240 protein-coding genes, 3 tRNA genes, 1 other RNA gene and 1 riboswitch (2 of these 245 cut by a window edge) are annotated in these 220,325 nt (G+C 61.4%); of the genes, 125 read left to right on the plus strand and 119 right to left on the minus strand.

What is annotated here, in order from left to right:
* The 3 genes in view from KUV51_RS16130 to KUV51_RS16140 are tightly spaced (each overlapping or abutting the next) and all read left to right on the plus strand, a layout consistent with a single transcriptional unit that may run on beyond the window.
* Positions 1–808: the 3' portion of a threonine-phosphate decarboxylase gene (locus tag KUV51_RS16130; protein ID WP_222522488.1), read on the plus strand. Its footprint begins 131 nt before the window's first position; 808 of the gene's 939 nt are visible here — the last part of the coding sequence; its start codon lies off the left edge, out of view; the stop codon is at positions 806–808.
* Positions 805–1,725, plus strand: a complete 921-nt coding sequence (gene cbiB, locus KUV51_RS16135; protein ID WP_222522489.1) for an adenosylcobinamide-phosphate synthase CbiB — start codon at positions 805–807, stop codon at positions 1,723–1,725. The genes KUV51_RS16130 and cbiB overlap by 4 nt, the downstream gene beginning before the upstream one ends.
* Positions 1,713–2,885 (plus strand): lytic murein transglycosylase, encoded by a 1,173-nt coding sequence (locus tag KUV51_RS16140; RefSeq protein ID WP_222522490.1) that lies wholly within the window; start codon positions 1,713–1,715, stop codon positions 2,883–2,885. Before cbiB ends, KUV51_RS16140 begins: the two co-directional genes overlap by 13 nt.
* A 297-nt stretch (positions 2,886–3,182) precedes the next feature.
* Here KUV51_RS16140 and KUV51_RS16145 read toward each other — a convergent pair whose 3' ends face one another.
* From KUV51_RS16145 to KUV51_RS16155, 3 genes are all read right to left on the minus strand, one after another.
* On the minus strand, positions 3,183–3,533 hold the full coding sequence (locus KUV51_RS16145; RefSeq protein ID WP_222522491.1) for a hypothetical protein: 351 nt from the start codon (positions 3,531–3,533) through the stop codon (positions 3,183–3,185).
* Between the two features lie 56 nt (positions 3,534–3,589).
* The gene (gene smc / locus KUV51_RS16150; RefSeq protein WP_222522492.1) at positions 3,590–7,045 is read right to left on the minus strand and encodes a chromosome segregation protein SMC; all 3,456 of its coding nucleotides are present in this window, start codon (positions 7,043–7,045) and stop codon (positions 3,590–3,592) included.
* Between the two features lie 125 nt (positions 7,046–7,170).
* Positions 7,171–7,575, minus strand: coding sequence for a hypothetical protein (locus KUV51_RS16155; RefSeq protein ID WP_261385879.1), 405 nt, complete (start codon positions 7,573–7,575; stop codon positions 7,171–7,173).
* Between the two features lie 252 nt (positions 7,576–7,827).
* Between KUV51_RS16155 and KUV51_RS16160 the strand changes: the two genes are divergently transcribed.
* Positions 7,828–8,595, plus strand: coding sequence for a FadR/GntR family transcriptional regulator (locus KUV51_RS16160; RefSeq protein ID WP_222522493.1), 768 nt, complete (start codon positions 7,828–7,830; stop codon positions 8,593–8,595).
* Here the strand turns inward: KUV51_RS16160 and KUV51_RS16165 are convergent, their stop codons facing one another.
* From KUV51_RS16165 to KUV51_RS16195, 7 genes are all read right to left on the minus strand, one after another.
* Positions 8,596–9,411 carry a phosphate ABC transporter ATP-binding protein gene (locus KUV51_RS16165; protein ID WP_222522494.1) on the minus strand — a complete coding sequence of 272 codons (816 nt, stop codon included), beginning with the start codon at positions 9,409–9,411 and terminating at the stop codon, positions 8,596–8,598.
* 167 nt (positions 9,412–9,578) lie between these two features.
* On the minus strand, positions 9,579–10,154 hold the full coding sequence (locus KUV51_RS16170; RefSeq protein ID WP_222522495.1) for a F0F1 ATP synthase subunit B: 576 nt from the start codon (positions 10,152–10,154) through the stop codon (positions 9,579–9,581).
* 3 nt (positions 10,155–10,157) lie between these two features.
* Entirely contained in the window at positions 10,158–10,685 is a 528-nt protein-coding gene (locus tag KUV51_RS16175) for a F0F1 ATP synthase subunit B' (RefSeq protein WP_222522496.1), read from the minus strand.
* Between the two features lie 113 nt (positions 10,686–10,798).
* Positions 10,799–11,023: a F0F1 ATP synthase subunit C gene (locus tag KUV51_RS16180; protein ID WP_015496525.1), complete on the minus strand. Its 225-nt coding sequence runs from the start codon at positions 11,021–11,023 to the stop codon at positions 10,799–10,801.
* A 57-nt stretch (positions 11,024–11,080) separates the two neighbouring features.
* The gene (locus KUV51_RS16185; RefSeq protein ID WP_222522497.1) at positions 11,081–11,830 is read right to left on the minus strand and encodes a F0F1 ATP synthase subunit A; all 750 of its coding nucleotides are present in this window, start codon (positions 11,828–11,830) and stop codon (positions 11,081–11,083) included.
* A 15-nt stretch (positions 11,831–11,845) separates the two neighbouring features.
* Complete coding sequence (locus KUV51_RS16190) at positions 11,846–12,181, minus strand: AtpZ/AtpI family protein (RefSeq protein WP_222522498.1); 336 nt, start codon at positions 12,179–12,181, stop codon at positions 11,846–11,848.
* 206 nt (positions 12,182–12,387) lie between these two features.
* Positions 12,388–13,269 carry a LysR family transcriptional regulator gene (locus KUV51_RS16195; protein ID WP_222522499.1) on the minus strand — a complete coding sequence of 294 codons (882 nt, stop codon included), beginning with the start codon at positions 13,267–13,269 and terminating at the stop codon, positions 12,388–12,390.
* Between the two features lie 356 nt (positions 13,270–13,625).
* Between KUV51_RS16195 and KUV51_RS16200 the strand changes: the two genes are divergently transcribed.
* Positions 13,626–13,952 carry an ArsR/SmtB family transcription factor gene (locus KUV51_RS16200; RefSeq protein WP_222522500.1) on the plus strand — a complete coding sequence of 109 codons (327 nt, stop codon included), beginning with the start codon at positions 13,626–13,628 and terminating at the stop codon, positions 13,950–13,952.
* Here the strand turns inward: KUV51_RS16200 and KUV51_RS16205 are convergent.
* Together KUV51_RS16205 and KUV51_RS16210 are read right to left on the minus strand one after the other, a co-directional pair.
* Positions 13,949–14,839: a DMT family transporter gene (locus KUV51_RS16205; RefSeq protein ID WP_222522809.1), complete on the minus strand. Its 891-nt coding sequence runs from the start codon at positions 14,837–14,839 to the stop codon at positions 13,949–13,951. The two genes, KUV51_RS16200 and KUV51_RS16205, sit on opposite strands and share 4 nt — an antisense overlap.
* Positions 14,836–15,717: a LysR family transcriptional regulator gene (locus KUV51_RS16210; RefSeq protein ID WP_222522501.1), complete on the minus strand. Its 882-nt coding sequence runs from the start codon at positions 15,715–15,717 to the stop codon at positions 14,836–14,838. The genes KUV51_RS16205 and KUV51_RS16210 overlap by 4 nt, the downstream gene beginning before the upstream one ends.
* Before the next feature lie 120 nt (positions 15,718–15,837).
* Here KUV51_RS16210 and KUV51_RS16215 point away from each other — a divergent pair, with 120 nt between their 5' ends.
* Entirely contained in the window at positions 15,838–16,410 is a 573-nt protein-coding gene (locus KUV51_RS16215; protein ID WP_222522502.1) for an FMN-dependent NADH-azoreductase, read from the plus strand.
* Positions 16,411–16,503: 93 nt separating this feature from the next.
* Positions 16,504–16,965: a hypothetical protein gene (locus KUV51_RS16220; RefSeq protein ID WP_222522503.1), complete on the plus strand. Its 462-nt coding sequence runs from the start codon at positions 16,504–16,506 to the stop codon at positions 16,963–16,965.
* Here the strand turns inward: KUV51_RS16220 and KUV51_RS16225 are convergent.
* Positions 16,962–17,516, minus strand: a complete 555-nt coding sequence (locus KUV51_RS16225; RefSeq protein WP_222522504.1) for a DinB family protein — start codon at positions 17,514–17,516, stop codon at positions 16,962–16,964. The genes KUV51_RS16220 and KUV51_RS16225 overlap by 4 nt on opposite strands.
* Positions 17,517–17,632: 116 nt before the next feature.
* Between KUV51_RS16225 and KUV51_RS16230 the strand changes: the two genes are divergently transcribed.
* Positions 17,633–18,031 carry a c-type cytochrome gene (locus KUV51_RS16230; protein ID WP_410001082.1) on the plus strand — a complete coding sequence of 133 codons (399 nt, stop codon included), beginning with the start codon at positions 17,633–17,635 and terminating at the stop codon, positions 18,029–18,031.
* A 152-nt stretch (positions 18,032–18,183) separates the two neighbouring features.
* Here KUV51_RS16230 and KUV51_RS16235 read toward each other — a convergent pair whose 3' ends face one another.
* A complete protein-coding gene (locus KUV51_RS16235; protein ID WP_222522505.1) occupies positions 18,184–18,795 on the minus strand; it encodes a TetR-like C-terminal domain-containing protein in 612 nt (203 codons plus the stop codon).
* A gap of 216 nt (positions 18,796–19,011) precedes the next feature.
* Here KUV51_RS16235 and KUV51_RS16240 point away from each other — a divergent pair, with 216 nt between their 5' ends.
* The 17 genes from KUV51_RS16240 to rpmE all read left to right on the plus strand — a co-directional run bounded on the left by KUV51_RS16240 (position 19,012) and on the right by rpmE (position 30,393).
* Positions 19,012–19,464 (plus strand): nuclear transport factor 2 family protein, encoded by a 453-nt coding sequence (locus tag KUV51_RS16240; protein WP_222522506.1) that lies wholly within the window; start codon positions 19,012–19,014, stop codon positions 19,462–19,464.
* Positions 19,465–19,725: 261 nt separating this feature from the next.
* The gene (gene ffh, locus KUV51_RS16245; RefSeq protein WP_222522507.1) at positions 19,726–21,237 is read left to right on the plus strand and encodes a signal recognition particle protein; all 1,512 of its coding nucleotides are present in this window, start codon (positions 19,726–19,728) and stop codon (positions 21,235–21,237) included.
* On the plus strand, positions 21,234–21,764 hold the full coding sequence (locus tag KUV51_RS16250; RefSeq protein WP_315898837.1) for a GNAT family N-acetyltransferase: 531 nt from the start codon (positions 21,234–21,236) through the stop codon (positions 21,762–21,764). Before ffh ends, KUV51_RS16250 begins: the two co-directional genes overlap by 4 nt.
* The gene (locus tag KUV51_RS16255; protein ID WP_222522508.1) at positions 21,761–22,279 is read left to right on the plus strand and encodes a GNAT family N-acetyltransferase; all 519 of its coding nucleotides are present in this window, start codon (positions 21,761–21,763) and stop codon (positions 22,277–22,279) included. The genes KUV51_RS16250 and KUV51_RS16255 overlap by 4 nt, the downstream gene beginning before the upstream one ends.
* Positions 22,276–22,803 carry a GNAT family N-acetyltransferase gene (locus tag KUV51_RS16260; RefSeq protein WP_222522509.1) on the plus strand — a complete coding sequence of 176 codons (528 nt, stop codon included), beginning with the start codon at positions 22,276–22,278 and terminating at the stop codon, positions 22,801–22,803. Before KUV51_RS16255 ends, KUV51_RS16260 begins: the two co-directional genes overlap by 4 nt.
* 139 nt (positions 22,804–22,942) lie before the next feature.
* Entirely contained in the window at positions 22,943–23,506 is a 564-nt protein-coding gene (locus KUV51_RS16265; protein ID WP_222522510.1) for a GNAT family N-acetyltransferase, read from the plus strand.
* The gene (locus KUV51_RS16270) at positions 23,506–24,108 is read left to right on the plus strand and encodes a GNAT family N-acetyltransferase (RefSeq protein WP_222522511.1); all 603 of its coding nucleotides are present in this window, start codon (positions 23,506–23,508) and stop codon (positions 24,106–24,108) included. The genes KUV51_RS16265 and KUV51_RS16270 overlap by 1 nt, the downstream gene beginning before the upstream one ends.
* A gap of 108 nt (positions 24,109–24,216) precedes the next feature.
* The gene (locus KUV51_RS16275; protein WP_222522512.1) at positions 24,217–24,513 is read left to right on the plus strand and encodes a chorismate mutase; all 297 of its coding nucleotides are present in this window, start codon (positions 24,217–24,219) and stop codon (positions 24,511–24,513) included.
* A gap of 48 nt (positions 24,514–24,561) precedes the next feature.
* Positions 24,562–24,951: a 30S ribosomal protein S16 gene (gene rpsP, locus KUV51_RS16280; protein WP_222522513.1), complete on the plus strand. Its 390-nt coding sequence runs from the start codon at positions 24,562–24,564 to the stop codon at positions 24,949–24,951.
* 15 nt (positions 24,952–24,966) lie between these two features.
* The gene (gene bluB / locus KUV51_RS16285; RefSeq protein ID WP_222522514.1) at positions 24,967–25,593 is read left to right on the plus strand and encodes a 5,6-dimethylbenzimidazole synthase; all 627 of its coding nucleotides are present in this window, start codon (positions 24,967–24,969) and stop codon (positions 25,591–25,593) included.
* A gap of 311 nt (positions 25,594–25,904) precedes the next feature.
* Positions 25,905–26,240 (plus strand): hypothetical protein, encoded by a 336-nt coding sequence (locus KUV51_RS16290; protein WP_222522515.1) that lies wholly within the window; start codon positions 25,905–25,907, stop codon positions 26,238–26,240.
* 291 nt (positions 26,241–26,531) lie between these two features.
* Positions 26,532–26,669 carry a hypothetical protein gene (locus KUV51_RS16295; protein WP_222522516.1) on the plus strand — a complete coding sequence of 46 codons (138 nt, stop codon included), beginning with the start codon at positions 26,532–26,534 and terminating at the stop codon, positions 26,667–26,669.
* The gene (gene rimM / locus KUV51_RS16300; RefSeq protein WP_222522517.1) at positions 26,662–27,168 is read left to right on the plus strand and encodes a ribosome maturation factor RimM; all 507 of its coding nucleotides are present in this window, start codon (positions 26,662–26,664) and stop codon (positions 27,166–27,168) included. Before KUV51_RS16295 ends, rimM begins: the two co-directional genes overlap by 8 nt.
* A gap of 4 nt (positions 27,169–27,172) precedes the next feature.
* Positions 27,173–27,979 carry a tRNA (guanosine(37)-N1)-methyltransferase TrmD gene (gene trmD, locus KUV51_RS16305; RefSeq protein WP_222522518.1) on the plus strand — a complete coding sequence of 269 codons (807 nt, stop codon included), beginning with the start codon at positions 27,173–27,175 and terminating at the stop codon, positions 27,977–27,979.
* Between the two features lie 164 nt (positions 27,980–28,143).
* The gene (locus KUV51_RS16310) at positions 28,144–29,541 is read left to right on the plus strand and encodes a calcium-binding protein (protein WP_222522519.1); all 1,398 of its coding nucleotides are present in this window, start codon (positions 28,144–28,146) and stop codon (positions 29,539–29,541) included.
* A 244-nt stretch (positions 29,542–29,785) separates the two neighbouring features.
* Positions 29,786–30,175 carry a 50S ribosomal protein L19 gene (rplS, locus tag KUV51_RS16315; protein WP_222522520.1) on the plus strand — a complete coding sequence of 130 codons (390 nt, stop codon included), beginning with the start codon at positions 29,786–29,788 and terminating at the stop codon, positions 30,173–30,175.
* On the plus strand, positions 30,172–30,393 hold the full coding sequence (gene rpmE, locus KUV51_RS16320; RefSeq protein ID WP_076629100.1) for a 50S ribosomal protein L31: 222 nt from the start codon (positions 30,172–30,174) through the stop codon (positions 30,391–30,393). Before rplS ends, rpmE begins: the two co-directional genes overlap by 4 nt.
* Positions 30,394–30,639: 246 nt before the next feature.
* On the opposite strand, the gene KUV51_RS16325 is transcribed toward rpmE, so the two are convergent.
* The 5 genes from KUV51_RS16325 to edd all read right to left on the minus strand — a co-directional run bounded on the left by KUV51_RS16325 (position 30,640) and on the right by edd (position 36,024).
* A complete protein-coding gene (locus tag KUV51_RS16325; protein ID WP_222522521.1) occupies positions 30,640–31,092 on the minus strand; it encodes an NUDIX hydrolase in 453 nt (150 codons plus the stop codon).
* A gap of 136 nt (positions 31,093–31,228) precedes the next feature.
* Positions 31,229–31,837, minus strand: coding sequence for a bacteriochlorophyll 4-vinyl reductase (bchJ, locus tag KUV51_RS16330; protein WP_222522522.1), 609 nt, complete (start codon positions 31,835–31,837; stop codon positions 31,229–31,231).
* Entirely contained in the window at positions 31,830–33,467 is a 1,638-nt protein-coding gene (gene bchE, locus KUV51_RS16335) for a magnesium-protoporphyrin IX monomethyl ester anaerobic oxidative cyclase (RefSeq protein WP_222522523.1), read from the minus strand. The genes bchJ and bchE overlap by 8 nt, the downstream gene beginning before the upstream one ends.
* Before the next feature lie 97 nt (positions 33,468–33,564).
* Positions 33,565–34,209, minus strand: a complete 645-nt coding sequence (gene eda / locus KUV51_RS16340) for a bifunctional 4-hydroxy-2-oxoglutarate aldolase/2-dehydro-3-deoxy-phosphogluconate aldolase (protein ID WP_039682107.1) — start codon at positions 34,207–34,209, stop codon at positions 33,565–33,567.
* A complete protein-coding gene (gene edd / locus KUV51_RS16345) occupies positions 34,210–36,024 on the minus strand; it encodes a phosphogluconate dehydratase (protein ID WP_222522524.1) in 1,815 nt (604 codons plus the stop codon). It lies immediately after the preceding gene.
* Positions 36,025–36,237: 213 nt separating this feature from the next.
* On the opposite strand from edd, the gene KUV51_RS16350 reads away from it, so the two are divergent.
* Entirely contained in the window at positions 36,238–37,047 is an 810-nt protein-coding gene (locus KUV51_RS16350) for a division plane positioning ATPase MipZ (RefSeq protein WP_222522525.1), read from the plus strand.
* A 53-nt stretch (positions 37,048–37,100) separates the two neighbouring features.
* A complete protein-coding gene (locus tag KUV51_RS16355) occupies positions 37,101–37,421 on the plus strand; it encodes an antibiotic biosynthesis monooxygenase (protein ID WP_147110549.1) in 321 nt (106 codons plus the stop codon).
* Here KUV51_RS16355 and KUV51_RS16360 read toward each other — a convergent pair.
* Positions 37,411–37,848, minus strand: a complete 438-nt coding sequence (locus KUV51_RS16360; RefSeq protein WP_222522812.1) for a MarR family winged helix-turn-helix transcriptional regulator — start codon at positions 37,846–37,848, stop codon at positions 37,411–37,413. The genes KUV51_RS16355 and KUV51_RS16360 overlap by 11 nt on opposite strands.
* A 67-nt stretch (positions 37,849–37,915) precedes the next feature.
* Here KUV51_RS16360 and hmgA point away from each other — a divergent pair, with 67 nt between their 5' ends.
* The 5 genes from hmgA (at position 37,916) to KUV51_RS16385 (ending at position 41,189) form a co-directional block, all read left to right on the plus strand.
* Complete coding sequence (hmgA, locus tag KUV51_RS16365; RefSeq protein WP_222522526.1) at positions 37,916–39,271, plus strand: homogentisate 1,2-dioxygenase; 1,356 nt, start codon at positions 37,916–37,918, stop codon at positions 39,269–39,271.
* The gene (locus KUV51_RS16370; RefSeq protein ID WP_222522527.1) at positions 39,268–39,444 is read left to right on the plus strand and encodes a hypothetical protein; all 177 of its coding nucleotides are present in this window, start codon (positions 39,268–39,270) and stop codon (positions 39,442–39,444) included. Before hmgA ends, KUV51_RS16370 begins: the two co-directional genes overlap by 4 nt.
* The gene (locus tag KUV51_RS16375) at positions 39,441–39,614 is read left to right on the plus strand and encodes a hypothetical protein (RefSeq protein WP_222522528.1); all 174 of its coding nucleotides are present in this window, start codon (positions 39,441–39,443) and stop codon (positions 39,612–39,614) included. Before KUV51_RS16370 ends, KUV51_RS16375 begins: the two co-directional genes overlap by 4 nt.
* 18 nt (positions 39,615–39,632) lie before the next feature.
* Positions 39,633–40,889, plus strand: a complete 1,257-nt coding sequence (gene fahA, locus KUV51_RS16380) for a fumarylacetoacetase (protein WP_222522529.1) — start codon at positions 39,633–39,635, stop codon at positions 40,887–40,889.
* A 75-nt stretch (positions 40,890–40,964) separates the two neighbouring features.
* Complete coding sequence (locus KUV51_RS16385; protein WP_222522530.1) at positions 40,965–41,189, plus strand: hypothetical protein; 225 nt, start codon at positions 40,965–40,967, stop codon at positions 41,187–41,189.
* On the opposite strand, the gene KUV51_RS16390 is transcribed toward KUV51_RS16385, so the two are convergent.
* On the minus strand, positions 41,186–41,575 hold the full coding sequence (locus KUV51_RS16390; RefSeq protein WP_222522531.1) for a RidA family protein: 390 nt from the start codon (positions 41,573–41,575) through the stop codon (positions 41,186–41,188). The genes KUV51_RS16385 and KUV51_RS16390 overlap by 4 nt on opposite strands.
* A gap of 199 nt (positions 41,576–41,774) precedes the next feature.
* Between KUV51_RS16390 and KUV51_RS16395 the strand changes: the two genes are divergently transcribed.
* Positions 41,775–43,007 (plus strand): amidohydrolase family protein, encoded by a 1,233-nt coding sequence (locus KUV51_RS16395; RefSeq protein WP_315898838.1) that lies wholly within the window; start codon positions 41,775–41,777, stop codon positions 43,005–43,007.
* Between the two features lie 197 nt (positions 43,008–43,204).
* Positions 43,205–44,872, plus strand: coding sequence for an ABC transporter substrate-binding protein (locus KUV51_RS16400; protein ID WP_222522532.1), 1,668 nt, complete (start codon positions 43,205–43,207; stop codon positions 44,870–44,872).
* Positions 44,873–45,028: 156 nt separating this feature from the next.
* Here KUV51_RS16400 and KUV51_RS16405 read toward each other — a convergent pair whose 3' ends face one another.
* The 13 genes from KUV51_RS16405 to KUV51_RS16465 all read right to left on the minus strand — a co-directional run bounded on the left by KUV51_RS16405 (position 45,029) and on the right by KUV51_RS16465 (position 58,829).
* Positions 45,029–45,496: a 3-hydroxyacyl-CoA dehydrogenase family protein gene (locus KUV51_RS16405; protein ID WP_222522533.1), complete on the minus strand. Its 468-nt coding sequence runs from the start codon at positions 45,494–45,496 to the stop codon at positions 45,029–45,031.
* Positions 45,493–46,383, minus strand: coding sequence for a helix-turn-helix transcriptional regulator (locus KUV51_RS16410; protein ID WP_222522534.1), 891 nt, complete (start codon positions 46,381–46,383; stop codon positions 45,493–45,495). The genes KUV51_RS16405 and KUV51_RS16410 overlap by 4 nt, the downstream gene beginning before the upstream one ends.
* Positions 46,384–46,442: 59 nt before the next feature.
* Complete coding sequence (locus KUV51_RS16415; RefSeq protein WP_222522535.1) at positions 46,443–46,865, minus strand: acyl-CoA thioesterase; 423 nt, start codon at positions 46,863–46,865, stop codon at positions 46,443–46,445.
* Positions 46,862–47,323, minus strand: a complete 462-nt coding sequence (locus tag KUV51_RS16420; RefSeq protein ID WP_222522536.1) for a flavodoxin domain-containing protein — start codon at positions 47,321–47,323, stop codon at positions 46,862–46,864. The genes KUV51_RS16415 and KUV51_RS16420 overlap by 4 nt, the downstream gene beginning before the upstream one ends.
* A 27-nt stretch (positions 47,324–47,350) precedes the next feature.
* Positions 47,351–47,527: a hypothetical protein gene (locus tag KUV51_RS16425; protein ID WP_189799491.1), complete on the minus strand. Its 177-nt coding sequence runs from the start codon at positions 47,525–47,527 to the stop codon at positions 47,351–47,353.
* A gap of 11 nt (positions 47,528–47,538) precedes the next feature.
* A complete protein-coding gene (gene boxB, locus KUV51_RS16430; RefSeq protein ID WP_222522537.1) occupies positions 47,539–48,987 on the minus strand; it encodes a benzoyl-CoA 2,3-epoxidase subunit BoxB in 1,449 nt (482 codons plus the stop codon).
* 49 nt (positions 48,988–49,036) lie between these two features.
* Positions 49,037–50,695 (minus strand): 2,3-epoxybenzoyl-CoA dihydrolase, encoded by a 1,659-nt coding sequence (gene boxC, locus KUV51_RS16435; RefSeq protein WP_222522538.1) that lies wholly within the window; start codon positions 50,693–50,695, stop codon positions 49,037–49,039.
* 99 nt (positions 50,696–50,794) lie between these two features.
* Complete coding sequence (locus tag KUV51_RS16440; RefSeq protein ID WP_222522539.1) at positions 50,795–51,604, minus strand: alpha/beta fold hydrolase; 810 nt, start codon at positions 51,602–51,604, stop codon at positions 50,795–50,797.
* Complete coding sequence (locus KUV51_RS16445) at positions 51,604–53,130, minus strand: benzoate-CoA ligase family protein (RefSeq protein WP_222522540.1); 1,527 nt, start codon at positions 53,128–53,130, stop codon at positions 51,604–51,606. The genes KUV51_RS16440 and KUV51_RS16445 overlap by 1 nt, the downstream gene beginning before the upstream one ends.
* Before the next feature lie 129 nt (positions 53,131–53,259).
* Positions 53,260–54,576 (minus strand): TRAP transporter large permease, encoded by a 1,317-nt coding sequence (locus KUV51_RS16450; protein ID WP_222522814.1) that lies wholly within the window; start codon positions 54,574–54,576, stop codon positions 53,260–53,262.
* A gap of 42 nt (positions 54,577–54,618) precedes the next feature.
* Entirely contained in the window at positions 54,619–55,176 is a 558-nt protein-coding gene (locus tag KUV51_RS16455; RefSeq protein ID WP_222522541.1) for a TRAP transporter small permease, read from the minus strand.
* 74 nt (positions 55,177–55,250) lie between these two features.
* A complete protein-coding gene (locus tag KUV51_RS16460) occupies positions 55,251–56,288 on the minus strand; it encodes a TRAP transporter substrate-binding protein (protein ID WP_222522542.1) in 1,038 nt (345 codons plus the stop codon).
* Positions 56,289–56,414: 126 nt separating this feature from the next.
* Positions 56,415–58,829 carry an FAD-dependent oxidoreductase gene (locus KUV51_RS16465; protein WP_222522543.1) on the minus strand — a complete coding sequence of 805 codons (2,415 nt, stop codon included), beginning with the start codon at positions 58,827–58,829 and terminating at the stop codon, positions 56,415–56,417.
* 160 nt (positions 58,830–58,989) lie between these two features.
* On the opposite strand from KUV51_RS16465, the gene KUV51_RS16470 reads away from it, so the two are divergent.
* Together KUV51_RS16470 and KUV51_RS16475 are read left to right on the plus strand one after the other, a co-directional pair.
* Positions 58,990–60,513, plus strand: coding sequence for a trimethylamine methyltransferase family protein (locus KUV51_RS16470; protein ID WP_222522544.1), 1,524 nt, complete (start codon positions 58,990–58,992; stop codon positions 60,511–60,513).
* A gap of 6 nt (positions 60,514–60,519) precedes the next feature.
* Positions 60,520–60,918 carry an ACT domain-containing protein gene (locus KUV51_RS16475; protein ID WP_222522545.1) on the plus strand — a complete coding sequence of 133 codons (399 nt, stop codon included), beginning with the start codon at positions 60,520–60,522 and terminating at the stop codon, positions 60,916–60,918.
* Between the two features lie 172 nt (positions 60,919–61,090).
* Here KUV51_RS16475 and KUV51_RS16480 read toward each other — a convergent pair.
* Both KUV51_RS16480 and hemE read right to left on the minus strand, forming a co-directional pair.
* A tRNA-Met gene (locus KUV51_RS16480) sits at positions 61,091–61,167 on the minus strand.
* Positions 61,168–61,214: 47 nt separating this feature from the next.
* Positions 61,215–62,264: a uroporphyrinogen decarboxylase gene (gene hemE / locus KUV51_RS16485; protein WP_222522546.1), complete on the minus strand. Its 1,050-nt coding sequence runs from the start codon at positions 62,262–62,264 to the stop codon at positions 61,215–61,217.
* 66 nt (positions 62,265–62,330) lie between these two features.
* Here hemE and hemC point away from each other — a divergent pair, with 66 nt between their 5' ends.
* On the plus strand, positions 62,331–63,287 hold the full coding sequence (gene hemC / locus KUV51_RS16490) for a hydroxymethylbilane synthase (RefSeq protein ID WP_222522547.1): 957 nt from the start codon (positions 62,331–62,333) through the stop codon (positions 63,285–63,287).
* Between the two features lie 192 nt (positions 63,288–63,479).
* Complete coding sequence (locus KUV51_RS16495; protein ID WP_222522548.1) at positions 63,480–65,066, plus strand: acyl-CoA dehydrogenase family protein; 1,587 nt, start codon at positions 63,480–63,482, stop codon at positions 65,064–65,066.
* A gap of 108 nt (positions 65,067–65,174) precedes the next feature.
* Here KUV51_RS16495 and hemF read toward each other — a convergent pair whose 3' ends face one another.
* The 4 genes from hemF to clpS all read right to left on the minus strand — a co-directional run bounded on the left by hemF (position 65,175) and on the right by clpS (position 68,277).
* On the minus strand, positions 65,175–66,068 hold the full coding sequence (gene hemF / locus KUV51_RS16500; RefSeq protein WP_222522549.1) for an oxygen-dependent coproporphyrinogen oxidase: 894 nt from the start codon (positions 66,066–66,068) through the stop codon (positions 65,175–65,177).
* A gap of 67 nt (positions 66,069–66,135) precedes the next feature.
* Complete coding sequence (locus KUV51_RS16505; RefSeq protein ID WP_222522550.1) at positions 66,136–66,939, minus strand: SDR family NAD(P)-dependent oxidoreductase; 804 nt, start codon at positions 66,937–66,939, stop codon at positions 66,136–66,138.
* Between the two features lie 3 nt (positions 66,940–66,942).
* Complete coding sequence (locus KUV51_RS16510; protein WP_315898839.1) at positions 66,943–67,926, minus strand: class I SAM-dependent methyltransferase; 984 nt, start codon at positions 67,924–67,926, stop codon at positions 66,943–66,945.
* Between the two features lie 9 nt (positions 67,927–67,935).
* Positions 67,936–68,277 carry an ATP-dependent Clp protease adapter ClpS gene (gene clpS / locus KUV51_RS16515; RefSeq protein ID WP_410001084.1) on the minus strand — a complete coding sequence of 114 codons (342 nt, stop codon included), beginning with the start codon at positions 68,275–68,277 and terminating at the stop codon, positions 67,936–67,938.
* 125 nt (positions 68,278–68,402) lie between these two features.
* Here clpS and KUV51_RS16520 point away from each other — a divergent pair, with 125 nt between their 5' ends.
* On the plus strand, positions 68,403–69,101 hold the full coding sequence (locus tag KUV51_RS16520) for an HAD family hydrolase (protein ID WP_222522552.1): 699 nt from the start codon (positions 68,403–68,405) through the stop codon (positions 69,099–69,101).
* Between the two features lie 265 nt (positions 69,102–69,366).
* Positions 69,367–70,752, plus strand: a complete 1,386-nt coding sequence (locus KUV51_RS16525) for a D-alanyl-D-alanine carboxypeptidase family protein (protein ID WP_222522553.1) — start codon at positions 69,367–69,369, stop codon at positions 70,750–70,752.
* On the opposite strand, the gene KUV51_RS16530 is transcribed toward KUV51_RS16525, so the two are convergent.
* Positions 70,749–71,558, minus strand: a complete 810-nt coding sequence (locus tag KUV51_RS16530; RefSeq protein ID WP_222522554.1) for a zinc-dependent peptidase — start codon at positions 71,556–71,558, stop codon at positions 70,749–70,751. The genes KUV51_RS16525 and KUV51_RS16530 overlap by 4 nt on opposite strands.
* On the minus strand, positions 71,555–72,430 hold the full coding sequence (locus KUV51_RS16535; RefSeq protein WP_222522555.1) for a LysR family transcriptional regulator: 876 nt from the start codon (positions 72,428–72,430) through the stop codon (positions 71,555–71,557). Before KUV51_RS16535 ends, KUV51_RS16530 begins: the two co-directional genes overlap by 4 nt.
* A gap of 225 nt (positions 72,431–72,655) precedes the next feature.
* Here KUV51_RS16535 and KUV51_RS16540 point away from each other — a divergent pair, with 225 nt between their 5' ends.
* Entirely contained in the window at positions 72,656–72,892 is a 237-nt protein-coding gene (locus KUV51_RS16540) for a DUF6552 family protein (protein ID WP_222522556.1), read from the plus strand.
* Between the two features lie 55 nt (positions 72,893–72,947).
* Here KUV51_RS16540 and KUV51_RS16545 read toward each other — a convergent pair whose 3' ends face one another.
* The 5 genes from KUV51_RS16545 to KUV51_RS16565 all read right to left on the minus strand — a co-directional run bounded on the left by KUV51_RS16545 (position 72,948) and on the right by KUV51_RS16565 (position 79,457).
* Complete coding sequence (locus tag KUV51_RS16545; protein WP_222522557.1) at positions 72,948–74,525, minus strand: ABC transporter ATP-binding protein; 1,578 nt, start codon at positions 74,523–74,525, stop codon at positions 72,948–72,950.
* Positions 74,525–75,715 (minus strand): ABC transporter permease, encoded by a 1,191-nt coding sequence (locus KUV51_RS16550; RefSeq protein WP_222522558.1) that lies wholly within the window; start codon positions 75,713–75,715, stop codon positions 74,525–74,527. The genes KUV51_RS16545 and KUV51_RS16550 overlap by 1 nt, the downstream gene beginning before the upstream one ends.
* On the minus strand, positions 75,715–76,806 hold the full coding sequence (locus KUV51_RS16555; RefSeq protein ID WP_222522559.1) for a microcin C ABC transporter permease YejB: 1,092 nt from the start codon (positions 76,804–76,806) through the stop codon (positions 75,715–75,717). Before KUV51_RS16555 ends, KUV51_RS16550 begins: the two co-directional genes overlap by 1 nt.
* 4 nt (positions 76,807–76,810) lie before the next feature.
* Positions 76,811–78,643 carry an extracellular solute-binding protein gene (locus tag KUV51_RS16560; protein ID WP_261385901.1) on the minus strand — a complete coding sequence of 611 codons (1,833 nt, stop codon included), beginning with the start codon at positions 78,641–78,643 and terminating at the stop codon, positions 76,811–76,813.
* 310 nt (positions 78,644–78,953) lie between these two features.
* A complete protein-coding gene (locus KUV51_RS16565) occupies positions 78,954–79,457 on the minus strand; it encodes a c-type cytochrome (RefSeq protein WP_222522561.1) in 504 nt (167 codons plus the stop codon).
* Between the two features lie 137 nt (positions 79,458–79,594).
* Between KUV51_RS16565 and KUV51_RS16570 the strand changes: the two genes are divergently transcribed.
* Complete coding sequence (locus KUV51_RS16570) at positions 79,595–80,425, plus strand: prephenate dehydratase (protein WP_222522562.1); 831 nt, start codon at positions 79,595–79,597, stop codon at positions 80,423–80,425.
* 5 nt (positions 80,426–80,430) lie between these two features.
* On the opposite strand, the gene KUV51_RS16575 is transcribed toward KUV51_RS16570, so the two are convergent.
* Together KUV51_RS16575 and nudC are read right to left on the minus strand one after the other, a co-directional pair.
* Positions 80,431–80,898: an SRPBCC family protein gene (locus KUV51_RS16575; RefSeq protein ID WP_222522563.1), complete on the minus strand. Its 468-nt coding sequence runs from the start codon at positions 80,896–80,898 to the stop codon at positions 80,431–80,433.
* A 41-nt stretch (positions 80,899–80,939) separates the two neighbouring features.
* Positions 80,940–81,911: an NAD(+) diphosphatase gene (gene nudC / locus KUV51_RS16580; RefSeq protein ID WP_222522564.1), complete on the minus strand. Its 972-nt coding sequence runs from the start codon at positions 81,909–81,911 to the stop codon at positions 80,940–80,942.
* Positions 81,912–82,045: 134 nt separating this feature from the next.
* On the opposite strand from nudC, the gene KUV51_RS16585 reads away from it, so the two are divergent.
* Together KUV51_RS16585 and ffs are read left to right on the plus strand one after the other, a co-directional pair.
* The gene (locus KUV51_RS16585; protein ID WP_222522565.1) at positions 82,046–83,860 is read left to right on the plus strand and encodes a 5'-nucleotidase C-terminal domain-containing protein; all 1,815 of its coding nucleotides are present in this window, start codon (positions 82,046–82,048) and stop codon (positions 83,858–83,860) included.
* A 50-nt stretch (positions 83,861–83,910) separates the two neighbouring features.
* Positions 83,911–84,008: signal recognition particle sRNA small type (gene ffs / locus KUV51_RS16590), an RNA gene on the plus strand.
* A gap of 64 nt (positions 84,009–84,072) precedes the next feature.
* On the opposite strand, the gene KUV51_RS16595 is transcribed toward ffs, so the two are convergent.
* A complete protein-coding gene (locus KUV51_RS16595) occupies positions 84,073–84,936 on the minus strand; it encodes an alpha/beta fold hydrolase (protein ID WP_222522566.1) in 864 nt (287 codons plus the stop codon).
* An 82-nt stretch (positions 84,937–85,018) separates the two neighbouring features.
* On the opposite strand from KUV51_RS16595, the gene KUV51_RS16600 reads away from it, so the two are divergent.
* The 6 genes from KUV51_RS16600 (at position 85,019) to KUV51_RS16625 (ending at position 88,957) form a co-directional block, all read left to right on the plus strand.
* Complete coding sequence (locus tag KUV51_RS16600; protein WP_222522567.1) at positions 85,019–85,567, plus strand: TetR/AcrR family transcriptional regulator; 549 nt, start codon at positions 85,019–85,021, stop codon at positions 85,565–85,567.
* Positions 85,568–85,611: 44 nt separating this feature from the next.
* A complete protein-coding gene (locus tag KUV51_RS16605) occupies positions 85,612–85,974 on the plus strand; it encodes a YidH family protein (RefSeq protein ID WP_222522568.1) in 363 nt (120 codons plus the stop codon).
* A 70-nt stretch (positions 85,975–86,044) separates the two neighbouring features.
* Positions 86,045–87,796: a DNA polymerase III subunit gamma/tau gene (locus KUV51_RS16610; RefSeq protein WP_222522569.1), complete on the plus strand. Its 1,752-nt coding sequence runs from the start codon at positions 86,045–86,047 to the stop codon at positions 87,794–87,796.
* 25 nt (positions 87,797–87,821) lie between these two features.
* Positions 87,822–88,193 (plus strand): Rid family hydrolase, encoded by a 372-nt coding sequence (locus KUV51_RS16615; RefSeq protein ID WP_261385881.1) that lies wholly within the window; start codon positions 87,822–87,824, stop codon positions 88,191–88,193.
* A 50-nt stretch (positions 88,194–88,243) separates the two neighbouring features.
* Complete coding sequence (locus KUV51_RS16620; RefSeq protein ID WP_222522571.1) at positions 88,244–88,612, plus strand: hypothetical protein; 369 nt, start codon at positions 88,244–88,246, stop codon at positions 88,610–88,612.
* Positions 88,613–88,957, plus strand: a complete 345-nt coding sequence (locus tag KUV51_RS16625; protein ID WP_039682021.1) for a YbaB/EbfC family nucleoid-associated protein — start codon at positions 88,613–88,615, stop codon at positions 88,955–88,957.
* 6 nt (positions 88,958–88,963) lie between these two features.
* Here the strand turns inward: KUV51_RS16625 and KUV51_RS16630 are convergent, their stop codons facing one another.
* Entirely contained in the window at positions 88,964–89,509 is a 546-nt protein-coding gene (locus KUV51_RS16630; RefSeq protein WP_222522572.1) for a hypothetical protein, read from the minus strand.
* Between the two features lie 185 nt (positions 89,510–89,694).
* Between KUV51_RS16630 and recR the strand changes: the two genes are divergently transcribed.
* Positions 89,695–90,288 (plus strand): recombination mediator RecR, encoded by a 594-nt coding sequence (gene recR / locus KUV51_RS16635; RefSeq protein ID WP_147110422.1) that lies wholly within the window; start codon positions 89,695–89,697, stop codon positions 90,286–90,288.
* Between the two features lie 234 nt (positions 90,289–90,522).
* On the opposite strand, the gene ltaE is transcribed toward recR, so the two are convergent.
* The 4 genes from ltaE to KUV51_RS16655 all read right to left on the minus strand — a co-directional run bounded on the left by ltaE (position 90,523) and on the right by KUV51_RS16655 (position 94,543).
* Complete coding sequence (gene ltaE, locus KUV51_RS16640; RefSeq protein WP_222522573.1) at positions 90,523–91,566, minus strand: low-specificity L-threonine aldolase; 1,044 nt, start codon at positions 91,564–91,566, stop codon at positions 90,523–90,525.
* Between the two features lie 66 nt (positions 91,567–91,632).
* A complete protein-coding gene (locus KUV51_RS16645; protein ID WP_222522574.1) occupies positions 91,633–92,988 on the minus strand; it encodes a trehalose-6-phosphate synthase in 1,356 nt (451 codons plus the stop codon).
* 19 nt (positions 92,989–93,007) lie between these two features.
* Positions 93,008–93,748, minus strand: a complete 741-nt coding sequence (gene otsB, locus KUV51_RS16650) for a trehalose-phosphatase (protein ID WP_261385882.1) — start codon at positions 93,746–93,748, stop codon at positions 93,008–93,010.
* A gap of 39 nt (positions 93,749–93,787) precedes the next feature.
* A complete protein-coding gene (locus KUV51_RS16655; RefSeq protein WP_222522576.1) occupies positions 93,788–94,543 on the minus strand; it encodes a DUF1013 domain-containing protein in 756 nt (251 codons plus the stop codon).
* Positions 94,544–94,669: 126 nt separating this feature from the next.
* Here KUV51_RS16655 and KUV51_RS16660 point away from each other — a divergent pair, with 126 nt between their 5' ends.
* Positions 94,670–95,296: a ribonuclease T2 family protein gene (locus KUV51_RS16660; protein ID WP_222522577.1), complete on the plus strand. Its 627-nt coding sequence runs from the start codon at positions 94,670–94,672 to the stop codon at positions 95,294–95,296.
* Here KUV51_RS16660 and KUV51_RS16665 read toward each other — a convergent pair.
* From KUV51_RS16665 to KUV51_RS16675, 3 genes are all read right to left on the minus strand, one after another.
* Positions 95,276–96,136 carry a sterol desaturase family protein gene (locus KUV51_RS16665; RefSeq protein WP_222522578.1) on the minus strand — a complete coding sequence of 287 codons (861 nt, stop codon included), beginning with the start codon at positions 96,134–96,136 and terminating at the stop codon, positions 95,276–95,278. The genes KUV51_RS16660 and KUV51_RS16665 overlap by 21 nt on opposite strands.
* Positions 96,133–96,681: a TetR/AcrR family transcriptional regulator gene (locus tag KUV51_RS16670; protein WP_222522579.1), complete on the minus strand. Its 549-nt coding sequence runs from the start codon at positions 96,679–96,681 to the stop codon at positions 96,133–96,135. Before KUV51_RS16670 ends, KUV51_RS16665 begins: the two co-directional genes overlap by 4 nt.
* 360 nt (positions 96,682–97,041) lie before the next feature.
* The gene (locus KUV51_RS16675; RefSeq protein ID WP_222522580.1) at positions 97,042–98,031 is read right to left on the minus strand and encodes an NAD(P)H-quinone oxidoreductase; all 990 of its coding nucleotides are present in this window, start codon (positions 98,029–98,031) and stop codon (positions 97,042–97,044) included.
* A gap of 57 nt (positions 98,032–98,088) precedes the next feature.
* Here KUV51_RS16675 and KUV51_RS16680 point away from each other — a divergent pair, with 57 nt between their 5' ends.
* Complete coding sequence (locus KUV51_RS16680; protein ID WP_222522581.1) at positions 98,089–98,436, plus strand: hypothetical protein; 348 nt, start codon at positions 98,089–98,091, stop codon at positions 98,434–98,436.
* On the opposite strand, the gene KUV51_RS16685 is transcribed toward KUV51_RS16680, so the two are convergent.
* Positions 98,419–99,114, minus strand: coding sequence for a COQ9 family protein (locus KUV51_RS16685; protein WP_222522582.1), 696 nt, complete (start codon positions 99,112–99,114; stop codon positions 98,419–98,421). The genes KUV51_RS16680 and KUV51_RS16685 overlap by 18 nt on opposite strands.
* Positions 99,115–99,397: 283 nt before the next feature.
* Between KUV51_RS16685 and KUV51_RS16690 the strand changes: the two genes are divergently transcribed.
* Both KUV51_RS16690 and rpsU read left to right on the plus strand, forming a co-directional pair.
* A complete protein-coding gene (locus KUV51_RS16690) occupies positions 99,398–100,576 on the plus strand; it encodes a CAP domain-containing protein (protein WP_222522583.1) in 1,179 nt (392 codons plus the stop codon).
* Between the two features lie 109 nt (positions 100,577–100,685).
* The gene (rpsU, locus tag KUV51_RS16695; RefSeq protein ID WP_005614280.1) at positions 100,686–100,892 is read left to right on the plus strand and encodes a 30S ribosomal protein S21; all 207 of its coding nucleotides are present in this window, start codon (positions 100,686–100,688) and stop codon (positions 100,890–100,892) included.
* A 92-nt stretch (positions 100,893–100,984) separates the two neighbouring features.
* Here the strand turns inward: rpsU and KUV51_RS16700 are convergent, their stop codons facing one another.
* The 4 genes from KUV51_RS16700 to KUV51_RS16715 all read right to left on the minus strand — a co-directional run bounded on the left by KUV51_RS16700 (position 100,985) and on the right by KUV51_RS16715 (position 105,642).
* Positions 100,985–102,718, minus strand: coding sequence for a methyl-accepting chemotaxis protein (locus KUV51_RS16700; RefSeq protein ID WP_222522584.1), 1,734 nt, complete (start codon positions 102,716–102,718; stop codon positions 100,985–100,987).
* The gene (locus KUV51_RS16705; protein ID WP_222522585.1) at positions 102,715–103,008 is read right to left on the minus strand and encodes a hypothetical protein; all 294 of its coding nucleotides are present in this window, start codon (positions 103,006–103,008) and stop codon (positions 102,715–102,717) included. The genes KUV51_RS16700 and KUV51_RS16705 overlap by 4 nt, the downstream gene beginning before the upstream one ends.
* 137 nt (positions 103,009–103,145) lie before the next feature.
* On the minus strand, positions 103,146–105,071 hold the full coding sequence (locus KUV51_RS16710) for a PhoX family protein (RefSeq protein WP_222522586.1): 1,926 nt from the start codon (positions 105,069–105,071) through the stop codon (positions 103,146–103,148).
* Between the two features lie 112 nt (positions 105,072–105,183).
* Positions 105,184–105,642 carry an Lrp/AsnC family transcriptional regulator gene (locus tag KUV51_RS16715; protein ID WP_222522587.1) on the minus strand — a complete coding sequence of 153 codons (459 nt, stop codon included), beginning with the start codon at positions 105,640–105,642 and terminating at the stop codon, positions 105,184–105,186.
* Between the two features lie 134 nt (positions 105,643–105,776).
* On the opposite strand from KUV51_RS16715, the gene ald reads away from it, so the two are divergent.
* Positions 105,777–106,895: an alanine dehydrogenase gene (gene ald, locus KUV51_RS16720; protein WP_222522588.1), complete on the plus strand. Its 1,119-nt coding sequence runs from the start codon at positions 105,777–105,779 to the stop codon at positions 106,893–106,895.
* Between the two features lie 53 nt (positions 106,896–106,948).
* On the opposite strand, the gene mscL is transcribed toward ald, so the two are convergent.
* Positions 106,949–107,383, minus strand: a complete 435-nt coding sequence (mscL, locus tag KUV51_RS16725) for a large conductance mechanosensitive channel protein MscL (RefSeq protein WP_222522589.1) — start codon at positions 107,381–107,383, stop codon at positions 106,949–106,951.
* A 145-nt stretch (positions 107,384–107,528) separates the two neighbouring features.
* Between mscL and KUV51_RS16730 the strand changes: the two genes are divergently transcribed.
* Complete coding sequence (locus KUV51_RS16730) at positions 107,529–108,227, plus strand: glutathione S-transferase family protein (RefSeq protein WP_222522590.1); 699 nt, start codon at positions 107,529–107,531, stop codon at positions 108,225–108,227.
* Positions 108,228–108,309: 82 nt separating this feature from the next.
* Here KUV51_RS16730 and KUV51_RS16735 read toward each other — a convergent pair whose 3' ends face one another.
* From KUV51_RS16735 to KUV51_RS16745, 3 genes are all read right to left on the minus strand, one after another.
* Entirely contained in the window at positions 108,310–109,914 is a 1,605-nt protein-coding gene (locus KUV51_RS16735; protein WP_222522591.1) for a GMC family oxidoreductase, read from the minus strand.
* A gap of 117 nt (positions 109,915–110,031) precedes the next feature.
* Entirely contained in the window at positions 110,032–110,478 is a 447-nt protein-coding gene (locus tag KUV51_RS16740) for a YtoQ family protein (RefSeq protein ID WP_222522592.1), read from the minus strand.
* A gap of 60 nt (positions 110,479–110,538) precedes the next feature.
* Positions 110,539–111,168 (minus strand): class I SAM-dependent methyltransferase, encoded by a 630-nt coding sequence (locus KUV51_RS16745; RefSeq protein ID WP_222522593.1) that lies wholly within the window; start codon positions 111,166–111,168, stop codon positions 110,539–110,541.
* Between the two features lie 85 nt (positions 111,169–111,253).
* Here KUV51_RS16745 and KUV51_RS16750 point away from each other — a divergent pair, with 85 nt between their 5' ends.
* Positions 111,254–112,135, plus strand: a complete 882-nt coding sequence (locus KUV51_RS16750; protein ID WP_222522594.1) for a LysR family transcriptional regulator — start codon at positions 111,254–111,256, stop codon at positions 112,133–112,135.
* 38 nt (positions 112,136–112,173) lie between these two features.
* Here the strand turns inward: KUV51_RS16750 and pheT are convergent, their stop codons facing one another.
* The 5 genes from pheT to KUV51_RS16775 all read right to left on the minus strand — a co-directional run bounded on the left by pheT (position 112,174) and on the right by KUV51_RS16775 (position 117,969).
* A complete protein-coding gene (gene pheT / locus KUV51_RS16755) occupies positions 112,174–114,570 on the minus strand; it encodes a phenylalanine--tRNA ligase subunit beta (RefSeq protein WP_222522595.1) in 2,397 nt (798 codons plus the stop codon).
* A 90-nt stretch (positions 114,571–114,660) separates the two neighbouring features.
* A complete protein-coding gene (locus tag KUV51_RS16760) occupies positions 114,661–115,482 on the minus strand; it encodes an alpha/beta hydrolase family esterase (RefSeq protein WP_222522596.1) in 822 nt (273 codons plus the stop codon).
* Positions 115,483–115,513: 31 nt separating this feature from the next.
* Positions 115,514–115,726 (minus strand): phenylalanyl-tRNA synthetase subunit beta, encoded by a 213-nt coding sequence (locus KUV51_RS16765; RefSeq protein WP_222522597.1) that lies wholly within the window; start codon positions 115,724–115,726, stop codon positions 115,514–115,516.
* 54 nt (positions 115,727–115,780) lie between these two features.
* Complete coding sequence (gene pheS, locus KUV51_RS16770) at positions 115,781–116,854, minus strand: phenylalanine--tRNA ligase subunit alpha (RefSeq protein WP_222522598.1); 1,074 nt, start codon at positions 116,852–116,854, stop codon at positions 115,781–115,783.
* 53 nt (positions 116,855–116,907) lie between these two features.
* Entirely contained in the window at positions 116,908–117,969 is a 1,062-nt protein-coding gene (locus KUV51_RS16775; protein ID WP_222522599.1) for a Hint domain-containing protein, read from the minus strand.
* Positions 117,970–118,219: 250 nt separating this feature from the next.
* Here KUV51_RS16775 and KUV51_RS16780 point away from each other — a divergent pair, with 250 nt between their 5' ends.
* From KUV51_RS16780 to KUV51_RS16790, 3 genes are read left to right on the plus strand one after another with little or no spacing between them, the layout of a single operon-like run.
* A complete protein-coding gene (locus KUV51_RS16780; RefSeq protein WP_152612881.1) occupies positions 118,220–118,429 on the plus strand; it encodes a hypothetical protein in 210 nt (69 codons plus the stop codon).
* Between the two features lie 21 nt (positions 118,430–118,450).
* Entirely contained in the window at positions 118,451–119,248 is a 798-nt protein-coding gene (locus tag KUV51_RS16785) for an OmpA family protein (protein ID WP_222522600.1), read from the plus strand.
* Positions 119,248–119,475 carry a hypothetical protein gene (locus KUV51_RS16790; RefSeq protein ID WP_222522601.1) on the plus strand — a complete coding sequence of 76 codons (228 nt, stop codon included), beginning with the start codon at positions 119,248–119,250 and terminating at the stop codon, positions 119,473–119,475. The genes KUV51_RS16785 and KUV51_RS16790 overlap by 1 nt, the downstream gene beginning before the upstream one ends.
* Positions 119,476–119,479: 4 nt before the next feature.
* Here the strand turns inward: KUV51_RS16790 and KUV51_RS16795 are convergent, their stop codons facing one another.
* The 5 genes from KUV51_RS16795 to pyk all read right to left on the minus strand — a co-directional run bounded on the left by KUV51_RS16795 (position 119,480) and on the right by pyk (position 122,484).
* Entirely contained in the window at positions 119,480–119,917 is a 438-nt protein-coding gene (locus KUV51_RS16795) for a BLUF domain-containing protein (protein WP_222522602.1), read from the minus strand.
* A 145-nt stretch (positions 119,918–120,062) separates the two neighbouring features.
* On the minus strand, positions 120,063–120,428 hold the full coding sequence (rplT, locus tag KUV51_RS16800; RefSeq protein WP_039681970.1) for a 50S ribosomal protein L20: 366 nt from the start codon (positions 120,426–120,428) through the stop codon (positions 120,063–120,065).
* A 17-nt stretch (positions 120,429–120,445) separates the two neighbouring features.
* Entirely contained in the window at positions 120,446–120,646 is a 201-nt protein-coding gene (gene rpmI, locus KUV51_RS16805; RefSeq protein WP_039682336.1) for a 50S ribosomal protein L35, read from the minus strand.
* Between the two features lie 141 nt (positions 120,647–120,787).
* Positions 120,788–121,009 carry a hypothetical protein gene (locus KUV51_RS16810; RefSeq protein ID WP_222522603.1) on the minus strand — a complete coding sequence of 74 codons (222 nt, stop codon included), beginning with the start codon at positions 121,007–121,009 and terminating at the stop codon, positions 120,788–120,790.
* 29 nt (positions 121,010–121,038) lie between these two features.
* Positions 121,039–122,484 (minus strand): pyruvate kinase, encoded by a 1,446-nt coding sequence (gene pyk, locus KUV51_RS16815; protein ID WP_222522604.1) that lies wholly within the window; start codon positions 122,482–122,484, stop codon positions 121,039–121,041.
* An 84-nt stretch (positions 122,485–122,568) separates the two neighbouring features.
* Here pyk and KUV51_RS16820 point away from each other — a divergent pair, with 84 nt between their 5' ends.
* From KUV51_RS16820 to KUV51_RS16830, 3 genes are all read left to right on the plus strand, one after another.
* Positions 122,569–123,321 carry an N-formylglutamate amidohydrolase gene (locus KUV51_RS16820; RefSeq protein WP_315898842.1) on the plus strand — a complete coding sequence of 251 codons (753 nt, stop codon included), beginning with the start codon at positions 122,569–122,571 and terminating at the stop codon, positions 123,319–123,321.
* A 79-nt stretch (positions 123,322–123,400) separates the two neighbouring features.
* Positions 123,401–123,715 carry a DUF1244 domain-containing protein gene (locus KUV51_RS16825; RefSeq protein ID WP_222522605.1) on the plus strand — a complete coding sequence of 105 codons (315 nt, stop codon included), beginning with the start codon at positions 123,401–123,403 and terminating at the stop codon, positions 123,713–123,715.
* Positions 123,712–124,302 (plus strand): OsmC family protein, encoded by a 591-nt coding sequence (locus KUV51_RS16830; protein WP_222522606.1) that lies wholly within the window; start codon positions 123,712–123,714, stop codon positions 124,300–124,302. Before KUV51_RS16825 ends, KUV51_RS16830 begins: the two co-directional genes overlap by 4 nt.
* A 33-nt stretch (positions 124,303–124,335) precedes the next feature.
* Here KUV51_RS16830 and KUV51_RS16835 read toward each other — a convergent pair whose 3' ends face one another.
* The 5 genes from KUV51_RS16835 to dgcN all read right to left on the minus strand — a co-directional run bounded on the left by KUV51_RS16835 (position 124,336) and on the right by dgcN (position 128,603).
* Positions 124,336–124,620, minus strand: coding sequence for a hypothetical protein (locus KUV51_RS16835; RefSeq protein ID WP_222522607.1), 285 nt, complete (start codon positions 124,618–124,620; stop codon positions 124,336–124,338).
* A complete protein-coding gene (locus KUV51_RS16840) occupies positions 124,620–125,513 on the minus strand; it encodes an SPFH domain-containing protein (RefSeq protein ID WP_222522608.1) in 894 nt (297 codons plus the stop codon). Before KUV51_RS16840 ends, KUV51_RS16835 begins: the two co-directional genes overlap by 1 nt.
* 100 nt (positions 125,514–125,613) lie before the next feature.
* The gene (locus KUV51_RS16845) at positions 125,614–126,477 is read right to left on the minus strand and encodes a D-amino-acid transaminase (RefSeq protein ID WP_222522609.1); all 864 of its coding nucleotides are present in this window, start codon (positions 126,475–126,477) and stop codon (positions 125,614–125,616) included.
* A 96-nt stretch (positions 126,478–126,573) separates the two neighbouring features.
* Positions 126,574–127,539, minus strand: a complete 966-nt coding sequence (dgcA, locus tag KUV51_RS16850; RefSeq protein WP_222522610.1) for an N-acetyl-D-Glu racemase DgcA — start codon at positions 127,537–127,539, stop codon at positions 126,574–126,576.
* Positions 127,540–127,604: 65 nt separating this feature from the next.
* Positions 127,605–128,603 carry an N-acetyltransferase DgcN gene (gene dgcN, locus KUV51_RS16855; RefSeq protein ID WP_222522611.1) on the minus strand — a complete coding sequence of 333 codons (999 nt, stop codon included), beginning with the start codon at positions 128,601–128,603 and terminating at the stop codon, positions 127,605–127,607.
* A gap of 257 nt (positions 128,604–128,860) precedes the next feature.
* Here dgcN and KUV51_RS16860 point away from each other — a divergent pair, with 257 nt between their 5' ends.
* Together KUV51_RS16860 and KUV51_RS16865 are read left to right on the plus strand one after the other, a co-directional pair.
* The gene (locus tag KUV51_RS16860; RefSeq protein WP_039681950.1) at positions 128,861–129,820 is read left to right on the plus strand and encodes an L-malyl-CoA/beta-methylmalyl-CoA lyase; all 960 of its coding nucleotides are present in this window, start codon (positions 128,861–128,863) and stop codon (positions 129,818–129,820) included.
* Positions 129,821–129,938: 118 nt separating this feature from the next.
* Complete coding sequence (locus KUV51_RS16865) at positions 129,939–130,340, plus strand: VOC family protein (protein WP_222522612.1); 402 nt, start codon at positions 129,939–129,941, stop codon at positions 130,338–130,340.
* 70 nt (positions 130,341–130,410) lie between these two features.
* Here the strand turns inward: KUV51_RS16865 and KUV51_RS16870 are convergent, their stop codons facing one another.
* Positions 130,411–130,887: a lytic transglycosylase domain-containing protein gene (locus KUV51_RS16870; protein ID WP_261385883.1), complete on the minus strand. Its 477-nt coding sequence runs from the start codon at positions 130,885–130,887 to the stop codon at positions 130,411–130,413.
* A 109-nt stretch (positions 130,888–130,996) separates the two neighbouring features.
* Here KUV51_RS16870 and KUV51_RS16875 point away from each other — a divergent pair, with 109 nt between their 5' ends.
* Positions 130,997–131,464: a DUF302 domain-containing protein gene (locus KUV51_RS16875; RefSeq protein WP_222522613.1), complete on the plus strand. Its 468-nt coding sequence runs from the start codon at positions 130,997–130,999 to the stop codon at positions 131,462–131,464.
* A gap of 99 nt (positions 131,465–131,563) precedes the next feature.
* Entirely contained in the window at positions 131,564–132,766 is a 1,203-nt protein-coding gene (locus KUV51_RS16880) for a LytS/YhcK type 5TM receptor domain-containing protein (RefSeq protein ID WP_222522614.1), read from the plus strand.
* Here the strand turns inward: KUV51_RS16880 and KUV51_RS16885 are convergent.
* Positions 132,763–133,215, minus strand: coding sequence for an Lrp/AsnC family transcriptional regulator (locus tag KUV51_RS16885; RefSeq protein WP_222522615.1), 453 nt, complete (start codon positions 133,213–133,215; stop codon positions 132,763–132,765). The two genes, KUV51_RS16880 and KUV51_RS16885, sit on opposite strands and share 4 nt — an antisense overlap.
* A 72-nt stretch (positions 133,216–133,287) precedes the next feature.
* On the opposite strand from KUV51_RS16885, the gene KUV51_RS16890 reads away from it, so the two are divergent.
* Both KUV51_RS16890 and KUV51_RS16895 read left to right on the plus strand, forming a co-directional pair.
* Complete coding sequence (locus KUV51_RS16890; RefSeq protein ID WP_222522616.1) at positions 133,288–133,881, plus strand: LysE family translocator; 594 nt, start codon at positions 133,288–133,290, stop codon at positions 133,879–133,881.
* A 59-nt stretch (positions 133,882–133,940) separates the two neighbouring features.
* Positions 133,941–134,903, plus strand: coding sequence for an acetyl-CoA carboxylase carboxyltransferase subunit alpha (locus KUV51_RS16895; RefSeq protein WP_222522617.1), 963 nt, complete (start codon positions 133,941–133,943; stop codon positions 134,901–134,903).
* On the opposite strand, the gene KUV51_RS16900 is transcribed toward KUV51_RS16895, so the two are convergent.
* The 3 genes from KUV51_RS16900 to KUV51_RS16910 are packed head-to-tail and all read right to left on the minus strand — an operon-like array spanning position 134,904 to position 137,406.
* A complete protein-coding gene (locus KUV51_RS16900; protein WP_222522618.1) occupies positions 134,904–135,980 on the minus strand; it encodes a PAS domain-containing sensor histidine kinase in 1,077 nt (358 codons plus the stop codon).
* A gap of 51 nt (positions 135,981–136,031) precedes the next feature.
* A complete protein-coding gene (locus tag KUV51_RS16905; protein ID WP_039681932.1) occupies positions 136,032–136,682 on the minus strand; it encodes a GntR family transcriptional regulator in 651 nt (216 codons plus the stop codon).
* Between the two features lie 31 nt (positions 136,683–136,713).
* On the minus strand, positions 136,714–137,406 hold the full coding sequence (locus KUV51_RS16910; RefSeq protein ID WP_222522619.1) for a M48 family metallopeptidase: 693 nt from the start codon (positions 137,404–137,406) through the stop codon (positions 136,714–136,716).
* A gap of 153 nt (positions 137,407–137,559) precedes the next feature.
* Between KUV51_RS16910 and KUV51_RS16915 the strand changes: the two genes are divergently transcribed.
* Positions 137,560–137,889, plus strand: coding sequence for a TIGR02300 family protein (locus tag KUV51_RS16915; RefSeq protein WP_222522620.1), 330 nt, complete (start codon positions 137,560–137,562; stop codon positions 137,887–137,889).
* 90 nt (positions 137,890–137,979) lie between these two features.
* Positions 137,980–138,055: transfer RNA gene (locus tag KUV51_RS16920), tRNA-Ala, on the plus strand.
* A 478-nt stretch (positions 138,056–138,533) separates the two neighbouring features.
* Here KUV51_RS16920 and KUV51_RS22310 read toward each other — a convergent pair.
* Positions 138,534–140,987 (minus strand): calcium-binding protein, encoded by a 2,454-nt coding sequence (locus KUV51_RS22310; RefSeq protein WP_222522621.1) that lies wholly within the window; start codon positions 140,985–140,987, stop codon positions 138,534–138,536.
* A gap of 626 nt (positions 140,988–141,613) precedes the next feature.
* On the opposite strand from KUV51_RS22310, the gene phnC reads away from it, so the two are divergent.
* The 5 genes from phnC (at position 141,614) to KUV51_RS16950 (ending at position 146,332) form a co-directional block, all read left to right on the plus strand.
* Positions 141,614–142,435 (plus strand): phosphonate ABC transporter ATP-binding protein, encoded by an 822-nt coding sequence (gene phnC / locus KUV51_RS16930; protein ID WP_222522622.1) that lies wholly within the window; start codon positions 141,614–141,616, stop codon positions 142,433–142,435.
* A 55-nt stretch (positions 142,436–142,490) separates the two neighbouring features.
* Positions 142,491–143,396 carry a phosphonate ABC transporter substrate-binding protein gene (gene phnD / locus KUV51_RS16935; protein ID WP_222522623.1) on the plus strand — a complete coding sequence of 302 codons (906 nt, stop codon included), beginning with the start codon at positions 142,491–142,493 and terminating at the stop codon, positions 143,394–143,396.
* A gap of 127 nt (positions 143,397–143,523) precedes the next feature.
* The gene (gene phnE / locus KUV51_RS16940) at positions 143,524–144,402 is read left to right on the plus strand and encodes a phosphonate ABC transporter, permease protein PhnE (protein WP_222522624.1); all 879 of its coding nucleotides are present in this window, start codon (positions 143,524–143,526) and stop codon (positions 144,400–144,402) included.
* Positions 144,402–145,721, plus strand: a complete 1,320-nt coding sequence (phnE, locus tag KUV51_RS16945; protein ID WP_222522625.1) for a phosphonate ABC transporter, permease protein PhnE — start codon at positions 144,402–144,404, stop codon at positions 145,719–145,721. The genes phnE (KUV51_RS16940) and phnE (KUV51_RS16945) overlap by 1 nt, the downstream gene beginning before the upstream one ends.
* On the plus strand, positions 145,721–146,332 hold the full coding sequence (locus tag KUV51_RS16950) for a chloramphenicol acetyltransferase (protein WP_222522626.1): 612 nt from the start codon (positions 145,721–145,723) through the stop codon (positions 146,330–146,332). Before phnE (KUV51_RS16945) ends, KUV51_RS16950 begins: the two co-directional genes overlap by 1 nt.
* A 61-nt stretch (positions 146,333–146,393) precedes the next feature.
* Here KUV51_RS16950 and KUV51_RS16955 read toward each other — a convergent pair whose 3' ends face one another.
* The gene (locus tag KUV51_RS16955) at positions 146,394–147,575 is read right to left on the minus strand and encodes an alpha-D-ribose 1-methylphosphonate 5-triphosphate diphosphatase (RefSeq protein WP_222522627.1); all 1,182 of its coding nucleotides are present in this window, start codon (positions 147,573–147,575) and stop codon (positions 146,394–146,396) included.
* 88 nt (positions 147,576–147,663) lie between these two features.
* Complete coding sequence (gene phnF / locus KUV51_RS16960) at positions 147,664–148,377, minus strand: phosphonate metabolism transcriptional regulator PhnF (RefSeq protein ID WP_222522628.1); 714 nt, start codon at positions 148,375–148,377, stop codon at positions 147,664–147,666.
* Between the two features lie 118 nt (positions 148,378–148,495).
* Between phnF and phnG the strand changes: the two genes are divergently transcribed.
* From phnG to KUV51_RS16975, 3 genes are read left to right on the plus strand one after another with little or no spacing between them, the layout of a single operon-like run.
* The gene (gene phnG / locus KUV51_RS16965; protein ID WP_222522629.1) at positions 148,496–148,951 is read left to right on the plus strand and encodes a phosphonate C-P lyase system protein PhnG; all 456 of its coding nucleotides are present in this window, start codon (positions 148,496–148,498) and stop codon (positions 148,949–148,951) included.
* On the plus strand, positions 148,951–149,511 hold the full coding sequence (gene phnH, locus KUV51_RS16970; protein WP_222522630.1) for a phosphonate C-P lyase system protein PhnH: 561 nt from the start codon (positions 148,951–148,953) through the stop codon (positions 149,509–149,511). Before phnG ends, phnH begins: the two co-directional genes overlap by 1 nt.
* Positions 149,511–150,599, plus strand: a complete 1,089-nt coding sequence (locus KUV51_RS16975) for a carbon-phosphorus lyase complex subunit PhnI (protein WP_222522631.1) — start codon at positions 149,511–149,513, stop codon at positions 150,597–150,599. The genes phnH and KUV51_RS16975 overlap by 1 nt, the downstream gene beginning before the upstream one ends.
* Positions 150,600–150,601: 2 nt before the next feature.
* On the opposite strand, the gene KUV51_RS16980 is transcribed toward KUV51_RS16975, so the two are convergent.
* Positions 150,602–150,784 carry a hypothetical protein gene (locus KUV51_RS16980; protein ID WP_222522632.1) on the minus strand — a complete coding sequence of 61 codons (183 nt, stop codon included), beginning with the start codon at positions 150,782–150,784 and terminating at the stop codon, positions 150,602–150,604.
* Between the two features lie 35 nt (positions 150,785–150,819).
* Here KUV51_RS16980 and KUV51_RS16985 point away from each other — a divergent pair, with 35 nt between their 5' ends.
* From KUV51_RS16985 to phnN, 5 genes are read left to right on the plus strand one after another with little or no spacing between them, the layout of a single operon-like run.
* Positions 150,820–151,689 carry an alpha-D-ribose 1-methylphosphonate 5-phosphate C-P-lyase PhnJ gene (locus tag KUV51_RS16985; RefSeq protein ID WP_222522633.1) on the plus strand — a complete coding sequence of 290 codons (870 nt, stop codon included), beginning with the start codon at positions 150,820–150,822 and terminating at the stop codon, positions 151,687–151,689.
* Positions 151,686–152,024 (plus strand): NIPSNAP family protein, encoded by a 339-nt coding sequence (locus tag KUV51_RS16990; RefSeq protein WP_222522634.1) that lies wholly within the window; start codon positions 151,686–151,688, stop codon positions 152,022–152,024. The genes KUV51_RS16985 and KUV51_RS16990 overlap by 4 nt, the downstream gene beginning before the upstream one ends.
* Entirely contained in the window at positions 152,021–152,791 is a 771-nt protein-coding gene (phnK, locus tag KUV51_RS16995) for a phosphonate C-P lyase system protein PhnK (RefSeq protein WP_222522635.1), read from the plus strand. The genes KUV51_RS16990 and phnK overlap by 4 nt, the downstream gene beginning before the upstream one ends.
* Before the next feature lie 56 nt (positions 152,792–152,847).
* A complete protein-coding gene (phnL, locus tag KUV51_RS17000) occupies positions 152,848–153,531 on the plus strand; it encodes a phosphonate C-P lyase system protein PhnL (protein ID WP_222522636.1) in 684 nt (227 codons plus the stop codon).
* Positions 153,528–154,070, plus strand: a complete 543-nt coding sequence (gene phnN / locus KUV51_RS17005; protein ID WP_222522637.1) for a phosphonate metabolism protein/1,5-bisphosphokinase (PRPP-forming) PhnN — start codon at positions 153,528–153,530, stop codon at positions 154,068–154,070. Before phnL ends, phnN begins: the two co-directional genes overlap by 4 nt.
* Here phnN and KUV51_RS17010 read toward each other — a convergent pair.
* Complete coding sequence (locus tag KUV51_RS17010; RefSeq protein WP_261385884.1) at positions 154,052–154,732, minus strand: DUF1045 domain-containing protein; 681 nt, start codon at positions 154,730–154,732, stop codon at positions 154,052–154,054. The two genes, phnN and KUV51_RS17010, sit on opposite strands and share 19 nt — an antisense overlap.
* Before the next feature lie 34 nt (positions 154,733–154,766).
* Here KUV51_RS17010 and KUV51_RS17015 point away from each other — a divergent pair, with 34 nt between their 5' ends.
* Positions 154,767–155,909: an alpha-D-ribose 1-methylphosphonate 5-triphosphate diphosphatase gene (locus KUV51_RS17015; RefSeq protein ID WP_222522639.1), complete on the plus strand. Its 1,143-nt coding sequence runs from the start codon at positions 154,767–154,769 to the stop codon at positions 155,907–155,909.
* Positions 155,910–156,049: 140 nt separating this feature from the next.
* Here the strand turns inward: KUV51_RS17015 and KUV51_RS17020 are convergent, their stop codons facing one another.
* The gene (locus tag KUV51_RS17020; protein ID WP_222522640.1) at positions 156,050–156,538 is read right to left on the minus strand and encodes a fasciclin domain-containing protein; all 489 of its coding nucleotides are present in this window, start codon (positions 156,536–156,538) and stop codon (positions 156,050–156,052) included.
* 136 nt (positions 156,539–156,674) lie between these two features.
* Here KUV51_RS17020 and KUV51_RS17025 point away from each other — a divergent pair, with 136 nt between their 5' ends.
* The 4 genes from KUV51_RS17025 to egtD all read left to right on the plus strand — a co-directional run bounded on the left by KUV51_RS17025 (position 156,675) and on the right by egtD (position 160,936).
* Entirely contained in the window at positions 156,675–157,526 is an 852-nt protein-coding gene (locus KUV51_RS17025) for a DUF6502 family protein (protein ID WP_222522641.1), read from the plus strand.
* Entirely contained in the window at positions 157,523–158,491 is a 969-nt protein-coding gene (locus KUV51_RS17030; protein ID WP_222522642.1) for a DUF5666 domain-containing protein, read from the plus strand. The genes KUV51_RS17025 and KUV51_RS17030 overlap by 4 nt, the downstream gene beginning before the upstream one ends.
* 232 nt (positions 158,492–158,723) lie before the next feature.
* Entirely contained in the window at positions 158,724–159,986 is a 1,263-nt protein-coding gene (gene egtB, locus KUV51_RS17035) for an ergothioneine biosynthesis protein EgtB (RefSeq protein WP_222522643.1), read from the plus strand.
* A complete protein-coding gene (gene egtD, locus KUV51_RS17040; RefSeq protein ID WP_222522644.1) occupies positions 159,986–160,936 on the plus strand; it encodes an L-histidine N(alpha)-methyltransferase in 951 nt (316 codons plus the stop codon). The genes egtB and egtD overlap by 1 nt, the downstream gene beginning before the upstream one ends.
* On the opposite strand, the gene KUV51_RS17045 is transcribed toward egtD, so the two are convergent.
* The gene (locus KUV51_RS17045) at positions 160,933–161,826 is read right to left on the minus strand and encodes a LysR family transcriptional regulator (protein ID WP_222522645.1); all 894 of its coding nucleotides are present in this window, start codon (positions 161,824–161,826) and stop codon (positions 160,933–160,935) included. The genes egtD and KUV51_RS17045 overlap by 4 nt on opposite strands.
* A 161-nt stretch (positions 161,827–161,987) precedes the next feature.
* Between KUV51_RS17045 and KUV51_RS17050 the strand changes: the two genes are divergently transcribed.
* Both KUV51_RS17050 and KUV51_RS17055 read left to right on the plus strand, forming a co-directional pair.
* Positions 161,988–162,614: a glutathione S-transferase family protein gene (locus tag KUV51_RS17050; protein WP_222522646.1), complete on the plus strand. Its 627-nt coding sequence runs from the start codon at positions 161,988–161,990 to the stop codon at positions 162,612–162,614.
* Positions 162,615–162,680: 66 nt separating this feature from the next.
* Entirely contained in the window at positions 162,681–164,312 is a 1,632-nt protein-coding gene (locus KUV51_RS17055; RefSeq protein WP_222522647.1) for a pyridoxamine 5'-phosphate oxidase family protein, read from the plus strand.
* Here KUV51_RS17055 and KUV51_RS17060 read toward each other — a convergent pair.
* Both KUV51_RS17060 and KUV51_RS17065 read right to left on the minus strand, forming a co-directional pair.
* Positions 164,309–166,186 carry a hypothetical protein gene (locus tag KUV51_RS17060; protein ID WP_222522648.1) on the minus strand — a complete coding sequence of 626 codons (1,878 nt, stop codon included), beginning with the start codon at positions 166,184–166,186 and terminating at the stop codon, positions 164,309–164,311. The genes KUV51_RS17055 and KUV51_RS17060 overlap by 4 nt on opposite strands.
* Positions 166,187–166,287: 101 nt before the next feature.
* Complete coding sequence (locus KUV51_RS17065) at positions 166,288–167,727, minus strand: hypothetical protein (protein ID WP_222522649.1); 1,440 nt, start codon at positions 167,725–167,727, stop codon at positions 166,288–166,290.
* A gap of 285 nt (positions 167,728–168,012) precedes the next feature.
* Between KUV51_RS17065 and KUV51_RS17070 the strand changes: the two genes are divergently transcribed.
* From KUV51_RS17070 to thiD, 9 genes are all read left to right on the plus strand, one after another.
* The gene (locus KUV51_RS17070) at positions 168,013–168,660 is read left to right on the plus strand and encodes a hypothetical protein (RefSeq protein ID WP_222522650.1); all 648 of its coding nucleotides are present in this window, start codon (positions 168,013–168,015) and stop codon (positions 168,658–168,660) included.
* A 206-nt stretch (positions 168,661–168,866) separates the two neighbouring features.
* Positions 168,867–170,486 carry a winged helix-turn-helix domain-containing tetratricopeptide repeat protein gene (locus KUV51_RS17075; RefSeq protein ID WP_261385885.1) on the plus strand — a complete coding sequence of 540 codons (1,620 nt, stop codon included), beginning with the start codon at positions 168,867–168,869 and terminating at the stop codon, positions 170,484–170,486.
* Positions 170,487–170,645: 159 nt separating this feature from the next.
* Positions 170,646–171,701 (plus strand): phosphatase PAP2 family protein, encoded by a 1,056-nt coding sequence (locus KUV51_RS17080; protein WP_222522652.1) that lies wholly within the window; start codon positions 170,646–170,648, stop codon positions 171,699–171,701.
* A gap of 12 nt (positions 171,702–171,713) precedes the next feature.
* Entirely contained in the window at positions 171,714–173,738 is a 2,025-nt protein-coding gene (locus KUV51_RS17085; RefSeq protein WP_222522653.1) for a S8 family serine peptidase, read from the plus strand.
* Positions 173,739–173,801: 63 nt separating this feature from the next.
* A complete protein-coding gene (locus tag KUV51_RS17090) occupies positions 173,802–174,425 on the plus strand; it encodes a paraquat-inducible protein A (RefSeq protein WP_222522654.1) in 624 nt (207 codons plus the stop codon).
* A complete protein-coding gene (locus tag KUV51_RS17095) occupies positions 174,422–175,045 on the plus strand; it encodes a paraquat-inducible protein A (RefSeq protein ID WP_315898843.1) in 624 nt (207 codons plus the stop codon). The genes KUV51_RS17090 and KUV51_RS17095 overlap by 4 nt, the downstream gene beginning before the upstream one ends.
* Entirely contained in the window at positions 175,042–177,429 is a 2,388-nt protein-coding gene (locus KUV51_RS17100) for an intermembrane transport protein PqiB (protein ID WP_222522655.1), read from the plus strand. Before KUV51_RS17095 ends, KUV51_RS17100 begins: the two co-directional genes overlap by 4 nt.
* 3 nt (positions 177,430–177,432) lie before the next feature.
* The gene (locus tag KUV51_RS17105; RefSeq protein WP_222522656.1) at positions 177,433–177,978 is read left to right on the plus strand and encodes a membrane integrity-associated transporter subunit PqiC; all 546 of its coding nucleotides are present in this window, start codon (positions 177,433–177,435) and stop codon (positions 177,976–177,978) included.
* A 49-nt stretch (positions 177,979–178,027) separates the two neighbouring features.
* Positions 178,028–178,116, plus strand: a riboswitch (TPP riboswitch).
* 174 nt (positions 178,117–178,290) lie between these two features.
* Positions 178,291–179,100 carry a bifunctional hydroxymethylpyrimidine kinase/phosphomethylpyrimidine kinase gene (thiD, locus tag KUV51_RS17110; protein ID WP_222522657.1) on the plus strand — a complete coding sequence of 270 codons (810 nt, stop codon included), beginning with the start codon at positions 178,291–178,293 and terminating at the stop codon, positions 179,098–179,100.
* Between the two features lie 91 nt (positions 179,101–179,191).
* Here the strand turns inward: thiD and KUV51_RS17115 are convergent, their stop codons facing one another.
* From KUV51_RS17115 to KUV51_RS17145, 7 genes are all read right to left on the minus strand, one after another.
* Positions 179,192–180,448 carry an MSMEG_0569 family flavin-dependent oxidoreductase gene (locus tag KUV51_RS17115; protein WP_222522658.1) on the minus strand — a complete coding sequence of 419 codons (1,257 nt, stop codon included), beginning with the start codon at positions 180,446–180,448 and terminating at the stop codon, positions 179,192–179,194.
* A 10-nt stretch (positions 180,449–180,458) separates the two neighbouring features.
* Positions 180,459–180,737 carry an MSMEG_0570 family nitrogen starvation response protein gene (locus KUV51_RS17120; RefSeq protein WP_222522659.1) on the minus strand — a complete coding sequence of 93 codons (279 nt, stop codon included), beginning with the start codon at positions 180,735–180,737 and terminating at the stop codon, positions 180,459–180,461.
* Positions 180,730–181,713 carry a sll0787 family AIR synthase-like protein gene (locus KUV51_RS17125; protein ID WP_261385887.1) on the minus strand — a complete coding sequence of 328 codons (984 nt, stop codon included), beginning with the start codon at positions 181,711–181,713 and terminating at the stop codon, positions 180,730–180,732. The genes KUV51_RS17120 and KUV51_RS17125 overlap by 8 nt, the downstream gene beginning before the upstream one ends.
* On the minus strand, positions 181,713–182,261 hold the full coding sequence (locus KUV51_RS17130; RefSeq protein ID WP_222522661.1) for an MSMEG_0567/Sll0786 family nitrogen starvation N-acetyltransferase: 549 nt from the start codon (positions 182,259–182,261) through the stop codon (positions 181,713–181,715). The genes KUV51_RS17125 and KUV51_RS17130 overlap by 1 nt, the downstream gene beginning before the upstream one ends.
* Entirely contained in the window at positions 182,258–183,358 is a 1,101-nt protein-coding gene (locus KUV51_RS17135) for an MSMEG_0568 family radical SAM protein (protein ID WP_222522662.1), read from the minus strand. The genes KUV51_RS17130 and KUV51_RS17135 overlap by 4 nt, the downstream gene beginning before the upstream one ends.
* Complete coding sequence (locus KUV51_RS17140; protein ID WP_222522663.1) at positions 183,351–184,331, minus strand: Nit6803 family nitrilase; 981 nt, start codon at positions 184,329–184,331, stop codon at positions 183,351–183,353. Before KUV51_RS17140 ends, KUV51_RS17135 begins: the two co-directional genes overlap by 8 nt.
* Positions 184,332–184,408: 77 nt before the next feature.
* Complete coding sequence (locus tag KUV51_RS17145; protein WP_222522664.1) at positions 184,409–184,891, minus strand: MSMEG_0572/Sll0783 family nitrogen starvation response protein; 483 nt, start codon at positions 184,889–184,891, stop codon at positions 184,409–184,411.
* Positions 184,892–185,157: 266 nt separating this feature from the next.
* Here KUV51_RS17145 and KUV51_RS17150 point away from each other — a divergent pair, with 266 nt between their 5' ends.
* Positions 185,158–186,525, plus strand: coding sequence for a PLP-dependent aminotransferase family protein (locus KUV51_RS17150; RefSeq protein ID WP_222522665.1), 1,368 nt, complete (start codon positions 185,158–185,160; stop codon positions 186,523–186,525).
* 81 nt (positions 186,526–186,606) lie between these two features.
* Here KUV51_RS17150 and KUV51_RS17155 read toward each other — a convergent pair whose 3' ends face one another.
* The 4 genes from KUV51_RS17155 to KUV51_RS17170 form a co-directional block, all read right to left on the minus strand.
* Complete coding sequence (locus tag KUV51_RS17155; protein ID WP_222522666.1) at positions 186,607–187,812, minus strand: acyl-CoA dehydrogenase family protein; 1,206 nt, start codon at positions 187,810–187,812, stop codon at positions 186,607–186,609.
* Positions 187,813–187,992: 180 nt separating this feature from the next.
* Complete coding sequence (locus tag KUV51_RS17160) at positions 187,993–189,018, minus strand: AraC family transcriptional regulator (protein WP_222522667.1); 1,026 nt, start codon at positions 189,016–189,018, stop codon at positions 187,993–187,995.
* 149 nt (positions 189,019–189,167) lie between these two features.
* Complete coding sequence (gene uvrB, locus KUV51_RS17165) at positions 189,168–191,372, minus strand: excinuclease ABC subunit UvrB (protein ID WP_222522668.1); 2,205 nt, start codon at positions 191,370–191,372, stop codon at positions 189,168–189,170.
* 54 nt (positions 191,373–191,426) lie between these two features.
* Positions 191,427–192,581, minus strand: coding sequence for an adenylate/guanylate cyclase domain-containing protein (locus KUV51_RS17170; protein WP_222522669.1), 1,155 nt, complete (start codon positions 192,579–192,581; stop codon positions 191,427–191,429).
* A 98-nt stretch (positions 192,582–192,679) separates the two neighbouring features.
* Here KUV51_RS17170 and KUV51_RS17175 point away from each other — a divergent pair, with 98 nt between their 5' ends.
* From KUV51_RS17175 to KUV51_RS17185, 3 genes are all read left to right on the plus strand, one after another.
* Positions 192,680–192,991 carry an ETC complex I subunit gene (locus tag KUV51_RS17175; protein WP_222522670.1) on the plus strand — a complete coding sequence of 104 codons (312 nt, stop codon included), beginning with the start codon at positions 192,680–192,682 and terminating at the stop codon, positions 192,989–192,991.
* Positions 192,979–193,443, plus strand: a complete 465-nt coding sequence (locus KUV51_RS17180; protein ID WP_222522671.1) for a GNAT family N-acetyltransferase — start codon at positions 192,979–192,981, stop codon at positions 193,441–193,443. Before KUV51_RS17175 ends, KUV51_RS17180 begins: the two co-directional genes overlap by 13 nt.
* 42 nt (positions 193,444–193,485) lie before the next feature.
* Positions 193,486–193,562: transfer RNA gene (locus tag KUV51_RS17185), tRNA-Arg, on the plus strand.
* Between the two features lie 185 nt (positions 193,563–193,747).
* Here the strand turns inward: KUV51_RS17185 and KUV51_RS17190 are convergent.
* The 3 genes from KUV51_RS17190 to dctP form a co-directional block, all read right to left on the minus strand.
* Positions 193,748–195,019, minus strand: coding sequence for a TRAP transporter large permease (locus KUV51_RS17190; protein ID WP_222522672.1), 1,272 nt, complete (start codon positions 195,017–195,019; stop codon positions 193,748–193,750).
* Positions 195,020–195,022: 3 nt separating this feature from the next.
* On the minus strand, positions 195,023–195,538 hold the full coding sequence (locus KUV51_RS17195; RefSeq protein WP_222522673.1) for a TRAP transporter small permease: 516 nt from the start codon (positions 195,536–195,538) through the stop codon (positions 195,023–195,025).
* 74 nt (positions 195,539–195,612) lie between these two features.
* Entirely contained in the window at positions 195,613–196,650 is a 1,038-nt protein-coding gene (dctP, locus tag KUV51_RS17200) for a TRAP transporter substrate-binding protein DctP (RefSeq protein WP_261385888.1), read from the minus strand.
* A 64-nt stretch (positions 196,651–196,714) separates the two neighbouring features.
* On the opposite strand from dctP, the gene KUV51_RS17205 reads away from it, so the two are divergent.
* Both KUV51_RS17205 and KUV51_RS17210 read left to right on the plus strand, forming a co-directional pair.
* A complete protein-coding gene (locus KUV51_RS17205) occupies positions 196,715–197,185 on the plus strand; it encodes a MarR family winged helix-turn-helix transcriptional regulator (RefSeq protein WP_222522674.1) in 471 nt (156 codons plus the stop codon).
* A gap of 359 nt (positions 197,186–197,544) precedes the next feature.
* Positions 197,545–199,344, plus strand: coding sequence for an NAD(P)/FAD-dependent oxidoreductase (locus KUV51_RS17210; protein WP_222522675.1), 1,800 nt, complete (start codon positions 197,545–197,547; stop codon positions 199,342–199,344).
* A gap of 148 nt (positions 199,345–199,492) precedes the next feature.
* Here the strand turns inward: KUV51_RS17210 and KUV51_RS17215 are convergent, their stop codons facing one another.
* On the minus strand, positions 199,493–199,936 hold the full coding sequence (locus KUV51_RS17215; RefSeq protein WP_222522676.1) for a DUF1330 domain-containing protein: 444 nt from the start codon (positions 199,934–199,936) through the stop codon (positions 199,493–199,495).
* Between the two features lie 49 nt (positions 199,937–199,985).
* Between KUV51_RS17215 and KUV51_RS17220 the strand changes: the two genes are divergently transcribed.
* A complete protein-coding gene (locus KUV51_RS17220) occupies positions 199,986–200,588 on the plus strand; it encodes a TetR/AcrR family transcriptional regulator (protein ID WP_222522677.1) in 603 nt (200 codons plus the stop codon).
* A gap of 7 nt (positions 200,589–200,595) precedes the next feature.
* Here the strand turns inward: KUV51_RS17220 and KUV51_RS17225 are convergent, their stop codons facing one another.
* Positions 200,596–201,048 (minus strand): SRPBCC family protein, encoded by a 453-nt coding sequence (locus tag KUV51_RS17225; protein WP_222522678.1) that lies wholly within the window; start codon positions 201,046–201,048, stop codon positions 200,596–200,598.
* Positions 201,049–201,067: 19 nt separating this feature from the next.
* On the minus strand, positions 201,068–201,736 hold the full coding sequence (locus KUV51_RS17230; protein WP_222522679.1) for a glutathione S-transferase family protein: 669 nt from the start codon (positions 201,734–201,736) through the stop codon (positions 201,068–201,070).
* 116 nt (positions 201,737–201,852) lie between these two features.
* Between KUV51_RS17230 and KUV51_RS17235 the strand changes: the two genes are divergently transcribed.
* Entirely contained in the window at positions 201,853–202,206 is a 354-nt protein-coding gene (locus tag KUV51_RS17235) for a winged helix-turn-helix transcriptional regulator (protein ID WP_222522680.1), read from the plus strand.
* On the opposite strand, the gene KUV51_RS17240 is transcribed toward KUV51_RS17235, so the two are convergent.
* The gene (locus KUV51_RS17240) at positions 202,192–202,629 is read right to left on the minus strand and encodes a winged helix-turn-helix transcriptional regulator (protein ID WP_222522681.1); all 438 of its coding nucleotides are present in this window, start codon (positions 202,627–202,629) and stop codon (positions 202,192–202,194) included. The two genes, KUV51_RS17235 and KUV51_RS17240, sit on opposite strands and share 15 nt — an antisense overlap.
* Positions 202,630–202,717: 88 nt before the next feature.
* Between KUV51_RS17240 and KUV51_RS17245 the strand changes: the two genes are divergently transcribed.
* A complete protein-coding gene (locus tag KUV51_RS17245) occupies positions 202,718–203,068 on the plus strand; it encodes a VOC family protein (protein WP_222522682.1) in 351 nt (116 codons plus the stop codon).
* An 8-nt stretch (positions 203,069–203,076) separates the two neighbouring features.
* Entirely contained in the window at positions 203,077–203,499 is a 423-nt protein-coding gene (locus KUV51_RS17250) for a hypothetical protein (protein ID WP_222522683.1), read from the plus strand.
* Between the two features lie 115 nt (positions 203,500–203,614).
* Here KUV51_RS17250 and KUV51_RS17255 read toward each other — a convergent pair whose 3' ends face one another.
* The gene (locus KUV51_RS17255; protein WP_222522684.1) at positions 203,615–203,836 is read right to left on the minus strand and encodes a hypothetical protein; all 222 of its coding nucleotides are present in this window, start codon (positions 203,834–203,836) and stop codon (positions 203,615–203,617) included.
* A 225-nt stretch (positions 203,837–204,061) separates the two neighbouring features.
* On the opposite strand from KUV51_RS17255, the gene KUV51_RS17260 reads away from it, so the two are divergent.
* The 12 genes from KUV51_RS17260 (at position 204,062) to KUV51_RS17315 (ending at position 214,882) form a co-directional block, all read left to right on the plus strand.
* Entirely contained in the window at positions 204,062–204,643 is a 582-nt protein-coding gene (locus tag KUV51_RS17260) for a LysE family translocator (RefSeq protein WP_261385908.1), read from the plus strand.
* Positions 204,644–205,571: 928 nt separating this feature from the next.
* A complete protein-coding gene (locus KUV51_RS17265) occupies positions 205,572–206,054 on the plus strand; it encodes a SecDF P1 head subdomain-containing protein (protein WP_222522686.1) in 483 nt (160 codons plus the stop codon).
* 191 nt (positions 206,055–206,245) lie between these two features.
* Complete coding sequence (locus KUV51_RS17270; protein ID WP_222522687.1) at positions 206,246–206,764, plus strand: GNAT family N-acetyltransferase; 519 nt, start codon at positions 206,246–206,248, stop codon at positions 206,762–206,764.
* Positions 206,765–206,848: 84 nt separating this feature from the next.
* Complete coding sequence (locus KUV51_RS17275; protein WP_222522688.1) at positions 206,849–207,088, plus strand: hypothetical protein; 240 nt, start codon at positions 206,849–206,851, stop codon at positions 207,086–207,088.
* Between the two features lie 404 nt (positions 207,089–207,492).
* Positions 207,493–208,368 (plus strand): MurR/RpiR family transcriptional regulator, encoded by an 876-nt coding sequence (locus KUV51_RS17280; protein WP_222522689.1) that lies wholly within the window; start codon positions 207,493–207,495, stop codon positions 208,366–208,368.
* A 23-nt stretch (positions 208,369–208,391) separates the two neighbouring features.
* Positions 208,392–209,513 carry an ABC transporter substrate-binding protein gene (locus KUV51_RS17285; protein ID WP_222522690.1) on the plus strand — a complete coding sequence of 374 codons (1,122 nt, stop codon included), beginning with the start codon at positions 208,392–208,394 and terminating at the stop codon, positions 209,511–209,513.
* Between the two features lie 82 nt (positions 209,514–209,595).
* On the plus strand, positions 209,596–211,341 hold the full coding sequence (locus KUV51_RS17290; protein WP_222522691.1) for an ABC transporter permease: 1,746 nt from the start codon (positions 209,596–209,598) through the stop codon (positions 211,339–211,341).
* 9 nt (positions 211,342–211,350) lie between these two features.
* On the plus strand, positions 211,351–212,409 hold the full coding sequence (locus KUV51_RS17295; protein ID WP_222522692.1) for an ABC transporter ATP-binding protein: 1,059 nt from the start codon (positions 211,351–211,353) through the stop codon (positions 212,407–212,409).
* A complete protein-coding gene (locus KUV51_RS17300; protein WP_222522693.1) occupies positions 212,409–213,008 on the plus strand; it encodes a histidine phosphatase family protein in 600 nt (199 codons plus the stop codon). The genes KUV51_RS17295 and KUV51_RS17300 overlap by 1 nt, the downstream gene beginning before the upstream one ends.
* Before the next feature lie 5 nt (positions 213,009–213,013).
* Positions 213,014–213,919 carry a calcium/sodium antiporter gene (locus tag KUV51_RS17305; RefSeq protein ID WP_222522694.1) on the plus strand — a complete coding sequence of 302 codons (906 nt, stop codon included), beginning with the start codon at positions 213,014–213,016 and terminating at the stop codon, positions 213,917–213,919.
* 66 nt (positions 213,920–213,985) lie between these two features.
* Positions 213,986–214,291, plus strand: coding sequence for an ArsR/SmtB family transcription factor (locus KUV51_RS17310; protein ID WP_261385891.1), 306 nt, complete (start codon positions 213,986–213,988; stop codon positions 214,289–214,291).
* A gap of 171 nt (positions 214,292–214,462) precedes the next feature.
* On the plus strand, positions 214,463–214,882 hold the full coding sequence (locus KUV51_RS17315; RefSeq protein WP_222522695.1) for a hypothetical protein: 420 nt from the start codon (positions 214,463–214,465) through the stop codon (positions 214,880–214,882).
* Positions 214,883–214,888: 6 nt separating this feature from the next.
* Here KUV51_RS17315 and KUV51_RS17320 read toward each other — a convergent pair whose 3' ends face one another.
* The gene (locus KUV51_RS17320) at positions 214,889–215,170 is read right to left on the minus strand and encodes a zf-TFIIB domain-containing protein (RefSeq protein WP_222522696.1); all 282 of its coding nucleotides are present in this window, start codon (positions 215,168–215,170) and stop codon (positions 214,889–214,891) included.
* A gap of 119 nt (positions 215,171–215,289) precedes the next feature.
* On the minus strand, positions 215,290–215,565 hold the full coding sequence (locus KUV51_RS17325) for a hypothetical protein (protein ID WP_222522697.1): 276 nt from the start codon (positions 215,563–215,565) through the stop codon (positions 215,290–215,292).
* Between the two features lie 237 nt (positions 215,566–215,802).
* Between KUV51_RS17325 and KUV51_RS17330 the strand changes: the two genes are divergently transcribed.
* The gene (locus tag KUV51_RS17330; protein WP_222522698.1) at positions 215,803–216,390 is read left to right on the plus strand and encodes a hypothetical protein; all 588 of its coding nucleotides are present in this window, start codon (positions 215,803–215,805) and stop codon (positions 216,388–216,390) included.
* A 10-nt stretch (positions 216,391–216,400) separates the two neighbouring features.
* Here the strand turns inward: KUV51_RS17330 and KUV51_RS17335 are convergent, their stop codons facing one another.
* Positions 216,401–218,686 carry a glycosyl hydrolase family 28-related protein gene (locus KUV51_RS17335; RefSeq protein ID WP_222522699.1) on the minus strand — a complete coding sequence of 762 codons (2,286 nt, stop codon included), beginning with the start codon at positions 218,684–218,686 and terminating at the stop codon, positions 216,401–216,403.
* A gap of 256 nt (positions 218,687–218,942) precedes the next feature.
* On the opposite strand from KUV51_RS17335, the gene KUV51_RS17340 reads away from it, so the two are divergent.
* Positions 218,943–220,256, plus strand: coding sequence for an NAD(P)/FAD-dependent oxidoreductase (locus KUV51_RS17340; RefSeq protein ID WP_222522700.1), 1,314 nt, complete (start codon positions 218,943–218,945; stop codon positions 220,254–220,256).
* 11 nt (positions 220,257–220,267) lie between these two features.
* Here the strand turns inward: KUV51_RS17340 and KUV51_RS17345 are convergent, their stop codons facing one another.
* A protein-coding gene (locus tag KUV51_RS17345) for a DUF4864 domain-containing protein (RefSeq protein WP_222522701.1) crosses the window boundary here: on the minus strand, positions 220,268–220,325 show its end. 344 nt of this gene lie beyond the right edge of the window; only the last 58 of its 402 coding nucleotides appear in the window; its start codon lies off the right edge, out of view; it ends in the stop codon at positions 220,268–220,270.

A 220,325-nucleotide genomic window follows, 5' to 3' on the forward strand; every position in this document is an offset into this window, starting at 1 on the left:
GATGGATTGGACAGCGCTGCCCGACAGGGCGGCAGCCGACCGGCTGATTGCTGCGGCACGCATGGCCTGGAACGTGCCGGACGATGCCGCGATCCTCGCCACACCCGGCGCCTCGGCGGCAATCGCGCAGATCCCGCGGCTTGCGCCGCAGGGCACCGTGCATATCCCCGCGCCCACCTACAACGAACATGCAGCCAGCTTCGCAAATGCAGGCTGGACCGTGAATGGTGACAACGCGGCAGACGCCCGGGTCCTCGTGCATCCAAACAATCCCGATGGACGGCATTGGAACGCGCAGGACATGACCCCACCCCTGATGGTCATCGACGAAAGCTTTTGCGATGTCACGCCGGAGGCGAGCCTGATCGCACAAGCAAACCGGCCCGGCGCACTGATCCTCAAGAGCTTTGGAAAGTTCTGGGGGCTCGCAGGCGTGCGCCTCGGGTTCGTGATCGGCGATCCGGTCCTGATTGCACGGCTTACCGACATGTTGGGGCCCTGGCCGGTTTCCGGTATCGCACTCAATGTCGGGGCAACGGCACTGGAGGACCGCGCTTGGGCGGATGCCACACGGACCACGCTTGCACAGGATGCAAACAGGCTCGATACGCTGATGCAGAGCCGCGGGGCAGAACTCGTCGGCGGCACAACGCTGTTTCGGCTCTATGACGTGGGCGATGCCGCAGCGTGGCAAGCCCGGCTCGCGCAGTCCCATGTCTGGAGCCGCATCTTCCCCTACAGCAACCGCTGGCTGCGCCTTGGCCTGCCTCCGGCTCATGGCTGGTCGCAGCTTGAGAGCGCCCTGTGACAACCGCGCTGACCCTTGCACTTGCCATGGTGCTGGATGCATTGGCCGGAGAGCCAAAGTGGCTCTGGTCGCGCCTGCCCCATCCTGCCGTGATGATGGGGCGCGCCGTGGGTGCGCTCGACACGCGGCTGAACACCGAACCGGGAGCACGCGCCAAGGGCGTCGCAGCAATCGCGATCCTTGTGCTCGGGGCAGGCATCATCGGTCTTGCCCTAGCCCAGCTTGGTTGGGTGGTTGAGGTGGCGGTCGCGGCAATCCTGCTGGCGCACCGTTCTCTCATCAACCATGTCGCAGCGGTCGCGCATGGCTTGCGCCAATCCACTGGCGAAGGGCGGCGCGCGGTCGCAATGATCGTGGGGCGGGATGTCAGCGCTGCCACCCCCGACCAGATCACCCGCGCCGGGATCGAAAGCTTGTCGGAAAACTTCAGCGACGGGGTCATCGCACCCGCCTTCTGGTTCCTGATCGGCGGCCTGCCGGGCATTTTGATCTACAAGGTGGTCAACACGGCTGACAGCATGATTGGCTATTTGACCCCCCGCCACGCTGAATTCGGATGGGCCGCGGCGCGGCTTGACGACCTTTTGAACTGGCTGCCGGCGCGGCTCACCGGCGCACTGATCGCTTGGGCCGGCAAGGCAACGGGCTCATGGCCCGCCATCCGCACCGACGCCGCCCTCCACCGCTCCCCCAACGCAGGCTGGCCCGAAGCAGGGATGGCCCGCGCCATGGACATCGCGCTGGCCGGACCACGCAGCTATCAAGGCAAGATAGAGGACCTCGCCTGGGTCAATCCAGACGGTCGGCGTTCCATAGGCCCGGCTGACATTGACGACGCGGTCGTGATCGTGTGGAAAAGCTGGGGCTTGGCCTTGGCAAGCCTTATTTTGATTGGAGTATTGATTTGGATTTTCTAAAGAATTTCGCGTGCGCTCTCGCCGTCACCTGTGTACCAGCCCTAGCGCTCGCGCAATGCGGCGGCAGTTTTTCTGCGTTCAAGAACGGCCTGAAATCCGAAGCGGTGTCGCGCGGCATCGCACCCGCGACTGCCGACCGCTTCCTCGCCTCGGTTCGGCAAGATCCCAAAGTGTTGCGCGCCGACCGAGCCCAAGGCGTGTTCCAGCGCCCCTTCATCGACTTTTCCCGCCGCCTGATCTCGCAAAACCGCATCGACACCGGCCGGTCCAAAGCCCGGCAATGGGACAGCGTGTTTGACCGGGTCGAACGCGACTACGGCGTTGATCGCAACGTGCTTCTCGCCTTCTGGGCATTCGAGACGGATTACGGATCATTTCAGGGCGACTTCAATACGGCCAACGCACTCGTAACGCTCGCCCATGATTGCCGCCGCCCCAACCTCTTCCGCCCACAGGTATTCGCCGCGATGGAACTCTTTGCAGCCGGTGACTTCGACCCCGCCCGCACCACAGGTGCATGGGCCGGGGAAATCGGCATGGTGCAGATGCTGCCCGGTGACATCATCGAAAACGGCGTGGACGGCGACGGCGACGGGGCGGTCCGGCTCAAGACCTCCGCTCCCGATGCGCTTTTGTCGGGCGGCAAGATGCTCCAGCATTTCGGCTGGCGCGCGGGCGAGCCGTGGCTGCAAGAAGTCACCGTGCCCGCCCAGATGGACTGGAGCCTCAGCGGCGTGGGCAAACCGCGCAATGCGGCCGATTGGCAAGCCATGGGCGTCCGGGCACGCAACGGCCAGCTCGCCAACCTGCCCGCGTCTCTGATCCTGCCGCAGGGCCATAAGGGGCCAGCTTTCCTAGCCTATCCGAATTTCGACGTCTATTTCGAGTGGAACCAGTCATTCACCTATGTGCTCACGGCTGCCTACTTCGCGACCCGTCTGGGTGGCGCGCAGGTCTATGCCGCGGGCAACCCATACGCAGGGCTTGGCCCAGATCAGATGAAGCGCTTGCAGACCAAACTGCAGGCGCGCGGTTACAATGTCGGCGAAATTGACGGGATTCTGGGGGCCGGGACACGCGCTGCTGTTCAGGCCGAACAAAAGCGGCTGGGCCTGCCCGCCGATGCCTGGCCCACGCCCGCGTTGCTTAACCAACTTTGACAGCGCACGTTTGAACTTTGGTAAGGATTGGGCTATATTTTTCCATACGGAAGTTTTGTTCAGTTCAATCACCGAACAAAAGACCCGGCAGAGGTGCTACTCTGCCGGGTCACTCTTTTTCAGGTCAGAGCCCGATCAAGAGGCGGATAACCCCGATCACAAGTGTCGCCACCGCGACCGCGACCATCCATCTTCGGAAGTTTCTCTCCGTCAGTTCAATCACCCCCTTTCGCGACCCAGGATGGGTCGCTCAGGCAAGATGCTGAGAAAGTGTAGAAGATTTGGTTAAAATCGGCCTCAAGGCCGGATCGGAAAGCGCTCGCCCTTTTCCGTCAGCATGACCACACGGCCAGCACTCTCCACATACTTGTCACAGCGCCCGAATCCGTTGCGAAAGGCGATGCAAACCGTGCCATCCACGCCAACTTCGTACCGGCCAAAGGCCGTCCCGCCTCCGTTGGCATAGGTGTAGGAATACGCCCCACCCGCCGAAAACTTGGACTGCCCGTCATCGAAGAAGGTCAGAGTATTCCCTTCGACCAGCGCCATAACGGCTTGACGATCAAGAGGTGTGTCCGCGCTGCGCACCGCCCAATCTTGGGACAGGGCGGGACCGGCAAGCAGGAACAAGATCAAAAACAGTCGCATGTTCCGACCATAGCACCCTTCGCACATACGGTCCCGTCACGTCGTGGTGACCAGCGTCACGCCACCATCGTTTCGGCCTTCTTCAGGTCAACTGACACCAACTGGCTCACACCCTGCTCGGCCATGGTCACCCCGAACAGCCGGTCCATCCGCGCCATCGTCACCGCATGGTGGGTGATGATTAGGAAACGGGTATCGGTCCGGCGGCACATCTCATCCAACAGATCGCAGAAGCGGGTGACGTTCGCGTCATCGAGCGGTGCGTCCACCTCGTCCAGCACACAGATCGGCGCCGGATTGGCAAGGAATACCGCAAAGATCAACGCCATCGCGGTCAGCGTCTGCTCCCCGCCGGAGAGCAGACTCAAGGTCGACAGCTTCTTGCCGGGCGGCTGACACATGATCTCCAGCCCCGCCTCCAGCGGGTCCTCGCTTTCCACCATCACCAGGTTTGCCTCACCCCCACCAAAGAGATGGGTAAAGAGCAGCGAGAAGTTCGAATTCACCTGTTCAAAAGCGGTCAACAGCCGCTCACGCCCCTCGCGGTTCAGGCTGGCAATGCCGCTGCGCAGGGTCTTGATGGCCTCTTCAAGATCGGCCTTCTCGCCCACGAGGGTGTCATGCTCCTCCTGCACCTCCTTGGCGTCTTCCTCGGCGCGCAGGTTCACGGCACCCAAAGCGTCCCGCTGCCGCTTCAACCGACCCACCTCGGTCTCCAGCGCCTCCGCCCCCGGCATCTGATCCGGCACCACGTCCAAAGCCGTCAGCAACTGGTTCGGCGTCATCTGCTGCTCTTCCGCAATGCGCTCGGCGGCATAGGTCACAGTCTCGCGCGCCGCCTCCGCCCGCGCCTCGGACCGGGCGCGCGCCTCTCGGGCCTCGGAGGCCAATCGCTCCGCTTCCCGCTCGGCCAGCGTCGCGTCGCGCAACTTGCCCTCGCCTTCGGACAATGCATTGGCCGCCTCCGCCTTGCGGCTCTCGGCCCGCGCAATCTCGTCACTCAACGCCTCGCGCTTGGCCGCCAACTCACCCGGCGCTGCCTGCGCCTCCTTCAACTCGGCCTCTGACGTCACCTTGCGGTCCACCAGCTCCGCCGTCCGCCGCTCGGCGGTCTCAAGCCGGTGCTTCCAGCCGCTCACCTCCTTGGTGATCTCCTGCGCCCGCTTCACCCGCGCCTCACCCGTGCGACGCAGATCATCATGGGCCGACCGGCGCGACATCATAGTGATGCGCGCCGCCTCAACGGTCATGCGCAGGTCTTCCACCTCCGCCCGCGCGGCCTCCAGATCGGGCAAATCGGCCAGGGCCGTCTCAGCTTCCGACACCCGAGCACGGGCCGCCATCGCATCCTCTTCGTGCCGGGTCACGGCGAGGCCCAGAGACTCCAACCGCCCCTCGGCGAGATTGCGATCCGCCTCCGCCCGGCTCAACGCCCGTGCAGCATCAGCCACCATCCGGTCTGCCTCACGACGGGCATGGCGGGCCATCTTGTCGGCTTCGGTCAACTCGGCCATCCGCGCCGTCAAAGCCTCATGCGCCTGCCGCGCCCCATCGGCGCGAGAGGTCGCCCGCTCCAACGACTGCTTCAACTCTTCCAAACGGTTCAACTGCTGCAAGCGCAAGGCCGCAGCACTCGGCGCGTCCTCGGCCCAGGCCCGGAACCCGTCCCAGCGCCACACATCACCTTCCTGTGACACCAACCGCTGACCGGGTTTCAACAACGGCTGCAACCGAGCCGCATCATCCGCGTCAACGAGCCCAATCTGCGACATCCGGCGCTGCAACACCTCCGGCACCGACACGTGCTGGGTCAGCGCCGTCACACCCTCGGGTAAAGGCTGATCCACGTCATAAGCAGGCAACACCGCCCAGCCAGACGGCCCATCCGCATCGACCTGCGGCGCGCGCAAATCATCGGCCAAAGCCGCGCCAAGCGCCTTCTCAAACCCCTGCTGCACCTGCAGCCGGTCGAGGATCTGACCACCCTCAGCCGTATCCCGCTCCACCAGCTTGGCGAGCGCACCGGCTTCGGCCCGCAGGGCATTCATCTCACCCTCGGCCTCCGAACGTTCCGCACGGGCATCCGCCTCACGCGACTGTGTCTCGGCCCGCGCTTCCTCGGCAGCGATCAGCGCCGCATCGGCCCGCTTCGCCGTCGCCTCGGCCTCCGCCACCGCCGCCTCTGCGGCTTCAAAATCCACACCCGCCTTGTCCAAAGCCGCACGGCTGGTCGCCACAGCCCCGCGCGCCTTCTCGGCCTCAGCCTCCGACTTCGCCTCAACCTTCCGGCTGTCCTCCAGCAAACGCTGCGCCGACCCATGCCGCGCTGCCAACCGCGCCACATCCTCGGTCTTGTCCGACTGGTCGCCCTCGCGCGCCTGCAGGACCTGACCCGCCTCGCGCGCCGCCTCCGCGGCCTCCGCCAGCAGCGCCTCATGCCCCTCGCTCGCCTTGGCAATCTCGGCCGCTTCCCATTCCAGACGCTCGATGGTCTCGCCCGCGTCTTTGTTCAGCCCGCCCTCGCGCTCGATGTCACGCGCCAACTGCGCAATCCGCCCAGTCAACCGCTCAATGGCCTGCTCCGCCTGCGCCTCCTGATCGGCCAACGTATCCCGCTGCACGGCCAGACGCTGCAACACGGCAGCCGCAATCGCATCCTCTTCCCGCAACGGCGGCAAGGCATCCTCGGCCTCAACCCGCGCCTTCGCCGACACCTGCACAGCACCCTCAGCCTGCGCCGCCGCCGTGGTCCGGGCGCGCAACTCTTCATCCGCCGCCGCCCGCGCATCATCCGCCTCGCGCCAACGCCGATACAGCAACTGCCCCTCGGCCTTGCGCAGACTGTCGCCAATCTCGCGATACCGCGCCGCCTGCCGCGCCTGCCGCGCCAACTGGTTCAACTGCGCCGCCAATTGCTCGATCACATCATCCACACGCGCCAGGTTCTGCTCGGCCCCTTTCAGCTTCAACTCGGCCTCATGCCGCCGCTGATAGAGACCAGAAATCCCCGCCGCTTCCTCAAGAATGCGACGCCGGTTCTTCGGCTTGGCATTGATCAGTTCCGCAATCTGCCCCTGCCGCACCAGCGCGGGCGAATGCGCGCCCGTGGACGCATCGGCAAACAGCATCTGTACATCGCGCGCTCGCACATCCTTGCCATTGGTCTTGTAGGCACTGCCGACATCCCGCGTGATCCGGCGCACGATCTCCAGCGCGTCCTGATCGTTGAACCCCGCAGGGGCCAGCCGCTCCGAGTTGTCGATATGCAGGCTGACCTCGGCAAAGTTGCGCGCCGGCCGGGTCGACGCGCCAGCAAAGATCACATCCTCCATGCCCCCGCCGCGCATCGCCGTAGGGCGGTTTTCCCCCATCACCCAGCGCAGCGCTTCCAGCAGGTTCGACTTGCCGCAGCCATTGGGGCCAACCACGCCGGTCAGCCCGTCCGCGATGATCAGGTCGGTCGGATCGACAAAGGATTTGAAGCCGGTCAGTCGGAGTTTGGAAAAGCGCACGCGGCCCCCAAAGTGAGTCTGGTTGGGCTGGCATGGTGGACGGCCATGGGCAAAGCTGTCAACGCCGGACCCCCACAAACTGCGATTTGGGCGGGTTTATCCACAAGATATTGCGGGCAGGCCGCTCAGATCACGTCACAATCCACCGCCAGCACCAGCTCATCCGTGGCCGCGCTGACATAGCTGTCGAGCGTGTAGCAACTGTATTCCCCCTGCGGCACCTGCCGGTCGATGGGCGGACCACCCTTGCCACAATCCAGAATGCCGGTGGCCAAGGCCTGATCCCCGCGCACCTCCTTCACCTTGCATCCACTGACGATCTCCATAGCTTTGGCCGCACGCGCCTTGATCGGGCCGAAACGCGGCGCGTACTGCATGTTCGTCCGCAACGCCTCCGCCAGCCGCCCGTTGACGCGCACGTCGAAGGTAGAGCCGTCAACCGTGACCGTCGTGGCAGGCAGGCCGCGAAAATGCGGACCTGCGGTGTTGCAGGCGGCAAGAGCAAGGCAGGCAAAGAGAACAAAGCGCATGTCAGCAGCAAAGCCCACGCTTGGTTAACAACCAATGAACAGACCCCACCGCGCGTTGCGTTAACCTCCGCCTCGGCGTCCGTTGGGGGTGTACAGGGGGTGCACGCAGGGTGCACAGGGGGTGACACCCTGTTTTCAGCGTCAATCTCCGTAAAAACAAGGTAAACGCGCGCGCCGACTCACCCCACCCGCTCTCCGATTGCACCACCGCCCAACTGGTCATATGATTTTACCAATTCGACCGGAGTACCCATGCCCTTTCGCCTCGTCCAGCCCGACAAACTTTCCGCAGCCGTGATCCGCCAGATCGAGCAACTCATCCTGCGCGGCATCCTGCGCCCCGGCGAACGGCTGCCCCCCGAACGCGACCTCGCCGAACGCATGGGCGTCTCCCGCCCCTCCCTCCGCGACGCCATCGGCACCCTGCAAGAGACCGGCCTGCTGGTCGCCAAACCGGGCGCCGGGGTCTACGTGGCCGATGTCCTCGGTTCCGCCTTTGCCCCTGCTTTGACTGAACTTTTCGCCCGCCATGACGAGGCTGTGTTCGACTATCTCAGCTTCCGCCGCGACATGGAGGGGCTCGCCGCCGAACGCGCCGCGCGCCTCGCCTCAGACACCGATCTGGCCGTCGTGCAAAAGGTCTTCGAAAAGATGGAAGCCGCCCACCCCAAGCGCAATGGCGAGGAAGAAGCCCAGCTCGACGCGCAATTCCACATGGCGATCATCGAGGCGAGCCACAACGTCATCATGCTCCACATGATGCGGTCGATGTACCAGCTTCTACGAGATGGTGTGTTCTATAACCGCCAAGTCATGTTCAAGCAGCGCACCACACGGCAGGCGCTTCTGGACCAGCACCGCCAGATCAACACTGCCTTGCAAGCCCGCGACCCGGGCGCCGCCCGCACCGCCGTGCACGCCCATCTCGACTATGTTGAACGGGCCCTGCGCGACCAGCAAAAGGCCGAGCATAACGAAGAGATCGCGCGCCAGCGGCTCGACCACGAAACGAGCGGCTGATCACCCCATCTTGCCCGCGATAAACGCCCGCGCCTCCGTCGTGCGGGGCGCCGTGAACATGGCTTCCGTCGGCTGTAGCTCCAGCAACTTGCCAAGGTGGAAGTAGGCAACCCGATCCGCGATCCGCCGGGCCTGCGCCATCGAATGGGTGATAATGACGATGGCCTGATCCCGCTTCAGTTCAAGCAGCAAATCCTCGATCCGTTGTGTCGCAATCGGGTCAATGGACCCGGTTGGCTCGTCCATCAACAGCACCTCGGGACTGGTCGACAGGGCACGCGCGACGCACAACCGCTGCTGTTGACCGCCGGAGAGTTCAGTACCGGACTTGACGGTCAGGTGTTCCACTACCTCATCCCACAGCCCTGCGCGCCTAAGGCACTGTTCTACATGAATTTTCAACGCCTTCCGATTCCTTGTCAAACCATGCAGCCGCGCGGGGTAAGCCACGTTTTCAAAGATACTCGTCGGAAACGGGTTCGGCTTTTGAGCGACCCAGCCGAACCGTCGGCGGTGCAGCGGTGGGTCGATATCCGGCCCATGTATGTTGTCACCATTCATCAGGATCGTGCCCTCGATCAGCACGTCCTGGGCATCATCATGCATGCGGTTCAGACACTTCAGCGCCGTGGATTTCCCGCAGCCGGACGGACCTATAAAGGCCAGGATCTCGCCTGGGTACAGGTCAAAACTGACATCATCCAGCGCCTGCTTTTCGCCATAGTGCAGCGACAGGTTGCGGACTGTCACAATGGGCGGGCTGTTGCGGCGCAGGGCGTGTATGGAGGGAAGGCCGGTCGTCTGTGTGTCAAACATGAGAACCTCGCGGGTGCTGGAAACAGGGCCGTACCCAACGGGTAGTCCGCGCAACAGCACCCCGGCTTGATCCATGCCAAACCCGCGCAAAACTTCACAAAACCTTCAAAAAGAAAAACCCCGGCGCGGTGGCCGGGGTTCAATAGTTTCGGTGTGGTCGCAAGGGCTTAGTGCAGCCGCGCGTCCACTTCCGCAATGGCGTCGTCGATCAGCTTGTTGCTGTCGGTGGCCGTCATCTGCTTGGCGATCACGTCGCGCGCGGCCTGTACTGCAACCACGGCAGCAGTGTCGCGCACCTCTTTGACGGCGCTTGCTTCGGCCGAAGCAATCTGGTCCGTCGCAGCGGCGAGGCGGCGTTCGATGGACGTCTTGAGGTCAGCGCGCGCCTGATCGGCAGCCGCTTCCGCGTCCTTTTTCGCCTGTTCGACGATCTTGTCGGCCTGCTCCTGCACCTCTTTCTGCTTGCGCTCATACGACGCCAACAGAGTTTGCGCTTCTTCACGCAGCGCGCGGGCCTCGCTGATCTCGGACTGGATGCCGCTTGCGCGATCGTCCAGCATTTTCGAGATCATGCCGGGCACCTTGAAGTACACCAGCACGCCGATGAACAGGATGAACGCGATCAGAACGATCAGGTCCGTGTTGCTCAGCTTCCAGAACTCCGCCGAAAACGGATTCTTGGATGCGGCCAGTGCCGGACCAGCAGCCAGAACGGCGAGGGATGTAAGGGTCAGAAAACGCATGACTTATCCTTTCATCCGGGCGTTGACGGCAGCGGTGATCGCCTTGGCGTCGGCCTTGCCACCCATCAGGGCAACGATGTCCTGCGCCGCGTCCTTGGCCACTTCTTTGACGGCCTCTTGAGCACCAGCGCGAATTTCGGCAATCGCCTTTTCGCTCTCGGCAGCCTTCGCGGCAATCTCGGCATCCGCCTTTTCGATGGCGACGTCGAGGTCGGCCTGGATGGCCGCCTTGGTCTCGCCCGCGATGCGTTGCGCTTCGGCGCGGGCATCGGCCAGCGCTTTTTCATAGGCAGCTTCCGCCGCCTCCGCCTTGGCCTTGAGGTCCTCGGCCGCGGCGATGTCATTCGTGATGGTCCCCTGCCGTTCGGCAAGGATGGCTGCGATCCGCGGCAGGGCCACGCGCGACAGCACGAAGTAGATCGCCAGAAGGGCGATCACGAGCCAGAAAATCTGGTTGCCGAACGTGTCGATGTTCAGCTGCGGCATACCGGGCCCGGCGGCGTCGGCAGCACTTGATGTTTCGGTTGCCATGTCGGTCGTTCCCCTGAGTGGACCCTGCATGCAGGGCCGAATTGCGAGCCGTTACATCGGGCAGCGTGATCTATACCACGCCGCCCGACCGTAAGGAATATCGCCAGAGAAGCTTAGACGGCGAACATCAGCAGCAGAGCGACGAGGAACGAGAAGATCCCCAGGGCTTCTGCAAAGGCGATGCCGATGAACAGTGTAGCAGTTTGGCCAGCAGCGGCCGAAGGGTTGCGCAGAGCGCCGGCGAGGAAGTTGCCAGCGACGTGGCCCACACCGATTGCGGCTGCGCCGGAACCGATTGCTGCCAGGCCTGCGCCGATGTGTGCGAGTTCACCTTCCATGTCTAATCTCCTTACGATTGGAAGTTGGTATGCAGCAGGGCTGTGCCCCACCGAGCATTAGTGATGCGGGTGCAGCGCGTCCTTGAGGTACACGCATGTGAGGATCGTGAAGACGTAGGCCTGGATGGCCGACACCAGCACTTCGAGCCCGTAGATCGCCATGACGCCGATGATGGCCACGGGGGCGATGGCTGCGACTTGCGCAAAGCCAGCGAACACTTTCAGAACCGCGTGGCCGGCCATCATGTTGCCTGCCAGACGAATGGAGTGGCTGACGGGGCGCACGAAATATGAAATGATCTCGATAACTGCGAGGATCGGGCGGAGCGGCAATGGCGCGCTCGACACCCAGAAGAGGCTCAGGAACGATGCACCGTTCTTTACGAAGCCCAAGATCGTAACTGCAAAGAACACGCCGAAGCCGAGGACAGCGGTGACCGCGATGTGCGACGTAGTGGTGAATGACATCGGGATCAGGCCAAGGAAGTTGGCGCAGAGGATGAACATGAACAGCGTCATGATGTAGGGGAAATACTTGATCCCATCCTTGCCGGTCACATCCTCGACCATCTTGTAGACAAAGCCGTACATCAGTTCTGCAATCGACTGGCCGCGGCCCGGAACGGTTTCACGCTTGGAGGTGGTCAGGACCATCAGGCCAATCACCGCCAGCACGGCCAGGGCAAGCCAGAGCGTCACGTTGGTGATCGTGAACATGCCAATCTCGCCACCAAACAGCGATTTGACTTCGAACTGATCCATGGGCTTGAAGGACAGCCCACCACCGTTTGTTGCTTCATCTGCCATTCGGCTCTCTCCGTCCTAGCCCTGCGGGGCGTCGTCATCTGCGGCATCGGCCGCTTCTCGCTGGCTCTGAACCTCTTTCGCGCTGCGCATCATCGTCTGGATGCCGGCCGCGAGGCCCAGAAAAATAAATATGATCATGAGAAACGGTGAAGTGCCGAACAGCGCGTCCAGCCCGTATCCCATGCCAAAGCCGATCCCGATACCGGCCACCAGTTCGATCACCATGCGCCAGGCCAGTTGTGCCTGAGAGTGAGGGTCCGGTGTGCGGGGTTTGGGCACATGCTCTTCCTTGACCGCGTCGATCTTGGCGCTCAGGGCCTTCAGTCGATCTGCGTCTTCGGGGTCGGTCACGCGCCTTTCATCCCGTCATTTGGTTTCATGGGTGGATATGTCGGGGTGCGGTGTGAGTCAACGCGCACTGACACTTTTGAAATCAGCGCCTAACCAACTGTTTTATTGCATATTTTCCGGCACAATGAAGACAGGCGCCAATGCGCCGCACCTACCCTTCCGAGCGTTTTCAGGCGGATATGTATGTTCAACCATTTGGTTGATTTTTATCTTCTACGCAGCGCGGTGGTTTGGTCCAGCAGCCAAGAGCGTACCGTCCGCACGGCTTTGCGCCGCCCCGACTGACCACTGGTGAGCAAGTGAAAGGATCCCTGTCGAAACCCCACGTCAGACACACGCACAAGACGGCCCGCGGCTTCATCCAGATGCGTGCCATCCGAGGCACCGAGGTAGATACCCGCACCATGCACCGCCGCTTCCAGCGCGAGGTTTGCGCGCATCCGCCAGGGTGGGTCCGGCACCACGACGTCGAACCCGGCCCGCTTAACCCAGTCTATCCAGATGTTGGGACCCCGATCACGCAGCAGGGGCCGCTCCGTCACATGTTCCGGCAGTAGCTTGTCATCCGGCAAGTACCCCGGTGCTGCGAATGGATAAATCGGCGCGTTGCTCAACAGATCCGATGGCTCGTCAAGATGGCCTGTCTTGGCGTAGCGAATTGCAAGGTCTGCCTCGTAGCGATCAAGATCGGCCAGGTCATTTGAACCCACCACGCGCAGTTCGACGTCCGGAAAGGAGCGCTGGAACCCAGCCAACAAGGGCATGACGATCTTGATGGCAAAAACGGGTTCGCTGTTGACCACCACGCGCCCTGCGGGCGTATCTGACAGCCCCTCGGTCGCATCGCTGATCACGTCAAAGGCGGGGGCAATCCGTTGCAGATAGTGGCTGCCCTCTGCTGTCAGAGCCACGCCGCGCGACGCATCGCGAAAGAGCTGCACGCCCAATCGCGCCTCCAACCCGCGCACATGACGGCTGATCGCGGAGTGACTTACAGCCAGCTCTTCGGCGGCTCGGGTAAAGCTTTCATGCCGGGCTGCGGCTTCGAAAGCACGCAAGGCATTGAGTGGTGGCAGGATGCGGGACATGAGCCAAAGCGTGCAGAAAAGGCACAAGTCATGTCAAGGAACTCTGTTTGTCCCAACAGGAAGGCTAGCCCATATTGGCTGCACACCTCCTGAGAATAGAGGCTGTCCATGCAACTCACCCGCTCCAACGCGCTTCTGCGCGCACTCAACACTTGTGCAAAATTTCTGCGTAAACGCAAAATACCGAAGCAAGCCGAGGGCACCGCCCTGCCCCCGATGACGGACCATATTGCGCAAGACATCGGCCTCACCCCGTCGCAACGCGCACAGATGTCCCACCGCTGGCCGTCAGAAGAGAACAGGCACCCGTACCTCTGATCGCTTCCCCTTGGACCGCCCGCCCGGTATGACAGGCCATGGCCGATCCGCTCGACACCGTCTTCTCAGCCCTCGCCGACCCGACCCGGCGGGCGATCCTGACGATGCTGCTTGAGGACGACATGGCCGTCACGGACGTGGCCGAACCGTTCGAGATGTCGCTGGCCGCAATCTCCAAGCACCTGACGATCCTGACCCGCGCCGGGCTGATCCAGCAGGAAAAGCGCGGCCGCGTGAAATGGTGCAAGCTGGATCCGGATGCGATGCGCGCGGCGTCCGTCTGGATGCAGGGGTTTGGCCAGTTCGAGCCCGTGAACCTCGATGCGTTCGAACGGTTCCTCGCCACCGAGCTGCCGGGCAGCTAGGCCACCCGCTCTTCGTCCCGCAAGAGCAGTGACAAGGCGACCACCGTCAACCCTACACCGACCCAGACAATGCCGGAGGGCACACCGTTGCCCAAGGCCACTTCCCACAGGATCACCCAGCTTGGTGTCAGATAAGTATACGCCATGACCTTGGCAGACGGCAGGCGCAGGGTGGCGAATTGCAACAGCACAAACGTCGCCGCCGACGCAAAGATCGCCACGTAGATCAGCGTTACCCAGACAATACCCGGCAGATCGGCCCATTGGGTCGCCATCAGGTCCCGCCAGCCCCACAGCGTCAACAGCACTGCACCGGCGACCAGCATACCGAATGTGAACACGACCGCGGGCTCACCCCGGTTCAGCTTTCGCACCATTGGGGTATAGATCGCGTGGCTCACGCAACCGAAGAAATAGATGACCTCGCCGCGCCCAACCTCGAATGCCAGAAAGGCGGACAGGTCCGCGCGAAAGATCACCCAAAGGGCTCCTGTGGCCCCCACAGCCAAAGCCAGTGCCATGCGCGGGGTCGTGATCTGGCGCAAAAGGATGTAGCCGAAAATGCCGGACATGACGGGCGTCAGGGTAAAGACAGCCGCCGCACTGACCGGGGGCGCCGTCTTCAACCCCTCGAACATCAGAACGAAGTAGATCGCAAACAGACCGCCTAAAACCGCATAACGCCACGGCGCGTTTAGCGCCTGCCGCGGCACGCCGCCCCTCGCCGCAACGGCCACGCCAATCACAAGCGCCGCGATCCAGAAGCGGGCGGCATTCAGCGCAGCGGGCGCGATCTCGTTCGCCGCCATGGACCCAAGCGAAAACGACCCAGCCACCAGAGCCGAAAAGGCCAGCATGGCCGCATGACCGCGCAGAGCCGGCGTCACAGAACGTGCCACCCCTTGGACTTCTCTTTCAGAAACGTCAGGAACGCCTGCACCTTGTTGGTGCGGTGCAGATCCACATGGGTCACCAGCCACAGGGGCGAGGACCAATCCTCGCGCGGGCACATGATCTCCACCAGGTTCGGGTTGGCCCGCGCCTCGAGCACGGACAGAAAGCCGATGCCCGCCCCTGCCAGCACGGCTTGTTCCAGAGCGCGCACATCCGTCGAGCGGAAGGTGATGTCATCTTCGGCCACCTGGCTACGAAGCCACTTGTGAAACGGCGCACGGTTGTCGGCGGAATCGTGACTGACAAAGCGGTGGCCCGTGGCTGTTTTCAGATCATCGGGATGGCCATGCGCCTCGACATATTGCTTGGTCGCATAAAGCCCCATGGATTGGCGGACAAAAGGCTGCACCACGTTGTCCGGCTGGTCGGGCGCATTGCCTGCACGGATCGCCACATGCGCCTCGCCATATTCCAGGCGAAACAGGCGCTCACCGGTCAGATAGCGGACCACCACATCCGGGTGCTGCTGCTGAAACTCCGTCAGGACCGGGGCCATGCGGGGTGCCATGTTCACCAGCGAGGTGACGACCAATTCACCCGACACCTCGGTCCCGCGCCCCTTGATGCGGCCCACAAGCTGGCTGAACTGGTCATCGGTGGCTTGCGCGACGCGAAACAGATCATCCCCCGCCTCGGTCGGGGTGTATCCACGGGCATGGCGCTGAAACAGCTTCACACCCAGCCGCCCCTCAAGCGCGTCGATGTGGCGGATGACCGTCGCGTGGTGCACGCCCAGCACGTCAGCGGCACCGCTGACCGTCCCCATACGCGCCACCTGATAGGCGGTCTTGATCTCGTCCCAATTGTCCATCGGTCAAAAGCTCTTTGTGCAAATCCTAACAGATGCTGTTGAGTTTCAGAAATTGCGTTCAAATTTGCAAGGTCCAATTCTGGGGGCAGACGACACATCCATCCCAGAGAGGACCCGACCATGACCATCCTGCACATCGACAGCTCCGCCCGCACCGAAGGGTCCGTCACCCGTGACCTGAGCGCCCGGATCGTCGCCAAGCTCGGCGGCGACGTGATCCGCCGCGATCTGAGCGAAGCGTTGCCCCAGATCACCGAAACCTGGGTCAACGCCAACTTCACACCCGCCGACGACCGCGACCCGGCCCAGCGCGACACGCTCGCCCTGTCCGACACGCTGGTCGAGGAATTGAAGGCCGCGGACACAATCGTCATCGGCGCACCTGTCTACAATTTCGGCATCCCCGCCGCGCTGAAAGCGTGGATTGATCTGGTGGCGCGCGCCGGGCTGACCTTCAAGTACAGCGAAACGGGTCCGGTCGGCCTGCTCGACGGCAAGCGCGCGATCATCGCGGTTGCAACCGGCGGCACCCCGGTAGGCAGCGACATCGACTTTGCCACCGACTACCTGAAGCACGTGCTCGGGTTCATCGGCATTCACAACGTCGAGGTCATCGCCGCTGACCGCGTCATGGCGCAGGGCGAAGAGGCCATCGCAGACGCCAAGGCAGAGATTGAGAAACTGGCGGCCTGACGGCCAGAAACGCCCACATATTGCCCCCAGCCGACCCGCCCGGCGGTGGCTATTCTGTTGCGCGATGTCGATGGCCGCGCGTAGCGTCGCGACATGACCGTTGTCCGCAACCTGCCGACCCAACTGATCCTGGCCCACGCCCCCTGGCTCCTGGGTGGGGGGCTGATTGTGTGCATCGTGGCCTGCGCGGCAGCGGGGCTGGCCCTGCTGGCAGCCGGGGAAACCGCCGGACTGCCCACCGTGCTGCTGGGCGCAGGTGTACCGCTGGGCATCTTTGCCTTGGCGATCAAACGCGATCAGGTCATTTTCGACGCCAGCACAGGCACGGTCACCGTCCAACGCCGCACACTCTTACGCTACAGCAACGCCGTGCATCCACTCACCCACGTCCGCGGCGCGGACGTAGAGGTGTTTTCCGACACGGCACGGCCAACACTGACCTTTCACGCCGAACCGCCCTACCCGCTGGTCGAGGCATATACATCCGGCCACGGTCCGAAAAAGACGAGGGACGCGATCAACGACTGGCTCAGAGCCTACCGCCGCTCTGCCTAGCGCCAGATGTCATCCTCGGTCACGCCCATTTCGCTCAAATCCGGGGCACGCAAGGCCGCGTCATTGTCCCACGCCATATAGAACTCATCCAACTGCGGCGGTGCCACCTTGGTCATGCTCAGCAGCGCATGAACCTGGCCGCGATGGTGAATCTGGTGCTGGATCAGGTGCAGAAAGGTGCGGTCGAACCGCTCCTCCTGCATGCCACTGCTGCGCGGCATGTGCACGATGCGTGCAGGATCAGACAGCGTTGCGTCTTCTGTTACGGCGATCAAACGGCGATCGACATCGCGCTGCGCGGCGCGAAGGGCAGGCAAATCCGGATGGGGCACTTCCGGCTCAAATGCCGCAGGACCCATGCACGCACCTTCCAAGGCAGATACGTAATACCAGTCCACAATCAGGATGTGATTGAGCGTGGCGATGATCGACCCGAAAAAGGACGGGCGCGGCCGCGCCAGTTCGGCATCAGTCAGCCCTGCGCAGGCCCGATGCAGGCGATGATTTGACCAGGCATTGTTGTACGCCTGCGGGGCAAAAAGCTGAGACATACCGAACTCCTCTTTCCTGCGGCGACACGAGAAACCCGCGCGACAGTTGATCAAGATCAGGGCGATCCCACGCCGCTCTCCTTACGCTGGCCTGCGTATCAGACAGGAGACGGACCGTGAAACACCTCATCGCTACCTTTGCTTTGCTCGGCAGCATGCCTCTGACCGCCATGGCCCAAGACACGTCTGTGGGCGCCACGCTCTACCAACGGCACTGCGCCACCTGTCACGGTGTCAACGCGGACGGCAACGGCCCCATGCGTCCGGCCCTGCTGCTGCAACCGCCCAGCCTGAACGACCTCGCCGCGCGCAATGACGGCACCTTTCCCATCGCGCGCGTGGTGTCCCGCATCGACGGGCGCGACCCGCTGGTCAGCCATGGCTCACCCATGCCGGTCTATGGCTGGTACTTCGAAGGCGACGATACCGCGCTCAAGGCCGAGACCGGCCAGCCGATCCTGACCAGCAAACCCATCGTGGATCTGATGGCGTATCTGCAGAGCATTCAGGAGTAGGTCGGACAGCTCGGGCCGGTATCTGTCAGAAAGCACCTTGATAGACACTTCACGGTCCAGATGGCACCAGCGACCTGACACCCGATCCTTTCACGGTTGGGGGTGACATCTCACGGCTTCCAACCAGCCACCCGCATCGGCTGCTCTTTGCGCTACCCTGCAGCTTTCAACGCCATGGCGAGGACATGCGCCTGTCGGCGCAGGTCGCTGCGAGACGCGCGCTTGCGGTTCACGATCAGACGCCAATACAGCGGCGACGGAAGCAAATCCAACGCCAGCGCCCGGTCCAGGCTGACAGGAAGCTCATCCCGGGAAATCGCCCGATCCAGCAAGTCTTCGGCCCTGTTGCGGCGCGCCGTTGCAACCGTGTCGAGCAACGGGACCAATTCGTCCGACCGGGCCCGCTCGGCCAAAAGGTCCGGCAAGATGCGTCGCACCTTGGAATGGCGAAAGAAAACCGCAAGCGAGTGCAGGAAGGCATATATATCCGCCTCCAGACTGCCCTCATCTGAAATGGGCGTCACGGCGAAAGCGACACTCTGTATGGCGTCACTGGCAAAGTCACGCTTGGACGACCAGCGCCGATAGATCGCAGCTTTACCGGCGCCGGCCTTCTTGGCGACCCGTTCGAGGCTGAGGGCGGCATATCCCCGCTCCGCCCACTCATCAAAGAATGCACGGTACAATGACTGCGTCAGCTCAGGTCTTTGCAAAGCGGCGCCAGACAGTCGTCGCGGCTTTTGTTGAGCGCTTTCAGGTTCCATTCACATCCCATCACCATTCGTCGATACGTTAGCGTTCCACTGGAAGAACCGGAACTGGAAACGACGGGCGGTGTCGATCAGCTCATCGGCTCATACAAAACCCCACAGAAGTGTTCGAGAACGTAGGCCGCCGAATTTTTACGTCGAGACGGTTGCGTTCCAACGACAAGCCCCCATCTTCCGCATCAGAACCGCATGACAAAAAGGAGCGTTCCGATGTCCAACACCGATCCTCTGCCCGCGCTTACGACTTTGCTGCGAAACAGCCTTGGTGATCTTCTCGATCCGGCGGACAGCTTCCCCGAGATGTGCGCCGAGGATGTCGTGTTTGAAGCGCCATATGCCCCCGCAGGCTCCAATTTCCTGAAGGGTCGGACCGCCGTCGCCGATTACCTGCCGGTGGTTCGCGAACACTATGACATCCAGGAACTGGTCGAGACCGCTCTCTACCGGACCACGGATCCGGAGGTCGTGATCCTCGAATTCGAGACGCGAAACAGCACCGGGCGCAAAACCGGCCTGCCTTATGACCAAAGATACATCAACGTGATCCGCGTCCGAAACGGCAAGATCGTGGACTACCGGGACTACTGGAACCCTGTTGTCGCGCTGTCAGCTGTTGGTGGCACCGACGGTATGCCCGACGCAGTAAAGGGCAGGACAGCCTGAGCGGCCGTTGCGAGACACCACGGCTGCTGCCAACCAAGCCGACAACTAATTGCAGCGCTTGACTCGCGGCCAACGCTGGCATACGCCGCGCGCAACACCCGGAAGCCCGATAGCTTCCGGTCCCTTGGGATATGCCCGGGATCGCCCTCCGTCAGCGCGTTGCGCCCACGGGGGCGCTCGTCGTTTGGTCCATCCCTTGGGGTCCCCACCGCCCACGCTTATGTCGTGGGCAAACGTCAACGGTCGAAAGGATGCAGGCCCATGTTTGAAAATCTCTCCGAACGCCTCTCCGGTGTCTTCGACCGGCTGACGAAACAAGGCGCTCTGTCCGAGGATGACGTAAAAACCGCCCTGCGTGAGGTCCGCGTGGCCCTGCTTGAGGCCGACGTGTCCCTTCCCGTCGCCCGCGACTTCATCAAACGCGTGCAGGACGAGGCCACCGGACAGGCCGTCACCAAATCGGTCACCCCCGGCCAGCAAGTCGTCAAGATCGTACACGACGCCCTCGTCGCGACCCTCACGGGCGAAGGCGAACCCGGCGCGCTCAAGATCGACAGCCCCCCCGCCCCGATCCTGATGGTCGGCCTGCAAGGCGGTGGTAAGACCACTATGTCCGCCAAACTCGGCAAACGCCTGACCGAGCGTGACGGCAAGCGCGTACTGATGGCCTCGCTCGACGTCACACGCCCCGCCGCCATGGAACAGCTCGCCATCCTGGGCGCGCAGGTCGGTGTCGATACCCTGCCCATCGTCAAGGGCGAGAACCCGGTTCAGATCGCCAAGCGGGCCAAGACCCAGGCCAGCATGGGCGGCTACGACGTCTACATCCTGGACACTGCAGGTCGCCTCTCCATCGACGAAGAGTTGATGACCCAGGTCGAACAGGTCCGCGACATCGCCAACCCGCGCGAAACCATCCTCGTCGTCGACGGCCTGACCGGTCAGGACGCCGTAAACACGGCACAAAACTTCGACGACCGCATCGGCATCACGGGCGTGGCCCTCACCCGGATGGATGGCGACGGCCGTGGTGGTGCTGCGCTCTCCATGCGCGCCGTCACCGGCAAGCCCATCAAGTTCGTTGGTCTGGGCGAAAAGATGGACGCGCTCGAAACCTTCGAGCCAGAACGCATCGCGGGCCGCATCCTCGGCATGGGCGACATCGTCTCCCTCGTCGAAAAGGCACAGGAAACCATCGAGGCCGAACAGGCCGAAAAGATGATGAAGCGCATGGCCAAGGGTCAGTTCAACATGAACGACCTCAAGATGCAGCTTGAACAGATGATCAAGATGGGCGGCATGGAAGGCATGATGGGCATGATGCCCGGCATGGGGAAACTGTCGAAACAGGTGGCGGATGCCGGGTTCGACGACAAGATCCTCAAGCAGCAGATCGCCATGATCCAATCCATGACCAAGAAAGAGCGCGCCGCCCCGCAAATCCTGCAGGCCAGCCGCAAGAAACGCATCGCCGCAGGCTCCGGCATGCAGGTCAGCGACCTCAACAAGCTGCTCAAGATGCACCGCCAGATGTCCGACATGATGAAAAAGCTCGGCAAGGGCAAAGGCGGCATGATGAAACAGGCGATGAAGGCCATGATGGGCAAAGGCGGCGGTATGCCCGACATGGGGAACATGGACCAGGCCCAGCTTGAAGCGGCGGCCAAGCAACTCGGTGGCAAGATGCCAGGCGGTCTGCCCGGCCAAAATCCATTCGGGGGCGGCGGCATGCCCCTACCTCCGGGCCTCAGCGGGTTCGGCAAGAAGAAGTGACCGGGATCACCGATCATATCCCGACGCTCGAAACCGAGCGTCTGGTGCTGCGCGCACCGGTCAAGGCCGACTTCCCGGCCTTTGCGGCCTATTGCGCCTCGCCCCGCGCCACATTCAGCTGGGGCCAGATCGGCGCCGACCGCGCGTGGGCCGAATTTGCAGCCGCCGTCGGAAGCTGGTCGCTCATGGGCTTCGGCGCGTGGTCGATCGAGGACCGGGCCACCGGCACCTATTGCGGCGAGGTCCTGCTGCAACATCCCGCCCACTTCCCCGAACCCGAACTCGGCTGGACTCTTATGGAAGAGGCCGAAGGCAAGGGCATCGCATACGAGGCCGCCGTGGCCGCGCGCAATTGGTTTGCCCAGCACCACGAGGACAAGTCCCTCGTCAGCTACATCACGCCGGGCAACACCCGCTCCGAGGCGCTCGCGACACGACTCGGCGCCACCCACGACCCCGAAGCCCCAAGGCCCGACGGCGAAACGCCCGAAGAGACGACAGTCTACCGACACCGGAGGGCCGCATGATCACCCTCACCGGCACCCCCGTCCTCACAACCGAACGGCTGACCCTGCGCGCACCACAACCCGCAGACGCGCCCACCTTCATCGAATTCTACAAAACCGACCGCGCCCAATATGTCGGCGGCCCCAAAGATGACCGCCGCGGGTGGGAATTCTTCTGTACCGAGATCGGCCACTGGGTCATGCGCGGCTACGGCATGTTCGTCGTGACCTATACAGGCGACGACACACCGCTCGGCATCGTCGGCCACTGGAACCCGAAAACCTGGCCGGAACAGGAAGTCGGCTGGGTCATTTTCGACCCGAAGGTCGAAGGCAAAGGCATCGCTTTTGAGGCGGCCAAAGCCGTGATCGATTACACGTGGACCACGCTGAAATGGGACACCATCGTCAGCTACATCGCCTACCCCAACGAACGCTCCATCACGCTCGCCGAACGCCTCGGCGCAGTCCGCGATGATACGGCAGAAGTCCCCGGCACAGCCTATGTCTACCGCCACCCGAGGCCCACGGCATGAGCGTCACCTTCTCCGCCCCCAAGCTCGAGACCGAGCGTCTGATCCTGCGCGCACCCGACCTGTCGGACTTTGACGCACTGGCTGATTTCTACACCTCCCCGCGCGCTGCATTTGTGGGCGGCCCACAAAGCCGCGAACTCAGCTGGCGCGCGCTCGCTCAGGAAGCAGGCCACTGGGTCCTGCGCGCGTTCGGCCGCTGGACCCTGATCGAAAAAGACACCCAAGCGCCGGTCGGCATCGTCGGCCTCTGGCACCCCGAAGGGTTTCCCGAACGCGAATTGGGCTGGGACCTCTTCAACGGCGCCACGGGCAAAGGCTACGCCACCGAGGCAGCCCGCGCCGCCCGCGACTACGCCTACAACACCCTCGGCTGGACCACCCTCACAAGCCTGATCGCGGTAGAAAATCACAACTCCGCCCGCGTCGCCGAACGCCTCGGCGCCACCTACGACAGCGACTTCACGCACGAGCGTTACGGCCCCATGCAACTCTGGCGACACCTGGGACCGGAGGCACTGACATGACCCCTTCCCTGTTTCAAAAAAATCCCCCCCGGAGGGCCGGTCAGCCACAAGCCTCAAGCCAGATGAAACGGGCTCACGGTCCAAACGCCGCCAATATGTCGTCGCGCGCCAGCGCGTCCTTCTGGAAAGGCGCGCGCCGATGACCTTCCCCTGCGAAACGCCCCGCAGCGGCGCGGCCTCCCTCTTCGCCATCGCCCTGCAAGGCCACTTGCCGACCCTCGCGACCGACCGGCTCATCATGCGCGCCCCGCGCGTGACGGATTTCGACACCTACGCCCAGATCGCCTGCACCGATCGTGGCCAACATCTGGGTGGCCCGATGAGCCGCGAAGATGCCTGGCTCGACTTCAGCCAAATGACATCCACTTGGCTCCTGCACGGCCACGGCCTCTGGACCATCGGCCACGCGGGCGACATCGCGGGCTTTGTCGTGCTGGGCTACGAGCCCGGCGATCAGGAACCCGAGCTCGGCTTCATGCTGACAGAACGGGCCGAAGGGATGGGCATCGCGCAAGAGGCCGCTCAAGCTGCCCTCACCCACGCCTTTGACACGCTCGGCTGGTCCACGCTGGTCTCCTATATCGACCCCGCCAACGCCCGCTCCATCAAACTGGCGCAACGGCTCGGCGGTCTGCCCGATGGCGAGATCGCGCAAGACGGCGAAACGACCCTCATCTACCGCTACGTCCGGGAGGTGATGTGATGTCTCATGCCGCCATCCCCGTCATCGAAACACAGCGCCTCGTCCTGCGCGGCCCCGAGCCCGAGGACTACCCGAACTTCAAGGCCACCTTCGCCTCCTACCGCTCCCGCTTCATGGGCGGCCCGCTGAACCCCTACGAGGCGTGGATGCTCTACGCCGCCGAAATCGGGCACTGGGACATCCGCGGCTTCGGCATGTGGATGATCCACGACAAGGATACGGACGACACCTACGGCATGGCTGGTGGCTGGCAGCCGGCAGGCTGGCCCGAACGCGAGATTGCCTGGATCATCTGGCCGGACAAGGCGGGCAAGGGCTACGCGCTCGAAGCCACCCACGCCGTGCGCGCGCATTACTACGCGAATGGGTGGGACGGCGCTGTCAGCTATCTCGACCCGATGAACCTCGACAGCATCCGGCTGGCCGAGCGGCTCGGTGCGACCAAGGACAAGACTGCGCAAACCATCGACGGCTCCGACGCCGTCTACCGCCACCCCTCTCCCGCGGCACTCGATGGCACGCAATTGGCACACGGGATCGAGATGGAAATCGGCCACTACGCCGACCCGATGTTCAAACCGAAAGGATGGGCACTTGATTAACGAAACCTTACACCACCCTCACGGTGGGGGTGCACAGGGGGTGTACGGATGGTGCACGGGGGGTGACACCCTGTTTTCCAGCCTTTTCGGCCCCGGAAAGGGACGCCCATGACCGACGCCGTCACGCGCGCCGCCGAGGTGCTGGCCGACCACCGCGCCAGCATCGACCGGCTCGATGCCATCCTCGTCTACACCCTGGGCGAGCGGTTCAAACACACACAGGCCGTGGGGAAACTCAAGGCCACACACGACCTTCCGCCCTCCGATCCCACGCGCGAAGCCGCGCAGATCGCTCGGCTCGAAGATTTGGCAAACCGGGCCGATCTGGACCCCGAATTCGCCAAGAAGTTCCTGAACTTCATCATCGCGGAGGTGATCCAACACCACCGCAAACACCAATCGTAGGGTGGGCAATCTGCCCACCACAAAACTAAAAACAAAAGGAAATACACCATGGCTATGAAAATTCGTCTCGCCCGCGGCGGCTCGAAAAAGCGTCCCTTCTACCGCATCGTGGCTGCCGACAGCCGCATGCCGCGCGACGGCCGCTACATCGAAAAGCTGGGCACCTATAACCCGCTTCTGCCCAAGGACAGCGAAGAGCGCGTGAAGATGAACATGGAGCGCGTGCAATACTGGCTGGGTCAGGGCGCACAGCCCACAGACCGCATCAGCCGCATGCTGGAAGCCGCAGGCGTTCTGGAAAAGAAAGAGCGCAACAACCCCAACAAGGGTGAGCCCGGCCAGAAAGCCAAGGACCGCGCGGAAGAGAAAGCGGCCAAGGCTGCCGAAGCCTCCGAAGCCCCGGCCGAAGAAGCTACTGCAGAAGAAACCGCAGAGTAATCAGGGGCTTGGCGCGTGGACACATTTCCGGATGAGTTTCGCCGTCAGCTACTGAACCTCATGGCGTGGCGGCGCGACGTGCGCCACTTTCGCACCGATCCCGTGCCCGAGGCAGTGCTGATGCGCTGCCTCGACACATTTCGGCTGGCCCCTTCCGTGGGCCTGTCCGAACCCTGGCGCATCCTCCGCGTCCAAAGCGATACGGCCCGCACCGCCGCCCTTGAGAACTACAAATCGGCCAACGCCGCAGCACTCGCCGGATATGATGGCGAAGAAGCCGCCAGCTACAGCCAACTCAAGCTGTCGGGCATGGCCGAAGCCCCTGAACACCTTGCGATTTTTTGCGACGATAGCACGACGCAAGGGCGGGGCCTTGGCGCCGCGACCATGCCTGAAATGCGGCGCTACTCGGTGGTCGGCGCCATCACGCTGATGTGGCTCGCCGCCCGGTCCGAAGGGCTGGGCATGGGCTGGGTCTCGATCCTCGACCCCGACCAACTCTGCCGCGATCTCGACGCACCCGAAGGCTGGTCGCTTGTCGCCTATATGTGCGTCGGCTGGCCCGAGGAAACCGCCGACACTCCGGAATTGGAGCGCGCTGGCTGGGAACATCGGCACGACCTCATCATCGAACGGCGTTGACGGGTTCAAGCGCCCTCGCGCCCCACCGTGCCCGGCATCGGTTCCCCGACCCGCAAACCGGCGAAACACGCCGCGCAGGGTCAAACCCGCGGATCGCCGTAGGGCCTTTGACCTCGGAAAAGGCGCACGCATGCCACGCTTGCACCAATCACTATGTTGTTCGGGACCATCTCGTTCGCCTATGTGCTCGACACGGTTCTGCGCATGTACAACCGAAAATGCCCCGCACGACAGCGCGCTGCAGCTCAACACATGCAACGTCAACGCGCCCTGCCCAAGAGTGGTAAACCGACACCAGCGGAGATCAAGACATGACAACACTGCGCCTGTTCCTCATCGCATCGACACTTGGAATTTACGCTTCGACCGTCATCGCAATTGCCGGTCATGGATGGCTTTGGCCCGTCGTGGCGTTCAACGACCTGACTGCGTTGAATTGGCGCTCGCAATTCGACTTTGACTTCATCATCTATCTGCTTCTGTCATCGACATGGATCGTCTGGCGGGAGGGGGCGACGGCCAAAGCGTATGTCTATGGTTTTCTGAACGTCTTCCTTGGAGGCATGTTCGGTTTCCCCTACCTGTTGGTTGAGTCTTACCGCGCAAACGGGGACATCAGGAAAATCCTTCTGGGCACAAACGCCTGAGGTGCTGATGCGCTGCTTCCATTTCGAATGGTCGGGGCGCCTCTAGGCACATGTCGCAAACACGCGTCAGGAAACAGCTTCCTCTCCCCAACCAGCCGCTTGGGTGCGGGGGCATCTGATACCGTCGCCACCATTCAAATGCGTGTGCGCTGTATCGGATCACACAGTAGAACCGGCCAGCCATGCGAAACGATACAAAATCCGCGCGCTCACGCGCCCAGAGGCATCCCGCACTGGACAACGTTCGGTAACGTGTCGCAAATGCACCAACCTTTCCAGCACGTGAGCCTTATGTTCGGACTTGTTCGCACTGCCATCCTGATCCTTGTCGCCTTTGTGGCGGGTCTTCTGTTCGAACGCAGTCAGGCGGCGGAGGCCTGCGCGGGGCAAGGCGGCGAGATGCGCGACGGAGTGTGCTGGCATGAGTGACGATCTGATTTGCGTCGGTGCCATTGGCGGTGCCTATGGCGTTCGGGGCGAGGTGCGCGTGAAATCCTTTTGCGCCGCACCCGAGGACATCGAAACCTACAGCCCTCTCACCTCGGAAGACGGCAAACGCGCCTTTTCGCTCGCTATCATCCGCCCGATGAAAAACGGATTTGTCGTGCGCATCGCGGAAGTGGCGACCAAGGAAGAAGCGGACGCGCTAAAGGGCATCCAGCTTTTCGCCCGCCGCGAGCAGCTCCCACACCTGCCTGATGACGAATTTTATTACACCGACCTCGTCGGGCTGGAAGTGTTCGACACCGGAGGCACGTCCCTTGGCCGCGTCAAGTCGGTCCAGAACCACGGCGCCAGCGATCTCCTCGAAATCCACGCACCCGGCGGTACGGCTACGGTGCTCCTGCCCTTTACTAAGGTCGCGGTGCCCACGGTTGACCTGTCTGCGGGGCGTATCGTCGCCGACCCGCCCGAAGGGCTTTTCTAGGGCCATGACACAGCCCCCCAAGTCCCAAGCCGCAAAATCCCATGGGCGCAAGGCTATACGCCCGACGCTCAAACCATCGTCGCTCATGGACGAGGCGCCCGACCTCGTGGGCGTCTGGCAGGCACGGATCGTGACACTGTTCCCAGAAACCTTCCCAGGCGTGCTGGGCGCTTCGCTCACGGGCAAGGCGCTGCAGGACGGGAAGTGGCAACTCCACACGCACGACCTGCGCGCGCACGGTATTGGCAAGCACCGCAACGTTGACGACACGCCCGCGGGCGGTGGGGCGGGCATGGTGTTGCGCGCGGACGTGGTCAGCAACGCGATTGCCGAGGCGCAGACTCACGCGCGCGGACGCTGGCCCATCCTGTATCTGTCCCCGCGGGGACAACGTTTTGACCAGGCCATGGCGCGCGACCTGGCGCGGTGCGACGGGGTCACCCTGCTGTGCGGCCGGTTCGAAGGTGTGGACGAGCGTGTGCTTGAGCATTGGAACATCACCGAGGTCAGCCTCGGTGATTTCGTGATGACCGGGGGCGAGATTGCCGCCCAAGCCATGCTCGATGCAACCGTGCGCCTCTTGCCCGGCGTGCTTGGCAACGCGGAAAGCGCGGTTGAGGAAAGCCATTCACACGGTCTGCTGGAACACCCGCAATACACCCGACCCGCAACGTGGGAGGGACGCGACATTCCGGCGGTTTTGACCTCGGGCGATCACGGCAAAGTGGCAGAATGGCGCCAAGCCCAATCCGAGAAGCTGACGCAGGAACGGCGCCCTGACCTTTGGGCAAAACGACCAACCAAGCCATAGAACTCGGGCATCTGTTTCGCCGCAGGAAACGGTTGCGGAAATACGGCGCGATTGGCTTCGGACTCAGCACGCTTTGCAAAAAGCTGACACAAATCCGGTCAACGTCTGCTAGTGTTGAAAAAACGAGTCGAAAACGGCCTGTATGAACCTGGGGACAATTTGGAATGCTGTATATTCTGGCGATGCTCGGACTGGCGTCCGGCGCCGTATTTGTGGGCTCTGATCAAGACGATGAGATCAGGGGAACCAACGACAATGATGTAATCGACGGCGGCGATGGCGACGATTTGATCAATGGTCAACGCGGCAACGACGATCTGGATGGGGGGGCGGGCCTCGACACCCTGATCGGCGGGTGGGGCAACGACACGCTGACCGGTGGTGAGGATGACGACCTGCTGCGCGGTGCGCGCAACAACGACGTCATCGACGGCGGCGACGGTGATGACCGCGCATTTGGCGACATGGGCCAGGATGAAATCAGCGGCGGCGCGGGCAATGACTGGCTGGACGGTGGCCAGGGCCGCGATACGGTCGACGGCGGCGCGGGCGACGACACGATCAGCGGCGCATCCGGAAACGATCTGTTGAATGGCGGAGAGGGCGACGACGCACTGAATGGCCGCACCGGGAATGACAGCCTGCGCGGCGGCGATGGCAACGATCTGTTGGTCGGCGAACGCGGCAACGACGACCTCAAGGCAGATAGCGGTGATGACACCATCGACGGCGGTGATGGGCATGACACACTCAAGGGCAATGACGGCAATGACAGTGTCATGGGCGGCGATGGCGACGATCTGGCACGCGGCGGTGCGGGTGATGATCACGTCAGTGGCGACACCGGGAACGACCGCGTGTCTGGCGGCGACGGAAACGATGTTACCGAAGGTGGCGACGGCGATGATACGGTTCTCGGCGGTGAGGGTAAGGACACAATCGATGGTGGGGCGGGCGATGACGTGCTCGTCGCGGCAGAAATTGGCCGCCCCTTGGAAGGCGCAATCGAGGCGACCGCTGACCGCTTGCTCGGCGGTGACGGCAACGACTCGCTGGTGCTGTCAGATTTCGACTGGGGCACGGGCGGCGAAGGAGACGACACATTCATAGTCGCTCACTCCGTCAACAACACTGACACCGTCACCGAAGAGTTCCGCAACGACGGCAATACCAGCACCTGGATCCGTGACTTCAACGTCCAGGAAGACCAACTCGCCATCCTGAATACCGATCCGGGCGACCCCGAGATCGAGTTTCGCGTCGATGGCTCCTTTGCGGGTGGATGGTACAGCGGCAACGTCTTTGAAGTCTTTCTGAACGATGAAAAAGTCGCGACGGTGCGGCTCGATGGCGACTATAGTGCGTTGGGTCCGGGGGGCACGTCCAACTCGGTCGAGTTTTACAACCGGGACCAGTGGAATGAATTGCGCGCGCAGAACGCGGGCAACATCTTTTTCGATGACAATCCGCGCAGCAGCTTCCACCTGATCGACAACTTTACCCTCTTCGCCTCCGATATCATGGTTCTGGATGCGGCCGACTACGCGGGTATGGTGTCCTGAGCCTGAGCGGGCTTGACCGCTATCTGGCCTGGGCATATACGCCACTCGTTCGGTCCCGACACTCGGATTCGGACGGTTTGGCGCGTGGTGCCTTCTTCGGCACGTAGCCATCGCGACAAATCTGCACAGAAATGATGACCTGACCTCTGGCGGGCACTGCGGTGGACCCGGTGAAGACACAGAGCTCTGAGGCGCGACACAACCTTCGTGGGCAAACCACGAGCATCGATAGGAGACCAGGCCCATGGACCTGATCGCACAGCTAGAGGCGGAACAGATCGCCGCCCTGGGGAAAGACATCCCCGACTTCAAAGCCGGTGACAGCATCCGCGTCGGCTACAAGGTGACCGAAGGCACCCGCACCCGTGTGCAGAACTACGAAGGCGTCTGCATCGCCCGCAACAACGGCTCGGGCATCGCTGGTTCGTTCACCGTTCGCAAGATTTCCTTTGGCGAAGGTGTGGAGCGGGTGTTCCCCCTCTACTCGACCAACATCGACAGCATCACTGTGGTCCGCCGCGGTCGCGTGCGTCGCGCCAAACTCTACTACCTCCGCTCGCGCCGCGGCAAATCGGCCCGGATCGCGGAAGTCACCAACTACAAACCCAAGAAGTCCGAAGGAGCGGAAGCATGAAAGCCGACACGCATCCCGACTACCACATCATCGACGTCAAGATGACGGACGGCACGGTGGTTCAAATGAAATCGACATGGGGCAAGGAAGGCGACCAGCTGTCGCTCGACATCGACCCCTCCGTGCACCCCGCATGGACCGGCGGCACCTCGCGCCTGATGGACACCGGTGGCCGCGTGTCGAAGTTCAAGAACAAATACGCTGGCCTGGGCTTCTGAAGCCTGCGCCAGTACCACAATTGCCAAGGGTCGCTCCAACTGGGCGGCCCTTTTTCGTTGGCGGGCGCAGCTGGTTCAAACAGTCTCGGTCCGTTGGACCCATACCCGCAGTGTACCGTCCGGAAGCAGATAGCCGCGCCGTGCGATTTCGACTTTTGGGTCGAACACAACTGACCCAAGTGTCGTCAGTGCGGAACAACGCAGTCCTGGACAATTGTGACGAGCGCTCCTTCGGACCAATAAACATCAAACAGGACCGCGAGTTCTGGAAATGAGGGAAAGGCCGAAGTCGACAACCTCAACCCTGTTCAGGTGTTGAACCTCTCCAACCGTGAACCAAGCCGCACCTACCGTCGTGTCGTCGTCGCTGAAGTCCGTTTTGAGTTCCCCAGAACAATTCTGTGCTTCAAATATCAATCGGATTGCGAGACCGCGCTGTCCTCGTTCGGTTGCACCTTCGTCAAACCACTCTGACTGTGCACCCAACAATGCGCCGATATCTGCGCACAGGCCGGTTTCCTCTTTTAGTTCTCGCAATGCGGTCTCGTGTGCCGCTTCGCCCCATTCCATGCCACCACCGGGCAATGTCCAAGCGCCCGATTTGGGGTGACCCGTCTTCTCAAATTGCGTCAGCAAAACCTGCCGTTGCGCATCAAACGCGACCACATAAGCGGCCGCCCTTTGCCAGTCGACGCTCATTTCAACACCTGTTTCCTTTGGTCACAAACAGAGATTGGCGACAACGCGGTGTCATTGCAAGTTTGAGCTCAAGCCGAACATGTTCCAAGCAAACGAAGACGGTCCCTCGGGTCGGCTCACCAAGTAGAGGTCAAAGTCACAAAGATTTCGACGCCTCGCATCGCACCTCAAACCGGCACGGCCCCCCCCCGCTTTGCGCACCACACCGGCATTCCTCACAGGTACAACTCGGCGACACCAACGCCTGATAAAGCCGGGCAAAAACCGCAGCGTGCCAGTGGCACAAACACCCCGCGCTTCTCTCCCCCCGGATCAGCGGGTTGTCTGAAATCTCGAACGTCCACGCGTCCGGCACATGCAGCCGCCCCGACCCGACAAAGGTCCAGGCGTGTTTTTCAATGGCGCGCGACAACAGCCGCGCCGCTGGTGCAGGGGGCAGCGTGTACAGCACCCATTGCGCGGGTCGCGGGATCCGGTGGGTCAGGATGTAATTGGCGGTCTCGTACCCCGCAACGGATGAAAGGCAGGGGGCCAGATCCGGCTCTTCCTTGCGCAATTGCTGATGCAGCCGCGCGGCATCGCCTTCTGGGATCATGCAACTTCCGTCCGGGACATCGAAAATTCCGGCCGCGGCCAACATCTGCGCGCGCCGCTCAGGCCCGCCGATACGGTCCAGAAGCGGCAGCAATTGCAGGATGGCATTGGGCCCGATCACACCGGGCGGGCGATGGGCGTCCTCAGACATCCTCCATCTGCTGATTGCCCCCACCGCAGGCTTTGACCTGCCCGGCCTCGCGCTTGCGCGCGATGGTCTGCGCCTTCACCGCCTCGCGCCGTTCCTTGGCGCGCGCGGCCCGGTCGGCACTGGCCTCCCAATCCTCCAACTGCGCTTCGGCCAGTTGCCGGGTTTCGTCGAAATGAAAATCCACGGTTTTCTTGGTTTGCGGCCCCCAATACCCCGCCTTGCCCAGATCGTAGAACGTGCGCTGGAACCCGGCCTTGAGGAAGGCATAAAGGCAGCCCAGCAGATACCGCCGCCGGAACCCGGTGCCGCGCCACGGGTAATGAAACAGCGCCTTCTTGCTGTAGAACCGCCGGTAATTGTTCATCACCCCGTCCAGCAACTCGCCCCGTTCCATCGCGGCGGGCTTCATGATGGGCGTCACGAAGTTGTATTTTGAGAAGTCATAGATCTCGACCTGATCCTTCAACTCCTGGAACAGCGGGGTGAAGGGCCAGGGCGTATACATCGACCAGTTCGCCAGATCGGGCTGCCAGTCCCACGCCATCTTGTAGGTTTCTTCCAGCGTCTCCGGCGTCTCGTTATCAAGACCCACGATAAACTGCGCCTCGACCAGAATGTCGGCCTCGCGCAAGAGTTTGATGGCGGTCTTGTTCTCTTCAACCTTGGTTTCCTTGTTGAACACGTCCAGCTTCATCTGCGCGGCCGCCTCGGTGCCAAGCGACACATGCACCAACCCAGCCTTGCGGTAGAATTTCAGCAAATCCTTGTCGCGGTAAATGTCCGTGACGCGGGTGTTGATGCCCCATTTCACGCGGTCCGGCAGGCCCCGGTCGATCAGTTCCTGACAAAAGGCCACGAATTTCTTCTTGTTGATCGTCGGTTCCTCGTCCGCGAGGATGAAGAACCCAACCCCATGATTTTCCACGAGGTCTTCGATCTCATCCACCACGTCCTTGGGATCACGCACGCGGTAGTCGCGCCAGAATTTCCACTGGCTGCAGAAGGAACAGGTGAACGGACAGCCGCGCGCCAGATTGGGAATGGCGACGCGCGTGTTCAGCGGGATGTAGATGTATTTGGCCCAGTCCAGAACGGACCAATCAGGCTTGATCTTGCTCAGATCCTTGACCGTGCTGGCAGCTTGCGTGGCAACGATCTTGTCCCCATCCATGAAGGCAAGGCCGCGTATCTTCTTCCGCTCAGCGGGAAAGCGGCCGTCTTCGATGGCAAGCATCAGTTCGGTGCAGATCTCCTCGCCCTCGCCGCGCACGATCACGTCGATCCACGGCGCTTCGGACAGCACCTGTTTGTACATGAAGGTCGCGTGGACCCCGCCCATGACGCGAACCGCACCCGGCACCACGTCCCGCGCGATCTTCAGCACGTCCTCGGCCCGGTAGATCGACGGCGTGATCGCGGTGACGCCGACCACATCGGGGGCCAAGGCCTCCATCCGCTGCGCCAGATCGGCATCCGTCAACTCGTCCGTCATCGCATCGATGAAATGGATGTCGTCGAACCCGGCTTGCCGCAGATGGCCAGTCAGATAGGCGACCCACGCAGGCGGCCACGTCCCTGCAATCTCGGCCCCGCCGGAACGATAGTTCGGATGTACAAACAGAATGCGCATGTCAGCCCTCCATGTAAACCAAAGTTGACAGTCGGGCCGCCAACTTCATTGACATGGATCAAAGGGGCTGAATGCAGCGCGTTTCCGCTACGCGCTGTTACCGGGGCAGCGCCGCCGCTTCACGCGCCAGGGCCTCAATCCCGGCCCAATCGCCTGCGAGAACCTTGTCCTTCGGGGCCACCCATGACCCTCCGGCACATACGACGTTGGGCAGGCTGAGGTAACTTTCAGCATTGGCCATGCTGACCCCACCGGTTGGACAGAATGAAATCTGGGGCAAAGGTGCGCCGATGGCTTTGAGCGCTGGCGCACCACCTGATGCTTCCGCCGGGAAGAACTTGAGCATGTCGTAACCGCGTTCATAAAGGCTCATCGCCTCGGACGCCGTGGCAGCGCCAGGCAGAAGCGGCAGCTCCTCGGCCTCGCACGCTGCAATCAGCGCCTCGGTCGCGCCGGGAGACACGCCAAACTGCGCCCCCGCCTCTTTCGCGGCCTTCACGTCATCTGGCGTCACCAAAGTGCCCGCACCCACAACGCCGCCTTCAACCTTGGACATCGCCGCGATGACGTCCAGCGCGGCGTCCGTGCGCAAGGTCACTTCCAACGCGGGCAAGCCGCCAGCAACCAAAGCCTCGGCCAAGGGCGCCGCATGGGCCACATCGTCCACCACCAGCACAGGCACGATCGGCGCCAATTCACAGATTTCACGGGCGCGCACGGCAGCGGCTTTGGCGGTCAGCATTCAAAAGTCTCCAAAAACGGTCGCACCTGTGTTGGCGGACCCGACAGTATTGCGGAAGGCGTGGAACATATCGCGCCCGACCCCCCAGTGATTGTTCGAAAGATCGGCTGTGGCGTGGGGACGGTCAAGCACCCCGTCGGTCAGGACCTCAAGCTGGCCCGACACCGCATCGACGCGGATCACATCACCGTCCTGCACCTGCGCGATGACACCGCCATCCAGCGCTTCGGGGCAAACGTGAATGGCCGACGGCACCTTGCCCGACGCACCCGACATGCGCCCATCGGTGACGAGCGCCACCTTCTGCCCACGCCCCTGCATGATGCCGAGGATCGGCGTCAGGCTGTGCAGTTCGGGCATCCCGTTGGCCTTTGGCCCCTGGAAGCGAACGACGATGACAAAATCACCCTCGTTGAACTCACCCGCCTTGAACGCCGCCTTGACCTGATCCTGATCGTGGAACACGCGGGCTGGCGCTTCGACCACGCGATGTTCAGGCGCCACGGCGGACACCTTCATCACACCGGTCCCGAGGTTGCCAACCAGCCGGCTCAGCCCACCCGTCTCCTGGAACGGATCCGTCGCAGGGCGCACGATCTTGTCGTTCAGGCTCTTGCCCGCGCCGGGCTGCCAGGTCAGTTCACCATTGATCAGCTTAGGCTCATGCGTGTAGTTCTCCAGCCCCTCACCAGCGACCGTTTGCGTGTCGTCATGCAGCAGACCCGCCTTGAGCAGCTCGCCAATCATGAACCCAAGTCCGCCCGCCGCATGGAAGTGATTCACGTCGGCCAAGCCGTTCGGATAGACCCGCGCGATCAGCGGGGTCACTTCGGACAGATCGCAGAAATCCTCCCAATCCAGCACGATGCCGCCCGCACGCGCCATGGCGATCAGGTGGATCAGCAGGTTGGTGGACCCGCCCGTCGCGTTCAGACCGACGATCCCGTTCACGAACGCCTTTTCATCCAGGATGTTGCACACAGGCGTGTAGTTGTTGCCCAGCGCCGACAGCGACAGCGCCCGCTTGGCCCCCTCGACCGTCAGCGCGTCGCGCAAGGGCGTATTCGGATTGACGAAGGACGACCCGGGCAGGTGCAGCCCCATGAACTCCATCAGCATCTGGTTGGTGTTGGCCGTGCCGTAGAATGTGCAGGTACCCGGACCGTGATAGGCCGCCATTTCCGAGGCGAGCAGTTCCTCCCGCGTGGCCTCTCCGGCCGCGAACCTCTGGCGCACCTTGGCTTTTTCGTCGTTGGACAAACCGCTGGTCATTGGACCGGCAGGCAGGAAGACCGCGGGCATATGGCCGAAACTCTGCGCGGCGATGATCAAGCCCGGCACGATCTTGTCGCACACACCCAGAAACACAGCGGCGTCAAAGACGTTGTGCGACAGCGCCACGCCCGTCGCCAGCGCGATCACATCGCGGGAAAACAGGCTCAACTCCATGCCCGCCTCGCCCTGCGTCACGCCATCACACATGGCGGGCACGCCACCGGCCACCTGCGCCGTCCCACCCGCTGCGCGGATCGCGTCACGGATCAGGGTCGGATAGGTCTCGAACGGCTGATGCGCCGACAGCATGTCGTTATAGGCCGTCACGATGCCAAGATTGCCGACGCTCGCTTCGGCCAGCCGTGACTGGTCAGGTCCCGCTGCGGCAAATGCGTGTGCCTGGCCGCTACACGACAGGTGCGCACGCGCCGGTCCCTGAGATTTGGCGGCCGCCATGCGGTCCAGATAGCGCCGCCGTGTCGGTGCGCTGCGGTCGATCACGCGCTCGGTCACGCGCTGCAAAGTCGGGTGCAAGGGCATTCAGCTCTCCTCGTTCCTCACTTCGTTCCATAGACATATAGGCGCGGCTCGCGCCCGCGTTCGATCACCGTTTATGATAGCGCTAACAGAAAGGCAACGCGACATCCGCGCCACGTCGCCGCAGGAAAGTTGCGTCGCCCGCTTTCAAAGCCTCTCGCCACTACATATAGTAGCGCAAAATTCGCAAAGCGGATGTGCGGTTAGGGGGCAGTCATGGCGCATATCATCGTGGTCGGCAACGAAAAGGGCGGCGCCGGCAAATCGACCGTCTCGATGCACGTGGCCACGGCCCTTGCGCGGGCCGGAAAAAAGGTCAGCGCGCTGGACCTGGATCTGCGGCAACGCACTTTCGGACGGTATGTCGAGAATCGGGCAAACTTCCTCGCCTCGACAGAGCTTGATCTTCCTTCACCCGATGTGCACGACCTGCCGGAAATTGACGCAGCCGACCTCAAGCCGGGTGAAAACATCTATGACCACCGGCTGTCGGCAGCGGTCGCCACGCTGGAGCCCGACAACGACTTCATCCTGATCGACTGCCCCGGCTCGCACACCCGGCTCAGCCAGGTGGCACACTCGCTGGCCGACACTCTGATCACACCGCTCAATGACAGCTTTGTCGACTTCGACCTGCTGGCACGGATCGACGCCTCGGGCGAAAAGATCCTTGGGCCGTCCGTCTATTCGGAAATGGTCTGGAACGCCCGCCAACTGCGCGCGCAGGCCGGGCTGAAACCCATCGACTGGATCGTGCTGCGCAACCGCATGGGCGCACAACGCATGGTCAACAAGGAAAAGATGGAGCGCGCGATCAAGATGCTCGCCCAACGCATCGGTTTCCGCATCGCACCGGGTTTCTCCGAGCGCGTGATCTTTCGCGAACTGTTCCCGCGTGGCCTGACCCTGCTGGATCTCAAGGATATCGGGGTCAAGCAACTCAACATCTCGAACGTGGCCGCACGGCAGGAACTGCGCGACCTGATCAAGGCGCTCAATCTCCCCGAGGTCGAGGTCGACTTCTAGGATAGGCACGTTAAACTACCGGCATTGCTTAGAATTCATTGCCGGAACTGACTATGCCAGAACTCTCCCCCGATCCGTTCATCCAGATCATACGCTTTCGCGTGACCGAAGGACGGGCTGAACCACTGATGCAAGCCATCTTCGAACATCTCGATGGCTGGATCAGCGGGTGTGATGGCTTCCTGTCGTCGAATTTCCACGTGTCCGGAAGTGGCTTGCACGTCATCAACTACGCGCAATGGCGGGATCAGACGGCCTTTGACAGCTTCCTGCACCATCCCCGCCAGCCCGAACTTGCCGATACAATTGCACAGCAGCGTCCCGAACGGGTCGAAGCCGACAGTTTCGCGCTGGTCCGGTCGGTCACGGCCTAGCGGCCAGCCGCTCCAACATCGTGCGCAGCAACGCAGCTTCTTGCCGTGACATGCCGTCGGTCAGCGCTGCGTCGTATTCGGCCGCTGTCGCCTTGAGATCCTGATACACGCGCTGCCCCGCAGAGGTCAGCGTCAGGTATTCGACACGCCGGTCCGCCTCGGCCCGTGTGCGCGTCAGATAGCGCCGTTCTGCCAACCGCTGCACGGCGCGGCTGATCTTGGTCTTGTGCATCTGCGACCGCGCGCCGATGTCGCTGGCCGTCATCTGCCCGTAAATGCCGAGATGGAACAGAACGCGCCACTCGTTGCGCAGCATCCCGTACTTGTCCTTGTAGACTTTCTGAAACTCCAGGCTTGATGCCTCCGCCGCCTGGTTCAGCAAGTAAGGCAGGAACTGCCGCACATCGAAATCATCGCTCTTGACCATTGGCATCCGCTTGTTAGTTACAATTCCAACTATTACATGTGTGACCAATTCCGCAAGGGAGGTGTCCATGAACCGCCAGTCCGCTCCGCACTCCATGATCCAGGCGCCATCAGGTGCAGGCATCACCGAAGGGTACATGCCCGGCTTCGGCAACGATTTCGAAACCGAGGCGCTGCCCGGCGCGCTGCCCGAGGGCATGAACTCGCCTCAAAAGTGCAACTATGGCCTTTATGGCGAACAACTGAGCGGTACGGCCTTCACCGATGTGCGGCCCGAACGCACATGGTGCTACCGCATCCGCCCCTCGGTGAAGCATTCGGGGCGCTACGCCCGCATCGACCTCCCCTATTGGCACTCCGCGCCGCACACCCCGCAGGATGTCACCAGCCTGGGCCAATACCGCTGGGACCCGGTGCCCCACACCGATCAGGATCTGACATGGCTGACGGGTATGCGCACCATGACCACGGCCGGGGACGTGAACACCCAGGTGGGCATGGCCAGCCATATCTACCTCGTCACCGCGTCGATGCAGGATGCCTATTTCTACTCCGCCGACAGCGAAATGCTCGTCGTCCCGCAAGAGGGACGGCTGCGCTTCTGCACAGAGCTCGGCATCATCGACGTGGAACCGCAAGAGATTGCTATCCTCCCCCGCGGCCTCGTCTACCGCGTCGAAGTACTGGACGGCCCCTGCCGCGGCTTTGTCTGCGAAAACTACGGGGCCAAGTTCGAACTGCCGGGGCGCGGCCCCATCGGCGCCAACTGCATGGCGAATCCGCGCGATTTCAAAGCCCCCGTGGCCGCCTTTGAGGACCGCGAGGTCCCCTCAACCCTCACCATCAAGTGGTGCGGCCAGTTCCACGAGACCGAAATCGGCCATTCCCCGCTGGATGTGGTGGCATGGCACGGCAACTATGCGCCGCTGAAATACGATCTGAAGACCTACTGCCCGGTGGGTGCGATCCTCTTCGATCACCCCGATCCGTCCATATTTACAGTGCTTACAGCGCCATCGGGCCAGCCGGGTGTCGCCAATATCGACTTCGTCCTGTTCCGCGAACGCTGGATGGTGGCCGAAGACACGTTCCGCCCGCCGTGGTATCACAAGAACATCATGTCGGAACTGATGGGCAACATTTACGGCCAATACGACGCGAAGCCGAAAGGGTTCGTGCCGGGGGGCATGAGCCTGCACAACATGATGCTGCCGCACGGGCCGGACAAGACCGCGTTCGAAGGGGCCTCGAACGCCGACCTGCACCCGCAGAAGCTCGACAACACCATGTCGTTCATGTTCGAAACCCGCTTCCCGCAGCACCTGACGCAATTCGCGGCGCAGGAAGCGCCCCTGCAGGACGACTACATCGACTGCTGGACAGACATCGAAAAGAAGTTTGACGGGAGCCCGGGTAAGAAATGATGGAATATCTTGGATATCTCATGGGCGCGTTCATCGTCTTTGTGCTGGGCTTCATCCTCTGGGGCTGGTGGCAGAAATTCGTCAAAAATCGCCCTGACCGCTACGGCAAGGGGCCGGGCCACGACCTGCGCGGGGCCGAGCGCGGCCAGTGGCACCGCACGGACAAGACGTGATCGACTTCATCACCTCCCTGTCCTGGATCGGCTGGGTACTGATCGCCTTGGCAGCATTTACACTCTGGCAACTGCCCACCATCATCCGAAATTGGCGCAATCGCCCCGCCGATGACCGCAAGCTACAGCCCGGAGAAGACCCACCCACCAACGGCACCGGGTGGTATTGAAGACCGAAGAAAGACCAAATGCCCCTCACGCCTTCCTGGCTCGACAGCGCCAACAGTCCCGACACCGACTTCCCCCTGAACAACCTGCCCTATGGCGTGTTCTCCACCGACACGCTCGATCCGCGCTGCGGGGCCGCCATCGGTGACATGATCCTCGACATGGCCCAAGCCGAGGCGCAAGGCATCATCGACCTGACCGACGAACCGCTGTTCGAACTGCCCTTCTGGAACGACCTTATGGAGCAAGGGCCCGCCGTCTGGACCGCCCTGCGCAACCGGCTGACCGCGCTCCTAACCAAAGGCTCCAAGGACCAAGCGCTGATCGAACCGCTCCTCGTCCCCATGGCCGACGCCACCCTGCACATGCCGTTTGTGGTCTCCGAATTCACCGACTTCTACGCGGGCCGCCACCACGCCACCAACGTGGGCACCATGTTCCGCGGCCCCGAAAACGCGCTGCCGCCCAACTGGCTGCACATCCCCATCGGCTACAACGGGCGCGCGTCCTCGGTCGTGGTCTCCGGTACCGACATCCGCCGCCCCTGGGGGCAACTCAAGTCGCCTGACCACGACACACCAGCCTTCCTGCCCTCGCGCCGCTTCGACATGGAGCTTGAGATGGGCGCCATCGTCGGCATGGCCTCGGACGGCCCCCTCACGGTGGACGAAGCAGACACCGCAATCTTCGGCTACGTCCTCCTCAACGACTGGTCCGCGCGCGACATCCAGGCGTGGGAGTACCAACCGCTCGGCCCCTTCCAGGCGAAGGCCACCGCCACCTCGATCAGCCCCTGGATCGTCACCAAAGCCGCGCTTGACCCCTTCCGCGTGCCCACACCCGAGCGAGAGGTCGAACTGCTCGACCACATCAAGGACACAGGCCCGATGCTCTACGACATCGACCTGACAGTCACACTCGGGCCAGAGGGCAAAGAGCCCACAACCATCACCCACACCAACTACCGCGAAATGTACTACTCCGCCGCGCAGCAACTGGCGCACCACAGCACATCCGGTTGCCCGATGAATGTGGGCGATCTCCTCGGCTCCGGCACCATCTCGGGCCCGACAAAACCCGAACGCGGCAGCCTCCTCGAACTCAGCTGGGGCGGCAAGGAACCCATGACCCTCGACACCGGCGAAACGCGCACCTTCCTCGAAGATGGCGACACGGTCACACTCGCAGGCCACGCACAGGGCAATGGCTACCGTATCGGTTTTGGCATCTGCACCGGCAGCCTGCTGCCCGCCTTGGCAAATCCCTACGCGCGCTAGGTCTTCTTCTGACGAAAAATACGACGGGGGTCCGGGGGCTGGCCCCCGGTCCGCCCGGCAGAAAAGAGACCAAACATGTCGAACAAACAGACGTCCAACAAACACGGACCCACCCGCGGCGATCTGATGTTCCGCTTCTGGTTCTCAGCAGCCGGCCTTGCCATGCTGACCGGCGCGCTGATCTTCCGGGGCATGCCGCAGGGACCAGCAGGATGGGAAGCCATCGGCCTCGCCACCATTTTCTTCGGCGGCACCTTTGTCTGGACGCTTTGGAAACTGCTCCGCCGCGATCACGGCTAGGGGGCGGCGGCCCACACCTCGACCTCGACGGTGAAATCAGGACGGGTAAAGCCCGACACGATCATCAGCGTCGAACTGGGCAACACCTCGCGCCCCGCCAGAAACGCATCCCGCGCCGCCATGTAGTCGGCCATATGGCTGCGGTCCGTCACATAGGCACTGACATGGCACACATCCTGCGCGCCCATGCCGGCTTCGGCCAGAATTGCGGCGATATTGGCAAAACAGATGTCGGCCTGCGCCCGTGTCCCCGCGGGGACAGTCCCGTCGCCCGCCAACCCCAACTGCCCGGACGTGCGCACCAAGCGCCACCCGGCGGGCACCTCGACCCCATGGGAATAGCGGGCAAAGGGCGGGGCGATGGTCGGCGGAGCAAGGGCTTTCATGACCACCACTCTTGCGTGCGTCGGTGAAATTTGAAACCCTCCTCTCACAACGCTGGCACGGATTTCTTTTCAAGGGCCGCTGACATCCACTTCCAGAACGGGAGAGACTGACGGACATGCGGCTCATTTGCCTGCGCAGCAAGGTCAATTGCTCCAGAACATCCCCTGACCGCACCGACGCGATGATGGGCCGGCAGACGTGAACATCCTCGTTCCGCACGCGCTGGTGTCAGACCCTACCGGTTTTGGCGGGGTGCCACATGACGACTGCCTCCACGGGACACCGGTGATCACCAATGGCAAACTGTCCGGTCTCGCGCCGCCCACCGGCGCACCCGAATGTATGGTCCTGCCCCGGCTTGTCGAACCTCATTGTCACCTCGACAAGTGCCACACGATCCACCGGCTGGGCCAGGTCGGCGGCGACCTGCATCAGGCCATCGCGCGCCAGCACGACGACAAGTTCCACTGGGATGAAGATGACCTGCGCCACCGCGCGACTAAGGGACTGGCCGAGGCGCAGGACAACGGATGCACGCTGATCCGCAGCCATGTGGATTGGGGCAACGAACCGGCGCCGCCGCTCGCGTGGTCCGTACTGGTCGAGCTGGCCGAGGATCACCCGGGCCTGCAACTTGCGGCCCTGACCGGGATCGAGCTGTGGAGCTACCCCGAGTTTGCCGAGACCGTCGGCAACGTGCTGCGCCTGACCGACGGCATAGCGGGTGCGTTCATCTACGACGACCCGAGGACACGCGCGGGGCTTGAGGCGATCTTTGCCGCCGCGATGGCCCATGACCTGATGCTCGACTTCCACGTGGATGAAGGGCTGGGCGACCTCAACGGGTTGGAAATGATCGCAGATACCGCGCTTGAGACGGGCTTTGACCGTCCGATCCTGTGCGGGCACTGCGTCAGCCTGATGGACCGCAACCCACGTGACGTCGCCCGCATCGCGGACAAGCTTGCGCGGGCCGGGATCACGGTCTGCACGTTGCCGGTCACGAACCTGTATCTGCAAGGGCGCACCGACGGCACGCCGGATCGGCGCGGCATCACCCGGCTGCGCGAGTTGCGGGCGGCAGGCGTGCCGGTCGTGGTCGGGTCCGACAACGTGGCCGATGCGTTCTGCCCTTTGGGCGCCCACGACCCACGCGCGGCCCTTGCGCTCGCCTGTGTGACCGCCCATCTCGACCCGCCCTTGGGCGATTGGCTTTCTAGCATCACCACCGACGCGGCAAAGGCCGTGGGCGCTTCGCCTATCACCGTAGACGGCGCCGACCTGTCCCAGCTTCTGGTCTGTGATGTAACCCACACGGCGGATCTCGTGGCCGGGCGCGCACCCATGCGGTCCACGTCAGAACACCTGGGCGACACGCCAGAGGGCGCATTTAAACCTGCGAACGGCGCAAACTCGCAAAATGTCCGGTGATCGGTCTAGTATTCATATTCCTGCAACTCCGGGTCACGGGGTTGACGCCATGCGCCTGATCGTTTGAACTCCGGGCGTCTCCCGCCACGGGATGGCGACAAAAACGCAGGTCAACTGCAACACCGAACAGGTCGGGCACTCACCCTGGCCGACAAGGGCGCAAACAAATGTTTGCGACGCCAACAGAGAGGAAGAACATGACATTCATAACCCGCACCGGCAAGCCGCTGCCACAGGCCATCGTGGCCTCGGCCGCCAAGGTCGGCGACGATCCCATCAACCGCCGCGAATTTCTGGCGACAGCCAGCAGCTTCGGCGCCACCGCAGCCGTCGCCTACGGTATGCTGGGCCTGTCTGCGCCCGCCGCACGTGCCGCTGCGCATCAGGACGGTGGCACGTTGCGCTACCAGATCGAGGTCCGCGCGCACAAGGATCCACGCACCTATGACTGGTCGCAGATCGCCAACTTCTCACGCGGCTGGCTGGAATACCTGGTGACCTACGAAAACGACGGTACCTTCCAGCCCTCTCTGCTGGAAAGCTGGGAAATCAATGACGACGCCACCGTCTACACCCTCAACGTCCGCAAGGGCGTGAAGTGGAACAACGGTGACGATTTCACCGCCGAAGACGTGGCCCGCAACATCGCCGGCTGGTGTGAAAAGGACCTCGAAGGCAACTCGATGGCCGGTCGCTTCAACACGCTGATCGACGCCGACACGAACAAGGCCATCGAAGGCGCGATCGAAGTGGTCGACACCCACACGGTCAAACTGAACCTGCCCGCCTCCGACATCTCGCTGATCGCAGGCATGGCGGACTACCCGGCGGCCATCGTGCACAGTTCGTATACGCCGGAAACCGGGGTCAGCAACCCGATCGGAACAGGTCCCTACCTGCCCGAGTCGCTCGAAGTGGGTGTCAAAGGTGTCCTGGTCAAGAACACCGATCACACCTGGTGGGGCACCGAGGTCCAGGGCGGACCTTACATGGACCGCATCGAGTTCATCGACTACGGCACGGACCCCGCGGCGTGGATGGCTGCGGCCGAAGCCGAGGAAATCGACATGACCTACTCGGTCGATGGTGATTTCGTCGATCTGATCGCTTCCATCGACGGCATGGTGCAGAACGACATCGTGACGGCCGCGACCATCGTGGTCCGTCCGAACCAGCTGGCTGAAGTCGACGGGAAACGCCCTTACGAAGACGAGCGCGTGCGCCGCGCCATCACCATGGCTGTCGACAACAACATCCTGCTCGAGCTGGGTATCGGCGGCCGCGGCGAAGTGGCCGAAAACCACCACGTTGCCCCGTTCCACCCGGAATATGCCGAAATGCCCCCCATGGAGGTCGACCCCGCAGGCGCCAAGGCCCTGATGGACGAAGCAGGCATGGGTGATTTCGAGCACGAGCTGATCTCGATCGACGATGGCTACCGCAAGGACACCACCGACGCGGTCGCGGCCCAGCTGCGTGACGCAGGCATCAACGTCAAGCGGACGGTTCTGCCCGGCTCGACCTTCTGGAACGACTGGGCCAAGTACCCGTTCAGCTCGACCAACTGGAACCACCGCCCGCTGGGCGTCCAGATCTGGGCCCTGGCCTACCGTTCGGGCGAAGCCTGGAACGAGTTCGGCTGGTCCAGCCCCGAGTTCGACGAGAACCTCGCCAAGGCACTGGCGACAGCGGACGTCGAAGAGCGTCGCAAGCTGATGGCCATCGGCCAGAAGATGATCCAGGACGCAGGCGTTACGATCCAGCCTTACTGGCGGTCGCTGACCAACCACACCAAGGAAGGTCTGGTGGGTGCAGAGCACCATATCACCTACGAATTCCGCCCGGCCCAGGTCGCCTGGACCTGACCTGCGGATCGGAAAACGAACAGGAGGGGCCGCCATCGCGCGGCCCTTTTTCATGGATGTCAGAAGATCGATGGCATGACAGATCAGCATGACGCGACAAAACGGGACGGCGGGCGGGGCGTCTTTGGCGCAGCCAAACAGCGTCCGCCCAACGGCTCAGATCGTCGCCAACCGATCCACAGGGAAATGCAGCTGCGTGACCGCCGCATCCAGATCAGTGCGCAGCAGCGGACCAATATCGGCGTGCAGGCGCGCCACAAGGTCCGCGCCCGTCAGCTCGACACGGTCAACTTTCGCAAACCACGCCTCTTCACAGATCAGGTCTTCGATCAGCGGATCAATGACCGCACCGCCCCCACCGGGATAGCGGTAAAACCCCCAGCCAAAGCGTTTGCCCAACCGGCCCTCTGCCACCATACGCGGCAGAACGGGCGTAACATCGGCGCCCTTGCGCGCCGCCAGGACCTTGTCCAACCCGACAAGGTCCTGCACCTCGCACGGACCCAGCCCATAGCCCCAGTCGACCAGCGCCTCATCCAGATCCCAGGGTGTCGTGTGACGGTAAAGCAGCACCTCGCAAGCCCGCCAAAAGGCGTCCTGCAACGGGGTAACGGTTCCGCTCACGGGCCAAGGCCCTCAAGGAAACGATACTTGGCAATGATGGCCAGCAATTCGTTCAGTGACGTCGATACAGGCTTGGCCGCCGTATCCACCTGCGCCATGGCGCGCTCATAGGCAGGCGTCCGATGGCTCAGCAGCGCCTTGAGCTGCTCCATGGCCACCGGATTGCCCTCCATCGGGCGCAAGTCCCCCTGCGCACGGACACGCGCCATATGTTCACCCGGACTGGTGCGGATCCAGACCGTATGAAACCGCTCAAGCAGCATGTCATACGCCGCCTCATCGCCCACGATCCCGCCTGCAACAGCCAGAATAAGCTTGTCGTGCCGGTCCACCACACGCGCCACGGCCTCAGCCTCAAGCGCGCGATAACCATCCTGGCCATAAAGCGCCATAACCTCGGACAAGGGCATACCCGCCTCGGCTTCGATCTCTTCATTCAACTCGACAAATGGGATCTTCAGCTTTGCCGCTGCCATCCGACCAAGCGTGGACTTGCCCGCGCCGCGCAAACCAACCAGGCAAATGCGCTGCGCCCGTAACGCCAGTGGGTTCTGAGGTGCCAGAAGCGCCCGCACCCGGCCCTGCACCTGCGCAGGGGCGGCCTGATACAAGCGGGCCACGCGGGCCACATCCCCATGCATGGGCGGCGCTTCGGACAACAGGTCCTCAATCCGCAAGTTCAGCGCCGTCGCCACACGCTCCAACAGAATGACCGAGATATTGCCCTCGCCCGCCTCAAGCTGGGCCAGATAGCGGGGCGACACACCCGAGCGTTCGGACAACTCACGCCGGGGCAGGCCCAGCGCGTCACGCGCCGCGCGAACACGGGTGGCGAGGCGTGCAATCATCGGGATTGCGCCATCAGGTATGGGTTTTGGTGATGTCATGCGCACTTAATCTGTTCGTAATGGAAAGTTGTAGGGCGCGATGGCGCCAGATCAACGGATCATGTTGCGCGAAGATGCGGGGTCAGCGCGTCCCGCAGAACAGACGGTGCAGGCTGGCTCTTGAACTGGTCGGCAATGACAAAGACGCAGGTGAATGTTCCCTCGAAGCACAAGGTGCCATCCTGGCGCCCATCCACGCGAAAGGTCACGGACTTCTCCCCTAACCGGCTGGGCCACACCTCACAGATCAATCTGTGACGCGGCGTGACCGGCGCACGGAAGTCCATGCTCATGTGAACAAACGGGGTGCCGATATTGTGGTCAAGCTCAAGCTGATACCACCCATCCCCGCCCAGATGCGCCTCCCACCAGGCATTGATCGCGTCGAGGGCAAACCACGGCAAACGGGCGGTATAGGCGATTTTGGCCGGATCACAGTCGCCCCACGTGACCCGGATGTCGTGCGTGAAGGTTTCGCTCAAGCAGCCTGTTCCGCGTCCATCAATCCCATGATGCCCTTGACCCAAGGCAGCGCGATATCCTCGGGCATTTCAATGCCGGACGCATCGTGGATGCCGCGCTCGCCGACTTGCGTGGCCCCTTGCGCCTTCATCATCTCAGCGAGCTTCATGGAGCCGTGGGCGAACGTCTCGGCAAAGACCATGTCGCCCAGCCCGAAGATGGCAAATCGGATGCCGTTCAGGTCCGGCTTGCCTTCCGTCAACGCCTCTTCGAACGGCAATGCGGTCGACGGCAGATCGCCATTCCCATAGGTCGAGGTGACGATGATGTAGAAAGCGTCCTTTTCCATCGCGGAAGGGTCCACATCGGCCAGGCTCTGGATGTCGCAGTCGAACCCGTCGCCCAGTTCCGCCTCGATGTCTTCGCACAGCATTTCGGAATTGCCCGTCTCCGAGCCGTAATAAATACCCACTTTCATTGATGTACCTTCCGTCAGTGACCCGTTTCAATGACAGGTTTCAGCACTGTTGCCGGACATGTAGCGCTCTGACATGGCATCCTGCTCTTCGCGGGTGAGCATCATGTAAAGCGCAAAGCACATGCCTGTGCAGCCCTTGCACTCCAGCGCGCAAAAGGCACGTTGGGGCGGGGGTGTTTCAACAACAGTCCTTTGAACCTGCATCGCGTTCATCCTCACGCCATGTGAAGTTTTACGTATTCGAAGTCACCTGGCTTGTTGTCGATCCCGACCTTGGGCGGGGCGATCCAACTGGCGTATTTGCCGGGCTCGTAGCACGGCTTCATCAATGACTGAATAAAAGCACCATCTTCCTTGGTGGGCAACCATTCGTGCTGGCGCGCCTCCCAATCGGCGGAATTGATGAACTCACCCTCCGGCGTGATCGGCTGATTGGCAAACACCCCGATCTTCCGGTGGAACCCCTCATGCGGCAGCTTCAGTTCGAATTCGATGCCGGTGCGCGAGATCTGCTTGTTCCACCGGCGCAACCCGCCCGAGGCATCGCGGATGTAATCATCCCGCAGCCGCATGTTGATGGCCGTCAGCGCAGGCACATCCTGCGTCACGATCTTGCCGTCCACGATGCTCGCCACGGCATAGGTATCACCCGTTAGCTTATGATCGTCATCAATCCGCTGCTCCATATACCGCCCCTTGATGCCTGCATTGAACGCATTGGCAGCGTTGGTCGACACCTCCTGCCCAAACAGATCAAGGCTCAGCGTATAATGCAGGTTCAGCTTCTTCTGGATCGTCGGCAGATCAATGACGCCCAAATCGCGGATCTTGTCGATGTCATAGGGATCATCAATCCCATGCGCCTGCATCGCGGCCAAGGTCGCCTGAATGGTCCGCGTCACGCCCGTCTCACCCACAAACATATGATGCGCTTCCTCGGTCAGCATGAAGCGGCAGGTGCGCGACAGCGGGTCAAAACCCGACTGCGCAAGGCTCTCCAACTGCATCTTCCCGTCCCGGTCTGTGAAATAGGTGAACATGAAGAACGACAGCCAATCCGGCGTCTCTTCATTGAAGGCACCCAACATCCGCGGCGCATCCTCGTTGCCCGAGGACCGGACCAGCATATCATCCGCCTCCTCGCGCCCATCCTTGCCGAAGTATTTCTGCAGCAAATACACCATCGCCCACAGGTGCCGCCCTTCCTCGACATTCACCTGAAACAGGTTGCGCATGTCGTAAAGCGACGGTGCCGTCAGGCCCAGGAACCGCTGCTGCTCGACCGACCCCGGCTCGGTATCGCCTTGGATCACAATCAACCGCTTCAGCATGTTGCGATACTCGCCCGGCACCTCCTGCCACGCAGGCTCACCATAGTGCTCACCCATCGGAATGCGCCGATCCTCAACCGCCGGGGCTAACAGAACACCCCAGCGATATTCCGGCATCTTCACATAGTCGAACTTGGCCCAGCCCTTCGGATCCACGCTGACAGCCGTGCGCAGATACACCATCGATTCCTGAAAGTTCTGCGGGATCAGGTCATTCCACCAGTTGATATAGCCGGGGTGCCATTTCTCCAGCGCTTTCAGCACCTTGCGGTCCTGGCTCAGCCCCACATTGTTGGGGATTTGGGTGTCATAGCTGACGTTCATCACAGTCATGTCTTCATCTCCTCCTCATGTCCGTAGGGTGCGCATTCACTGCGCACCGCTACACACGTTCCATGTTGAAATCACCGCGCACACCGGTCCCATACCGCTGCAACGCGCCATCCTCTCCAACCGCATTGGGCCGGTTGAAAATCCAGTTCTGCCAGGCGGTCAGACGGCCAAAGATCCGCGTCTCCATCGTCTCCGGCCCGGCAAAGCGCAGGTTCGCCTCCATCCCGGTCATCGCGTCGGGGGAGAAGCTGGCGCGCTCCTCCAGAAAAATCCGGATCTCATCCTCCCAGTCGATGTCGTCGAGGATCTCGGTCACCAACCCAGCCTCGTCAGCCTCATCAGCCTCCAACGCCGCGCCGATATGCTCCCTAAGGCCCTCAGCCGCGTCCGACCCATAAAACCGCGTCTCCAACCGCGTCAGGTCATTCCCCATCGGATAGGCCCCAAAATTCCCCTTACTCAAGGTGATTGCGGCGAGGGGCCGATTGTCCCCCTCAAACTCGTCCTCCATCATGTAGGACCGGTCCACCGCCCACAGCAGCTCGGCCAAGACCCCGGCAAAGCAACTCCCATGCTCGACCAAGGCCACCAACGAGCGCGAGGTCACATCCACCCGCTTCAACACCCGCTTCCAATAGTGGCGGATCTCATTGCACAACCAATGCTCCGGGTTGTCCAAAACCAGCGCCTCATGGGCCAAGACCGCCTCCGGATCGCCCTGCGACCGGATCACCCACAGCCCCGCCTCCATCTCATTGAGACGCAGATGCAAAACCGCATCTTCCAACTCCCGCGCAAGCCGCAGGATGTAGGATTGATCGCCCTTAGCCACCAACGCCTCCACATCGGCAGGGGCGTCACCCTCGGGCCCCTTGATCAAAATCTCCGCCCGCCGCGCCGCGCGATCCACGGTCACTTCAACGAGGCCATAAGAAACCGACCCATCATCAGACACCGTCCGCTCAATAGGCCCCAGCGTGATCCCCTGCGCCACATCCGCCTTGGCCGAGGCCGCCGCAAACTCCGCCGCACGCTCCGCCACGACGTCATCAAACCGCGCATTGGGCACCGCCTCGTCCACCAGCTTCCACTGCACGGCACGCTTGCCCTTCACCCCTTCCTCGGTCGAACAAAACACATCCGCCCGATCCCGCCGCACCATCCGCTTGTCGGTCACACGGGTCAGGCCCCCCGTCCCCGGCAGCACCGCCAGCAACGGCACCTCGGGCAAAGCGACCGACGACGTTGAATCATCCGTCAGCATGATATGATTGCACGCCAGCGCCAGCTCATACCCACCCCCGGCACAGGCCCCCTGCACGGCAGCTACGTATTTCTGCCCGCTCTCCGCCTCCGCCGCCTCATAGGCATTCCGCGTCTCGTTCGTGAATTTGCAGAAGTTGACCTTGTGCGAATGCGCCGCCCCGCCCAGCATCCGAATATTGGCCCCGGCACAAAACACCCGGTCCTTGGCCGAGCGCATGACAACCACCTTCACCTCCGGATGTTCAAACCGCATCCGCTGGACCACATCGTTCAACTCGATATCGACACCAAGGTCATAGGAATTCAGCTTCAACTGATAGCCGTCAAACAGCCCGCCATCCTCGTCCACATCCATCCAAAGCGTCGCCACCGGACCGTCATAGTCCACACGCCAATGCTTGTAGCGGCTGGGATCGGTCCGGAAATCGATGATCTGGGTCATGAATCACATGTGCCTTGAAGGGTCGAAAGTGGCATTATGCTACACCGCGCAGGCCCTGAAATGCACAATATGCCGCCGCATACCGCGATTTAATGCACTTTACTGCGTCTCCGAGGGCGCATCCTCCAACGCCATCAACGTCGCGCAGAACGCCGCCACAGCGGGCGTCACGATCTCCGGCGCATCTTCATGCGGCGCATGTCCGGCCCCATCGACGATCAACGCCTCGACCGGGGAATAGGCGCGCTCCTGCACCTCCCGAACCTGCGCCAGCGTGCCATAGGCATCCTCGGCCCCCTGGACGACCATCGCCGGGATGCGCCAGTGGTCAATCGCATCCGCCACGTTCCACTCGGCAAAGCGCGGATCGGTCCAGGCATCATGCCAGCCGTAGAACGCCACATCCGGGTGATCGTGATGCCGGGCCAAACGCTCCCGCAAATCACCGTCCTCATAGAGCGTCTTCGCCGCCCGAATGGCCTCCAGCCCCTCAGCCTCGGCAAAGAAATGCGGCGCAATCAGGATCAGGCCCCGCACCCGCATATCCGACACAGACCCCGCATAGATGGCGGCAATCGTCGCTCCATCCGAATGGCCCAGCAACAGGGCCGCCCGTATTCCGGCCGCATCCATGAGCGGGCCAAGCACATCCTCAGCCTCCCACGTCATGTATTCCAGCGGACGGGGCACGGGCACAGATGACGACCGCCCGTACCCAGCCCGAGAATAGGCCAGCACACCCATGCCCGTGGCGTCCGCCAACGCCGCAGGCCAGTCGCGCCACAGCCCGACCGACCCCAACCCTTCATGCAGCATCACCAGCGTGGGTGCGTCCCCCGGCGCAGGTCCCCAACACGCATATTCCAGATCATGCCCGGCAACCGAAACAATGCCTTTGCCCCAGTCCATCACGCGCCCTCCCGCAGCTTGAAACGCTGGATCTTGCCCGTCGCGGTCTTTGGCAGGCTCTCCACACACTCCACCCAGCGCGGATACTTCCATTTACCCACGCGATCCTTCACATGGTCCTTCAGCATCTCTTCGAGGCCCTCGGGCCGCTCCCCATGCGGCACGACAAAGGCCTTGGGCTTCTCGAGCCCATCCTCATCCTTCGCGGCCACCACGGCGCATTCCAGAACCGAGGCATGAGAGGTAATCGCCTGCTCCACCTCAAAAGGGCTCACCCAGATCCCTGACACCTTGAACATGTCATCCGTCCGCCCGCAGTAGACGTAGCGCCCATCTGCCCGCCGCTCATACTTGTCGCCCGTTCGGGTCCATACGCCCTCGAACGTACCCCGCGTCTTGTCCCGCCGGTTCCAATACCCCCCGGCAGCAGACGCCCCATTGACCAGCAGTTCACCGACCTCACCCGTACCAACCTCGGCCCCGGCTTCATCCACAAGCCGCACCTCATACCCCGGCACCGGCACGCCCGACGTGCCGTAAACCACATCCCCCGGCGCATTCGACAAAAAGATATGCAGCATCTCGGTCGACCCCACGCCATCAAGAATGGGCACGCCGGTCAGCTTCTCCCACCGCAGCCCCACATCCTCCGGCAACGCCTCACCCGCCGAAATGCACGTCCGCAAAGGCGCATCCGGCGCCCCGTGGCGCTCCATATGCGCCACCATCGCGGCATAAAGCGTCGGCACCCCGCAAAACACGGTCGGCTGCTCCTCCGCAATCACCTGCACCATCGCATCCGGCGTCGGCCGCCCGCCAAAGATCACGACCGTTGCGCCCACCGACATCGGAAAGGTCATCGCGTTGCCCAGCCCATAGGCAAAGAAAAACTTCGCGGCTGAAAACACCACATCCTCCGCCCGCACCTGCAACACATGCGCGCCATAAGTATCCGCCGTCGCCTTCAACGCCGAATGGATATGATGCACCCCCTTCGGCTGCCCGGTCGAGCCCGAGGAATAGAGCCAGAACGCCGTCTCATCATCCTTGGCCTCAAACGGCTCCAACGGCGCACCCGCATGCGCCATGAAGGCGTCATAGGTCTCCGCCCCCTCCCGCGCGGCACCAACAACCACAACACGCCGCAGATACGGATTGCCCGCCAACACCGGCGCCACCACGTCCCACAACGGCTCCGACACAACCAGCATCGTCGCCCGACTGTCCCGCAAAATCGCATCGTACACGGGCGTCGCCAGCAGCGTGTTCAGCGGCACCGGGATCACCCCCGCCTTCAGCGCGCCCCAGAACAGCACCGGAAACTCGATCTGGTCCAGCACAAGCATCGCCACCCGCTCCTCGGGTCGCACATCCGCCGCCAGAAACGCCGCCGCCGCCCGGCCCGACGCCCCGGCCAGCGCGCCATAGGTCAGGCTGCGCCCGGTCCAAACCTCACGAAAGGCGACAGTGTCGCCACGCCCCTCCGACACATGCCGGTCCACGAAATAGGATGCCGCGTTCGCCATGTGTCCCCTCCCAAAGACTCAAGGTCGCTGCGGTATAGTGCGCGGCACGCCCGCATCTCACAAAGAGTGCGCACTTAAGTTAGCACTTTAATGCAAATCAACACCGCACCCACAAAAGCGCACAGCGCGTCAGGGGATCAAAAACAGCGTGATCGCGGGAAAGGCCACCAGCAGAATCACCCGGAAAATGTCCGACCCGACAAAAAACAGCACCGCCTTGTAGGTTTCGGTGATCGGCGTCTCCCGGTCCATCGCGTTGATGATGAACAGGTTCATCCCCACCGGCGGCGTGATCAGCCCCACCTCCACGACGATCAGCACCAGAATGCCAAACCAGATCGCCACATGCTCCGGGCTCATCCCGAAATCGAGGCCCGAGATCACCGGGAAAAAGATCGGCACCGTCAGCAGGATCATCGACAGGCTGTCCATCACACAGCCGAACACCAGATAGAACAGCAGGATCACGCTCAGCACCAGAATGGGCGTAAACCCCTGGGACAGAACGAAATCCGCCAACCACTGCGGCGCGCCCGACAGGGCCAGAAACCCGTTATACTGCGCCGCCCCAAACACGATGAAAAAGATCATGGCGGTGGTCTTGCCCGTCCCGATCAGCGCCTCGCCCAGCACATGCCAGCTCAGGTTGCCGCCCAGCCAAGCGACCAGCCCGGTGCCCGCCGCACCCACAGCAGCGCCCTCGGTCGGCGTGAACCACCCGGCGTAAATACCGCCCACAACCAGCGCAAAAATTGCCAGCACCGGCCACGTCTCGCCCAGCGCCTTCCAGCGCTCCGGCCACGGCACGGCCTCCCGCGTGCCCGCACTGCCCGGGAACAGGCGCACATAGATGGAAATGGTCAGCACATAGCCGACCGCCGCCAGAATGCCGGGGACAAAGGCCGCCAGAAACAGCTTGGCAATATTCTGCTCCGTGATGATCGCATAGATCACCAGGATCACAGACGGCGGGATCAGAATGCCCAGCGTGCCCCCGGCAGCGAGGGTCGCGGTCGAGAACCCGCCTGAATACCCGTATCGTTTCAGCTCCGGCAGCGCCACGCGGCCCATCGTGGCCGCCGTCGCCAGTGACGATCCGCAGATCGCGCCAAAGCCCGCACAGGCGCCGACCGACGCCATGGCAACGCCGCCCTTCCGGTGGCCCAGAAAGCTCTCCGCCGCCTTGAACAGCGACGTGGACATGCCGGACAGGGTCGCGAACTGCCCCATCAGCAGGAACATCGGAATGATGGTGAGCGAGTAATTCGAAAACGTCGTGTACGTCTCCGATTTCAGCTTGGCGAGGATCGGCGTGGCATTGCCGTTCATCGCAAAAATCCACCCGAGCAACCCCATCAGGAACATCGCAAGCCCGATGGGCGCGCGCAGAAAAATTAGGCCCAACAAAATAGGAAACGACCAGAACCCCAGTTCCAACCGGGTCAGGCCCAGAAACTGGACAATATCGCGAATCCAATCCATCGCCTGTTAACCCTCTGGCAAAATCTGGCGCCCGGTGGCCGCTTCGACCACCCGCACCCAAGCGCAATAGACCGCCGTCAGCCCGGCAATCGCCGCAGCACCCACGCTCGCGGCATAGGCCCACCAGACCGGAAATTGCAGGAACAGCGTCGTCTCGCCATTGCCCAAATAGCGCAACATACCTTCGTACAGACGCAGGCCAATGAACACGATCACGGCGGCCAGCACGACCTCCCAGAACGCGCGCAGCCAACCCAGCCCGCGACGCGGCAGGGCCGAGGTGAACACATCGACCGTCGCGTGCTGACCATAGAACTGGCAGACCGGGAAAAAGGCGAAAATGGCAAATGCAACGCCCGCCTCAGTCAGCTCATAGGTGCCCTTGATCTCGTCCACACCACTCGCAAGCAGCATCTGCCCGAACCAGCCCTCGCCCAGCGCATGGCCCAGCTTTGACAGCTCGCGCCCCACGATCGACAGCGTTGTCAGCAGGACGAGGGCCACCAGAACGATACCCCCAATCACCGCCGAAAACCGCGACAGCCATTTCACGAGCCTAAACATACCTGCCTCTTTTCATTGGAAAAATCGGGCCGCAGCATTCCTGCCGCGGCCCGACTTTCATTCACGTAAACGGTTCAGCCTTCGTAGGCATCCATCAGCGCCCGCGCCTCGTCGATCAGCGCCTGACCGTCGATGCCCTTGCTTTCCATATCGGCCACCCACTCATCATAAATCGGCTGCGCCGCTTCCTGCCAGGCGGCCAGATCATCGCCCGACACGGTCACGATGCTGTTGCCATTGTCGACCGCCGCCGCGCGCGCCGGACCATCGGAATCCGCCTGCGTACCACCGGCAAAGATGCTGAACTCCAGCCCCGAATTGTCGTCGATCACCTTCTGCAGATCGGCAGGCAGCGACTCATACCGATCCTTGTTCATCGCCAGCACGAACGTCAGGGTATAAAGCGCATTACCTTCGAACTCGGTGTGATTGCCCACCAGTTCCGGGATTTTCAGCGCCGCCGTCACTTCCCACGGGATCGTGGTGCCGTCGATCACACCTTTGCTCAAGCCCTCAGGCACCGCAGGCACGGGCATCCCCACAGGGGTCGATCCCATCTTTTCCAGCAGGTTGTTCACGGTGCGCGACCCGCCCCGGATTTTCAGACCCGCCATATCCGCTGGCGTCTTCACTTCCTTGTTCACGTGGATCATGCCCGGCCCGTGGACCCATGTGCCCAGGATGTGCACATCCTTGAACTCGGTGTCTTTCATATGTTTTTCGAACATCTGCCAATAGGCGGACGACATCGCACGCGCGTCCGTCATCATGAACGGCAGCTCGAACACCTCGGTCCGCGGGAACCGACCCGGCGTGTAACCCACGACGGTCCAGACGACATCGGCCACACCGTCAACTGCCTGGTCAATCAGCTCCGGCGGACGGCCACCAAGCTGCATCGACGGAAAGCGGTCCACCTTGATCCGGCCACCGCTGGCTTCCTCGACATTGTCGGCCCAGACATCCAGCACCAGCTTGGGCACATTAGCTTGCGCGGGCAGGAACTGGTGCAGGTTCAGCGTGACCTCTTGCGCGAATGCGGCGGTCCCCGACCCGATGGCCAGCGCTGCCGCGCCCACCATGTTCAGGAACGATTTGCGTGTGAGTGACATGAATTTCCTCCCTTTTCCGGTCAGGCGTCCGTGCCCTGACTCGCTCTTCCGGGGGGATTGTTATGCAACGGGGCGAACGCTGTCACCCGCCTTTGTAACTATATCGCCGCTTTGTCATGCCCTCGCTCAGCCGCGCGGGAGGGTCATGTCCGGATCATAAGGGGACGGCGCGATCACCCGCGCCGGGATCATCTCACCCAGCATATCCACAGCAAATTCAGTGCCTTGCGCAGCAACGGCCGGATCGACAAAGGCATAGGCCAGGTTCATGCCGATCCGGTGCCCCCAATCGCCCGAGGTCACCGTGCCCACAACCACACCATCCCGCATGACCGACGCCCCGGGATGCGCAGGCGATGTGGTGCTGTCCACCCGCATACTCACCAAGCGCCGCGACAGCCCGTTCGCCCGCCGCGCTTCAAGCGCCGCCTTGCCCACGAAATCCTTATCCATCTTCAAAAACCGCCCCAGCCCCGTCTCGAACGGATCGAACTCCGTAATCAGATCGGCTTTCCAATGCAGAAACCCCTTCTCCATCCGCATCGCATCCACCGCCCGCGCCCCAAACAACCGCAACCCATGCGCCTCTCCCGCCGCCCGCAGAGCCAGATAAGCCGCATAAAGCTGCGCATTCGGCACATGGATCTCATAGGCCAACTCCCCCGAAAAACTCACCGACATCACGACAGCAGGGGCCACCCCCACAAACGCCCGACGCACCGACAACCACGGAAACGCCTCTGCCGACCAGTCCCCGCGCGACGCCTCCGACAGCACCGCCCGCGCCTTCGGCCCCGCCAGCACAAGGATGGTCCAGTCATTCGTAAGCGACTGAAACGACACATCAAACCCATCGGCATGAGCGCGCAGCCAATCCATGTCGTGCCACTCGGATGCGGCAGCCGACCCATACCAGACCGGTCCACCGGGCAGGTTGGCAACCGTCGCCTCCGCCTTCACACACCCATGGTGGTTCAAGAGATACCCAAGCCCAACCTTCCCCTCTTTCGTCGGCACCCGACCACAGATCACATGATCCAGAAACCGATGCGCATCCGACCCCGCAATCTCGATCCGGTTGAACCCATTGACCTCGGCCAGACCCACCCCGTTCTGCACGGCCTTCACCTCCTCGGCGACGACGTCAAAGGCCTCGTCAAAGTGAAACCCGTGCGTCACCTCGAACCCCGGCGCGGGCTTGAAATACTCCGCCCGCTCCCACCCGTTCACGACGGTAAACTCTGCCCCTTCCGCGGCCAAAACAGGGGTCAAAGGGGTCGCCTTGATCGGTCGCCCCGCCGGGCGATGCTCATTGGGGAAATGAAACCGAAACTCGTTCTGATAATCCTCGATGGCCTTCAGCGCCGTCAGCTCGACATTGCCATGGCCGGTAAACCGACGCGGGTCCAAAACCCACGTGTCATAACACGCCTCCCCATGCACGATCTGCTGGGCCAGCAGCCACCCATGGCCGCCACCCTCACCCAAACCAGCCCGCAACCCGATGATACAAAACGCATTCCGCTTGCCGGGAATGGGCCCGACCAAGGGCGCGCCGTCGATGGTATAGGTGATCGGCCCATTCACCACCGTATGCACACCCGCCTCCATCAGCGCGGGCATCCGGGCAAAGGCCCCCTCCAACACATCCGTCACCCGATCCAGATCGTCCGGGCACAGGTCGTTGGAGAAATCCGGCGAAATCCCGTCCATGCCCCACGTCTTGCAATCCTGTTCGTAGAACCCCAGCAGCAAGCCATTCTTCTCCTGCCGACAGTAATAATCGCTGATCGGACAGCGCAGCAGCGGCATCCGATGACCCGCATCGCGAATGGCCGGGATCTCTTCAGTCAGGAAATACTGATGCTCCATGGAGGCCACGGGATGATGCACTCCCATCATCGCGCCCACCTCGTTCACCCGGTAGCCGCAGGCGTTCACGACGACCTCGCAGTCAATATCACCCTTGGACGTATGCACAGTCCAGCTATCGTCCCGGTGCTGCGTCAGCCCCGTCACGGGCGTATGGCGATAGACCTCCGCCCCCGCCTTCCGCGCCCGCCGCGCCAGCGCCTGACACAACTGCGCCGGGTCAATGTCACCATCCAGCGGGTCCCAAAGACCGCCCACCAGATTGTCGGTCGAAATCAACGGATGCCGCCGCGCGCATTCGGCGGCATCAATCACCTCGAAATGCACATCCATGCCCCGCGCCATGGACGCAAAGTGGCGATACCCATCCATCTGCGCCTGCGTATTGGCCAGCCGAATGCCCCCATCCGCATGGTGGTAGTTGATGGGATACTCCGGGTCCTCTGCCAACTCCTGATACAGGTTGATCGAATGCGTCTTCAGCCCCACCATCGTCTGGTTCATGCCGAAATTCGTCACCTGCGCCGCCGAATGCCAGGTCGTGCCACTGGTCAACTCGTCCCGCTCGACCAGCACCACGTCGGTCCAGCCCTCCTGGGTCAGATGATACAGGGTCGAACAGCCCGCTATGCCTCCACCGATCACAACACAACGGGTCTGGGTCTTCATGGCGGCACTCCGGATTTGCATATTTGCCGGAACAATGAAGGGCACGGCCTGCCGGTCAATCACACCCGCCTGTCTTCACTGTTCTGAAAACATGTATTTGCTGTCGCTGAACTCGCGAGGCGACGCTTGCGCGAGCGCACAACCTGCCAACTCTGATCCCATGTCCGACCCGAAACCCATGCGCAAAGGGCGCAGCGCCCGCAAGAAAGCCCGTGCCGCAGGCCCACCCCTGAACCCCGCACCGCCGGGTCAGCCGGGCGGTCAATACCGCCCGCTGACAAACACGGACATTCACCACATCTACACCGCCGCCCTGTCCCTTCTGGCCGATCTCGGCATGGGCGAAGTCCCTGACCGTTTGCGCGCAACACTCGAAGCGGCAGGCGCGCAAAGCCTGCCAAACGGTCGCGTCTCGATCCCCGCCGCACTGGTGGAAGAGGCCATAGATCAAGCGCCCAAGACCTTCCCCCTCCACGGTCGCGACCCCACCCGCACGATCGAGGTTGGCGGCAAAGCCGTCCACTTCGGCACCGGCGGCGCGGCAGTCCAGACGCTGGACCGGCAAACCCGGCTCTACCGTCCTTCGACCCTGCAAGACTTGCACGACTTCACCCGGCTTCAGGACACGCTCACCAACGTCAGTTGGTTCACCCGCTGCTGCATCGCGGGTGACATGCCCGACGAATGGCTGCTCGACATCAACACCGCCTACGCGCTCCTGCGCAGCACGACCAAACCGGTCGCCACGGCCTTCACACTGGCTGAGCACGTCGCCCCCATCGTCCACATGTTCGACATGGTGGCCGGGGGCGACGGGGCCTTTGCCAAACGCCCCTTCGTCAAGGCGCATATCAGTCCCGTCATCTCACCCATGCGCTTCGGCGCGGATGCGGTCGACACGGTCTATGCCTGCATCGACCACAACATTCCCCTGTCCTGCATCACCGCCGCCCAGGCCGGGGCCACCGCCCCCGCCACGCTCGCCGGATTCCTCGCCCAATCGCTGGCCGAGACACTGGCCAGCCTCGTGATGGTGCACGCCATCAAGCCCGGCCACCCCATGGTGTTCTCGAACTGGCCACTGGTGATCGACCTGCGCACCGGCGCATTCGCTGGCGGGGGCGGAGAGATCGCCGTGATGAACGCCGCCTCCGCCCAGATCATCAACCATCTGGGCCTTGTCTCGGGCGTCGCCGCGTCCATGACAGACGCCAAGGCACTCGATGCACAATATGGCGTCGAAAAGGGGCTCACATCGCTTGCCGCAGCGCTCGCAGGCGGCAACCTGATCTACGAAAGCTCCGGCATGACGGCTGCCCTTCTCGGCGCAAGTTTCGAGGCCTTCGTGCTGGACGACGAAATGCACGCCGCCACCTACCGCATCCTGCGCGGGGTGGAGGTGTCGGACGACACGCTTGACCTTCCAGGCATCCATGCGGCGGTTCTGGGCGACGGCCACTTTCTCGGCGGTCCCGCCACAATCGCAGCCATGGAACGGGACTACGTCTACCCCACCCTAGCCGACCGAGAGACGCCCAAGACATGGGAAGACGGCGGCGCCCTCACCGCATGGGACCGCGCCGCGCAAAAGGTGGACACCATCCTTGCCACCCATCACCCAACCTATATTGATGCCGCCACAGACACCGCGATCCGCGCAGCCTTCGACATCCGCACCCCCTAAGGTTCCATGCCCGTCACCGACACCCACGCCATGATCTCCGGCATGACCCCGGCCCTGCAACCGGGCGCTTGGGTCTTCTGCACGATGCCGGAACCTGTCGGGCTGGCCGACGCCTTCGCCCTGATCCGCGAGGCCGAAGGCATGACCCTGATCCTACCCTTCGATGTGGCGCAGGCCGCGGGTCAGGACGTCTCAGTCGTCATGTCGCTTATCACGCTCGAGGTTTTCTCAGACCTGGAAGGCATCGGCCTGACCGCAGCCGTCTCCACCGCGCTGGCAGGCGCAGGCATCAGCTGCAACGTCGTCGCCGCCTATCACCACGACCACATCTTTGTCGGCCAAGCAGACGCGGACCGCGCTGTTAAGGTGCTCAAAGCGCTGCAACAAGACGCCTCCAAATCCTAACAATTCCTGAATCCGCCCCTGTAAGGTATTGAATTCAAGTGTTCGGAGTCGCGTCCCACGCTGGGACGGGGAGTACAAACGTCTCGCCAAGCCCCTCGCAGGGGCTCGGGGCATTCGCCTCTTTTGAACCGTCCACTGGACGCTTCAATTTTCTTCGAAAACCAGAGTTGAATGGTGGCGTGGGGGAGACTTGAACTCCCGACCTCTCGATTATGAGTCGAGCGCTCTAACCAGCTGAGCTACCGCGCCATGGAGGCGTGACCTATGCCAGCGCCTCAGAGTCGTCAAGCCAGAAATCAGGTCTTTGTCGCCCGCACCGTCTCGATCATCAGCGCCACATTCTCCGGGTCCGCATCGGGCGTGATCCCGTGGCCCAGGTTGAATATATGCGGCCCCTTCGAAAACGCCCGCACAATCGCCTGCGTCTCCTCCACCAAGGCCTGTCCCCCCGTCACCATGTGGGACGAAGCAAGGTTGCCCTGAACACCGCCACTGGTCTGCACGTTGGCCGCCGCCCAATCCGGCGACACCGAGTTGTCGAGCGCCACACAATCCACACCGGTGGCAGCATGAAACCCGATGTATCCATCGCCAGCCTCACGCGGGAACCCAATGACCGGAATATGCGGATATCGCGCCTTCAAGGCCGCCGTAATCTCCGCACAAGGAGCGACAGCATATTTCTGGAACGCCTCCCCTTTGAGCGAGCCCGCCCAGCTGTCAAAAATCTTCACAACCTCTGCCCCGGCATCGATCTGCGCGGCAAGGTATTCAATGGTGGCCGCGGTGATGCGCGCGATAAGCGCATCAAAGGCCGCAGGATTGCCCTCGCGCATGGCATGTGCAGGCCCCTGATCCGGCGTGCCCCGACCCGCAATCATATAGGTGGCGACAGTCCACGGCGCCCCGGCAAAACCAATCAGCGTGGTTTCATCGGGTAGCTCGCGGCGCAGGATCCGAACCGTTTCGTAGATGGGGTTCAACGTCTCGTGGATGTTATCCACCGGCTTCAATGCATCGACACCAGATTGATCCGTGATGGTCGACAGGCGCGGCCCTTCTCCGGTCACGAACCACAGATCGGCACCCAGCGCCTGCGGCACCAGCAGGATGTCGGCAAACAGGATCGCGGCGTCAAAACCGTAGCGCCGAATGGGTTGCAACGTCACCTCGGCGGCGAGGTCTGGATTGTAGCACAAAGACAAGAAGTCCCCGGCCTGCGCCCGCGTCGCGCGATATTCAGGCAGGTAACGCCCCGCCTGCCGCATCATCCAGATCGGCGGCGTCGGCAGCACTTCACCCGCCAAGGCCCGCAGAATTGTCTTGCCGGTTCCGCCGTCTTTCATCACACACGCCCCTGTCTGATCGTTTCCAGTTGTCAACATAAGTTGACACACCTAAAAGATAAAGCCATGACTGTGCGCCTACCTTCTCCTGCCGCTCCGCTCAAGATCGGAACACGCGGCTCCCCCCTCGCCCTTGCCCAAGCCTACGAGACGCGCCGACGTCTTGGCGCCGCGTTTGACCTGCCCGAAGACGCGTTTGAGATCGTCGTGATCAAAGTGACGGGCGACAACCGGTCCATGATCGACGCGGACCGCCCGTTGAAAGAGATTGGAAACAAGGGCCTCTTTACCCGCGAGATTGAAGAAGACCTGCTGGCCGGTAAGATCGACATCGCCGTGCACTCGACCAAGGATATGCCGACGGTTCAGCCGGATGGCTTGGTCCTAGACACATTCCTTCCGCGCGAAGATGTGCGCGATGCGTTCATCTCACACAGACTGACCAGCATCGCGGATCTGCCCGAGGGCGCGACGGTCGGCACCTCGTCGCTGCGCCGCCGTGCCCAGCTGCTGGTCAAGCGGCCGGATCTGAACGTGGTCGAGTTCCGTGGCAATGTTCAGACCCGCCTGCAAAAGCTGGCAGACGGGGTCGCCGATTGCACGTTCCTTGCCCATGCGGGCCTGAACCGGCTGAACATGTCGGACGTCCCGGCCACCCCGATTGAGCCCACCGACATGCTGCCGGCCATTGCCCAGGGGGCCATCGGCATCGAACGACGCAGCAATGATGCCAATACGGCCGAGCTGTTGGCGGCAATCCACGACGCACCCACCGGGCAACGCGTGGCGACCGAGCGGCAATTCCTGTTCACATTGGACGGCTCCTGCGAGACGCCCATCGCCGGGCTTGCTACCATAGACGGCGACACACTGACGCTGATGGGTGAAGTGCTCCGCCCCGATGGCTCGGAGGCATGCAGCGGCACACGGCAAGGCCCGGTTGCGGACGGCCCGGCCATGGGCACAGATCTGGCACAGGAGCTTTTGAAAACAGCGGGCAAAGGGTTCTTCGACTGGCACTGATCCTCTTTCACTTTGCCAGATAAACTCCGGGGGAGGCGCGCAGCGCCGAGGGCAGAGCCCCCAATGGTCGGCACCGATGGCCGCCCGACCCTTCGGGGAGGATTTTTTTGAAACAGGGAAGGACGGACCCGCGCGCTGCAAAGAGCCGCCGTACCCTTGACGGACGCGGGTGCGGAAGCCCACCTTTCCACTATGCCCGGACCACGCCATCACCTGCCCACGCACGAGGTTGAGAACCAGCCCGAGCCGATTGCTGACGTGAATCTCTTTGCATCCGATCCCATCCTGATGGCGAGCGTACCGGACCGATTGTCCGACTACGGCGCAGCGCTCGGCCTGTCGGAGACACGGGGTATGGGGCGCGCGGCCAATGTGCATGTCCCGGAACTGAACCTGTTCGATACCGGCGGGCGGCGGCTGGACGAGGTCGTCTTTCATCCCGCCTATCACGACATGATGACGCTGAGCCAGGAGGCGGGCTATGCTGCGACCGCATGGGATGGCGGCAGCCATGTGGAGCATGCAGCCATGGTCTACATGGCAAGCCAGATCGAACCGGGGCATTGCTGTCCTCTGACCATGACCTATGCCGCTGTGCCTGCGTTTCAGGTGAGCGCAGACCTTGCGCGGGACTGGGTGCCGAAGCTGACCGCCCGGTCATACGACCCGCGTATCCTGCCGATCCATCAGAAATCCTCTGCCACGCTCGGCATGGCGATGACCGAGAAACAGGGGGGCTCGGACGTACGGGCCAATACCACGTGCGCGGTACGTGACGGTGATCACTGGCGGCTTACCGGTCACAAATGGTTCTGCTCGGCCCCGATGTCCGATGGGTTCCTGACCCTTGCCCAGACCAGAGATGGTTTGACCTGCTTCCTTGTCCCCCGGTGGCTCGATGGGGATCGCAACGCCATCCACCTGATGCGTTTGAAGGACAAGCTGGGCAACAAGGCAAACGCATCGTCCGAGATCGAATATCACGATGCGCTGGCCTATCAGTTGGGCGACGAGGGCCGCGGTGTGCAGACGATCATAGAAATGGTGCATCATACGCGTCTCGATACTGCCATGGCGCCTGCGGGCCTCATGCGCGGGGCGCTGAGCCATGCGATGCACTGGGTGCAGCACCGGCGAGTGTTTCAGAAGACACTGATTGATCAGCCCTTGATGCGCTCGGTGCTCGCCGATCTGATCCTCGACTGGCAGGCGGCGACGCGGCTGGGGCTGCATGTTGCGACCGCCTTTGACGACCCGGATGCCCGCCCCCTTGCCCGCATCAGCGTCGCGCTCGCGAAGTTCCTAAACAACAAGCTCTGCCCGCGCGTCACGCTCGAGGCGATGGAGGCACTGGGCGGGATGGGCTATGTCGAGGATACGCCCATGCCCATGTACTACCGCGAGGCACCGCTCAACTCGATCTGGGAGGGATCGGGCAATGTGATCTGCCTCGACATCCTGCGCACGCTGGCGCGGGAACCCGAGGCTGGGGCAGCGCTAAATGCCGATCTTGACGCCGCGCGGGGGAGCGATCCGCGATACGATCAGGCGCTGGACGCGCATCGCGCGCGGTGGCCGACATTGGCGCCCGAGGCTGAAGCGCGCGCTTTTGCCGAGCGCACGGCGCTGCTGCTGGCGGGATCTGTGTTGATCCGTACCGCACCGGCGGCAGTGGCGGAGGGGTTTGTGGGCACGCGGTTGCACCAGCCAAGCGGTCAGATCGCTGGTAGCGCCTCGGGGCTGGACACGCGCGCGATCCTTGACAGTTTCACGACCTGACGGGTCGGCGGGCGGGCGCCTTTGCGCAGTGCGCAAACAGAGCCGCCCGTCGACGCAAAAAACTTTCCAAAGAAATCAGAGTATTGAGCTTGTCCCCGCGGGGACAGATCACACCCACTTCGCCAGCGGTGGCAAAGACATCAGAACCGCGTTGGCATCATGCCCCGTCTCGAGCCCGAACTTTGTGCCCCGGTCATAGACCAGATTGTACTCGGCATAGAGCCCTCGATGCACCAGTTGCGCGTCCTTGTCCGCATCGGTCCAGTCCTGAACCCGGCGCTTTTCGACAAGGGGGACATATGCAGGCAAAAACGCGCGACCGATGTCCTGCGTCAGAGCAAAATCCGCTTCCCAATCGCCGGTGTTGTGGTCATCCATGAAGATGCCGCCGACGCCCCGCGCGCGGTGGCGGTGGGGGATATAGAAGTATTCGTCCGCCCAGTCCTTGAGCCGTGGATAGTGCGCCTCCCCATGCGGGTCGAGATGCGCCTTTTGCTGAGCGTGAAAATGGGCCGTGTCCTCGTCATACTCGATGCACGGATTAAGGTCAGACCCGCCCCCGAACCACCAAGCGTGAGGCGTCCAGAACATGCGGGTGTTCATGTGTACGGCCGGGCAATGCGGGTTCTGCATATGCGCAACGAGCGAGATACCGGAGGCCCAGAAGCGTGGATCGTCTTTCATGCCGGGAATGCCCTTGCGCGCGGCCATGGCCATCTGCGCGCGCTCGCCCAAAGTGCCGTAGACGGTGGAAACGTTCACGCCGACCTTCTCGAACACGCGGCCACCACGCATGACGCTCATCAAGCCGCCGCCCGCGTCCGAGCCATCGTCAGAGGTGCGCTTGGTTTCTGTCACCTCGAACCGACCGGGTGTACCATCGGACAATGGCCCCTCTGCGTGGCTGTCCTCCAGCCCTTCGAAAGCCGCCACGATGTCATCACGCAACTGGCGGAACCACGCGGCGGCGCGGGTTTTCTGGGTGTCGAACTGTTCGGTCATTGCGCACTGTCCTGTTTGATTGACACTTTTCTAGCCCAGCTATCGCCGCAGGGCAAAGTGCAAAACGTCAGTGCGCAGGGGCCTCGACCGGGTCGAGCAGGCTGCGCCCGCCATCAACCGTCATCACGTCACCGGTGACAAAGCCGGAGCCGTCGGAGGCGAGGAACTGAACGGCGTCCACCATCTCGGTCGGGCTGGCGATACGGTGCAGCGGTGTGCGTGTTTCGATCTCTTCCCGCCACTCGGGGTTCTCGCCAATGGCGGATTTGAGCGATGCCGACATGACCGAGCCAAAGGCCACGGCATTCACGCGGATGCGCTGCGGCGCGAGTGCGAGGGCCATAGAGCGGGTCATCTGCTCCAGCCCTGCGGATGCGATGGAATAGCCCAGAAGTTCGGGCCGTGTCTGGTGCGCGGCAATGGAGCTGAGGTTGATGATGGAACCGACGCAGGCTGATTCCGTGTCATCCTTGGCCTGCTTGATCATGCGCCGCGCGACCTGTTGCGTCAGACGCAGCGCCGTCATCAGGTTTTGTTCGAGCAGGGTTTCGACCGACGTATCCTCAGGATCGAGCGCGTCGGTCGGCATCACCTGCCGAGAGGCATTCACCAGAATATCGACCTGATCGAAGGCGTCGATGGTGGCCGAGACAAGGTTCGCGATGGTCAGGCGCTGGCGCAAGTCACCCGCAAAGTAGCGAATGTTGCCTTCTTCCGCGACATCACCCAGCTCTGCGTGCAGGCGCTTTTCATCCATGTCAGCGCACATCACGTTCGCGCCCCGATCCGCAAAGTGCCGCGCTATCGCCAGACCGATGCCGTTGGCCGCGCCCGTGACAATCGCCGTCTTGCCGTTGATGGAAAAGGACATCTGTTACCTTTTTCTCTGCTTGGGCCGTTCGGCTCGGACCAGTTTGAACCGCGCATCGCCGTCCAGTTCAACCACTTTGGCGAAATTGGACGCGAGGGCATCTTCGTAGGGCAAATGCCGGTTGGCGACCATCCACAGCGCCCCATGGGGACGCAGGATGCGCGCAGCATTGGTGATGAAGGCGCGTCCGATGGAGGGATCGGCGCTGCGGGATTTGTGGAACGGAGGGTTCATAACGACCGCGTCGACTTTTGCCGGCGGGGTCCAGGTTGTGGCGTCGGCCCAATGGAAGTGCGCGCGGTCGTCGGTGACGTTGTGGCGAGCGCACTGCAGGGCCATGTCGTGGGCTTCTACCAGATGCACGGTTTCGATGTCTCGGGTCAGGATATGGGCCGAAAGGTATCCCCAGCCTGCGCCGAGGTCGGCGACGGTTCCGACCATGGTGTCTGGCAATGCCTCCACCAACAGAGCCGAGGCCGGATCAACGCCATCTGCAGAAAATACACCAGGCGCTGTCCAGAAGCCGCCGGGATGCAGTTCGGGCCCGCGTGCCCAGTCGGACAGATCCGTGCCGCCCGAGATCCAGTAGATCTTGCCATGCGCTTTGGAGATGGGGGCGCTGACGTCGGTGCGTTGGCGCAGCGCCTTGAGCATGGAATCCGCGCCATCCGTCTTTTGCCCGTCGATGATCAACGCGCCATCGGTCTGGCCTGCGGCTGCTGCGACAAGCGCCTGAGCTTCGGCCCGTGCGCGGGTCAGGCAGACGATGCTGGCAGCAAAGCGTGTGTCTTTGGGAAGCTCGGGCGACACGGTGTAGCCCATCTGTTCAAAGCGCGCACAAGCGGTGACCAAAGGCGACACGACATGTACGCGATCCTTGGGGAGTGCGGACAAATCCGCGTCCTCTGCCGGATGCAGAACGGCCACGGGGCCATCGCCCAAAGCGTCCATCGCTTCGAGCGCCAGGGGCAGGCGATCACCTAGCACGTAGGCGGCCTATTCCTCTTTTTCCATGGTGCATTGCAGCGGGTGCTGGTGGCGGCGGGCAAAGTCCATGACCTGTGCCACCTTGGTTTCCGCGATCTCGTGGCTGAAGACACCCACGACAGCGAGCCCCTTCTTGTGCACGGTCAGCATGATCTCGAACGCTTGTGCATGGTTCAGGCCAAAGAAGCGCTCGAGCACGTGGACCACGAACTCCATCGGCGTGTAGTCGTCGTTCAGAAGCAGCACCTTGTAGAGCGGCGGGCGCTTGGTCTTGGGTTTGACGTCCGTGACGACGGCCGTATCGCCATCGTCATCTGCGGGTCCTGCGGACTTTTGAGCCAAAATATGCATGTCTTGCAGCATGCGCGTCCTCTTGGAAGCCGGGAATCTTTTGGTGAACTTGGATCACCCTATATAACGCCACCACGCATTTAGGAAAGAGGGCGGTGCGGGATTGTCGCGCCGTGGTGAATGGAATGGGGTTTGAACCGGCCTGCATCGGCTTTGATGCCGACGACACGCTGTGGCACAACGAGCGCGTGTTCAAGCTGACGCAGGAGCGGTTTGCCGAGCTTCTGGCGCCCCATGTGGATGTGCCGGATCTGGATGCCCAATTGCTGGCTGCCGAGCGGCGCAACATTGGTCACTATGGCTTTGGCGTCAAAGGCTTCGTGTTGTCGATGATCGAGACAGCGCTGGAGGTGACCGGGAACGAGGTGCCGGGTGCGGTGATCAGCGACCTCATTGCCGCGGGGCAGGAGATGCTGGCCCACCCCATCGACCTGCTGCCTCATGCCAAGGACGCGGTGGCCGTCGCGAAGGAGCATGGGCCGGTGCTGCTGATCACCAAGGGCGATCTGTTGGATCAGGAGCGGAAGCTGGCACAGTCGGGCCTGGGTGATCTGTTTGACGGGGTCGAGATCGTGTCGGACAAGACACCATCGGTCTATGCCCGGATCTTTGCAGCCCATGGTGGGGCTGACCGCGGCATGATGATTGGCAATTCCATGAAATCCGATGTCCGCCCAATGATCGACGCGGGCGGCTTTGGGGTGTTTGTGCCCCACGACCTGGCCTGGGATCTGGAAGCCGCCGAGGCGCCGGATACCCATCCGCGCTATGCGGCCCTGCCCGACCTCGGCGCCTTGCCCGACTTTCTGCGCACGGCGCGATAGCCGTCGCCACATTCCTGCCACAATCGCCTTATTGGGGCCATGCGCGTCCGCATACCCAACATGTTGAGTTTCCCATCGGCGGAAAAACGGAAACGTGTGGGACATCAACACTTTATCGCAAATACGACCTGTGCTACGTTTCAAACAATTACAAAAAGGTCAGCCAAATAATTGGCGGCCAGAGGCAGACATAGGCAGGTTTACCGTGAAGGTTCGGCGCACACAGCCGGCCCGGCTAGGGCTCATTCTATTTGCATTGTTGTGGATGGTGGTCATCGTGCCCGCCTCTGTGAGGGCGGCACCTTATGCCGCCATGGTGATGGACGCGCGAACGGGTGAGGTTTTGCACTCGCGCAACGCCGATACGCGGCTGCACCCGGCCTCTCTGACCAAGATGATGACCCTCTACGTGGTATTCCAGGCGGTTGAGCAAGGTGAGATCACGATGGACACCAAGATCAAGGTGTCGAAGAAAGCCGCCGCCGAGGTGCCGTCGAAGCTGGGCCTGAAAGCCGGGTCGAGCATCAAGCTGCGCTATCTGGTGCGTGCGTCGGCCGTGAAGTCGGCCAACGATGCCGCCACGGCCATTGCCGAGGGGATTTCAGGGTCCGAGGCGGCCTTTGCCCGCCGGATGAACCGCACGGCCAAGGCGTTGGGCATGACCCGCTCGACCTTCAAGAACGCCCATGGCCTCACCGAGAGCGGGCACCTGTCGACTGCACGTGACATGACCATCCTTGGTCGCCACCTATTTTATGACTTCCCACAGTATTACAACCTTTTCTCCCGCACCTCGACCCACGCGGGCATCGCGGATGTACGCAACACGAACCGACGCCTGCTGGCTGCGTACAAGGGCGCGGATGGGATCAAGACAGGGTACACCCGGGCTGCGGGCTTCAACCTCGTATCCTCCGCCCAGCGTGGAGACGAACGCATCATCGCCACCGTCTTTGGCGGCAAGTCGACAGCCTCGCGCAACGCAAAGGTGGCAGAACTGCTCGACCTCGGTTTCCGCCGTGCCCCGAGCCGCGCGCCCGTGCGGAAACCGACAAAGCCCAGCTATGTGCCGGGTGATGATGCGATCATCGTTGCAGGCAATCAGGACGCGCCGCAGGGCGCGGGCAAGATCATTCGCCTGAGCGGTGCGGTGAAGACCAGCTATCGTCCGAAAATGCGTCCCGGCACGGCAGCACCCGTGCTGGTCGCCCAGGCGCCGGTGGCATCTACCGTGCTGCCCGACGACATTCAGACCGCCCTTGTGGCGGCGCAGACGAACGAGACCGCCACGGCCGTTGCAGCCGCTGTGGCGTCGGCGGCTATCGCGCCCACTGTCCGACCCGAGGCACGCCCGACGCAGGTTGCATTGGTTCAGGAACCGGAGGTGGTCACCCGTGTCTCCACCTCAGGCGGGCGCCATTGGGGTGTGAACATCGGTCGCTATCCAAGCCGCTACAAGGCAGAGAAAGTGTTGCTGCAGACCGCGCTCGCGGAAATGTCGTCGCTGGATGGGTCGCTGCGCAAGGTGGTCCGCCGCCCGACTGGTTTTGACGCCAATTTCATGGGCATGACCCGCGAAAGTGCCGATCTGGCGTGCCGCCGTCTGCAATCGCGCAACGTGACCTGCTTCATGGTTGGACCGCAGTCCTAGGACCAGTTGACCGGATCGACGTTCAGCAACGTCGCAAGCTGGTCATAGACCTCGGGTTCTGCCCCTTTCAGCGCGTCGGGCCGTTCGAAGAACAGCTCGACCACAACGGCAAAGAACTCCTCGTGATTTGTTGCGCCATACGGGTCGATGACGGTGCGCCGACCGGCATCGACATTGGCAACATGACGGTCATAGGCTTCGACGATGACTTGGGCCCAGGCAGCGAAGCTCTGACCCGGTGCCATGGGCGGTGCGCCGTCGGTTTGGCCTGACAGGTCGTCGAGCTGGTGGGCGAACTCATGCAGGACCACATTCAGCCCATCGTCGTCATTCAACCCGCCTTGCCGTACGTCGCGCCAGGACAGGACCACCGGCCCGCGTGACCAGCTTTCGCCAAGGCGTACGATCTCCTCCTCTGTCACGACATAGCCGTCCTGCCGGGTCTGTTTGGATTTGAAGGCCCCGGGGTAGATCAACACCGTGGTCAGGTGCTTGTACCACGCATCGGTGCCCACAACGAGCAAGGCGGCCTGCCCTGCAATGCTCAACGCCATTTCGTCACTGACCTCAAGCCCGTTACAACCGACAAGTTCCACTTGATTGAGGAAAAGCGCCACCTTGCCTTCGAACGGCGCCTTGAGAGCGGCGGGCAGTTTGCGGATCAGCGGCACCTCGCGCAGCATGATCTGCCATTCCTCATCCGTCAGACGCGAGGCCAGCACCTCTTGCTGCCATTGCCGTTTCCGCCACGCGCGCCAGAGAAGCGCCGCGCCGATGACAGCAAGCAGGCCGAAGAACAAGGTCATGCGCGCGCGGCCTTTCTGATCCAACGGATGAAATCACGCAGCGCTGGCCGCTGTACGCCGGGGCGTGTCACAAGGTAATACCCCGCCCCTTCCGTCTTGTCCTCGTGCAGAACCACCAGCCGCCCGGCCGTAATGTCGGCATTGACGAAGTTGCGCACGGTCACCGCGAGCCCCTGCCCATCCCGCGCGCCGTCAAGCATGAGGTTCCCCGGTACCTGCGTCACCGACCCTCTGGGCATGTTTGCCGCGCCCCTTTGCGTCAGCCAGCGCGAGCTTTCGGTCGTCCCGATCTCCTCCAGCCAGGGCAAGGCACCCAGATTGGCCGGATCGGACACATCATGCCCGACCACGAGATGTGGGGCCGCAACGACGACCATGGAGGTCGGAACGAGCAATTCACTGTCGAGCCCGTCCCAGCCACCAACGCCATAGCGGATCGACAGGTCAACGCCGCCGGGTGTCAGGGCCACGATGTCGGATGTCGGGTTCAGCACCAGATTGATCTCGGGGTGTTTTGTCCGAAACTCGGACAGGCGCGGCATGAGCCATGCGGCAGCAAAGCTGGGCGTGGGCGAGATATGCAAGGGGCGTGCGGCCTCTGCGCCCGTGACCAGCGCCACGGCACGGCCAATGCTTGCGAACCCTTCGGCGCACCCCTGTGCGAGGATTTCGCCGTCAGCGGTGAGCGTCATGGCACGGCCCGACCGATCAAAGAGACTGATACCAAGATGCGTTTCAAGCGCGCGCAGCTGTTGGCTAACGGCAGCGTGGCTGACCGAAAGTGCCTGCCCGGCCGCCACGACGCTGCCCGTGTCAACAAATGCGGCAAAGGCGCGGAGGGACGCCAAAGGGGGAAGATCGCGCCAGTCCATATGTCACCTCAGCTTACACATTAGAATTCCAATTGAGTCGCATCCAAAGCGTCTATCCTTAACATATAAGCATATTCCTTTTCTCCCCAAGAGGTGTCACATGCTCGGAATTTACGCTCAAACTTTCATGACGGCAGCCCGCCAGGAGCGCTGTGTCCGCGTCACCCTTCCCCGCCGCCGCTGGTGGCATTCCAAGCGGACCAAATGCATCGATCTGGAGCGGTTATGAACGCGATTGTCCGCCGCTCGACCGAGACAAGCACGATCAAGTGGGGCGCGTCGGTTATCCAGATCTTCGGCTATGGCGCGACCGCTCTCGGGCTGGCGCCGCTGAACATGTATCTGTTTCTGGTGGGTCTGATTGGCTGGCTGATCGTCGGCATACGCTGGAACGACATGGCAATGACCATCATCCATGTCGTCGCCCTGAGCGCTATGGTGATCGGACTGGCGCTGGCCTGAAGGGATGGCGGGCGGGGTGTCGTTGGCCCGTAGGGTCAACGCACGTCGCGCGTCGTCAATGCGCCGCTTGCAGAAGAAGGCGCGTGTAGTCTGTCTGCGGTCGCTCAAAGAGATCGTCCGCATCGCCCTGCTCGACCACGTCGCCCTGTTTCATCACCAGCACCTTGTGGCTCATCGCCCGCACCACCTTGAGGTCATGTGAGATGAACAGGAACGCGAGCCCGTATTTCTGTTGCAGCCCGCGCAGCAGTTCAACGATCTGCACCTGCACCGTCATGTCCAGCGCCGATGTCGGTTCGTCCAGCACCACGAGTTTCGGCCTCAGGACCATGGCCCGCGCAATGGCAATGCGCTGGCGCTGACCGCCGGAGAACTCGTGCGGGTAGCGGTCCATCGTCATCGGATCCAGCCCCACCTCGGCCATGACCTCGGCCACAACCTCGCGCGGGTGACGACCATCGGTGATGCCGTGCACGCCCAGCCCTTCGGCAATGATCTGCATCGCGGTCATGCGTGGGGACAGTGACCCGAACGGATCCTGAAACACGATCTGCATGTCCTTGCGCAGCCGCCGCAATTCGCGCACCGACCAGGCGCGGATGTCCTGACCCATATACACAATCCGCCCCTCGGACGAGATCAGCCGCATGATGGCAAGTGCCAAAGTGGTCTTGCCCGACCCACTTTCGCCAACAATGCCCACGGTCTCGCCTGCGCGCACCTTGATCGTTGCATCGTTCACGGCCTTCACGTGACCCACCGTCTTGCGCAGCAAACCAGCTGTGATCGGGAACCAGACCTTGAGGTGCTCCGTCTCCGCCACCAGCTCGGCATTCTGCGGCACGGGCGCCGGTTGCCCCTTGGGTTCCGCGCTCAGCAGCTTCTGGGTGTAAGGGTGTTGGGGATTGTCGAAAATCTCTTTCGTCGGACCCGTTTCAACGATCTCGCCGTTCTGCATCACGCAGACCCGGTCGGCGATCCGTCGCACGATCCCGAGGTCATGGGTGATGAACAAAAGGCCCATCCGCTCCGACTCTTTCAGCTCGGCCAGCAGTTCCAGGATCTGCGCCTGAATAGTCACGTCCAGCGCCGTGGTCGGTTCGTCGGCAATCAGCACATCAGGCTTGTTGGCAAGCGCCATGGCGATCATGACGCGCTGCCGCTGGCCGCCCGACAACTCGTGCGGATATGCGTTCAGGCGGGTCTCCGCATCGCGAATCCCAACCTTGTCCAGCAGTTCAAGAACACGGCCGCGGGCCGCGTCTCCGGCCAGACCCTGGTGCAGGGCCAGGCTTTCGCCCAATTGCTTGGCGATGGTGTGCAGCGGGTTCAGGGACGTCATGGGTTCCTGAAAGATGAACGATATGTCGTTGCCGCGCACTTGCCGCAGAAGCCGCTCATCGGCATCGATCATCTCTTGCCCGTCATAAGTGACTGATCCCGATACCTCGGCACTGTCGCCCAGCAGGGACACCGTGGACAGGGCCGATACCGACTTTCCAGAGCCGCTTTCGCCCACCAGTGCAACCGTCTCGCCCCGGTCGACATGGAAGGACACACCGTTGACGGCTTGGGTCAATTGCCCGTCCTGCCGGAAACCGACGCGCAGGTCTTTCACTTGCAGAAGTGCCATCAGGTGAAGGTCTTTCGTGGGTCGAACGCGTCGCGGATGCCTTCGAAGATGAAGATCAGCAGGCTGAGCATCACGGCGAACACGGTAAAGGCTGTGAAAGCAAGCCAGGGGGCTTGCAGGTTCTGTTTGGCTTGCAACGTCAACTCACCCAGCGAGGGGGCAGAGGATGGCAGGCCGAAGCCGAGAAAGTCGAGGACCGCGAGGGACGAGATTGTGCCGGTGATGATGAAGGGCAGCATCGTCAGCGTCGCAACCATTGCATTGGGCAGCATATGGCGGAACATGATGGTGAGGTTGCTGACGCCCAGCGCGCGGGCAGCACGCACATATTCGAGGTTCCGGGCCCGCAGGAATTCCGCTCGGACCACTCCGACAAGGCCCGTCCAGCCGAACAGGATCAGCAGGAAGACAAGCAGCCAGAAACTTCGCCCCAGGATCGCGAACATGATGATGATCACGTAAAGGCTCGGCGTGGAGGACCAGATCTCGATGATCCGCTGGAAGATCAGGTCGGTGCGCCCACCGAAATACCCTTGGATGGCACCCGCAAAAATACCGACAATGGCCGACGCGCCGGTCACAACCAGGGTAAAGAGGACAGACAGACGGAAGCCATGAATGACGCGGGCCAGCACATCGCGCTTGGTCCCATCGGTGCCCAGCAGATTCTCTCCGTTGGGTGGCAGGGGGGCAGCGCCCGGACGGTCGACGGCTGTGTCAAAGCTGTAGGGAATGAGGGGCCAAATCGTCCAGCCCTTCGTGATCGCCTCGCCATCGACTTCACCGTCCTGTGCGTCCTCAATGACACCTTCCGGATCATCAAAACAGGCCTCGAGCCCTCCCGATACGATCAGGCATTCAACCTCCGGGTCGCGGTAGCTTGCTTCCGTCCTGAAGTCGCCGCCAAACGCCGTTTCGGGATAGAAATTCCAGATCGGAGTATAAAACTCGTTCTGATAGCGCACGAGGATCGGTTTGTCGTAGGCGATCAGCTCGGCCACCAGCGACAGCCCGAAAAGGATCGAAAAGATCCAAAGCGACCAGTAGGCCCGGCGGTTTTTCTTGAAGTTCCGCCAGCGGCGCTGGTTCAACGGCGACAGCGAAAAGAACGGCCGACGGGGTGCTGGTGCCGCCGCAGGTGTTGGCTCGGGTTGCGCAGGCGGCTCGGTGATGGGGTCACGCATCGCCATCAGCCCTCCCTCCGCTCAAAATCGATGCGCGGGTCGACCAGCACATACATCAGGTCCGACAGGATGCCGACAAGAAGGCCGATCAGACCAAAGATGTAGAGGGTGCCGAAGACGATTGGGTAGTCCCGCGCCACGGCCGCTTCGAACCCGAGGCGCCCGAGACCGTCGAGCGAAAAGATGGTTTCGATGATCAGAGAGCCGCCGAAGAACACCCCGATGAACACGGCCGGGAAGCCAGCGATCACGATCAGCATGGCGTTGCGGAAGACATGACCATAGAGCACACGCCTTTCCGACAAGCCCTTCGCGCGGGCGGTCATCACGTAGAGTTTCTTGATCTCGTCCAGGAAACTGTTCTTGGTCAGCAAGGTCAGAGTGGCAAAGGCTCCGATTGTACCTGCCAGAACGGGCAGCGTGATGTGCCAGAAGTAGTCCAGCACCTTGCCAACGGTGCTCAGGTTGTCCCAGTTGTCGGATGTCAGGCCACGCAGCGGGAAAATCTGAAAATAGCTGCCACCTGCGAACAGAACAAGCAGGAGAATGGCAAACAGGAAGCCCGGAATGGCATAGGCCGCGATGATTGCCCCGGAGGTCCATGTATCAAACGGCGTGCCGTCCTTGACCGCCTTGCGAATGCCGAGGGGGATCGACACGAGATAGGCGATCAGGGTGGACCACAAGCCCAGCGTAATCGACACCGGCAGTTTTTCGATGATCAGGTCCACGACGCTGATAGATCGGAAGTAACTGTCCCCGAAGTCAAAGCGGGCATAATTCCAGATCATGTTGAGAAAGCGCTCGACAGGTGGCTTGTCGAAGCCGAACTCGCGTTCAAGCTCGGCGATGAATTCCGGCGGCAACCCTCGCGCGCCCACATAAGTGCTGTCGGACGCGGTATTGAGCTCATCGGCCCCTGCATCGTTGTTCCCGCCGGCAAAGCCGCCAAACACGTCTCCTCCGCCTTGCGCGCGGGCGATGGCCTGCTCGACAGGACCGCCCGGGACGAATTGCGTCAGGGTGAAGTTGACGAGCAGGATGCCCAGCAAGGTTGGAATGACCAGCAGCAGCCTACGCAGGATGTAGGGACCCATGCCCTTACCTCAGCGCGCCGGAGGCTCGGAGAGCGTCCGCCTTTTCCTCGTTCACCCACCAGAAGTCGAGATAGCCGAGGTTGTAGGGCGGGATTTCTTCAGGATGTTCGTACATGTCGTAATACGCCACCCAGTGGTTCGGGTTGTACCACAAGGGTATCATGATGAACTCATGGCGCAGCGCCCGATCGAGCGCGCGCATGGCCGCATATTCCTCGTCCTGCGTTTCGGCGCGCAGCGACACATTGATGATCTCATCGATCAGGGGGCTGGCCAGCCCCGCCGGGTTGAACAGAGAGAACGCGGCATTCTCGGAGCCAAAGCGCTGGCGCAGACCTGTGCCCGTTCCGATAAAAGCTGCGTATTGATCATAGAGCAGATCGTAGTCCCGATCCCGTTCGCGCGCCGTGAACTGCGATGAATCCACGCGCTCCAGCGTGATGTCGATGCCCATGTCCGAGACGTTGGACACGAAATTCTCCATCACACCGGTCAGGGTTGGTGATGCAGCACTGCTAAACAGAAAGTTCAGCTTGAGCGTTTCGCCCTCTGCATTGCGGCGCAAGCCGTCATCACCCACTTCCCATCCCGCATCATCCAAGAGGCGCATGGCCTGGCGCACATTGCGGCGGTCGCGCAGCGTTTCCGTATTCGACGTGTGGGGGAGACGCGCGGGTTCGGTAAGCATCTCTTCCGGAACCAGATCGCCAAGCGATTGCAGCAGCTCCAGCTCCAACCCCTCTGGTGCGTCAGTGGCCATCACTGGCGTACCCTGACTGAATGACGTGCGCTGCTGGAAAAGGCCATATTGCAGGCTCTCGTTCGTCCATTCGAAGTTGTAGGCCAAGGCCACAGCTTCCCGTACACGCCGATCCTGCAATTGTTCAGAACCGAGATTGAAGATGATGCCGGTCGGTATGGGCGGAGCGCCGTCGAGCAATTCCTTTTTCACAACAGCGCCGTTCTGCACTTTAGGGAACTCATACTGCGTGGCCCAAATGCGGCTGTCGCCTTCCGCGCGGAAAGTGTACTCACCTGCTTTAAATGCCTCGAACGCGGCAGCGCTGTCGCCGAACATCTCGACCCTCAGCCGGTCGAAGTTCAACCGCCCCACGTTGAACGGGAGATCGCGGCCCCAGTGGTCAGGATTTCGCTTGAGCACGATACGGCGCGAGATGTCGACACTTTCCACCATGTAGGCGCCTGATCCGGGTGAGATGTCCAGACGGCTTTCGTTCAGCTTGGCCCCGGTCTCTTCATACCACTTCTTCGACCATGCGGGCACGCCGCCAACCTGCTCGATGAGGGTTCGGCGCGAAATTCCGTCGGCGAAGTAGAATTTGATCGTATGATCGTCGATCACTTCGACCTTTGGAATGCGCTTGCGCACCGCGTCGGCATAGGATTTGAGCCCCTGATCCAAAAGCAGGTTGTGACTGAACGCGATGTCATGCGCAGTGACGGGTGTGCCGTCAGAAAAGCGCGCTTCGGGCCGCATGTAGAAAATGACCCATGACCTGTCCTCCGGGTATTCCAGCCGTTCGCAAAGCAGGCAGTAGTACTCACCGTACACGTCTGCAGGTGCCGCAGCGCCGGCTGGCGCTTCGCCCAACAGGCTTTCATACATGAAGACCGAAAACGCATGCGCGCGCCCTTGGCGGGCATACGGGTTCATCGAATCCAGTGTACCAACAAAGGAGATCGCCAATTCTCCGCCTTTCGGTGCATCGGGATTCACATAATCGAAATGCGGATAATCAGCTGGATAGGTCAGCTCACCGTAGAAATTGTAACCATGTGACGACATGATGTTTTGATCATCGTCGGCACGCGCCATACCGGACGCAGCCAAGGTGATCAGAAGCCCAAGGACACCAAGGCCACCCCACCAGATGTGTTTGTTTCGTGCAGCTTTCACGCGTGCTTGCGGGATCTGACGCCTGGGGGTCTGTCGCATGTGTATCCTCCGTACCGGTGGCATTCTGGGCCGTCTTGTTATGGGAAGTAAGCTAAATGCCCACCCCGCCAATATGCAACTTGAGAATACGTGATCGTGATCCCGGGCATGTGAGGTCTTGTAACAATCGACACAAAAAAGCCGCGAGCACGGTGCACGCGGCCTTTCTAGACGAAAATTTGCGCAACAATCAGTTGCCGATGCTGTCGAGATAGGCGATCAGGTTGGCCCGATCCTCAATGTCGCGCAGGCCATTGTAACCCATGGACGTGCCCGGTGCCCAGCCGCGGGGGTTTTCCAGGAACGCGTTCAGGTTTTCCGGCGACCACACATCAGCGACATCGTTCAGCGCGCCAGAGTAGGAGCCGTAGCCTGTCGAGCCCACTTCGCGACCGACGACACCAAAAAGGTGCGGTCCTACCGCGTTTGCACCGTCTTCCAGCTTGTGACAGGCGCTGCACTGACGGAAGACGCGCTGGCCCGCGCCCGCATCTGCAGCGGCAAAGACGTCGGCAAACGCCACTTCAACAGTCTCTTCGGTAGACTCTTCGGCACCGGTGTCGATCACGTAGGCCTGATCGCCATAACCATCCACGTGGTACAGCGCATCTGCGGCCCACTGGCCCAGCAAAAGCACCAGCAGCGCACCGCACAGGCTGGCTGCAATCTTGGTAAAGGTCATGGTGTCGAACATTTCGCTTCCGATTCCGTGGCTTTGTATGTTGTTCCGGCGGGTATCTACGGCTTCCCCTTGGCACTGGCAAGGTATAGAAACCGCGACCAATCGCCCTGCCGGGTTCAAGGTAGCGGCCCGGCAACAAAGGACCAACGATGTCGACACGAATTGCGTTCCAGGGGGATTTGGGCGCCTACGGCCATGAGGCCGTTCTCAAGGCGCGGCCCACCGCAACCCCGGTGCCCTGCCACGCGTTCGAGGACGTCATTGCAGCTGTGCGCGAAGGTGCCGCCGATATGGCGATGCTGCCGGTTGAAAATACGACCTATGGCCGTGTTGCAGACATCCACCGGCTATTGCCGCAAAGCGGGTTGCATATCGTTGACGAAGCCTTTGTCCGGGTCCGGATCGCGTTGATGGCAATGCCGGGCCAGACACTGGCCGACATTTCACTGGTGCGTGCCCATCCTGTCCTGATCCCGCAAGCGCGGGCCTATCTGGATGCAAATGAAATTGCAGCGGAAGCCGCGCCCGACAGCGCGGGCGCTGCGGCGGACATTGCGCAAGCCGGGGAACAGGGTGTTGGCGCACTGGCATCCTCTGTCGCGGCGGACATCTACGGTCTGAACGTGCTTGCAAATGACATTGAGGATCAGGGGCACAACACGACCCGCTTCCTTCTGATGGCACCGGAAAAGGACCTGACACGCCGCGGCGAGACGATGATCACGACCTTTGTCTTTGAAGTGCGCAACATCCCGGCGGCGCTTTACAAAGCCATGGGCGGTTTTGCCACGAACGGGGTCAACATGACGAAGCTGGAAAGCTACATGGTTGGCGGTGCCTTTACCGCGACACAGTTTTACGCCGATGTCGAAGGGCATCCGGACGATCCCGGAGTGGCGCGCGCACTGGAAGAGTTGGACTATTTCACCAACCGTCTGGACATTCTGGGCGTCTACCCGGCAGCAGCAGGGCGCGACTAGACGACCTACGCACTGCGTTGCAGGCGGTCCTCCAATCCCTTGGCGTAGTCCGCAACCCGCAGCTTGAAGCGCTTGTTCAGCGATGTCTTGGCCAGCTTCAGGGACTGCACGAACAACCGCGCCGACAACGTGAGCGGCGTCAACTCAAGCCCAAGCGCCATTCGGGTTCGGCTACGCGACAGAGCCAAAAGCTCGACCGAAAATGTGCCCGTCACGCCAGCCGACTTCACATCGAACACCATTTCATTGGGCGCATCGTAGCGTATCATTTTCAAGGTCATTTCTCTCTGCCGTCCGCGCATCCGGAAGGCGACGTCCCATTGCATGCCCACACCCGGTTGCGTCAGAGGGTCAGTGCGCCGAATATCCGCGCCGCGCCGCATCGCTTGCCGTTCAAACCCATCGAAGTCATTGAGCGCCTCGAAAACCGCTTCAATCGGTGCCGCAACGTCTTCCCTGGCCGAGAATTTCATGCCTGATGCCTGCTATCGTGTGATTTGTGCACAGTCTCACTTCAATCGAGTGTGTCCGCAAGCCAGTTCTCAAGCAAAAAGTGCGCAATTGCGCCTTTCCGAGCTGGAAGTATCGTTTCGTGTTCACCAGCAAATATTGCCAGCATCTCTTCGCGCGTGACCCAGACGGCGTCTTCGATCTCATTGGGGTCGATGGTAATGTCACGGGTAAGGGCAGACCCGCGACAACCAAACATCAAGGACGCGGGGAAGGGCCAGGGTTGGCTCGCCAGGTATTCGACCGAACCGACCTGCACGCCCGCCTCTTCCAGCACTTCGCGGCGCACCGCCGCCTCCAGCGTTTCGCCCGGTTCGACAAAACCGGCCAGCAGTGAGTACATCCCCTCGGGCCAACCGGGCGAGCGGCCCATCAGCACAGCGTTGCCACAAGTGATAAGCATGATGACAACCGGATCGGTACGGGGGAAGTGATGTGCGCCGCAGGAAAGACACGTGCGCTGCCAACCTGCTTGCGTCATGGTTGAAGCAGCGCCGCACTTGGCGCAAAAGCCATGCGTGTCATGCCAGCCAAAGACGGCGCGTGCCGTGGCGGCCAATTCGGCATCTCGCGGCGACAGCCACGTCATGACCCGGCGCAGTTCCGCAAAAACCTCATCCTCGGCACAGGATGGGTGCCGCTGCTCCGTCGGATCAAGAAACCCACCCAAGACAGACGGATCAAGGTCTGACGGCTCCCAGGCGGATAGATCGACGGCAAAGCGCGGCGCGCCGTCTTCGCGCCCCAGAAAGATGGCCGTATCCGAATTTGCATCAAGACAGACAGGATGATCCATCGGCAGGCGCATCAGGGTTGCGGGCCGGCTACGATGGATCAATGGCTTGCCGCGCCAAATCGCGATGGCCCGTGCAGCAGGATCCATCTTGGCGCCTGCAATTGCGTTTTCATCGCTGCGCAGTTCGGCAGCGCGATCGAGGCCAGATCCGCCGAATGTCACCGTTTCCGCATGTTTCATGGCCGCACCTTTTACCGATCTTCGCGGCGCTGTCCTTGGCACGGGTCGTTCGACGACGCAATGTGCAGGCGTATGGCGCAAAGGTTTGCCATTTTTTCCTTGCACCACGCACAACCGTAAGGTGCAGTGCAGGCATGACGGTTACGAGTGCCCAGTTTCGTATTGCAGCGACGTCCGATGTTCACATGCACCTCACGGGGTGGGACGCATTGCGCGATACATCCGTGGATGGGCGCGGCATGGACCGTTTGGCATCCGTCATCAAGGAGGAGCGCGCGGGCGCACCGGGCGGTTGGGCGCTGTTTGACAATGGCGACGCACTTCAAGGCACGCCCTTGGGCGACCACTGTGTCGATGAGGTCGACAGGCACCCATGGCCCACTGTCTTGAACACATTGGGCTATGATGCCGTGGGCCTGGGCAATCATGATTTCGACTTTGGCCTGCCCTTCTTGGAAGCGGTCATGCAACAGGTGGACTGCCCGGTCCTGTGTGCCAATGCGACCTCGACCGCGATGACGTGCACGCAAGCACACACGCTGTTGGACCAAAGGCTGACATGCTCGGATGGACAGGTGCGGCAGCTGCGGCTGGGCGTGACATCGGTCTTGCCTCCGCAAACTGGAGTGTGGAATCGTCGCTGTCTGGACGGCTCCGTACGTTTCGAAGGCGGCGTGCAGGCCGCAAGAGCCGCGGTCTGCGCATTGCGGGCTTTGGGCGCGGACCTTGTGATCGCGCTGTGCCATAGCGGATTGACCGACGGGATCGATGCAACCGGCGAAAACTTTGCCACCGCGATTGCCTCGGACGTGCCGGGCGTGGATGCAATGATCCTGGGACATACACATTTGCGCTTTCCTGGCCCGGATCATGCCGGTTTCGCAGGTGTGGACGCCCATAGCGGAACGCTTCACGGTGTTCCCGCCGTCATGCCCGCACATGCGGGGAGCGAACTGGGTCTGGTCGACCTTGCACTGACATATGATGATGGCTGGCATGTGACGTCTCATCAGGTGCGCAGGCGCGGGGTTTGCAAAGGCACCGTGTCTGACGCGGCCATCACCGAGATCACCCGACCATTCATTGCCGCATCCCAGTCGCGCTTGAATACTCCGTTGGCGGACTTGTCCACACATTGGCATAGCTGGTTCTCCATGCTGCGCCCCTCCGCCACCGAGGCGCTGGTCGCGCGCGCCGTATCGACCACGATTGCCAATGCCGTTGCTGGTACCGATCTTGCGAACCTTCCGCTCTTGTCTGGTGTCGCTCCTGCCGCTTTGGGCGGTCGGGCTGGCGCGGGCAACTACGTCGATATTCAGCCGGGGGCCTTCCGCGAACGACACATTGCAATGCTAAGCCCCTATCCGAACACGATCTGGGCCGCAGTTCTGACCGGGGCCGAGATCTGGGACTGGATTGATCGGAGCCTCGTCTATTTTGCCGAGGACAGCGGCCCTGGTTCAGCACTCATCAACCCCGATGCGCCCGCTTTCAACTTCGATACGATCTATGGCGTGGAAGCCGAGATCGATCTGTGTTCTCCAGCGGCTTTTGACGTAAACGGGCACCGTGTCCGCCGGAATGCGACACGTGTTCATCGTCTGCGCCGACGCGGCCGTGACGTGGACCCGCATGAACGGTTCGTACTGGCGATGACCAGTTACCGGGCTGCAGGTGGTGGAAATTTCCCCGGCATCGGGCCGCACACCCGCACCGTCCGCACCGATATCGAACTGCGCGCCGCATTGCGTGCCGAAGTGATGCGGGACGATGCGCTGAACGCAGTTCAAGGCGCGCTGCCCTGGCACTTTGTCGGAACGAAACAGACGCGACGTGTGATACAGACAGCCCCGAGTGCTGCTGACCATTTGTCGGACATCGCGGCGTTTGAACCACGTGTTCTGGGGTTGGACGACGACGGCTTCTTGCGCTTGGAGGTTACCGCATAGAGGCCATTGCCCCCCTTGCACCGGTGGGGTGGGCTCTTTATATCGCTTCGTGAGAGGTTGGCGCGGGCAGGCGCCTCGCCAACCCGGTCAGATCCGGAAGGAAGCAGCCGTAACGAGCCCCGCTTGGGTCGTTGTCAATCTCTCACCTCGAACCAAAACGCCTGTTTTGGTAGCACCCGGCAGCGCATCGCGTATGGGCGAGTGGGTAACGATCACCCCTCCAGCAGCACCGGCCACAACGCTCTGTTCCGCCGCGAAAATGCGCCGACATGGCCGACCTTGCCCAGCCCGTGCGCCTTGGGATCAATCACGATGGGGTCCGCACCATAGACACGCGCCAATCGCGCGGTTTGCGCAGGCGGGATCAAGTCATCATCGGTAAATGCGTGGAGCTTTACAGTTGCGTCGCTGCTCCAGGCTGGGGCGGGCAACCGCGGACCAAAATCAGCGTCATAGAAGGATCGGGACGTACACCATTTGCGCCATTGCCAGAAGACGCCAGCGGGCAAGTCCTCACCCATCCGCAACGCCTTGCCGGGCAGATAACCGCACAGAAGCGTGGCAAGTGGCCCAAGGGTGAACCAGAAATTCAATGCCACGGCGCGATAGGGCCACGGGTGGTCATGATGGTGCACCATGCCGGACGACACCCCGATGACACGCACCACATCTTCCAACTCCGGCTGGTTCGGCAGCAACATCGTGCCCAGTGAATGACCGATAATCCACAGGGGCGTGTCGGGAACCTCGCGCCGGATCGCGCGACGGGCGGCGACCTGATCCCGGATACCCCAATCCGACATGTCAGCCTGCACCTTGCGCAAGGGTCCGGCGAATGAACGCCCCATACCGCGATAGTCATAGGTCAGCACGGCCATGCCGCGTTCGGCTGCCAGCCATCGGGCAAAGTGGGCATAGAAGGTCTGCGGCACGCCGGTTGCGCTGTTCAGCACGACGGCCGCGAAAGGACGCTGGTCCGGTCGGTACAGACGACCCACCAGTTCTGCGCCATCCTCGGTTTTGAATGCCAGCGACCGTTCCGTCACGCTGCGTTGCATCGGGCTTGCATCAAGCATTCGAATGTCCTCCATCGAGACTAGACCACTTGGTCCAATCTGCACGCTGGACCAATCGGTCTATTCCTGTCAAGTTCAAAGAATGAACGACCGCGCCCTGCCCACCAAGGATCGGCTGATCCTGTCCGCTGCCACCCTGTTCCGAACGCGAGGCTATCACGGCGTGGGACTTGCCGACTTGCTGGCGGATGCAAAGGCGCCAAAGGGGTCCCTTTATCACCACTTTCCCAACGGGAAATCGGACCTCGCCATGGCTGCGGCCACAAGCGCATCGGACGAGATGCTGCGTCTGATCGCCGCCAGTTTCGATGGGGCGGACACGTTCAAGGACGGCGCAACCACGCTTTGCTACAAGCTGGCCAAGCTCTTTGACATCACGGGTTGGGACACCTGCCCCATTGCGGCCACCCTGTTCGAAGGTCCGGACAACGAAGAGTTTCGCGCCCACGCCAGTCACATCTATGAAGGCTGGATTGCTGAGGTGCACGATCACGCGGCGCGGTCGGGTCTGTCGGACGAGGACGCACGGGCCAAGTCGGAACACCTGTTCATGTTGATCCAGGGCGGCTGGACGCTCGCCCGGGCGCGGCGGAACTCCGACGTAATCCGGCAGATGACCGACCGGCTTTGATCCCGCAACTTGCCCTCTGACCGGATCGCCACACCATTGCGGACATGAGTGACAAGAACGCATTGGCCGAGGATCGCACCGACTGGGCCCAAGACCGCACAAGCCTGGCCAATGAACGCACATTTGCGGGGTGGATGCGCACAGGTATGGCCTCGGTCGCGGTCGCCATTGGACTCAAGGCCGTTTTTGGCGCCACTGACCCCACATGGTTTGCCAAGGCGGTCGCGTCGATCTTTCTGGCGGCGGCTTTGTTCATGTTCTGGGCCGCACGGCAACAGGCCTGCGCGTCGAACGCACGGCTGGAGGAGAAAACCACCAAAACCCAAGGACGCACCAACTTCACGATCATTGCAGTTGCAATGACGCTCGGCACCCTGGCCACCGGGGTCATCCTGTGGCTGATCTGATGGCAGCGGTGGACGCCGCGCGCCCTGCCCCGTAGTGTCGCCAAGTCACTCCGAATCCGCGTTGAGGCCCATGTCAGACGAGACCCAGAACTACCAGGTGTTGGCCCGCAAATACCGGCCCGAAACCTTTGCCGACCTCGTCGGTCAGGACGCGATGGTGCGCACGCTGAAAAACGCGTTCGAGGCCGACCGGATCGCGCAAGCCTTTGTGATGACGGGCATTCGAGGGACGGGCAAGACGACGACCGCCCGCATCATCGCCAAGGGGATGAACTGCATCGGGCCTGACGGAAACGGCGGCCCCACGACAGATCCATGTGGCCAGTGCGAGCATTGCACAGCCATCATGGAAGGGCGGCATGTCGACGTTTTGGAGATGGACGCGGCCTCGAACACCTCGGTCAACGATATCCGCGAGATCATCGACAGCGTGCACTATCGCGCGGCCTCGGCCCGCTACAAGATCTACATCATCGACGAAGTGCACATGCTGTCGAACAGCGCCTTCAACGCGCTGCTTAAGACGCTGGAAGAGCCACCCAGCCACGTGAAGTTCATCTTTGCCACGACTGAAATCCGCAAAGTGCCGGTGACGGTTTTGTCCCGCTGCCAACGCTTCGATTTGCGCCGGATCGAGCCGGAGGTGATGATTGCCCTTCTGCGTAAGATCGCCACCGGCGAAGGGGCAGAGATTGCAGATGATGCGCTGGCCCTGATCACCCGCGCCGCCGAAGGATCGGCTCGCGATGCCACGTCGCTTCTGGATCAGGCGATTTCCCATGGCGCTGGCGAAACGACAGCGGATCAGGTACGTGCGATGCTGGGTCTGGCGGACCGTGGCCGCGTGCTCGACCTGTTCGACATGATCCTGAAAGGCGATGCCGCCGGTGCGCTGACCGAACTTGGCGCGCAATACGCAGACGGGGCAGACCCGATGGCAGTACTGCGCGATCTGGCCGAGATCACGCACTGGACATCCGTGGTCAAGATCACGCCAGAAGCCGCAGATGATCCCACCATCTCACCCGACGAGCGCAGCCGTGGTCTGCAGATGGCCGAAGCGCTGCCGATGCGGGTGCTGACGCGGCTGTGGCAGATGCTGCTGAAGGCGCTGGACGAAGTTGCAGGCGCACCGAACGCCATGATGGCCGCCGAGATGGCCGTGATCCGGCTGACCCATGTCGCCGATCTGCCCAGCCCGGAAGACCTTGTAAAGAAACTGCAAAACGCGACCCCTCCCCCCGCGGCTCCTGCTTCTTCCCCTTCTGCATCCGGGGGCAGCAGCACTGGCGCGCAGGCCGTGCATCATGCGCAGGCACGCATGGTATCGAACCCGAATGCGGCTGGGCAAACCACGGCTTTGGCGCATGATCCGGAGGTGGCCCTCGCCCGCTACCCGACCTTTGACCACGTGATCGAGCTGATCCGCTCGAACCGGGATGTGAAACTGCTGGTCGAGGTCGAAACGACGCTACGCCTTGCCGCCTACCAACCCGGTCGGATCGAGTTTGAGCCAACCGAACAGGCCCCGCGGGACCTGGCGCAACGGCTGGGCGCGCGCCTGCAGGTCTGGACGGGCAACCGCTGGGGCGTGTCCGTCGTCAGTGAAGGCGGCGGCAAGACCATCGCGGAAGTGCGCGACGCTGCCGACCTGGAACTGAAGGAAAAGGCCGAAGCGCATCCGTTGGTGCAAGCCGTGATGGAACAGTTCCCCAAGGCGAAAATCACCGCGATCCGCACACCGGAAGAAATCGCACAGGAAGCGCATATCGAAGCGCTGCCCGAAGTGGATGACGAGTGGGATCCCTTTGAAGAAGACTGATCCCCGCGCCATTGTACCGGAGGGCATGCAGGACCTCGTGCGCGACTGGCGCATGTCCCCCGCCCTTGTCTCCGGCGATCACGTGTTTCTGACGGGCTTCAATGGGTGCCCGGTTGACGGTCCGCCTCCCGCCGATCCGGTGGCGCAGATGCGCGTGGCCTTTGATATTGTGACAGAGGTTTTGGCCGCAGGTGGCATGGATTGGAACTATGTTGTGGACATGACGAGTTTCCATGTTGGACTGCGAGATCACCTTGAAGCGTTCAAGGCGGTCCGCGCGTCTTATGTGCAGCAACCCTTCCCCGCTTGGACAGCGATCGATGTTGCAGGCTTTGCGACCGATGGCGTCATTGTCGAGTTGAAGATCGTGGCTCGGCTGACTGGAGCGACTGCATGACACGGCGGTACGGGCTTCGACATAATGCTCTGATTTGCCTCGTATTTATCTTGTTGCCCCGTTCCGCGTTGGCGGAGGTGTGCGACAAGGAGCGGCCCGGTTGGGACGGCGCGCCGGTTGGTTTGATCGGCGAGGCGATGAACCTTTTCCTGTCCCCCGCGGGTATTGCGCTCCTACTGCTGTCCGTCGTCGCGTTGCGGTTTCGTCACCAGTGGATCGGTCTCGGCGCCGTGATCTTGTGGACGGTGTTCATCACCGTTGTCACCATGGCTGACCCCACCGGCCTGCGTCCTCAAGCCATGGCCGAAGGCTGTGTGGGCCCGCCCACCTTGTTCATCGTGGCCGTCGCTGCAATATGTGTCGGGATTGTTTTGTACACCAAGCCGCGCACAGGCGGCGCAGATGGATCGGAGACTTAGATGCTCAAGGGACTTGGCGGGCTCGGCGATATGGCCGGGATGATGAAAAAAGCCCAGGAAATGCAGACCAAGATGGCGGAGATGCAAGACGAGTTGCATACCATCACCGTCACCGGCGAAAGCGGGGCCGGGCTGGTCAAGGCGACAGCAACAGCCAAGGGTGAGCTGACTGCGCTCGACATCGATCCGTCGATTTTCAACGGCGATGACAAGGAAGTGGTCGAGGACCTGATCCTTGCCGCAATCAAGGACGCGCAAGCCAAGGCGCAGGAACGGGCGCAGGAAGAGATGGGCAAGCTGACCGAAGGATTGGGCCTGCCGCCGGGAATGAAGTTGCCGTTCTAGGGCATCTCAGGTCGCCGATTGGTCGAAGCGTTGGATCGGATCGGCGTCTTCGGCTTGGTCCTCACGTGCGGCGCGCTCCTTGAGCTGGCGGCGAATACCAAGCAGGAAAGCAAGGAAAATCAAATAGATGGTGAATGTCAGGCTGAGCCTGACCACGCCTTCGCGAAAGGTCAGAGGCCGCCCGCCCTGCCCTGTGCTGCGCTCTGTTCCCTGTTCAGCACTGTCGGCGTCTTGGCTGGAGGTGGCGGCGCCTGAATTGCCGGAACAGGCCGTATCGGCAGCTTTTGCAAGGCGGTTGACGTCGTTGCGCAACGCCTGGTCCACCCGCACGCCACGCCCGTCGGCGAGCGCCTGCGCCGTCGTCAGGACGGCAGTTGCGGCCCGTGCATCGCGGCGTCGAACGTCCCCCTCAAGCATACCGAGAACTGCCTGCGTATCCATCTGGTCGAGGCTGCGGCGCAGTGCATGGCGGTCGTGGATGGAAACATCGCCACCCCCATTCAACACGGCCAGCAACGTCGTGTTTGCCGCGCGCAAACCACCTGGATACACGCAGGCCTGCACTAGTGTCGGCCATAGAAAAATGCCGAAAAACAATGAAGTAGAAAAAATTCGAACGCGCATCGAAAACCTGTGATTCATCGCGGATTGCTCGCACCGTATTCCCGCGGGATTGAGAAGTGGTGAACCGAAACAGACCCTTTTTGTTCTGCAAAAAGCGCAATAGGATCAGTGCGATGAGCAGCACGCGCGACATAGACAACCTGATCGAGATGATGGCGAAGCTGCCGGGGCTTGGGCCACGCTCGGCCCGGCGGGCCGTGCTGCACCTGATCCGCAAGCGCGCGCTTCTGCTGACGCCCTTGGCCGATCTTATGCAGACCGTGGCCGTGACGGCGCGGGAGTGCCTGAACTGCGGCAATGTGGGCACGAGTGATATCTGTGACATCTGCACCTCGGAAAAACGTGCGAATTCAGAGCTTTGCGTGGTCGAGGACGTCGCCGATCTGTGGGCAATGGAGCGCGCGGGCGTGTTCAAGGGACGCTATCATGTACTGGGTGGAACACTGTCGGCGCTGGATGCCATCGGGCCGGAAGAGCTGCGGATTCCGCGTCTGATTGACCGGGTGCAGACCGAGAATATCAGCGAGGTGATCCTGGCCCTGAATGCAACGATCGACGGGCAGACGACGGCGCACTACATCGCCGATCAGCTTGAGGGGCAGGTCAAGCTGACTTCGCTTGCGCAGGGCGTCCCGATCGGCGGTGAGCTGGATTATCTGGATGACGGGACAATCACGGCGGCGCTGCGGGCCCGGAAGGCGCTGTGATGTGTTAAGTCGAAGTGCGGTGGCTTAACTTTTTCAAACTGCACATTTTTGGGGAAAAACTGCGTGTTTTGCCCCGGCCAAAACAGACCGAAATCCGGGGGTTTTGCACAAACTGCATATTTTGACCCCGAAACTGCGCATTTTGCTTGGCCCAACGCTGGTCATATTCGGTTAACGAATATCCGGTGTTAAGGTTTGTGCGGGCGCTTTAACTCTTGGGTAAGGTTCGCGCCCCTAACCCCCGAAAAAGCTGCGGAAACCGGTGATGGCGGCTTGCAGCGCCTCGTCCGTGACATCCTTGTGCAGCACAAGCCGCGTCGTCCCCGTGGACCCGGTCAGTTGCACGCCATGGGTGGCCATGTGCTGCGGCAGCGCCTCGGTCACGCCGCCGGGCGGGGTGAAGAAGATCATGTTGGTCGCCTGCTGCACATCGCAGAAGGGGCGCAAGGCGTCGGCAAGGGTTGCGGCGCGGGCGTGGTCTTCGGTCAGGCGCGCGGTGTTGTGGTCGAGCGCGTGCAAACCGGCCGCCGCCAACACACCCGCCTGCCGCATCCCGCCGCCGAGCATCTTGCGCCAACGCCGGGCACGGGCGACGAGGTCCGCAGGGCCGAGGAGGACCGAGCCGATGGGGGCGCCGAGCCCTTTCGACAGACAGATCGAGACGCTGTCGAACATGTCGGCCAGTGCCTGTTCGGGGCAGTTCAGTGCCGCGATGGCGTTGAAGTAGCGCGCGCCATCGAGGTGGACGGCGAGGCCCGCGTCGCGGCCCGCCTGCACCGCTTCGCCCAGGCGGGTGAGCGGGATGGCGATGCCGTTGTGGGTGTTTTCGAGGCCGAGAAGCCGGGTCATGGGCATGTGCGGATCGTCCTCCTTGACCGCTGCCGCGATCGCGCCCGCTTCAAGCGCTCCGTCGGGGGCTGGATCAAGTGGTTCGAAGGCGATGCCGCCGAGGACGGAGGCGCCTTTGGCCTCGTATTTGTGGATGTGGTAAGGGCGGCCTGTGATGATCTCTTCGCCCCGTGCGCAATGGGCCAGAAGGCCCACGAAGTTGCTTTGTGTGCCAGAGGCGAGGAACAGGCCCGCGTCCTTGCCCAGCCGTTCGGCGAGCGTCGCTTCGAGCCGGTTGACAGTGGGGTCGTCGCCAAAGACGTCGTCGCCCACCTCTGCATCGGCCATGGCCTTGCGCATCGCGGCATCGGGGCGCGTGACCGTGTCGCTGCGCAGGTCGCAGATGATCGGTTTGGTCGGGGCGGTGGACATGGCAGCGTATTGGTTCATCGGACGGTCCCTCAGCTTGGATCACGGCCACCCTACGGCTGGCGCGCGGGAAGGGGAAGGCCGTCGTCAACCCGTGCCGCGCAGGGCCGCAAGGTAGCGGCGGGTCCACCATGCGATGTCTTCGGTCATCACGTTTTTGAACAGGCGCGCGTGTCGCGCCTTGCGTTCGGCCAGCGGCATGGTGAGGGCGGTTTGTACCGCCTCGCCCACCTCTGCCGCGTCGTAGGGGTTGACCATGAGCGCGTCGGTGAGTTGTTCGGCCGCGCCTGCGAAGTGGGACAGGATCAGGACGCCGGGGTCGTCAGGGTCCTGGGCCGCGACGAATTCCTTGGCCACGAGGTTCATCCCGTCCGCCAGCGGCGTGACCATCGCCACATCGGCGCGGCGATAGACACCGGCGAGCGTGTCGCGTTCGACGTTGCGGCGGATGTAGCGGATCGGGGTCCAGTCGAGTTCTGCATGAGCGCCGTTGATCATGCCGGCCGCCTGTTCCAGCTCGGTTCGGATATCCTTGTAGGCATCCACATCCTCGCGCGAGGGGGGTGCGATTTGCAGCAGCGTCGCCTTGGGCGTGTCGGGTGTGCGTGTTTCGAGATAGGCGGCGAAGCCGTCGAACCGGTGAACGAGGCCCTTGGAGTAGTCGAGCCGGTCAACCCCGAGCACGAGTTTCTGCCCGAGCGTCATGGCGAGCGGGACGGCGTCGGCCTGTGAAAGGGCGAGCGCGGCGAAATCCTGTGCGTCGATCCCGATGGGGAAGTGGCGCGGGGCCGCACCGTCATCCAGCGACACCATGCGCCCCTGCGTGTCGAAGATGGCGTCGGGGTCGTCGCGGTAGTGGGCCATGACGCGGGCCACGTCGCCCTCGGTCTGTACGCCGAAGACGTCGTAGGCGGCCACCCAATCCTTGAGCTCGTTGGCTTGTGGCAGGGCGAGGATGTCGGAGACCACGGGGAACGGGATGTGCAGGAAGAAGCCGATGCGGCAGGTGACGCCCCGGTCCCGCAGGAGGGCAGCCAGCGGCAGGAAGTGGTAGTCGTGGATCCAGAGCAGATCATCAGGCTGGGCGAAATCGGCCAGCATGTCGGCGAGCCGCATGTTCACGGCCATGTAGTGGTCGGCATATTCGGGCTGCACGTGCATGAGGTCGGCGCGTCGGTGGAACAGCGGCCAGAGTACCGAGTTGGAGTAGCCGAGATAGTACCCTTCGTGCTCGTTTTCGGAGATGTCGAAGACCATGCGCGTATAGGCGCCTTGGGCGATCTGGCGCAGTTCGGGTTTCGGGTGTGCGACCGGCGTGCCACTGGTGCCGATCCACACGCCACCTTCGGCTGTCAGGCAGTCGTGGAGGGCCACGACGAGCCCACCGGATGGCTCCGCCTCTGTCGGGATGCGGTTTGAGACGACAATCAGGCGGGCAGTCACGTATTTGTCTCCTTGGGCCTCAGGCCCAGTGTTTGAGAAGGGTATGCACGGCTTGTGTGTCAGGCAAGCGATGCCGCGCCTTGGTGTCGCCGGGTCCAACCTTGATCCCGAGGCCGCCTTGTTTTTGGGCCCATTCCATTGCCGGCTCGTCCGTGGTGTCGTCGCCGATCATCACGGGGGTGCGCCCGGAAAAGAGGTCGAACGCCATGATTTCGGCCATGGCGAGGTCTTTGCCGACGCCGCGCGGGCGCATCTCGACTGCCATTTTGGCCGGGTGCGCTTCGAAGTCGCTATGCGTCTGGCTGAGACGTGCGGTGAAGGTTTCGACGGTGTGCTGCAGGTCGGGTTGGGCGCGGTAGTGCAGGACGATGCCCGTCGGTTTTTCTTCGAGCAGGATGGGCGGCTGGGCACCAGCAAACGCGCTGGCTGCATCGCGCAGCATGTCGAGGCTGTCTGGGGAGAGATCCACGCGGGGCGTCAGTTTCCCGTCGCGGCGCCACTCCGCGCCATGTCCGCCGACAATGAGGCCCGTGTAGTCGGGCAGCCAGTTCGCAAGGTCCCCTGCGGCCCGGCCCGAGATCAGGACCAGCGCGCCGCCTGCTCGGTCCTGTAAGTCGTTCAGCAGCGCAGGCAGCGCGTCGGGGATGTAGATGCCATCCGGCGTGGGAGCAATGTCGACGAGCGTGCCGTCAAAGTCCAAAAAAATTGCCGCCTTTGGGCAAGGCGGCAATTCGGGGATGTTCGTGTTTTTAGCATCCATGACGCTGCAACGCGGCAAGGCGGGTAAAAGTTCCCGACCTTATGGCTGTTCGTCTTCGTCGTCGCCACCGCCCTTGGGCAGGTTGAAGAAGCTGTCGGCGTCCACGAGGGTGCTTTCGTCTTCCTTGTCATCTTCGTCATCATCGGCGAGCGAGAAGGTCTCGAGCCCTTCGATGGCCGTTGGGATCTTGGGCTCGGCTTCCATACCCAGCGATTGTTCGGTGCTGACCAGCTTGCGGCGTTCGTCGTCGGACATGACGGAGCCTTCGGCAGCCTTCTTGGCAGCGGCCTTTTGCACGGCGGCGTCGAGTTCGGACTGCTTGGTCAGGCCCAGTGCGACCGGGTCGACGGGTTGGATGTTGGCGATGTTCCAGTGCGTGCGTTCGCGAATCGACTGGATCGTCGGCTTGGTGGTGCCCACCAGTTTCGAGATCTGGCCGTCGGTCAGTTCGGGGTGGAATTTCACCAGCCAGTAGATGGCCGCGGGACGGTCCTGACGCTTGGACAGGGGCGTGTAGCGGGGACCGCGACGCTTTTCCTCGCCTACGGCGGCGGCGTTGAACTTGAGCTTCAGCTTGTGCAGCGGGCTTGCTTCGGCTGCATCGATTTCTTCCTGTGTGAGCTGGTTGTTTGCAATGGGATCAAAGCCTTTGACCCCTGCGGCCACGTCGCCATCGGCGATGCCCTGCACTTCCAACTCGTGCATGCCAACAAAGTCCGCGATCTGCTTGAAGCTGATCGTCGTGTTGTCCACCAGCCAAACGGCGGTGGCCTTGGCCATGATCGGTTTTGCCATTGTCACATGCTCCTATGCATAACTGTCCCGTCGCCTGAAATAGGCTGCCTTGGAGGTCAAGGCGGGTTTCCGTTGTCGGGGAACTTCGGGTCGATATAGTCGGGCGGAACGGAAAAGGAAAGCCTGATGCGTGTTGTTTTGATGTGGCTGGTGATGGCAGGCGCGGCCTGGGCGCAGGATCGGTCGGGCGAATTCGACTACTACGTGCTGTCCTTGAGCTGGTCGCCGAACTGGTGCGCCTATGAAGGGGACGCGCGCGGATCGGACCAGTGCGATGCGCGGCATGACCACGGGTGGATCCTGCATGGTCTGTGGCCGCAATATCATCGCGGCTGGCCTGAGTATTGCCAGACCGCCGAACGCCAGCCCTCGCGCGCCATGACGCGGGACATGGCCGACATCATGGGGACATCCGGCCTCGCGTGGCACCAATGGAAAAAGCACGGGGTCTGTTCCGGCCTGTCCGCACCCGCCTATTACGCGCTGTCGCGGGAAGCCTATGGTCGCGTCGTCCGGCCGGAGGTGTTTCGCAAACTGGACAAGACGGTGAAGCTGCCCGCGTCGGTGGTGGAAGAAGCGTTCTTGCAGGCCAATCCGGGCATGGAGCCCGACGGTGTGACCATCACCTGTCGGCAAGGGCATATCCAGGAGGCCCGGATATGCCTGTCCCGCGACCTCGACCCGGTGCCCTGCGGGCGGGACGTGGTGCGGGACTGCACGGCGAAGGACGCGCTATTCACCCCGGTCCGCTGAGGGCTTCCAACCGGGCGGGCGCATCATGTAGCGCCATGCTTCGCCGAAGCTGCGGGCGCGCGTCACGTCGTGCCAGAGGCCGGGGAGTTCGGAGAACCAAACCTTGATCGGGTTGCGGCTGTCGAAGTCGCGTTTCAGGCCGTAGCGGGGCGTTTCCTCTTCCGCCTGGTAAGTGCCGAGAAGCTGGTCCCAGATGACGGTGATCCCGCCGTAATTCATGTCGATATACTTGTCGTCGCAGCCGTGGTGGACGCGGTGGTTGGCGGGGCTGTTCATGACCTTGTCGAACCAACCGAGCTTGCCGATCACCTCGGTGTGGATCCATGTCTGGTAGGCCAGCACGACGATGATGCCGAAAAAGATCATCTCGGGCGAAAAACCAAGGAAGACCAAGGGGATGTGCATGATCAGGTTCCAAACCCCTTCGAGCGGGCCGAAGCGGATGCCGGTGATGATGTTGTAATCGCGCGAGGAGTGGTGGACGGCGTGCTGCGTCCAGAGCAGGCGCACCTGATGGGCGATGCGGTGTTCCCAGTAATACGTGAAATCGGCGGCGATGACGGCGAGCGCAATGCCCCACCATGTGAGCGGGATCTGCCAGGGCTGCGCCACTTCGGCGAGGATGTAGTAGATGATGTAGGCGCCGGTCAGGATGAAGACCTGCACCGCGATGGACGGGATCTGCGTGCTGGCGCTGACCAGCATTTCGGCAATCGTGCGGCCCTTGTGACTGCCCTTGAACAGCACTTCGGCCAGTTCGATGACCAGGATGGCGGCGCCGATTAGGAGGAAAACCTCGTCGATGCGGGTGCCCAAGATTTCGAGCTGTTCGAGCGTCATTTTGCGGTTCCTTGTGTGAGGGTACGCCAGGCCAGTGCAGCGGCCTGTTTGGGGGTGGCATCACCGGCGGCCACCATGGCCCAACCGGCATAGATCAGGTTTTCATAGGCCTGCACGATCCATTCGGTGGGGATGTGCGGGTCAAAGCCGCCTTCGGCCTTTGCCATGTCGATGTCATGAGCCAGATCCCGGGTCTGGGAAGCGTAGACCTCGGCCACGCGGGGATCATTGTCGGCCGGTTCGGTGGCGAGGAACATGTGCCGGGCCGCAAGGGGGAGGATGGCGCCGAGGGCGACCTCGAGCGCTTGCGTGTAGGTCTGGCAGTCTTTCGTCGCCTCTTCGACGGCTTCGTCCAACTCGCGCGCCGCCGTCAGGGTCAGCGCCACGATCAGGTCATCGCGACCGGAAAAATGGCGATGCAAAGTCGCTCTGCCAACGCCCGCGTGCTTGGCCACATCGGCAAGAGAGGCGCCGGGGTTCTGGCTGAACACGGCAAAGGCAGCTTCGAGGATATGAGCTTCGGTTGATACATTAGTGTCTCGCATGAGACATATATGTCTCGATTCGCACGGCGGTTCAAGGGCACGGATGGGGACGTACGCGTAACACGGTCTGCGTTGCGCGTTTTGCTGACGGCGGAGCCTCCGGCGGTGGTATTTTCAGTCAGAAGAAACGAAAACGCCCGCGCCACTCATCCAATGTGAGCACCGCGGGCGAAGGAGGGAAGCCAACGCTTCTCCTGACACGGCCATCGGCTCCACAGCCTGTACCGTTTGATCAAGAAAGCGCGTTAACCTTAATATTCCGTTTCTTCTGACTGAAAATACCACGGGGGAATCGCGTCAGCGATGGGGGCAGCGCCCCCTGAAGAATGGTGTCGCTGCCAAGCGGCCTTTGGGTTACGTCTAGCCGCCTGCGACCTCCAGAACGATCTTGCCGATATGGCCCGAGCTTTCCATACGGGCATGAGCAGCGGCTGCATCGTTCAGCGGAAACTCGGAGTCCATCACGGGACCGATACGTCCCGCCGACAGCAGGGGCCATACGGCTTCGCGCAAGTCTCGGGCGATCTGCGCCTTGGCCAGATCGCTTTGCGGGCGCAACGTACTGCCTGTCATTGTCAGGCGGCGCATCATCAAGGGGGCGAAATTCACCTCGGCTTTCGGTCCCTGAAGGAAGGCAATCTGGACGAGACGCCCATCATCGGCCAGAGCCGACAGGTTGCGGCGGATATAGGGGCCACCCACCATGCACAGGATCAGGTTGGCGCCGCCTTGTTCTTTCAGCACCTCCACAAAATCCTTATCGCGGTAGTTGATGGCAACCTCTGCCCCCAGATCGCGGCAGGCGGCGCATTTGTCGTCCGATCCGGCGGTGGCAAAGACACGCGCGCCGAAGTGATGGGCGAGTTGGATGGCTGTCGTGCCGATGCCGGAGGAGCCGCCATGGACGAGGAACCGCTCGCCGCCCTTCAGCCCGCCGCGCTGGAACACGTTGGACCAGACGGTAAAGAACGTCTCGGGCAAACACGCTGCTTGCTTGAGCCCCATGCCATCCGGCACGGGCAGGCAATGCGCAGCAGGTGTTGCCACGTACTCGGCATAACCGCCGCCGGGCAGAAGCGCACAGACCTGATCGCCCACGGCCCAATCGCTGACACCGGGACCAACCTCGACCACGGTTCCGGACGCTTCTAGGCCCGGCAGATCACTGGCGCCTGGGGGCGGATTGTAGAGCCCGGCCCGCTGCAACGCATCGGGGCGGTTCACCCCGGCCCAGGCCACCTTAATCACAACCTGCCAATGCCCCGCCTGCGGGCGCGGACGCGAGACCGGCTGCAAGACTTCCGGCCCGCCCGGGGCATTGATTTCGACGGCGCGCATGTCCTGACCCATTCTGATCCCTTTCCTTTTGCGCACCGTACATTGGTGGTCAGGGGGAAAGGAACCCGTATGCTGATTGCTGCACTCTGTTTGAACATCGCGATACTCTTGCCGGTCATCTTCGGCCTGGCCACCGGCGGGATGGATGTCGCATTTGGCCCGGACACGGATGCGCGGCGCATCCTGACCTGCGTCTATTTCGGCATTGCAACGCTGAGCGTTGTCCTGATCGGGCTGCATGTCGGTGGGCACGATTGGGCTGTTCCGATGACATTCGCCCTGTTCGGGGTGCAGATCATCTACAAGCTCGCCACCGTGGCGACGGTGGGGCTGGCCAGCCCTGTTGTGTTGACGAACGTGCTGGTCGTCGGCGTCCAGATTGCAGCGATTGTCGCCTGGTCAATCCCGCGCGGATGACCAGGAACCGGGCATGTCGGTGCGTGGGGTGGCTGGGGGCGCCTTGACCTGACCAAGCACCCAGTTCGGGCCTGCGAAAAGGGTGGACAAGAGCTTGTTGTCCCGCACCTGGGCCTTTACCTTTTCGATCTGCATGACGTCGTCAATCCGGCGGTCCAGAAAGGCCCATGTTGCCTGATTGTCGGTGCTGTCATCACCCAACCAGTAGAGCAATGTCGCCGAATAGACGCCGGAGAGCGTGGCGCGCTTGGTATACCAGTTCACATCGTCAGACGTGTCGCCAAGGGCAGTCCAGATCTTGTCGGCCGTGCCCCAAATCGCCTTCGCCCCGTCCCCTGCATACATTGGCAACGCAAACAGAGTGGTCCCACGGCGCACCGCTTCCTTGTCCGTCACTGCTTCGATCCGAAAACGCACCGCGGATGCGATTTTGTCGCGGAAGCGATCCGGCAGGATTTCTGACTGCAGACGGGCCACCATTTGCGCATCACCCCGGTCATGATAGGCCCGCGCCAGATCGACAGCACCGCGCGGGCAGACGGCGCGCACCATTGCCATGTCGATATCTGCATCAGCCGCTGCGGCCTTGAGCGTGGTTTCAGACCAGCCATCGAACGGAACGTGCATGAGGGCTGCATCCAGAAGACGGTCTTTGGTATCGTTTACGGCGTTTTCCATACGCCAACGGTAGGGCCGAACCGATGTGGCGACAAGGTTCTGCCGACCGGCGCGTCCCTTCGCCGCGCAAAACGGCTGCGCTCCGCTGCGCCGCCGGGCGCGCGAGGGCAGACAACAGCCGACGCCGCTTTGAGGCGTTTATCACAGCGAGTTCCCGCCACATAAATACCCGATTTTCTGCGCCCTTTCGCTTGAATGGCTGCCCACACAGTCACTTCTTGCCGACCGTGCTGCGCCGTCGGACAGAGAGTGCCGCAACGCGAAAAATCGAAAAGGATACGAGATGTCTGTTGCCAGCGAATTCGAGCGTCTGATGCTCGATCTCATCAACGAAGAACGCACGTCACGTGGTCTTGACCCTTTGACGCTGGAGCTGCGCTTGAACGATGCAAGCGAGGATCACAGTGTCTGGATGGATGACACACTCAATTTCAGCCACACCGGCGTCGGCAACTCCGATCCCGGAGATCGGATGCGGGATGCGGGCTTTGTCTTTTCCGGCAATTGGACATGGGGCGAAAACATTGCCTACCAATCCGAGCGCGGAGAACCCGGCATTGCGGATGATGTCGAGGATCTGCACCAATCCCTGATGAACAGCCCCGGCCACCGGGCCAACATCCTGAACCCGGACTTCGACCTTATCGGGATCGGGATCGAGGTCGGGGACAATCGCGGCTTTGATGCCGTTTACGTGACGCAGAAATTCGCCAGCACGTCCGCGCCGGTGCAACTGGATATCGAGGATTCGAACACACCGGACCCGGAGCCCGGAGCGACCAATGGCAACGATGTTCTGTTGGGCGGCAACGGCAGTGACCGGCTGGACGGCCTGGCCGGCAACGACACATTGGATGGAAGCGGCGGTGCGGACCGCTTGTTTGGTGGCGCGGGCAACGATGTCGTTCGCGGTGATTCCGGCAATGACTTTGTCGGCGGCGATGCCGGGAACGACAGGCTGAGCGGCGGCGGCGGCGATGACCGCGTCAAGGGCGGTGACGGCAACGACGTTGTCATTGGCGCGTCAGGCAACGACATGCTGACCGGCAATGAAGGCAACGACAGCGTATACGGCGGAAGCGGAAATGACACGCTTGACGCCGGCGGTGGCGGACGCAACCGGCTTGATGGCGAGGGCGGAAACGACCGCTTGATCGGCGGCAACGGCCGGGATCGTATGGACGGCGGCGCGGGCAACGACACGCTCACCGGCGGTGGCGGAAACGATATCTTCCTGTTCTCCGAGGGTCGGGACATCGTGACCGATTTCGACATTTCGCAATCGGATGAGACCATCGATCTGCGACACGTGGCCAGCATCACATCGTTCCAGGATCTGATGTCGGGCGGTCATCTCACGCAGTCGGGACGCCATGCCGTCATTGACGATCTGAACGGCAACACGATGATCATCATGCGCACGGACATCGCGGATTTCCAGGCGGACGACTTCCTGTTCTAGGCTGAACTTTCGGACCCGGCGGAGCACTGGACAAAGGCGGGGGGCCTTGCTATACGGCGGCCTCCTGCAAATCCTTGCAACTCTTATCTAGAAAGGTGGTGACAACCACATGCAGGTTAGTGTTCGCGACAACAATGTCGATCAGGCGCTTCGTGCCCTGAAAAAGAAGCTGCAGCGCGAAGGCGTGTTCCGTGAAATGAAGCTGAAGCAGCATTTCGAGAAACCGTCCGAGAAAAAAGCGCGCGAGAAAGCTGAAGCGATCCGCCGGGCCCGTAAGCTGGCTCGGAAAAAAGCGCAACGCGAAGGGCTTCTTTGAGCCTTACGTGAATGCCGATGAATTCAAGGACCCCGTAGCCGCCCAGCTGCGGGGTTTTTGTTTGTGGGTCGGGGCAACGTGGCCGCGCACCCCTATCCTGCTGCCCGCGTTTGAACCTGCGGCAGATCATCGGTACCGAGCGTCCGGCGCGACAGCTTGAATTGCGCAAGCCTGTCGATCATCTGCTCCATCCCCTCGGTCAACGAAGCGCAGGTGACATTTGTGCGCTCGAACATGGTGGCGTTGCCCTGGGCCACGGTGTCGATCTCGGCCACCGATACGTTCACTTCACTGAGCTGATCCGATTGGGCCTGCGTTGCATCGGCGATCTTCTGCACCGACCCGGTCATGGCCGAGACGGATTGGACGATGTCCTGCAGCGCGTCACCGGCCTGCGTGACCAGCGCCACGCCTGACTGCACCTGATCGTTGCTTTTCTCTGTCAGTTCGGAGATGCCGCGCGCCGCTTCGGTGGCCCGTTGCGACAGGGCCCGCACTTCGGAGGCGACGACGGAAAAGCCGCGCCCCGCTTCGCCCGCGCGCGCGGCTTCGACGCCTGCGTTCAGGGCGAGCAGGTTGGTCTGGAAGGCAATGCCGTCCATGACCGCGTTGATCTTGGCGATTTCGCGGGACGAGGTTTCGATCCCGCCCATGGCCGTGACGGCCCGGCGGACGATGTCACCGCCCGCAACCGCATCGTTGCGCACCCGGTCGGCGACCGTTGCCGTGGCCTGCGCATTGTCTGTCGACGCCCGCACGACGCCATGCAGCGTGTCGACGGCGTGGCTGGTGACTTCCAATGATGCCACCTGCGCCTCGGTCCGGCGGGCGAGATCGTGTGCGGAATCCTGTACGGCAGCCACCAGTTCCATGAGGTCGGACGTGCCTTGCATCACGTCGCCGAGGACATCGCCCAACGTGGAAATGGCCCGGTTGAAATCGCGGCGCAGCGGTTCGTATTCCTGCGGAAACGCCACATCGATGCGGTAGGACAAGTCCCCGCGCGCCACGTGTTCGAGCCCCGCGCGCAGTGATGTAACAACGATGTTTTGCGCGTCATACACGGATTTCCGCGCCTGGGCCGTCCGCATGTCGGCAGCATGGCTGGCGGCGATGGCTTGCTCTCGCGCGGCCTTCTCCTTTTTGAGTGCGCGCACGAGGTCTTCGGCCTTGGATTGGGCGGTGTGGGCGCGCTTGGCCTCAGCCTCCGCCCGGTGTTGGGCAGCCTCTGCCAGCTGCTTGGCCTGTTCCGCCGCAGCAAATGCAACGTCGGCGTCTCTGAATGCCGCGTGCACCTCGCGCGTCATGTCCAGCCGTTTTTGCACGATCAGCGTGAGAACGAGCACTTCGATGCCGACAATGGCGCCGTGAAACAGCGCGCGTTCGACGTTTTCAAGAAGGCTCACGCTTGGAAAGACGAGGTGTGGCAGCACGAGGCCAAGCGACAGGTGGTGCAACACCGTCGTTGCCGCGGCCAACATGATGGTCGGCACGTGTACCAGCCCGACCAGTGTCGCGAGAGCGGCGTAGAACAGCATGTGCCCGTCAATCTGCCACCCCGTTCCGCCGAGGGCGGCCACCAGGCCGATGGACTGTGCCATCGCCGTTTGGCCCACGATAATGCAATAGTGCCGGTGTCGACGCCTGAATGACCAGAAACCGAAGGCCACGGCGCTCAGGCAGATCATACCGGGCCAGACCGAGGAGACCGGCAGGAAAAGCCCCGCGATGCCGATGAGGATGCCAAGCACGGCACAGCCGACAAGGATCCAATAGGCAGCCAGACGACGCGATTTTTCCAATGATTTCGAGATGTCGACGATCATAGCACAACCCCGCACAAGGCAGCGATCGCGGCACCGTCCCTGACGCCGAATGCGCCGAAGTCCATTGCGAGGTCGTCGAAACGCGCAGGATCATCCGTTTGTACGAGCGCGGCAAAGGTTGCCCGCTGCGGACCAACCAGCGTGCCGCCGGCGGATTGCGCCAGCGCTTCGGCATCCTGCCACGGCGCCAGGAAGACGAGCCGCAGATCTGATTGTTGGGCTGGCTGGAACGTCAAACCGACCAGCGGGGCAGCCAGTCCCAGCATAGCCATCATCACAAACACACGCATCGTCCATCATCCAAACTCGATGGGCGGTGTTTAGTCCGAAACGTCTGAAGAATTCCCTAAATGCGGTTGGCGCGCATTAGGAAATGCGCGCCATTGAGGGTGCCGCAACACAGCACCCCGCCTCAAGAGGCCGTATGTCAGCCGACCAAGGCGTTGTCGTCGCGCTTGACCACAACGATGGCCGAGCGAGGCAAGGACCCTTCGCCATCCGGGAAAGGCGCGCTGGGGTGCTGGATGCCCACGAACATCGTGCGCCGATCCGCAGACCAGGTCAGACCCGTCACCTCGGACCCTTTGGGACCCGTCAGGAAGCGGCGGATTTCACCCGTCATCGGGTCGCCCGCCAGCATCTGGTTGTTGCCCATGCCGGCAAAGTCGCCCGCGTTGTCATCGTCACCATCGGTCTGGATCCAGATCAGGCCCGATGTGTCGATCTGCATCCCGTCGGGCGAGTTGAACAGGTTGCCCGCGTTGATGTTGGCCGACCCGGCAAAGGGGCCATCGGCGTGTACGGTGGGGTTGCCCGCCATCACGTAGAGATCCCAGTCGAAGGTCGAGGCCCCGTGGTCGTCATTGTGCGGACGCCAGCGTACGATCTGGCCGTAGCGGTTGATCTCGCGCGGGTTGGGAGCGTTGGGCACCATGGGCTCGCCCGCCGCGTTGGTCACCACGTTGCCGTTGTCGTCCAAGGCACCGCGGCGCGAGTTGTTGGTCAGGCAGCAATAGGCCTCGACCGCGTGGGGGTGTACGGCGATCCATTCCGGGCGGTCCATGGTGGTCGCGCGGACAGCGGTGCCTGCCATGCGGGTGAAGACGGCGATTTCAGCCTCGGACATACCGGTGTCTTCGGGCGTCAGAGCCAGCCAGATGCCGGTACCGTCGTCGTTGAACTTGGCCACGTGCAACCGACCCTCGCTGAGCAGGGTCGAGGTGTCGCCACCGGGCACATAGATGTCACGGCTGACCCACTTGTACATGTATTCGCCACGCTCATCGTCGCCCATGTAGACAACGACGCGACCATCAGGGGCCAGCGCATAGGCGGCATTCTCGTGCTTGAACCGGCCCAGAGCGGTGTGTTTGACCGGGGTCGCATCGGGGTTCCATGGGTCGATTTCCACGATGTAGCCTGCCCGGTGCGGTTCGTTCGGGTGTTTCGAAATGTCAAACCGCGCGTCATAGCCATGGTAGTTGTAGCGGCCCGGTTCCACATCCGTGCTGACGCCGTAGCGCTGGAAACCTGCGGCGTGCACATCGTCGAGCACCAGATCTTCGGTCGTGCCGAAGTAGCCGTTGAAGTTCTCTTCGCAGGTCAGGTAGGTGCCCCAGGGCGTGCGGCCCGATCCGCAATTGTTGAACGTGCCGAGCGAGGCGGTGCCTGTCGGATCGTCTTCGGTTTTCAGCAGGTCATGCCCGGCAGCGGGGCCGTCGATGACCATGGGCGTGCGGTGGTGAATGCGGCGGTTGTAGGGGCTGTCGACCACGACTTGCCAACCGTCTGCGCCCTCGGCCACTTCCATGACGCTGACGCCCTGGAAGTTCTGCAGGCGCACGATGTCGTCTGCGGAGACCGGGCTACCCTCCTGCTCGACCGGCAGGTTCACCTTGGTGTTCACGTATTCGCTGTTGACGACCAGAAGTTCGGTGTCGCCTTTGTGAAACAGCTCCATCCCGTCGGTGTTTTCGCCGAACACGCGGTCGGACCCTTCGGTCGGGATGCCGGTGGCCGCATCAAATGCGGGCGCGTCCGAAAAGAGCGGATCACCCCAGCGCACCAGAACGTCCCACGCATACCCTTCGGGCACGTGTACGGTGCCGTCGGTTTGTGGGGCCAGTTGTTCGAATGCAAAGCGCGAGGCCTGCGCGGCCATCGCTGTCGTGCCTTTGAGCATACCGGTGCCCATGACCGCGGCCCCCGACCCGAAGGCCAGCACGCCACCAAGGAAACCGCGGCGCGAAATGGCGCGTTCGACAACCTCGTCAAAGTCTTGCGTCGTTTTGCGTGGAAATTTCAGTTCGTCCCAATCGTCAAAGGACAGATCCTGAATATCTGCGTCTTTCATCGTGAACTCCCGATTGTTTGGAATGTGGCGATCACGCCCCGCGTGTGGGTGCTTCACGAACATCACCGCTGTGTGACGATTGGATTACAAATGCGTAACGATGCGACGCAGGTCAAACGGGCAGCGCCGTGGTCTTGAACACGGTTCTGAGGGCAAAGCTCGACTGCATCTGTGCCACGCCCGGCAGACGGGCGAGGTACTGGCGGTGGATGCGAGCGAAATCCTCGGTATCTTCGGCGACGACTTTGAGTATGTAGTCTGCCGTGCCTGCCATCAGGTGGCATTCGAGCACATCGGGAATGCGTGCCACCGCCTTTTCAAAAGCATCGAGTACTTCGTCCGCCTGGCCTTGTAAGGTAATCTCGACAAAGACTGTGGTGGGCACGCCCATCTTGCGTGCATCCAGAAGCGCGACATAGTCGCGAATGTAGCCCGCCTGTTCCAGCCGCTGGACGCGGCGATGGCAAGCCGAAGGGGACAGGTGGACCTTTTCGCTCAGGTCCGAGTTCGACATCCGCCCCTGTTTTTGCAGCGCGGACAGGATGCGCCGATCTGTTGTATCCAGGGACATGTGTGCAGGGTCCTTCGACAAATGCGTTTTATGACGCACGTTTCTTCGATGTATATGCGCCAACACGATCCATTTATGGTGTCCAATTGCAAGCGAATTGCGCCACGATTGGGACAGTAGATGAGGAGGACGCCATGCACATCGGATGCCCCACGGAAATCAAGGCGCAGGAGTTTCGGGTCGGTTTGACACCAAATGCCGCGCGCGAGGCGGTGGCCCATGGCCATACCGTTAGCGTGCAATCGGATGCCGGGCGCGGTGCCGGGTTCGAGGATGCGGACTATGTTACTGCGGGCGCGCGCATTCTGGACACCGCCGAAGAGGTCTTTGCCACCGCCGACATGATCGTGAAGGTGAAGGAGCCGCAGGCGGTGGAGCGCAAGATGCTGCGCGAGGGCCAGTTGCTGTTCACCTATCTGCATCTCGCGCCGGACCCTGAGCAGACCCATGACCTACTCGCCTCTGGCTGCACGGCCATCGCCTATGAAACGGTGACAGATGCGTCGGGTGGTTTGCCCCTGCTTGCGCCGATGTCTGAAGTGGCGGGCCGCCTGGCCCCGCAGGTGGGTGCATGGACGCTGCAAAAGGCCAATGGCGGGCGCGGTGTTTTGATGGGCGGTGTGCCGGGTGTGGGCCCTGCCCGCGTGGTTGTCATTGGCGGCGGCGTTGTGGGCACCCATGCGGCACGTGTGGCCGCTGGCATGGGCGCGGATGTGACCGTCCTCGACCGGTCCCTGCCCCGGATGCGTTATCTGGACGATGTGTTTTCCGGCCTGTTCAAGACCAGCTTTGCAAGTGCAGGCAACACCGCCGAACTGGTGGCCGCGGCTGATATGGTGGTGGGCGCGGTGCTGATCCCAGGCGCGGCGGCGCCCAAGCTGGTGACCCGCGCGCAACTGTCGACGATGAAGCCCGGCGCAGCCATTGTGGATGTGGCCATCGATCAAGGCGGATGCTTTGAGACATCCCGCGCCACAACGCACGACGACCCGATCTACGAGGTTGATGGCATCATGCACTATTGCGTGGCCAACATGCCGGGCGCCGTGGCGCGCACGTCGACCATCGCGCTTGGCAATGCGACGATGCCGTTCATGCTGGCGTTGGCCGACAAGGGGTGGCGAGAGGCCTGCGCCGACGATCCACACCTGTTGGCGGGTCTGAACGTCCATGCCGGCAAGCTGACATATTTTGCCGTGGGCAAGGCGCTGGGGATCGACGTGATCGCGCCGGGCTTGGCCCTGAAACAGTGAAAGCAAAACCGCCGCCCATGGCGTGTGGGCGGCGGTGTTTTCACGGGGTCGGCTTACGCCTGCCTGGCGAGCTGGTCGCGGATCTCGATCAGGATGTCCAACTCGCTCGGGCCGCTTTCGACCTCGGGCGCAACCTCTTCCGGCTTCTCAGCCATGGCTTTGACCTTGTTCACATAGCGCACAAGCATGAACACCACGAAGGCGATGATCAGGAAGTTGATGACGGCCATCAGGAAAGCGCCGTAGGCAAACACGGCCGCCCCGGCCTCGCGCGCGGCTTCAAGCGAGGCACCCGCGGCCACGTCCCCGGCCAGAACGGCGTAGTTGTTGGTGAAATCCAGGCCACCGGTGAACAGACCGATGATCGGATTGATCAGGTCACCGACCAGCGATGTCACGATCGCGGTAAAGGCCGCGCCGATGATGATCCCGACGGCCATATCCATGACATTGCCCTTGGCAATGAAATCCTTGAACTCGTTTAGCATATTTAGTCCCTTGTTGGCTTCTGCACGCGTTATGTTGTTTTTGGTGCGTGCGTAAACATTGGTTAACACATCTGCTCACAGAGCAAGGACTATTTTGACGGGGAATTTCCCCTATGTGCGACCCATTGCCTAAAGGAGACGACCCATGGCTGACCTCAGCGCCTTTCCGATCACGCAGAAATGGACCCCCAAGGACCCGTCGGTTCTGCAACTCTTTTCCTTTCCGACGCCCAACGGTGTGAAAGTATCCATCGCACTGGAAGAGATGCAGATCCCTTACGAGGCGCATCTGGTCACACTGGCAGATGCCGATGTCAAAAGCCCCGAATTTCTGTCGCTGAACCCCAACAACAAGATCCCCGCCATCATCGATCCGAACGGCCCCGACGGCACGCCCGTCGGCCTGTTCGAAAGTGGCGCGATCCTGATTTACCTCGCCGAAAAGTCCGGCAAGTTGTTGGGCGACACGGCAACGGACAAGGCGAAGGTGATCCAATGGCTAATGTTCCAGATGGGGGGCCTAGGCCCCATGCTGGGGCAACTGGGCTTCTTCGTGAAGTTCGCCGGCAGCCAGTGGGAGGACAAACGCCCGCAGCAAAGGTATTTGGACGAAGGCAAGCGCCTGCTCGCCGTGCTGGAAAAGGAACTGGAGGGCAAGGACTGGATCACGGGCCAATTCTCGATCGCCGATATCGCCATCGCGCCATGGCTGAACGCCCTGAACTTCTACGAGGCCAAGGACATGGTCGGCTGGGACACTCACCAGAACCTGATCGCCTATGTCGACCGCTTCTACGCCCGCCCGGCCGTGGACAAAGCCAAGAACATCCCACCCCGTCCCTAAGCCTTTCTTCTGGCTGAAAATACTTCGGGGTTTGGGGCAGAGCCCCAATCAAACAATGGCGTCGCCTCAGGCGTCCTTGGGATCAGACGACGCGCATCCCCGCACTGATCTTTTCGGCCATCATGATGGTGGGGGCATTCGTGTTCCCACCCAAAAGCCGCGGCATCAGCGACGCATCCACCACCCGCAGGCCGTCGGTGCCATGCACGCGACCCGTGGAATCCGTCACCGCCAGGTCGTCCTGCCCCATGCGGCAGGTGCCTACAGGGTGATAGATCGTGTCAGCGCGCGCCCGAATGTCCGCCTCAAGGGCCGCGTCGCTGCCCTCATGGGCATAGAGCTGCTTGCCCCGCCACGGGTCGAGCGGCGGTGCGGTCAGGATCGCTTCCATCTGCCGCGCCCCTTTCATCAGCAGGTCGAGATCGCGGCGGTCCGTCAGATAGCCGGGGTCAATACGCGGTGGTGCTGCCGGGTCGGAGGACTGCAAGCCCACATGGCCCGTGCTGTAGGGGCGCAGCACGCAGACATGGCAGGAGTAGCCGAAGCGCGTGTGGATCTTGCGCATGTGCTGATCGACGATGCCCACGACAAAATGCAGTTGCAGATCCGGCCGGTCGGCAGACGGGTCGGAGCGCAGGAAGGCGCCCGCTTCGGCGAAGGGCGACGCAAAAAGCCCCGTGCCATCCTTGCGCCACTGCAGCCCTGCTTTCGCCAGTGCCGCAAGGCCCTTGGGGTTCAGCCCCACAACGTCGTCCCGTTTGGAGTGATAGCTGATGATGTAATCCAGATGGTCCTGCAAGTTCTGCCCGACACCCGGCAGATCGTGCACCACATCGATACCATGCTGGGACAGCTCGTCTCGCGGTCCGATGCCGGACAACAGCAAGAGCTGCGGAGACCCGAATGCGCCGCCAGACAGGATGACCTCGCGCGCGGCCTCGACCAGCTTGACCTTGCCCTGATGCTTGATCCGCACACCAACCGCGCGCGTCCCCTCCATCTCGACCTTCTGCGCCATGGCGCGTGTGAGGATGGTCAGGTTGCTGCGCGCCTGCACCGCCGGGGGCAAGTAGGCCGCCGCAGCCGAACAGCGCTCACCTCGGGCCGGACCCGTATGATGCTGTGTCACTTGATATAGACCAACGCCCTCCTGCCGCGGACCATTGAAATCCTCGGTTGCGCGGATCTGTTGCCCGGTCGCTGCCTCGACAAATGCATGGGTGATCTCCCGCGGCTCGGACTGTTCGGCCACCTGCAATGGGCCGTCTGCGCCATGCAGATCATCGCTGCCGCGCGCATTGCACTCGGACAGTTTGAAATAGGGCAGCACACTGTCCCAGTTCCAGCCATCCGCGCCCAGATCGGCCCACTCGTCATAGTCCTTTCGATGCCCGCGAATATAGAGCATCGCGTTGATCGCGCTGGAGCCCCCCAGCGTGCGCCCGCGCGGCTGGAACCCGCGCCGCCCGTTCAGTTCAGCCTGCGGTTCGGTATGAAAGGCCCAGTTGTTGATCTTGGGCCGGCCCGAAATCATGCCCGCCACCAGCGCCGGTGCGCGGACAAAGATATCGCGACCGCCGCCGCCCGCTTCGATCAGGCAAACGGATACGGCGGCATCTTCGCTCAGCCGTGAGGCCATCACGCAGCCCGCCGAGCCGCCGCCAACAATGACATAATCGAATTTCATGTGCGCCTCCCCTTTTTGGGAGGCTAGGCGCGCGCCCGGCACGCCACAAGAGTGACCCTGGGTCGGCGGGTGGGCGCATTTCGGGCCAAGGGCCCGGAACAGTCCCACGCGATCGACCTATCCCGGCAAGGATCCGGTCAGCACATAGCGCAGGATGTCCACCACCTGCCCCGGCTCTTCGGCCACGGCCAGCGCGGCGGCGTCCACCTCTTTCAGCGCATGGGCGTGATCGGGACCGTGCAGAATGATCAGCGACTTGCCAAGCGCCGCGGCATAGCCCGCATCAAATGCCGCGTTCCACTGCTTGTACTGCTCGCCAAAGCGCACCACGACCACGTCCGCATCGGCAATCCCCTTTCGCGTGCGGATCGCGTTCACCATCGCGCCCTTGTGGTCGTGCCAGTACTTCTTTTCTTCGGACCCAAGGATCGCAACGCCGCAATCGTCGCTGGCCGCATGGTCGGTCACGGGCGAGGAAAAGGTCACGTCGAGGCCCTGCGCGCCCTCGATGATCTGTTCCCGCCAATCGGTGTGGATTTCACCGGACAAATACACATTCAGCATCGCGTCACTCCCTCGGGTTGGTCCCGCCTAACCTGCGCTTTCGTCGCGCAAAAACAAGGGTCAGGTCCGGCGTGCCACAACGAAATGATTGGGCGGACGGATGGGATAATTGCCCGTCTCCAGGATTTCGAAGCCTGCACGGGCGATCCGCGCATCCACATCGGCAATGCTGTCGAACCGCACAAACGGCGCCTTGCCCACCAGTTGCATCAGCGGGATGAGGCGTTTCAACAGGCCGAATTTGAACCCAAGCGACCGCTCTCCGATGCAGGGCGACTTGCTGATGAACAGCCCGCCGGGGGTCAGAAGGTCATGCACCCGCGCCATGGTTGCTTCGACATCGGGCACAAGGTGAAACAAGTTGAAGGCCATCACCACATCGAACGTGCCATCCTGCAGCGCCGGGTCGAACACATCCGCCTGCAGGAAGCGGACATTGTCCACTCCCATCTTCGCCGTCGCCTGCGCGATCATGCCACCGGAATAGTCGGTGGCCAGGATCGATCCCGCATGTTCCGCGAGCTTCAGGGCCGTGCTGCCGGTGCCGCATCCGAGTTCCAGAACACGGTCGGTTGGCTTCAGGTATGACGACACCCGGTCGAGTGTCTGGGCATAGGCGTCGGGGTCGCTTATCGGCTGAGCCGCATATTTGACCGCCACCCGGTCCCAGAATTGTGCTTTGGTCTGCATCTGCTTTCTCCTTCGCCGGTGCATATACGACGGGTGGTTTCGGTGGAAAATTGACCTTATTTGCAGGTCATATATACAAATTTGCATGGTAAAAGGTTTTGATTGGACACATGTACAGGCCTTCCTTGCCACTGCAGAGGGCGGATCGCTCTCTGCTGCCGCACGGGATCTGGGGCTGACCCAGCCCACGGTCGGGCGACAGGTGGCGGCCTTGGAGGACGAGCTACGGCTGGTTCTTTTCGAAAGGACGGCCCGATCCTTGACCCTGACGGATGCAGGGCGCGACCTGCTGGTCGAGGCGCGCAAGATGGGGGACGCGGCCCAGCGGATCGGCGTCATCGCACAGGGTCGGACCCAAGGCTTGGACGGGACAATCCGCGTCACCGCATCCGACATGATGAGCGCCTATGTGCTGCCCGACACGCTGCTGAAACTGCGCAGCCTCGCGCCGCGCTTGCGGGTCGATGTTATCGCGGCCAATGACATCCGTGACATCCTGAAGCGCGAGGCAGACATCGCCATCCGCCATGTGCGCCCAACCGAACCCGACCTGATCGCGCGCAAGATCAATGATGCCTCGGCGCATCTTTATGCCGCGAAGGACTACGTGGCGCGGCGTGGGATGCCTGCAACCGTTGAGGCGCTAAGAGACCATGACTTCATCAGCATGGCAGACGATGATCGGTTCATCGCCGCTATGGCCGACCGGGGCATCCCGGTCACACGGGAGAACCTGCGGACAGGATCGACCAGCGGGATCACCACGTGGGAGATGATGCGCAAGGGGTTTGGCCTGTTTCCGATGTCCGACCATATCGCGGCGCAGTTTGACGATGCCGTGCGGCTGCTGGATGGCGTGACCGATCTGACCTTCCCGGTCTGGTTGGTCACGCATCGCGACCTGCACACCAGCAAGCGGATCAGGCTGGTGTTTGACCTGCTTGCGGACATGCTGGTCGAGAGCTGACTTGCCGGTAAAGGTGCGCAGTGAATGCGCACCCTACACTAGCCGCGCAATGTGCCGCCCGTGGCCTTGGTGACCTTCTCGACCACCTTTTGCGCGACGGCTTCGATGTCCGCGTCTTTGAGCGTCGCGTCCTTGGGCTGCAAGCGCACGGTCAGGGCGAGGGATTTCTTGCCTTCGCCCAAGGAGCCGCCGATGAACTCGTCAAAGATGCGCACATCTTCGATCAGCGCCTTGTCGGCGCCCATCGCGGCGTTGACGAGCGTCAGCGCCTCAACCTCGGCATCGACGACAAAGGCAAAGTCACGCTCGACTGCCTGCAAATCGCTGATGTCCAGCGCGCCCTTGTTGGCACCGGCCTTGCGCGGCATTGGCACCTCGGTAGGCCAGAGGGTGAAGGCCATGGCGGGTCCTTTGACATCCATTGCCTCAAGAACGCGGGGGTGCAGCTCACCAAAGACGCCCAGCACCTTTTTTGGACCAAGGCAGATCTTGCCGTGCCGACCAGGGTGCCACCAGTTCTGCGCGCCGCGCATGATCTGCACCTTGGCAGGTGCGCCGATGGCGGACAGGATCGCTTCGGCATCCGCCTTCACGTCGTAGACATCGACGGGCCGCGACGCGCTGTGCACGTCCTTGGGTCCGGTGCGGCCGACCAGCAGGCCGGAAACCAACAGGTGCTGCTCTCCCGGCTCGCCACCGTGGAAGGCCGGGCCGACCTCGAACAGGGCCAGATCAGCAAAGCCGCGCGCCTGGTTGCGAGCGGCGGCCTGCAAGAGACCGGGCAACAGCGCCGGGCGCATGTGGCTCATGTCGCTGGAGATCGGGTTTTCCAGCATCGTCGCATCGGCGCCGCCGCCGAACAGCTTGGCCGATGCTTGGTCGATGAAGCTGTAGGTCACGCATTCGTTGTAGCCGAGCGCCGCCGCCGTCCGTCGCGCGATCTGTTCGCGGCGCTGGATGGGTGTCATCACCGGTTTCGGCACGCCATCCGTCAGGCGGGGCAAGGGCTTGCCCTGCAGCTTGGTCAAGGAGGCGACACGCGCCACTTCCTCGACCAGATCGGCCTCTCCCATGACATCCGGGCGCCAGCTCGGCACGTGGGCCATGTCGCCTTCAAGTTTGAAGCCGAGCGCGGTCAGCGTCTGGCGCTGTTCGCTTTCGTGGATCTCCATGCCGACAAGGCTTTGCACCCGTGCCGCGTTCAGGCGGTAGGCGCGGCTGGTGTCCGGGATAGCCCCCGCGCTGACCACGCTTGAGGCTGTGCCGCCTGCATGTTCAAGGATCATCGCGCAGGCATGGTCGAGCCCCACAGGGGTGAAGGCCGGATCGACCCCCCGTTCGAAGCGGTAGCGCGCGTCCGAGTTGATCTTGAGCGCGCGGCCGGTATAGGCGATCTGGATTGGGTCCCAATAGGCGCTTTCGACAAAGACATTCACCGTCTCTTCGGTGCAGCCCGTTTCGGCGCCACCCATGACACCGGCAATGCTTTCGGGGCCGTTGTCGTCCGAGATGATCATCTGGCCGGGTTGGAAGGTGTAGGTTTTCTCGTCCAGCGCCGCGATTTCCTCACCACCCTTGGCGCGGTGCACACGCAGGTTGCCCGCCACCTTGTCCGCGTCAAAGACGTGCAGGGGGCGGTTCAGGTCGTAGGTGAAGTAGTTGGTCACATCGACGAGGAAGGAGATCGGGCGCAGGCCGATGGCACGCAGGCGGTCCTGCAGCCATGCCGGGCTGGGCCCGTTCTGCACACCCCGGATCAGGCGGCCGAAGAAGGCGGGGCAGCCGTCCAGCGTGTCGTCATCGATGCTGACCGTGATGTCCGAGACAAAGGCGCCCTCGACCTCGGGCACAGGATTGGGGCGCATGGTGCCCAGACCGCGTGCGGCCAGATCGCGGGCAATGCCGCGCACGCCCAGCGCGTCGGGGCGGTTGGGGGTGATGGCAATTTCGATCACCGGGTCGACCTTGGCCGGGTCGTTTTCGGCCAGCCAGTCGACAAAACGGTCGCCGACCTCTCCCGAGGGCAGCTCGATGATGCCGTCATGTTCGTCCGACAGCTCCATCTCGCGCTCGGAGGCCATCATGCCGAAGCTCTCGATCCCACGGATCTTGCCCACGCCGATGGTGGTGTCGATGCCGGGGACGTAGACGCCGGGTTTGGCGACGACGACCGTAATCCCCTCGCGCGCGTTGGGGGCACCACAGATGATCTGTTTCTCGCCCTCGTCCGTGGCGACCTGGCAGACGCGCAGACGGTCGGCATCGGGGTGCTTTTCGGCGCTCAGCACCTTGCCGATGGTAAAGTCGGCCAGCTTCGCCCCGCGGTCCTCGACCCCTTCGACTTCCAGTCCAAGGTCGGTCAGCGCATAGGTGATCTCGTCCACGGAAGCCGTGGTGTCGAGGTGCTGCTTGAGCCAGCTGAGCGTGAATTTCATCGGGCAGTCCCCTGCATTCCAGTACCGGGCCTGCAATGGCAAAGTTCAGGCAAAGGTGCAAGCATGGCAGACGCCCGGAGCGCCGCCCATTCAGGGATAGACCGGCTCGCGGCCCAGAAGCTCGTCCAGTTGCCGCGCGATCCAGCCATGGGGAATGAAATGCCCGCCCGGATGGGTGTCGAGCGTGACTTTGGTGCCGCCCGCGCAGTCCTGCCATTCGGTGCGAGTGAGGGTCAGGAAATCGACCTGTGACCAGTCGCCAACGTCCGTTTGAGTGTCGGAACAGTCCAGCCGGTCGCGCCAGAGCGACACGGGGTGCGTCGTGTCGCCATCGGGACCGTAGGGATAGTCGAGCACATTGTCCTTGAGCCCATGCACATGCCGTGCCTCACGCGGGGCCTGCGCGCAAGTTTCGGACAGGTTGATCGTGCCGGAGATGCCCAGAAGCGCGCGGATGTTCATGTCCGTGCCACGGTCGCAGGCCACCCGCCACGCCATGATGGAACCGTAGGAATAGCCCGACAGAAAAATGTCATCCGGGTTGATTGGGTAGCGCGCGGCGACATCTGCCAGCACGTCCGCAGCGAATTGCACATCCTCGGTCTCTGCCGACCACATGTTCCATGTCTTGCGCAGGCCGTTCGGCGCAATCAACAGCACCCCGCGTCTTTGGGTGGCGTCGGAAATGCGCTGATGCTGAACCGGCAAGGCGCCCGTGCGTTGCCAGCCGTGGAAATGGATGAGAACAGGCATCGGGCTGGTGCCATCCCAGCCGTCGGGTTCTCTGACATGGTAAGACCGATCGCCCAGCGCGCAGGGGACGTCGATATGGCAGGTGTCGCGTTGTGTTTCGGCGGCGGATAGGGTGGGCAGTGCGCTCAACAGCGCGGCAATCGCAAGTGGTCGTATCATTCGACGCACGCTACCCATCCAGTGCCGCATGTCACGTCACATTGTCGTGGTCGTCGCCATTGCGCCGCTGGATCGCCTCCAGCCAGCGGTCGATCAGCAGGATGGGGGCCAGCACAATGGTCCAGCCTGTCGCGTTGATGATGGTGAAGGTGACCTTCAGGTGCGTGGGCATGTCAGAACGCCATAGGAAGACGTGGGCGATCACGATCAGGGTGACGAGGGTCAGGACGAGCCATTTGCGCATGATCGGTCACATAGCGCGCCGGGGCAGGTGCGCAATGAATGCGCACCCTATGGTCTAGCGGCTCAACCCGCCATGCAGCGTCGGCACGTCCAGTGCGGCAAAGCCGTAGTGTCGCAGCCAGCGCAGGTCGCTGTCGAAGAACGCACGCAGGTCCGGGACGCCGTATTTCAACATCGCGATACGGTCGATGCCCATGCCGAAGGCAAAGCCCTGCCATTCGGTGGGATCAATCCCGCCCGCTTCGAGCACCTTGGGGTGCACCATGCCGGAGCCGAGGATTTCGAGCCAGTCGTCGCCCTCGCCCACTTTGAGCGTGCCGCCTTCCCAGGAGCAGCGGATGTCGACCTCGGCCGAGGGTTCGGTGAAGGGGAAGTGCGAGGCGCGGAAGCGTAGGTCAACGCCGTCCACCTCGAAATAGGACTTCACGAACTCTTCCAGCACCCATTTCAGGTTTGCCATCGAGATGTCGCGGTCGATGGCGAGGCCCTCGACCTGGTGGAACATGGGTGTATGGGTCTGGTCGTAGTCGGCGCGATACACACCGCCGGGGCAGATGATGCGGGTGGGGGCGCCTGTTGCCTCCATCGACCGGATCTGCACCGGTGAGGTGTGGGTGCGCAGCACGTGGGGCGGGCGATTGTCGCCTTCGGCCCGGTGCATGTAGAACGTGTCCATCTCGGCCCGTGCGGGGTGGTGGCCGGGGATGTTCAGGGCGTCGAAGTTGTACCAGTCGGTGTCGATCCGCGGCCCTTCGGCGACGGAAAACCCCATCTCGGCGAAAATGGCCGTGACCTCTTCGGTCACCTGACTGATCGGGTGGATGGTGCCACGGCGTTGGGTTCGCGTGGGCAGCGTGACGTCCAGCCATTCGGACCGCAGCCGTTCATCAAGTGCTGCATCTGCGAGTGCGGCCTTCTTGGCGGCGAGCGCGCTGTTGATCTCGGACTTGAGCGCGTTCAGGGCGGGGCCCGCCACCTGCCGCTCTTCGGCGGTCATCTTGCCCAGTTCGCGCATCTTGAGCGCAACCTCACCCTTCTTGCCCACGGCGGCAATGCGGATGTCTTCGAGCGACGCCTCGTCAGCGGCGTCGGCGATCTGGGTCAGGTACTTGGATTTGAGATCGTCCATGACGTGCTCCTTCATTCGCTGCCCTGCTACCACAACGCGGCAGGATGGCAAGATCAGGCGACGTTCAGGAGGGGTCCGAAGCGGACGGGATAGGACGGGCGCGCGGTCAGAAGGGCCGCAGGTTGTCGCAATTCGGGGAAAAGCGCGGTCAGTTCCTCTTCCGTGTCGTGGTTCCAGCCCCCTGCTTCGGCACAGGCCGGGAAATAGCTTTCACTCCACATCCCATTGCTGCACACGATCTGATGCGTGGCAAAGAGAAGGTGAACGTAGTGGACCTGCGCCACATCCTGCTGGATCATGGTCTTGCCGTTCACGAGGGCCTTGGCCGGGATCAGGATTTCGTCTGCCCCGAAATACAGTTCAGCCTGCCAGCCACGGATCAGCACCCTGTGCTGTGGCGACACGCGCAAGGTCGATGTGGCGCCCAGAGCCCCCGGCGCAAACTCGATCGGGGCAAATCGACCCGTGCCCGACACCTTACGATGTCCGGTCCAGACGAGAGGCATTGGCCCGTGATCCAGCGTCAGCACCAGATCTCCGGCATCCAGCGTCGCAACATCGCGCGGGCCATCCGGCGTGTCGACCATCGTACCCGCAACAAAGCACGCGATGCCCGTGTCACCCGGGCCGAGCGCTTCATAGGTGATCTGGTCCGGATTGGGCTGGTTGAACTGGATGGTCGTCGTGGTGGCCTCGGGCCCAACGACAACGGGCAGGTTCTCGGACACAGCACCGGCAGCCGCACCGCTGGCGGCCGTGATGTTTTGTGTCCCTCCACCAATATCGTAGAAATCCAGAACATCCCCTGTCGCCGTATTGGTCAGGGCATAGGCTTCGTAGTTGGTCGCGCCTCCTCCGTCCGGGTCGGTCAGGAAGATTGGCAGGTTGTCCGCTGACAGGACAAAGATCACCTCGCCATTGTCGGGATCAACAGATTGCACGACGCGGGGGTCGTCCAGACGCACTTCGATGCCCAGACTGCCATCCGCCTGATAGAACCCCACGACAAAGTCAGCCGGATCGTCTGACTGGCCGAGCGCGACTTCCAGGAATTCGGATACACCCGAATTCCGTGCATATGCGTTGGAGTAGTGAAGTTCACTGATCCGGGGCAAGCTGGGAACGTCCTTTGCATCGCGTCGACTGGCTTGGGCCACTATGACGAGGAGATTGTGCCAATTGTTGGGAGCGCAGGTGAAAGAATGCGGCCAAGCGCGTCACAATCCAAAATAGCAAGATTCCCGCCAGAGGGGAATTGCTTCTAAATCTATGAAACCCCTCAATACTTAGGATATTCGATAGCGTATTGCACAGGATATGGTATGGTTTGAGAATCGTGTATGTATGAAGTGACGGTCGCGACGAATGAAACCCATCATGTATTCGCATCGTTTGAAGTCGGTGCTGCAACACACCGTTCGGGAACTGGGGTTGACCCTGGTACTGGATGACGGTCGCACCGAGCTCGACCTGGCCGAGAATGAGGCGATGATCCGTGAGACGGCGCAGCTTCTCGGACTGCAGGTACATTTCGAGCGCAATGAAGCGGGGCTGTCCGTCACTTTTTACAAGTAACCGTCACCTGGGGGAGACGACATGCGGGGTAAGGCAAAGCAGCGCGAAATGCGCGCGTTACGAGCGGCTGGTCTGACGCTGGCCGGGGCCGAACGGCTGACACAGACAAAGGGCGGATCGACCGCAGCGCTGTCCGTGCTGGGTGGCCTTGGCATCATGGTACTCGCAGGTGTTGGCGTGCTGAGCATGAACCTTCCGGCGAGCGACGTGGTCGAGACAGAACCAACACCAGCCGTGACGCCCGCAGCAATTGTACCGGACGTAGCAGTTGATGTGGCGACCACAGATGTGATCCCGGCATCGACAGAATTGGCAAGCACCCCCGTGACGGACGCGGCACTGTCGCCCGCAGAGGATGTCGTTGAAATGCCGTGGCTTGTGGCTTTGGAACAGGAACCGCAAACCACGCCGCAACCGGTTGAAACATCGGTTGCGATTGAGGTCGAAAAGGACTGCGTCGTGACACTCGCGGCCGAGGTCTCCGGTGTATTGATGCAATTCGATGCGGGTAGCGCGCTGGTGCCGCCCGGCAGCTACGATCAGCTTTGGCACATCGGGACACAAGTGAATGCGTGCCCGGAGGCGCGCGTTCTGGTGGCTGGGCATTCCGACAGTTCGGGATCGGACCTCGCCAACCTGCAACTCAGCTGGACCCGCGCCGAAAACACGGTCGAGGCGTTGTCGGCGCTCGGCCTCGACACCGGTCAATTCGAAACGGTCGGTTTCGGGTCCCGCGCCCCCATTGAACAGGGCAGCAACGGCGACGACGGGATCAACCGGCGTGTGGAATTGCGGGTTTTGAACGGGGGGACACGGTGATGACAGGCATTGCGCTTCAGTTTGGCATCGCACTTGTCTTCATGGCCGTGGCGGCGGTGATCGGGTATCTGTTATCCCGTCAGAAATACCGCAACGAGAGTGCTGCTCATATCGCGATGCTTTCGGGCGAGACTGCAAAGTGGCGGCGGCGGGCAAGCGTTGCCGAAGACCGCGCACGCAGTGCCGAGAACGCATTGGTCCGCGAGCGCCGGAAATCCCGGCGCTGACGGCTTAGGCCCGATCCACCGAAAACCGCGGTGACAGTTCCACCGACAGGTCCTGCAGCACGTCCAGCAGGCTGTCGACATTTACCGTTTCAGGGTTGATCTCGTCGGTAGAGAAGTAGCGCAGGTAGATGCTTTGCGCCCTGTCATCCATGCCCTGGTGCAGCCCCATCGACCATGTCGGGAAGATACGCTCGCGTGCGTCAGTACAGGACAACAGAATGATGTTGCTGTGGCGCGGATCCCGCGAGATGCGGTGATAGAGGGCCGAGACCTCGACCCGCCCGCCTTCGATCACTTGCAGGAAATGGTCGCCGTTGTAGTGCAGCATCCCTGTCAGGTTCATGCGCTTGTTGTTGCGCTGACAGGTCTCGATCAGCTCCTGAGAATCCAGGCTCTCCGATGGGTTTCGTTGCGAGTAGTAAACCAGCCGAGTCAGATTCATCGAGTCACCTCTTAAGAGCTATATCTAGTATGGTGAACTGCCCGTACCACTGGATCAAGCAAAATCAAGGCCACGGAAGGCCCGAAAACGCAATAAAAAAGCCGCCTCCGTACGGGGCGGCTTTTTCGTCAACCGGGGGTAGGTATCAGGCGTTCAGTTTCGCCTTGGCCTGGTCCACGATCGCGGCAAATGCCTCGGGCTCGTTCACGGCCAGATCGGCCAGAACCTTGCGGTCCACTTCGATGCCGGCCAGGTTCAGGCCGTTGATGAAGCGGCTGTAGGTCAGTGCTTCGTCATGGGCGCGGACGGCGGCGTTGATACGCTGGATCCACAGGGCGCGGAAGTTGCGCTTGCGGTTGTGACGGTCACGGGTCGCATACTGGTTGGCCTTGTCGACGGCCTGACGTGCAACCTTGAAGGTGCTCTTGCGGCGGCCATAGTAACCTTTGGCGGCCTTGATGACCTTCTTGTGACGGGCGTGGGTGACGGTTCCACCTTTGGTGCGGGACATGCTTCTGCTCCTTCTTCTTAGCGGTCGTAGGGCATGTAGCCCTTGACGATTTTCGCGTCGGGGGCAGACAGGGTCGTGGTGCCGCGGGCGTCACGAATGAATTTGCGGGTGCGTTTGATCATGCCGTGGCGTTTGCCGGCCTGACCTGCCATCACCTTACCGGTGGCGGTCACCTTGAAGCGCTTCTTAGCGCTCGACTTCGTCTTCATCTTGGGCATTTCCGTCTCCATCGTTTGAGTGCGGTAGATGCGCGACTCGGCATGCCACTTGGGCCGGACGCGCGGAACGAAGCTGGCGTATACGAACAGTTGGCGGGCAAGGCAAGGGGGATTCCACCCTGCCCCAAGTCGATGAACGGATCAGATGAAGCTGGCGATCACCCGGACAAAAACGTCGGGTATCTCCTCGATCGTGTAGCCGCCCGGTTGGGTCTGAATAGCCAACAGGATCAATCCACCTGCAATCAGGATCGTGATCGCAGATGCGCGCGGCGCCCGCCGGTCCGAAATGGCGGAAAGAACGGACGGGATCGAGAAACCGGCAATCAGAATGCCTAGAATGAGATAGTAGTCGGGGCTCATCTCGTGACCTTACCTTAAGTCAGGCCACGCTACTCCGGATCAGTTGCGTAAATCAAACGTTCATCACAGGGGGCCACACGCAGGATGTTGGTGGTGCCTGTCACGTTGAAGGGCACACCGGCTGTCACGACGATCTGATCCTCGGCGCCGGCAAATCCGCCATCGCGGGCGGCGCGGGCGGCGCCGACGACGGCTTCCTTGAACCGCTCCATCGTGGGTGTGATGTAGCAGTTGCAGCCCCAACTGAGCGCCATGCGTCGCGCGGTGCGCGCCAGGGGCGTGAGCGCCAGGATCGGCACACGGGGCCGTTCACGCGCAACCAGCATGGCGGTGGTGCCGCTTTGGGTGAAACAGCAGATCGCCTTGATGTCGGTGGTCTCGGCAATCTCTCGGGCCGCCGCGACGATCCCATCCGCAATCGAGGCGCGGTTGGCGCTGCGGCTTGCTTCGATGATCTGGGTATAGGTCGGGTCCTGCTCCACTTCGGCGGCAACACGGTCCATTGTCGTGACCGCCTCAACCGGGTAGCTCCCGGCGGCGCTCTCGGCGCTGAGCATCACGGCATCAGCCCCTTCATAGATGGCAGTAGCCACGTCGCTCACCTCGGCCCGGGTGGGCATCGGGCTTTCGATCATGCTCTCCAGCATCTGGGTTGCCACGATGACGGGCTTGCCCACATGGCGGCACTTGCGGACAAGGCGCTTTTGAATCGGTGGCACGTTCTGCACCGGCAGTTCCACACCCAGATCGCCACGGGCCACCATGATGCCATCGCTGACCTGCAGGATGTGATCAAAACGGTCGACGGCGTTCGGCTTTTCGATCTTGGACAGCACGGCGGCACGGCCCTTGATCATGGCCTTGGCTTCTTCCACGTCAGCGGCGCGCTGCACGAAGCTGAGCGCAATCCAGTCCACGCCCAGCTCGGCCACGAACTTCAGATCCGCCTTGTCCTTTTCGGATAGGGCGGCAAGAGGCAGCTCCACGTCGGGCACGTTGACCCCCTTGCGGTTGGAAATCACGCCACCGGCTATGACAACACAATCGGCAAAGTCAGGGCCACAGGCTTCGACCTTCAGGCGGATCTTGCCATCGTTGACCAGCAGGGTCTTGCCCACTTCCAGCGCCTGAAAAATCTCCGGGTGCGGCAGGCAGACACGGCTGCTGTCGCCCTCTTTCTCATCAAGGTCGAGGCGGAACTTCGCGCCCTCGTCCAGCATCTCACTGTCGCCGGCAAAGACACCCACACGCAACTTCGGCCCCTGCAGATCGGCGAGAATGGCGATGGCAGACCCGGTGTCTTCCTCGACCTTGCGGATGATCGCGTGCTTCTCGGCGATCTCTTCGTGGCTGCCATGCGACATGTTCAGGCGGAACACATCCGCGCCCGCCTCGTGCAGCGCCCGGATGGTTTCGTAGGTGTCCGAGGCGGGGCCCAAAGTGGCCACGATCTTCACGTTGCGCAGGCGTCGCATGGTCTTGCCCTTTTCTGATACCGCTAACGGCGCTCTTATTGCCCAATTCACATCCCGAGGCAACTGACCTAAACCTGCAATACAATGCGTGACGAGCAAATGACACATAACGCCTTTTTCGTGGACGGCGCAGAGCGGAATGGCGCGTGGGTGATTACCTGCGATCACGCCACGAACACGGTGCCTCACCACGTAAATGGCGGCACGCTCGGGCTGCCAGAGGTCGAGATGCAGCGCCACATTGCCATCGACATCGGTGCCCTTGGCGTCGCCCGCGCCTTGGGCGAGGCGCTGAATGCCCCGGTGGTCAGCGCCAATTTCTCACGGCTGGTGATCGACCCAAACCGGGGTGCCGATGATCCAACGCTGGTGCCACAGCTCTATGACGGGACAATAATCCCCGGCAACCGCCCCCTGACCGGCGCCGAACGCCAGCGGCGTATCGACCTGCTCTACGATCCTTATCACGATGCCATCGCACGCACGGCAAACACGCGCGACATCACGTTCTTGGCAGTCCACAGCTTCACACCGCAACTGGTGGGCCGCCCCCGCCGCCCGTGGGAAATCGGCGTGCTCTCCGCACGCGACCGACGCATCGCCGACCCGCTGATCGCCAGCCTGTCCGGCGCGCTCACTTCACCGGTGGGTGACAACGCCCCCTACGCCGGCTTCTTCCCCGGCGACGCAATGAGCCAGCACGCACACATCCCGGGCCGCCCTAATGTCATCCTCGAAATCCGCCAGGACCTGATCGCTCAGCCCGAAGGTCAACACCGATGGGCCACCCTCCTGGCGCACCACCTTGAAGCCGCACGCACGCAGGCCAATCTCTAGCCTGAGTTTCTTCTGACCCGAAATACGACGGGGTCCGGGGCAGCGCCCCGGTCCGACCCCAACAAAAAGGACCACACATATGGACGACCAAACCCGCATCGAACTGGAAGCCGCCGCCTTCCGCCGCCTGCGCCAGCACCTGATGGAGGACCGCACGGACGTCCAGAACATCGACATGATGAACCTGACGGGTTTCTGTCGAAACTGCCTGTCACGTTGGTATCAGGAAGCGGCGGCAGAAAAGGGGATCGAGATGTCCAAGGATGCCGCCCGCGAGACGTTTTACGGCATGACCATGGCCGAGTGGAAAACCAATTACCAGACCGAAGCATCAGATGCGCAAAAGGCCGAGTTCAAGGACGCCTTCGCCCAGAACGTCGGTGACAAGGGATGAGCTACCGCGTCGGCGCCCGCGCCGCAGATGCCCTGCCCCCAACGGCCTTCACCCCCGCCCCGTTCAAACGGGCCAAGGCCCCCGACCCGCTGCAATTCGAGGTCAATCTCGTGGCCGAAGCGGGCACCAAACAGCACAAGACAGGCTCGGTGTCCGTCAACATTCCCGGCTTCTCGCCCCTGACGCTCTATTGCGATGAACAGCCGCCCGTGGGTGAGGATCAGGCGCCGCCGCCGCTGGCGTATTTCTGCGCCGGTATCGGGTTCTGCCTGATGACCCACCTCACCGACATCTACACCGCCCGCAAGATCGAGATTACGTCGCTGAAGTTGGAACAACGGGTGCGCTTTGCCACGAACCTAGGCCACATGCGCGACTTCGGGCACACGACGGATGGTAAAACCGAACTGGTCGAAACCCATGTGTTGATCGAAAGCCCCGAACCGCGGGACAAGATCGAAGCGCTTCTGGCCGAAGCCGAAGGCGCCTGCATGGCCCATTTCGCCCTGCGCAACCCGATCCCCTGGACCACTCGGCTGGTGCACAACGGCGCCGAAACAGTCAGCCACTCCGGGAACGGGGCTTAAATCGTAAGGCGGAGGTGTCCTCCGCCCTACCCCTCAATCATTGATGTCACGCTCGACAATCCGCACCTGCCCGCGGCGCACACCTAGAACGTTGCGCAGGGCCAACGCAGCGACGACCGAGGACACGGCAAAGAGCAGAAGCAGCGCGGGCAACCCCGCCCCGATCCAGCCCAGCGCCCCGAAACCCAGAGCCACCCCGACGACCACCGCTCCCACGGCCAACCCAAGGAACACGAACACAGGCACGAAGACTTCGATAATGGCCAGCACCAGGGCGGCCACGATCCACACCCACCAGATACTCCACAAAGCCGTCATTACGCTTTCCTCCCTTTCAACATGCCAAAGGCTTCACCAAACGCATCCATCGCACTCGACGGCAGAACAATGGTCTGCTGCCCGGCACCCGATGCGATGGTCGACACCGCGTCGACCTGCTTGAGCGCCACCTGATACTGCGCCGCCTCAATCCCGTGGGACGCAATAGCCTCAGCCACAACTTGGGTCGCATAGGCTTCCGCCTCCGCTTCGACCCGGCGCGCCTTGGCCGCTTGCTCGGCGGCATAGAGTTCCGCATCCGCGTTCAGTTCCATGGCGCGCTTGTTGCCCTCGGCCTCGGTCACCGCCGCACGACGGGCACGCTCGGCATTCAACTGCTGCAACATCGCATCGCGCGTCGCCTTGTCGAGGTTCACGTCCAGGATCTCGGCCCGCGTGACCTCAATACCCCAATCATTCACGGCCTCCTCGACCAGATGCTTGATCTGGTCGATCAGCTGCGACCGGTTCGACTGCACCTCGTCCAGTTCCATCTTACCAATCTCGGCACGAACGATACCGGCCACGGTTGTCTGCACGGCCCCATCCACGTCGCGGATACGATACACCGTCCGCTCAGGCTCGGTCACGCGGTAAAAGATGCTGGTTTCGACCTGCACCAACACGTTGTCCGACGTGATGGCGTCCTGGTTTGCATTGGGCAGCTGCCGCTCCAGCACCGACACCTTGTGGCGCACCACGTCCAGAAACGGCACGATGAAGTTGATGCCGGGGCCAAGGACCGAATGCAGACGGCCAAAGCGTTCGACCACGAACTTGTCCGCTTGCGGCACGATCCGCACGCCCAGAAACAGACATACCAACAGGAAAACAGCTGCAAGAATCAGGATCAGATTCTCGCTCAAAAGGCTCAGGATGATCTCTTCATTCATTTAATTCGTCCCTTGATGTTAATATAGTTCACATTCTCAGATGGGAATAAAAAGCCCGCTTTTCAAGGGATAATCGAAAAGCGGGCCTTAAATCGGGGGGTTAGATGGCAGCCTTGCGGCTCTCATCCAGATAGATTTCGCGCAGACGAGGGGCCACGCGACCGGGCACGCCTTCGCCCAGTTTTTCGCCGTCGATCTCGACCACCGGCATCACGAAGGTCGACGCCGAGGTGATGAACGCCTCATCCGCCTCGCGCGCCTCTTCAATGGTGAAATTGCGCTCTTCAACCTCCATCTGCGCTTCTTTGGCGAAACGCAGCACAGCCGCACGGGTGATACCATGCAAAATGTCGTTCGACCGGGCGCGCGTGATGATCTTGTTGCCCTTCACGATGTAGGCGTTGTTCGAGGTGCCCTCGGTCACGAACCCGTCCTGGATCATCCAGGCGTCATCGGCCCCCGCTTTCTTCGCCATCATCTTGCCCATGGACGGGTACAGCAACTGAACCGTCTTGATGTCACGGCGACCCCAGCGGATATCGTCGATGCTTATGACCTTCATGCCTTTCTTGGCAGCCGGATTGTCGGCCAGACCCGGCTTGTTCTGCGTGAACAGGACAATGGTCGGCGCGGTGGTTTCGGGATCAGGAAACACAAAATCCCGATCATCCGGCGCGCCACGGGTAATCTGAAGATAGATCATGCCTTCTTCGATCCCGTTCAGGCGCACCAACTCGCGATGCACCTCAAGCAGGTCCTCTTTCGAGATCGGCGACTGCATCTCCAACTCGTCCAGCGAACGTTGCAGCCGCACGGCGTGACCGTCAAAGTCGATCAGCTTGCCGTCCAGAACGGATGTCACTTCATAGACCCCATCGGCCATCAGGAACCCCCGGTCAAAGATCGACACCTTCGCCTCGGTCTCGGGCAGGTACTCTCCGTTTACATATACGGTCCGGGTCATGGGCTTGGCTCCTTGGGGCAGATCTGTGCGCGTGGCGTTATGTTACGAATTCGATGGACGCAAGGGGCGCAGGCGCACTGTCGCACCCCAGCGGGGTCAGCCCCACAGGGCGGCCGTGGGCGGATGCACCCCGGCCTCATCAAAGACCAGCGGCGCCTCACGATCCTCCGCCAGTAGCAAAGGCCCGTCCAGATCGGTCACTGCCGCCCCCTGCGCCACAAGCGTTGCGGGCGCCATGGCAAGGGACGAGCCGACCATGCAGCCCACCATGATGTCGTACCCTTCGGCCCGCGCCGCATCGCGTAGCGCCAGCGCCTCGGTCAGCCCACCGGTCTTGTCGACCTTAATGTTCACCATGTCGTACTTGCCCTTCAGCGCGGGCAGGTCCGACCGGTCATGGCAGGATTCGTCTGCACAAACAGGCACAGGACGTTCCATCCCGATCAACGCTTCGTCATCCCCGGCGGGCAAGGGCTGCTCGACCATCTGCACCCCCAGACGCACCAGATGCGGGGCCAGATCGGCATAGACCTCCGCCGACCACCCTTCATTGGCATCCACGATGATGCGGGACTTGGGCGCACCCGCCCGCACCGCCTCAAGCCGGGGCATGTCATCCGGCGTGCCCAGCTTGATCTTCAGCAAGGGCCGATGCGCATGCTCCGCCGCCTGCTTTTTCATCGCGTCGGGCGTGTCCAACGACAGGGTATAGGCGGTGATCTCCGGCCCAGGTGCCGTCAAACCAGCCAGATCCCAAGCGCGCTTGCCCGCGCGCTTCGCCTCCAGATCCCACAATGCACAATCCACAGCATTGCGCGCCGCACCGGCAGGCAGCAGATCATAAAGCCCGTCGCGGGTCAGAACACCTGACAAACTCTCAATCTCTGCCGTCACGCTGTCCACCGTCTCGTCATAGCGGGCATAGGGCACACATTCCCCCCACCCGCTATGCGCGCCATCCGACACCCGCACGGTCAACACGTGCGCCTCGGTCCGCGACCCCCGCGAAATGGTAAAGGCCTGCGCCAGCCGAAACACGTCCCGCGTCACTTCGATGCGCATAGGTCCACCCTTCCCTGTTTCAAAAAATCCTCCCCGAAGGGCCGGCTGGCCAAGTGGCCGGACACTCAGGATGTCAGCGCGTCCACCAGCTTGCCAGCCCCAAAACGGAATGGATCGGTCGCAGGCAGCCCCATGCGCTCCTCGATCTCCGCCAAACACGCCCGCGCCGCATCTTCGTCCAACGCCTTGGTGTTCACCGACACCCCGGCTACAAAGCAACCCGGGTTCGCCACCTGCGCAATCGGCAACGCCGTATCCCGCAACTGTTCCAGCGTCGGCAACCCGTAATGCGGCAACCCGCGCATATGGGTCCTTGTCGGCTCGTGGCACAGGATCAGCGCATCGGGCTGCCCGCCATGGATCAGAGCCATGGTCACACCGGAGTAGGACACGTGAAACAGGCTGCCCTGCCCCTCGATATGATCCCAGTGATCATCATCATTGTCCGGGGTCAGATACTCGACCGCACCCGCCATGAAATCCGCAATGACCGCGTCCAGCGGCACGCCCTTGCCGGTGATCAGAATGCCCGTCTGGCCCGTCGCCCGGAAATCCGAGTTCATGCCGCGGTCGCGCATCTCGGCATCCATCGACATTGCGGTGTACATCTTACCGCAGGAACAGTCGGTACCAATCGCCAGCACCCGCTTGCCGCTGCGCTTCTTGCCGTTGGCGATGGGGTAGGCAATCGTCGGCACACGCACGTCATGCAGCGTGCCGCCATTCACCTTCGCGGCCGACTGCAGCTCGTTTTCGTCCCTGAGCAGATTGTGCAAACCAGCAGCAAGGTCGTAGCCCATCTGCAGCGCCTGCACCAAGACAACCTTCCACTTATCCGAGATCACGCCGCCCCGGTTCGCCACGCCGATCACAAGCGTCTTGGCACCAGCAGCCAGACCCTCTTCCAGGGTCATATCGGTCAAGCCCATATCGGCACCACAGCCTTCCAGCCGGATCTGGCCCACCGCGTTTTCGGGACGCCAATCCTTGATCCCTTGCGCAACCTTGGCCGCCAGCTGGTCCGGCGCATCACCCAAAAACAAAAGATACGGTGTTTGAATCATCTGACATCCCCTTGGTCGTTGCGCGACAGTCTACGCAAGCCCGATGCAAGCACATCGCGAAACACACCCGAAATCAGCCAATCTTCGAAGATTTGTGCGCAATTTGGCGATCTGTGGAATTTTCTCGCACCGCACAACCAAGACACCACAGAATCTTCGCGCCATGCTGCACTTGCAAAATCACCCTTGCGGCCACAAGCGCAATTTAATACCAGCCAAAGCAGCCAAAACGAAATTATCTTACCAAAGGTCGCGCCATGTCATTCCGCCTACAACCGACGCCCCCTGCCCGCCCCAACCGCTGCCAGCTCTTCGGCCCGGGTTCGCGCCCCGCGATCTTTGAAAAGATGGCAGGCTCCGCCGCTGACGTCATCAACCTCGACCTCGAAGACAGCGTCGCCCCCTCCGACAAGGACAGCGCACGCGCCAACGTAATCGAAGCCATCGGCAACATCGACTGGGGCACCAAGACACTCAGCGTCCGGATCAACGGCCTCGACACGCCATACTGGTACCGCGACGTGGTGGACCTGCTGGAGCAAGCCAGCGACCGCCTCGACCAGATCATGATCCCCAAGGTCGGGTGTGCCGCAGACATCTACGCCGTTGACGCACTCGTCACCGCCATCGAGGCCGCCAAGGGGCGCAGCAAGAAGATCACCTTCGAAGTCATCATCGAATCCGCCGCCGGCATCGCCCATGTCGAAGAAATCGCCGCCGCCTCCCCCCGCCTGGCCGCCATGTCGCTCGGTGCTGCAGACTTTGCCGCCTCCATGGGCATGGCAACCACGGGCATCGGCGGCACGCAAGCCAACTACTACATGCTGCACGAAGGGCAAAAACACTGGTCCGACCCATGGCACTGGGCGCAGGCCGCCATCGTTGCCGCCTGCCGCACCCACGGTGTCCTGCCGGTCGATGGCCCCTTCGGCGACTTCTCGGATGACGAAGGGTTCCGTGCGCAAGCCCTGCGCTCGGCCACGCTGGGCATGGTCGGCAAATGGGCCATCCACCCCAAACAGGTCGCACTGGCCAACGACGTCTTCACCCCATCGGAAGAGGCCGTGACCGAAGCCCGCGAAATCCTCGCCGCCATGGAAGAGGCGAAGGCCAAGGGCGAAGGCGCCACAGTCTACAAAGGTCGCCTCGTCGACATTGCCTCGATTAAGCAGGCGGAAGTGATCGTGCGGCAATCCGAGATGATTGCGAGCACCTGATCTACAAAACATGCGCGTGCCGAAAACGGCGCGCGCACCCAATGAATACCAGCGCGCCGTAGCACCAGGCTCTGAAACGTCGTATTGATGCTGCACACGGTATCTGAGGGCGCGCAAAATGATCGGCTACACGATTGTCGGCACAAAGGATCTGCCAAAGGCCAAGGCCTTCTACGATCCCCTCTTCACCCATATGAATCTGCCCCTGTGCTTCGAAGACGCACAGGTGGCCTCTTGGGGGGATAAAACTGACGATACGGTCCCGCGCTTCTTCGTCTGCTACCCGTTCGACGACCAGCCCGCCACGGTGGGCAACGGCTCAATGACAGCGTTCCGCGTTGAAACGGCATCCGACGTCGACGCGCTCCACGATCTCGCGATCCGCAGCGGTGGAGCAGACGAAGGCAAACCTGGCTTCCGACCCGAAGCCTACGGTGACAAATTCTACGTGGCCTACGTGCGGGATCTCGATGGCAACAAACTCGCCTTCGCCTGCTATGACGGGAAATCCAACCCCTAACGTCCGAAACAAAAAGGGATGGAGGGTGGGGTGTCTTTGGCAAAAGCCAAAGCACGTCACCCAGACAGCCCTAGTCCGGCCAGACCTTGCGCCCGTCCACGCCCGTTTCCTCGATCAGCCCCAAGCGCTTGGCCTCGTAGTAGTACCCGCGGGCATACCACATCACGGCCTCGTCCATGTCTCCGCCCGACACCAGCCACGCGCCCCGCAAATAGCGCGTCGCGTATTTCAGATTGGTCTCTGCATCCAGCAGGTCACTCGGCTGCCCCCGAAACCCCATGCTACGGGCGGTTGCGGGCAAGATCTGCATCAACCCGTAATATGGTCCATTTCGTGCCCACGGGCGATGCGTGCTTTCCCGTATGACCACGCGCTGCACAAGTGCGACAGGCACGTCATTCTCGGCAGCAGCAGCCTCGATCTGAGCACGCAGCTCCGGCGTTTCGTTGGGGTAAAGCGGCACGGCCGACACGGGCGGCGCCTCGGGTTCGGGTGCGGAACAGGCCGCCAGCACGGCCAGGCAACAGATCATGAGAAAGCGTTTCATGGCTTCCCCCTACCCGCCCGTCCGGGCAAAATCCACGCACACAGACGTGATTGGGCAAGGCTCCGCCCACATGCTTCCCTTCGCCCGAAAAAACTGCCGGAGACCCACCATGCGCCTGTTCCTCGCCACACTCGCCCTGATCCTGACCACCGCGACGGCGCAGGCCGAGATGGCACCCCGCGACGGCTGGTCCGTGACCCCGACCTCCAAAACCTACGACCAGTTGATCGCCGACGTCAAAGCGGCCGCCAAGGCCAACAAGATGGGCGTTGTGACGCAAGCTGGCCCGACGGGTGCGGCCAAGGCGCGGGGTATCACGCTCCCCGGCAACCGGGTCATCGGCCTTTTCAACAATACCTACGCCGTCAACATCCTGAACCTGTCGACCGCCGCAATGATCGAAGCGCCGGTGCGCGTCTATGTAACGGAAAACGCGGACGGAACGGCGACTCTCAGCTACAAGCTGCCATCAGTTGTCTTTGCGCCATATGTCCCGGAAGCGGGTGCGGAACTGGCGGCTCTCTCGGACGAGCTCGACACGGTCTTTGCCTCCATCGCGGCAGAGGCTGTCGAATAATCCATAAATTGTAGGAATTTGGCACGGATCCGCATCGGGCTCTTGGGGCTTTCTTCAACACTTGGCTGGTAAATGAGCCCGGTGTTGAAAGGAAATGGTATGGCATTGGTCGATGCAACGGTGCTTCTGGACTTTGTAAGCTCGCTTGCGGTGCTCGGGCTGCTGGTGTTGAGCTTCAGCGCTGTGGCCCCGGCCCTGCGCAGCGGCTGGTATGTGGCGCCAGGCCTCGGCGTCTTCTTCGCCCTTGTTGTCGGTCTGCAGATGTCGATGCCGCTCAGCCCCGCAGGGGGCGTGATCGTCGACATGCGCAACGTGCCGATTGCGTTGGCCGGCGCCTTTCTCGGGTTGCGCGGACTCATCACATGCCTGTGCCTCGCCATCGCAATGCGCATTGCCATCGGCGGTGTGGGCGTTCCGGCGGGTGTGCTGGGGATGTTGCTCGCAGGGTCAGTCGGCTATGGCTGGGCGGTTCTGAAGGACAGGTTGCCACTGCGCGACAGTGGTAAGCTTATCGTTCTGGGAATGGCGATGAACCTGCACATGCTCTCGGCCTTTGCCGCACCAGCAGAGATCATGCGCTGGTATTTTGTTGAGGCAGCATCGACCGTCTTTCTGCTCAACCTCATATGCGTGCCGAGCGCCGGGTGGCTCCTGTTGCGCGAACAGAACCTGCTTGCGCGCACGGCCGTGCTGTCGGCTTCGGCCAAGCTCGACCCGGTCACACGCTTGCTGTCGGTCAACGCGTTCTCTCAGGAAGTGTCGCATTTCCATGCCTCCGACCGCGACCGAAGCGTGGCGGGCATCCTCGCCGTGACCATGAAATCAGCGCGTTGGCTGAAACGATCCTGGGGCGATGACGCGGTTGAGCAGGCGCTGGGTGTGCTGCGGCTGCGCATTGGAGCCGTACTGCCAGACCAGCGCCCCCTGGGGCTCGACCACACTCAACGCATCCTGATCCCTGTCACGGCAACGGAACTGAGCGATCTGCGACCGCTTCGCAACGCGGTGCGACGGTCCGCCTCCGACACGCCGATCACCATCGACAACAGTATCCAGGTGCCGCTCGCGGTGATGATGGAAAGCTATGCCTTGCATCAGCCCGACAGGCCGGACGAAACGACACGCGACATTCAGCGCGCAACGGCACCACGCAGTGCTGCGGGCCCAGCCAAACGCAACCGGTCCCGACATCAGAACCGGCCGGCAGACGCATCCATGCCCAAGGGACTGTGCAAAACGACATATCATCGCCTTTTCGATGAAACCGATGCGCATATGCGCCGTGCGCTTAGACGGACCTAGGCGCGTTCATCCTTGGGCGAGCCCATCACCACGTAAGACGTGATGCCGTTCACCTGCGGCAGCGCACCCAGCATGTCGGTGTGAAAGGTCTTGTAGCTTGGCAGGTCCGCGCACTCGACGCGCAACAGGTATTCGATGCTGCCGGCTGTGTTGTGACACTCCCTTACCTCGGGCGCGCGGGAAATGGCGCGCTCGAACGCTTCCTGACTGGCCTTCGAATGATCGTTCAGCCCCACCGCGACATAGGCGACAAAGCCTGCGCCGATCTTGGTCCGGTCCAGGACAGCACGGTAGCCCGTGATGATGCCGGAGCGCTCCAGCTCCTGCACCCGCCGCAAACAGGCCGAGGGCGACAGCCCCACCCGTTCTGCCAGCTCCAGATTGCTGATCCGACCGTTGTGGCTCATCTCACGCAATATATGTTCGTTTATGCGATCAATCTTCGTCATCGATTGCTATCATTTACGCGAAACACACCATTTCGCAATCCAATACGGCTCATGATATCGCAATCATTGCGCATGTCACTCGAATTGCTCACCGCCCTTGCCGCCTTTGCCCTTGTCAGTTCGATCACGCCGGGCCCCAACAACCTGATGCTCATGGCCTCGGGCGCAAATTTCGGCTTCCGGCGCACCATTCCACACATGCTGGGCGTGGGTCTGGGCTTTGTCATCATGGTGCTGCTCGTGGGCACCGGGCTGGTGCAGGTGTTCGACGCCTACCCGGTGAGCCACACCATCCTCAAAACCGTCTCGGTCGCCTATCTACTGTTTCTCGCCTTCAAGATCGCGACCGCCGCACCGATCCGCGATGGCGCAGACAAGGGCACGCCCATGACCTTCCTGCAAGCAGCAGCCTTCCAATGGGTGAACCCCAAGGCCTGGACCATGGCGCTGACGGCCGTCACCGTGTACACTCCGGACACCACGCTCTGGGCCATCGCAATAGTCGCCATCGTCTTTGGCGCAATCAACCTGCCCGCGGTCAGCTCGTGGACGCTGCTGGGCCAGCAAATGGCACGGGTGCTCACCAACCCGTCCCGATTGGCCACGTTCAACCGGACCATGGCGGCCCTGCTTGTCGCCTCGCTCTACCCCGTCCTCTTCCCCTGACGTTGCAAATACTGCATCCTGCAGCCATATAGCGGAAAAACCGCATCGGGGACGCAGGCGTGACGCAATATCTGGAATTCGAAAAACCCCTGGCCGAGATTGAGGGCAAGGCAGAAGAGCTGCGCGCGCTTGCCCGCCAGAACGAGGATATGGACGTCACGGACGAGGCCGCGGCACTTGACGCCAAAGCGGCCCAACTGCTCGAAGACCTCTATGCCGACCTCACACCGTGGCGCAAATGTCAGGTCGCGCGGCACCCGGACAGACCGCATTGCACAGACTACATAGGCGCGCTTTTCACTGAATATACACCGCTGGCGGGTGACCGTAACTTTGCAGACGATCATGCGGTCATGGGCGGGCTCGCGCGGTTCAACGACAAGCCCGTCGTCGTGATCGGACATGAAAAGGGCAACGACACCAAGTCCCGGATTGAACGCAATTTCGGCATGGCCCGGCCCGAAGGGTATCGCAAGGCCATCCGCCTGATGGATATGGCCGACCGGTTCAACCTGCCGGTGATCACACTGGTCGACACGCCAGGCGCCTATCCAGGCAAAGGGGCCGAAGAACGCGGCCAGTCCGAGGCCATCGCCCGCTCGACCGAAAAGTGCCTTCAAGTCGGCGTCCCATTGATCTCAGTGGTCATTGGCGAAGGTGGCTCCGGCGGGGCCGTCGCCTTTGCCACTGCGAACAAGCTCGCCATGCTCGAACACTCGGTCTATTCGGTGATCAGTCCCGAGGGCTGCGCCTCCATTCTCTGGAAAGACGCGGAAAAGATGCGTGAGGCGGCAGAGGCGCTAAGGCTCACCGCTCAGGACCTGAAGCAACTTGGCGTGACCGACCGGATCATTCCCGAGGCCGTCGGCGGCGCACACCGACACCGCGATGCAACAATCACATCGGTCGGTAGCGCGATTGCAGCGATGCTGGTCGAGATGGAAGGCAAGGCGCGGGCGGATCTGATCACGGACCGCAGGCAAAAATTCCTGGATCTGGGCAGTACGGGCCTCGCGGCATAACTATCCCGCACGCGCCTGCTCGTCGCTCCCTTCCAGAATACGCCCCGGCAACTCGACACGTATTTCAGCTCCAAGTCCGTCCGCGGGTTTCTCCACGGCGACAGAGCCACCGCGTGCCTTGACCAGCCGTATGACACCTTGCAAGCCATAACCGCCCTCGGACGGCATACCATCCACGCGTCCGCCCTCATCGAGGTCAAAACCGCGTCCATGATCACGGACAGACACCACCAGACGTCGCGCGTTCACTGCTGCTACAGCCACATCGACACGCACCGAAGCGGCACCTGAATGCTTTAACGCGTTGTCGATCAGATTGCGCAGGATGATCTGAACGGCGGTGAAGTCCGCCTCCACCGTGGTGCGGGGATACGCGATCGAATGCTCGCGCAAGGGGTCCAGCAAGACAACGATGTCGTCGCACATCGCACCAAGATTGACGGGCCGCAAGCAGGCAGGCGCCGACTTCGCCATGACCTGCGACATCGTCTCTGAAATGATGCCGAGCGACTTGTCGGCCAGCTCGTCAATCATGTCTATCAGTTCAACTTTGCCATCCCCATGATCCACAAAGTCATTCCGCATCAGATAGGCAAGCGACTTGAGATTGCTGATCGGGCTGCGCAGATCGTGAGCCGCAAGGCAGACCAGATCCTCAACCTCGCGCATCGCTGCCACGGTCATCGTTTCCTGTTGTTCCAACGCGCGCTCGGCAGAGATGTCATGCGATGTGCCAACCATCCGCACCAGCGTGCCTTCATCATCATGCGACGCAATCAGACAGGTACGGAACCACATGATCCTGTCACCCAGCGGCAATCCGGTCTCGAACTCCGCAGTCCGACCGCCCTTCCAAGCTTTCAGTTGCTGGCGATACACCGCATATGCGGCACGGCCATTCAGGATGTCATGCACCGCTTTTCCGACAATGTCAGTCAGATCCAACCCCAACAGGATGCACCCCGACCTGTTCATGAAATCGAAAATGGGACGATCATCCTCGTCCGCGACCAACACGAAAACCGGCGTGTCCACCATATCGTAGATCGAATAGTCCAAGCGTTTCGAACCCTGCATCCGTTGCGTGTCATCCCTGACTAGCAGCGGAGCGCTACGAAACGCTTAAGCTCAGCTGGCCAACATGCGCAGACCCTGGGTGACGTCTGATCGCACCGCCAGACGCAGGCTCGGTTCGTCGCCCGCACGCAGGGCAGCAATGATCAGGCGGTGGTATCGCGGTGGTTCGGTCCGACGTAGCCGACCATAGAGCGCGCGCATGGTTGGTCCCATCTGAAGCCACACCGTCTCGGCCATGGCCAGCATCGCCGGCGCTTGCGCCCTCAGGTAGAGCGTGCGGTGAAATTCCAGGTTGGTCCGAATGTAGCTCACCGCATCACGGTGCGCGACGGCCTCGGCCACAGCGCTGTTGATGGATTGCAACCGCTCGATCAGGGCAAGGTGCGCGCGGGGCAACGCTCGGGTGGCAAGCTCCACCTCGATCAGCGCCCGCAGGGCCGCCAGCTCTTCGATCCGTTCATTGGACAGCTCGGGCGTGGACACGCGGCCCGATTGGGACAGCGTCAGCGCACCCTCGGCCACCAGCCGCCGCACCGCCTCGCGCGCGGGGGTCATGGAAACGTCGTATTGCTTGCCGATGCCCCGCAAGGTCAGCGCCTGACCGGGCGAGATGTCTCCATGCATGATCCGTGTCCGCAATCTGCGGTACACACGGTCGTGCGCGGCAGAGGCGGTGTCACGAATGCGTGGGGCCTGGCTCATGCCCTTTTGTGATCACAAGGCTGCGTCGCGGTCAATCACCAAAGCGAAACCTGTGCAAACCATTGCCGTCGGTACGCAACCACCGGCGTTGTGCATCATAGGGGCCGTAAATGCGTGTCACCTCAGCCCAGAAAGCGGGCGAGTGGTTCATCTGCGCCAAATGCGCCACCTCATGCGCGGCGACATAGCGCAGGACCTCGGGCGGGGCGAGGATCAGGCGCCAGGAGAACATCAGCCGCCCTGCGGATGAACAGGACCCCCAGCGCGAGCGCGTGTCGCGCAGGCTCAACCCGGAATAGGACCGACCCAACCGATCCGCGTATTCATCACAGGCAGCCGCCAACACATCGCGGGCCCGCGCCTTCAAAAACCCCTGCACACGGCTGGTAACCGTATCGGTTCGTCCCGGCACCGCCAATGTCTCGTCGGTCAGGCGCACTGTGCGTCCGGCTCCCTCGACAATCCGTCGACCAAGCCCTTCGACAGGCAGAACGGTCCCAATATCCACACGGACATCCTCTACCCGCGCCTCAAGATGCTTGCGAATCCACGGCTCCTTCTCGCGGGCGAACTCCAGCGCCTCACGCTCGGCCACATGTTTGGGCAAGGTCAGGGTCACGCGGCCATCCAGCGACGAGATACGCAAGGTGATGCGCCGCGCTCGCGCCGACCGCCGCAACGTCAGAATGATATCGGGTTGCCCTTGAAGGACACGTTCGGCCATCCCATTTCCCCATCCCGGGCCCTTGCCAAACCATAAGGCTTTGACTCCGTCCCGACCTTATGGCACTTGCCCAGAATCGCCGCAACACGAGGCACGCCCGCACATGCGCTCCCCGCGCCTGATCCGGGCCACGCGCAGACAAGAGGATGACACATGCCAAAGGAAGAATGGGGCACCAAACGGCTTTGTCCGACGACCGGCAAACGGTTTTACGACATGAACCGCTCGCCGATTGTCAGCCCGTATACGGGTGACGTGGTCGAGGTCGACAGCTCCAAGACCCGCATGATCGCCGCAGATGCCGAGGATGCGGCATCGGCCAAGAACAAGGCCAAGGCATCGGCGGATGACGAGGATCAGGTGCTGGACGACGACGATGTCGACGTCGAACTGGACGACGATCTGCTTGATGATGACGACGACGAGGACAACGTCTCGCTCGACGAACTGGCCGACGTGGCCGCCGAAGAAGACGAGTCGTAATTACGCTGTCCAAGCGGGGTCTTTTTCACTTGATCCCGCTTGGCAAAGCGCCTAATCAGCGGCGCACGGCTCGAGAGAGCCACCAAGGATGGGGCATTAGCTCAGCTGGGAGAGCGCCTGCATGGCATGCAGGAGGTCAGCGGTTCGATCCCGCTATGCTCCACCATCCCACACTCGAAATTCACAGACCAACCGGCGCGCTTTCTATCTCTGCGGGTGCTGACTGACGCGCATCGGCTGCGTCGCTACGCTGAGTGCAACGGTAGGGTCCCGCTATGCTCCAACATTCCCCGACAACAGATCACAGTCAGGTCGCGGAGGGGCCCGCCAACACCGGTCGCAAGTTCCCGCAACCGGGGTCAGTCTATCGGGCTTCTGCTGGTCATCTCCCAAAACACAAAGGACCCTGCCAAGCGTTGCCGGTTACTGAGACAGCGGCTGTTTCGGGACAATGCAAGACAGCGCAGTTCGCACCCGGCGGAGCGTGAAAGGGCCGGGTATGTGCACCCGTGCTCGGGGCACAAGGATTTACAATTGGAATTGACGCGTAAGACGCAAAAGACCAGCGCTATGAACACTCGGGTCAGGTCGACTGTTTGGAACTGCGCCGCAGCCGAAAACAGCGGCGGCGCAGATGTCCAAACCTAGGCGAACACGACGTCAGATACGATCACCACGTCATCAACCAGCGCGTTGACGTTGGTGATGCCCGTAAACATCAGGCTGTCATCACCAAAGGTCAGCACCACGAAGCCGTCATCGTTCAGGCTCGCATAGTTCGAGATGTCGGCAGCCGTGGGCATGTCCTCCATGAACAGCGACGACGACAGTTCGACCGTGTCGATGTTGTTCTGGAAGTCCGCCACTCGATCGTCACCCGAGCCCGCATCAAAGATGAACGTGTCCGCGCCAATACCGCCGCGCAGCACGTCATTGCCCGTACCACCGTCCAGGCGGTCGCTGCCCGCGTTGCCCTCAAGGCGGTCGTCGCCCGCGCCGCCATTCAGGTCATCGGTGCCGTTGCCCGCGTTGAGCGTGTCGTTGCCGTCGCCGCCGTTGAGGATGTCGTTGTTGATGCCGCCGTTCAGCACATCGTCACCGGCATCCCCGTTCAGCGTGTCGACACCGGAGTTGCCGTTCAGCGTGTCATTGTCGGCGCCGCCGTTCAGCAGATCAAACCCGGCTTGGCCGGACAGAAGGTCGTCTCCGTCGCCGCCGTTCAGCGTGTCGGTGCCGAGGCCACCCAGCAGCGTGTCGTTGCCTGCGCCGCCATCCAACGTGTCAAAGCCGTTGTTTCCGGACAGGCTGTCATCGCCGCCGCCGCCAACAAGGTTGTCGAACCCGTCCTGGCCGATCAGGGTGTCGTTGCCCTGACCGCCGTCCATCGTGTCAAAACCGATGCCGCCAGACAGGCTGTCATTGCCGCCGCCGCCGTCGACTTGATCGCTGCCTGCGCCCGCAGAAATCGTGTCGTTGCCGCCTTCACCGGACAGGGTGTCGTCTTCGCCGGTGCCAGGCACATTCTGGGGCGCGACGAAATCGCTGGCTGACACCGTTTGATCGTCAAATCGCAGAAGCTCGACATCGCTGGAAACGAAATTTGTGTCGCCGGCGTTGACGACCTCGAGACCGCCCATAACTTCGGTGATCGTGACGTCCGCCAGCGCAGCATAGAAGACGGCCGTATCTTCGCCGTCACCACCAACGAGGGTATCATTTCCAGCTTCGCCATAGAGCGTATCGTCGCCGCCAGCACCGTTCAGGCTGTCATCGCCGCCACGTCCGGCCAGGATATTCGCGTCGTCATCGCCCAGCAGCGTATCGTCGCCTGCACGTGAGCCGCGGACATATTCGATATCGATCAACGTGTCAGTGAAGCCGACGCCATCCCAAATGCCCGATGCCGTTTCGTTTTCAAGATCAACAAAAACGGATTCGACCCCTGATCGATCGTAGCGGACCCTGTCAAAGCCTGCGCCACCGTCCACCGTGTCGTCGCCAAGCTGGGTGATGAAGCTTTCATCGCGGTCGCTGCCGGTGATGCTGTCGTTGTTGTCGCTGCCGCGGATCTCCAACTGACCGTCGCCGTCAGTGATGTTGATCTGTTCGACGTTGCCAAAGCCGTCGTTGGATACAACACCGGTCGAAAGGTCGACCACGACCCCATCTGTCGGGTTGGCCATATCGCCGAAGTGGAAACTGATGCGCACCAGACCATCGGTCAGGGTCACGTTATATGTGTCAGAGCCTTCGCTGCCGTGCAGGTTCAAATAGTCGCTGTCAGCGCCCATGACAGCATTGAACACATCGTTGCCGATACCACCCTGCATGCCGAGCCCATCGGCATCCAGGATCGTGGCAACGTCCACGAGCGTGTCAGTGAACCCGAGATAGGTGATCGTTCCGGTATTGGCAGTACCGTCCAGGTTGAAGGTAACTGGCGCGCCCTGTCCGTTCGGCACAAAGTCCAGATCATAGTCGAGCCACACAAACGATTGGTCACCCGCATTCGTGAAAACCAGCATATCGTTGCCAGCAGACGCTTCAACGATATCTTCGTTGAAGTCTGGCGCGCTGCTTCCCAGATTGAACGTGTCGTTGTTGCCGCCGCCCACAAGCTGGTCACGTTCGCCCGGGCCACTGATCACTGTTGTGGGGACCTGAATGAACGGGGCAAGCTCGCCAAACGCATCTTCCTGATCAAAGCTGTCAGCCGCATTGCTTGCATCAAATGTGATCAACGGGAAGGAATTGAAGATACCGACAATCTGAGCGAAATCATCGTTTTCAGCGATCGCGTCAAATGCCGCGATCAACGCCGGAAGGTTCAGCGCAATATTGGTGATCGTGGCCTGCGTGACGCCGTTCTGAACAAAGCTGATCGAGGTGATGGTGCCCGAGATCGGTTCTCCGTCATCTCCCTCGCTCAACGCAATGTTCGTTCCGCTTAGCGTCGTGAATACGCCGGTGTCCGGGTTTTCAACAACAAGTTCGGTCGGGGAAACAGAAACGGGTTCCAGCCCTTCCAGAGTGTCGTTGGCATCAAAAAATCCGTCCCCGATGAAGTTCGAATTCGTGCCCAGGAAAGTGATAAGCATATACGTGTCCTTAAAATGCGAGTGGCTCTGTGCTTGAGGTGAGCAAATGTGATTTCATTTGGCAAGTTTAATTGACCAATTTCGACCGATACGTGTATCAGGTCACTTGAAGTACGGATGCGTACCCTGCGCGCGCACATCACCGACCGTCGGGCCAAGCTACCCACAAAACGAGAATTAGCTGCATAATTTCAATATCACAGACAACAAACGGAAGCGTTTTGTGCTGGCGCGAATGCGGTCTGTTGATGATCGTTTAAAGTGCCTGCAAAGCCGTGAAGCATACCCAAATCAACCAGACTGTTCCGCTGCGGACGAGTGTTTGAAGTCTCGCCGACCGCTGCCTGATCGGAAATGGAAATTTGCGCTCAGAGCGTCCGGTCGTATGCCTTCCATCGTAAGTTCAATTTTTTGGTTTTTAAGAAATTCAGAAAATCAGTTCTTTTAAGTGTATTTAGCGTCCAGTTCTCACTGGCAGAATTTCTACTATTGCGAGAGATTGCGTAGACATAAGGGATGCAGCGATAGGCTGTGCCAACGCGCGACGTCACAAAAAATTCTCAAAACTGATACAAATCCGAATCCGTCCATCCTGATACCGGTCTGCGCACAAGCCGGGGGATGGTATGCTCAGGATCGAAAAACTGACCAAAACGTTTGGCCAGAACACGGCTGTGGATGCGGCTTCCGTCACCGTGGACAAGCCACAGATGATCGGGATCATCGGGCGCTCTGGTGCGGGCAAGTCAACACTGTTGCGGATGCTAAACCGGCTGACGGATCACACCTCTGGCGCGATCCATTTCGAGGGGCAGGAGATCACTGCGCTCAAAGGCGCCGCAAAGCGCGAGTGGCAAAGCCAATGCGCGATGATCTTTCAACAATTCAACCTGGTCCCGCGCATGGATGTGGTGTCGAACGTGTTGCACGGCACGCTCAATCGCCGCTCGACCTTGGCGACCCTGTTCAACCTCTATCCGACCGAAGACATCCACCGCGCCATCGACATTCTGGACCGTCTGGGCATTGCCGAACATGCGCCCAAGCGGGCCGAGGCGCTGTCAGGCGGCCAGCAGCAACGTGTCGCCATTGCCCGCGCCCTGATGCAAGACCCCAGGATCATTCTGGCGGACGAGCCCATTGCCTCGCTCGACCCCATGAACGCGCAGGTCGTGATGCAGGCCCTGCGCCGCATCCACGAGGAAGATGGCCGGATGGTCATCGCCAACCTGCACACCCTTGATACCGCCCGCCGCTATTGCGACCGGGTGATCGGGATGCGGGCCGGCCGTATCGTCTTTGACGCCGACCCGTCCAAGCTGACCACATCCATGGCCCGCGAGATTTACGGCGCGGGTGCCGAGTTTTCCGAAAGCGCCACCTCGACAGAGATCGAGACACTGGACGCTACGGAGAAAGCCAAGATGGAGGCCGAGGCCTACGTCTGACCTTCACCCCCGATGCGACCCGCGTCGGGGCTTTTTCGTTCCAACGGAGAGAGACATGAAAACGATCATCGCTGCCGCTTTGGCAACAACCGCCCTGGTGGGCACGGCCAGTGCCGAAGGCATCACCGAGTTCCGCATCGGCATCCTCGGGGGTGAGAATGCCCAGGACCGCCTGAACTCGAACGAGTGCCTGCGCGCCTATACCGAGGAAGCCCTGGGGGTTGAGACCAAGCTGTTCGCCCCTGCCGACTATGCCGGTGTGATCCAGGGCCTTGTGGGCGGCACGCTGGATATGGCGTGGCTGGGTGCGTCGGCTTATGCCGCGACCTATCTGCAGAACCCCGATGCGGTTGAGCCGGTGCTGGTGAAGATCAACCTTGATGGCTCTTTTGGCTATCACTCGATCGGCTTCGCCCGTGCCGACAGCGGCATCACCAACCTGGATGAGATGGAAGGCAAGGTATTCGGCTTTGGCGACCCTAACTCGACCTCGGGCTACCTGATCCCGTCTATTGAAGTGCCCCAGTACAAGGACGGCATCACCATGGACTCCGGTGACTATTTCGGTGAGGTCAAATTCACCGGCGGTCACGAGCAGACCATCGTGGCGGTGAACAACGGCGACATCGACGCTGGTGTGACCTGGGCCGACGGTCAGGGCGCGTGGGAAGACGGCTACAACTCGGGCGCGCTACGCAAGGCCGTGGATGCAGGGCTGGTCGACATGAACGATCTGGTCGAGATCTGGAAATCGAAGCCCATCCCCGAGGGACCCATCGTTCTGCGCAAGGATCTGCCCGAGGACGTGAAGGCCACCATGACCGCGCTTGTCGACAACATGTACGACACCGACAAGGATTGCACATACTCCATCTCGGCCGGTGAGAGCTTGGGTTTCGACCCCATCACGCACGAGGCGTATGTGTCCGTAATTGAAGCACGTAAAGCCAAATCAAACTGATTTAAGTGTGCATCTGCCGGGTCCTCAGTCTCTGGGGGCCCGGCAATTTGCGTTAACACTTTCGTAAGCTGTTTCGCATGCGAAAGGTTCAACGCGACGTACCAGACCAAAAACCACGGGGACAGGCATGGCCGAAACAACAGCAGGCGCTCGCGACCTGGGCGGCATCCACGACGAGTACATGACGCTGACGCGGCAGAAGCGTCTCTATTCCCTTGTTCTGCTGATGATTTTCATTGCGCTCATGGTCGCCGGGTTCTCCGTTGCAGGCGGGCGCAATGCCGGGTCGTTCTGGGGCGGCATCGACAACTTCTTTGACTACCCGTCGGAGCTGGTGATCGAAGCGAGCGGCAAGCTGGCCGAGTTTCCCGCCCATTTCGTGACCTTTTTTCCTGCGCTGATCGAGACGGTGAACATTGCGGCCGCCGCCACCCTGCTGGGCGCGCTTGCGGCCATCTTCCTGTCGCTCTTGTCCACCCGCGGCATGGCCCGTTTTCCGATGCTGATCCCCGTCTTTCGCCGCATCATGGACTTTGCCCGCGCGATCCCCGAGATCGTGGTGGCGCTGGTGCTGATCTTCATCCTAGGCGGTGGGCCGGTGCCCGCGATGATTGCCATTGCGATCCACACTGCCGGAGCCTTGGGCAAGCTCTTTTCCGAGGTGAACGAGAATGCCGATCTGAAACCCGTCGACGGTCTGGCGTCCGTCGGTGCGACATGGGGCCAACGGATGTTTCTGGGCGTGGTGCCACAGGTTGCACCCAACTGGCTGAGCTATGCGCTTCTGCGGTTCGAGATCAACGTGCGCGCCTCGGCCATCCTCGGTTTCGTGGGCGCAGGTGGTCTGGGCTATGAGTTGAAGAACGCGATTTCCTGGGGCCAGGGCCGCTATGACGAGGCGGCTGCCATCTTCCTGCTGTTGTTCCTGACCATCGTGGTGATCGACCAGACGTCGAGCCACTACCGTGACCACCTGACCCACGGGTCCAAATCGGAGCGCCGCTGATGACCATGCTTGATACCGCCGATCTCAAAGGGTCCGCCGACCGCGTGATGGCGCGCAAACGTCTGGTGAGCTTCGGCCTGCCCGCGCTGGTGCTGGCGTACCTGATTTACGTCTTCTTTGCCTTTGGCGTGCCCGAACTGATCCAGAAGGCGAGCAGTGCCAATGCCCGCGCGCTGGTGGCTGACACCTATAGCCACAAAGTCCACGTCACACGCGACAACCGGTCGGGCGACGTGCGCGTCGCGATTGAGGGCGAGAACAAGGGTGCCTACCCGGACGGTGAGGCCCCGGACTGGGTGGCTTTGGGCGACGAGACGGTGATTGATCTGGGCGGTGGCCACATCATCACCTACCTGCCCGAAAACAACGGCGTGACCTATGACGTGCCGGGTTACGGGCTGATGACCTTCGAGGTGTCCCGGTCGCAGGGCGTCATTCAGAGCTACCCCACCGAGGAGCTGCCGGACTGGATCAGCGCCTCAAAGAACCGGGTGGCCGTCACGACCGATGCCGGGCGCCTGTCCGTCACCCGCAACCGGACCGAGGTGTTTCGTTACTTCGTGGGGTGGGAGTTGTTCTTTTTCACCCTCGACAGCCCCTATCACGGGCTGGGCTTGGGTGAGGTCGTCAGCCGTGCGTTCAGCGGTGAAGCCGGGGCCATGGCGCATGACTTCTGGAACAATGCCATGTGGCGGCACGGCGATGTGGCCTGGGCCATATTCGAGACGATCCTGATGGCGTTCCTTGGCACGATGGGCGCGGCCATTCTGGCGCTTCCCCTTGCCTTCCTGGCCGCGCGGAACTTTGCCCCGCTGGTGGCGGTGCGCATGGCGACGCGGCGGCTGTTTGATTTTATCCGCGGGGTGGATGCGCTGATCTGGACCATCATCCTGAGCCGCGCCTTTGGCCTTGGGCCGCTGACAGGTGCGCTGGCCATCCTGATCACGGATACTGGCACGTTCGGCAAGCTGTTCTCGGAAGCGCTGGAGAACGTGGACAAGAAACAGATCGAGGGCCTGCAATCGACCGGTGCTAAGCCACTGCAACGCTACCGCTTTGGGGTGATCCCGCAGATCACACCGGTGCTGATCAGCCAGATCCTCTATTTCCTGGAATCCAACACCCGCTCGGCCACTGTCATCGGGGCCATCACCGGCGGGGGCATCGGGCTCTTGTTGACGCAGGCGATCATCACCCAGAAAGACTGGGAAGAGGTCAGCTACTACATCATGCTGATCATCGTTATGGTGGTGTTCATGGACTGGCTTTCCGGCCTCTTGCGCCGCAAGCTGATCAAGGGCGACGACAGCGGGCATTGATGGCAAACCCTTCGGGTGATCCCCTTATTCACGACGGCGTCGATCATGTGAACACGACGCTCGGGCGCTATACCGTGATTGCAACGGGCACACGTCTGGCGCAGGTCGAGATGGGCGACTACAGCTATTGTGACCGCTGTTGCGATCTGGCCAATGTGACCATCGGCAAGTTCTCCAACCTGGCGAGCTTCGTGCGGATCGGGGCAACGGATCACCCGCTGGAGCGCGCGTCGCTGCATCACTTCATGTACCGGTCGGCGGGCTATTGGGATGATGCAGAGGACGACGCAGACTGGTTTGAGCATCGCGCGTCCCGGCGCGCCTTTGTCGGACATGACACGTGGATCGGCCACAATGCGCAGATCAAACCCGAAGTGACCGTCGGGCACGGCGCCGTTGTTGCGTCGGGTGCCATCGTGACCAAGGATGTCGCGCCCTACACGATCGTGGGCGGTGTGACGGCCACGAAGATCCGCGACCGGTATGCACCTGGAGTGGCCGACCGCATGATGGTGCTGGCGTGGTGGGATTGGGATCATGCAACGCTGCGCGCCCGGCTGGAGGATTTTCGGGCGCTGTCTGCTGAGGCGTTTCTTGAGAAGTATGGTTGACTTTGGCGCACCACGGGTGCGCTTTACGATCATCGCCCCGTAAGGCGGATCCCGATCCGCCCTATTCGGCGGCCAAAGGCAGATGTACTGCTGCTGCGCTCACACGGCCCGCCATGTCCCCGCAAAGGTGCGTCCAGCGGCCGCCTGCCATGGTCGCTTCGATCTGGCGTGTCTCGGCGTTGACGATCGTCAGATCGGCACGCTTGCCAACGTCCAGAGCGCCCCGGTCTTTCAGCCCCATGATCGCTGCAGGTCGGGTCGAGATCATCTCCCACGCCTGAGCGAAGGGCAGGACACCATTGTCGGCCAGCTTGAAGGCGGCCTGGGCCAAGGCCGGGTAGTAGTAATCGGACACCAGCGCGTCGCAGGCCCCTTCGGCGATCAGGACCGAGGCTGCGATGTTGCCGGACTGGCTACCGCCGCGCACCACGTTGGGCGCACCCATCAGGATCGGGTCGCCCCAGGTGCGCGCCACCACGGCCGCTTTCATCGAGGTCGGGAATTCGCAGATCTTGGCCCCGATCATCGAGTAGCGTTCGCGGGTCGCCGCGTCGTGGTCGTCATGGCTACCATAGATGACGCCCATCCGGTCGAAAGCGGCGGCGAGGTTGCAGAGGTAACGCGGCACGTCCTTGTCCTGCGCGCGGGCCGCGTTGACACGCTCCATATGTGCGTCTGCTGAACGGCCCGATTTGCGTGCCCAAAAGACGATTTCCTCGGGGTTTGTCCGCGCCAGCTCTAACGCTTCGTCCAAGTGGTTGTTGAAAATCACGTAGTCGATGCCGTGATCCCGGATGGCCGCGATCAGGCGGTCCTGTTGATCGACCGTATGCGTTTCGCAGCGGATCTGGATGCGCAGGTCGGTCTGCATCCGGGGGCGGTAGGCGGCGTGGGCAGCAAGGAAATCTTCGGCATAGTCCGGGCCGCGATGCCCGCCTTCCCAGCTCCAGCTTTGGGCCATCCATGCGGTTGTCACGCCGTTGGCGGCGGCGTCCCGATCCGTACCCAGCAGGCCGGTTTCAAACGGAAACGGGGCCGACGGGCGTGGCGCCATGTGGTGTTCAAAGGCGTCGCCGTGCAGGTCGATGATACCGGGCAGGAGCAGATAGCCGGACAGGTCCAGTTGCGGTTGCACGGTTTCGACCAGCAGACCGTCTGCCACGCAGATCGGCGCATCCACAAGCGCACCGTCGCGCAGGGTGCGGGCACCGGTCATGCAGAAGGCGGGCAAAGGCGTAGGCATCTGTTGGCTCAATCAGGAAACAGCGAAAACCATGTCGTCCTGCAACCTTAGCCTGTGGATATGTCAGCGCCGTGACATCACAAATCTTTCATACGTCCTCGGCCAGCGTGAGGGTAACGCGGTCCCCGGCGAACCAGGTGCGGCCCAGTTCGATGGGCCGTCCGGTGGGGTCGATGTTCAGGCCGTCACTGCGCAGGATCGGCGCACCCTCGGCGATGCGCAGGTGCAGGGCCTGGGTGACAGTGGCGGATTTGGCCGTAAGGCGTGTCCAGGCGCGGGTGTAGTCGGTGACGCCGCCGGTCTGCAGCGCTGCCGTGACAGAACCGGATTGAGCAAGCGCGTCGGGCAGGTCCGGAAAGGGTGCGGCGGGGAAGACCGAGCGGAAGAGCGCAATGGGCTGATCATCGGCGAGGCTGAGACCTTCGTAAGCGTGGACTTGGTCGTCCGCTCCAAGGTCCAGCGCCTCCCGCTCCTTGCTGTTGGCGAGGCGGGTGGTGACGGACAGCACCTCTTTGGCCGGGATACGGCCCGCGGCGCGCAGGTTCTGGTGGAAGCGCACGCGCTTGCCGATGGGGTAGTCGGTGGGCGTTTGCGCGACGAACGCTCCTGCCCCGCGGCGGGTGTGGACGGTGCCTGCCTCGACCAATGATGACAGGGCATGCCGGACCGTGTGGCGGTTTACGCCGAAGCGGGAGGCCATCTGCGCCTCGGTCGGGAGTTTGTCGCCGGGGCGATAGGCGCCATCCGCGATCTCGGACGAAAGGGTAGCGGCGATGGATTTCCAGATGGGTGTGCGTGCCACCGGCGGCCCCCTGTTCGTGTCACGAAACTTTCACAACAAGCGGGTGGACCGATTGCGCCGACTCGCCTATGATTTGTCTAGTTGTATAGTAATCTCGACAACTTCGCAAGGTGTATAGATGGACGGATCAGGCGACCCGAATGCAGCCCGAAAGGCGTGGCTGTCGGTGCTGGCCAAGGCGCAGGCGGCAGATGTCGCCGCGCTGTGGGTCGAGGCAGGGTATGCGCCCGACCACGAGGTACTGCGCGCGCCGGAGATTGGTGCCGTTATGGTGCGCGGGCGTGCAGGGGCCGTGGGTGCGCCTTTTAACCTCGGCGAGATGACCGTGACACGGTGTTCGGTGCGTCTTGCGTCGGGCGAGGTGGGGCATGGCTATGTGCAGGGGCGCGGCAAGGATCATGCGGTGCAGGCAGCGCTGACCGATGCGCTGATGCAGACGGCGGACGCGCCCGCAGTCGAGGCCGCGATTGTTGCTCCCTTGCGAGACGCGGCAGGGGCCAAGCGCGCGACCCGTGCAGCCAAGGCGGCGGCGACCAAGGTCAATTTCTTTACCATGGTGCGGGGAGAGGATTGATGGATCACGCCAGCCTATCCGGCGGGTTTGCCGACCCACCCCAGCAAAGTGCCGTGGCCTTTCGCGGCATCATGCAGGCCATGGCCCGGCCCGGCACCATTTGCGACGTGTCGGGGGCCGTGGCGCCTGCGCCCCTTTCCGTGGCTGCTGGCACCGCTCTGCTGACACTGTGTGACCCGGACACGGGCGTTCATCTGGCCGGGGTGTGTGACACCAGAGAGGTGCGCGACTGGATCACATTCCAGACCGGGGCGCCATTTGTGGCGGCAGAGGTAGCTGATTTCGTCGTGGGGCGCTGGGATGATATCCCTCTTTCCGCATTGAAGATCGGGACGCCGGAATACCCGGATCGCTCTGCCACTGTCGTCGTCGAGATGCCGGATTTGCGCGCTGAGTGCGCGACGCTGACCGGGCCGGGGATCAAGGAGCGCGCGGCGCTCAACCTGCCGAACGTGGCCGCATTCCAGCGCAATGCAGCGCTGTTTCCGCTGGGCCTCGATTTCATATTCACGTACGGGGCGCAGATGGCCGCCCTGCCCCGCAGCACGAAGGTGGTCTGATGTATGTCGCGGTAAAAGGAGGCGAGAAGGCGATTGATGCCGCCCACGCCTGGCTCGCCGAGGAACGGCGCGGGCCGGAAGATGTGGCCGAGCTGTCGGTGGATCAGATCAAAGGGCAGTTGAAGCTGGCTGTGAACCGGGTGATGGCCGAAGGGTCGCTTTATGACCCGGACCTTGCGGCGCTGGCCATCAAGCAGGCGCGTGGCGATCTGATCGAGGCCATCTTTCTGATCCGGGCCTATCGTACGACACTGCCCCGCTTTGGTGGGTCAACGCCGGTCGACACCGAAACCATGGCCTGTGACCGGCGCGTGTCGGCCACGTTCAAAGATGCACCGGGGGGGCAGGTGCTGGGCCCGACCTTCGACTACACACACCGGCTGCTGGATTTCAAACTGGCCGCCGATGGTGAGGCGCCCAGCGCGCCCGAGCGGGCGGAAATGCCGGAGACCAAGCCGCACATCATGTCATTCCTCGACCGCGAGGATCTGATCCAGCCAGAGCCGGAGGGGCCGGAGACACCGCCGGACCTGACCCGAGAGCCGCTGGAACTGCCTGCAAACCGCCCCCTACGCCTGCAATCGCTGACGCGGGGGGACGAGGGGTTCATCCTTGGGATGGCCTATTCCACTCAACGCGGCTACGCCCGCAACCACGCCTTTGTGGCCGAGTTGCGTATTGGGACCTGCGCGGTCGAGATGGACATTCCCGAGCTGGGCTTTGCCATCGAGGTGGGTGAGGTCGAGTTGACCGAGTGCGAGACGGTGAACCAGTTTCAGGGGTCAAAGACCGAGCCGCCGCAGTTCACGCGGGGCTATGGCCTTGTCTTCGGCATGTGCGAGCGCAAGGCGATTTCCATGGCGCTGGTAGACCGTGCCTTGCGCTGGAAAGAGTTAGGCGAAGACAACGTAGGCGCGCCCGCGCAGGACGAGGAATTCGTGCTGTATCACGCGGACAACATCCAGGCGACGGGGTTCCTCGAACACATCAAGCTGCCGCATTACGTGGACTTTCAGTCCGAGTTGGAGCTGATCCGAAAGCTACGCCGCGAGGCGATCGGGAACGTGCGACAGGAGGCGGCGGAATGACCCTAATCCCCGCCATCGCCGTCGCAATCCCAAAAACCGCCGTCGCCGTCGCGCTTGTCTCGATCGAGAAACTGGTTGAGCCAATGCGAGGCCGGATAGCGCGATGCGGCCACCTCTCGCAGGATGGCCACGACGACGATCAGCCCGATCATGCAGTAGAAGAAGATTTCGTTCGGATCGCTCATGTGTGCACGCGATACGGGAAGAATGAGGCAAGACCATGACCGACTACAACTTTGCCTATCTGGACGAACAGACCAAGCGGATGATCCGGCGTGCGATCCTCAAAGGGTTGGCCATTCCGGGCTACCAGGTGCCTTTCGCGAGCCGCGAGATGCCGATGCCTTATGGCTGGGGCACGGGTGGGGTGCAGGTGTCGGCCGCCGTGATGACGGCAGACGATGTGTTCAAGGTCATTGATCAAGGCGCCGACGACACGACCAACGCAGTGTCCATCCGGCGATTTTTCGAACGCACTGCGGGGGTAGAGACGACAGAAGCTACTGGCGATGCCACAGTCATCCAGACCCGCCACCGCATTCCCGAGGAACCGCTGAACGACGATCAGATCCTCGTCTATCAGGTGCCGATCCCGGAGCCTTTGCGCTTTCTCGAACCCTCGGAGGTCGAGACCCGCAAGATGCACGCCTTGGAGGACTACGGGTTGATGCATGTGAAACTCTACGAGGACATCAGCGCGCACGGGGCGATCTCGACCGCCTATGCCTATCCGGTGGAGGTTGAGGGGCGCTATGTGATGGACCCATCGCCAATCCCGAAGTTCGACAATCCGAAGCTGACGATGTCCGCCATTCAGCTTTTCGGCGCGGGGCGTGAACAGCGGATTTATGCCCTGCCGCCCTATACGCGCGTCGTGAGCCTCGACTTTGAAGATTACCCGTTCGAAGCTTCGAAGGCCGAGCATGCCTGCGCGCTGTGCGGGGCAACCGACAGCTATCTCGACGAGTTGATTGTCGATGACGCAGGCACGCGCATGTTCATGTGTTCCGACACCGACTATTGCCAATCCCGCCGGGCAGCGGGGCATGTCGGTGCGCAAGGAACCCCAGTCAAGGAGGACGCAGCATGATCAACCAGCTGCGCATATACGAGGTGCCGCCGGGCAACCGGGGACCATTTTTGACCCGTTTCCGCGATCATGCCGCACGCCTGATGGGCACGCATGGATTTCGCATTCAGGCGATGTGGACGGATGAGCGCGACGGGCGTGTGCGATTTGTTTACCTGCTGACTTGGATCGATGAGGCCGAGATGGGGGACAAGTGGGCTGCCTTCATGGCCGATGAAGAATGGAAGCGGATCAAGGCCGAGACCTCGGCCCAGCATGGCGATTTCGTGCTGGGGATCGAGGAGATGGTGCTGATCCCAACGGAGTTCAGTGCCGCCATCGGAGGTGCCGCATGACCCCCCTTCTGCAGGTCGACGGGCTTTCAAAGTTTTACGGGCAGCGGATTGGCTGTGCGGATGTGAGCTTTGACCTCTACCCCGGTGAGGTGATGGGCATCGTCGGTGAGAGCGGATCGGGCAAGTCGACGCTTTTGAACTGCTTGGCAGGGCATCTGCCGCCCGATGCTGGTCGCGTGATGTTCGACACACGCGCGGAAGGCATGCGCGACACGGTCACCATGAGCGAACCGGAGCGGCGGATGCTGGGGCGGACCGATTGGGCCTTTGTCCACCAGCACGCCCGCGACGGGTTGCGCATGAATGTGAGCGCAGGCGGCAATGTGGGCGAGCGGCTGATGGCCGTGGGCGCGCGGCATTACGGCGACATTCGGAGCCAAGCCATCGACTGGCTGGGGCGGGTCGAGATTGCGGAGGATCGCATCGACGACCGTCCACGGCAGTTTTCGGGCGGAATGCAGCAGCGTTTGCAGATTGCGCGCAACCTGGTGACCGGGCCGCGGCTGGTGTTCATGGATGAGCCCACCGGCGGGCTGGACGTATCGGTGCAGGCGCGGCTTCTGGATCTGCTGCGCGGGTTGGTGCGCGAGATGGGGCTGAGTGCCATCATCGTCACCCACGATCTGGCGGTTGTGCGCCTGCTGGCCGATCGTTTGATGGTGATGAAGGATGGGCATGTGGTCGAGACCGGCCTGACCGATCAGGTGCTGGATGATCCGCAGCACGCTTATTCTCAATTGTTGGTGTCGAGTGTGTTGCAGGTGTGAGACCCGGGGCTCTGCCCCGGACCCCGTCGTATTTTTAGTCAAAAGAAGATCTGGGCATGATTGAAGTCAGTGGTGTTGCGAAGTCCTTTGTTTTGCACAATCAGGGCAGTGCCGTGATCCCGGTGATGCATGGCGCGGACTTGTCCGTCGCGCCGGGTGAGTGTGTGGCGCTTGTGGGCGCATCCGGGGCAGGCAAGTCGACGCTGATGCGCATGATCTACGGCAACTACACGGCGCAGGCTGGGCGGATTGCTGTGGGGGATGTTGATGTCGCCTCGGCCCCGCCGCGAGACATTTTGCGGCTGCGGCGCGAGACGCTGGGCTATGTCAGTCAGTTCCTGCGCGTGGTGCCACGGGTGCCGACGCTGCAGGTTGTCGCCGAGCCGCTACGTGCGGTTGGTGCGGATGCCGCGCGGGCCGAAGCGCGCGCGCGGGACTTGCTGGCGATGCTCAATATTCCCGAACGCTTGTGGTCGCTCAGCCCCACGACCTTTTCCGGCGGCGAGCAGCAGCGCGTGAACATCGCGCGCGGCTTTGCTCATGACTATCCTGCACTGCTGTTGGACGAGCCAACGGCCAGCCTGGATGCCACGAACCGGGCCGTTGTGCTGGACCTGATCGAAGCGGCCAAGGCGCGGGGGGCGGCCATTGTCGGTATTTTCCATGACGAGGCCGCGCGTGCGCAGGTCTGTGATCGTGAGGTGGACGTGAGCCGCTTCACGCCGGAGCGTGCGGCGTGAATGGTCGCCTGATTGCCGTCGTCGGCCCGTCCGGAGTGGGGAAGGACACGGTGATGGAGGCGATGGCCGAGGCTGAACCGCGTCTGGGCCTGGTGCGCCGTGTGATCACGCGCCCAACCGGCGCAGGGGGCGAGGTGTTTGAGGGTGTAACCGTGCCGACGTTTCAGGCCATGGCCCGTGACGGCGCATTTGCCCTTTCATGGAGCGCGCATGGTCTGCACTACGGCATTCCGGTGGAGGTTGATGCCGCCCTGGGCGCGGGGCGTGACATGCTGGCAAACCTGTCGCGGAGCGTGCTGATGCAGGCCAAGGCGCGGTTTCCTGGCCTGCGCGTGATTGCGCTGACCGCCGATCCTGACACGCTCGCCCAGCGCCTTGCAGGACGTGGGCGCGAGAGCGAGAAGGACATCCTGAAGCGCCTGTCGCGGGTGGGTACGGATCTGCCTGCGGGCTTTGATGTGATACGGATCGACAACTCCGGCGCGTTGGTGGACACGGTGCGCGCGGCTCGTGATGCGCTTTATCCGGTGAGTGCGTAGTGTTGGATTTGGTGGAACATACCCGCCTCGTCCTCGCCCAGCAGGGTCAGGCCCGTGATCGGGTAAGGGGCCAGGTCAAGCTGGGACAGCAAGGGCGCAAGGGCTTTTTCAGCCCGTTCCAGCGTTTGTTTGTCCAGTTTGCCGCTGAGCGTCAGGTGGAACCGGAACTGATCCAGCACATACGGGTAGCCCCAGCGCACAAGATGCGCGTCCTGTGCAGGCGTGAGGCGCGCAGCTCGGCGCTTGTTCAACTCGGCCTCGGTCAGAGGTGCGCGGAACCGGTCGAGTTCTTGCACCGTATGCGCGGCCAGGTCAGCCAGGGCGCGCGCGTCCCCTTGCGGCACGAGGGCAAGGAAGCGACCGAGCCGTGCAAGGTCCAGTCCGTCCAGCGTCACGGGCGCCGCATTGGCGCAAAGGGCCGCGAGCGCATCCTGCAAAGTCTGCGCACTTTGGCCCTGCGCCAGCCGAAAGGGCGGCTTGATCGTGCCATGGAACCCGTATTTGCGCGGCGTGTCCGTGATGCCGGAAATGTCCAAGTCTGTGACATCCGGATGCGACATTGCGCGCCCGGTCGCACTGTCCCAGCCCAGCCATGCGGCGCCGAACGTTGCGAGCGGCGTGCCCGCTTCGGGCGTGTAGTAGACAGCGTAGCGTTTGAACATATCCCGTCCCATTCCATTTCGAGATGACAGGCACATGACACAAGACACGATCCTCGCCAACGCCCGGCTTGTCCTTCCCGATGAGGTGATCACCGGCCACGTGGTTCTGCGTGACGGTGTGATTGCCGAGATCGGGACCGGGGCGGCCGTGCCTGCCGGTGCGCTCGATTGCGAAGGCGACTACCTCGCCCCTGGCCTGATCGAGTTGCACACCGACAATCTCGAACGCCATATCTCGCCCCGGCCCAGGGTGCCGTGGCCACATCGGCCTGCGATCCTTGCCCATGACCGCGAGTTGGCGGGCACCGGGATCACCACCGTTTTTGACGCGATGCGCGTGGGTTCAATCCCTTCAGGCAAAGCGCGCTACACCAAGTATGCCCGCGATCTGTCCGTGGAAATGCTGGCCTTGCGCACACAAGGCGTGCTGAAGATCAGCCACTTCCTGCACCTGCGGGCCGAAATCTGTTCCGAGACGCTGACCGAGGAACTGGCGGAGTTCACGCCAGATGACCGCGTAGGCATCGTCAGCCTGATGGACCACACCCCCGGCCAGCGCCAGTTCCGCGACATGGACAAGATGAAGGCCTATGTCATGGGCAAGAACAACCTGACGGAAAACGAGTTTGCGCGCCACGTAGCCAAGTTGCAAAGCTTGCAGGAGCGGCTGGGCGCGCGGCACGAGGCGGCGGCAGTAGCCGAAGCGAGACGTCTGGGCGCGGTACTGGCCAGCCACGATGACACCACCACCGAACAGGTCGGTGTCTCGGCGCGCCACGGCGTTGCGGTCGCGGAATTCCCGACAACAATCGAGGCAGCAGAGGCGTGCCAAAAAAGCGGTATCGCCATCATCATGGGCGCGCCCAACCTTGTACGCGGCGGATCACACTCGGGCAACGTTGCGGCACGCGATCTGGCAGAACGCGATTTGCTGGACATTCTGTCTTCCGACTATGTCCCCGCAGCGCTTTTGCTGTCCGCCGTTCAATTGGGCGACATGTGGGGCGACATGGCGCGCGGCATAGCGACGGTCACAAACACACCTGCACGTTCGGTCGGATTGACGGACCGGGGAACCATCGCCGTAGGACAGCGCGCCGACCTTGTCCGCTTTGCGCAGACCGACGGGATCGCAATTGCCCGCGAGGTTTTTTGCCAGGGAAGGCAAGTGGGCTGAAGCGCACGCGCCAGTGCCGGACCAGGAGCCGCAAAAAAAGCAAAACGGCGGCTCCAGTGTGAGACCGAAGCCGCCGCCTGCAATGCCGGCACCCGTTTGCGGAAAGGGCGCGGCATTTACCCTGAAAACCTGGGGGGCGATCAGGGGATGAGAACCCGGTCGATCACGTGGATCACACCGTTGGAGGCCAGGATGTCGGCCTGGATCACGTTGGACTTTTCGACCTTCACACCGTTGCGCCCGTCAATGTGGACATTGGCACCGTTCACAGTTGCAACACTCAGGCGCTGACCAGCCAGATCGGAAGATAGCGTCTGTCCCGGCAGCACGTGATAGGTCAGGATACTGACAAGCTGGTCCTTGTTCTCGGGCTTGAGCAGGTTTTCGACCGTGCCTGCAGGCAGCGCGGCAAAGGCTTCATCCGTGGGGGCGAAAACGGTGAAAGGTCCGGGGCTTTTCAGCGTGTCAACGAGGTCGGCTGCCTGCACGGCGGCGACCAGGGTGTTGAAGGATCCAGCAGCGATCGCGGTATCGACGATGTCCGGCTGCGTGTTCATCTCGGCGCATGCGCCAAGGGTGGCAAGGGCCGCGCCAATGGCGGTCATTTTCATAAAGGAACGGCGTTTCATGGTTGATCTCCTGGTGGTGGCGCGGGGGCCTATCGCTTGATGTGGGAATATTTCCCACGCATGGCGAAATGACGCAGCCCCACCAGATTTCAAGGATTTGCGTGGAAAAAATTTCCACGTGCAATATTGTCGACTTATGGCAAGAAGCGACCAAACCAGCGCGTCCGACGCATTTCTGCGTGTTCTCAGGGGTTTATTGCGCCCACTGGTGCGCACGATGATCGCACGCGGCCTCACCGCGCCGGTTGTCTACGGCTTGCTCAAACGGGTCTATGTGGAAGTGGCGGAGGAGTCCTTTCGCCTTGATGACAAACCGTTGACCGACAGCCGCATCGCGCTGCTGACCGGGGTGCACCGCAAGGACATACGTACGATCAAGGCCGAAGGGCCGGACGAGACAGGTCAGAACCGACGCAAAAGCGCACTGCTGGCGACGGTGATCGGCCAATGGATGTCGGCCCCGGACTTTCTCGACGGCGACACGCCCAAACTGTTGCCGCGACAGGCCGAAGATGCCGTCGACTTTGAAATGCTGGTCCGTTCCGTCAACCGCGACGTGCGGCCCCGAACGGTTCTGGACGAGTTGTTGCACGCGGGCTTTGTGACCGAAACAGCTGACGGACTGCTTGAGTTGCAGACAGATTCCATTGTCGGCACGCGGTCCGCACAGGACAAGGAGGCATTCTTTGCCGCCAATGTCGGCGATCATCTGGCCGCTGCGACCGAAAACCTGCTGGCCGACAACCCGCCCTTCTTTGAGCGCGCGGTGTTCTACAACCAGCTGCCGCCCGACGCCGTTGATGCCGTCGAAGCCGCCGCACGGGCCAAGGCGCAAGAGTTGCTCGAAGATCTCAACCGCCAGTCCAGCACGCTGCATCGGGACGCACAAGACGCAAAGGGCCCTCGACAACGCTATCGGCTGGGCATTTACTTCTACCGAGAAGACGCCGCAGCCGCGGACACAGACGAAAAGGCCCAAGACCCGTGACACAGCTGACCAGACGGCACACGCTTGGGCTTTTGGGCGCGACCGCGCTGACGGCCTGCGCCCCGGCCATTCCATCGGTGCAACTGGGCGATGATCCATTCGAGGGCGGGATTGGTGGCACGGGAATCGTTGGTCTGATGACCGGCAGCGGCAGCGTGTTGATCAATGGTCTGCGGGTCGAAGTCACATCCGGCACGCGCATTTTTGCCGCCAACAGGCGTGCCAGCGAAAGTCTCCTCGTGCCCGGGCGCACACTGACCATGCTGGCCCGTGCAAGGCTGGGTCGCCTTGAAGCCCTGCGCATCGACATCGACGACCCTTTGACGGGTGTTTTACTGCGCCAGGGCACGGGCTTTGCGATCAACAGCACGCCGGTGCGTGGCTTGAGTGGGCTTGCACCTCATGTCGGCAACCGTGTGACGGTCGGGGGCATCTGGCAGCAGGATGGCGCGGTGCAGGCGAGCCTGATCCAGGCAGCGGCTGAAGGTGACGATGTCGTTTCGGGTGTGCTCGCGGGTTCTGCCGCCGAAGGATGGCGCATCGGCCAGACACCGCTGGCTCCACCCCGCGGTCAAAGCCTGATCGCAGGTCAGTTTGTCGTGGCGAAAGGGCAATTCACCCACGGACGCCTGCAGACGTCATCGCTACGCTTTGGCCGGTTCCGGGAAGGTGGCCAGACACTGCGGCAATTGTCGGTCGAAGGCTATCTCGAACAGGTCACATCCGCCCCTGGTTTCCGTCTTGCCGGTCTTGGGCACAGCTTTGACCAGCGTCTGCAATTGGCTGGCTTCGCCAATGAGCGCGCCGTCTATTTCGGCCCCTACACGGGTCGTTTTGTCGCCCGCCGTGCCGTGTTACTGCCGGAAGCGCAAAGCGCACGTGCATCCTTGTTGCGCCCTGCAGAAGGCAAGACGCGGGCTGAGTATCTGTCGGGTGACAGCGCGCGCGTCGTCCCCACAAGGTAGGGCGGCGTCTGCCAGATCCTGCTGGCGCGAAAGTCTGATTTCGGCAAGACCTCGCAAACCTGACATACGCCGTATGGCCAGGTCGCGATACAACGCTGCCTCACAAGCGCTTTGCTGCTCAAATTGTTAACACATTACACTTTACCGTGTGGCGTGATGGCGCTGCCGCCATTTCCTGTCATGTGTAGCTGACATCGTCGTCGCACATCCCCGACCACAGGAACCGCATTCCATGACTGCCCTTTCCGCACCTCTCGCACCGCCACAGGCCATCGACCTTTTCGAACGCACCCGCGCCCGGACCGATGCGCTTGCGGCACCGCTCAGCCCCGAAGACACGATGCTGCAAAGCATGGAGGATGCCTCGCCCGTCAAATGGCACCTCGCGCACACCACATGGTTTTTCGAGGAATTCATCCTTAAGCCTCGCCTGCCGGGATACACCTCTCCGGATGACCGCTTCGCCTTTCTTTTCAACTCGTACTACACACAGGCAGGGCCGCGTCATGCGCGCGACAAACGGGGCTTGGTCTCGCGGCCCGGCGGGGAAGCGGTGCGGTCATACCGCGCCCATGTCGAGGACAGCCTGGCCAACCTGCTGAACGCAGGCCGCGACGACGGCGACGACATCGCGGGTCTGGTTGAATTGGGCTGCCATCACGAAATGCAGCACCAGGAACTGCTGGTTACGGACCTGCTGCACGGGCTCAGCTTCAATCCCCTGTTGCCGGTCTACAAGGATCCCGAGCCGCTTCCGGTTACCACCGAAATCCCCCTGACCTACAGCCGCCATGACGGAGGGCTGCTCGAGATCGGCCACAATGGCAGCGGCTTCGCATATGACTGCGAAGGCCCGCGACACAAGACCTATCTCGCCCCGTTCGAGATCGCCGACCGGCCCGTGACCAACCGCGACTGGATCGCCTTCATGCAGGACGGCGGCTATGAAGACACCCGCCTCTGGCTGATGGAGGGACACGCCGTTTCGGACCGCGAGGGGTGGTCGCATCCACTTTACTGGTGGCAACAGAACGGTGCGTGGTGGACATTCACGCTGCGCGGCGCGCAGCCCGTCGCGCTCGACGCGCCGGTGGTGCATGTCAGTTACTACGAGGCCGAAGCCTTTGCCCGCTGGGCAGGCGGCCGTTTACCGACCGAGGCCGAGCATGAGGTCGCTTTCCGCGACACTCCCATTGCGGGCAACCTGATGGGTGATGCCGATGCCACCGGGGCCCTGCGTCCTCTGCCTGGTGCGGGAGTCTGGGGCGACGTCTGGGAATGGACAGCGTCCGATTTTGGGCCCTACCCCGGTTTCCGCCCACCCGAAGGCGCGCTGGGGGAATACAATGGCAAGTTCATGGTCAACCAGCGTGTGCTGCGGGGCGGGTCTTGCGCGACCCCGCGTGAACAGATGCGCACCACTTACCGCACGTTTTTCTACCCCCATCAGCGCTGGCAAATGATGGGCCTACGGCTTGCACGGGATGTGGCGTGATGGACGGCTCTACACAGGTTCATGTGCGCAATCATGATTTGTTGGCGGACGCACTTGCCGGACTGACGGCCGACGAAAAAACGCTTGGCCCGAAATGGTTGTACGATCACCGCGGCAGCGCCTTGTTCGAAAAGATCACGCGCCTGCCCGAATACTACCCCACGCGAACCGAAGCAGGCATCCTGCACGACAATGCCGCGGCATTGGCCGGGCTGGTGCCATCAGCGGGGGCGCTCGTGGAATTGGGATCAGGTGCGTCAGTCAAGACACGCACACTTCTGGATGCGGGCGGACATATCGGCGCTTACGTCCCCATCGATATCTCGCGTGATTTCCTGTTGGAAACGGCCGCCGCATTGAAGAATGCGTACCCTGCACTCGACGTTGTCCCGGTTGTCGCGGATTTCACCGCCCCCGTCACCCTGCCCGACGCGCTGGCGGCGCTGCCAAAGGCAGCTTTCTTTCCCGGTTCGACCATCGGCAACCTGACCCCTGCGCGGGCGCAAGCACTTTTGTCCGGTGTCCGGGCATGGCCCGGGATCGAAGCCTTCATCCTCGGGGCCGACATGGTCAAGGACATCAGCCAACTGATCGCCGCCTATGACGATGCACAGGGTGTGACTGCGGAGTTCATCAGCAACATCCTTGTTCGGCTGAACCGGGAAACTGGTGCAGATTTCGATCTCAACGCCTTTGACTACAAAGCCACGTGGAACGCGGACCTGGCCCGTATCGACATGCACCTGGTGTCGAACCGTAGCCAGCAAGTGACAGTGGGGGAACGGACCATACCATTTTACGCAGGCGAGCCAATCCATGTCAGCGCAGCACGCAAATACACGACCAACAGCCTGACCGCCCTTGCCAACAGCACTGGCTGGGACCTGCATGATTGCCATACCGACGCAAACGGGCGCTTTTCGGTCGCGGTGCTCAGGCCCGGGGGCTAGTTCAGAACGGATTGCGCGCGCAGCCGTTTCTTCGCAAGATCGATGAATGAGCGCACCTTGGCGGGTGCGCGCCGTCCCTCCAGATGAACCAGATGAATGGGAAGCGGTGCGGGTTCGTGGTCCTCGAGAACGGTCTGCAAGGTTCCTGCCTCCAAGTCGGGTCCGACCTGATAGGACAGGACCTGTACAAGCCCCCACCCTTGCCGGGCCACGGAAATCCCGGCAGCCACGCTGCTCAACCGAAGACGCGGCTTGACCCGCAACGCTGTCTGGCTGTCGCCAAATCGCCAGTCGGAAACAGGGCTGACCGGACCGGCCATGACAAGCTGATGAGCCTCAAGATCCCCGGGATTTTGCGGACGACCATGTCGCGCCAGATAGTCAGGCGATGCACAGACGACACGACGCACGTGACCGACCCGTACCGCCGTCAGGCCGGATGAGGGCAGTGGCCCGAGCCGTACGGCAACATCGAAACCTTCTTCGACAATGTTTATGATGCGGTCGACCATGACCACGTCACAGGTCACATCCGGATAGGTGTCCAGAAACTCTGTCAGAATCGGAGTGACGTACATACGTCCAAATTCGTTGGAGCAGGTGATCCGCAATTGCCCCACGGGGTTCGCTGCGGCCCCACGCACTGCGTCATCTGCGGCCTGTAGCTGTGCCAGAACATGTCTGGCGTCCTCCAGATAACTCTGGCCCATGTCCGTCAAGCGAACCTGCCGCGTCGTACGTGTGAAAAGGCGTGCGCCCAGACGTGCCTCAAGCGCATTGATCCCGCGCGTTGCCGATGGCGCGCTCAGTCCCAGCGCCCTTGCACCACCTGCAAAGCTTTCGGCTTCGGCAACGGCGACAAAAACCTCGAGACTTTGCAATCGGTCCATCGTAGCTATTACCTTTAATCTGCAAAATAATGTATTTCAATTTGGGTATATTCATTTGCATAACAGCACAATTTAAATCTTGCGGCACAGGCGCTCGTGTCGGCGTCCTAAGAATTTGCGCCCCCCTTGGGCACTCTCTGACGATCTAAAGGAATTGCTCCATGCCAGCCCCTATCAAGCTCTACAGAACACCGAAATCCGGTCACTGCCACCGGGTCGAATTGATGATGGCCTTGCTCGACCTTCCATATGAAACGGTCGATCTGGACATGATGAATGGCGCGCACAAGGCACCCGATTACCTGACACTCAGCCCTCTGGGCCAGGTTCCAGCCATCGACGACAATGGCGCCACCCTGTCGGACTCGAACGCGATCCTGACCTATCTTGTTCACCAATACGGCGAAGCCGCCAGATGGACCGGCGAGACCGCTCTGGAACGGGCGACAGTTCAACGCTGGTTGTCCATCGCCGCTGGTGAGATTGCGTCCGGGCCCGCCACGGCGCGCCTTGTGACAGTGTTTGGCGCTCCGTTGGACCACGAGGCTGCCAAAACAAAAGCGCATGCACTGCTCAAGGTGATGAATGCCACACTGGCGCAGCAGAAATACCTTGCCGGCGACAGTCTGACCATCGCGGATGTCGCGGCCTATAGCTACATCGCCCACGCCCCCGAAGGCGGTGTCCGACTTGAGCCCTATGCCGCCGTTCTTGCATGGCTGGCCCGGATTGAAGCGGAGCCGAAATTCATCGGCATGGCGCAGTCGCCCGTCCCGGCTACAGCGTAATCCTCCAGGTGCCGCACGCTGAAACAGCAGGCGGCACCGCCTCGCACCGGTTCCAAGGACAGACATATGATCGACGCGGCCAATCCATTCCACGCCGGCGAGCTTGAGGCACAGGCGCGCATTGGCAAAACCGATGTGTCAGAATGGGCATCGGGTTTCATTCGCCCGTTCATGCCGGATCAACACCGGGACTTCTTTGCTCAACTTCCGTTCCTTGTCCTCGCCAGTGCGGATCGGGCGGGCCGTCACTGGGTGACGGTGCTCGACGGGCCGGAGGGGTTCATCGCGTCACCCGACCAAACCACTTTGAGAATCAGTGCCCAACCGGATCGGCAAGATCCCCTGGCACACGTATTTCAAGAAGGCTCTGACGTCGGCCTGTTGGGGATCGAACTGCACACCCGGCGCCGCAACAGGATGAACGGGCGCCTCTCGCCTGAGGGAAACGGTCTTGTCATCAATGTGAGCCAGAGTTTCGGCAACTGCCCACAATACATTCATGCGCGCAACTGGCAGCGCGTTCCAGCAGGACCAATCGCACCATCCCGACAGTCTGACAGTCTGTCGCAAGAGCAGATGGGCTGGATCGCGACCGCAGACACCTTGTTTATCGGCACCGGACACCACAGTTCCGACAATCGGCCCTCAAACGGGTTTGATGCCTCGCACCGCGGCGGTCCGGCGGGCTTCATTGAAGTCATCGACAACCGGCATCTGCGAATTCCGGACTATGCAGGCAACAATTTCTTTAACACGATCGGCAACCTGCTGGAAAACCCTGCTGTCGGACTTGTCTTTGTCGACTTCGATACCGGGGGGCTTCTGCACATTTCGGGCCGGGCCAGTATCGACTGGATTGCGCAGGACAGCCATGATGCACATGCACTGCGGATGATCGATGTATCGATCGACGTTGTGTTGGAACGTCCTGCGGCCCTGTCACTGCGCTGGTCGAAGCAGGAAAGTGAACCGCAAACCCTGGTCGTCACGCAGAAGGTCCGAGAGAGCGCCGACGTCACATCCTTCTACCTTGCACGCGAAGACACCTTGCCGACCGAGCCGTTTTCGGCAGGGCAGCACCTGCCCATCCTCATCGATGTTCCTGATCAACCGGAACCCGTCATGCGCACCTATTCACTGTCGAACGGGCCACGGAACGGACACTACCGGCTGACAATCAAGCGTGAACCATCGGGTTTGGTGTCGCCGTACCTGCATGATGTCGTCAAAACCGGCGACCGCATCCGTGCCCTTGCGCCGTCAGGGGACTTTGTTCTGCCGAAAGGATCGGAACCGATCGTACTGGTGAGCGCCGGGATCGGCGTGACGCCCATGCTGTCAATGTTGCACGCAATTGCCGCAAGTGATCCTGAACGGCAGGTTTGGTTCGTACATGGTGCACGCAATAGTGCATCGCATACTCTGAAAGACGAGGTGCAGCACCTTGTCTCGCGACATGAAAACATACGATCCTTGGTGTACTACAGCCAGCCACTCGCCAACGACGACCAGGGCACCGACTACGATGCCATCGGACGGGTGAGCGCGGAGAGGCTGATCGACATCGGTGCGGGGCCGGATACCCGCTACCTGCTGTGCGGGCCCGCTCGCTTTCTGGCGGATATCAAGGGCGGCCTCGAGCAGTCGGGCGTTGAAAGCCAGCGCATCTTTTTCGAGACATTCGGGCCCGCGAGCTAGGGCGCCTGAGCGTCGGCAGTCTGGCTCAGATAAGCGTGCAGTTCGGTCAACACCTCGGCCCCTTCGAGGGGCATCTCGGGGAACAGGAGGCGCAACTGACGGGCCGCCCGCATTTGTTGCATGGTGAGAGGTGGCATGTGTCGCGCGGCAGTCCCGCTCCACTCGGAGCCGAGCACGTGGTGCAGGATGTACGCCAGAGGCGTTTGTGCGCCGGCTTTCTTCATTCGTGCCGATGTGACTGGACCAAACAGCCTTTCATAGCTCTGGACCAGCGCAACGCTGGCTGGCGCCGGTGGCGCTGCCTTGGACAGCGGCATTGCAAAGAGCATGGGCGCAACAATTGCACTTTGAACAGCAGGGGCCACCGTCGGAAACGGACGGCTGATGCGCGCCCCGATCACGTGGGCCAACGATCCAGGTGTACCCCCGGCACCACTTTCGCCGACGTTGAGAACAAGGCTGGGCGTGCCTGTTCCGGCATCGGTGCGCACTTGCGCCACCGCTGCATGTTTCGAAGACGCAGCAATGTGCATATTGCCGAGAAGGGTTGCCTTCGCCCCGGCTCCGGTCGGAGCACTGTTGGCCAGCCGCGCGGCGTCGCCGTTGGGATACGCAACCTCCAGCGTGACGGATCGACACACCAGCAGCTTTTGCAAGGTGCCGACGCCGGTTGCCCCGAACTGCGCGGCCCCCACGGGCAACTGGAATTGGTATCCTGCGGATTTGCCTTGAGCTTGGTTCATCGCCGCTTCGACGATAGGGTACTCATAGTACCAGCCCGTTGCCCGTTCTTGCGCAAAGGGCGTGGCACCTACAGTGATCTCCACCGGGCCATGGTAGGTCACACGCACGTCAGCCCTGTCACCCGCCCCATCATGAGACAGGACGTCCCTTGCAACACCCTTGTGCGGCGTCACGGCAAGCACAGAACGTGGTACCCTTGCAGCCGTCTTGCCCGGAACGGACACGATTGCATCACCTGCCCCGCTGTCCTGCACCGAAAAAGACATTTCCATCGTATGGGACGAAGACAACGCCGTCTGAATGTCATTGACGGACGGTTTGACAGAAAAGCTATGGCGCACCACGTTGGCACCGCTCCGGTCGACGGTGTACATTCCACTTTGATTTGCCACGTCGGGAACACCCGTGTTCTCGGCCGCGTCACGGATCGATCGTGACCGGTTCCAAAGCAAATCAACCTGAGTGGCCCAGGCCCGTTCATACTGTAGGGCAGCCTGTAGGCCCGGCAGCATTGTCGATTTGGCGGCTCCCGGTGCATTCGCGAAAAGAGAGCCAAGATCCGCGGCCCGGATTTGCGACGCAGTGAGCGGTGGCATCCCGCTGGCCTGCCGGCCACTCCAGACATACCCAATCTGGTAGTCCACGATATAGACAAGCGTACTTGCCGCGCTCACTCCAAGGGCACTTGCAGCCGCCTGCCTGTCCGCCGGGCTTACCGGCGCAAACAGGGATTGGTAGTCCTGAATCAGTTGTGACTGCGCCGAACGCGCATTTGAAAGCTGCTTTGCCACGTCAGTCTTGTCGTCATCGGTCCACAGATAGGCCGTGGCGCTGATGATATTGTAGTACCAGGTCGTCAGTCCGCCGGTCAGGTGCAATGCACCGGTATCGGTCTTGGCAGCGACAGTGTTCAGGAAATTCCAGGTCTGGGCGTTGAAGGTGCCGAAATTATCCCATTGCCAGGGAAATTCTCCAACGCCCGACGTGTCCACTGGGACATACTCGGCCGGATCGAACTGCGCGTTCGGGATTGCAGACGCACGGCCGCGTGCCACCTGTCTGGCGGCCTGCCCGGACAAACGCAGGGACGACATGAGGTCCCGTCTGAAGGCGCCATAGGGGTCTTGCATGTGCCAACCTCGCGTCGCCGCTTCCCTCTTTCCCGGCTCACAATAGCAAAACCCATCCGGCAATCATTTATGATCGCCGGATGGGCCAAGCATTCGCTAGCTTACTTCGCTCCGGGCCATGCGCAGTCGGCACCGATCACATATGCTTGCGATGTCAGGATGTTGCCCGGGGTCACAGCCGGCGGAGGCGTCATGGTCACGGTCACCGTGCCAGATGTGCTGTCATACTTGTAGACCGAGCTTTCATAGCTCTGAGACCCACCGCCCAGTGGAATGCCAAGGAAGCTGACACTCCAGTGCGATTGCTCCGAGAAATGCGACTGGAACGAACTTTCGGTGGCATTGTGGAACACCATCGTAATGGTCGGAAGATCGCAGATCACCAGCTCCTGCAGGACCCCGAAGTTGCCGTTTTCGGCGAAGTCATAGTTTTGCGGTGTGGTGAAGGCGACCCCGCTGACATTGGGGTCGTGATTGGCCGCCGCCTTGATCAGTTCAGGATTCCACCAGCCGGTTCCGGTCCCGATATTGTAGGCGCTGCCGGTCAACTGCGGGGTGAACTTGGTAACACCCTTGTAGCTCAGCTTCAGGTCCACTTGCGTGACGTTGCTGTCGAACGAAAACGCGTTGTAGCTGGCACTTGCATCGGCGCTGATCTCGAACCAGTCGATCCAGCCGGACGCACCTGCGCCGCCATTGACCGATACGCTGGACGTGGACTGGTCCACCTGTGTCACCGACATATCGACCTCGAACCCCTGGCTGCCGTCCAGACCGTTTTTGATGATGTCCGTCGGCTCCGCGATCGTCAGATAGGGCAGGATCGATGTCGCGCCGGTCACATCCGCGGCCGACATCCAGCCAGGTTCCACCGTCGTCGGTGCGGGGCTGAGGTTCAGCGCGCACTGCCGGATCTGGCTGTTGTAGCTGTTGACGGCATTCTGCACCGTTGCAGCGGCAGCCGTTTGCGACAGGTACGTCATGAAGTCGCTGATCAGCTTGGCCGATCCCAGCGGCGCGTTCGGCAACAGCGACGTGGGGTTGGTCGATGTCCGAAACTTGGCGAGGGTCAGGTCCTTGTCCCCCCAGGACAAGATTTGTTCGGTAATGTAGATCAGTTTGGCGGTGGCCGTAGCGCTGTTGGCGGGCGGGATCGCCCCGAACATCGAGGTGTAGTCGCTCACCACCGTGTTCAGAATGGCCGCCGCGTTCATGTTGGCTGTGTTCAGCGCTGTCTGGTCTGCCGATGTCAGTTCATAGGCCATAGCCATGTACAGGTTGAACAGGGCCGTGTTCAGGGCCGCGCCATCGGTGATCTGCAGATAGCCGTCAGCATCATATTGCATGATGTTGTTGAACTGGTTCCAGGTGTCCGTGTTGAAGATCGCGGCGTTGTTCCAGTACCAGAGCCAGTCGCCCATGCCGGCACTGTCGACCGGGGTCCAATCCGTGATGTTCAACGCCTTCTGAACGGGTCCGGCAGCTTTTGCGGCCAGCCCTTCATAGTAGGCCTTCTTGATGGGTGCGATATCTTGGGTCATGACTTGGTCCTCTTGATCCTGTCAGATTGCGATGCTCGTTTGAGCGGGTTCCCCCAGGAATGTTCCATGGGTGGCACAGGTGCCGAGGACAGGCTGGCAGCCAGCGGGCAATGAAGTCCTGAAACCCTTCTGAAAAGGAGACGAGATTTGATCGGCTTCGGATTTCGGAAAAATTTCGGAAAGGTTTCAGTCTTTTCCAGATGAGCTTGGACAATCTGGTGCTGTCTCCCCGACGATGCGGGCCTGCATCACGACCAACCCCAGGAAGCGCAGAAAGACGCCGACATGATCACTGCGCAGACCGAAACGATCACGGACATCAGCGTATTTCCCTACTATCGCGGTGTCCCGCTCGAAGTGGACGCCGTGGCGCAGGCCCGCAAGGGGAAGTATGTCGCAGGCTTCTTTGCCGGTCAGTCCTACTACACGCTCGATCTGACTGATCCGGTTGCTGCCGACGATCTGCATGTGGGTGCGACCTATACCTGCACCGCTGTCGGCCAGGATGCGCGCCCAATCAAGACGCACTGGCTGTTTTGCACCGCCATCGATCCGACCCCGACATTCGGGATCAGCCGACACTGGAGCGATCCGGGCAACTTCGTCGCGATCCTCCCGCAGGTGGACTCGGTGCTGGTTCATCTGGAGCAGCTTTCCGACATTACAGTGGTATTTCCACGCCGGGCCGGCGAAAGCAGTCTGTCCCAAGCCCAGATCGGGCGCTCCGGCTGGTTGGTAATGACCCGGATGGGCTGCCCGCAAATGATCGGCATTCTTGTCGATGACCCGGTTTTGCCCTCCGGCATTGCACAGGGATCAAGGAACATCGTTCTCTCCGCGCGCGCGATACGCACGACCCAATCCATTTCCCTCGACACGATGACGTGTGTCAGCACCAGCGACACAGCGCTTTTCCTACGGTTGGGGAATTGATGTTTATGCTATCGCACACCCCAATTGATCACTACTATGAGTTATGTAATCAGTCGCATCCGTTACTCGTGGACCAGAAGCTTTTCGATATTCGGGGGCTGAAAGACACGCCATGTTCAGACGCCGCAAAGGCGCATACGTGGCGTAGGGTCGTTGGGAGACGGTCGGCTGGCGACACCAGGGGGAAGGCGTCGGCGACAGATGAAATGAGTTCACCGTCAGGGCATATTCGACTTGGCGACGCAACATATTGCGTAGGAACGGAACGTATTTTGACAGCGTCGGGGGACGAGATCATCCTGCGCTCTCAATCTGCTCTGGTCCTGCGATATCTTGCGTCTCGCCTGGGTGTCTTGACCTCCAGGGAAGAGCTGATTTCAGTTGTTTGGCCAGACATATCGGTCACCGATGACAGCCTGACACAATGTATCCTCGACATCCGCCGCGCCATCGAAGACCGTGAACGCACTGTGCTCAAGACGGTGCCAAAACGCGGCTTCGTGCTTTACGGCAAACCGATGGACGGCACCGCTGACAAGGCGCTTGCCACAGCTAAACCGCGTGCGCCGGAACCGGGCTGGGCTGCGCAGAGCGCACTTGAACCGCGCGTCGCACCGCAACTTGATCCTCGTGATGTACTGCCCACTCTTGCTGTGCTGCCGTTCCGTTCCCAGCCTGACAGCGGCCAGGGCGCGCTGATCAGCACATTCCTCGGCGACGAGATTGCAACGGCAATCAGCCGCTCCGAAGACATGAACGTCATTTCACGCCTTTCGACGCTCGACATGTCCCAAGAAGATACGAATGTGCAGGGCTTGGGGCGTATGCTGAATGCCGATTTCATCGTATCAGGCAGCATTTTCGAACGTGACAATACCATCCTGCTGCTGATCGAGTTCTCGGAAACCGATACACAGCTGGTGCTGTGGTCGGATCGGATCGGGCTGCCCGCACAGGGTTGGATGTATGACACCGATTGCATCGATCAGATCATCACCAACGTCCGACGCGCCATCATGGTGAACGAGGTGCGGCGCGCGCGCTCTGCATCGCTGACCGACCTCAAGCTGTTCAGCGTGTTGCACGGGGCCGTCGGGTTGATGCACCGCTTTGCGCCCAGAGACTTCAACCTCGCGCGCAACTACCTCGAATACGTCATATCGCAAGTGCCAGACCACCCGACCCCCTTGGCGTGGATGGCGCGATGGCATGTCTTGCGTACCGTGCAAGGCTGGGCAGAGGACGCACAGGTTGAGGCGCGGACCGCACTCGATTTCACCGCGCGCGCCCTCGATATCTCTCCGGACCACACCCTGGCCCTGGTGTGCGAGGGACAGGTTCTTGCACATCTTGCGCAGCGGTTGGACGATGCAGAATTGCGATATGATGCCGCCCTTTCGATAAATCCCAATGATGCGCAGGGGCGGGCTTTACGCGGGATACTCGCTTCGTTCTGCGACCGTGGTGCCCAGGGGAAGCGTGATGCGGAACGCGCCTTGCACCTGACACCGCTGGACCCGCATCGCTTCTTCTATCTGGCCCTTGCTGCAGGCGCGAACCTGTCTGCAGAAGACTATCCACGTGCTGTGACCCTCGCCAAGGAATCCGTGCGTTTGAACCGAACACATGTGTCGACACTTCGCGTCCTTGCAGCCGCCCAGCAAGGTGCCGGACAGTTTGATGACGCACGCACAACGGCATCCGAGCTGCTGCAATTGCAGCCGGATCTTCGGATCAGTTCTTGGCTTCGTACAGCCCCCAGCGCCCAGTTTCGAAATGGGCAGCGATTTGCCGAACTCCTGCGCGGAGCAGGCATTCCTCAATAACTCTGCAAGACGACATGGGAGATCAAGATGGGTATCGGTCCAGAGAGCGCATACAGCGCCTATAGTGCATACAGCGCATACAGTGCTTATAGCGCATACAGTGCCTACAGCGCGTATAGTGCATATAGCGCCTACGGTGCATCCTCCGGCACAAACCCGATGCTGACCGAAGCATTGATCACGAACCGTGACGGCATTGTCGGCACGCGCATCGACCGCATTGCCGACGTCCTCCCGGGTGTGCCGGACAGCCCGCGCAACCTGCCGCGATTGGCCCTGCCAGTACGTGCCGCGATCTTTCAGGCCGAGCTTGGCCCCAGTGTGGACCTCACGGTCGACACGCACGACAATCTGCCCGTAGCCACCCTGTGGCGCAGGACCTCCGAACGGGAAGGACGCAAGCGCAAGGTAACCTTTCACGAAATGGTCGAGATGACGGGCCCGACGACCGAGCAGCTCACCACGCAACTCAAGCATGTCGCAGGTTATGCCCGCATCCGCCCCGATCGCGCGGCCGAGATCACAACACAGGTCGGCGTGCCAACAGCTTTCTTTGCGTCCATCGGCTTCATGGATCCGGCGCGCACTCCCCACACGCTTGAGCTGCTCTATACCGCACTCAACTTCTCATCGCTTTTGATCCAACGCACGAAATACGCACTGGCCGTCAAACGGCCGATCGAATTCTCCCCCCAGGTACAGCCGATGATAGAGACGCCAACCCACGGCTCCCTGCCAAGCGGCCACGCAACCGAGGCGTTTCTGATCGCCCGTCTGCTTTGGAAACTGCTGATTGAAAGCGAGGCGCCACAATATGGCGACCGTGCCTATTGGGGCTCAATGCTGATGCGACAGGCTGCGAGGGTTGCAACCAACCGGACAGTGGCGGGCGTGCACTTCCCCATCGACAGTGTGGCGGGCGCGATGCTAGGTCTGACGCTCGCGGATCACATGCACGCCATGTGCAACGGCGGGGCCTGGACCTCCGCCATCTTCGACGCCCCCAAATTCGATCCGGATCACGACTTTGACTGGCATCAATTGTACACCCCCGAAGGAGACGAGATGAAGCCCAAGGCGTCATCCGACCGCGGTGCCTGGGCCATCACGAAACGCCATGACCGGCACGACACAGATGAAACTGCCCCGGCGCTTTCGTGGTTGTGGACCAAGGCACTCGGCGAATGGCGCGACCTGCAAGAGTGTGACGGCTGAGGGGGCGATACCATGGCCGTTTGGCTTCCGAACCCCGACCCCGATGCTGTGAACATCATTGATCACGTGACCTATTTCCGCCTGTCGCGGGCGGCGCATCACTACGGGGCGGACCCCGACACCATTTGGTGGTCTGTGCTGGTCGAGCTTGAGGGCATCAGCATCGACCAGTTCCAGACGAGCGTAACCGCCTTTGCCGATGACCTGCTCATCCCGGCGGCATATGACGCCGTAGACCGGAGCGCCGTTCGCCCGGCACAACCGGTCGCGATCTATGCGCGCGCGCCACTGGTCCGACACATCAACGACAGCCGCAATGCACTACGTGTGACGTCCGTTCTGTTGGGTGCGTCAGCCCCTGAAAGGTTCCTCGATCGCGCGGCGCAGTCGCGTGACTTGCCGGACGTCATCGTGAACGACGACGCCGTGGTGCAAGCCGTGATCGACGACGGGATCGGCATCGCGCACGAACTGTTCCGCAGCAGCGCAACCACGACCCGCATCCACCATGCCCGCATCTTCGAAGCCGAGCCTTTGCCCGGCAACCTGACAAGTGTTGGCCGGGGCCTCGACCGCGCAGACATCGATGCGTTTTTGCAGGACTGCACATTCGGCGACATGCTGGACGAAGACCTGTTCTATGCCCTGTCCGGGCAGGTGGACTACGGGCAGGGCGTATTTTCAACCGTGGCGATGCGCCGGTCTCATGGCACCCATGTCATGGCGCTAGCCGCCGGTCGGTCCATGGATGAACAGGCGGACACACATCCCATCATCTGCGCTGCCCTGCCCTCGCGTATTGTAAATGACACAACCGGCCTCGAAATGGTGCCGGTCCTGTATCTCGCGTTTCACATCCTGGTCAAACAGGCCCGCAGGTTCCGCACGCAAAGCGGTGCACCGGTGCCGGTGGTGTTCAACTTTTCCTACGGCAACACAGGCGGTCCACATGACGGCACCGGCATTTTCGCGAGACTGTTCGACCACTACTTCGGCGAAAGCGCGGACACACGCCAGAAGGCCTGGCTGACGCTGCCAGCGGGCAACGCCAACCTCGAACGGCTGCATGCCGTTGCGGAACCCCGAACCGAGGTGGATCACACCGCCACGCTTGACCTGACCGTGCTGCCTGACGATCGCACACCAACCCATGTGCAGATCTGGCTGCCAAACAGTCCGGAAAACGCCCAGCCGAACTTCGCCACCATTTCGGTCCGGACACCGTTTGGAATGGATGAGGGCATCATTGTCACGCAACCGGGCCAGCATGCCGCGCTGGTCAACAAGGCCGGAGAGCAGATCGCCTGGCTTGCCTATCAATATGTGGGCGGTCAAACACAGCGCGGCCTTGTGACACTGTCCACGAACCCCACAGCGAACCTGCGCGAGACCTCCGACCTTGGGCCCGCAGGCCGTTGGATGATCAAGCTCACTCGGGACCCGAATGTATCCACCGACCCGATCCATATCTGGGTGCGCAGGGACGAAACGTTGCCGGGACAGACATCTGGCGGGCGGCAGGCTTTCTTCGACAACGCGGACTACCATCGGTTCGACCGCTATGGCGCGCCACTGCCCATTGATCCACCCGACACGACCTCCCCGGTTCGGCGGTCGGGGACGCTCAGCGGCTTTGCCTGCGGTCCCGCACCCATCGTCGTCGCGGCTTACACCGAGCAGGAAGCGGAAATGTCCGTCTACTCCGCCGCTGGCCCGCTCGTGCCTTCCCCCCACAGTCCCCAACCCGCACGCGAGGGTCCGGATATCGCGGCCAAGGGCGACGACAGCTTTGTGCTGCGGGGCGTCATTTCAGCCGGGTCACGCAGCGGGTCCTGGGTCCGATTGGCTGGGACAAGCGTGGCCAGCCCACAGGTGGCGCGGCTGGCTGGCAACGCGATTCATGGCAAGGATGACAATGCGCGTGCATGGAGCCGGGAAGCTGCCAAGCGTCACCGCTTTGATCTGAGAGATGATCCATCGCCAAACCGCGTCGGTGCAGGCGCAATTCGTTTGCCAGGCGACGTAGCCCGGGATTGACAGCGCGCGCTGCGTCAAGCGATCGCCTGTTGCTGCGCGACGCGCGTTGCGTATCCTGAGGGCATGGATCAGACCATTGAACACGGGCTGGATACGCTGATCGCATGCCCAAAATGCGACGCACTGTACCGTGTGGGTACGGTTAACAAAGGCGACTGGGGCAGATGCGAAAGGTGTCACACTCGCCTGTTCACCCGGCGTCGGGATGCAGGGCTGGTCATCATCTCGACGGCCTTCGCATCAACTGTTCTGGTGATCGCGGCGCTGTTCCTGCCATTCATCGAAATCAAGCGACTGGGTTTCAGCAATGCGGCGACCATCGTTGATGCAGCCCTGGCCTTTTACGGCGGACCGCTCTTTGGTTTGTCCCTTGCCGTGGTCGCACTGATCATCGCGCTGCCCTTGACCCGTTTGGTGCTCACGCTCTACACCCTGACACCGCTGGTGCTTGATCGCAGACCCTGGCCCGGAGCCAAGCGCGCTTTCCGTTTCAGCGAAGCGATGCGCCCCTGGTCAATGGCCGAAATCTTCGTTGTGGGCTGCGCTGTCTCCCTGATCAAACTGACGGATCTTGCACGGGTCGAGATCGGGCCTGCGTTCTGGATGTTCGTCTCCGTCGTTGTTCTGATGGCCGTTCAGAACATGGTGATGTGCCGGTGGTCCGTGTGGAAGGCGCTGGACCGGTGACGGTGACCGCGCGTGAAAAGGGATTGATCGCATGCCGCGAATGCGCACGGGTGTGGCCGGTCGGTCATACGCGGTGCGAGGTCTGTGGTAACGCGATCCGGTCACGCGATACGCAATGCCTGCAGAAGGTCTGGGCCTGGTGGATCGCAGGTATCATCGCGTACATCCCGGCCAATCTTTACCCCATGCTGAAGACCCGAACACTGTTTCACACGTCCGAGGATACGATCATCGCGGGTGCGCTCGATCTTGCCACACATGGCGCCTTCGGCATTGCAGCCATCATCCTGATCGCGTCCGTGGCCATCCCCTTGGGCAAATTCTTTGCCATCGCCTATCTCGCGCTTGCAGTCCGGCGGGGCGCGACGTGGCCACCTGGGCGGCAATACATTCTCTATGAAGTTGTCGAATATATCGGGCGCTGGTCGATGATCGATGTGTTCGTGGTCGCCATCCTTTGCTCTTTGGTGCAATTGAACGTGGCCGCGTCGATCACCCCCGGCATTGCGGCACTGACATTTGCACTTTCCGTGATTTTCACCATGCTGTCTGCACAAAGCCTGGACCCACGCCTGATTTGGGACCGGATCGAGGCGCAAGAAACGAAAGACACCGCGTGAGTTCCGACATCCCTGACATTCCCCAAAACGGGAACGACCGACGCGGTATCTTTGCCGGAGCTCACTGGGTCTGGCTGGTCCCGGTCGCCGCTGTACTGACTGCGGTTTGGGTGGCGCTGCAAACCTACAATGATCAAGGGCCCCTGGTGCAGATCACCTTTGACGATGCCGCAGGCATTCTACCCGGTGAGACCGAACTGCGCTTCCGCAACGTATCCGTGGGTATCGTCGAGGACGTGCAGTTCAACGATGATCTGTCGCGCGTGCTGGTTGACGTGCGCCTCGACAAAACCGTGGCACCCTTCGTCGATGGAGAGGCCGCGTTCTGGATCGTCCGCCCCCAGGTCACCACCAGCGGTGTCACCGGGCTCGAAACCGTGTTGTCCGGCGTCTATATCGAGGGGACGTGGGACAGTGTCCCGGGCGGGTTGGTCAGCGAACACCAGGCAAATGAACGCGCGCCGCTGATCACCACCTTTCAACAGGGAACAGTCATCGAGCTGCGGTCGACACGCGCCGCGGGACTGTCTGAAAACACGCCGATCCTGTTCAAGGGGATCGAAGTCGGTCGCCTGGGCAAACCCGCGATTTCGGTGAATGGGCAATGGGTATCGGCCCCTGCCATCATCTATGATCCGCACGACCAGTTGGTCACCACAGCCACACGGTTCTGGGACACGTCCGGATTCAGCCTGTCAGTCGGCGCATCCGGCGCCTCCCTCGATTTTTCATCGCTGGCCTCACTCATCTCCGGCGGCATTACCTTCGGCACACTCGTGTCGGGGGGTGAGCCGTTGCGCGCCGGCCTCGTCTACGAGGTCCATCCTGACGAGGCTGCCGCTCGCAATTCAGTGTTCGAGGGCAGCAGCGGTGCGTTGGTTCGCCTGACCATGATCTTTGATGACAATGTAAGCGGTCTGACAGCTGATGCCGCCGTCGAATGGCGCGGCCTGCGTATCGGGCGGGTGGCCAATGTGTCCGGCATCGTCGCCCCCGAAACCTTTGGCGATTCCCGCGTGCGCCTTCTGTCCACGGTCGAAATCAACACATCAAGGTTCGGCGTCGATGCAAACCTCAGCCGGACCGAAGCGCTCGAGTTTCTGGAAGAGCGCGTGGCCGAAGGTCTGCGAGCCCGGCTTGTGACCGCGTCCCTCCTCGCCGGGGGGCTGAAGGTCGAGTTGATCACGGACCCGGATGCGCCACCCGCCGACATCAACCGGGACGGCGATCCCTTTCCCGTTTTCCCCGTCACCGAAAGTGAAGTGTCCGACGTTGCATTGTCAGCCGAAGGAGTGCTTGAACGTGTGAATGCACTGCCTGTCGAGGAGTTGCTGGACAGTGCGATCCGATTTCTCAACAACGCATCGGCCCTTGTGGCCAGCGAAGAGATACGAGAAACGCCCACGGAAATCCTGGGGCTTCTGTCGGACGCTCGCGGTGTGATTGGTTCGGACGAAGTGCAAGCGCTGCCCGAAGATCTGCGCCTGCTGATGGCAGACCTGCAAGCCGCCAGCGGAGATCTTCGCGGCCTGCTTGCAGATGTCCGGGACGCGCAGGCCGTGGACCGTTTGCTGGCGGCCGTGGATCAGGTTGGCCTCGCTGCAGCACGCGCCGACACAGCCTTGGCCGAGGTGCCTGAACTAACGGACCGCATCGCCGCCTTTGTTGACGGCGCCAACGCCCTGCCACTGGAGGATCTGGTAACGCAAGCGACAGGTTTCGCGCGTGAAGCACAGAGCCTGCTCAGCTCTGACGACATCCGCGCCGCACCCGGCGCGGTCACGCAGGCTTTTGCCGAACTGTCGGCCGTTCTGAATGACCTAACCGAAGCAGATACCGCCGAGCAACTCAGCGCGGCACTCACCGATGCCAGTGCCGCCGCAACGGCTGTCGAAAATGCGGTTGCGGGGCTGCCATCAGTGGTCGAACGGCTGGACCGGATCGCCGCCGGTGCGGAAGAAGTCGAACTGGACACCTTGGCAGCCGAGCTTGAAGGCGTATTGGCAACCGCCCGACGCCTGTTCGGTGACGCAAGTGATGCCGACCTGCCGGACGCGCTCGCCGGTGCGCTGACTGAAGCCGAGGCTGCATTGGCGGCCCTGCGCAACGGTGGACTGATCGACAGCGCGAACGCCACCATGTCTTCTGCCCGCGAGGCTGCGGCAGCCGTTGAAAGTGCTGCCGACGAGTTGCCCGCGCTCGCCAATCGCTTGAACAGCACCCTGACGCAGGCGCAAAGCACCCTGCGCGGCTACGAGGAAGGCTCCGCTTTCTCACGCGAGACATTGCGGGCGCTGAACGAGATCGAGCGCGCGGCCAAGGCGCTGAGCGATCTGGCCCGCACCATTCAACGCAATCCCAACTCACTGATCCTTGGACGATAACTCATGCGACATGCCCTCGGTTTAATTGCGCTCTCCCTTGTCATGGCCTGCGGCAGCCCGGATCAGTTCGTGGCCTCGCCCAAGCTGGTCGCGCAAGAACGTATCCCGTCGCGCTTTGCCAGTATCGAAGTCGCCGACATCTCGCTGCCCGCCTATGCAGCGCGTGATGAGATCACCGCGAATGACGGCGACCTTCTGGTGCTGTCAGACACGTTGTGGGCGGACCAACCAACGCGGGCCATGACCCTTGCACTCACCCGGCACTTGGCCGAGATCACGGGCAGGCGCGTGGCATCCGAACCCTGGCCCTTTGACGGTTTTGCATCAGGACGGGTCGAGGTGCGGGTCGAAGATCTGAGCGTCGTGGCAGATCAGTTGCGCATGTCCGGTCAGTACTATGTCGTCGATCTCGATGGGCGGGGCCGCGATCACGCGCATCTGTTCGAGTTGTCGACGCCCGTTGCCGATGGCGCACCAGCCTCTGTCGCGCAAGCCCGCGCGCGGCTGCTCGTGGACCTTGCAACACGCATCGCACGGGACGGTCTCTGACGCCCCGGTATTTTCCGCTTGGACTGCGCGCGCAATCTCCGTATTTCTTGGCCGAAGCCAGGGGCGCCGCAAGGCTGAGACGCACCCTTCGAACCTGAACCAGATAATGCTGGCGGAGGGAGGTTGGACCAAAGCAAGACACTTTGGTGCGTCCCGTCCGCCCCTTGAAGTGGACTGACAATTCAGAATGACCGCAATTTGGCATAGATACGCGCTGTCGATTCATATGGATCAAGCGCAGGGCGCTCTTCAGCATCTGGTACTCGCGGTGACCAAGACACACGCGCACGATACAGAATTGGAGGCAAAACCATGATACCCAATGTCCTTTCCATCGCTGGGTCCGACCCGTCGGGTGGTGCCGGAATCCAGGCTGACCTGAAAGCGATAGCGGCGAATGGCGCCTATGGGATGGCCGCCCTGACCGCGCTGACCGCACAGAACACCCAAGGTGTCACAGAGGTGGAGTTGGTGTCACCCGACTTCGTTAAGGCACAGATCACGGCCGTTTTCGACGATGTGCGTGTCGATGCGGTGAAGATCGGAATGATCGCGACTGCCGAAATTGCAAACGCCATTGCCGAGGTGCTGGAAGCGCGGGGCGACGTGCCGGTGGTGCTGGACCCGGTGATGATCGCCAAGGGCGGCGCGCCACTCTTGCAACCTGACGCAATGGACACCTTGCGCCGCAGGCTCGTGCCGCGCGCCACAATCATCACACCCAACCTGCCCGAAGCGGCGCATCTTCTGGACGAGACCGCCGCCGCCACACGTGAGGAAATGGCCGCACAGGCCCATGCGCTGACCGCACTTGGACCCCAAGCCGCGCTTGTCAAAGGCGGGCACCTGGACAGCGTGGACAGCCCGGATGCGCTATGTGTTGCCGGAGATGTCCACTGGTTCGACGCCCCTCGAACGCCTGGCAAGAACACCCATGGAACGGGGTGCACCCTGTCTTCCGCCTTGGCCGCGCAGCTGGCTCATGGGCTTGCCCTGCCGGATGCCGTCGATGCAGCAAAATCCTATGTCGCCGGAGCCATCGCGGCAGCCGAAGCGCTTTCTGTCGGACATGGCCATGGGCCGGTGCACCACTATTTCGATCTCTGGAAAGACCGGAAGTGATCTCAGGGGCGCCGAAGCGCAAGCTGAGCCATGTCCGAAGTCACACATGTCAGGCGCAGCAAAGGCGGATGACCTGCAGCCTGACCAATGCTCATGACGCGGCCTGAAGCGTCGAATTGGCCGTAAGCTGGATGTGATCCGCCAGATGGCGCGCGTCTTCGTCAATGCCCAGAAAACGCCCCGATCCCCACGTGTTCAGCCATCCCAGACCGATGAAATAGAACCCGTCTTCCCGACACACACCACGGTCATAGACAGGACGACCACGGTCATCAAAAACATCGACATCAATCCAGTGATAATCCGGTCGGAACCCGATGGCCCAAAGGACAGAGGTGATGCCTGCGCGCGCGCAATCGATCTCGGTGATCTCCTCCGCCGGGCGCCACAGCTTTTCAAAAGCCGGTTCAACCGGCGCATCAATGTCGTTCTTGGCAATATAGGCATCGATCGCAGTGCGGATGCCCACATAGCTGTCATCGGCATCGTCCAGATTGGCCTCAAGGTCCGGCAGGAACTGGATCCTTGTGCCGTCCATGCCGCTGACCGATCCGTAAAGCGAAACACCCTCAAGCGCGAATTTGCGCAAGTCAATTTCGTGCCCGCCATCACGGCCGGTCATGTAGTGGTTCGTCTTGGATATGGCATGTTCGGGGTTGGGATGTTCTGCGATGGTCATGTGATAATGGCCCATCTCGTAGAGCCAGTCGACGGCGTCCCGGCCGCGATACTTGCGCGGGGAGCGCGGCGCTGGCCCCACAGCAAGATGCACTTGGCGCCCCTCAAGATGCATGTCTTCCATCAACTGGACACCGGACTGCCCGGTGCCGACAATCAGGGTGCCGCCGTCAGGCAATTGCACGGGCCGACGATAATCGACCGAATGCATCTGCCGGATCGCGGGATCAAGGTTCTGCGCATAGGGTGGCACAATCGGGTTGTCGTACCCGCCGGTCGCAATCACCACCTGATCTGCCGAGAAGTTCCCCTGGGTGCTGTCCACCAGATACCCGCCGCTAGGACGTTTGGTGATGCGGGTCACGTCGCAGTTTTCGACCAGGGGCGGATCAAATGTCTCGGCAAACGCATCCAGGTAGTCGGTGATTTCGTCCTTCACCATGAACCCGTGCGGATCGTTCCCCTTGTAGGCAAAATCGGGTAAGCGGCATTGCCAGTTCGGCGTGACCAGACAGAAACTGTCCCACCGGTTGTTGCGCCATGAGTGAAACTTCTGGTGCCGTTCGAGAATGACGTGGTCGAGGCCCTTTCGACACAGGTAGTAGCTGACGGACAGACCGGCCTGACCGCCGCCGACAATCACAACCGACTTATGTTCGCGATGGGTCATGCTGCCCTCCTCAGGCAATCGAAAGGCAGGTCACACCTGCCGATGTGGAAAAGGTACTGGCCTTGCTCTCGATCTCGGCAAGCTGGGCTTCGGCACTGGTGCAGCGATAACCGAATTTGGCCTCGACCCGCGCGCTGGCCTGCTCCAGGGCCTGACGGCACCGGATCACGAAATCTGCCATCGGATAGGTCGTGTCGGCCGCCAGAAAGTTCAGCACGACAGTGGAAGGGGAATAGCACTTGTCCACCTGGCCATCCGGCCAACGTATGGTGAAGCGGGTCTCAGGCATGGGTGACCTCTTTTGCTGAAAGGTTCAGATAAGGCGTGCGCGCGTGGTCCCAGAACAGCGCCGTGCCTTCGCGGGCAGTCAGTTGGACGGCGCTGCCGTCGCGTACATCCCCACAAACGGTGGCAGAGATGCCAGACGCCGCGAAGGCCGCGCACACTGCCGACGCATGTTCGGGCCGGGCAGACAGCAGGAAGCCAAAGCTGGGAAAGCTGCGCAGCCAACGTGTCATGTCCACCCCGGCTGGACGCGGCAACGCCTCAAGCTGGATATCGACGGACACACCAGAGGTCTCGGCCAGCATCAACGCCGTGCCGACAATGCCGCCCTGACTGATATCCTTGCCCGCGGTGACCAACCCGTCCTCCGCAAGACAGGGCAGGATCTCAGTCGCGTCGCGCAGCTTGTCGGGGGGCGTGGTCAGCGCGGCGTTCCAGTTATCAAATGGCTCGCGATAGCTGCCGCGCAGATCGACGGCACAGATCAACACATCCCCCGGGCGGGCGTCAAAGCTTGAAATCAGTGCCCGGGCATGGCCGATGATCGACACGGAAAGCTGCAACTCATCGGTGCGCAGGTTGGTGTGCCCGCCCACGACCGGAACCCGATAGGCCAGAGAGGCCGCCTTCATACCTGCGAGAACCGGTTGCGCCTGCTCGGCATTTGGCGCCCACAGGGCGTTCGTAATGGCGCGCGGACGTCCTCCCATCGACAGGATGTCCGAAATGTTCACCATCACCCCGCACCAGCCGGCAAACCACGGATCGTTTTTGACAAAGGCGTTGATGAACCCCTCGCAAGAAAACAGGTCATACCCATCCCCGGCGGGCAACACGGCGCAATCGTCCCCCGGCTGCCCGTCACTGTCCGTAGTCAACCCCAAGGTCCGGGTGCTGTGCGCAATGTCCAGCTTGCCGCGAATGGACGGATGCTCACGCAACTCCTGCACCAGCTTGCGCAGCGGAAGATGCGGTTTCATCACGCCGCCCTCTGTTTGGAAGACAGCGCCTTCCATCCCGCAAACGGGTCCAGAATGGGCGGGTAGAATGCCAGATCGGCCTGCATTTCCATATGCGGCACGCCGTGCACTTCGATCTCGCGCAGCGAGGCCCAGTACAAACGCTCGAACAGCGGCACATTCTGCATCTGCACCTGCGCCAGAAACAGGTCGCACCCGCGCCCATGGGCCGTGCAAACAGCAAGACGGATCAACTCTGCCCCCAAGCGGCCCATGCGTCGATGACTTTGCGCAACGGCAAGGCGCGACCCGCGCCAGACGCGCGGATGTGCTTCATGGATGCGGACGGTTCCAACCACCTGATCGGCTTCCGAGGCAAACGTGCTGAGCGCGACAAGGGGCAAGGCAACATCGTCAATCGCATCCCGGTCGTCCCGGTCGAAAATACCCTGTTCGCGGACAAACACCTGATGCCGCAACTGCCGCACGCCCTCCAACTCCCATTGCTGGGCCGCGGCACGAATGATGAAATCCGGGGACAGAAAGCGGCTTGCGCGTTGAAAACTCATGCCACCCTCAACTTTTCGTAGACGGACAGGGCAGAGCATGCGCCACATTTCGCGCAGCCCGCTTTCGAGCTTTCGGCACTCATACCGGCGCGCAAGATCATGCCCGATAGCGGCTTCAGGATGCTGGCCATGAAATCCGCGTTCGGGGTGGGATGGCTTTCCATTGGCGTGCCGGAGATGGGCACAAAGGGGACGACAAAAGGATAGACCCCGATCTTGCAAAGCTCTTGCGAGGTCTCAAGGATGGCCTCCGGCGTGTCACCGAGCCCGGCAATGATGTAGGTCGACACCTGACCGCGCCCAAAGACCTTGACCGCCGCCTTGAAGCTGTCGAAGTACTTATCGAGGCTCACCTGCGCCTTGCCCGGCATGACGCGCGCGCGCACGTCAGGGGTCACCGCTTCCAGATGCATACCAAGGTTTTCGATCCCGGCTGCAAACATGCGTTCGTGCCAGATGTCATCCGCCGGCGGTTCGCACTGTCCCTGAATGGGCAGGTCCACGACCGCCTTGATGACAGCGGCGCTGTCGACCATGACCTGCGCGCCGCGATCCTTGCCAGCCGGTGTGCCGGTGGTCATCACCATGTGCTTCACGCCGTCCAGCTCGACGGCGGCCTTGGCCACCTCGGCCAGTTGGGCCGGGGTCTTGTGTGCGATGGTGCGGCCCGCCGCCAGCGATTGACCGATCGAGCAGAACTGGCAGGTCTTCTTGCGGCTTGCGTAGCGTATGCACTCCTGCAGCACGGTTGTCGCCAGAACGTCCCTGGAATGCAGGGTCGCGATCTTATGGTATTCGATGCCGTCCGCAGTTTTCAGATCATAAAATCTGGGACGCCCGGGAAACTTCAGCCGCCCCAGCGAAACGCCTGCCTTCGTCACCTCCGCCATGCCATTGGCATCCGGGGCCTGCACGACATAGGGGCTGTCAAAGGCCGGGGCCGTGTGGACCGGCACCATGACGGTCGATCCGCCAATGGTGACAGCCTTGTGATCCGTGGGACCCGCGCCACCCCGGCGGCTTTCCATGCCGACGGTCGGATCGACCATCCGCATCCCATGCGTCTGCAATTCGTTGATAAGCTCGGCTTCAGACATCTTCGGCCTCCGTCTCTGTGATTGCGATCGGGTCTTGGGGGTCTTCAATGCGGTGCACCGGCTGCGCTGCGCGCGCGTTATGCACCAGATGCAGCAGTTCGGGCCGTGCATAGTGGCCGACGCTGTCCATCATCCGCTTGCGCTTGGTGACCAGTTTCATATCCAGATCAGCGATCAAGATACCCTCGCCCTCGGTCAAGGGCGGCACCACATGGCGGCCTTCGGGCGAGATGATGCAGGTCATGCAGCCATCGCGCAGACCCTTTTGCAGCTTCGGGTCCTCGGTGATGGCGTTGACCTGCGCCTCGGTCAGCCAGCCCGTGGAATTGACCACAAAGGCACCGGCTTCCAGCGCGTGATGGCGCATGGTGACCTCGATCTGCTCCCCGAAAATGGGCCCGACAAGGCTGCCCGGGAAATGCCCGACATGGATCTCTTCATGCTGCGCCATCAGCGCATAGCGGGCCAGAGGGTTGTAGTGCTCCCAACAGGCCAAGGCGCCGACGCGCCCGACCTTGGTTTCGACAACTTTCAGACCCGCACCATCACCCTGACCCCAGATCATGCGCTCATGATAGGTCGGAGTGATTTTCCGCCGCTTCAGCGCAAGCGTGCCATCCGCGTCAAAGATCAGCTGCGTGTTGAACAGCGAACCATTGTCGCGCTCGTTCACGCCAAGCACCACGACCACGCCCCGTTTTTGCGCCGCATCTGCGACAGCCTGTGTCTCGGACGAGGGAACAACCACGGCTTCGTGGTAAAGACGCAGATGTTCGGGGCCCTGCTGGATCGGCGGCAATACGAAGGAAAAATAGGGATAGTAAGGAACAAATGTCTCGGGAAAGACGATCAGCTCCGCCCCTTTCTCGGCCGCTTCGGCAATCGCATTCAAAACGCGCTCAATGGTGCCTGCGCGGCCTGTCAGATCTGGGGCGATCTGCACAGCGGCGGCACGGACAATACGGTCTGACATGTGGCCTCCTGAGAACATCGGATAAGAAGGGGGAAGTGAGGGGCGGCGCGGATCTCACCGCCCCGGTGCAGGCGCGCTTACAGCGTCCAGGTGTCAACGATCACTGCATCGTCGCGGATGTGCAGCAGCTTCAGGTCCAGAACATCCTGCGGCGCAATGGGCGTGATGCCGGGCAGCAAGGACGGCTCGCCATGTCCCATCAACATCTGCAAGGCAAAGCGACAGGCATAGACCTTGCCGCCTTCATTCATGAACTTGGTCAAGTTGGCGGCATAGTTCTGCGCACCGGGGAACGCCTCGTCGCCCAAGGTGGGAAAGCCGCGCTGCACGCCGAGGGAAACACCGGGTCCGTACAGCAGAACCGACGTCTCGAACCCCTTGCGCTGAAGCCGGATGGCCTGAAGGATGTTCACGAGGCCAATGGAACCTTCGAAGGCGACGGAGTGAAAGGTGACAAGGGCCTTCTGCCCCTCTTCGGCCTGCACATCTTCAAACACTTTTTCTTCGTAGTTTACGAAGAAGTCACCGTCCTTATGGGCTGGGGTTGTGACTTCGGGCATTGCGATCTCCTGTCATTCGCTTGGGTGTTGGCCCTTGCTAGACGCGGCGGAGAGCGGATCACTATCGATCCATACAATTATGCAATCAATGTAATTGTATTGATTGTATGGTCTTGCCCAATGCATGAGCATTCCGGGTGACCTTAGGGCTCAAACTAAGCGATTTATGCCTGAAATAAGCAAATTTCACGAACAGAGGCGTATTCTCATTGTACGGAAAATATCCATACAATATCCATCAATCTCGCAAACAAGTCGGAAACAGCATGGACAACTGGGCACACCGAATCGAACACGCCGGCAAACCTCGCTATCTCGCGATTGCGGATTGCATCGCGCAAGACATGAAGGATCGGGTGCTCTTGCCCGGCGACAGGCTTCCGGCACAACGCAAGCTCGCGGACATGATCGGGGTGGATTTCACAACCGTTTCGCGCGGCTATACCGAAGCGCTCAGCCGCGGGTTGATCGAAACACATGTCGGGCGGGGTACCTTCGTTCTGCCGCAACACAACTTCAGCGACACCAGCGACGAACGCCGGGCGCTGGCCCACGATCTGACCATGAATGCGCCGCCAGAACCAACGGACCCCGAACTGCTAGAACGTATGCGGGGCGGTCTGTCCGCCGTATCGAACGATCTTGTTCACCTGCTGCGCTACCAGAACCCCATCGGCGGAGACATCGACAAGGAGGCCGCCTCCATATGGCTCTCCATGCGCGGGCTTGTGCCGAACCTGGAACGCATCGCGGTCACGCCCGGCGCACATGCGACGATGCTGACGATTTTGACCATCCTGGCACAACCGGGTGACTGCATTCTGTGCGAAGATGTCACTTATGCAGGTTTCAAGAAGATCGCCGCACAGCTTGGGCTGCGGTTGATCGGGCTGCCCATGGACGCCGATGGCATCTTGCCCGACGCACTTGAGGCTGCGATCAAACAGCATCGCCCAAAAGCGCTCTATCTGAACCCGACACTCCACAACCCGACCACCATGATCGTGCCGCAGGATCGCCGGCTGGACATCACCGACGTGATGAAGCGCAACGACCTGCCGCTGATCGAGGATGACGCCTATGGCTTTGTCCTGCCCGACGCCCCGCCACCAATGGCCGCAAGCGCGCCCGACCTGACCTGGTACATTGGCGGGCTCGCCAAATGCATCGGCGCCGGTCTGCGCCTCGCCTACACCATCGCACCCAATGCGCGCGCCGGCTTTGCCCTGGAAAACGGGATCCGGGCCGTCTCGGTCATGGCGGCGCCGGTCTCTGCAGCACTGGCGACGCGCTGGGTGCTTGATGGGACGGCCGATCAGATCCGCCGCTTCATCCGCAAGGAAACAGCCATCCGACAGGACATCGCCGCCGAAGCGATCACAGAGGCCGAATTCGTATCAAACCCCCACGCATTCAACATATGGCTGCGCCTGCCAGACAAAGTGACCTGCGCCGTGCTGATGTCCCACATGCACAAGCACGAGATCGGCATCTCCCCAGAAAGCGCATTCAGAACGGTCGGCAGTCAGGATCGGTTCGTCCGCATATGCCTCGGGGGCAGGTTGCACCGGAGCGCGCTGCCGCAAACCCTGATGCATTTGAACAACCAAATCTGGCACCTGTCGCGAGAGTAAAAGCGGTGACGCCCACGCATCACCGCTTTCAAAACGAGTTCCAAACCAGGGTAAAGGGCGGGCCAATCAGCCCGCCTCAGACTATTCGGCGGCCATGGTGTGTGTGGTGTCGTCCGTTTCGCCATACCCTTTGGGCACCGGGAGATCGGGCAAACCTGCCGCGCGCTTTTGCAAGGCCCGCCCGATGACAACCCGGCTGATTTCCGTGGTGCCATCCACGATCCGCAACATCTGCGCAAGGCGGGACAGACGATCCAGACCGTATGGCTGCAACAGCCCCATACCGCCCAGAACCTGTGTGCAGGTGTTGGCGGCCTTCACGGCGGCATCGGGCACAAACCGTTTGGCATGGGCGGCCATCAGCGGACCGTCCGGAGTGCCAAGCGCTTCTGCCGCCTTGCGATACAGCAGCTTCGAGGCTTCAAGATCTGTTGCGACCTCGCCCAGCATCCATTGGATGCCATCCAGATCAAGGTTCTTGCCGCCGAACATCTTGCGGTTCTTGGAATAGGACAGCGCGGTGTCGAGCGCCGCCTGCATCAGACCGCAGCAGCCCGAGGCAATCGAAACACGCGCGATGTCAATCGCCATGAGCGAGCCTTGCAAGCCTTGGCCGATGGGAAGAATGATGTTGTCTTCACTGACCACAACCTCGTCGAGATACATCTCGGACATTGGCAGGAAGTTGTAGGATGGCGTGTCATACATTGGGCCAAAGCTGATCCCGGGCGCATCCGCCGGGATGGCGATCATGGCCATGTCCTTGTGGCCCGGCGCGTCGCTGGTCTTCACCACCGTGAAATAGATATCGGCCTCCCCGGCAAGACTGACCCACGCTTTCGCGCCGCTGATGGTCCACGTGCCGTCGCCATTGATGGTGGCACGGGTATACATCTTCATCGGATCGGAGCCCGATTGCGGCTCGGTCAGTGCGAAATTCGCCAGTTTTCGGCCTGACGTGAGATCGCGCGCCCACTGCGCCTTGAACGCATCGGTGCCATACCCGCAGCCCGCAAAAGTGCAGATGTTGTGCATCGACAGCGCGAAGGCATATGCGCCATCGCCCAGTCCCAATTGCTCATAGACCTGAATGCCTTCGGACAGCGGAAGGCCCTGGCCACCAAATTCCTCGGGTGCGTAAAGACCGGTCAGACCAACCGCACCAGCCTTGTCAGAGGCATCCCGGGGCCATGTCCCTGCCACGTTCCAAGCGTCGACATTGGGCGCGACAACATTGGTGGCATGTTCACGGGCCGCAGCAAGCAGAGTATCAAGTTTTTCCAACATGGAGGATGATCCTTCAGATAACGCGCAAACGTCCGATGTCGCCAATTGCGTGAGGCAAGCGGCTTGAAAAAGGCAACGACGTTTTAGCTTGGGTAGATGATTGATCCCACAATACCTGCAACCGCGGCGATTACGCCATTTCACGCAGTGACAGTTGATTGTCCAAAACTGACAAAAACATCATTTGTCTGTTTGTCGTCGCCTATACGCCCTTGGCGTCGTCCCCGTCCATCTTTGGAAAGCCTTGTGAAAGCTGGCGGCAGAGGCGAACCCAACATCCTGCGCAATGGCCTCGGTGCTGGCCTCATCCACCTGCAGACGACGGATCGCAATATCACGACGCAAGGCATCCTTGATGTCCTGAAAAGATGTGCCATCCGCTGCCAGCTTCCGGATCAGGGTGCGGGGCGTCATATGCATGGCGCGCGCTGTCCCATCGAGATTTGCCTGTTCCCAACCAGCCTCAAGCAGATAGGAACGCACGCGAAGCGCCTGCGTATGCTCATGAGACCGGGTGAAGATCCAGTCGCGCGGCGCGTTTTCCAAAAACCGGTCGAGGTCAACGGAACTGCGCACCTGCACGGGCCCAAGTACACTCCCATCGAAATGGATCGCCGTGGCAGACGCATCAAAGGAGATCGGCGCCGGGAAAATGAGCGCATAGTCCTGCTCGAATGACGGGCGCGCGAAGGCAAAATCAACCGCAGCCACCGGCACCTCCGTACGCGCCAGCCATGACAGCAGGCCATGAACCAGCTTCAGGATCAGCATATGTCCGAACGGTCGCGCCGCGGCATCCCCCTGCGGAACAAGCCGCAGCGCTGCCCCGCACTGTGTCTGCACCAGATCGAACTGGTAATCGTCAAGAAGCAGGTTCCAGAACGTCGAGAAACGATAGAGCGCGGAAGTCAGAGAAGAGGCCTCTCGCACCGAGGTCAAAAGATGCTGCAGGGCCCGTGGCCGGATTGGACGGGACCAAAGGCCCATCATTTCATCCCCGGTTTCCACGGCGGCCAACTGATATAGGCAGACAATCTGGTCCAGGGTGACACGACCCTGTGGCGCGTTGTGATCCGTCGGCAAGTCGGACCGATCCAGCAGTGAAAGGAAGTGTTCATCCGTGCACAAGGACCGCAACGCCACCAGCCAATCCACAATGAACTCACTGGAAACAGTCGAAAAAAGTGTTGCCGCATCGCGTGTCATTCTCTTCGATGTCGTAGCACCGATCCGCACAACGGAGAAGACCGCGCCAAGGGGCACGAGAAGGCCAAGGTCTGACTTGGACACACGACGAGGCTGCCAAGGGGATCACCCCTGCGCGCGGCCGACGACAGCAAATCGGCCACCGGTGTCTACCGCTTCCTCCGCTTCACGTTTCCACCGCGTTGGCCAGCCCGCCCAGCCGTTGACCGACCGGACGCCTTCTGCGCGTCGTCCACGGCTTTCTCCACAGCGTATTGTCGCGCCATCGGATCATCGGCAATCGCCAGGTCCACTGTTTCAAGCCGTTTGACCTCGTCACGCAACCGTGCAGCCTCTTCGAACTCCAGGTTCTCGGCCGCCTTGCGCATGTCCGCGCGCAGCCCGTCGAGCACCGCCTGCAGGTTGCCGCCCGCCATCGGTGCGTCGATCTTGGCGGTGACGCGGCTTTGGTCCGTGTCGCCCTGGTAGAGGCCCGCCAGCACATCCTCGACGTTCTTTTTCACCGTCTCGGGCGTGATGCCGTGTTCCTCGTTATAGGCCATCTGCTTGGCGCGGCGGCGGTTGGTTTCGGCCAGTGCGCGTTCCATCGAACCCGTCACTTTGTCGGCGTACATGATGACGCGGCCATCGGCGTTCCGGGCGGCGCGGCCGATGGTTTGGACCAGCGACGTCTCGGAGCGCAGGAACCCTTCCTTGTCCGCATCGAGGATGGCGACCAGCCCGCATTCGGGGATGTCGAGCCCCTCGCGCAGCAGGTTGATGCCGATCAGCACGTCGAAGGCGCCCAGTCGCAGGTCGCGCAGGATTTCGATCCGTTCCAGCGTGTCGATGTCGGAGTGCATGTAGCGGACGCGGATGCCCTGTTCGTGCATGTATTCCGTCAGGTCCTCGGCCATGCGTTTGGTCAGCGTGGTGCAGAGGGTGCGATAGCCGTTGGCGGCGACCTTGCGGACCTCGTCGAGCAGGTCGTCGACCTGCATTTCGACCGGGCGGATTTCAACCTCGGGGTCCAGAAGGCCGGTGGGGCGGATCACCTGTTCGGTGAAGACACCGCCCGTCTGTTCGATTTCCCATGCTGCCGGTGTGGCGGAGACGAAGACGGATTGGGGGCGCATGGCGTCCCATTCCTCGAATTTGAGGGGGCGGTTGTCCATGCACGACGGCAGGCGGAAACCGTGTTCGGCCAGCGTGAACTTGCGCCGGTAGTCGCCTTTGTACATGCCGCCGATCTGGGGGACGGAGACGTGGCTTTCGTCCGCAAAGACGATGGCGTTGTCGGGGATGAATTCGAAAAGCGTGGGGGGCGGTTCGCCCGGTGCGCGGCCTGTGAGGTAGCGCGAGTAGTTTTCGATCCCGTTGCAGACGCCGGTGGCTTCGAGCATTTCCAGATCGAAATTTGTGCGCTGTTCGAGCCGTTGCGCTTCGAGCAGCTTGCCCTCGCCCACCAGCTGGTCGAGCCGGATCTTGAGTTCCTTTTTGATGCCGATGATGGCCTGGTTCATCGTCGGTTTGGGTGTGACGTAGTGCGAGTTGGCGTAGACGCGGATATGTTCGAGCGTTGCTGCTTTTTCGCCAGTGAGCGGGTCAAATTCGGTGATGGATTCGAGTTCTTCGCCGAAGAAAGACAACTTCCATGCCCGGTCTTCGAGGTGGGCGGGGAAGATTTCGAGGGAGTCGCCGCGGACGCGGAAGCTGCCCCGTTGGAAGGCCTGGTCGTTGCGCCGGTATTGCTGGGCGACAAGGTCGGCCATGACCTGGCGCTGGTCGTATTCCTTGCCGACCTTGAGGTCCTGGGTCATCGCGCCGTAGGTTTCGACCGAGCCGATGCCGTAGATGCAGGAGACGGAGGCCACGATGATCACGTCGTCGCGTTCCAGCAGCGCCCGCGTGGCCGAGTGGCGCATGCGGTCGATCTGTTCGTTGATCTGGGATTCTTTCTCGATGTAGGTGTCCGAGCGGGGAACGTAGGCCTCGGGCTGGTAATAGTCGTAGTAGCTGACGAAGTATTCGACAGCGTTGTCGGGGAAGAACCCTTTGAATTCGCCGTAGAGCTGGGCCGCGAGCGTCTTGTTGGGCGCGAGGATGATGGCGGGGCGCTGGGTTTCCTCGATCACCTTGGCCATGGTGTAGGTTTTACCGGTGCCGGTGGCGCCCAGCAGGACCTGGTCGCGGTCGCCGTCCAGAACTCCTTGGGACAGTTCCTTGATCGCGGTGGGCTGGTCGCCCGCGGGTTTGAACTCGGTGTTCATCACCAGTGCCTTGCCGCCTTCGAGCTTCAGGCGGGTGCGGACGTCCTCTGCCGGGTTGGCGAGGTAGGTGGTGGGTTCGGAGGAATCGGTGTGTGCGTAAGCCATGCACGTAATCTGGCGCAAAGGGGTCGGGGCGCAAGTGGGTGCGACGCTTTGCTGTCAGGAATTGGCAGGAGCGTGTAGCCGCATGGGCGTGTCCATTCCCTTGAGGATTTCAGTGGCTACATGCCGGGTCGGCATACCAGTGAGTTGCGCCACGGTGTCCGACAGTAGAATGGGTTCACCCAGCCTGCCGCAGAAGGCTTCGACCCGGCTGGCGATGTTGACGGACTGGCCCAGCACGGTGAAATCCAGCCGCTCGCGGGCGCCGACATTTCCGTAAAGCAGCTTGCCATAGTGGATGCCGGTGCCGAACGGCACGGGCAGGTCTGCCAGCGCTGCAATGCCGAGGGCGGCGTGCGCAGCGCTGAGGGCCTGACGGCACGCTTCTACCCGCCCGGTCCCACCTCCATCCGAGGGAAAGAGCGCAAGGATACCGTCGCCCATGAACTTCAGAATCTCGCCGCCATTGTTGTCGATGGCGTCCGACATCACCTCGAAATAGCGATTGGCGACATCCAGCGCCTTCTCGGCTGGCTGCGTGGCGTTAAGGGCGGTCCAGCCGCGGATGTCGGAGAAAAGGATGGCGGCTTCGATCTGTTCGATGTCACCGCGGGTGATCTGGCCGTCCAGCACCCGCTGCCCGGTTCGGGGCCCAAGGTAGCTTTTGGCGATGGCGTTCGCCATGTGGTCGTGGCGCTGTGCTTCGACCACCGGTGCCAGAACGTCCGAGACCGTGTCGAGCAGGGCGATGTCTTCCGCGCTGAAACCTGCGCCATCGGCCGCAAAGATGATGATGCCAAAACTGCCGGTGGCGAACAGCATCGGGCGACCGTACCAGTCGGTGGCACCCCGCGCCTTCAGCTCATGCAGGATCAGGTGGTCGTCCGGGCCGAGCGTGCCGTCAAGGCGCCGACGATAGGGCGCCTGAGTGGTCGAAATGATCTCCATCGGGCTGCCGATATATGTATCGCGTGTCTCGATACCGTGTGGCGCACTCAACTGCGCCTTGTCTTCGGCATCGTTGCCGCCGGGATCCCAGATATGGCTCACCGCTGCGATCATCGGATGGGTCGTGCGTATGCCTATCCGCAGCCGCATCAACGGAATGCCAGCCGCCCGCAGCCTCAGAGCCAGCCCATCCGTCAGGGCTTGCGGTCCTTGAAGGCGTCCGGCGGTCAGGATCCAGTCGATGAAAGGGGCGGCATCATGCATGAAATTGATATGATCCAATTTACCTCTGAGACAATTCGCATCTTGCGGCGCCGGGCGGAATTCCCGATATGTTTTTTAGCCAGTTCGGGAGCCATGGAATGCGCGCACGTATCTATCAGCCAGCCAAGACAGCGATGTCGTCGGGAAATGCCAAGACCAAGCATTGGGTACTTGAGTTTGCACCGGCCTCGGCCCGCTCGGTTGATCCGTTGATGGGTTGGACGTCGTCCTCGGACACGCAGGCGCAGGTGAAGATGTCGTTCGACACCAAGGAGGCAGCGCTGGACTATGCCAAGGAACATGGCATCGACGCGCAGGTACAAGAGCCCAACAAGCGCAAGGCCAATATCCGGCCCGGCGGATATGGGGAAAACTTTGCCACCAATCGGCGCGGGGCATGGACGCACTAAGCGTTACCCCCGACACACCGGCGACCCCGGATGTGCAAGCGCTGCTCGGGCGGCACTTTGCGCTCATGCGCTCTCAATCCCCCGCCGAAAGCTGCCATGTCATGGAGCCGGACACTCTGCTGGAGGCGGGCGCGACGCTCTATGCCGCACGCGATGGCGATGCAGTTCTGGGAGTGGGCGCGTTGACCGTGATTGCGCCCGGCCATGGTGAGTTGAAGTCCATGCACACGGCGGCCGAGGCGCGTGGACGGGGCGTGGCCCGTGCAGTTCTGGCCGCATTGATGTCGGAGGCGCGCGCGCAGGGCCTGACGCGCCTGAGCCTTGAGACCGGATCGGCAGAGGTGTTCGCCCCTGCCCGTGCCCTCTATGCCGCCCACGGCTTCGAAGAGTGCCCGCCCTTCGGCGACTATGTTCTCGATCCCCTGAGCGTTTTCATGACCCGCACGCTCTGAACGCTTGCCCTGCGCCGCGCGCTGCGGCATGACGGGCGCAGCGGTCCCTTAGCTCAACTGGATAGAGCAGCTGACTTCTAATCAGCAGGTTGAGGGTTCGAGTCCTTCAGGGATCGCCACCGGCTTGTCCGGAAATGACATTCGACATCCAAAGTCTGGTTCCAAGACAAAAAAGTATCTTTGACAGACGTCAGAACCCGCGCCTCGTTTGTCGCAATTTTCTCAATGGATTGCGCTCTATTCGGCGGCTTTCTTATGCTGCGCCGCGGCAGAAGATCAAACGACTAAAGTTCGCTCAGGGCCGTCAGAGTAGCTTGGATGGAATGTAAAGCGCCAGGTCCTGCCAGAACCAGAGCAGTACAGCCGTAGATAGCATGATGAGCGCGAACGGAATGGCCCCTTGGATCACCTCTTCGAGACGCGCTTTACCCACGGCCTGAATCACGAACAGGTTCAAACCGACCGGAGGTGTGATCAGCGCAGTCTCGATCAGGACGACGAAGAAAATCCCGAACCAGATTGGATCAATACCCATGATCTCGAGTGCCGGGAAGAGCACCGGGACCATGATCAACATCATGGACAACGCTTCCAGGAAGAAGCCGATGATAAGCAACACAAGACCCACCGCGAAGATGAACATGGTCGGATTGGAGATGTTCTCCGTAAGGAAGCTGCTGATCGATTGCGGGATCAGATAGAGCGTGATGGCGTAGGAGAATACTTTCGCACCCGCTACAATGATGAAAATCATTGCAGTCGTTTTCAGGGAGTCATGTACCGCGTCGCGCAGTTTGGCGAAATTCATGCGGCCCATGGCGAAGGTCATGAGCATGGCGATCACGAATCCGACGCCGGCGCTTTCGGATGGGGTCGCAATACCTGCGTAGATCGAGCCGATGATTGCGATGGCAAGTACGACCGTTGGAAGCGCGTAGAGCGTGACAAGTAAGCGCTGCTTCATCGGCAGGCGTTCCACCTTCAGGCCGTCTTTGCCGCGCGAATAAATCATCGCGTAGATGATGAAGAGCGTGGCCAAGAACAGCCCCGGTCCAATCCCTGCAAGGAACAGCGTCGGAATCGATGTTTCAGTGATAACGCCATAGATAATGAGCGGGATAGATGGTGGGATGAGAATGCCCAACGTCCCGCCAGCGGCAAGCTGGCCCATAATGAAGGGACGGTCGTAGCCTCGTTTTTCCATTTCGGGGATGGCGACGGTACCGATAGTGGCTGCAGTTGCCACAGATGATCCTGAGATAGCCGAAAACAGTGTGCAGCTTTTTATTGTCGCCACGCCCAAGCCGCCGGGCCAATGCCCGACCCAAGCCTGCACACTGGCGAAAAGATCTCGTCCGACGCCCCCCTTGAGCAAAACATTGGACATCAAGAGGAACAGAGGCACAGCCAAAAGCTCGAAACTGTCCATCGTTCCGAATAGGCGTTGCGGCACGGCAATCAGCGGGAACCCCTTCAACCAAAGAAGGACAACGCCCAGAGCGCCCATGGCAAAAGCAACCGGGACACGTAGAAGCAACAGGCCCAGAAGGGCACCAATGATCAGGACGGATTCCATCGCTCAGTGGCTCCCTAACTCGGAACGCTGCAGGTTCGCTTGGCCCGTCCAAACCTTGTAAATTTCGACCAACGCTTGCAGCGCCAACAAGCCGAACCCGACCCAGACGGCGGATTGCGTGTAAGCCTTGGGAACGGCAAGATAGCTGTCGGTCGTATGTCCGGCGAGCGTGGATTTGACCCAAATGTCCCATCCGTATTTGGCTGCAATGCACCCGAAGAAAACGATGACCAAAAGCGAAAACGTCTCCACGATCCGGCGCTGCAGGGAGTTCACATCGCGGAACGTCAGATCGATGATGATGTGCTGACGGTGCTTCAGCACATAAGCCGTTGCCGCGAATGTGCCCCACACTTGGAATATCCGCGCAATCTCATCCACCCAAACCGTCGGGCTCGTGAGCGCGTAGCGCATGAACACTTCGTAGGCGACAAAGACGCCTATGGCAAAGAACATCCAACCGGCAAGGATGCCGAAGAATTCAGAAAGCCCATCAACGATTTTGGTCAGCGCCTGCATGAAAGGTGTACCCCAAAGAGAGAGGAGCAGCCGGGCCTTCAGAACCCGGTTGCCTCTACGTTATGGTCCGGGGATTACATGCCGGAAACGGCTGAAATCACCTTGGCTGCTGTATCGCCCGCGTCATCGATGAAACGCTGTGCCACGCTGGACGTTGCATCGACCCATTGCTGACGTTCTTCGTCAGACAGGTCGACGACTGTCATCAGGTCGCGCATCTCTTCGACGATGGCATCTTCTTCGGCATAGATCGCGTCGCGCAACTGCTGCTCCACCTCGGCGGCCGCGTCCAGAACGATCTGTTGATGCTCAGGCGAGAGGTTTTCGAAGAAGTCGTTGTTCATAACGGCGACGAACTCGATGGCGCTGTCATAGGACAGTGTCATATGATCCATCACTTCGTGCAGCTTGCGGGATTTAACGGCAGAAGCACCTGTCATACCGACATCCACTGCACCCTGCTGATAGGCCAGGAACTGCTTGGAGCCGGACATCAGAGTTGGCGCGCCACCCAGGGCTTCGACAGTCCAGCCAAGCACTTTGCCGTAGGTCCGCACCTTTTGATTGTTCAGGTCCGCAGGGGTGCGGATCGCGGAACCGCTGGACAGGTAGACGTTCCGACCGAAGGCTTGCCACCAAAGAACCTTGGCGCCTGTCTCCTCGAGCACGGCCGCGTCAAGGATATTGCGCATTGGGGAACCCGTTGCGACAGCAGCACGCAAATGCGCTTCATCCCGGAAGAAGAACGGCAGGTTAACGACGTCAACAGCGGGGACTGCACCTGTGAAGCGTCCCAAGAATGCAGAACCAGCCTCAACAGCGCCCGAGCCAACCGCCCCTGGCACTTCCTTGTCTTTGAAGAGCTGAGCAGATGGGAACAACTGAACCTTCAGCTCCCCGCCCGACTTCTCTTCAATGATGTCCTTGAATGCGCTCCAGTTCTGTCCCAACGAATGAGTTTCCGGTAACTGCAGCGTGACCCGGATAATCGTTTCAGCCTGCGCCACCATCGGTGCCGCCATGATCATCGTCGCGGCCAAGACCGCCTTAAACATGCTACGCATGACTCCTCCCTTGCGTTTTTGTGTTGTTCGCAATTTTGTCTTGATCAACAGCGTTGCAATGCGGCAGCATAATTGTCAATTACATATGTAAATCAACGAAGGCCAATCGAGAATGTCGACGCAGGATGACATCGAAGAACCCGTGGCAGGCGAAGGTCTGATCGCCGCCATTCACTCTCTGTCACACAAGTTGATGCTGCTTTACTCCCAGATCGTCTACGATCAAACCGGCCTGAATTGGCAGGATTGGCGCATTCTGCGCGCGGTTGTCGGCCTACAATCCTGTCGTGCGCAAGACATCTGCGACGAATGCGGCCTTCAGAAACCGCACGTGAGCAACGGTCTCGCAAGGCTGGAGAAAGCCGGACATATTGAACGGTCGCGGAACCCAGAGAACGCGAAGGTCAAAGTGGTTCGATCTACGGCCCAGGGTGCAAGCTTGGTTGAGAAAGCTCAGCCTGTACTCGATGATCTCAACGCGCAGATTACGACCAAAGGAACATCAGGCGAGGGCCTGCTTGAGGAGCTGAGAGGCTATCAGTCTGAGTTGGACCGTTTGGCAAAAATTACTTCGAGCGAATAGGCACAGTTGTCACAGCTCGATTTGGCGCCAGCAGCGAACGCAAGTTTTTTAGACGGCCACCGCGGAACTCACAGGCCGTGCCGGACGGCGGCCTACGGCCAGTCAAAGCAAATGGCTAGACCCGCGATTCAGATGTCGCAGTGCTTCCGAAGTCCTTCCAGAGCCCATTTCTGGCCGATGCTGCGGCAATTTTGAAAGTCTGCTTTGGCAAAAGCAGATGTAATCGTAGGCTGAAGCTGACCAACGATAGTTGCGCCGATTATGCTTCGAAAGTCACTGTTCAAAGTGAGCTACCTCAGAAATGTCGATTTGCATCTGACGTGCCTCCGTGGGTCCTTGAGAAGCAATGGGAGGATACAATGCTCGACACAACGACCTCAGATCAAACCCAGGCGATTTTAGATGACTTTGGAGATGCGCTCGCGCAGGGCGACATCGCGCGCGCCACCGAAATGTTCGAGACTGACTGTTATTGGCGTGATCTTGTCAGTTTCACTTGGAACATCAAGACGGTCGAAGGCAAAGACCAGATAGCCGACATGTTGTCCCATCAATTGGCAACAACGAAACCCTCTGGCTGGAAAATCGCCGAGGGTGAGACCGTGACAGAGGATGGTGGCGTCACCACAGCCTGGATCACCTTTGAGACGGATGTCGCGCGTGGCTATGGGCTGATCCGGCTGAAGGGCGACAAGATTTGGACCCTTCTGACAACCATGGTCGAGTTGAAAGGGCATGAAGAACCAGCCGGCTTCAACCGGGCCATGGGCGCGAAACACGGCGCAGGCAAAAACAGGGCCACGTGGGCTGAAGAACGCGCCCGAGAAGAGGCTGAACTGGGTTACAAAACGCAGCCGTACTGCGTGATCATCGGCGGTGGCCAAGGCGGCATCGCCATGGGTGCCCGTTTGCGCCAGCTTGGCGTCCCGACAATCATCGTGGAGAAAAACGAACGCCCCGGTGACAGCTGGCGGAACCGCTACAAGTCTCTGTGCCTGCACGATCCCGTCTGGTACGACCACCTCCCGTACATCAAGTTCCCCGACAACTGGCCTGTCTTTTCACCAAAGGACAAAATTGGCGACTGGCTTGAAATGTATACCAAGGTCATGGAGCTGAACTACTGGACCCGGACCACGGCCAAATCGGCTACATTCGATGAGGCCAGCGGCGAGTGGACACTCGTTGTGGACCGGAATGGCGAAGAGGTTGTGATCAAGCCCAAACAACTTGTCATGGCGACGGGCATGTCCGGTAAAAAGCGCATGCCGTCCTTTCCCGGGATGGAGAGTTTCCAAGGCGTGCAACAGCATTCCTCCGAACATGATGGGCCAGACGCGTGGACTGGAAAGAAGGTCGTCGTAGTCGGCTCAAACAACTCGGCCCATGACATCTGTGCGGCTCTCTGGGAAGCGGATGCTGATGTCACCATGGTGCAGCGCTCATCGACCCATATCGTTCGATCCGAAACGCTGATGGACGTTGCATTGGGCGATCTGTATTCCGAGCGTGCCGTTCAAAGCGGGATGACGACCGAAAAGGCTGACCTGATCTTTGCATCGCTGCCCTATCGGATCCTCCACGAATTCCAGATCCCCGCATATGCCGCAATGAAAGAGCAAGACAAGGATTTCTACGAGGGGCTGGAAAAGGCCGGGTTCTGGCTGGACTGGGGCGACGACGACAGCGGTCTGTTCATGAAATATCTGCGGCGTGGATCGGGGTACTATATCGACGTTGGCGCGAGTCAGCTCATCATCGACGGTCAAATAAAGCTGAAACGCGGTCAGGTCACAGCGCTTGATGAGACAGGTGTCATCCTTGACGATGGCACCCACTTGGATGCGGACTTGGTTGTCTACGCGACCGGGTACAATTCGATGAATGGCTGGGTCGCAGACTTGATGGGGCAGGACATGGCCGACAGACTCGGCAAATGCTGGGGCCTCGGTTCCGACACAACGAAAGACCCTGGTCCGTGGGAAGGCGAGCAACGGAATATGTGGAAACCAACGCAGGTGCCGAATTTATGGATGCACGGCGGTAACTTACACCAATCGAGGCACTACTCACAGTTCTTGTCTTTGCAAATCAAAGCGAGAATGGAAGGCATTCCGACCCCGGTCTATGGGTTGCAAGATGTCCATCATCTAAGCTGAGATCCATTCGAGGCGATTAAGCGGCCATTCAACGTGGTTGAAAGATCTGCCGCTTGGCCCGCGGACCGTGAGTTCGCCCATCTACTTGTTGTGCAGTGGCAGCGAAGGTCCGCAGGCCTTTGGATTGCAGAAAAACATGGAGCGTAAATCAGTGCTCCATCGCAACAACAAATTGACGGGCGACGGCGGCTGTCCGGTGCCGAAAGGCCTTGATGTACTCTGGGTTGGAGTAGAGCGACATGAACACGTCGAGGTTGGGATACTTGCCGATGGCAATCAGATCCCAATCTTGATCCTGGCCAAACAGGCTGCCGGCAAAAGGTGCAACTGCCAGGAACTCACCGCCCGCTCCATGCATTGAGGGGACGCTGACATCTGCGTAGCGCTGGAACGCCTCTCTACCGGTTGCCGCTGGCGCAAGTTCGTCCCCGTAATCCGCTGTTTGATGGAACTTGAAGAAGTTCACCAAACTGAAAGGTTTGTTGGGTTCTCGCTGCAGAATCCGCTGCCACTGCGCAGGCGTCGGTGCATGGCCGTCGGCCCCATCGCCATAACTCTCCACAAGCGAACGGACCGTGTCGTTGAAGTTCATTGCAATCTCCACTTTAATGACGCGTGTCAATAAACAGGAATCGTTACACGTGTCAACAAACGTTAGAGGGGATAAGACCCGGTCGCAGGTTCTCGATGCCGCGTGGGATCTGATTTCGGAGAAGGGTGCGGATGTTTCGGTCTCGGACATAGCGGTTTCCGCCGGGATCAGCCGGCAGACGATATACCTGCATTTCGGATCGCGTGGTGGCTTGTTGGTCGCCTTGGTCCGGCGCGCTGACGAACGGTTCGAGATCAAAAAGCAGTTCGATGTCGCACTCAGCTTGCAACAGCCAAAGGACCGGATTGTGCGCACGCTGCAGGCCTGGCTGGCCTTTGTCCCCAAGATTTATCCTGTGGCCAAGGATCTGATCCGGCTGCGTGACACCGACGCTGATGCAGCGACAGCGTGGGCAGATCGCATGGACGAGTTGCGCGAGTGGTTGCTTGATCTGATGCGCAGCCTGCAACGCGACGGCGCTTTGAGGGATGAATGGAGCCCGGAACACGCCAGCCAGTTCTTCTGGGTGCAGACGAGCGTTCAAGCCTGGGGGCTGTTGCGCAAAGACTGTGACTGGAGCGAGGAGGCCATCGCCACCCATTTGGAACTGGTCCTCACCCAGAGCTTGTTGCGCGACGGCACTGGCGACTGAAGTGTGATCACTCCTTGTGTGGAGTGCCTTGGCCGGTGTCGAGATATTGTTTCAGGCTGCCGAGGAAAAACATGTCCCAGCCCGCCTCACAGACATCGTAGCAGAGCAGGTTTGGGGTGAGGCCGTCATGCTCTAGCCTGATCCGTGTGCCGTCACCTTGTCCAGTGATGTCCCAAACTACTTTTGTATCAAGCCACTCGGTCTCGATCTCTTTTGGCTGACCCTCGTGGATATGCAGGGCGTCGACGCAGGTCCACTCGACCCGAGAGGGACGATCCATGCCCGTCAGTTCGAATGTCCAGTATGACACGCCGGGAGGGAACGTGAACTTGGCTCGATCGCCGATGCGAATAAGCGGGTGATCCGGGCGGGTCCACCAATGTTCGACACCGCGTGTGACGGCGTCGAATGCGGCTGCCGGATGCCCCGAGACGTCAATGGATTTCTGGTAGTTTTGCATGTTTGTCTCACCCCTTTCCTCAGGCGGCATTTGCCCAGTGGGGCGGAAAGGTTTGTGCAACATTGGGTAAGGCTTCGACCCGTTGAACCCAAGCTGCGATCTCTGGCGACAATGCAGTCAGATCGGGCAGTCCGAGATCTTGCATGATCTGTGGTTTCGTCTCCATTGCCCTTTGGATCAGTCGGACATGGGGGAACGCGACGGCGTCCACCGCGCCCGGCCGTGTGCCTGACAAAAAGGGATGTTGAGCCAGAGTATCAGTCAGGTGCTTCAACTCGGCCTGCAAGGTCTTGGCCGCGGCCTTCAGATCATCTGTGGCCTTGTCTGCACCGTCGAAGAAAATTGGGGACAACACGCCGCTTGTTGCATCGGGCAAGTAGTCAAAGACATCCATGGTGCGCTGCCATATTGTGCCTGCGTCTTGCGGCGTCTCGCCGAACAGAGGGGACGCGGGGAACTTCCGGTCCAGCCAGGCGAGGACCGCGATGGATTGACCAAGAGTCATGTCGCCGTCTTTGACGGTCGGAACGGTGCCACGCGGATTGATGGCAAGGTAGGCATCGGATTTGTGCTCTTTCTGCCCAGCGGAGAGCAGGTGCACATCGTATTCGAGGCCCTTGAAGGCCATGCCAAGCGCCGCGCGCCAGGGGCTTGGCGCGCCGCTTACGGTCCAAAACTCAAGTGTCATGATCTGTGTCCTCTGGATATGCGTGTTTACAGAGGCTTATCCGGGACGGTATGATCTGAAAAGTAGGCAGAGTTTTTGTATATACTATCAAAAACAGTACTAATGAAAGAAAACAGATGTCTCAGACCCGGACCACCCCCGCTGACATCGCGATTTCAGATGCAGTCCCATGCCCCGCGCCACGTGTGATCGGTATGATTGGCGGCAAATGGAAGCTGCTGATTCTGCAGATCCTGATCTTTCAGGGGACAAAGCGGTTCGGCGAGTTGCGCAAATCCATCGATGGGATCACTCAGACCATGCTGACCAATCAGCTACGGGCCCTGGAGGCGGACGGATTGGTCATCCGCAAGGTCTATGCCGAGGTGCCGCCGCGGGTGGAGTATTCGGCAAGCAAGGATGGCTTGGCCCTGGCACCTGTGTTCACGTCCATGCACGACTGGTGGGTCAATCGTTCAGCCGGCACGTAACGCCTGATCCACCCGGTCGATTTCTGTCTCGTACCACGCGATGGTGCCCTTGGGGTCTTCGCCAAAGCTTTTGGCAAAGGATGCGGGGGCTTCGGTGACCTCGTCATATCGCGTGGCCCACACCATCATCGAAATCAACGCTGGCAGAAAATCCCGCGCCTTCTTGGTCGGGAAATAGCACACGCTGCTAGCTTTGCGCGGGTCGGGTTCGCGGGTGAGCATGCCAAGCGTTTCGAGCTTGGCCAGCCGGTTTGCCAGAATGTTGGTCGAGATACCTTCGGGTGAGCCCAGGAATTCGCGGTAGGTGCGCTTGCCGTGCAGGAGCACGTCCCTGAGCAGCAGGAAACACCACTTGTCGCCCACGATCCCGGCCGCGTAGCGCGTCGGGCATCCATTCCAGTCCGGTTTTTCCTGTTTTGCCATAGGGGGGATATAGACGATTGCAATCCACTTGCAATGTGCAAGTGTATCAAGTACCAGAATACTTGCAAAATGCAAGTGGAGTTAGAAAATGCCTACACCCTTCGTCTGGTTCGACAACATGACCGCACAGCAACAAGACACGACCCGGTTCCTTCAGGCCATGTTCGGATGGCAGCCGCGGCGTGTTGAGACGATGACATTTCTGAATGAGGGCGGCGTGGACGCGCCCTTTGCCGCGATCTGCGACGAGCTGGAGGGCATCACGGGATGGGTTCCCTACTTTGAGGTTGATGACCTTGGCGCCGCCACGGCTCGTGCCCGAGAGAACGGCGCACACGTTATCGTGGAAGACGTCAAGGGACCGGCAGGGGATGCCAGCTTTATCCGTGACCCGGGCGGCAGCCCGATGGCCCTTTGGAAGCGCGGCTCGAGCATGTGAGATCCAGCATGTTGAAAAAACAGATCCTGGCCGCAGCGACCTATCCAGTAATCGTATTCCCCCTTGCGCTTGTCTGGCATCTGGCTTTGTTCAAGGACAGATACATGACCTTTGGCTATTTCGACGGAGAACCCGATGTCGCAATCGGTCTTGCCACAATAGTCATTCAGGGGGTGGTCCTCGCCGCCATCTATCCGATGTTCAATCCGCGCAGCGCGGGCCATGCCCGTGCCTTCCAGTTTGCGGGGTTATTGGGCGTGTTCTTTTGGACAAGCCACGTGCTGGCGCTGGTGGCCAAGCAGAATGTTCCGCAAGCGCCAACATTTATCCTGATGGAGACCATCTATCTGGCGCTGCAGTTCGGGCTGTTCGCACTCGCACTCGGGTTCATATTCCGCACGTCCAGGAAAGCGGAGAATACTGCCAACTAGTGGTTCGAGACACTGCTCCCCTGAGGATGTGATGCGCGACGCCATTCTCCAGCGCTTCGGATGTCACCGGTGCCTGATCAACGGCAGCGAACCAAATCGGCCCCGCAAGAGCTGCTTATTCAACGCCCGTGAAGGGTTCGATTGTTTCGACCTCAACCAGACCCACCGGCGTTAGTTCGATCCGCGTGAATTTTGGCAGCGCCTCGCCGGTCTCGTAGGACAGCGTCCCTTCATACTCGATACGCCGTGCGACAAGGCCGTCCATCATGCCCAGGTTGGAATAGATGATCTCGGCGGTCAGGTTCAGCGTGCCGTTATCGTCAACACTCGCCGTCATGTTCTGAAGGTCGTGGGCGTTCCGCCAAGTGCTTTGAATTCGCGTGACGGCCACCTCGTATTCTGCATGGCCGTTCGCAGTCCCAGACGGCGAGGTGACAGAAAAGTCTCACGCTTTTCATTCGCTGTGTTCCGTGCTCATCTAAACACGCAAATTGACGCAACATATTGAAGGGAAAGTGTTTTGATAGACGATGTAAATCTCGTCGTAATCTTGCTTGCCGCCTTGGCGGCAAGCCTCAGCCCAGGTCCTGCATCTCTCGCTGTCGCGGGAACCTCGATGGCACGCGGGCGACGGGCAGGTCTATTTCTCACAGCCGGCATAATGATCGGCTCGCTGGCGTGGTCTATTGCTGCGGCACTTGGCCTTGGGGCTGTTATGCTCGCCAATGCATGGGTATTTGAGGTCATCCGATATGCAGGTGCGGCCTATCTCCTATATTTGGCGTACAGATCTGCTCGGTCTGCACTGTCCACCACAGACGTGAAGACCAAAGCAATTGAAGGCAAACCTGCAGCGCTGGTTGTACGTGGTGCGGCACTACATCTGACCAACCCCAAATCGATCCTGTTTTTTGGCGCTCTGTATTCGATGGGAATGCCATCGGATGCCAGCCCAATGCAACTTGCAACAGTGGTTGGCGCAGTTGGGCTACAAGCAACGATCGTCTATTCTGGATACGCTATGCTGTTCTCCGCGCCGTCCATGACACGCCTATACTTGAAATTGCGTCGTTGGTTTGAAGGTGCATTTGCCGTTGGTTTTGGACTGGCAGGTCTGAAAGTCGCAACTGCGCGATTGCAGTAGCCCAGTAGCTCACAGAAGCGGCTTTCAAAGGACGACTTGGAAATCCGCTTCGTCCGCTGACCCGGCGTTAAGGGTGCTCAAGGCCATGTCTCCCTCGGGCGGTCATCCGCCGCGAGTTCCCCATTCCCAATTTGACGGGCGTAAGTCGGCCGAGCACATCGCTGCCTATGATAAGATGAGCTGGAGAAGGCCAAAACGGGAACAGCCGGATGTTTAGAGGACAGTGTCATTGTGGAGCGGTGAGTTGGACGCTCGAAGCAACACCAGAGTCAGTGACCGCATGCAACTGCACGGTTTGTCGCCGATACGGTGTGCTTTGGGCATATGGCTATATTGGGCACAGCATCGATACGTCAGGTAGCACAAGCACCTACAGACGAAGTGATCGTGGTGACGGAGATATCGATTTTCACTTTTGCACCACTTGTGGATGTCTGACGCACTATGTCGGAACCATCGCTGATGCGGAGGGCCGCTATTGGAGCGCCGTGAATGTCCGTATGGCTGACCCGAAGCAAATCAGCGAAGTCTCAGTCAACCATTTTGACGGCTATGACACGTTCAAGCGATTGCCCTCCGATAGTCGGAAGCTGAAAGATATGTGGTTCTAGAACCATAACGAGAGCGGCCATGGGTGCGCTTGCGGCAAAAACCGGAACGTCCAGGCCTCAGCCATCGCAGGTCATGGAACGGATGTCGGCTTCATGCTGGGGACTGATCAAACGACCAAAACAGTCGGATGTCAGCACCCAGCCCTTCCTTCTATATTATTGCATGGCGGCAAAGCTCTGCTTGCGTGCGCCTCGCTAACGTGTGTGTCCCATGCAGCGTCTTGCCGTTACCGTCAGCAGTCGGCTCTTTGGCAGCGATGTCTACTTGCACATCGGCATTCCAGCATCCAACTGTCAGACACATAAGGGAGAAGAACATGTGTCTACCCCGACTGTTTTCAGCGATCGCCGTGCTGTTGGTACCGTTTTTCGAAACCGCGCCCGCATTGGCGAATTCGGATTTCGAACCTATCGAAATTAGATTGGTCACCGGGGCACCGGCCGACGATGGAGCGCTCGATACTGCCAGAAGCGAGACAACGCTTGACGTTGAACCAGAGACTCTCCTGGGGCCGTCTGATTTCGTGAGCGTTGGTAACGTGCACTGGACCGTAGAAGGCGACAAAAGAAGCCCGGGCTTCAACGTGATGCTGACGCCTGCCGGTTCGCTGGCCTATGAAAGAATCTCCACTGAAAATGTAGGCCGGACGCTGGCCGTGATCGTCGACGGACAGATCGTCATAGCCGCCAAGATCCTTGATCCGGTGCGGGCCGAAGGGTTTCTGCTGACCATGAACAGCGAAGCCGAAGCCCTGTCCATTGCCAAGATGCTCCGACAGGTGATTGCTCCAGACACATAGGCGGTCGTCACCGGATGGGTTGGTTTGTCGCCACGGCACTATCCGCACCAAATGGCAGCCCTGAAGCTAAACGGCCGATGCTTGACTTGCACCAATGTCGGAGTCCGGCCCTTCTTGTATTCCCCTTGTAGCGTAGCCAATGTCTGCTCCGACGACGACCCTATCTGTTTTCATCACAGGAAACCGTCAGAATGGTTTGCATCCCGCACCTACAAACAGATCGGCTACTTCTGCGGCCACCCGGTGAGCCGGACCTCAAGGCCTATTGCGAATTCTACGGCGATGCAGAAGCATCGCATTTCTCCGGCGGACCAATCGATGCTGTAGCGGCATGGAACAGGCTAGCGCGCGATTGCGGTCATTGGCACCTGCGGGGGTATGGCAAATGGACCATCGTGCTCAAGGAGAGTGAAACGGTTGTCGGCAGTGCCGGTTTTGCGTGGCCAACGGGCTGGCCACGCCCGGAGCTGACATGGTGGATCGGTTCTTCGTGGCGTAGGCAAGGGTTTGCAAAAGAGGCGTCCACTGCTGCTATTGCCTATGGATACAATGAACTGAAGTGGGATCTGGTGGAAACCCATATGAAAGATGAGAACACCGCAGCCAGATCCCTTGTTTCCTCACTCGGCGGTCAAAAGATTGCACGCGAGGATTTTCCCGATGGAGTGAGCCGTGACGTCTTTCGTCTTCCGCCGCCACCAAGCAGCTAGCGGACATTGACCTTGAGACACCGGATGATCGCTTCGTCCGCAGTTCAGCCCCCTAACCTGTCCTTGATTTCGCATCGGCAGCGAATGGCCGCCAAGATGGCTGCCGCTGCAGCATTCGGCATGCGGCATTTCACTGGCCGGTTCCGCAATTTCATGCAGAGCAAGCAATGGCCTGCCTGGGTAACTGTCACGAGAACCTCCGAGGCCAAGACGATCATCAATCAAGATGGGACGCTGCTGCGCCGAACCGAACCGATCGAGGTCTTGCCGATGACCTTCAACAAAGATGGCACTTGGTCAGACGTTCGATCAAGGAGCTGTTGAGTCAGGCGGGTCTGAAAGATGACGGCCCGCCAACGCCACATGCGCAAACAGGGCAGACATCCGAAGCCGATCAAGACCGGGCGGCTTCTTTCTTGCCTGAACGACAAAAACGACCAAGAGTACCGTGTCGAAAGGCGAGATGAGCGTGTCGTCGAGCGCAGACAGATTTGTCGATGTGGAATATTTTCAAATCATTATCAAAGACTTATTAGTCTGAATGGCAGACTTTGAATGTCGAACATCAAAATCTGTCCCCCACCCCGGCCCACGATTGACCGTGCCCGCCCGCTCTTTCTGTGACGCACGCCCACAGATATGTGCACCCCCTGTCCACCTCACGGCCATGATCACCCTGACAGGGGCACCAGACAAGATGCAAACAAGCTTGCAGCAAGAAAAGAATCATGCAAGCCTGCTTGCAGTTCACCACTGGAAAGATCGAGATGTCCCTTATCGACAAGATTTCAGGCCAGGCGCCAAGCCTGACGCCGAGCGAGCGGCGGCTCGTGGAAACGGTCATCGACAGGCCAAAGGCCGCGGCGCTTGGGACGGCTCTGGAACTGGCGCGGGCCGTTGGCGTGCACGAGGCCACCGCATCGCGTCTGGCCAAGAAGCTCGGATTTGACGGCTACGCATCCTTTCGGGACGCCCTGCGCGAGGAATTCATCGCAACGCATGAAACGGCGACCCGGTTCGAAAAGACCATCACGACCAGCACGCCCGAGACGATCCTCGGCAAACTGGCGCTGGACGAAGCGCAGGCGCTTGGCCGGATCGAGGAATTCATAGACGCGGACCAGATCGCCGAGGTGGCAGGGCTGTTGATGGGCGCGAGGCGCATCTTCGTCTATGGCTACGGCAATGCCGAAGTCCTGTCGCTGATGATGGTCAAACGCTTTCGCCGCTTCGGCAAGGATGTCCAACATCTCGTACCGGATCCCCGTGGCCTGGCAGAACAACTTTTGGGCATCGGCGCGGGGGATGTGGTGCTGAGCTTTGCGTTTCGTCGGCCACCGCGGGGCTACGCGGCCCTGATGGAAGTCGCGAAGGAGACGGGCGCCAAGACGATCATGATTTCGGGCAAGTCCGGCGCACTTCTGGCGCCCGGTCCCGACCATCTGCTTGCTGCCCCACGTTCGGGCGACCCGGACGCTTTCCAGACACTGATCGTTCCGATGACCGTCTGCAACGCGATCGTCATCGCGGCAGGCCTCACGGCGAAAAAGGAAACGCTGAAGAAACTCGATCGGCTCGGCCAGCTGATCGAGCGGTTCGAATGACCTAGGGCCCACGGGAGAAAAACATGGCACGACTGACGGCAAAGCGCCTCGGCGCGATAGGTATCCTTTTGTCTACGGCAGCGCTGGCCGACGGGCATATCGATGACATGACAGCGCAGGAACTGCTTCCACGCGCGCAGGAGGAAGGGTCGGTTGTCGTCTATTCCTTCACCAGCCGAATTGGCCGTGTCGAAACCGCCTTTGAAGAGGCGTATCCGGACATTGACCTGCAGGGCTTCGACATCTCGTCGACCGAACAGATCGCGCGGCTCAAGGCCGAGGCACAGGCGGGCGTGACAAATGCCGATGTCATCTACATTTCCGACACCCCGGTTGTTCTGACTGAGCTTCTGGAGACCGGGATCATCGCACCCTACGTGCCGCCACGTGTGACCGACCGGGTGCCCGAAGAGTACCGCAGCCCGCTTCTGGCACAGCGGCTGTCAACCAAGGTGCTGATGTATAACGAAGAATCAAATCCAGATGGCGCACCCATCGACAACCTGTGGGCACTGACAACGGACGACTGGCGGGGACGCGTTGTCATGGTGGATCCGCTTCAGCGGGGCGACTACCTCGACCTGATGACGGAAATCGTCCTGCGTTCGGATGAGATGAGCACCGCATACGAGGCGCAGTTCGGGCACGCCATTGATTTGGACGGCGCAACCAGTGCGGGCGAACGTTTCATCATCGACCTGTTCGACAACGACCTCATCCTCGTGGGGTCGACCGATGACGTGAACGTGGCTGTGGGCGCGATGGGACAGGACAACCCGCCAGTGGGTTTCACCAGCTATTCCGACCGCCGCGATAACGCGGACGAGGGCTGGGCGCTGCAAGTGGCAAACGACGTCATTCCCGCGCCGGGCATTATCTTTCCCGCCGTGCTTGCGCTCGCGTCCGAACCGCAGAACCCCGCAGCCGCCCGCCTCGTCATCGACTTCCTGATGGGCGACGAAACGCAAACCGGCGGACCGGGCCTTGCGCCTTTCTACGTGGCGGGCGACTACGTCACCCGGACCGACATCCCGCCGCACCCGGACGCGGTCCCGCTTGACGATTTCACCGCATGGCGGATCGCACCGACCGAGACGGCAAAGATCCGCGCCGATATCGGCGACCTGGTTCTGACGCTGCAATAACGCGCTCCTCCCCAGCGGGGGTCGGGGTGACAGCACACCGCCCCCCGCATCTTTCCATTCCAGATTTGCGAGGAAGACCTCGATGGCCGACACAGCCGTAGGTGGACAGGGAAGGCGCGTCTTGTTCGGGCCGGGCACGGTGCTCAAGACGGTGGTTCTGGCCATCCTGGTCGCACTGATCGTCCTGCCGCTTTTGCGCACCGTACTTTTCACGCTGCAACCGGACACGATCCACGCCTGGAGCGATGTGTTGAGCGGGCGACTGTCCACAAACCTGTTCTACAAACCCTTGGGCAACACCCTGTTGATTGGCGTGGTAGTCAGCACCGGATGCATCCTGCTCGGTGGCTTTCTGGCCTGGCTTGTGGTGATGACCAACGTGCCGTTCCGCAAAACCATCGGCGTGATGGCGACGCTTCCATTCATGATCCCGTCCTTTGCTGCTGCCCTGGCCTGGAGCGCATTGTTCCGCAATGACCGCGTCGGTGGACAGGTTGGATGGGTGCAGGGGATGGGCATCGGCATCCCCGATTGGCTGGCCTGGGGCATCGTGCCCACGCTGATCGTGCTGACGCTGCATTATTTCAGCCTGGCCTTCACCATCATTGCAGCCGCGTTGGCAACCGTGAACTCGGATCTTGTCGAAGCCGCTCAAATCGCTGGTGCCAAGGGGCGGCGGATTCTGATGGGCATTGTCCTACCCGTCACCCTGCCCGCGCTTGTCGCTGCGGGATCGCTGTGTTTTGCCGGGGCGGTATCGAACTTCGCGACACCCGCGCTTCTCGGGTTGCCCGTGCGGATGCAGACACTTTCGACCCGGCTCTTCGGTATGATCGAAGTGGGTCAGGTCGGGCGCGGCTACGTGATCGGCATCCTGCTGGTGCTGATTTCGGCAGCCTTCCTCTGGGTGGGCAACCGTCTGGTATCCGGGCGCCGATCCTATGCGACCATCACCGGCAAGGGCGGGCGGGCCAAACGGTTCGACCTGCGCGGGGCGCGCTGGCCCCTCTTTGCACTTGCGATGGTGGTTCTGGTGGCCGCGACGGTGGTGCCGGTGATCGTTCTCGTTGCTTCCAGCCTCGCACCATCCTCCGCGAACCTGTTTTCGGGCTGGACCCTGCACTACTGGATCGGCCAGAGCGACCCCGGCTTCGCCCAGGGCATCCCCGGCATCGCCTATAACGCCGACATCGTGCGCGCGCTGACAATCACATTGGGTCTGGGTGCGGCAGTGGCCTTTTCCGGCATGTTCGTGGGCCTGCTCGCCTCCTACACCACGGCGCGCTACCGCGAAGGCTGGATGTCCGCGGCCATCATGCAAGTCGGCTTCCTGCCTCTTCTGGTGCCGGGCATCGCGTTTGGTGCCGCATACATCGCCTATCTTGGCGCGCCGATCGGGCCCCTGCCCGCACTCTACGGCACCTTTGCGCTGCTCGTCATCGCGGCCACCGCATACCTGCTGCCGTTCTCCGTACAGACAGGGCGTGCGGTGATCCAACAGGTGGGCGGCGAGCTTGAGGAAAGCGCCCGCATGACCGGCGCCGGGTTCGCCCGTCGACTGAGCGCCATCACCATTCCGCTGGCGATCCGCGGGCTGACGGCAGGCGGCATCCTGATCTTCGTCAAGATCGTCCGCGACCTGTCGCTGGTGGTGCTGCTCTTTACACCGACGATGCCGGTCCTGTCCGTGGTGGCCTACCGCTACGCCTCCGAAGGGTTCGCACAGTTCGCCAACGCGATCACGGTCGTGATCCTGTTCATCTCCATTGCCGCCAGCCTGCTTGCCAGCGGGCTGCAATCGAAATCCCAGCCCTGGCTGCAGAACTGAAGGTCTTTCATGCTGGAAATACGCAATCTCACCAAACGGTTCGGCGGCGTCGAAGCGGTCAAGGATGTCTCGATCTCTGTGCCCGACGGCGCGTTCCTGGTCCTTCTTGGCCCATCGGGTTGTGGAAAGACCACGCTCCTGCGGATGCTCGCTGGGCTGGAACTGCCGTCCGCAGGGCAGATCATCTTCGACGGCCAGACGGTTTCGGATGGCGACCGCGACTGGGCCGTCGACCCGGCCAAACGCAACTCCGGACTGGTGTTTCAGTCCTATGCGCTCTGGCCTCACATGTCGGTGCGCGGCAACGTGGATTGGCCGCTCAAGGTCATGTCGATGCCCAAGGCCGAACGCGCAGAGCGCGTGCGCGAGGTGCTTGAACTGCTCGACATCGCCAACCTCGCCGATCGCTACCCCAACGAGATCTCGGGCGGTCAACAACAGCGGGTCGCCATCGCCCGCACCATTGCACCAAGACCGTCGGTTCTGCTGTTCGACGAACCGCTGTCGAACCTCGACGCCAAACTACGGGTCGAGATGCGCACCGAACTCATGCGCCTGCACCGTGCAACGGGAGCAACCACGGTTTACGTGACCCACGACCAGATCGAGGCGATGACCATGGCCACCCATGTCGCGGTCATGGATCGGGGGCGCGTGCAGCAATTTGGCGCCCCCGCCGACCTCATCGACCGGCCCGAAACGGCCTTTGTCGCCACCTTTGTCGGAACGCCCCCGAACAACATGGTGCCGGTGGTCAAGAACGGCGCAGGCTACAGGGTCGGCGGCCGACACATGGCACTGTCACCGCCTGCGGATGACTGCATGGCGATGTTCCGGGCCGAGAACATGGCGGTCAGCGGCCAGGCAGGCGACACCACACTGCCCATGGAACTGGTCGAAACCAGCACCATCGCGGGCCGCACCATGGTCACCGGCCTGCGCGATGGGCTGCGCCTGACGGCCATTGTCGACAAGCCCCCCGCACTTCGGATCGGCGAGACGGTACAGTTCCGCCTGCCCAGCGAACCCGACAGTTGGTTCGCCCCCGATGGCACGAGGATCGGCTGATGCGTTTGCTGCTTGTCCGCCATGGGCAATCGGAATGGAATGCGGTCCGCCGTCTTCAGGGACAGGCCGATATCGGTCTGTCGGAGCTTGGCAAATCCCAGGCAGAGACCCTGCGCCCGGTGATCGAAGACATCGCGCCCTGCCGGACCGTCGCGTCAGACCTGAAACGGGTGCGCCAGACCAGCAAGCACCTGGGCATCGACGCCCCGCACTTCTCCAGGGCATTGCGCGAAAACGATGTCGGCGATTGGACGGGCCGCGCCATCGCCGACATCCGCAAGGAAGACGAAGAAGGGTACCAGGGCTGGCGCGCGGGCACCTCCGTGCCACCGGGGGGAGAGGCATGGCCCGATTTCGCCGACCGCGTCAGCGCCGTGATCGAGGAAGAACGCCGCGAACCTTGTACGAACCTCCTTGTCGTCTGCCACGGCGGTGTCATCCGGGCGCTCCTGCAACGCTATGTCGGGCTTCAACCCGCACATGTCATCCCGGTTGCACCGGCAAGCCTGACAGCACTGCGATTGGGCAACGGCAAGCCTCCCAGAATTGAGCTCTTCAACTACCGCCCCGACGACCTCGACTTCGGCGCACCCGACTGATGGGCATGGACCTGCTGTTCCTCGTCATGGGCGGAACGCTCCTGTTCTATGGCGGGGACTGGCTGATCGACGGAATCGAACGGCTTGCAGCAGAGTTCAGGATACCGCCCGTCATCGTGGCTTTTGTCGTCATGGGGTTTGGCACCTCCGCGCCAGAGCTTTTTGTCGCGGTGCAGGCCATGCTTGCGGCGGCACCCGATGTCGCGGTCGGCAATGTGGTTGGAAGCAATATCGCCAACCTGCTTCTCGTGCTTGCACTTGCCGCCCTGATCGCACCGGTTGCCACCGCGTCGGACATCCTGCGCATAGACGGATGCGCGATGCTTCTGGCCGCTCTGTCCTTCGGCATTATCGCATATGATGCGGTTGTCTCGCGGACAGATGCGGCAATGCTCATCGTGGGAATGACGATCTACCTGCTTCTGCGCTGGCACTCGCTTGACGACCAGGACAGCGCGGAACCAGACGGGACCGGTGGGCTGACCGGTGCAATGGGCTGGTGTATCGCCGCTCTGGTCGCCCTGCCCTTCGGCGCACATCTGTTCATCAACGCCGCCATTGGCCTCGCCGGCAGTTTGGGCATGTCCGAGGCCCTGATCGGTTTGACCGCTGTGGCCATCGGTACGTCCCTTCCCGAAATGGCGGCCTGTGTCGCCGCCGCCCTGCGGCGCCAGCCCGACCTCATCCTCGGTGGAATCCTCGGCAGCAACGTGTTCAACGGCACCATCGTCCTGGGCAGCGCGGCCCTGGTGTCTCCGGTTCTGATCGCGGACACCTTCATCGCATTCTGGATTCCGATCATGATCGGAGCATCCCTGGTGTCACTCATCTTCCTTCGTACGGGTTTCGTGCTGAGCAGACAGGAAGCGTCGGTCATGCTTTTTGGCTATGCAGTGATCTTTCTGTTCTGACGGTTCGGAAAAGCTCATGCTGATATTGCATTGACTCATAGCTTTGTAACTATTTATTCCGAACTCATGAAAGATCGCCTTGAACAGTCCAAAGCCCTGGCAAGCAACGCACGCCTGTCCATCCTCACATGGCTATCCGACCCCGACGCGCATTTCTCGCATCAAGCGACGGGTCGGCCATCGGACATTGGCGTCTGCGTGACCTTGATCACGGCAAAGCTCGACATGGCCCAGCCCACCGTCAGCCGCCACCTCGAACTGTTGCGACGGGCCGGCTTCCTGTCGGTCAACAAGATTGGCAGATGGTCCTATTTTCAAAGGGACGAGGCTGCGATTTCCGAGTTCAAGGGGTGGATCAATGACCATCTTTGAGCAAGCGGACACAAACCTGCTCCCCGGCTTCAAGCGCCGGATGATCGACATCGATGGCAAGCCCGTGATGACACTGACAGCGGGGCATGGACCGGCCATCTTGATGCTGCATGGTGACACATCTGTGCTGGCATCACTGGCAACCGCACCAACCCGGCCTATGTCCGCGTCATGCGTTTCCTCATCGCTCTCACCTGTCTCGCCGCCCCGGCTCACGCTTGGGAATTCAATGCGACCCCGGTTTGCACACTGTCGCACAGCGAACCGGCAGCCGACATCGCGGTCACCTACGACCACGCCACGCGGCTCTATGCGATCGCCGTCACAAGCTCCAACGGCTGGCCAGACGCCCCCACCTTCTCCATCCGCTTCGACGGTCCACAACAAAACACCATCTCCACCAGCCGCCACATAACGGAAGGTCAGACGCTGACGGTCACGGATGCAGGGTTCGGCAACGTGTTGGACGGCTTTGAATTCAACAGGACAGCGACTGCATTCACGCAGACGGCGGCGGTCACGATCTCGCTCACGGGCGCAGCACCAGAAGTGCAAAGGTTTCGGGCCTGCGCAACCGCGCCCTTGGCCTGATCCTGGCTAGAAATCAAAAATGTCGCCCAGCAGATCACCCATGCCCTTTTTCTTCCTGCGGCGTTGATCATAGCCGCGGTCGTCATAACCACGATCATCATACCCTCGGCTCATCTGAGGTTCGGACGGCGGCGGAGGGGGCGGCGGAGCATAGGCGGCAGCGCGCTCAATGATCTTGTCCAACTCGCCCCGATCCAGCCACACGCCGCGGCACTGCGGGCAATAGTCAATTTCGACCCCGCTCCTATCGGCGATCACAAGGGGCGTTCCGTCAATGGGGCACTGCATGGGCATCTCTCCGTTGTTCATCGTCTCATATAGGATTGCGCCACCTTCCCCACAGGGTCGGGCAGAAAAAAAGGCCCCAACGCTGTGCGCTGGGGCCGTCATTCGTAGCCAAACCCTGTTCAGCCGTCATCCGAAGGCGGGATGATTTTGATCCCCGGAACAGTCACGGACTTCTCCTCCAGCGTCACATCAACTTCCGGCACGGTCACATCAACGGTTTCTTCAGTCACGCTGACATCGCCAACTTCGGCGTCAAATGCGGGAAGTTGGCCACCTTCCACAGTCACTTCGGGCAGACGGGTCTCCTGTGTCTGGTCGATGTCGATCATGTAAACGGCGGCACCAACCCCAAGTACGGCCACAACGGCAAGCAAAATGCTCAATGTCGCTTTCATAGTCTTTCTCCTTTCGCATCAGGTGCGTCGCTCACATAACGCCCGAAGATGCTCAAAAGGTTCCCCAAAAAGCGGTCTGACTTTGTGCAACAAGAGCCGCTAATCAATTGTTAACCATGTCTGAGCAACGCTGCGGGGACAAAGATCGCCCGAGGAGTTGCTGCCATCCGCCTCCCAACCCTGCCTTTCCTGCTCGCCTTTCTGCTCGATGCATCATCTGCGATCGCCGGGGCTTGGATGCAGGAACATCGCAAGGGCTTCCTGTCTTACAGCGGCGTCTACGAGGAAACGGGAAAGCTGGATGGATCTGTCTATCTGGAATACGGGCTTCGGCCAAAACTGACCTTGGGCGCCAAGATAGATGTGAACATGACCAGCGGTCGTATGGGCGATGGGACGGGTTTTCTATTCTTCCGCAAACCGGTCCGCACGGGTGAACGGGCCTATAAGATTGCATACGACATTGGGCTCGGCAGCACGTTTGGCGGTAACTCTGACCCACTCCTGCGCACTGGTCTGAGCTATGGGCGCGGGATCAAGATGTGGGACCGCTACGGCTGGCTCGCCATTGACGGGGCAATCGAATGGGCGCTCGACGACAACCCTGACATGCTCAAACTGGATACGACCATCGGGCTCAACTTGAATGACCGCTTTAAGGTTATGATGCAGGTCTTTGTCAGCGACACGGACGGTCAAACCGCAACAACACTTGCCCCGTCTCTGGTTTGGCAACCAAAACCAAAGGGCCGCAGCTTCGTCTTTGGGGTCGAGGGCGAAGATGGGATCTTCGCCCTCAAATTGGGTATATGGCGGTCGTTCTGAGCGGCCTGGATCAGTCCTTGTCCATCCGTACGGTCGCTCGGATTGACCCGCGCATGTCCTCACTGAACTCAAGCGAGAACTGATCCTCGCCCGTTCCGATGCGGCCACGGCCCACTGGCGCTTCGTAACGACGCTGGTTCGAGTTGTTCCGCAAGTCACCGGTCAAGACGACCGAATCGACGAATTGGCAATAGCCTTCAAACGGCAGCTTGTTGCTGGTTCCGACAGTCCAGGTCCGGGAGTTTGTGCCTTGGGTGTGTTCCACGACCAACGGGTTTTCCGCGTGCTCCGATACGTTGTGGTACGAATTTCCCTTGTACCACACAGACCGGTTCCGGTTGTGATCAAGATCCGCAAAGCTGGTATCCACACGCTCTGCCCGATCAATGTTGCCATTGATGGACCGGAACCGGTTGCCGGTCACTGTCACACCGTTAAGGAAGTGACCCGCGCCATGCGGTTTCACGACCAGATAGCTGAACCACGGCGCCACATCTCCGGACAGGAACACGTTGTCGGTCAGACTGAACGAGCTGAAGGAAAAGCCACCGGTGAAGCCGGGTGTGGGGTCCCGTTCGTTCGTCCACTCGACAAAGCAATTGTCGATGTAATTGCCGGTGACCACACTGGCCGTGTAGTTGTCCTGCAAGACGACACCCGCCGTACGGAAACCATCCGGCACACCATCGCCCTGGAAAAAGTGGTTGCCCTTGATCAGGTGGTTCTGCCCCGCCAGCAACATGAAATGGCGAAACTGGGTCGCCCTGCAGTCGCGGATCTTGGCGTCGTTCGAATTGACGTTGAAGCCGATGGATGTGCGGTCGGCCACGTCCTCTGACTCTTCGGCAGACAGGAATTGGCACCGATCGATGAGAATGCCCTGACACCCCCCACCAATCGAGGTGATACCGCGATCCTTCGGACGGCTGACAAAGCATTCCTGCAATTCAAAGGTCGGGCCCGCAGGAGCAAGCATGATACCGGAACACTTGTTGTTACACTGGAACTCGATGTTCGACATGTTGAACTTGGACAGCTTCGAAAAGCCACTGAGATCAATCAGATAGTCAAAGCGCTGGAACGTGTAGTTCTGCGTGCCGTCTGCATCAAACGGGGGGGCGTTCAACTCGATCGTGCCTGCACCTACGTTCTTGCTGCGCACATAGATTTCGCGACCGACGCCATTGCCGGTCACCAGCGCTCCAACCGGGACATTCGCGATATTGGCTACATTGGTGAGCGTGCGCCCGTTCGAAGAGGAATACGTCGCCTGACTTGTGACAGTCTGCGTGGTCCAGTTGTCGCCCTGCGCCTCGAACTGGCCATTCCGGATGACGCGGCGCGTGTTGTACTGGCTTCGGTTCGGCACCGCGGCTTGCATGTCAATGGGTTCGAACACGGCGATACGGCGTCCTCCCAGGTCCAGGCTTTCGTGATCGGAACTGTTGAGCAACGCCTGAAACGCCTTCTTGAAGGCCAGAACCTCATCGCCGAAGGCCTCAACATAAGTCGGCAAGTCATAGCTCTTGCGCAACAGCAGCATCTTGTCCGCGGGCATACTCAGCGTGCCCTCGAATTTCACCAGCTCCTCAAATGCCACGTCCTTTTCAAGCCTGAATACACCCTCAGGCACCAGGATGGTCCGCCCATTGGCAGCCGCGTTGGCGGCATCAAAGGCGTCGCTGTCATCCGTACTGCCATCCCCGACAGCGCCGTAATCACGCACGTCAACAACGGCCACCAAATCCCGCAGGAAAACCGATGTAATGTCTTCGATGACAATGTCATCAATGCGGACAACGCCACCGTTTGGCCCGGTCAGATCAAGACCAAAGTGCCCGTAGACTGCATTTGCGCCCCACACGAGATCCACGCCGGAGCGGTTGCCTGCGCCAATGATGGCGGACACCTCGACCACATCGCCATAAGTGGTCAGCGACACACTGTCTGCGGTCGTATCGACGCCAGAAACAGGCTGCCCGTTGCCCAGCGCTGCATAGCCCGCGATGCGCACGGAGGGGAGACTGCCGCTGATGACTTTCAATCGTGCCGTCACCCGCAGATAGCAACCCGGCAGCAGCGGTGTCTCTCCCATACAGCGCAGGCGTGTCGTGTTGGATGTCTTCTGCAACTCAAGGCAACCGCCAAAATCCTGGTCCGCCGGCACAAAGGCGGCGTTGGGAGCACTTTGGTAGGTGCTCGACCCCGGCGTGCCGTCGCCACTCGACCAGACATTCAAACCTTCCGCAAAGGTGGGCGGCATCAGCAGAACGCCATCAGTAATTGCCTTGTTCATCCATTCATCCCTTTTCGCAGGGGCCAAAGCTGGCCGTGTCACGCAGTCAAACCGATCGCGCCCAGGGGGCCGGTCGTCGCGGGCAAGGGGAGTATCAATGAAGTGTTAACGCAGCCCGACGGAACCGTGCGGCTGGTGGGCAAGGCACGCAACACGTTGACCAAATGTTACAGTGGCTCACTTCCTGCGCACCGCATATGGAATAGTCGCCAGCCGACACCAACTTATGCGATGTGCAAACGCAGCGAGGTCGCTCATGTCAAAGGTCACGCAGTCCCGCCCCAAGGTCGTCATCATCGGCGCAGGTTTCGGTGGCCTCGCTGCCGCCCGCGCGCTGAAGAAAAGCGCCGTCGACATCCAGATCATCGACCGGCGCAACTACCACCTGTTCCAGCCCCTGCTCTATCAGGTGGCCACGGCCGACCTGTCCCCAGCCGACGTTGCGTGGCCGATCCGGGGCATCTTCTCGGGTCAGAAAAACGTCTCTGTTGCCCTGACCGAAGTGCTGGACGTGGACAAAAAGGCCCAGCAGGTCCTCACGGAAGAAGGCACCTTTCCCTACGACCACCTGATCGTCGCATCTGGTGCCCACCATTCCTATTTCGGCCGCGACGAGTGGGAAGAGCACGCGCCCGGCCTCAAGCGCATCATCGACGCCACAGAGATCCGCAAACAGGTGCTCATTGCGTTCGAGCGGGCCGAGATTTCAAACTCCGACGCCGAACAGCACCGCCAGCTGACATTTGTTGTCGTGGGTGGCGGGCCTACGGGGGTCGAGATGGCAGGCGCCATTGCCGAACTGGCCAACCAAGCACTTGCCGCCGACTTTCACCGCATCAATTCCCGTGATGCCCGCGTGATCCTTATCGAAGCCAGCGACCGACTGCTGCGTGCCTTTCCTGAAAACCTGTCGGCCAAGGCCCTACAATCCCTCGCAAAACTGGGGGTGGAGGTGATGCTCGACACGATGGTCGAGGACATCACTGAGCAGGGTGTTCAACTGCCCAACCAGTTCATTCCTTCCGCCTGCAAGGTCTGGGGCGCGGGCGTCGCGGTCAAAAATGTGGGCCGCTGGCTGGATGCCACAACCGACCGCACAGGGCGCGTCCCAGTGAACCCGGACCTCAGCTTGCCAGGGACGCCCAACATCTACGTGATCGGCGACGCGGCTCAAGTATCCTGGAAAGACGGGCTTGATGTGCCCGGCATTGCACCTGCAGCCAAACAGGGTGGTAAGTATGTCGGCAAACGTATTGCCGCGCTTGTGACGGGCACGGCAGATGACGCGCCCTTCCGCTACCGGCACGCGGGCAACCTTGCCACCATTGGACGACACGCTGCTGTCATCGACTTCGGACGCTTCCAGCTCTCGGGTTTTGTCGCGTGGTGGCTATGGGGCATCGCGCATATCTACTTCCTGATAGGCGTGAGAAATCCCATTTTCGTGGCCATGAACTGGTTTTGGTCGTATCTGACGTTCTCCAAGGGCGCGCGGCTGATCACGGGTTTCAGCCCAACGCACAAAGGGCGCAGCTCCCGGCCAAAACCAACCGCACAAGCGGCTGAGTAAACAACACAGGCCTAGGCGCTCACACCCGGCGCATCCAGCACCTGCACACCGCTGATTTTCCAGCCGTCA

Source organism: Tateyamaria omphalii (assembly GCF_019802125.1).
GTDB lineage: Bacteria > Pseudomonadota > Alphaproteobacteria > Rhodobacterales > Rhodobacteraceae > Tateyamaria > Tateyamaria omphalii_B.

Excerpts from the sequence above, each read along its gene's own strand:
- KUV51_RS16295 (WP_222522516.1), top strand. The coding sequence starts at position 26,532 with ATGTTCGGACTTGTTCGCACTGCCATCCTGATCCTTGTCGCCTTTGTG.
- KUV51_RS16155 (WP_261385879.1), bottom strand. The coding sequence starts at position 7,575 with ATGCGCTTTGTTCTCTTTGCCTGCCTTGCTCTTGCCGCCTGCAACACC.
- KUV51_RS16825 (WP_222522605.1), top strand. The coding sequence starts at position 123,401 with ATGGACGACCAAACCCGCATCGAACTGGAAGCCGCCGCCTTCCGCCGC.
- KUV51_RS16585 (WP_222522565.1), top strand. The coding sequence starts at position 82,046 with ATGACGGTTACGAGTGCCCAGTTTCGTATTGCAGCGACGTCCGATGTT.
- pheT (WP_222522595.1), bottom strand. The coding sequence starts at position 114,570 with ATGAAATTCACGCTCAGCTGGCTCAAGCAGCACCTCGACACCACGGCT.
- KUV51_RS16690 (WP_222522583.1), top strand. The coding sequence starts at position 99,398 with ATGTCTGTTGCCAGCGAATTCGAGCGTCTGATGCTCGATCTCATCAAC.
- KUV51_RS17250 (WP_222522683.1), top strand. The coding sequence starts at position 203,077 with ATGTTGAAAAAACAGATCCTGGCCGCAGCGACCTATCCAGTAATCGTA.
- KUV51_RS16475 (WP_222522545.1), top strand. The coding sequence starts at position 60,520 with ATGCCCGTCACCGACACCCACGCCATGATCTCCGGCATGACCCCGGCC.
- edd (WP_222522524.1), bottom strand. The coding sequence starts at position 36,024 with ATGCCCTTGCACCCGACTTTGCAGCGCGTGACCGAGCGCGTGATCGAC.
- rpmI (WP_039682336.1), bottom strand. The coding sequence starts at position 120,646 with ATGCCCAAGATGAAGACGAAGTCGAGCGCTAAGAAGCGCTTCAAGGTG.
- KUV51_RS16220 (WP_222522503.1), top strand. The coding sequence starts at position 16,504 with ATGACCGTTGTCCGCAACCTGCCGACCCAACTGATCCTGGCCCACGCC.
- KUV51_RS16160 (WP_222522493.1), top strand. The coding sequence starts at position 7,828 with ATGCCCTTTCGCCTCGTCCAGCCCGACAAACTTTCCGCAGCCGTGATC.
- ald (WP_222522588.1), top strand. The coding sequence starts at position 105,777 with ATGCACATCGGATGCCCCACGGAAATCAAGGCGCAGGAGTTTCGGGTC.
- KUV51_RS16795 (WP_222522602.1), bottom strand. The coding sequence starts at position 119,917 with ATGAATCTGACTCGGCTGGTTTACTACTCGCAACGAAACCCATCGGAG.
- KUV51_RS17210 (WP_222522675.1), top strand. The coding sequence starts at position 197,545 with ATGCTCGACACAACGACCTCAGATCAAACCCAGGCGATTTTAGATGAC.
- KUV51_RS16540 (WP_222522556.1), top strand. The coding sequence starts at position 72,656 with ATGAACGCGATTGTCCGCCGCTCGACCGAGACAAGCACGATCAAGTGG.
- KUV51_RS16955 (WP_222522627.1), bottom strand. The coding sequence starts at position 147,575 with ATGCCTACGCCTTTGCCCGCCTTCTGCATGACCGGTGCCCGCACCCTG.
- KUV51_RS17340 (WP_222522700.1), top strand. The coding sequence starts at position 218,943 with ATGTCAAAGGTCACGCAGTCCCGCCCCAAGGTCGTCATCATCGGCGCA.
- KUV51_RS16730 (WP_222522590.1), top strand. The coding sequence starts at position 107,529 with ATGGCTGACCTCAGCGCCTTTCCGATCACGCAGAAATGGACCCCCAAG.
- KUV51_RS16670 (WP_222522579.1), bottom strand. The coding sequence starts at position 96,681 with ATGCGAGACACTAATGTATCAACCGAAGCTCATATCCTCGAAGCTGCC.
- KUV51_RS16385 (WP_222522530.1), top strand. The coding sequence starts at position 40,965 with ATGTCGAACAAACAGACGTCCAACAAACACGGACCCACCCGCGGCGAT.
- KUV51_RS16660 (WP_222522577.1), top strand. The coding sequence starts at position 94,670 with ATGCGTGTTGTTTTGATGTGGCTGGTGATGGCAGGCGCGGCCTGGGCG.
- KUV51_RS17125 (WP_261385887.1), bottom strand. The coding sequence starts at position 181,713 with ATGAAACCGCATCTTCCGCTGCGCAAGCTGGTGCAGGAGTTGCGTGAG.
- KUV51_RS17050 (WP_222522646.1), top strand. The coding sequence starts at position 161,988 with ATGCCAGCCCCTATCAAGCTCTACAGAACACCGAAATCCGGTCACTGC.
- KUV51_RS16735 (WP_222522591.1), bottom strand. The coding sequence starts at position 109,914 with ATGAAATTCGATTATGTCATTGTTGGCGGCGGCTCGGCGGGCTGCGTG.
- KUV51_RS16860 (WP_039681950.1), top strand. The coding sequence starts at position 128,861 with ATGTCATTCCGCCTACAACCGACGCCCCCTGCCCGCCCCAACCGCTGC.
- KUV51_RS16165 (WP_222522494.1), bottom strand. The coding sequence starts at position 9,411 with ATGTTTGACACACAGACGACCGGCCTTCCCTCCATACACGCCCTGCGC.
- KUV51_RS16550 (WP_222522558.1), bottom strand. The coding sequence starts at position 75,715 with ATGGCGATGCGTGACCCCATCACCGAGCCGCCTGCGCAACCCGAGCCA.
- KUV51_RS16420 (WP_222522536.1), bottom strand. The coding sequence starts at position 47,323 with ATGAAAGTGGGTATTTATTACGGCTCGGAGACGGGCAATTCCGAAATG.
- KUV51_RS16810 (WP_222522603.1), bottom strand. The coding sequence starts at position 121,009 with ATGAGCCCCGACTACTATCTCATTCTAGGCATTCTGATTGCCGGTTTC.
- phnD (WP_222522623.1), top strand. The coding sequence starts at position 142,491 with ATGAAAACGATCATCGCTGCCGCTTTGGCAACAACCGCCCTGGTGGGC.
- KUV51_RS17270 (WP_222522687.1), top strand. The coding sequence starts at position 206,246 with ATGGTTTGCATCCCGCACCTACAAACAGATCGGCTACTTCTGCGGCCA.
- KUV51_RS16890 (WP_222522616.1), top strand. The coding sequence starts at position 133,288 with ATGTCACTCGAATTGCTCACCGCCCTTGCCGCCTTTGCCCTTGTCAGT.
- boxC (WP_222522538.1), bottom strand. The coding sequence starts at position 50,695 with ATGACCCAGATCATCGATTTCCGGACCGATCCCAGCCGCTACAAGCAT.
- phnE (WP_222522624.1), top strand. The coding sequence starts at position 143,524 with ATGGCCGAAACAACAGCAGGCGCTCGCGACCTGGGCGGCATCCACGAC.
- KUV51_RS17115 (WP_222522658.1), bottom strand. The coding sequence starts at position 180,448 with ATGACCCATCGCGAACATAAGTCGGTTGTGATTGTCGGCGGCGGTCAG.
- KUV51_RS16215 (WP_222522502.1), top strand. The coding sequence starts at position 15,838 with ATGACCATCCTGCACATCGACAGCTCCGCCCGCACCGAAGGGTCCGTC.
- KUV51_RS17010 (WP_261385884.1), bottom strand. The coding sequence starts at position 154,732 with ATGTTCAAACGCTACGCTGTCTACTACACGCCCGAAGCGGGCACGCCG.
- KUV51_RS16835 (WP_222522607.1), bottom strand. The coding sequence starts at position 124,620 with ATGACGGCTTTGTGGAGTATCTGGTGGGTGTGGATCGTGGCCGCCCTG.
- KUV51_RS17275 (WP_222522688.1), top strand. The coding sequence starts at position 206,849 with ATGGCCGCCAAGATGGCTGCCGCTGCAGCATTCGGCATGCGGCATTTC.
- KUV51_RS16870 (WP_261385883.1), bottom strand. The coding sequence starts at position 130,887 with ATGAAACGCTTTCTCATGATCTGTTGCCTGGCCGTGCTGGCGGCCTGT.
- KUV51_RS17330 (WP_222522698.1), top strand. The coding sequence starts at position 215,803 with ATGCAGGAACATCGCAAGGGCTTCCTGTCTTACAGCGGCGTCTACGAG.
- KUV51_RS16495 (WP_222522548.1), top strand. The coding sequence starts at position 63,480 with ATGCCCGGACCACGCCATCACCTGCCCACGCACGAGGTTGAGAACCAG.
- KUV51_RS17150 (WP_222522665.1), top strand. The coding sequence starts at position 185,158 with ATGGACAACTGGGCACACCGAATCGAACACGCCGGCAAACCTCGCTAT.
- KUV51_RS16700 (WP_222522584.1), bottom strand. The coding sequence starts at position 102,718 with ATGATCGTCGACATCTCGAAATCATTGGAAAAATCGCGTCGTCTGGCT.
- hemC (WP_222522547.1), top strand. The coding sequence starts at position 62,331 with ATGACTGTGCGCCTACCTTCTCCTGCCGCTCCGCTCAAGATCGGAACA.
- KUV51_RS17130 (WP_222522661.1), bottom strand. The coding sequence starts at position 182,261 with ATGAGTTTTCAACGCGCAAGCCGCTTTCTGTCCCCGGATTTCATCATT.
- KUV51_RS16560 (WP_261385901.1), bottom strand. The coding sequence starts at position 78,643 with ATGGCGCGTGCCGACGATGATCAAAACATCATGTCGTCACATGGTTAC.
- KUV51_RS17090 (WP_222522654.1), top strand. The coding sequence starts at position 173,802 with ATGGATCAGACCATTGAACACGGGCTGGATACGCTGATCGCATGCCCA.
- recR (WP_147110422.1), top strand. The coding sequence starts at position 89,695 with ATGAGCAGCACGCGCGACATAGACAACCTGATCGAGATGATGGCGAAG.
- hemF (WP_222522549.1), bottom strand. The coding sequence starts at position 66,068 with ATGACCGAACAGTTCGACACCCAGAAAACCCGCGCCGCCGCGTGGTTC.
- KUV51_RS17315 (WP_222522695.1), top strand. The coding sequence starts at position 214,463 with ATGCGTTTCCTCATCGCTCTCACCTGTCTCGCCGCCCCGGCTCACGCT.
- KUV51_RS17300 (WP_222522693.1), top strand. The coding sequence starts at position 212,409 with ATGCGTTTGCTGCTTGTCCGCCATGGGCAATCGGAATGGAATGCGGTC.
- KUV51_RS16240 (WP_222522506.1), top strand. The coding sequence starts at position 19,012 with ATGTCCAACACCGATCCTCTGCCCGCGCTTACGACTTTGCTGCGAAAC.
- KUV51_RS17025 (WP_222522641.1), top strand. The coding sequence starts at position 156,675 with ATGGCAAGAAGCGACCAAACCAGCGCGTCCGACGCATTTCTGCGTGTT.
- KUV51_RS16685 (WP_222522582.1), bottom strand. The coding sequence starts at position 99,114 with ATGGAAAACGCCGTAAACGATACCAAAGACCGTCTTCTGGATGCAGCC.
- KUV51_RS16145 (WP_222522491.1), bottom strand. The coding sequence starts at position 3,533 with ATGCGACTGTTTTTGATCTTGTTCCTGCTTGCCGGTCCCGCCCTGTCC.
- KUV51_RS16255 (WP_222522508.1), top strand. The coding sequence starts at position 21,761 with ATGATCACCCTCACCGGCACCCCCGTCCTCACAACCGAACGGCTGACC.
- KUV51_RS16170 (WP_222522495.1), bottom strand. The coding sequence starts at position 10,154 with ATGCGTTTTCTGACCCTTACATCCCTCGCCGTTCTGGCTGCTGGTCCG.
- KUV51_RS16600 (WP_222522567.1), top strand. The coding sequence starts at position 85,019 with ATGAACGACCGCGCCCTGCCCACCAAGGATCGGCTGATCCTGTCCGCT.
- KUV51_RS17060 (WP_222522648.1), bottom strand. The coding sequence starts at position 166,186 with ATGCAAGACCCCTATGGCGCCTTCAGACGGGACCTCATGTCGTCCCTG.
- thiD (WP_222522657.1), top strand. The coding sequence starts at position 178,291 with ATGATACCCAATGTCCTTTCCATCGCTGGGTCCGACCCGTCGGGTGGT.
- KUV51_RS17265 (WP_222522686.1), top strand. The coding sequence starts at position 205,572 with ATGTGTCTACCCCGACTGTTTTCAGCGATCGCCGTGCTGTTGGTACCG.
- KUV51_RS17205 (WP_222522674.1), top strand. The coding sequence starts at position 196,715 with ATGTCGACGCAGGATGACATCGAAGAACCCGTGGCAGGCGAAGGTCTG.
- KUV51_RS16830 (WP_222522606.1), top strand. The coding sequence starts at position 123,712 with ATGAGCTACCGCGTCGGCGCCCGCGCCGCAGATGCCCTGCCCCCAACG.
- nudC (WP_222522564.1), bottom strand. The coding sequence starts at position 81,911 with ATGAAACATGCGGAAACGGTGACATTCGGCGGATCTGGCCTCGATCGC.
- eda (WP_039682107.1), bottom strand. The coding sequence starts at position 34,209 with ATGCTGACCGCCAAAGCCGCTGCCGTGCGCGCCCGTGAAATCTGTGAA.
- KUV51_RS16575 (WP_222522563.1), bottom strand. The coding sequence starts at position 80,898 with ATGAAATTCTCGGCCAGGGAAGACGTTGCGGCACCGATTGAAGCGGTT.
- KUV51_RS17295 (WP_222522692.1), top strand. The coding sequence starts at position 211,351 with ATGCTGGAAATACGCAATCTCACCAAACGGTTCGGCGGCGTCGAAGCG.
- egtB (WP_222522643.1), top strand. The coding sequence starts at position 158,724 with ATGACTGCCCTTTCCGCACCTCTCGCACCGCCACAGGCCATCGACCTT.
- KUV51_RS16705 (WP_222522585.1), bottom strand. The coding sequence starts at position 103,008 with ATGCGTGTGTTTGTGATGATGGCTATGCTGGGACTGGCTGCCCCGCTG.
- KUV51_RS16680 (WP_222522581.1), top strand. The coding sequence starts at position 98,089 with ATGCTGATTGCTGCACTCTGTTTGAACATCGCGATACTCTTGCCGGTC.
- KUV51_RS16195 (WP_222522499.1), bottom strand. The coding sequence starts at position 13,269 with ATGTCCCGCATCCTGCCACCACTCAATGCCTTGCGTGCTTTCGAAGCC.
- pyk (WP_222522604.1), bottom strand. The coding sequence starts at position 122,484 with ATGCGACGCCTGCGCAACGTGAAGATCGTGGCCACTTTGGGCCCCGCC.
- KUV51_RS16445 (WP_222522540.1), bottom strand. The coding sequence starts at position 53,130 with ATGGCGAACGCGGCATCCTATTTCGTGGACCGGCATGTGTCGGAGGGG.
- rpmE (WP_076629100.1), top strand. The coding sequence starts at position 30,172 with ATGAAAGCCGACACGCATCCCGACTACCACATCATCGACGTCAAGATG.
- KUV51_RS17225 (WP_222522678.1), bottom strand. The coding sequence starts at position 201,048 with ATGCAAAACTACCAGAAATCCATTGACGTCTCGGGGCATCCGGCAGCC.
- KUV51_RS16400 (WP_222522532.1), top strand. The coding sequence starts at position 43,205 with ATGACATTCATAACCCGCACCGGCAAGCCGCTGCCACAGGCCATCGTG.
- KUV51_RS16525 (WP_222522553.1), top strand. The coding sequence starts at position 69,367 with ATGGTGGTCATCGTGCCCGCCTCTGTGAGGGCGGCACCTTATGCCGCC.
- KUV51_RS16290 (WP_222522515.1), top strand. The coding sequence starts at position 25,905 with ATGACAACACTGCGCCTGTTCCTCATCGCATCGACACTTGGAATTTAC.
- KUV51_RS17145 (WP_222522664.1), bottom strand. The coding sequence starts at position 184,891 with ATGCCCGAAGTCACAACCCCAGCCCATAAGGACGGTGACTTCTTCGTA.
- KUV51_RS17085 (WP_222522653.1), top strand. The coding sequence starts at position 171,714 with ATGGCCGTTTGGCTTCCGAACCCCGACCCCGATGCTGTGAACATCATT.
- clpS (WP_410001084.1), bottom strand. The coding sequence starts at position 68,277 with ATGCATATTTTGGCTCAAAAGTCCGCAGGACCCGCAGATGACGATGGC.
- KUV51_RS17065 (WP_222522649.1), bottom strand. The coding sequence starts at position 167,727 with ATGACCCAAGATATCGCACCCATCAAGAAGGCCTACTATGAAGGGCTG.
- KUV51_RS16750 (WP_222522594.1), top strand. The coding sequence starts at position 111,254 with ATGGTAAAAGGTTTTGATTGGACACATGTACAGGCCTTCCTTGCCACT.
- KUV51_RS17320 (WP_222522696.1), bottom strand. The coding sequence starts at position 215,170 with ATGCAGTGCCCCATTGACGGAACGCCCCTTGTGATCGCCGATAGGAGC.
- KUV51_RS16975 (WP_222522631.1), top strand. The coding sequence starts at position 149,511 with ATGTATGTCGCGGTAAAAGGAGGCGAGAAGGCGATTGATGCCGCCCAC.
- KUV51_RS16210 (WP_222522501.1), bottom strand. The coding sequence starts at position 15,717 with ATGGACAATTGGGACGAGATCAAGACCGCCTATCAGGTGGCGCGTATG.
- KUV51_RS16570 (WP_222522562.1), top strand. The coding sequence starts at position 79,595 with ATGTCGACACGAATTGCGTTCCAGGGGGATTTGGGCGCCTACGGCCAT.
- boxB (WP_222522537.1), bottom strand. The coding sequence starts at position 48,987 with ATGACTGTGATGAACGTCAGCTATGACACCCAAATCCCCAACAATGTG.
- KUV51_RS16460 (WP_222522542.1), bottom strand. The coding sequence starts at position 56,288 with ATGTCACTCACACGCAAATCGTTCCTGAACATGGTGGGCGCGGCAGCG.
- KUV51_RS16350 (WP_222522525.1), top strand. The coding sequence starts at position 36,238 with ATGGCGCATATCATCGTGGTCGGCAACGAAAAGGGCGGCGCCGGCAAA.
- ffh (WP_222522507.1), top strand. The coding sequence starts at position 19,726 with ATGTTTGAAAATCTCTCCGAACGCCTCTCCGGTGTCTTCGACCGGCTG.
- KUV51_RS16535 (WP_222522555.1), bottom strand. The coding sequence starts at position 72,430 with ATGGACTGGCGCGATCTTCCCCCTTTGGCGTCCCTCCGCGCCTTTGCC.
- KUV51_RS16740 (WP_222522592.1), bottom strand. The coding sequence starts at position 110,478 with ATGCTGAATGTGTATTTGTCCGGTGAAATCCACACCGATTGGCGGGAA.
- KUV51_RS17255 (WP_222522684.1), bottom strand. The coding sequence starts at position 203,836 with ATGACGGCGAGTGTTGACGATAACGGCACGCTGAACCTGACCGCCGAG.
- KUV51_RS17290 (WP_222522691.1), top strand. The coding sequence starts at position 209,596 with ATGGCCGACACAGCCGTAGGTGGACAGGGAAGGCGCGTCTTGTTCGGG.
- KUV51_RS17305 (WP_222522694.1), top strand. The coding sequence starts at position 213,014 with ATGGACCTGCTGTTCCTCGTCATGGGCGGAACGCTCCTGTTCTATGGC.
- KUV51_RS16760 (WP_222522596.1), bottom strand. The coding sequence starts at position 115,482 with ATGATACGACCACTTGCGATTGCCGCGCTGTTGAGCGCACTGCCCACC.
- KUV51_RS16235 (WP_222522505.1), bottom strand. The coding sequence starts at position 18,795 with ATGGAACCTGAAAGCGCTCAACAAAAGCCGCGACGACTGTCTGGCGCC.
- rplT (WP_039681970.1), bottom strand. The coding sequence starts at position 120,428 with ATGTCCCGCACCAAAGGTGGAACCGTCACCCACGCCCGTCACAAGAAG.
- KUV51_RS16675 (WP_222522580.1), bottom strand. The coding sequence starts at position 98,031 with ATGGGTCAGGACATGCGCGCCGTCGAAATCAATGCCCCGGGCGGGCCG.
- KUV51_RS16990 (WP_222522634.1), top strand. The coding sequence starts at position 151,686 with ATGATCAACCAGCTGCGCATATACGAGGTGCCGCCGGGCAACCGGGGA.
- mscL (WP_222522589.1), bottom strand. The coding sequence starts at position 107,383 with ATGCTAAACGAGTTCAAGGATTTCATTGCCAAGGGCAATGTCATGGAT.
- KUV51_RS22310 (WP_222522621.1), bottom strand. The coding sequence starts at position 140,987 with ATGCTTATCACTTTCCTGGGCACGAATTCGAACTTCATCGGGGACGGA.
- KUV51_RS17325 (WP_222522697.1), bottom strand. The coding sequence starts at position 215,565 with ATGAAAGCGACATTGAGCATTTTGCTTGCCGTTGTGGCCGTACTTGGG.
- KUV51_RS16780 (WP_152612881.1), top strand. The coding sequence starts at position 118,220 with ATGAAACCCATCATGTATTCGCATCGTTTGAAGTCGGTGCTGCAACAC.
- KUV51_RS16370 (WP_222522527.1), top strand. The coding sequence starts at position 39,268 with ATGATGGAATATCTTGGATATCTCATGGGCGCGTTCATCGTCTTTGTG.
- KUV51_RS17175 (WP_222522670.1), top strand. The coding sequence starts at position 192,680 with ATGCGCGCACGTATCTATCAGCCAGCCAAGACAGCGATGTCGTCGGGA.
- KUV51_RS17245 (WP_222522682.1), top strand. The coding sequence starts at position 202,718 with ATGCCTACACCCTTCGTCTGGTTCGACAACATGACCGCACAGCAACAA.
- KUV51_RS17105 (WP_222522656.1), top strand. The coding sequence starts at position 177,433 with ATGCGACATGCCCTCGGTTTAATTGCGCTCTCCCTTGTCATGGCCTGC.
- KUV51_RS16820 (WP_315898842.1), top strand. The coding sequence starts at position 122,569 with ATGCGTGACGAGCAAATGACACATAACGCCTTTTTCGTGGACGGCGCA.
- KUV51_RS16425 (WP_189799491.1), bottom strand. The coding sequence starts at position 47,527 with ATGCAGGTTCAAAGGACTGTTGTTGAAACACCCCCGCCCCAACGTGCC.
- bchJ (WP_222522522.1), bottom strand. The coding sequence starts at position 31,837 with ATGTCTGAGGACGCCCATCGCCCGCCCGGTGTGATCGGGCCCAATGCC.
- KUV51_RS16625 (WP_039682021.1), top strand. The coding sequence starts at position 88,613 with ATGCTCAAGGGACTTGGCGGGCTCGGCGATATGGCCGGGATGATGAAA.
- trmD (WP_222522518.1), top strand. The coding sequence starts at position 27,173 with ATGACACAGCCCCCCAAGTCCCAAGCCGCAAAATCCCATGGGCGCAAG.
- KUV51_RS16915 (WP_222522620.1), top strand. The coding sequence starts at position 137,560 with ATGCCAAAGGAAGAATGGGGCACCAAACGGCTTTGTCCGACGACCGGC.
- dgcN (WP_222522611.1), bottom strand. The coding sequence starts at position 128,603 with ATGATTCAAACACCGTATCTTTTGTTTTTGGGTGATGCGCCGGACCAG.
- rpsP (WP_222522513.1), top strand. The coding sequence starts at position 24,562 with ATGGCTATGAAAATTCGTCTCGCCCGCGGCGGCTCGAAAAAGCGTCCC.
- KUV51_RS16715 (WP_222522587.1), bottom strand. The coding sequence starts at position 105,642 with ATGTCCCTGGATACAACAGATCGGCGCATCCTGTCCGCGCTGCAAAAA.
- KUV51_RS16390 (WP_222522531.1), bottom strand. The coding sequence starts at position 41,575 with ATGAAAGCCCTTGCTCCGCCGACCATCGCCCCGCCCTTTGCCCGCTAT.
- ltaE (WP_222522573.1), bottom strand. The coding sequence starts at position 91,566 with ATGAACCAATACGCTGCCATGTCCACCGCCCCGACCAAACCGATCATC.
- KUV51_RS16270 (WP_222522511.1), top strand. The coding sequence starts at position 23,506 with ATGTCTCATGCCGCCATCCCCGTCATCGAAACACAGCGCCTCGTCCTG.
- KUV51_RS17135 (WP_222522662.1), bottom strand. The coding sequence starts at position 183,358 with ATGTCTGAAGCCGAGCTTATCAACGAATTGCAGACGCATGGGATGCGG.
- KUV51_RS16530 (WP_222522554.1), bottom strand. The coding sequence starts at position 71,558 with ATGACCTTGTTCTTCGGCCTGCTTGCTGTCATCGGCGCGGCGCTTCTC.
- KUV51_RS16310 (WP_222522519.1), top strand. The coding sequence starts at position 28,144 with ATGCTGTATATTCTGGCGATGCTCGGACTGGCGTCCGGCGCCGTATTT.
- KUV51_RS16595 (WP_222522566.1), bottom strand. The coding sequence starts at position 84,936 with ATGCTTGATGCAAGCCCGATGCAACGCAGCGTGACGGAACGGTCGCTG.
- phnG (WP_222522629.1), top strand. The coding sequence starts at position 148,496 with ATGGACGGATCAGGCGACCCGAATGCAGCCCGAAAGGCGTGGCTGTCG.
- KUV51_RS16900 (WP_222522618.1), bottom strand. The coding sequence starts at position 135,980 with ATGCAGGGTTCGAAACGCTTGGACTATTCGATCTACGATATGGTGGAC.
- rpsU (WP_005614280.1), top strand. The coding sequence starts at position 100,686 with ATGCAGGTTAGTGTTCGCGACAACAATGTCGATCAGGCGCTTCGTGCC.
- fahA (WP_222522529.1), top strand. The coding sequence starts at position 39,633 with ATGCCCCTCACGCCTTCCTGGCTCGACAGCGCCAACAGTCCCGACACC.
- KUV51_RS17280 (WP_222522689.1), top strand. The coding sequence starts at position 207,493 with ATGCAAGCCTGCTTGCAGTTCACCACTGGAAAGATCGAGATGTCCCTT.
- KUV51_RS16440 (WP_222522539.1), bottom strand. The coding sequence starts at position 51,604 with ATGGACTGGGGCAAAGGCATTGTTTCGGTTGCCGGGCATGATCTGGAA.
- KUV51_RS16545 (WP_222522557.1), bottom strand. The coding sequence starts at position 74,525 with ATGGCACTTCTGCAAGTGAAAGACCTGCGCGTCGGTTTCCGGCAGGAC.
- KUV51_RS16655 (WP_222522576.1), bottom strand. The coding sequence starts at position 94,543 with ATGGCAAAACCGATCATGGCCAAGGCCACCGCCGTTTGGCTGGTGGAC.
- KUV51_RS17070 (WP_222522650.1), top strand. The coding sequence starts at position 168,013 with ATGATCACTGCGCAGACCGAAACGATCACGGACATCAGCGTATTTCCC.
- KUV51_RS17180 (WP_222522671.1), top strand. The coding sequence starts at position 192,979 with ATGGACGCACTAAGCGTTACCCCCGACACACCGGCGACCCCGGATGTG.
- KUV51_RS17075 (WP_261385885.1), top strand. The coding sequence starts at position 168,867 with ATGAGTTCACCGTCAGGGCATATTCGACTTGGCGACGCAACATATTGC.
- phnK (WP_222522635.1), top strand. The coding sequence starts at position 152,021 with ATGACCCCCCTTCTGCAGGTCGACGGGCTTTCAAAGTTTTACGGGCAG.
- KUV51_RS16610 (WP_222522569.1), top strand. The coding sequence starts at position 86,045 with ATGTCAGACGAGACCCAGAACTACCAGGTGTTGGCCCGCAAATACCGG.
- KUV51_RS16325 (WP_222522521.1), bottom strand. The coding sequence starts at position 31,092 with ATGAGCGTCGACTGGCAAAGGGCGGCCGCTTATGTGGTCGCGTTTGAT.
- KUV51_RS17170 (WP_222522669.1), bottom strand. The coding sequence starts at position 192,581 with ATGCATGATGCCGCCCCTTTCATCGACTGGATCCTGACCGCCGGACGC.
- KUV51_RS16845 (WP_222522609.1), bottom strand. The coding sequence starts at position 126,477 with ATGACCCGGACCGTATATGTAAACGGAGAGTACCTGCCCGAGACCGAG.
- KUV51_RS16275 (WP_222522512.1), top strand. The coding sequence starts at position 24,217 with ATGACCGACGCCGTCACGCGCGCCGCCGAGGTGCTGGCCGACCACCGC.
- KUV51_RS17045 (WP_222522645.1), bottom strand. The coding sequence starts at position 161,826 with ATGGACCGATTGCAAAGTCTCGAGGTTTTTGTCGCCGTTGCCGAAGCC.
- KUV51_RS17240 (WP_222522681.1), bottom strand. The coding sequence starts at position 202,629 with ATGGCAAAACAGGAAAAACCGGACTGGAATGGATGCCCGACGCGCTAC.
- KUV51_RS16605 (WP_222522568.1), top strand. The coding sequence starts at position 85,612 with ATGAGTGACAAGAACGCATTGGCCGAGGATCGCACCGACTGGGCCCAA.
- KUV51_RS16785 (WP_222522600.1), top strand. The coding sequence starts at position 118,451 with ATGCGGGGTAAGGCAAAGCAGCGCGAAATGCGCGCGTTACGAGCGGCT.
- KUV51_RS17055 (WP_222522647.1), top strand. The coding sequence starts at position 162,681 with ATGATCGACGCGGCCAATCCATTCCACGCCGGCGAGCTTGAGGCACAG.
- KUV51_RS16200 (WP_222522500.1), top strand. The coding sequence starts at position 13,626 with ATGGCCGATCCGCTCGACACCGTCTTCTCAGCCCTCGCCGACCCGACC.
- KUV51_RS17335 (WP_222522699.1), bottom strand. The coding sequence starts at position 218,686 with ATGAACAAGGCAATTACTGATGGCGTTCTGCTGATGCCGCCCACCTTT.
- KUV51_RS17155 (WP_222522666.1), bottom strand. The coding sequence starts at position 187,812 with ATGTTGGAAAAACTTGATACTCTGCTTGCTGCGGCCCGTGAACATGCC.
- KUV51_RS17195 (WP_222522673.1), bottom strand. The coding sequence starts at position 195,538 with ATGCAGGCGCTGACCAAAATCGTTGATGGGCTTTCTGAATTCTTCGGC.
- KUV51_RS16875 (WP_222522613.1), top strand. The coding sequence starts at position 130,997 with ATGCGCCTGTTCCTCGCCACACTCGCCCTGATCCTGACCACCGCGACG.
- KUV51_RS17235 (WP_222522680.1), top strand. The coding sequence starts at position 201,853 with ATGTCTCAGACCCGGACCACCCCCGCTGACATCGCGATTTCAGATGCA.
- phnH (WP_222522630.1), top strand. The coding sequence starts at position 148,951 with ATGGATCACGCCAGCCTATCCGGCGGGTTTGCCGACCCACCCCAGCAA.
- KUV51_RS16865 (WP_222522612.1), top strand. The coding sequence starts at position 129,939 with ATGATCGGCTACACGATTGTCGGCACAAAGGATCTGCCAAAGGCCAAG.
- KUV51_RS17080 (WP_222522652.1), top strand. The coding sequence starts at position 170,646 with ATGCTGACCGAAGCATTGATCACGAACCGTGACGGCATTGTCGGCACG.
- KUV51_RS16555 (WP_222522559.1), bottom strand. The coding sequence starts at position 76,806 with ATGGGTCCCTACATCCTGCGTAGGCTGCTGCTGGTCATTCCAACCTTG.
- hemE (WP_222522546.1), bottom strand. The coding sequence starts at position 62,264 with ATGAAAGACGGCGGAACCGGCAAGACAATTCTGCGGGCCTTGGCGGGT.
- KUV51_RS16355 (WP_147110549.1), top strand. The coding sequence starts at position 37,101 with ATGCCAGAACTCTCCCCCGATCCGTTCATCCAGATCATACGCTTTCGC.
- KUV51_RS16880 (WP_222522614.1), top strand. The coding sequence starts at position 131,564 with ATGGCATTGGTCGATGCAACGGTGCTTCTGGACTTTGTAAGCTCGCTT.
- KUV51_RS16265 (WP_222522510.1), top strand. The coding sequence starts at position 22,943 with ATGACCTTCCCCTGCGAAACGCCCCGCAGCGGCGCGGCCTCCCTCTTC.
- bchE (WP_222522523.1), bottom strand. The coding sequence starts at position 33,467 with ATGCGCATTCTGTTTGTACATCCGAACTATCGTTCCGGCGGGGCCGAG.
- egtD (WP_222522644.1), top strand. The coding sequence starts at position 159,986 with ATGGACGGCTCTACACAGGTTCATGTGCGCAATCATGATTTGTTGGCG.
- KUV51_RS17120 (WP_222522659.1), bottom strand. The coding sequence starts at position 180,737 with ATGCCTGAGACCCGCTTCACCATACGTTGGCCGGATGGCCAGGTGGAC.
- KUV51_RS16520 (WP_222522552.1), top strand. The coding sequence starts at position 68,403 with ATGGGGTTTGAACCGGCCTGCATCGGCTTTGATGCCGACGACACGCTG.
- KUV51_RS16765 (WP_222522597.1), bottom strand. The coding sequence starts at position 115,726 with ATGCGCAAATGGCTCGTCCTGACCCTCGTCACCCTGATCGTGATCGCC.
- KUV51_RS16455 (WP_222522541.1), bottom strand. The coding sequence starts at position 55,176 with ATGTTTAGGCTCGTGAAATGGCTGTCGCGGTTTTCGGCGGTGATTGGG.
- KUV51_RS16470 (WP_222522544.1), top strand. The coding sequence starts at position 58,990 with ATGTCCGACCCGAAACCCATGCGCAAAGGGCGCAGCGCCCGCAAGAAA.
- KUV51_RS16565 (WP_222522561.1), bottom strand. The coding sequence starts at position 79,457 with ATGTTCGACACCATGACCTTTACCAAGATTGCAGCCAGCCTGTGCGGT.
- phnL (WP_222522636.1), top strand. The coding sequence starts at position 152,848 with ATGATTGAAGTCAGTGGTGTTGCGAAGTCCTTTGTTTTGCACAATCAG.
- KUV51_RS16225 (WP_222522504.1), bottom strand. The coding sequence starts at position 17,516 with ATGTCTCAGCTTTTTGCCCCGCAGGCGTACAACAATGCCTGGTCAAAT.
- KUV51_RS17020 (WP_222522640.1), bottom strand. The coding sequence starts at position 156,538 with ATGAAACGCCGTTCCTTTATGAAAATGACCGCCATTGGCGCGGCCCTT.
- rimM (WP_222522517.1), top strand. The coding sequence starts at position 26,662 with ATGAGTGACGATCTGATTTGCGTCGGTGCCATTGGCGGTGCCTATGGC.
- otsB (WP_261385882.1), bottom strand. The coding sequence starts at position 93,748 with ATGGATGCTAAAAACACGAACATCCCCGAATTGCCGCCTTGCCCAAAG.
- KUV51_RS17285 (WP_222522690.1), top strand. The coding sequence starts at position 208,392 with ATGGCACGACTGACGGCAAAGCGCCTCGGCGCGATAGGTATCCTTTTG.
- phnC (WP_222522622.1), top strand. The coding sequence starts at position 141,614 with ATGCTCAGGATCGAAAAACTGACCAAAACGTTTGGCCAGAACACGGCT.
- KUV51_RS16980 (WP_222522632.1), bottom strand. The coding sequence starts at position 150,784 with ATGAGCGATCCGAACGAAATCTTCTTCTACTGCATGATCGGGCTGATC.
- phnE (WP_222522625.1), top strand. The coding sequence starts at position 144,402 with ATGACCATGCTTGATACCGCCGATCTCAAAGGGTCCGCCGACCGCGTG.
- KUV51_RS17215 (WP_222522676.1), bottom strand. The coding sequence starts at position 199,936 with ATGAACTTCAACGACACGGTCCGTTCGCTTGTGGAGAGTTATGGCGAT.
- KUV51_RS16180 (WP_015496525.1), bottom strand. The coding sequence starts at position 11,023 with ATGGAAGGTGAACTCGCACACATCGGCGCAGGCCTGGCAGCAATCGGT.
- KUV51_RS16885 (WP_222522615.1), bottom strand. The coding sequence starts at position 133,215 with ATGACGAAGATTGATCGCATAAACGAACATATATTGCGTGAGATGAGC.
- pheS (WP_222522598.1), bottom strand. The coding sequence starts at position 116,854 with ATGGACGATCTCAAATCCAAGTACCTGACCCAGATCGCCGACGCCGCT.
- KUV51_RS16840 (WP_222522608.1), bottom strand. The coding sequence starts at position 125,513 with ATGAATGAAGAGATCATCCTGAGCCTTTTGAGCGAGAATCTGATCCTG.
- KUV51_RS16260 (WP_222522509.1), top strand. The coding sequence starts at position 22,276 with ATGAGCGTCACCTTCTCCGCCCCCAAGCTCGAGACCGAGCGTCTGATC.
- rplS (WP_222522520.1), top strand. The coding sequence starts at position 29,786 with ATGGACCTGATCGCACAGCTAGAGGCGGAACAGATCGCCGCCCTGGGG.
- KUV51_RS17140 (WP_222522663.1), bottom strand. The coding sequence starts at position 184,331 with ATGTCAGACCGTATTGTCCGTGCCGCCGCTGTGCAGATCGCCCCAGAT.
- hmgA (WP_222522526.1), top strand. The coding sequence starts at position 37,916 with ATGAACCGCCAGTCCGCTCCGCACTCCATGATCCAGGCGCCATCAGGT.
- KUV51_RS16360 (WP_222522812.1), bottom strand. The coding sequence starts at position 37,848 with ATGGTCAAGAGCGATGATTTCGATGTGCGGCAGTTCCTGCCTTACTTG.
- KUV51_RS16665 (WP_222522578.1), bottom strand. The coding sequence starts at position 96,136 with ATGACGCTCGAACAGCTCGAAATCTTGGGCACCCGCATCGACGAGGTT.
- uvrB (WP_222522668.1), bottom strand. The coding sequence starts at position 191,372 with ATGGCTTACGCACACACCGATTCCTCCGAACCCACCACCTACCTCGCC.
- KUV51_RS16710 (WP_222522586.1), bottom strand. The coding sequence starts at position 105,071 with ATGAAAGACGCAGATATTCAGGATCTGTCCTTTGACGATTGGGACGAA.
- KUV51_RS17230 (WP_222522679.1), bottom strand. The coding sequence starts at position 201,736 with ATGACACTTGAGTTTTGGACCGTAAGCGGCGCGCCAAGCCCCTGGCGC.
- KUV51_RS16185 (WP_222522497.1), bottom strand. The coding sequence starts at position 11,830 with ATGGCAGATGAAGCAACAAACGGTGGTGGGCTGTCCTTCAAGCCCATG.
- KUV51_RS16465 (WP_222522543.1), bottom strand. The coding sequence starts at position 58,829 with ATGAAGACCCAGACCCGTTGTGTTGTGATCGGTGGAGGCATAGCGGGC.
- KUV51_RS16905 (WP_039681932.1), bottom strand. The coding sequence starts at position 136,682 with ATGAGCCAGGCCCCACGCATTCGTGACACCGCCTCTGCCGCGCACGAC.
- KUV51_RS16615 (WP_261385881.1), top strand. The coding sequence starts at position 87,822 with ATGCAGGACCTCGTGCGCGACTGGCGCATGTCCCCCGCCCTTGTCTCC.
- KUV51_RS16790 (WP_222522601.1), top strand. The coding sequence starts at position 119,248 with ATGACAGGCATTGCGCTTCAGTTTGGCATCGCACTTGTCTTCATGGCC.
- KUV51_RS16410 (WP_222522534.1), bottom strand. The coding sequence starts at position 46,383 with ATGACATCACCAAAACCCATACCTGATGGCGCAATCCCGATGATTGCA.
- KUV51_RS17015 (WP_222522639.1), top strand. The coding sequence starts at position 154,767 with ATGACACAAGACACGATCCTCGCCAACGCCCGGCTTGTCCTTCCCGAT.
- KUV51_RS16175 (WP_222522496.1), bottom strand. The coding sequence starts at position 10,685 with ATGGCAACCGAAACATCAAGTGCTGCCGACGCCGCCGGGCCCGGTATG.
- KUV51_RS16950 (WP_222522626.1), top strand. The coding sequence starts at position 145,721 with ATGGCAAACCCTTCGGGTGATCCCCTTATTCACGACGGCGTCGATCAT.
- KUV51_RS16985 (WP_222522633.1), top strand. The coding sequence starts at position 150,820 with ATGACCGACTACAACTTTGCCTATCTGGACGAACAGACCAAGCGGATG.
- KUV51_RS16505 (WP_222522550.1), bottom strand. The coding sequence starts at position 66,939 with ATGTCCTTTTCCATCAACGGCAAGACGGCGATTGTCACGGGCGCGGCC.
- KUV51_RS17190 (WP_222522672.1), bottom strand. The coding sequence starts at position 195,019 with ATGGAATCCGTCCTGATCATTGGTGCCCTTCTGGGCCTGTTGCTTCTA.
- dgcA (WP_222522610.1), bottom strand. The coding sequence starts at position 127,539 with ATGCGCATCGAAGTGACGCGGGACGTGTTTCGGCTGGCGCAGGCCTTT.
- KUV51_RS16910 (WP_222522619.1), bottom strand. The coding sequence starts at position 137,406 with ATGGCCGAACGTGTCCTTCAAGGGCAACCCGATATCATTCTGACGTTG.
- KUV51_RS17310 (WP_261385891.1), top strand. The coding sequence starts at position 213,986 with ATGAAAGATCGCCTTGAACAGTCCAAAGCCCTGGCAAGCAACGCACGC.
- KUV51_RS16745 (WP_222522593.1), bottom strand. The coding sequence starts at position 111,168 with ATGCAGACCAAAGCACAATTCTGGGACCGGGTGGCGGTCAAATATGCG.
- KUV51_RS17160 (WP_222522667.1), bottom strand. The coding sequence starts at position 189,018 with ATGACACGCGATGCGGCAACACTTTTTTCGACTGTTTCCAGTGAGTTC.